The organism is Microbacterium sp. ZW CA_36 (assembly GCF_044987475.1).
Lineage (GTDB): Bacteria > Actinomycetota > Actinomycetes > Actinomycetales > Microbacteriaceae > Microbacterium.
In genome coordinates this window covers 1-192,190 of the sequence record NZ_JBJDRL010000003.1, presented here as the reverse complement: position 1 = coordinate 192,190, position 192,190 = coordinate 1, and the positions used below count along the sequence as shown (strand labels likewise).

The following is a 192,190-nucleotide window of genomic DNA, read 5'->3' as shown; positions in this document are numbered from 1 at the left end:
ACGCTCGACGCCCTGGCTCGCCTCATCTCGGGCGCCGCCGACGAGCGCGCCGCGGCGGCATCCCGCGACGGCGCAGGGCCGACCTCCGCCGCCTCGGCCAACTAAACTCTGACGCGATGCCTTCTTCGCCTGATCCCCGCACCACCACCGCCACCGGCGCCGACGTCCGCGTCCGGTTCTGCCCCTCGCCGACGGGACTGCCGCACGTCGGCCTGATCCGCACGGTGCTGTTCAACTGGGCGTACGCGCGCCACAACGGCGGCAAGCTGGTCTTCCGCATCGAAGACACCGACTCGGCGCGCGACAGCGAGGAGAGCTACCTGCAGCTGCTCGAGGCGCTGCGGTGGCTGAAGATCGACTGGGACGAGGGCGTCGAGGTGGGCGGACCTCACGCGCCGTACCGGCAGTCCGAGCGTCACGACATCTATCGCGAAGTCCTCGACCGCCTCATTGCGGCGGGTGCCGTCTACGAGAGCTACTCGACGGCCGAAGAGATCGACGCGCGCAACGAGGCCAACGGCCGGGCGAAGCAGCTCGGCTACGACAACTTCGACCGCGGCCTCACCGACGATCAGAAGGCGGCCTTCCGCGCCGAGGGCCGCGAGCCCGCGTGGCGTCTGCGCGTTCCCGACGAGGACCTCACCTACGTCGACCTGATCCGCGGCGAAGTGACGTTCCCCGCGGGATCGTTCCCCGACTTCGTGCTCGTGCGGGCCGGCGGCGTCCCGCTGTACCCGTTCGTGAATCCGGTCGATGACGCGCTCATGGGCATCACGCACGTCATCCGCGGCGAAGACCTGATGCCGTCGACCGCGCGCCAGCTCGCGCTGTACGAGGCGCTGGTGGATGCCGGCATCACCACGTTCATCCCGCGTTTCGCGCACATGCCTCTGGTGCTCGGCGAAGTGGGGAACAAGAAGCTCTCGAAGCGCGACCCCAAGGCCGACCTCTTCCTGCAGCGCGAGAAGGGTTTCATCCACGAGGGCCTGCTCAACTACCTCGCCCTCCTCGGCTGGTCGATCGCACACGATCGTGACGTCTTCTCGCTCGAGGAGCTCGTCGCGGCGTTCGACATCGTCGACGTGAACCCGAACCCCGCCCGCTTCGACCAGAAGAAGGCGGAGTCGATCAACGGCGACCACATCCGGATGCTGCAGCCCGCCGACTTCGCCGAGCGTCTGGTGCCGTACCTCTCGGCTGCCGGCGTGATCGACGCGAGCCCGACGCCCGCACAGGCGGCGATGCTCTCGGCAGCCGCCCCGCTCGTCCAGGAGCGGATGCAGCTGCTCGGCGACGCTCCGGGCCTGCTGGGCTTCCTCTTCACCGACGTCGTGTCGTATCAGGACGACGCCCTGGCCACTCTGCCGCCGAACGCCAACGAGGTGCTCGTCGCATCGGTCGGCGCCCTCGAGCTCGTGCCCGACACGGAGTTCACCGCCGCCGCTGTACAGGACGCCCTCGCCGGTGCGTTGATCTCGCCCGTCGAGGACGGCGGCTTGGGGCTCAAGCCGCGGATCGCGTACGGCCCCCTGCGCGTCGCGCTCAGCGGCCGTCGTGTCTCTCCGCCGCTGTTCGAGTCGATGGAGCTGCTCGGCAAGTCGGAGTCGATCCGCCGGCTCGGGGCACTGGTGGCGTTCCGGGTCGCGTAGTCGCTCAGCGTGACTCGCCCGGGATGCGCAGAGGGCGGTGTCGGTTTGGCGGAGCCGCCGAAGTCGCGTAGACTCATTCCTCGGCACGGCTTCGGCTGACAGCCTTGGGGTATGGTGTAATTGGCAACACGGAGGTTTCTGGTACCTTTGTTCTTGGTTCGAGTCCAGGTACCCCAGCCAACGAGAAAACCCCCGCTCAGCGGGGGTTTTTCGTTTCTCCGGAAGCGAACTGCGAGCTCTCAGCCGACGCCGTCGGCGAGGACGGCGTCTACGGCAGCGCAGCCCAGCGCGAGGTAATCGGGATTGTCATCGCTGTGGGCCACGAGCATGAGTGCCACGGCCGCAGCCCAGGCACGTGCGCGGATCCAGGCGTCGGCGTCATAGCGTGACTCCGTTGCCGTCACGAAGGCGGCGCGCCCGGGGGCGTCGAACGCGAGCCAGGCGATCGCGAGGTCATAGGCGGGATCGCCGGCCGTGACGTCGCCGAAGTCGATGATCCCTGCGAGAGCCCCGTTGTGCACGACCAGGTTGCCGGGGTGCATGTCGCCGTGGATCCACACCGGGGGGCGATCCCACGGCGCGGCGGACACGCCCGCGCGCCACACCTTCCGCAGGCCCTCGGTGCTCGCCGCGTCGAGCGTGCCCGCTTCCCGCAGGTGCTGCAGGCGCGCCACCACGGCGTCGGAGCGCGTCGCGAGGGGAATGCCGCGGAACGGATTGACGGGGTGGTCCTCGGGGGCGTCCGCATGGAGGGCGTCGAGTGCGTGCGCGAGCGTCGCGGCCCAGGAGCCTCGTGCGGCGGGGGACTCGTCCAGCGCGCGTTCGCCGTGGATCCAGGGGACCACGGACCATGCCCACGGATAGCCTTCCGCGGCCACGCCGTTCACGACGGGGGCGGGGACCCGCACTCCCGTCGGTGCGAGCCGCTCGGCGACACCGGGCAGCACCGCCTGCTCGTGCCGTGCCAGCGGATCGGCGAGCGCGCGACGCGGCAGTCGCACGGCGTAGGCGTCGCCCAGGCGCCACACCTCGCTGTCCCAGCCCTCGGCGGCCTTTCGGAGGGGGAGCGTCGCCGCATCCGGGATCTCATCGGCGGCCTGAGCGGCGAGCAGAGCGCGGATCAGCGCGCTGTCGATCGCGATCTCGGCGTCGGGCTTGTCGGGCACAGTACGAAGATACCCGCCGGTCTCGAGGGGGTTGTGTTTGTGTTGGAATGTGTTGTATTGTGTGGGAATCCAACGAAGGGTTGTGCAGATGTACGCGACGGAGCGCCACGAGCAGATCGAACGTCTGCTGGCTGCGCAGGGCCGGGTGAGCGTCGTCGACCTCGCCGACCGCTTCGATGTCACCACGGAGACCATCCGCCGCGACCTCGACCACCTCGAATCCGGCGGCGCACTGCGCCGCGTGCACGGGGGAGCGGTCGGGCGCGAGCGCGGGAGCACGCGCGAGCCCTCACTGGCCGAGCGACTCGAACATCACGGCACCGCCAAGGAGGCGATCGGCCGACGGGCACTGGACGCGCTCGGCCGCGACTTCTCCGGGTCGGTGTTCCTCGACGCCGGCACGACCACTGCGGCCGTCGCTTCGGCGCTCATTCCGCGCCTCGCGGGCACTCCGATCGAGGTCGTCACTCATTCGCTGACACTCGGCAACACCCTCGCCGGCGTCCCCGGTGCCTCGCTCTCCTTCGTCGGCGGGCGGATACGCGGACTCACCGCCGCCGCCGTCGGCGCCGACACCGTGCGGGCCATCGGGGGGATGCGGCCCGACGTCGCGTTCATCGGCACCAATGGAGTGTCGGCGTCGTTCGGCCTCAGCACGCCGGATCCCGACGAGGCGGCCGTGAAGCGCGCGATCGTCGCATCGGCGCGACGCGTGGTGGTCGTCGCCGACGCCGAGAAGCTCGGCGCGGAGCTGCTCGTCGGCTTCGCATCCCTGTCGGACGTGGACGTGCTCGTCACGGATGCCGCACCCGACGCCGAGCTGGCCGATGCGCTCGCGGACGCCGACGTGGAGGTCTGGCTCGCATGATCGTCACGCTGACCGCCAACCCCTCCCTCGACCGCACGGTCGTCCTGCCGGCGCCGCTGCAGGTCGGCGACGTCCAGAGCGCCGATTCGGCGCGTGAGGACGCCGGCGGCAAGGGCATCAACGTCGCCCGCGCGATCGCCGCCGCGGGTGAGGACTGCCTCGCCGTCCTGCCCCTCGCCGCGGGTGACCCGTTCGAGGCGGCGCTGCGCGAGGCCGCCCTCCGCACGCACCCGGTGCCCGTCCGTAGCCACGTCCGCGCGAACCTCGCGATCACGGATCCGGCCGGAGTCACGACGAAGCTCAACCTGCCCGGCGCCGCGCTGTCGGCCGACGAGGCGGCTGCGGTCGTCGACGCCGTGGTGAGCGCATCCGCCGGCGCCGGGTGGCTCGTGCTCGCCGGCTCGCTGCCGCCCGGTGTCGCCGACGACTTCTACGTCCGGATCACGCGCGCCGTGCGGGCCGCCCACGGTGCGGCCTCCCCGTTCATCGCCGTGGATGCCTCGGGTGCGGCACTCGCGGCCGTGGTCGCCGACGGCGCCCCCGACCTCATCAAGCCCAACGATGACGAGCTCGGCGAGCTCGCGGGCATGCCGCTCGACGGCGCCGACACCGCCGCCGTCCTCGAGGTCGCCCGATCGCTCGTGCCCGCGCGCGTGGGCGCAGCCCTCGTCACACTCGGCTCTCGCGGCGCGGTGCTGGTCACCACCGATGGTGCCTGGCTGGCGCGGCCGCCACGGATCCAGGTGCGCAGCACCGTCGGGGCGGGCGACAGCTCGCTCGCCGGCTACGTGCTCGCCGCGACGCGGGGAGCCGACCATGAGGAACGGCTGCGCCTCGCCATCCGGTACGGCGCGGCCGCGGCATCCCTCCCGGGTACGCAAGCGCCCACTCCCGCAGATCTTCCGGCGGGCGACGTGCCCGTCGCCCGTCTCGCCTAGAACCCACCCCACGACCGCAGGAGGTCACCGTGTCCGACACCATCACCCCAGGCCTGGTCAGCCTCGACGTCCCTCTGGGCGCCGACAAGTCCGACGTCATCCGCTCCCTCGCCGCACGCGTCGTCGCACAGGGTCGCGCGACCGACGCCCAAGCCCTCTTCGACGACGCCTGGGCCCGCGAGGAGAAGGACGAGACCGGGCTGCCCGGCGGCATCGCGATCCCGCACGCCAAGAGCGCGGCCGTCACGACACCCTCGCTCGCCTTCGCACGGCTGAGCCCCGGAGTCGACTTCGGCGCTCCGGACGGCGCCGCCGACCTCGTCTTCCTCATCGCGGCTCCCGCGGACGCGGCCGAGGCGCACCTGGCGGTGCTGTCGAAGCTCGCCCGCAGCCTCATGCAGGCGGACTTCACCGAGGGTCTGCGCGCAGCGACGACGGACGAGGACGTGGTCGCGATCGTGCAGACGGCGATCGGAGAGCGGGATGCCGCTGCCCCCGCGCCGGCGGCTGAGGCCCCCGCGCCCATCGCCGCGTCAGCTCAGCCTGCACCCGCGGCCGGCCTTGCCGTGGACGGACGCCCGGCCCGCATCGTCGCCGTCACGGCGTGCGCGACCGGCATCGCCCACACATTCATGGCGGCCGACGCGCTCACGGCGGCCGGAGACAAGGCGGGGATCGACCTCGTCGTCGAACCCCAGGGCTCGAGCGGCTACCAGGCGCTGCCTGCGGACGTCATCCAGGGCGCCGACGCCGTGATCTTCGCCACCGACGTGGACGTGCGCGAGCCGCAGCGATTCGCCGGCAAGCCCGTCGTCCGCTCCGGCGTCAAGCGCGGTATCGAGCAGCCCGATCAGCTCATCGCCGAGGCAGTGGCCGCGGCGAACAACCCGAACGCGACACGCGTCGGCGGTGAGGCCGCGGTCGCGACCGCCACCGCGGGCGAGAAGCTCTCGTGGGGGGCCCGCATCCAGCGCATCCTGCTCACGGGCGTGAGCTACATGATCCCCTTCGTCGCCGGCGGCGGTCTGCTCATCGCCCTCGGCTTCCTGTTCTTCGGGGACGACTACTCAGCGCCGGACAATGCGACCACGGTGATCGTCACGAACTCGCTGTGGGACTTGCCCGAAGGCGGACTCGGGATCTATCTGGGCTCGGTCGCCTTCGCGATCGGCGCCGCGTCCATGGGCTTCCTGGTCTCGGCCCTCGCGGGGTACATCTCCTTCGCGATAGCGGATCGACCGGGCATCGCCCCGGGCTTCGTCGCCGGAGCGATCGCCGTGACGATGAATGCCGGCTTCATCGGCGGCATCGTGGGTGGTCTGCTCGCGGGCGTCACCGCGTGGTGGATCGGCACGTGGCGAGTTCCCCGCTGGCTGCGCGGGCTCATGCCCGTCGCGATCATCCCGCTGCTGGCCTCCATCGTGGCCTCCGGGCTCATGGTGCTGTTCCTCGGCCGTCCGATCGCGACGCTGATGGTCTGGCTGACGGACTGGCTGAACGAGCTCGCAGGCACGTCGGGGATCATCGTCGTCGGGATCGTGCTGGGTCTGATGATGTGCGTCGACCTGGGCGGGCCGGTGAACAAGGTCGCCTACGCGTTCGCGGTGGCGGGGCTGGCCACCGCCTCTCCCGAGAACACCACGCCCTACTTGATCATGGCGGCGGTGATGGCTGCGGGAATGGTGCCGCCCCTCGCGATGGCTCTGGCATCCACGGTCCTCGCACGCGACCTCTTCCCGCCTGTCGAGAGGGAGAACGGCAAGGCCGCGTGGCTGCTGGGCGCGGCCTTCATCAGCGAGGGTGCGATCCCGTTCGCTGCCGCTGATCCGCTGCGCGTCATCCCGGCTTCGCTCGTCGGTGGCGCGGTGACCGGCGCCCTCAGCATGGCGTTCGCGGTCCAATCGCTCGCACCCCACGGCGGCATCTTCGTGTTCTTCGCCATCAACCCCGTCTGGGGCTTCCTGGTGGCGATCGCAGCCGGCACCGTCGTCAGCGCTCTCGCCGTCATCGCGCTGAAGAAATGGGTGGGTCGCAAGGAACTCGAGCAGGCGGAAGCCGCCCTACCCGTGGCGGCCTGAGGCCCTCGTCCGACAGAATCGGAATCGTCGACCGCGCAGAGGTCCGACGCAGACAGGAGAGAACCATGGCAGAACGTCAGGCCACCATCGCCAGCAGCTCAGGACTCCACGCACGCCCCGCGAAGCTCTTCGTCCAGGCTGTGCAGGCGCAGTCGGTCCCGGTGACCATCGCCGTCGAGGGCGGCGCCGACCTCAACGCCGGCAGCATCCTGTCGCTGATGGGACTCGGCGCCTCGCAGGGCACCGTCGTCACGCTGAAGGCCGACGGCGACGGCGCCGAGGAGGCCCTCGACGCACTCGTCGCGCTGCTCGAGACGGACCTCGACGCGCAGTAGGCCCCGACCGTCCGCACGGCGTCAGCGCCAGGCGGATCACCCGAGACGACGGATGCCGCAGATCGAAGCTGCTGCGGCATCCGTCGTTCGCGTTCGGCGGCCGCCGTCGGGTCAGACGTCGGTGGAGTCGCCCGGCTCGAGGTTCACGAGCTCGCCGCCGTGCTGCTCCGCGGCCCAGCCCAGGCGAAGGCGTCCGGTGTCGCGGCCCGCCACCGACAGGGTGAGGTCGTGCGTGCCGAACACGCGCCGCGGTGCGACGGCCAGCACGAAGTCCATGGCCTCGCCGATCTTGAGCCACGGCGCCCCGACGGGCGCGGCGAGCAGCTTCACCTCGCGTCCCTCGGGGACGGCGTACGAGTCGCCGGGGTAGTAGAACTCGTCGTTGACGAGCACGCCGACGTTGTCGACCACCGGCACGGACTCGTGGATGAGCGCGTGGCGGCCGCCGAAGAACTCGAGCCGGAACGGCTCGACCTCCACCACGTCGCCGGGATGCACGACCGTGATGTCGTACTCGGCGGCGGCCTTCGCCACACCCTCGGGACCGTAGACCGGGATCCCGGGGAACGTGCCGAGGATGCGGTCGAGGTGGTCGGACGTCCAGTGGTCGGCGTGCTCGTGGGTGATGACGATCGCCACCACGCTCTCGAGCTCACCGAGGGGGGCGGTGAACGACCCCGGGTCGACGACCAGCGTCTTCCCGGCGTTGAAGAGGGTCAGTGTCGCGTGCTCGAACTTCGTGACTCGCATGCGACGAGTCAAGCGCCCCGGGGGCGCGCGGGCAAGCCGCACGCGAGGTCGGCGCCGCGGCCCGTGTCGATTTGGACCGGGCATATGCGACGTGGCATAATCGAACGGTTGCCTGAACGGCCCCATCGTATAGCGGCCTAGTACGCCGCCCTCTCACGGCGGTAACGCGGGTTCGAATCCCGCTGGGGTCACCAGTCAGGCAGCAACGTCGCAGCAGCCGCTGCGGCACGCTGTACGGCCCCATCGTATAGCGGCCTAGTACGCCGCCCTCTCACGGCGGTAACGCGGGTTCGAATCCCGCTGGGGTCACAGACGAGTCGGGAAGCCCGGTCCACCAGGACCGGGCTTCCCGCGTTTGCGCTACGTGGCGTAGGGCAGCAGCACGATCAGGGCCGACACCGCACCGCACCCGAGGACGAAGACCGTCAGGAGCAGCAGGAGGCCGGCTCCCGGCAGGTCGCCGTGCGGATCCTGCAGGAGCGCGCGGTTGACGTGCGTGTGGCGTGCCCGTGCCCGTGCCCACAGCAGCACCGCGAACACCAGCCCGAGGATGCCGGGCGCGAGCAGCACCGGCTGCAGCGCCGGCGTGGGCGCGAAGGACGGCAGGACGCGGAGTGCGAGCAGCGACCCGACGCCGATCGCGAGAGCCGTGCGCCGCCACGCGAGCTCGGTGCGCTCGGGCTGCAGCCCGGGGTCGAAGAGTTGCTGAGCGCTCATGCCAGCACGACGCCGAGGAGGACGAGCACCCCGACCAGCACGATCGTGATCGCGAGCGCGGCGCTGGTCAGCGAACCGGGAAGGGGAGAGCCGGCGCGCAGTGCGCGCTCCGTGCGGCCCCACTCGAGCCAGGCGAGCACGGGGATGACCACGCCGGCGGCGATCAGGATGAGGGATGCGGTGAGACGGAGGTCCGGCTGCAGGTCCAGTCCGAGCGCCTCCAGGGCCACGCCGCCGGCGAGGAGCGCCAGCGCGGTGCGGTTCCAGGCGAGGAACGTGCGCTCGTTGGCCAGACTGAACCGTGCGTCCGGATCCGTCCCTGTGCGGTAGACCGACCGGGGGAATCTGCTGCGAGTCACCGCTCCACAGTATCGGCGGCGCGGGCCGCTGCTCAGTCACGAGGGTCGTCGACGGGCTCGGGTGCCGGCGATACGGCATCCGCTCGACTCCGGCGCCTCCCGCGCACCAGGCGCACCACACCCCAGACGACGAGTGCGGCGACCGCCGCGACGGCGAGCCAGGGCAGGAGGAAGCCGATCGCGATGACGATGCCGTTGAGCGTGGCGACGAGCCCGTTCCAGCCGGCGGCCAGTCCGTCGCCGAAGCCGGCCGGATCGGCGGTCACGGTCTCCACGTCGGGTACCACGGTGACCGAGAGAGTCGACATCGCCACCTGATCGTCGAGCATCTCCAGCTGCTGCTGGTACGACTCGAGCAGCGCCTGGCGCTCGGACAGCGCCGCTTCGGCCGCGATCAGGTCGGCGACGCTCTGCGCCTGGCCCATGAGCTCGGTGAGGCGATCGACGGACGCCTGCGCGGCGTCGATCCGCGCCTCGAGGTCGACCGTCTGCTCGGTGACGTCCTGCCGCGAGAGGTTCGTCGCCGTCACCTCGCCGACGTCGTCCAGTTCGGCGATGACGTCGGGCAGCTGATCGGCCGGTACGCGGACGGTGATCCAGGCGCCGTCGGTGGGCGACGGGTACGGCATCGTGTCGTAGACGACGCCGCCGTCGCTCGGCGTGACCGGATACACCGTGCCGTCGCTGCCGATGCTCATCGACTCGACGTAGCCACCGTGGGCGACGGCAGAGTTGGCGATGGAGCGCGTGGCCGCGTCGACCTCGTCGACGGAGACGGTGGCCGAGGCTGTCGTGATGATGTCGCGGTCCGCCGCGATCACGCCGGCCGATCTGTCGCCGGCAGCGGCGTCGGGTGCGATGGTCAGGGGTGCGGACTCGGTCGTGGTCGCCGAGTCCGACGAGCCGTCGGAGCCGGCACCCGAATCGGCGGGCGCGACCGGGGCGACGGCGGACTCGTCGGTGGCACCGCCGGCGCCGCCCACGAGCGAGCCGACGGACGGCGCGATGACCGCGGCGACCGCGATGATCGCTGCCGCGGCGCCGCCCGCGATCCACAGGCGGCCGCGTCGCGTCCGCCGCGCCGACCGGCGCCCGCGGTCCTGCGCGATGTCGGCGAAGAGCGCGTCCTCGATCTCGTCGATGCGCTCCGCGCTGAGGTCGGGGAGGGGTCCTGGGGTCCCGGATACCGGGGGCTGCGTGTTCATGTGCTCTCCTTCACGACGGTCCGCAGACGGGTGCGGATGCGGGAGAGACGGTTGCGGACGACGCCGTGTGCGACGCCGAGCTCGTCGGCGGCGGCCTGATAGGCGTACCCCTCGGTGGCGCACAGCCGGAAGATGGCGCGATCGAGTTCGCTGAGGCCGGCGACTTCGCGCAGGATCGCGTCGGCGAGCCCTTCGTCGATCACCTGCTGCTCGACGTCTACCGTGGCGGGCAGGTCCTCGGCGGCGGCCGCCGTGGTGTGCAGTCGATCGCGCCGCTGCCGGCGCACGCGGTTGGCCGACTGGAAGCGGCAGATCGTCGCCAGCCACGGCAGCAGCGAGTCGCCGGCGAGGTCGAGGCCGGGCAGCTTCCGCCAGGCGACGAGGAACGTCTCCTGGGTGACCTCCTCGGCGTCCGCGGGGTTGCCGACGAGCCCGTGCGCCAGCCAGTACACCGGGCGCACGTACGCACGGTACAGCGTGCGGAAGGCGTGCTCGCTTCCGCCCGCAGCCAGCACCACGAGCTCGGCGTCGCCGGTGGCGCCGTGCGGCAGGTCGTCGTCGGGCATCCCCATCCTCCGAATTGTCTCTCACCGTGACAGTGTCCGCACCGTCCGGATCGTCTCACCGAGGGCGGGCCCGGCAACCCGACCCTGTATTCTGTTGCGAGCGAGAGGGAGTATCCCGACACCGCGCATCCGTCATCACGGGTCCCGACAGAGCGACCCCGGGTGTGCGCCGCAGGCCGAGAGGCCGCGGGGGAGAGACTTTCGGCCCCGACCGACCCTCGTTCGCCCCTTTCGAAAGGCCCTGCATGGACCTCGAACTCCCCCTGTGGTTCGAAATCGGATCCCTCGTGATCCTCACCCTGATCCTCCTGGCGGATCTGCTGCTCATCCTGAAGCGGCCGCACATCCCGTCGACACGCGAGTCGACCCTGTGGGTCGTGTTCTATGTCACGCTCGCCCTGATCTTCGCCGGCCTCATGTGGGCGTTCGCAGGACCGGAGTACGCCGGACAATTCGTCGCCGGCTGGCTCACCGAGTACAGCCTGTCGATCGACAACCTGTTCGTGTTCGTGCTCATCATGAGTCAGTTCGCGGTGCCGCGCCGCTATCAGCAGGAGGTGCTGATGGTGGGCATCATCATCGCGCTCGTGCTGCGCGGCCTGTTCATCCTCGCCGGCGCGGCCATCATCGAGCAGTTCAGCTGGGTGTTCTACATCTTCGGAGCGTTCCTGGTGTGGACCGCGTGGCGACAGGCCTTCCCGGGCGGCGATCACGACGACGACGTCAAGCAGGAGAACTTCGTCGTGCGACTGCTGCGTCGCGGGATCGACATCAGCGACCACTACGACGGCGCGAAGCTGCGCACCGTCGTGGACGGCAAGAAGATGTGGACGCCCATGATCATCGTGTTCGCCGCGATCGGCGTCACCGATCTGCTGTTCGCCATCGACTCGATCCCGGCCATCTTCGGCATCACCACGAGCCCCTTCATCGTGTTCACGGCGAACATCTTCGCGCTCATGGGTCTGCGACAGCTCTACTTCCTGCTCGGCGACCTGCTCGACCGGCTCCGTTACCTCCACTACGGGATCGCGTTCATCCTCGCCTTCATCGGTGTCAAGCTCGTCTTCCACGCCATGCACGTCAACGAGCTCCCCTTCATCAACAACGGCGAGCACATCGAATGGGCGCCCGAGATCTCGACCTGGATGTCGCTCGGCGTCATCATCGTCGCGATGACGGTGGCGACTATCGCCAGCCTCGTCGCGTCCGCTCGCGACAAGCGCCGGGGACTTACGGATGCCGCAGCCGGCGGCACGCCCGAAGCCCACGGCTGACCCGCACGGCGCACCGTTGTCGGCGGCCCGTGGCGGTGCGATACTGCCGACATGGGGAGCGGGGGATTCCTCGCGGACGGCGCTCTCGACGCAGAGCTGACCGCCCTGAGGGCACGTGCGTATGGGGTGGACGCCGACATCGACGCCGACCCCGTAGCGGCGGCACGGCTGGCCGAACTCGAGGAGCTGCACGCGGCGTCCGTGGCGAGGGCCGTCCGTGAGTCGGGTGCCGGCGGCGCAGAACCCGGGGCGACGCAGGCCGAGACGCGCACGCCTGAGTCCGGCTCCCCCCGCGACCGCCGCTGGTGGCACCGCAGCCGCACGGGTGCCTTCCTTGCGGGCATCGCCGTGGCGGCCGCTGCGGCGGTGACCGTGGCCGGGTGGATGCTGTGGACCGGCCCGCGACCGGACGCCACGCTGCGTCCGACGGGGGCGGCGCCGAGTGAGCAGGTGCTCCGCCTCACGGATCACGCCCGTCGGCAGATGGTCACGAAGGCCACCCTCCGCGGATTCGAGCCGATCCTCGGGCTGGAGGTGTGGGAGGCACGCAGCGCCCTCGGCAACGGCTGCCTCCTCGTGTTCGAACCGGCGACCGACGATCTCCTCGCGGTGGGGTGCGTCCCGCCGCCGGCGAAGCCCGGCGTCGAGATCTACGACGTGCCGGTCGCCTGGACACAGGAGTGGACGGAGCGTTTCCCGACCGGAACCGTGGTGCGATTCGTCCTGACCGAGGACGCCGTCGACGTCTGGATCCTCGAGGGAACCTCCTGAGTCCTCACCCGCACCCCGGGGTCGCCGGGTGACGTCGGCGAGCCGATCTCGGCGGCGGCGGTGGTAGCCTGGGCTCGTGCGGATCGCTCGCCTTCTCCTTAGCGGCCGCGACGAGTCCTAGTTTCCAGGCCTCTCTCGTCGCGGAGTTCGTCGCGGGCCCCACCCCATGCGGGCACAGTCCCACAGAGGAGAACGACTAGCAATGAGCACGACCGATGCATCCGGCATTCCCGACCGCCCCCGCACCCTCGCCGAGAAGGTGTGGGACGACCACGTCGTGGTCCACGGCGAGAACGGCCAGCCGGACCTGATCTACATCGACCTGCACCTCGTGCACGAGGTCACGAGTCCCCAGGCCTTCGACGGCCTGCGCGCGGAGGGCCGGCCGGTGCGCCGTCTCGACCTGACGATCGCGACCGAGGACCACAACACCCCGACGCTCGACATCGACAAGCCGATCGCCGACCTCACCAGCCGCACGCAGATCGAGACGCTGCGTCGCAACGCGGCCGAATTCGGGGTGCGCCTGCACTCGCTCGGCGACAAGGAACAGGGGATCGTCCACGTGGTCGGTCCGCAGCTGGGCCTCACCATGCCCGGGATCACCGTCGTGTGCGGCGACAGCCACACCTCGACGCACGGCGCGTTCGGCGCGATGGCGTTCGGCATCGGCACCAGCGAGGTCGAGCACGTGCTCGCCACGCAGACCCTTCCGCTGAAGCCCTTCAAGACCATGGCGATCACGGTCGAGGGCGAGCTGAGACCCGGTGTCACAGCCAAGGACATCATCCTCGCGGTCATCGCGAAGATCGGCACCAACGGCGGCCAGGGCTACGTCCTGGAGTTCCGCGGCAGCGCCATCCGGGCGCTGTCGATGGAGGGCCGCATGACGATGTGCAACATGTCGATCGAGGCGGGAGCCCGTGCCGGCATGGTCGCCCCCGACGAGACGACGTTCGCCTACCTCGAGGGCCGGCCGCACGCGCCGAAGGGTCAGGACTGGGAGGACGCCGTCGCCTACTGGCGGACGCTGCCGAGCGACGAAGGCGCGGTCTACGACGCCGAGGTGTTCCTCGACGCGAACGAGCTCGAGCCCTTCGTCACGTGGGGCACGAACCCGGGGCAGGGCGTGTCGCTGAGCGCCGCCGTGCCTTCGCCCGATGACTTCGCCGACCCCAACGAGCGCGCCGCCGCGGAGCGAGCACTCGAGTACATGGATCTCACCCCTGGCACCCCGCTCAAGGAGGTGCCCGTCGACGCGGTGTTCATGGGCTCGTGCACCAACAGCCGCATCGAGGACCTCCGTGCGTTCGCCTCGGTCATCGATGGTCACCGCAAAGCCGACGGGGTGCGCGTCATGGTCGTGCCCGGCTCGGCTCGCGTCCGCCTCGAGGCGGAGGCCGAGGGCCTCGACAAGATCTTCCAGGAGTTCGGCGCCGAGTGGCGCTTCGCCGGCTGCTCGATGTGCCTGGGCATGAATCCGGACCAGCTGGCACCGGGGGAGCGCTGCGCCTCGACGAGCAACCGCAACTTCGAGGGCCGGCAGGGCAAGGGCGGGCGCACGCACCTGGTGTCGCCGCTGGTGGCGGCGGCCACCGCCGTCATGGGCCGCCTCGCCAGTCCGAGTGATCTTCCTGCGCCCGTCGCAGCCGCTGCCCAGGGTTCGGAGGCCTGACATGGACGCGTTCACCACGCACACCGGCATCGCCGCCCCGCTGAAGCGGTCGGCGGTCGACACCGACCAGATCATCCCCGCCGTGTACCTGAAGCGCGTCACCAAGACGGGCTTCGAGGACGCCCTGTTCGCCAGCTGGCGCCAGGACCCCGAGTTCGTCCTCAACCAGCCGGTCTACGCGGGAGCGAGCATCCTCGTCGCGGGACCCGACTTCGGCACGGGCTCGAGCCGCGAGCACGCTGTCTGGGCGCTGCGGGACTTCGGCTTCAAGGTCGTGCTGAGCCCTCGGTTCGCCGACATCTTCCGCGGCAACGCGGGCAAGCAGGGACTGGTCGCCGGCGTGATCTCGGAGGGCGACCTCGAAGCGGCGTGGGCGGCCATCGAGGCGAACCCGGGCGTCGCCATGACGGTCGACCTCGCGGCGCGCACCGCGTCGATCGGCGACCCCGCGACGAGCGCGGGCGAGCGCCTGGAATTCGCTTTCGAGATCGATGATTACACTAGGTGGCGGCTTCTCGAAGGGCTCGACGACATCGGGCTCACGCTGCGCGAACAAGACAGGATCGCGCAGTTCGAGGCTCGCCGAGAGGCGTGGCGGCCGCGGACGCTACCCGTTCCGTAAGCCAGGCCGGGCGCCCACAAGACGGGCGCCCGACCCTCAAGCCCCCTCGTGCACACCAAGTGAGGACCACCGGATGAAGCCACTTCTGAATGTCGCCGCGGGCGAGAGCACTGCCACCGAGGCGGGAGAACAGGAAGTGACCGGAGAAGTCCTTGCGATCAGGGGCGGGCGACCGCTGACCGGTCGCGTCGAGGTCAAGGGTGCGAAGAACCTCGTCACCAAGGCGATGGTCGCCGCTCTTCTCGGCGAGACGGTGAGCACGCTGCGCGATGTCCCCGACATCAGCGATGTGCACGTCGTGCGCTCGCTCCTCGAGGTGCACGGTGTGCGCGTCGACGACGGCGACGAGGAGGGCACCTTCCACTTCGACCCCAGCGGCGCCGTCTCGGCCCACTTCGAGGAGATCGACGCACACGCCGGAGCCTCGCGTATCCCGATCCTGTTCTGCGGCCCCCTGCTGCATCTGCTCGGCGAGGCACTCATCCCCGATCTCGGCGGCTGCCGCATCGGCGACCGGCCGATCAACTTCCACATGGACGCCCTGCGCGCGTTCGGCGCCGTCGTCGACAAGAGCTACGAGGGCATCCGGATCACGGCACCGAACGGCCTGCACGGCGCGAACATCGAGCTGCCCTATCCGAGCGTGGGCGCGACCGAGCAGGTGCTGCTGACCGCCGTCAAGGCCAAGGGCACCACCGAGCTGCGCAACGCCGCCATCGAGCCCGAGATCATGGATCTGATCGCGGTGCTGCAGAAGATGGGCGCGATCATCTCGTACGAGCCCAACCGCGTCATCCTCATCGAGGGCGTCGACACGCTCCAGGGCTACGACCACCGGGCGATCTTCGACCGCAACGAGGCCGCCTCCTGGGCATGCGCCGCTCTCGCCACCGACGGCGACATCTTCGTCGGCGGCGCGCGGCAGCAGGAGATGCTGACCTTCCTCAACGTCTTCCGCAAGGCCGGCGGCTGGTTCGACGTGCGCGAGGACGGCATCCAGTTCCGTCGTGACGGCGCGCTCAAGCCCGTCGTCGTCGAGACCGACGTGCACCCCGGGTTCATGACGGACTGGCAGCAGCCCCTCATCGTCGCGCTGACGCAGGCGGAGGGCACCTCGATCGTCCACGAGACGGTGTACGAGAACCGTCTGGGCTTCACCGACGCGCTCAACCAGATGGGCGCCGACATCGTCGTGCACCCGCGCGGCCTCGACGCCCCCGGCCGGCGCGTCCCACGCCGTGCGCTGGAGCAGGCCGCGGTCATCAACGGCCCGACCGCCCTCCACGGCGCGGACGTGGTCGTGCCCGACCTGCGCGGCGGCTACAGCTACGTCATCGCGGCTCTCGCGGCCGAAGGAGAGTCGATCGTGCGCAACGTCGGCATCATCCGCCGCGGCTACGAGAAGTTCCTCGCCAAGCTCGACATGCTCGGCGCCGACTTCGACGTCATCGGATAGCCCGGTGGCGACCGATCGTCGGCGCGCATCGGCCGAGAAGAGCCGCCCGAGCGTCTTCTGGCCGTTGGCGGCCATCGTGGTGCCCTTGCTCAGCCTGCTGTTCAAGCTCGAGGTCCAAGGCGCCGAGAAGCTCCCGCGCGAGGGCGCCTACGTGCTGGCGCCGAACCACGTCAGCGAGGTCGACCCGCTCGTCGTCGCCCTCGCAGTGTGGCGGAGCGGCCGGGCCCCCCGGTTCATGGCCAAGGAGAGCCTGTTCCGCGTGCCGGTGCTCGGCGCCGTGCTGCGCGCCACCGGGATGGTGCCGGTTGCACGCGCGACGTCCGCCGCCTCGGCCCGTGCGACGCTCGAAGCCTCGGAGACGCTCGTCGAGCACGGCCGGGGGGTGATCGTCTATCCCGAGGGATCGCTCACGCGCGAGCCCGACCTGTGGCCCATGCGCGGAAAGACCGGCGCCGTGCGTCTCGCGCTGGCGGGCGGCATCCCCGTCATCCCGATGGCGCACTGGGGCGCCCAGCAGGTGCTGCCCCGCTACGGCAAGCTCAAGCTGTGGCCGCTGCGCCGCCGCGTGCGGGTGATCGTCGGCGACCCCGTGGACCTGTCGGCCTACGCCGGGCGTGCGTCGTCGCAGACCGCACTCGTCGAGGCGACCGACGCCGTGATGGCCGACATCGCCGGGCTGCTCTCGCAGCTGCGCGGCGAGCCGGCGCCGCCGGAGCGCTGGAACCCGGCCGATCACGGCCAGAAGGAGACGGGGCGCCTTGAGCCGTAGGCAGGATGCCGCACGCCCGCGCGTCGCCGTCGTCGGCGCGGGCAGCTGGGGCACGACATTCGGCAAGATCCTCGCCGACGGCGGCGCCCACGTGACGATGTGGGCGCGTCGCCCGGAGCTGGCGAGCGAGATCCAGGAGGGCAAGCGCAACAGCGAGTACCTCCCCGGCATCAACCTGCCGCGCGACATGCACGCCACGCATCACCTCTCCGAGGCGCTCGAGGGCGCCGAGCAGATCTACCTCTCCATTCCCAGCCAGGCGGTGCGGCAGAACCTCAAGGCCGTCCGGCCTCTGATCGCCCAGAGCGACGCGCCGATCGTGTCGCTCATGAAGGGCGTCGAGCGACGCACGGGTCTGCGCATGAGCCAGGTGATCGAGCAGGAGCTGCACTGCGATCCCGCGCGCATCGCAGTCGCGTCGGGACCGAACCTCGCGCTCGAGATCGCACGGGAGCAGCCGACGGCGGCCGTCATCTCGTCGACCAGCCAGGAGACGGCGGAGGCCGTCGCCCGCCGTGCCCGCAACCAGTACTTCCGCACCTTCGTGAACACCGACGTCATCGGCACCGAGTTCGGCGGCGTGCTCAAGAACCTCATCGCGGTGGCCATCGGCATCGTGGACGGGGTGGGCTACGGCGAGAACACGAAGGCGTCGATCATCACGCGCGGCCTCGTCGAGATGACCGACTTCGCGGTGGCGTTCGGCGCGCAGCACGAGACGCTGCAGGGCCTCGCCGGTCTCGGCGACCTCATCGCGACGTGCCAGTCGCCGCTCAGCCGCAACAACACCGCCGGACGCCTGCTGGGCCAGGGCTACCGCTTCGACGACGTGGTCAAGCAGATGAACCAGACCGCGGAGGGGCTCGCCTCGGTCGCGCCCGTCCTGCAGCTGGCACGCGATGTGGGCGTGCAGATGCCCATCGTCGAGCAGGTCAAGATGGTGCTCGACGGGACCATGAATCCGCGCGACATCGCGCCGCATCTCACGACAGACGACGACACCCCCCAGGGCGAGAGGACGACGAATGGACAAGCCGGCGGTGGCGGTGCTCTTTGGCGGTCGATCCAGCGAGCACTCGATCAGTTCCGCAACGGCGGGCGGGGTGCTGCGGGCGATCGACCGTGACAGCTACCGCGTGATCCCCATCGGGATCACGCGCGACGGCGTCTTCGTTCTCGAGGATGACGACCCCGACAAGTTCGCGCTCGACGCCGACCGGCTTCCCGAGGTGGCCGACAACGGCACGCGCGTGGTGTGGCCCGAGGGTGGCGCCGACCGCACGCTTCGCGTCCGGCGCGCCGACGGCTCGGTGGACGAGCTCGGCCGCCTCGACGTCGTGCTCCCGATCCTGCACGGCCTCCACGGCGAGGACGGCACGGTGCAGGGCTTCTTCGACACGCTCGGCATTCCGTACGCCGGCGGGGGTGTGCTCGACTCCGCGCTGTGCATGGACAAGCACTTCATGAAGATCGTGCTCGCCGCGGCCGGTGTGCCGGTGTCACCGTCGATCACGGTCACGCGTGCCCGCTGGGAGAGCGACCCCGAGGGCGTGCGCGCGGATGCCGCGCCCCTCGGCGAGCCGACGTTCGTGAAGCCGGCCCGTGCCGGCTCGAGCGTGGGGGTGTCGAAGGTGCACGATGCCACCGAGCTCGACGACGCACTCGCGATCGCGTTCGCGGAGGACGACAAGGTGCTCATCGAGTCGGCGATCGTGGGCCGCGAGGTCGAGGTGGCGATCCTGGAGGGACGCGGCGGCGGGGCCCCGCGGGCGTCGCTGCCCGGCGAGATCGTGCTCACGACCCGCGAGTTCTACGACTTCGAGGGCAAGTACCTCGGGGGCGACGGTGCCGAGGTGGTCTGCCCCGCCGATCTCACCGACAGCGAGATCGCGGCGATCCAGGAGCTCGGCATCCGCGCCTTCCAGGCGGTCGACGGCAAGGGCCTCGCGCGCGTGGACTTCTTCCTCACGGCGGACGGCCTCTACGTCAACGAGCTCAACACGATGCCCGGCTTCACGCCGATCTCGATGTTCCCCAAGTGCTGGATCGCCTCGGGCCTCTCGTATCCGCAGCTGATCACCGAGCTCATCGACACGGCGCTCGAGCGCACGGCAGGCGCGGCGGTCGAAGCGGCCGCGCGCTGAGTCCCGGGCGGTGCGGGCGTCGGCTCGTCGAGCCGCGGCCGCGATGATCAGGGTGCCGGCGTCGCCTCGGCGCGGTCGAGGCACTCGCCGTCGACCGGCAGCACGCTCACGATCGGCGAAAGGGCGTCGAGGACGTCGCGGCTGGACGCCCCGTTGCCGTCCTCGTCGGCGGTGGTGTCGAGATAGATCTCGACGGCGGGGGTGCGGCCGAACGTCGTGATCCGGAAGCGGGGCGCATCGGAGTCGTCCACGATCCAGTCGACCCCGGCGACGCTCTGGCAGCGCAGGGTGGTCGGCCCCGGCGGCTCGACCCCGCACGTCAGCAGGACCCTTGCAGGCTCGCCCCACGCACCGGTGGCCTGTGCGTCGGTCCAGCGGCGCGGCTGCCCGCTCAGCGTGTCGGGCAGGGTGGACGTGATCTCGGCGCACTGGGGATCGTTCGCAGCCTCGGCCGGATCGAGGTCGACGGTCGACGTGCAGCCCGCGAGTGCCAGCGCGGCGACCGCGGCGAGTCCGAGGGCAGCCAGTGAGGGGAGAACACGCACCGCTCCAGGCTAACCCCGCGGAACGGTCGCCCTCGCCGCCGGCGGTAGCGTGGTGATGTGGACGACGAGCGCGGGGATCCGACGGTGGGCGAGCTCAGCGAGGGACGGATCCTCCGGCGGATCCTCGAACGCCTGGGCGAGTCCAACGCACTGGTCGGCCCGGGCGACGACGCCGCCGTGATCGCCGCCGCGGACGGCCGCGTGGTCGCCACCGTCGACACGCTCGTCCACGGGCCCGACTTCCGCCTCGCGTGGTCGAGCGCGTACGACCTCGGCTACAAGGCGGCCGCGGTCAACCTCGCCGACATCGCCGCGATGGGGGCGACGCCGACCGCTCTGCTGGTCGCCCTCGCGATGCCCGACGAGACGCGGCTGTCGTTCGTCACCGGCATCGCCGACGGCCTGCGGGCGGCATGTCGCGACCTGGCGCCCGGCTGCCGCGTCGAGGGCGGCGACCTGACCGTGTCGGACACGCTCACGATCGCAGTGACGGCGCTGGGCGCCCTGGCAGGACGCGCACCCGTGCTCCGCTCCGGTGCCCACGTCGGCGACGTCGTCGCCGTCGCGGGAGAACTGGGCCGTGCGGCGCGCGGTCTGCGCACACTCTTCACCCGCTTCACGGATGCCACGGGTGATCCGGTCGCCGTCGACGAGCGCGTTCTCGAGCCCGCCGAGTTGACCGATCTCGCGGCGCAGCTGCGGCCGTCGCCTCCCGTGTGGCTCGGCCCCGACGCCGCGGATGCGGGCGCGACGGCGATGATGGACGTGTCCGACGGGCTCGTGCTGGACGCGACCCGCCTGGCCGCGGCATCCGGTGTCACCCTCGCGCTGGAATCGGCGCTGCTCGGCGCCGATCCCGCGTCGGCTCTGTCAGGCGGCGAGGATCACGCCCTTCTGGCGACCTTCCCTGTTCGCCGTCCGCTGCCGCACGGATTCGTGCGGGTGGGCGTGGTGCAGCCACGCGGCGCGGACGCCGTGCTGGTCGACGGCCGGCCGTACGAGGGGCGGGGCGGCTGGGATCCCTATCTCGACTGGGACGCCCGCACGGGGTGATGTGCGCTGTCGCCGCGGGACGCTAGCGTGACACGGTGACCGATCTGCTTCCCCGCTCGACACCCGAATCGCAGTCCGTGCCGTCGGCGGCGATCTCCCGCCTCATCGCCGCGCTCGACGGCATCGACCACGTCCACACGCTGACGGTCCTGCGACACGGACACGTCATCGCCGAGACGACCTGGGCCCCGTACGAGCGCGATCTGCCGACGGCGATGTACTCCGTGAGCAAGAGCTTCACCTCGATCGCGGTCGGTCTCGCGATCGAGGAGGGACGGTTCGCGATCGACGACCGCGTCGTCGACCTCATCCCGGATGCCGCTCCCGAGCGTCCCTCCGACCGGCTCGCCGCGCTCCGCGTGCGGCATCTGCTGACGATGACGACCGGTCACGCCGCCGAGCCGCCGCTCGACGACCGCGATTGGGCGGTCACCGCCCTCGCCGCCGACCTGGCATACGAGCCCGGGACGCAGTGGCTCTACAACACGCCCGCCACCTACCTGCTGTCGCTGATCATCCAGACCCGCACCGGCGAGCGGCTGCGGGAGTTCCTGCGCCCGCGGCTGTTCGATCCGCTCGGCTTCCGCGACCCGCAGTGGCTGCAGAGTCCGACCGGCGTGGATGCGGGCGGCTTCGGGCTGTCGGTCCGGCCGGAGGAGCTGGCCGTCTTCGGTCAGCTGCTTCTGCAGCGCGGTGAGTGGCAGGGCAGGCAGCTCGTCCCGGCCGAGTGGATCGACCAGGCCACGGCCCGCCAAGTGGCGAACCAGTCCGACAACGCCGACTGGCGCCAGGGCTACGGCTTCCAGTTCTGGCGCTGCCGCCACGGCGCCTACCGCGGCGACGGCGCCTTCGGCCAGTACCTCGTCGTCCTCCCGGAGGCGGACGCGGTCGTCGCGATCACGGGAGGGTTGCCCGATATGCAGGTGACGCTCGACGCGGTCTGGGACGAGCTGCTGCCGGCTCTCGACACGGAGGATGCGCGGTCGGTCGAGGCCGTCCCCACGCCGATTCCCGCTCCGGGCGGCGACCTCCGCGACGGAGAGGTCCGCCATCGCTACGACGGTCCCGTGCGCGAGCTGCGGATCGCCCACGGCGTGATCGAGATCGACGGCCGGGAACTGCGGTGCGTCCCCGGGGTCTGGTCGGTGTCGACGTTCGCCGACGACCCCGCGACCGGACGCGAGTGGTACGGCGACCAGGTGGCGGTCGCCGGAGGGTGGCGGGGCGACGTATTCGTCGCGGAACTGCGCATCCTCGGCGATGCGCCGACGTTCCGGCTCGAACTGGAGCCGAGCGGCCGGCTGCACATCACGCGTGACGTGGGGTTCGACGGCTCGGAGGTCTGGGAGGGCGCACCGGCGTCTCAGCCCGCGGCGGCCGCCCACCACAGCGCGGTGTCGCCGTAGCGCTTCGTGCGGCCGGCCACGAGCCCGTCCGGCAGCGTCGGCTGGGGTGAGCGCGCAGCGCGTTCGATGACGACATCCGCTCCCGGCGACAGGACCGGCACGAGCAGCGAGAGCGTCGACGACAGCTCGGCCTCGCTCACGTCGTAGGGCGGATCCAGGAACACGAGGTCGAACGGACCCCGCGCCGTCCGCAGGAAAGCGTCGGCCGAGCTGCGGTGCACCCGCACCGCAGGTCCCGAACCCACGGCCTTGGCCACGCGAGCGGCGTTGCGCTGTGCGACGGTCGCCGCCCGCGGCGACTTCTCGACGAGATCCGCGGATGCCGCGCCGCGGCTGAGCGCTTCGAGCCCGAGCGCGCCGGATCCGGCGTAGAGGTCGAGCACGACCGCCCCGTGGAGGGTATCCGCGGATTCGAGCGCCCCGAACAGGGACTCGCGCACCCGGTCGCTGGTCGGCCGGGTGCCGGCGTCCGGCACATCGAGCACGAGGGAGCCGGCGCGGCCCGCGATGATGCGCGTCATCCCTTCACGATATCTCCGGCATCCTCCTCCCTGAGGCGGGGGACGGTGCGCAGCTCGGGATGCAGGCCGGACTTGTCGGCGTAGAACGCGCGGATCACATCCATGTCGGTGCGCACGTCTCCGGTGAGCCGGATGGTGGGGCCGAGGCCCGTCGTCATCGTGGTGCGGTCGACGTAGCCGAGGGTGACCGGCAGCTGCGCCTCGCGGGCGATGCGATAGAAGCCGGACTTCCAGTAGGCGCCGGAGCCGCGGGTGCCCTCCGGGGTGACGACGAGGCCGAACACCTCGCCCGCGCGGATCCGTGCGACCACGTCGCCCACCACCCGTGAGGGATCCGCCCGGTCGACGGGGATGCCGCCGAGGCCGCGCATGAGCGGGCCCTTCCAGCCCCGGAAGAGGCTTGCTTTGCCGAGCCAGCGCACCCGCATGCCGAGTCGCCACGCGATGCCGAGCATGAGGACGAAGTCCCAGTTCGAGGTGTGGGGCGCCCCCAGCAGCACCGTGGGGCGGTCGGGAGCCGGCGCGGTGGACAGCGTCCAGCGACTGCAGGCCCAGTAGACACGGGAGAGGAGTCGTCGGAGCATCTCGCCACCTTAGAGTCCGCCGCTGTGGTTCGGCCGACAGCGGGTCGGCGGCGGCTCCTAGACTCGTCTCATGGCGTCCTTCACCCTCGACTCGAGCCTCGGTGGCGCGGTCGGCGGCAAGACGGCGGCGGCGCTCGAACGCGCGTTCGGCATGACGACGGTCGGCGACCTGCTGGTGCACTATCCGCGCCGTTACGCACGCCGCGGCGAGCTCACGCAGATCTCCTCGCTGCCCGTGGGCGAGCCGGTGACGATCGTGGCCGAGGTGCGGCGGGTGAGCGAGCGGCGCATGAAGAACCGCAGCGGGTCGCTGCTCGAGGTCGTGATCAGCGACGGCAACGGCGAGCTGTCGCTGACGTTCTTCAACCAGGCGTGGCGCGTCAAGGATCTGCGGCCCGGGCGGCGCGGCATCTTCGCGGGCAAGGTGGGGGAGTACCGCGGTGCGAAGCAGCTCGCCCACCCCGACTACGAACTGTTCGACGACGAGGAGCAGGCGCGTCTCACGGCCGAGGCCAACATCAACCTGCCCATCCCGATCTACCCCGCCACCAGCACGGTCGCGAGCTGGCAGCTGCAGAAGATCGTCGACCTGGTCCTCGACGGGCTCGGCGACGTGCCGGAGCCGCTCACGGACGAGCTGCGCGCGCGGCACGGGCTGCTCGACGCCCGTACCGCGATCGAGCGCATACATCGCCCCAAGGCTCTCGAGGAGATCGAACCGGCGCGGGAGACGCTGCGCATGCAGGAGGCGTTCGTCCTGCAGGTGGCGCTGCTGCAGCAGCGGCAGTTCGTGCGGGCGCTGTCGGCGACCCGTCGGGTGCCGGGTGCGCTCCTCGAGCGGTTCGACGAGGCACTGCCGTTCCCACGGACACCTGATCAGGTGACCGTCGGCGACGACGTGGCGCGAGACCTCCAGGGCGACTGGCCGATGAACCGGCTGGTGCAGGGGGAGGTCGGCTCCGGGAAGACGCTCGTCGCGCTCCGCGCGATGCTCCAGGTCGCCGAGGACGGCGGCCAGTCCGCGCTCATCGCCCCCACCGAAGTGCTGGCCGCCCAGCACGTGCGCTCCATCGCCCGGATGCTCGGGCCCCAGCTCGCGCCCGAGCTCATGCCGACGCTCCTCACCGGGCAGCTTCCTGCGGCCGAGCGGCGCAAGGCCGCGCTGCGTGCGGCGTCTGGCCAGGCGCGCATCGTGGTCGGCACGCACGCGCTGCTGAGCGAGAGCACGACGTTCGCCGACCTCGGACTCGTTGTGGTCGACGAGCAGCATCGGTTCGGTGTCGAGCAGCGCGAGTCCCTGCGGGCGAAGGGCTCGTCGCCGCACGCCCTCGTGCTGACGGCGACGCCCATCCCGCGCACCGTGGCCATGACGGTGTTCGGCGATCTCGACGTCTCCACGATCCGCACGATGCCGGCGGGTCGCGCCGGCATCGAGACCTTCGTCGCGCCGCTGGCGGAGCGCCCCGGGTGGTTCGGGCGCGTCTGGGAGCGCATCGCCGAGGAGGTCGGCCAGGGGCGCCAGGCGTTCGTGGTGTGCGCCGCCATCGATGCCGAGGCGCTCACCAAGGACGACACCGCGGACGAACCGCCGGGCGACACCGAAGGCGAGACCAGTCGCACCCGCTGGGGCGTCGTGCAGGTCGCCGACCTGCTGTCGCGGCATCCGTCCTTCGCCGACATCCGGGTCGAGAGGCTGCACGGCAAGATGCCCTCCGACGAGAAGGATGCCGTGATGCAGGCGTTCGCCCGCGGCGACATCGACGTGCTCGTGGCCACGACGGTGGTCGAGGTCGGCGTCGACGTACCGAACGCATCGACGATGGCGATCCTCGAGGCCGACAGGTTCGGCGTGTCGCAGCTGCACCAGCTGCGCGGGCGCGTGGGTCGCGGCGGGGTGCCGGGCCTGTGCCTGCTGGTCACCGAGGCAGCGGCCGCAACGCCGGCACGGGAGCGGGTCGAAGCCGTCGCCTCGACGCTCGACGGCTTCGCGCTGGCCGAGGTCGACCTCGAGCTGCGAGGAGAGGGCGATGTGCTCGGCGACGCGCAGTCGGGGGCCAGGTCGTCTCTGCGACTGCTCCGCGTCGTGAAGGACGCCGACATCATCTCCGAGGCGCGGGTGGCCGCCGAGCAGGTGCTTGCCGACGACCCGGCGCTGCAGCGGCATCCCGGTCTCGCCGCCGCCCTCGAGCGCAACGTCGGGATGGCGGAGCGCGCCGCGCTCGCGAAGAACTGACGGGGCCGGCCGCCCCGCCGCCGCCCACTAGGCTGGTCGGCATGAGCAGCCGGATCGCCGTCGTCCCGGGATCGTTCGATCCGCCGACCCTCGGTCATCTCGACGTGATCCGCCGTGCCGCATCACTGTACGACCAGCTCCACGTGCTCGTCGTGCACAACCCCGGCAAAGAGGCGATGCTGCCCATCGCACAGCGCCAGGCGCTCCTGGAGCAGTCCATCGCCGAGAGCGACATCGACGGCGACGTGGTCGTGGCCTCGTGGAGCATGGGACTGCTCGTCGACTACGCGACGGATGTCGGCGCGAGCGTCCTCGTGAAGGGCATCCGCTCCCAGGTCGATGTGGCGTACGAGACGCCGATGGCGATCGTGAACCGCCACCTCGCCCACGTCGAGACGGTGTTCCTGCTGCCCGACCCCGCGCACGCGCTCGTCTCGAGCTCGCTGGTGCGCCAGGTCGCCGCGCTCGGCGGCGACGTCTCGCCGTACGTGCCGTCGGCGGTGGCGCGGTTCCTCGACACCGGTGCGCGCGGCATCTGACCACGGGGAGTCTGGCCACGGGGGGTCTGACCACGGGGCCCTGGCCACGGGGCGACTCACCAGGAACCGCCGCTAGGCTGGAGACGTGGTCAGAAAGCATGTGACGGGTCCGTTCGTCCTCCCGATCCGCGACATCATCCACCGTTCGGGCGAGATGCGCGAGCACACCATCGAAGCCCCGGCTCCCGCCAAGTGGGGAGAGGGACTGGTCGCCGTCGCCGAGGGTGCGCCCGTCGTCATCGACGTGCGTCTCGAGTCGGTGCACGAGGGCATTCTCGCCTCCGGAGAGATCGACACCGAGTACACCGGCATCTGCAGCCGGTGCCTCATCGACATCGGCGAGGGGCTCAAAGTCGAGTTTCAGGAGCTTTTCGCGTATCCTGGGGAGGAAGAAGCTGACTTCGAGGTTCAAGACGACCACGTGGATCTTGAAACTCTGGTCAGGGAAGCGGTCGTCCTGTCGCTTCCGTTTCAGCCGGTGTGCCAGCCGGATTGCCCCGGCCTCGATCCGGTCACGGGCGAGCGACTGGCCGACGATGCCGGATCGCAGCAGAGCGAGCCTCTCGATCCACGATGGGCCGCGCTCCAGGACTTCACCACGACCAACGACGACGAATCACCGCGCTCCCGCGGCTGATACGCCATCGAGAACACAGAAGAGAGCTAGCCATGGCAGGCAACCCCCCGAAGCGGAAGGTCTCCCGTTCCAACACGCGCTCGCGTCGCGCGCAGTGGAAGGCAGCGCCCATCACGCTGACCACCACGATCGAGAACGGCAAGAAGGTCTACAGCCGCCCGCACCAGGCGAAGGTCGTCACCGACTCGCAGGGCACCGAGCTGTTCCTCGAGTACAAGGGCCGCAAGGTCGCCGACGTCTGATCGTCGTGCACTTGACGTGACAGACGTCGCTGCCGAGCGGACCGCTCACGCAGACCTCACGCAGAAGCTCGGAGTCGTCATCGACCCCGAGCTTCTGTCGCTGGCGCTCACGCACCGGTCCTGGGCGTACGAGAACGGACAGGTTCCGAACAACGAGCGCCTGGAGTTCCTCGGCGACTCCGTACTGGGCCTCGCCGTCACCGTGCGACTGTTCACCGGTCACCCCGATCTCGAAGAGGGGGCGCTCGCGAAGCGCCGCGCCGGCGTCGTGTCGACGGTCGCCCTTGCGGAGATCGCGCGAGGCATCGGCCTCGGCGAGCACCTCATGCTGGGGCGCGGTGAGATCCTCACCGGCGGTCGCGACAAGGACTCGATCCTCGCCGACACCATGGAGGCCATCTTCGGAGCCGCCTACCTGTCGGCGGGGGCGGATGCCGCGACCGGCCTCGTGCTGCGGCTCGTGGAACCGCTGCTCGCCGACCCCGAGCGCTACGGCGCGGCGATGGATCCCAAGACGGCGCTGCAGGAGCTCGCCGCGCACAGCGGCCTGCAGCCCCCGATGTATGCCGTGACCTCGACGGGACCCGACCACGACCGGCGCTTCACCGCGGCCGTCACGGTCGGCGACCTCATCGCCGAGGGCGGCGGGACCAGCAAGAAGCACGCCGAGATGGCCGCGGCGCTGACCGCGTGGCGCGAGCTCAGCGGGCGTGCCTGAGCTTCCCGAGGTCGAGGTCGTCCGTGCCGGGCTCGCCCCCGCGGTCACCGGCGCCCTGGTGCTGGGAGTCACCGTGCTCGATGAGCGCGCGCTGACCCGGCACACCGGAGACGGCGCCGAGTTCGAAGCACGCCTCACCGGACGAGTCGTACTCTCCGCCGCACGGCGCGGCAAGTTCCTGTGGCTGCCGCTGCAGCCGGCGACGGACGGAACGGCGGCGACCGACGCCGTCGTGGGTCATCTGGGCATGAGCGGTCAGATGCTGCTGCGGGCTCCGGGAGCGCCCGTCGAGCGGCACGAGCGCGTACGCATCGACCTGGCGCACCCCGTCCACGGCGAGCTGTCCGTCGTCTTCGCGGATCAGCGGACGTTCGGGTCGCTGGCGATCGACGACCTGATCCCGACTCCGGACGCCGCGCCGGGCGGCCAAGGGTGGGCCGAGGCATCCGTTCCCGCACAGGTCGCCCATATCGCGCGGGACCCGCTGGATCCGGCGTTCTCGGACGAGGGCTTCCGGCGCACCGTCGGACGTAAGGATTCCGCGATCAAGCGCGTGCTGCTCGATCAGACGGTCGTGAGCGGCGTCGGCAACATCTACGCGGACGAGTCGCTGTGGGCTGCGCGCATCCATCCCGAGACGCCCGCGCGCGCGATGTCCACGCGTGCGACGAATCGGCTGCTCGCGGAGGTGCGCCACGTCCTCGAGAAGGCGCTGGCCGAAGGCGGCACCAGTTTCGACGCGCAGTACGTGAACGTCAACGGCCAAGCCGGCTACTTCGCCCACTCACTGAACGCGTACGGCCGCACCGGAGAGCCCTGCCCCCGATGCGGCCGTCCGATCGTGCGCGTGTCGTTCACGAATCGCTCGAGTCACTTCTGCCCGCACTGCCAGCGGACGCCGCGCGCCCTCCCGGCGACGCGCTGACGGCGTCTGGAGGGAGCGCGGCGCCCACCGGCACGATCACACCGCCAGCACCTTCTTCCACGCACCCGCATACGAGGCGGGCACGAACCCGATCGCCTCGTTGATGTCGAGCATGTGGCGGTTCTCCTCGGCGTTGAACGTCGAGACCCGCGGCGACTCGGGCACGAGCTCCCGCCAGCGCAGGAGGTTCGCGCACTTCACGATGGTGCCGAGGCGGTGGCCACGGTGCTCCTTCACGACGAGCGTCCCGAACTGCTGGGTGGCCCCGGCACGGTCCTCCGCGATCGCGAGTTCGTTGTACGCCGCGATCCGCCCGGTGGGCACGTGCAGCACGACGGCCACCGAGACGGTGAGCCCCTGCGCCTTCAAGCGGGCGTCGCGACGCTCCACGCGCGCGGCATCCCAGTGCTGCTCGTCGATGACGAGACCGCCGGCCGGCGCGTCGGTCGACATCCGCGAGATCGCGTAGGCGAACCCGTCGACGTGCTCCGGCGGTGTCGGCGACGTCCACTGGATCGAGCGATAGTCCTCACCGGCGACCGCCAGAGCCTCGGCGAGCATGCGCTCGACGGGGGAGAGGTCTCCGGTCAGATCGAACACGCTGTTGCGCTCCACCTGCTCGAGCGTGAAGCCGCTCGCGAGCTGGAACCGCGTCTGCGGGTCCTCTGCGGGGACCGAACCCCACCCGGTCGACGGCTCGAGACGTGGACCGTCTGTATGCGGTCGATGCAGCGTCCACGTCTGGATCGTGGTGAGCCCGCGTCCCGCGGCCTCACGCTCGACCTCGGCGAGGAGGAGTTCCTCGACGCCCCGGCCGCGGTGCGGCGGGTCGACCATGAGGTCGAACTCGACGGTGCTCGCGTCCGGCTCGTTCGAGATCATGAGCTTCACCGCACCGAGCACGTCCGAGCCGCGCAGAGCGGCGAACCCGAGCTGGGTCCAGTCGGACTGGTCCTGCCAGAACCCGAGCATCTCGTCGGGCTCCTCGCGCAGGTAGTCGTGGCCCGCGTCCGCGAGGCAGACGGCGTTGGCGATCCGCACCATCTCGAGGAACAGGTGCGCGTCCGCAGCATCGGCGGTCTCGGGGACGGGGATCCGCCGGACTGTCACGACGGCGGAATCGGCGAGATCAGTCATCGAGCACCTTCTTCCATGCGCCCTCGTACGCGACCGGCGCGAAGCCGATCGCCTCGTTGATGTCCAGCATGGGTCGGTTCTCCTCTGCGTTGTAGGTGATGACGCGCGCGGACGCGGGCGCCACGTCGCGCCAGGACAGGAGCCCGGCGCACTTCACGAGCGTGCCGAGCTTGTGCCCACGGTGCTCCTTGAGGACGAGGGTGTCCTCCTGATGGGATGCCTCGGTGCGGTCCTTGCCGATCACCAGCTCGTTGAACGCGCACAGCTCACCGGTCTCGATGTGCTGCGCAGCGGTGACCTGGATGGTGCGACCGGATGAGGTGTAGCGGCCGTCGTGCTCGGCGATGCGGGCGGCGTCCCACGCCTCCTCCGCGAACTCGAGGGCTGCCGAGGGCGCGTCGGTCGACATCCGGGACTTCATCCAGGCGTAGCCCGCGATGAACTCCTCCGGGGTCGGGGCGAACCACTGCACGACCCGGTAGTCGGGTGAGGCGGCCTGCGCTTCGGCGAGGAGCCGTTCGACGCCGGCGAAGGAACCGGTCAGGTCGAAGGCGCTGTTGCGTTCCACCTGCTCCAGCGCGTATCCGTGACGGAGGTAGAACCGCGCGACGTGGTCCTCGGGGATCGCGCCGAACCCGGTCGGCGGCGCGAGCTGAGCGCCCGGAGCCGCGGGATGCTCGGCCCACGACTGCAGCACGGTGCGACCGTGCTCGCGCGCGGTCTTCTCGACCAGCTCGTAGGCGGCGGAGCCGATACCGCGTCCCCAGGTCTCGCGCAGCAGCTCGATGAGCCAGAACGCGGCGTTCGATCCCTCCTCGTGCGGGATGTCGACGCCGACGCGGCCGATGATGGCACCGTCGTCGACGATCACCCATGAGAGGCGGGTCTCGTACTCGGTGGGGCGGTAGTGGGGGAGCAGTTCGTCGGCGGCGATGCGGTGGTCGTCGTGTCCGGAGATCTCCCGGTAGATGAGGTTGCGCACCCGGACCATCTCGACGAAGTCGGCGGCGTCCGGTGCGTCGATCGAGGCGGGTACGACGAGGGGGCGGAATTCCAGCCCCGTGATGGTGGTCATGTCAGCGCGTCCTTGCGAGGTCGATGCGGATGGTTGAGGGGTGGGGTCCGCCGCCCGGGTGCGGGCGGCGGACCCGGTGGCCGTCACGGCCGGGGTGCGAGGCTGGCCTCGCGGAGGTAGGCGCGTTCACGCTGCGCGGTGGCCTCCTGGTGCCGGTACGTGTGAGCGTGCCGACGTCGGTCGTCCGCGAGTCGCGGGGTGCGGGTGCTCCACAGCAGCAGCCTCAGACCCAGGTGGAGGGCGAGGCGGTCCAGGAGCGAGGTCCGGGTGTCGCGGCTCGGGAGCCGCAGCGTATCGGGAAGCCCCGATGGGCGCTGCGGCGCAAGGAGAGTATTCATGATTGCTCTTTCCGGTTGTGAAAGGGATGCCTCGGCAAGCGCCGGAGGCGGGGGATGTCATGCCGCAGCACGACGGGACGAAGGCAGGGGGTGCGCGCTCAGCACCGCGAAGCGGATGCGGCGCAACAGACGGGTATCGCCCGAAACCGGGCAGACTCGTCCCCTGCGGGTATCAGATGGCGGCGGGGAAGCGGCCGCTCAGCACAGCGCCGAAGGAGCAGGTCCCCGACGCGACGGCACGAATCGCTCCGCCATCACGGGCGGCGATTCCAGTGGGATTCATCAGCATCATCGGGGGACCTCCTTTCTCGACTTCAGACGCGGAGAGTCACGCTAGCGCGTGCGAGATGCCGGCGTCAAGCGAATTCGCAGATTCGCTGTTCGCATGGCGTGTCGCGGCATCCGATTCGTGCGGCCGGTCTGCCGGGAGACGGGGCACCGCTCCGGTAGCGTAGGCGGGTAATCGACCGGGGCGGGGGCGGATCCATGCACCTGAAGAGCGTGACGCTCAAAGGGTTCAAGTCGTTCGCCCAGCCGACGACCTTCGCCCTCGAGCCCGGCGTGACGTGCATCGTCGGCCCCAACGGCTCCGGCAAGTCCAACGTCGTCGACGCCCTCGCCTGGGTGATGGGGGAGCAGGGGGCGAAGACGCTGCGCGGCGGCAAGATGGAAGACGTCATCTTCGCCGGCACGGCGACACGCGGCCCCCTCGGTCGTGCCGAGGTGCAGCTCACGATCGACAACAGCGACGGTGCGCTCCCCATCGAGTACGCCGAGGTGACGATCAGCCGCACGCTGTTCCGCAACGGCACCAGCGAGTACGCCATCAACGGCGAGTCGTGCCGGTTGCTCGACGTGCAGGAGCTGCTGAGCGACTCCGGCCTCGGCCGGGAGATGCACGTGATCGTGGGGCAGGGCCGGCTCGACAGCGTGCTGCAGGCCACGCCCGAGGATCGCCGCGGCTTCATCGAAGAGGCCGCCGGCATCCTGAAGCACCGGCGTCGCAAGGAGAAGACCGTCCGCAAGCTCGACGCGATGGAGGCCAACCTCACGCGCCTGAGCGATCTCGCGGGCGAGCTGCGCCGGCAGCTGAAGCCGCTGGGCCGACAGGCCGAGATCGCCCGCGAGGCGGCGACGATCGCCGCCGTCGTGCGCGATGCGAAGGCGCGGCTCTTCGCGGACGAGATCTCGGGCCTCCGTGCCGAGCTGGCGTCGCATGCGCAGAGCGAGCAGGAGCGCCACGCCGAGCGCATGGTGCTGCAGGACGGGCTCGACAACGTGCGGGTGCGCATCGAGCAGCTGGAGAACGACCAGCGATCCGAGAGCGTCGACCGTGCGCGTCGCGTCGCGTTCGGGCTGGAGCGCTCGCAGGACCGCCTGCGCAGCCTGTACGCCCTCGCCGGCCAGCGCCTGGCGCTGCTCGGGGACGCCGAGGACGAGGAGCGCCTCGAGCTCACCACCGTGTCGCAGGCGATGATCGACGAGGCCCGCGCCGAGATCGACGACGTGTCGGACGGCTTGGGCGCCGCGCAGGACGCCGCCGCCGCGGCCGCCCGCGACGTCGTGCGCGCCCGCGCCGAGCTCGACGCCCTCGACTCCGACATCGCCGCGCAGAGCGCCCTCGTCTCCGAGCACGACATGAGGATCACCGCGCTGCGCGGCACCGCCGAGGCGGCGGCATCCGCCCTCGCCGCCGTCCAGACCGCGGTCGAGCGCCAGCAGAAGGCGCTGGATGCCGCCCTCGCGCGCCGCGCCGATGCCGAAGAGACCCTCGCCGGTGTCGACCCCGACCTGGTGCCCGACGCGTCGACGGCCGACCATGCCGCCGCGTACGAGCGCGCCCAGCGCGATGCCGCCGAGGCGGAGGCGTCGGTGGCGTCGTTGCGTGAGCGGCTGCACGCGGCGGAGCGGGAGCGCGAGGCGCTGACGGCGCAGACGGCCGCGCTGAGCCGCGCGCTGGATGTCAAGAACGGCGCGTCCGCACTGATCGCGCAGGGTCGCGACGGTGTTCGCGGCCTCGTCGGAGACGCGGTGCAGGTGCGCTCCGGGTTCGAGGCCGCCATCGCGGCCGTGCTGGGTCCCATCGCCGAAGGCGTGCTGGTCGACGATCGGGCGAGCGCTTTCGCCGTGGCCGACGCGGCGCGTGACGCCGAGGCCGGCATGGTCGACATCGTGATCGCGTCGGCGGGCGTGATGCGGCCGGACTTCCCGAAGCTGCGCGGAGTCGTTCCTGCGCGTGAAGTGGTGACGGCACCCGACGGGGTGCTGGGTCTGCTCTCTTACGTCGTGGTCGTCGACGACCTCGAGACGGCTCGGGAGGCCGGACCGGCTCTGGCGATGGCCGAACTCGGCGGACCGCTCACCCTGGTGACCCGCCGTGGCGAGGTGTACACCGAGCACTCGCTCCGCGCAGGTGCCGGCTCGTCCCGTTCGCGGCTCGAGCTGGCGGCGGAGCGGGATGCCGCCGCGGAGCGCCGCGACGAGATCACCGTGGTGGCAGACTCCCTGCACGAAGCGCTCGGCGATGCCACGCGCGAACTCGACTCCGCGCGCCTGCGCACCAAGACCGCGCTGGCGACGCTCCGTGAACACGACGCGGCCCTCGCAGCACACGCGGAGCAGGTGAACCGAGCGACCGTGCGGCATGAAGCGGCCGTCGCCGAGTGCGAACGCCTCGCCGCCGGCCTCGCCCAGGCCGCCGCGGCGGTCGAAGAGGCCGAGAGCTCTGCGCGCTCGGCGGAGGATCAGCTCACGGCTGCGCTCGAGGCTCCCCGGCCCATCCTCGATGCGTCGGCGCGCGACGGCATGCTCGCCGCACTCGAGGCGGCCCGCGACGCCGAGATGGGTTCGCGGCTCGACGTCGAGACGCTCCGCGAGCGCATCCGCGCCGGCGAGGCGCGGGTCGTCGGGCTCGAACGCCAACGGGAGCGTGAACGCGAGGCCGCCGCCGAGGCGGCACGCCGGGCGGTGGTGCGCCGCGCGCAGCGCGGGATCGCCGCCGGGGTCGCCGGACAACTGCCCGCCGTGATCGATTCGGTCGACCGCTCGCTCGCTCAGGCGCGGGCGGAGCTCGCCGCCGCAGAGTCGGAGCGCACCGCGGTGACCGCCGAGCTCGGCGAACTCCGCGCGCAGGAGAGCTCGGTGCGGGAGCGGCTGGCGGGCCTCACCGAGAGCGTCCACAACCTCGAGCTGCAGATCCACGAGAAGCGGCTGCACGTGGGCGGGCTGCTCGAACGCGTGCAGTCCGAGCTCGGCCTCGACGAAGACATTCTTATTTCGGAATATGGGCCGGATCAGCCCGTTCCCCTCGTCGCGACGGCCCAGGCCGCTGAGCCGGCTGTGGACGGCACGGAGGCGGAGGCGATTGCGTACGACCGCGGCCAGCAACGGCGGCGACTGCAGGAGGCCGAGCGCAAGCTCACCCAGCTCGGTCGCGTGAACCCGCTTGCGCTCGAGGAGTTCGAAGCCCTCGAGCAGCGTCACAAGTTCATGACCGAGCAGCTCGCGGACCTCACCCAGACCCGCAAGGATCTGCTGACGATCATCGAAGAGCTCGACGAGCGCATGCAGTCGATCTTCCTCGCGGCGTTCGAAGACACGAAGGTCGCCTTCGGCGAGGTGTTCCCGATCCTGTTCCCCGGCGGCACCGGGTCGATCACTCTCACCGACCCCGACTCGCCGCTGACGACGGGCATCGAGGTGGCCGTACGCCCGGTCGGCAAGAAGATCGAAAGGCTCTCGCTGCTCTCCGGCGGCGAGCGTTCTCTCGCCGCGGTGGCGCTCCTGACGGCGATCTTCAAGGCCCGGCCGAGCCCCTTCTACATCCTGGACGAGGTGGAGGCCGCGCTGGACGACGCCAACCTCGGCCGCCTTCTGGGCGTCTTCGAGCAGCTGCGCGAGTCGAGCCAGCTCATCGTCATCACGCATCAGAAGCGCACCATGGAGATCGCCGACGCCCTCTACGGCGTGTCGATGAGGCAGGACGGCGTCTCCGCCGTCGTCGGACAGCGCATCGTGGAGCGCGTGGCCTCCTGATCGGCGGGTTGACTGCCCCGACAGCTGGGCGTGGATCTCGGGGGCGGGGGAGTAGCGTTCGCCTATGCACACCTCTGCGCGCGCGGTGACGGCCGGACTGCTGCTGTCGGCGTTCGCGCTGACCGCGTGCACACCGTTCCCACCGGGTGCGCGGCTGTTGTCGCCGGAGCCCTCCGACTCGGCCTCCGTGGATGCCGGCGAGACGCCCGAGCCTGCGGATGACGCCGGCAGTCCACCGACCGAGATCACCTTCGCCGCGGGCGCGGAACTGGACCCCGCACTCTGGACGGTGGGCTGGGACGATCGGCTGATGGCCGCGGACGAGCGGTTCGCGACATCGTCGCCCGACGACGGCAACGGCAGCTGGGCCTATCTGGACGGACAGACCCAGTGCACGGTCGCCTTCTACCAGGGCGCCATCACCGACCTGGAGCTGGGAGCGGATGACCGCGAGAGCACCGACAACATGCTCGCCGCGGTGCTCAGCACGCAGATTCCCGGGGTGACGGGGGCCGACGTCAGCGCCAACGCATCGGACGACTACGTCGCGCAGACGACGCAGGAGGGCACGGTCGACATCCGCATGGTCGGGGGCAGCGGGGGCGCGGGTGGCGACGAGGCGAGCTGGAGCGAGTTCGGGCGCACGTTCGGCACCCTCGGCACGTCACTGGTCGTCAACGTGGAGTGCCCGCCCGGACAAGACGTCGCCACCGAGGTGACCGACCTTCTCGGCAACTACCTCGGCATCGCGGTGGCGCCCGCGTCGGGGTGAACGGCGCGGGCACCTAGGCTGGGGGGATGGCAGAGAGCTCCTGGTCGCTCGGCCGTGCGCTGCGCGGCATGTTCGTCAAACCCACGATCGATGAGACGACCTGGGAAGACCTCGAGACGGCGCTGCTCACGGCGGACTTCGGCCCCGACATCACCGAACGCATCATCGACGAATTGCACGAGAAGGTCGAGCGGTATCGCACGACCGACCCGCGCGACCTGCAGCGGATGCTGAAGGAGACGCTCGAGGAGCACTTCGCCAAGTTCGACACCACCCTCCGCCTCACCGAGCGGCCCGCCGTCGTGCTCGTCGTCGGCGTGAACGGCGTCGGCAAGACCACGACCATCGGCAAGTTCGCGAAGTTCCTGCAGCGCTACGGACGGTCGGTGGTGGTCGGTGCCGCCGACACCTTCCGCGCTGCTGCCGTCGACCAGCTCGCGACCTGGGCCGAGCGGGGCGGGGCGGCGATCGTGCGGCCGCAGCAGGAGGGCCAGGATCCGGCATCCGTCGCCTTCCAGACCATCGAGTACGCCAAGAGCACCGGCACCGAGATCGTGCTCGTCGACACCGCCGGCCGCCTGCACACCAAGGGCGGGCTCATGGACGAGCTCGGCAAGATCCGACGTGTGATCGAGAAGCAGGCGCCGATCAGCGAGGTGCTCCTCGTGCTCGATGCCACGACCGGTCAGAACGGGGTCATGCAGGCTCAGGCCTTCCTGGAGCACGCGGGCGTCACAGGCCTGGTCCTCACCAAGCTCGACGGCTCGGCGAAGGGCGGCTTCGTGCTCGCCGTGCAGGAGCGCACCGGGATTCCGGTGAAGCTGCTGGGTCAGGGCGAGGGGATCGGCGACCTCACCGGCTTCACCCCGCACGTATTCGCGGCCGCTCTCGTCGACTGATCCTGGCGCCGTCGCGGACCGAATTCACGCCATGCCGTGTTCGGGCTATCGCCGACGCGCTCCTTGCGGTTTCATGGGGTCATGGCGATCGAGCACGACTACTTCGGACTCCTCGAATCGGGGCCTGACGGATCGATCTTCTGGTCGGAGAACGTCGAACTGGGAGACCAGTCCGTCACGGTGGATCTCACGGCGCCCGACCAGGACGACGTCTCCGAGGCCGCCCTCGACGTCGCCGCCGCGCTCATCTCGTCGATCGAGGACATCGACCGCAGCGCGCGCAACGGCATGGTGAACGAGCTGAACGATCGCACCAGCGAAGTGACCGAGTACATCCTGCAGCAGCAGGAGACGCTGGGAGAGGCCCTCGAGGAAACGCTCGTCGACATCTCGGGTGACGTCCAGATCGACGTGATCCGCTCACTCCAGCTCATGAGCATGACGATCCTCGCCGACGAGCACGGCGGCTCGGACCCGTTCGCGGTGCTGGAGTACGCGCTCGATCCTGACGCCACCGACGACGTGCTGCTGGTCAACCTGGACTCCGCCGGGGCCGTGCTGTCGGTCACGAGCGCGGACTGACCGCCGCCGTCACACCGCCTGGGCGAAGCCGCGTTCGACGTGGACGTCCTCGGCGATGTGCGCCAGGTGCGCCGGGATCTCGCGACCCTTGGACAGCATCGACTGCGCCCAGAGGCGGCCTGCGCGGTAGGACGAGCGCACGAGCGGCCCCGCGAGCACTCCGAGGAATCCGATCCGCTCGGCCTCCTCTTTGAACTCGACGAACTCCTGCGGCTTGACCCACCGCGCGACGGGCAGGTGCCGCGGCGACGGCCGGAGGTACTGCGTGATGGTGATGATGTCGGTGCCGGCGGCGCGGAGGTCCTCGAGTGCCTGGATGACCTCCTCGGGCTCCTCTCCCATGCCCAGGATGAGATTCGACTTGGTGATGAGACCCGCATCGCGCGCCTGGGTCAGGACGTCGAGCGAGCGCTCGTAGCGGAAGGCCGGCCGGATCCTCTTGAAGATGCGCGGGACCGTCTCGACGTTGTGCGCGAAGACCTCGGGACGGCTCGCGAACACCTCGCCGAGCAGGGCCGGGTCGCCGTTGAAATCGGTCGCGAGGATCTCGACGCCCGTGTTCGGGTTCAACGCGTGGATCTGCCGCACCGTCTCAGCGTGGAGCCATGCGCCGCCATCCGGCAGATCGTCGCGTGCGACTCCCGTCACTGTGGCGTAGCGCAGGTTCATGCGCACCACGCTCTCGGCGACGCGGCGCGGCTCGTCAATGTCGTAGTCCGCCGGCTTGCCGGTGTCGATCTGGCAGAAGTCGCACCGGCGCGTGCACTGCGAGCCGCCGATGAGGAAGGTCGCCTCGCGGTCCTCCCAGCACTCGTAGATGTTGGGGCAGCCGGCCTCCTGGCACACGGTGTGAAGCTCCTCGGTCTTCACGAGCGAATGCAGCGCCTGGTACTCGGGCCCCATCTTGGCCTTGGTCTTGATCCACTCCGGCTTGCGCTCGATCGGCGTCTGCGCGTTGCGCACCTCGAGCCGGAGGAGCTTGCGCCCGTCAGGACCCGAGGGAGCGGATGCCGCGTCCGGCGTGCCTGCGGCACCCGGCGCGCTGCTGCAGGCGCTCATGCCGGCACCCCGGCGAAGTCGGCGGCGAACACGCGGCTCACCGTGCCGATCACGTCGCTCGGCGCGATCTCGGCGCCGGCCACCTCGCTGATCGTCGTGACTCCGGCATCCGTGATCCCGCACGGGATGATGCCGCGGAAGCCGGCGAGGGAGTTGTCGCAGTTGAGCGCGAAGCCGTGCATCGTCACGCCCCGCTGCACGCGGACGCCGATCGCGGCGACCTTGTCCTCGCCCAGCGGGCGGCGCACCCAGACGCCGCTGCGGCCTTCGACCCGGTAGCCCTCGACGTCGTACGCGCCCAGCACGTCGATCAGCAGCTGCTCGAGGCGGCGCACATGTGCGACGACGTCGACCGGCTCGGTGAGCCGCACGATCGGGTAGCCGACGAGCTGTCCCGGGCCATGCCATGTGATCTTGCCGCCTCGGTCGACATCAACGACGGGCGTGCCGTCGGTCGGGCGCTCATGCCGCGCCGTGCGAGCGCCTGCCGTGTAGACGGGCTCGTGCTCCAGCAGCAGCAGCGTGTCGGGTCGCGTGCCCGCCACCACCTCGGCGTGGATGCTTCGCTGCAAGGCCCAGCCGTCGAGATACGGCACGTAGTCGGGGGAGAGGCCGACCGTCTGGATGTCGAGCATCGCGCTCCTTCACTTGTTCGCTCGTGGCGATTGATGGATTGCGTCCAACAATACATCCGCTGCTCGCCCATGCCGAGACACGCACGGCGCATCCGACAGCACCCATGCCGGATGGACCACCGGCCATAAGGTGGCTTCATGTCCACCGAGCCGCGCGCGGGGCGACCGAAGGCGTCGTCGCGCGAGACCATCGCCGAAGCGGCGTGCGAGCTGTTCCTCGAGCAGGGCTACGAGCAGACCTCGATCGCCGATATCTCCAGCCGCGCCGGAGTCAGCCGGTCGAGCTTCTTCAACTACTTCTCCTCCAAGTCCGATGTGCTGTGGGCGGGGCTCGACGAGCGGCTCGCCGCATTCGAGCGGCACCTGGGCTCGGACGAGGAGACGGCTGCCGTCGCCGACGTCCGTTCGGCGACCCTCGCCATAGCGGAGGGATTCGCGCCCGACAGCCTTGCGCTGGGCATCGTCAACGCGAAGGCGATGGGACTCGAGGCCGAGTACGAGCGCGACGCCGCCCTCCGCCGGGCGCGCGTGGCGAGGGCGGTCTCGACGCGGTTCGTCCGCGCCGGGTCGGATCGCGTGCACGCCGAGGTCGCCGGCGCTGCGTGGGGCGGGGCGGTGCTCGCCGCGGTCGAGGCGTGGGCCCACGACGGTGCCGGCCGCACCTCGCTCGCGCGCTTCCTGGCTCGTGCGGCGGACGCCGCCGAAGCCGTCGGGCCGGTGCGTGCCGGGGAGGTGCGGCAGCTGCGCGTGGTCGTCGAGGCGCCCGACTTCGAGGCCGCCCTCCGCTTCTACCGCGACGTCGTCGGGATGCCGCAGGCCGAGGCGTACGAGGCCGAGGGCGGTGCCCGCGTGGCGATCCTCGACGCCGGGCGCGCGACCCTGGAGCTGTCGAACCCGGCGCAGGTCGCGTTCATCGACCGCGTCGAGACAGACGGCGACGCCCCGAGCGACCGGATCCGGCTCGCGCTCGAGGTGGACGACAGCGCTGCCGCCGCCGAGCGCCTGGCGCACCGCGGCGCGGAGGTGCAGGCATCCGCCCGCGTCACGCCCTGGCGCTCCCGCAACGCGCGTCTGCGGGGTCCTGCAGGTCTGCAGCTGACCCTGTTCGAGGAGCTCGGACCCGAGAGCTGAATCGCCCGGGACGGCGGGTGGCGGCGGAGCGGGCGGCGTCGGCATCCGTCCCCGGTAGAATCGGGGCATCATGGCGACTTTCGGCACCCTCTCCGACCGGCTCACCGAGACCTTCCGCAACCTCCGCAAGAAGGGGCAGCTCACGCCCGCGGATGTCGATGGCACCGTCCGCGAGATCCGGCGCGCCCTGCTCGACGCCGACGTGGCGCTGCCCGTCGTCAAGGACTTCACCGCCAAGGTGCGCGAGCGCGCGCTCGGCGATGAGGTGAGCAAGGCGCTGAACCCGGCGCAGCAGGTCGTGCAGATCGTCAACGAGGAGCTCGTCGCGATTCTCGGCGGCCAGCAGCGCCGGCTGCAGTTCGCGAAGAACCCGCCGACCGTCATCATGCTGGCGGGCCTGCAGGGCTCGGGTAAGACGACCTTCGCGGGCAAGCTCGCCAAGATGCTCGAGAAGGACGGCCACACGCCGCTCCTCATCGCCGCCGACCTCCAGCGTCCCAACGCGGTCAACCAGCTGCAGGTCGTGGCCGAGCGCGCCGGTGCCGCGATCTACGCGCCCGAGCCGGGCAACGGCGTCGGCGACCCGGTCAAGGTCGCCCGCGATGGCGTCGAGGTCGCGCGTCGCCAGCAGCACGACGTCGTCATCATCGACACCGCCGGCCGCCTCGGCGTCGACGCCGAGCTCATGAAGCAGGCGGCCGACATCCGCAAGGCGACCGATCCCGACGAGGTGCTGTTCGTCATCGACGCGATGATCGGACAGGATGCCGTCAACACCGCCAAGGCGTTCCAGGACGGCGTCGACTTCACCGGTGTCGTGCTCTCGAAGCTCGACGGCGACGCCCGCGGTGGCGCCGCGCTCTCCGTCGCCTCGGTCACGGGCCGCCCGATCATCTTCGCGTCCACGGGTGAGGGCCTCGACGACCTCGAGGCGTTCCACCCCGACCGCATGGCGTCGCGCATCCTCGACCTCGGCGACATCCTCACCCTTATCGAGCAGGCGCAGCAGGCGTTCGACGAAGAGGAGGCGCTCAAGGTCGCGGAGAAGCTCGCGACCGAGCAGTTCACCCTCGAGGACTTCCTCGCCCAGATGCAGCAGATGCGCAAGATGGGCTCGATGAAGAAGATGCTCGGGATGCTCCCGGGCATGGGGTCCATGAAGGATCAGCTCGAGAACTTCGACGAGCGCGAGATCGACCGCACCGAGGCGATCATCCGCTCGATGACCCCCGCCGAGCGCCGCAACACCAAGCTCCTCAACGGATCGCGCCGGCTGCGCATCGCGCGCGGCTCGGGCATGACAGTCACGGACGTCAACCAGCTCGTGCAGCGATTCGACCAGGCCGCGAAGATGATGAAGACCGTCGCCCGCGGCGGCGTGCCGAACATCCCCGGTATGGGTCCGATCCCCGGCGCCGGCCGGCCGGGCGCCTCGTCCAAGCGCGGCAAGCAGCAGAAGGCGAAGGGCTCGCGGTCGGGCAACCCCGCCAAGCGCGCCGCCGAGAACGCGGGGATCGCGGCGCAGGACGCCGAGGCCCCGACGGGCTCGGGCTTCGGGCTCGGCGCCGGAGGAGCGAAGGGCGCCCCGACCGAGGCGGATCTCGCCGAGCTGCAGAAGATGCTCGGCCGCGGCTGACCCCGCGCTTGTCCGGGCGGCCTGCGCGCCGCCTTCGAGACTGCGCGCGGCGTGCCCGCCGCCTTCGAGACTGCGCGCGGCCTGCCCGCCGCCTTCGAGACTGCGCGCGGCCTGCCCGCCGGTGGTCGCCCTCTCTGTCGCCAGATCAGGTGATTTCGCCGAGGTAGGACGTTTCGGCGGGAAACGTCCTACGCCCGTGAAATCACCTGATTTCGCGACGGTGGAGCCCCTGGGCTATCGCCATGAGGATCGTCTCCACGACGTACTCCCACCGGAAGAACACCTGGAAGTAGTCGAAACGGAGCACGACGTAGCCGCGCAGGACGAGGCGAGCGTCGGCTTCTAGATCACGCCGGCGGTCTTGCGCCGAGCTGTGGAACTCGAATCCATCGAGCTGCACCAGAAGCGAGTCGCCAACGCGTCCGTCGATGCGGTGACCGTCGATCGTCACCTGCTGCTGGACCGGCACGCCGACCTGCTTCATGCCATGGACGAATCGCGTCTCCAGGCCGGAGTCTGAGAGCTCGCTCGCCAGCCGCGCGAACTCCGATGCAGCGCTGCTTCGCCAAGCGACGCGCTTGAGCGTCGCGGCCATCGCCTTCTTCGCTCGAATGGCGGACTCCCAGACCGCCAGAGCATCGCGTGGTTCCACGCACCTCGCGACATGGAAGAGGATGTTCACGACCGGCTCCTCCGTCATGGTCCGGCTCACGGGCGCCGGCGCGGACGCCCAATGCAATCGAACTCCCTCAGTCGCATTGCGGGATGCAGTGGCCTGAACTGCGACGTGCACCTCCGAGTGGTCCGGAACCCACAGTCCCAGCATCTCCGCACCGCTCAGGCATGTCGCTCGCCCACCCACGGAGGCAGCCTTCACGCGCCTCGCATCGGCATCCGGACGTACTAGCCACGAGCGGCGCACCCGGTGGAGATCCCCGCGGGCTACGCCATCGGCGATCTCGCGGGCGGTGTACCCGGCGACGCGCAGCTGCGACGTGTGCGAAACGCCGTGGCGCTGATCGATCCACTCTAGGAGGGACGGTCGGGTGCCGAGGTCTGCGGTGTTCACTGGTCCAGCGTCGATGGCCCTCACCTTCGGGCGCGCACAAGTGCACCGATCCGGGGATAGTGCGGCGCAGCCCCAAGTTGGGGAGGAAGCCGTGCCTGGCGTCGCGGCCTCGAGCCACGGCATCCACCGCCTCCTCGCTGTTACGAGATCAGGTGATCTCACCGGGGTAGGACGTTTGACGGCGGAGTCTCCTGTGCTGGCGAAATCACCTGATCTCGTCACGCGCGAAGACGCGAAGGGTGGGGAGGTGTCAGTGGTGGCGGTCGTGCGAATCGACGGCGGTGCGAGCGCGTCGGAGGGGAGGATGCGTGGGGTCTCAGCATCCGCTCGCCTCCTCGCTGTTGCGAGATCAGGTGATCTCACCGGGGTAGGACGTTTGACGGCGGATTCTCCTGTGCTGGCGAAATCACCTGATCTCGTGCCTCGGCGCGGGGTGCGTACCGACGCGTGGTCAGCGACGCCCCGCGCCTGTCGGACGCCGCTGGCGACGCCTCGCGCCTGTCGGATGCCGCTGGCGACGCCTCGCGCCCGTGTCGGATGCCGACCCCGCGCCGGACGGATGCCGCTGGCGACGCCCCGCGCCGGACGGATGCCGCTGCCGCGGCATCCGTCCCCTCCGCGACGTGCTCAGGTGACGTCACAGGGGTAGGCCGCAGGCGCGGAGTAGGCCCCTGCGGAGCGACAGCGCCGGGTCAGCGGCCGAGGGTGGCCAGGTGCTCGCGCAACGTGGGGCCGGAGCGGAACTCGCCGACCAGGTGGCGCACAACCTCGCGGAGGTCGCCTTCGGCCGCGTCGGCGACGGCGAGCTGGCGCGAATAGCTCGCGCCGCCCGTGAGGATGGCCTCGATGCCCGCCAGTTCGCGGGCGCATTTGAGGTCGTCGGCGATGTCGCCGATCTCTGCGAGCGTCTCGCGCAGGTGCTCGGTGACGAGGCGCTGGGTGCCGAGATGATCGACGATCACGCGTGCGTCGAGTCCGTAGCGCGCGGCGCGCCACTTGTTCTCGCGGATGAACCACGGCTGGATCGTCTCGAGCGGCAGCCCCTCGTCGAGCCGGCGCGAGAAGTGCTCCACGAGCACCTGCACCAGGGCGGCGACCGCGGCGAGCTCGGGGAGCGTCGACATGCCGTCGCAGGCGCGCACCTCGATGGTTCCCCAGCGCGGCGCCGGACGGATGTCCCACCGCACCTCGGTGGCGTCCTCCATGACTCCGGTGCCGACCATGTCGTCGAGGTAGCCCTCGAACTCGCTCCAGTTCTGGAGCGGCCACGGCAGACCCGCGGTGGGCAGCTGCTGGAAGACGAGCGCGCGGTTGGAGGCGTAGCCGGTGCGCTCACCCGCCCAGAACGGGCTCGACGCCGACAGCGCCTGCAGGTGAGGCAGGTAGACGGCGAGGGCATTGATGATCGGGAACACCTTGTTGACGTCCTCCACGCCGACGTGCACGTGGATGCCCCAGATCATCATGTTGCGGCCCCACCACTGGGTGCGCTCGATGAGCTTGTGGTAGCGGGTCTTGTCGGTGACGCTCTGGTCGTACCACTGCGCGAACGGATGGCTGCCCGCGCAGAGCAGGTCGACGCCATGCGGGTCGGTGTAGGTGCGCACCTCGGCGATCGCGTCGGCGATGTCGTCGACGGCGGCGGCAACGGTGTCGCCGATGCCGCTGGTCACCTCGACGGTGTTCGTGAGCAGCTCGCCGGTGACGGTGTAGCGCTCGAGGCTGGAGCGCTCTTCGAGCGCGGCGAGGAGATCGGGGCCGCGGGGGATCAGGTCCCCGGTCGCGGTGTCGGCGAGCATGAGCTCCCACTCCAGGCCCACGGATGAGCGGTCGGATGTCGCGAAGGGCACCGTCATGGGCACAGTCTGGCACGCACGGGTCTGGACTCCGGTGGTTCGCGGCATGGTGCGTCATCTGGCAGAATAGAGGGCTGGACCACACGCTCGACCCTCTATCCAGCGTCGTGCTCCTCCTCTGAGCTCCCGCCGGGTGTGCACCCCACGCTCCAGGCGACAGGTTCGTTCGCTTTCCACACATTCAGGAGAATCGTGGCTGTCAAGATCCGTCTCAAGCGCCTCGGCAAGATCCGTGCGCCCTACTACCGCATCGTCGTGGCCGACTCGCGCACCAAGCGCGACGGCCGTGTCATCGAAGAGATCGGCAAGTACCACCCCACCGAGGAGCCCTCGTTCATCGAGGTCGACTCCGAGCGTGCCCAGTACTGGCTGAGCGTCGGCGCACAGCCGACCGAGCAGGTGCGCGCACTCCTCAAGCTGACCGGCGACTGGGGTCAGTTCAAGGGCGACAAGAACGCGGTCTCGACCGTGAAGACCCGCGACGAGAAGCCCGCGTTCGAGATCGACTCCTCGAAGAAGTCGGTCGTGAAGCCGAAGGCCGAGAAGAAGGCCGAGGCCGCCGAGGCTCCCGCCGCCGAGGCGACCGACGAGGCCGCCGCCGAGTCCGCAGAGTAATCCGTTGCTCGCCGCCGCGCTCGAACACGTCGTCAAGGGGATCGTCGATCACCCGGACGACGTCCGCATCGACTCGTCCACGTCGCCCCGCGGCGACGTGCTCGAAGTGCACGTCCACCCCGATGACCGGGGTCGCGTGATCGGGCGCGGCGGCCGCACGGCCAAAGCCCTGCGCACCCTCATCAGTGCCCTCGCCGACGGACGCCGCGTGCGCGTCGACGTCGCGGACGACTGAGGTGTCAGGCGAGAACACCGCGGGATCGGGCGCAGACGCCCGCAAGCCCGTGAATGCCGTTCCCCCCGCTGGCAAGACGCAGCTCCGTGTCGGTCGCCTCGTCAAGGCGCACGGACTCAAGGGCGCCATCAAGCTCGAGCTGTACACGGACGACCCCGAGGGTCGCTTCGTCCCCGGCGCGACGTTCACCCTGCAGGTTCCCGAGTCGTCGCCGTGGCACGGCAAGCCGCTCACGGTGCGCGAGTTCCGCTGGATGAACAGCCACCCGGTCGCCTTCTTCGAAGACGTCGATGACCGCGACGCCGCAGAGGCGCTCATCCGCGCCATCCTGTGGGTCGATGAGGATATCCAGGCCTCGCCGACCGAGGAGGACGCCTGGTTCGATCACCAGCTCGTCGGCCTCGAGGTCGTCCGTGACGGCCAGGTCGTCGGCAAGGTCGCCCGGGTGGACCACTTCCCCGCGCAGGACCTGCTCATCGTGAAGGTGCGCGACGACGAGGTGCTGGTGCCGTTCGTCAAGGCGATCGTGCCGGAGGTCGACATCGCGGCCGGGCGCGTCATCGTGACGCCGCCGGCAGGACTCTTCGAGGAGCTCCCCGAGGATGACAACGGCGACGACGCTGCGGCGGAGACGTCCGCCGACGACGCTGACGACGCTCCGGCGGGCCCGTCCGCCGACGACGCCGACACCGCTCGCTGACACCGTCTCACGCGGCGCCACCGGCAGCCGTGCGGCAGATGTGATCTGCGGGTAACACGGCGGGAAACGCCCCGGAACCTCCATCCCGGATCATCGAAGGCATGGGCGAAGTACGCACCGTGTGCTCCTACTGCGGCGTCGGCTGCGGTATCTCGGTGACGACCTCCCACGCCGGGGCGGGGCATCCGCTCACCATCGCGAAGGTCGCGGGCGACCGCGCCCACCCCACCAACGCCGGGCGGCTCTGCACCAAGGGCGCGACCCATGCGGAGCTGATGCAGGCTCCGGGGCGCATGACCTCCGCACACGTGCGCCCCGCGAGAGGGGAGCCGGCGGAACCTGTCGCACTCGCTGATGCCGTGACGGATGCCGCGACGCGCCTGCGCGCGATCCTCGACGAGCACGGGCCCGACGCCATCGCGATGTACGTGTCGGGGCAGATGAGCATGGAGGCGCAGTACCTCTCGAACAAACTCGTGAAGGGCTACCTGCGCGGCATCCACATCGAGTCGAACTCCCGCCTGTGCATGGCGTCGGCCGGCACCGGCTACAAGCAGTCGCTCGGTGCCGACGGCCCGCCCGGCTCGTACGAGGACTTCGACCACGCCGACCTGTTCTTCGTGATCGGGTCGAACACGGCGGACTGCCATCCGATCCTGTTCCTGCGGATGGCCGACCGGCTCAAGCAGGGCGCGAGGCTTATCGTCGTCGACCCCCGCCGGACCACGACGGCCGACCGCGCCGATCTCTTCCTGCAGATCGCCCCCGGGACCGACCTCGCCCTCCTCAACGGCCTGCTGCATCTGCTCGTGGAGGCCGGCGACATCGACGAGGAGTTCATCGCCGCCCACACCGAGGGCTGGGAGCACATGGCGGAGGTCCTCTCCGAGTACCCGCCTGCGCGCGTGGCGGAGCTGACCGGACTCCCCGAGGACGACATCCGCACCGCCGCCCGCTGGATCGGGGAGGCCGACGAGTGGATGACGCTGTGGACGATGGGCCTGAACCAGTCCACCCACGGCACGTGGTCGACCAACGCCATCTGCAACCTCCACCTCGCGACAGGCGCCATCTGCCGGCCGGGGAGCGGGCCGTTCTCGCTGACGGGCCAGCCGAACGCGATGGGCGGGCGCGAGATGGGCTACATGGGTCCCGGCCTTCCGGGGCAGCGTGCCGTGTTCAGCGGCCCCGACCGTGCCTTCGTCGAAGAGGTCTGGGGGCTCGAGCCCGGGTCGATCCGCGCCGAGTCCGGCGCCGGCACCGTCGACATGTTCCGCCGCGCCGCAGAGGGCGAGATCAAAGCGGTGTGGATCATCTGCAGCAACCCGGTCGCGTCGGTCGCGAACCGCAAGACGGTGATCGAGGCGCTGGAGAACGCCGAGCTGGTCATCGCCCAGGACGTCTACACCGAGACCGCCACCACCGCGTACGCCGACATCCTGCTCCCCGCCACGCTGTGGGTGGAGGCCGACGGCGTCACGGTCAACAGCGATCGAACGCTCACGCTCGTGCGCGACGTGCTGCCCGCCCCGGGCGAGGCCCAGCCGGACTGGCTGACCATCTGCCAGGTGGCGCGCGCGATGGGGTTCCCGGGCTTCGACTTCGCCTCGAGCGACGAGGTGTTCGACGAGATCCGTCGCTTCTGGAACCCTCAGACCGGATGGGACCTGCGCGGCGTCACGTACGAGCGGCTGCGCGAGACACCGGTGCAGTGGCCCGCGCCCCCTGGCGACGCCGCGACGCGGCATCCGATCCGCTACCTCAACGACGGGGTGAGCCAGTCGCAGCACGTCGAGGACGACGGCACGGTGCCGCGTCTCGCCTTCGCGACCCCTTCGCGCCGCGCCCAGTTCCTGGCGCGCCCACACCTGCCGCCCGCAGAGCTGCCGGACGACGATTATCCGTGGGTGCTCAACACCGGCCGGCTGCCGCACCACTGGCACACTCTGACGAAGACGGGCCGCGTCGCCAAGCTGGCGAAGCTGCATCCCGGCCCGTTCGTCGAAGTGCACCCCGTCGACGCCGAGCGGCACGCGATCGCGGAGGGCGACCTCGTCGAGGTCGCATCGCGCCGCGGCCGCTTCGTCGTGCCCGCGGTGCTCACCGACCGGGTGCAGCCCGGCGGCCTGTTCGCGCCGTTCCACTGGAACGACGAGCACGGCGAGTACGTGACGGTGAACGCGGTGACCAACGACGCGGTGGACCCGCTGTCGGCGCAGCCCGAGTTCAAGTTCGCCGCCGTGACGCTGCGGCGCGTGGGGCCGCCGCCAGGCGGCGCGGCGACCGGTTCCGCCGACGAGGCGCTGGCAGCCGCGGGCGTCGACCTCGCGCCGCCGGCGCTCAACGACCTCGAATGCGCCTACCTCGCGGGATTCCTGTCGACGGTGCGCTCGGCGGTGCTCGCGCCCGGAGAGGTTCCCGTGCTGCCCGTCGAGGCGCCGCTCGGCCCGCGAGCGCGAGCGTGGTTCGATGGTGTGCTCGCCGGCGCCTTCTCGCGCACCACCGCCGGGGGTGGGATGCCGGCGGCCGCGGCACAGGACGAGGTCGTGGTGCTGTGGGGCTCGCAGACCGGCAACGCCGAGGAGTTCGCCGCCGCGGCGACCGCGGCGCTCGGCGCCCGCGGCATCCCGGCGCGTGCCCGGAGCATGGCGGAGCTGCGCGCGTCGGATCTGACCGCCGTGCGCCGGCTGCTCGTCGTCACGTCGACGTTCGGCGACGGCGGGCCGCCCGACAACGCGGCGGCGCTGTGGCACGAGCTGAACGCCGATGGCGCACCCGAGCTCTCCGGGCTGCGCTACGCCGTGCTCGCACTCGGCGACTCGAACTACGACGACTTCTGCGGTCACGGCCGCCGACTCGATGCGAGACTCGGCGAGCTCGGAGCGACGGCTCTCCTCGAGCGCGTCGACCTCGAACCGGATGCCGACGAGCCGCGCGCGGTGTGGCTGGCGCAGATCCTCGCGACCCTCGCGGCGGAGGGTCCGGACGCCGCGAGCGGGGGCGGGGGAGCACTGGGGCTCCAGGCGCCGCCCGCCCGCCGGTTCTTCAGCCGTTCGAACCCGGTGGGTGCGACGCTGGTGCGCAACGACCTGCTCAGCGGCCCGGGTTCGCAGAAGGAGGTGCGGCGCATCGCGTTCGACCTCTCCGACACGGGCGCGCGGTACGAGGCCGGCGACTCGCTCGGCGTGGTCTGCGCCAACTCGCCCGGTGTCGTCGCGGAGTGGCTGGAGGCCACGGGGATCGCGCCGCACACGATCGTGGAGCTCGACGGCCAGGAGCGCACGTTCGTGGACGCCCTGCGCACGAGGCTCGACATCACCAAGACACCTCTCGACCTGGTCCGGTTCGTCGCGGAGCGCAGCGGCGACGGCACCCTGTCGGCGCTGCTCCGGCGCGAGAACAAGGGCCGCCTCGAGCAGTTCCTGTGGAGTCAGCAGGCGGTCGATCTCGTGCGCGACTTCCCGGTGACAGCCACCGCCGCCGACTGGGTCGGCGTGCTCAAACGGCTGCAGCCGCGGCAGTACTCGATCTCGTCGAGTCCGAAGGACGACCCCGACACCGTCGAGCTGACCGTGTCGGTCGTGCGCTTCGAGACGGAGTCGGGCCGCGCGCGCGGCGGCGTGTGCTCGACGTTCCTCGCCGACGGCGATGCCGCCTCGGCTCCCGTCTACCTGCAGCGATCGCCCGCCTTCCGGCCGCCCGCGGCCGGCGACACGCCGATGATCATGATCGGCCCGGGGACCGGCGTCGCGCCGTTCCGCGGGTTCCTGCACGATCGCCGAGCAGACGGGCACACCGGCCGCAACTGGCTCTTCTTCGGGGAGCAGCACGCCGCGACCGACTTCTACTATCGCGAAGAGCTCGAGGGGATGCGCGAGGACGGCTTCCTCACGCGCCTCGACCTCGCCTTCTCACGTGACCAGCGGCAGAAGATCTACGTCCAGGACCGCATGGTCGAGCACGGCGCGCGACTGTGGCGCTGGCTCGAGGAGGGCGCGCACGTCTATGTGTGCGGCGACGCGACGCGCATGGCAAAGGACGTCGACGCGACCCTCGTCGCCATCGCGCAGCAGCACGGCAACCTCTCGGAGGAGGCTGCGGCGGAGTACACGCGCACCCTCGCCGCCGAGGAGCGCTACGTCCGCGACGTCTACTGACGGCGCACCCGACAGCGGGGAATCGCGAAAGGGTGGATCGCTGCGCGCTGTGGCGTGCGGAGATCCACCCTTTCGCGATTCCGGACCGAAGGAGAACTCCCGCTTCGCGGATCCCGCGAGGACGCATGAAGAACGGGATGCCTCGGGGTGAGGCATCCCGTTCTGTCAGGACTCTGAGTCAGATGCGCTGCTTCGCCAGCGACGGCCGCGGGATGACATAGACGAACAGCGTGAGCAGGAGCAGCCCCACGTAGGCGGCTACGAAGCCCACGAAGGCCGCCGCGTAGCCGCCCGTCGCCAGCTGCGACGCGTTCAGCACCTGCGGCACCAGGAAGCCGCCGTACGCGCCGATCGCCGAGATCAGGCCGAGCGCCGCGGCCGACTTGCGCTGCATCTTGGCGGCGTCGGGTGTGCCCGGCGCGAAGCCCTTGGCGATAGCCCGGCCGGCGAAGATGCTGGGGATCATCCGGTAGGTGGAGCCGTTGCCCATGCCGGTAGCGGCGAAGAGCACCAGGAAGCACGCGAGGAACACCGCGAAGTTGCGCAGCGGCAGTGTCCACATGAGCGCGAGTGCCCCCAGCGCCATCACCGCGAAGGCGCCCACCGTGACCCGTGCGCCGCCGAAGCGGTCGGCGAGCCGGCCACCGTACGGGCGGGCGAGCGAGCCGACGAGCGCGCCGAGGAACGCCAGCGAGACGGCGGCCTGCCCGACCTGGATGGTCGAGAACTCCGGGAACTGGTCGGCGATGAGCTTGGGGAACACGCTCGCGAAGCCGATGAACGAGCCGAACGTGCCGATGTAGAGCACGGACATGATCCAGAGGTGCGGTTCGCGCAGGGCCGCGGCGGAGCCGCCGAAGTCGGCCTTCGCGGACGACAGGTTGTCCATGTAGCGCCACGCGCCGAACATCGCCAGCAGGATGAGCGGGATCCACATCCATCCGGCGAGCGAGATGTTGAGCGTCGCACCGGCGCCGATGGTCACCGCGATCGGGACCGCGAACTGCGCGACCGACGTGCCGAGGTTTCCGCCTGCGGCGTTGAGACCGAGCGCCCAGCCCTTCTCCTTCTGGGGGAAGAAGTAGGTGATGTTCGCCATCGAGCTCGCGAAGTTGCCGCCACCGACGCCGCCGAGCGCCGCCACGAGCAGCAGCACGCCGAAAGGCGTGTCGGGATTGCCGACCACGATGCCGAGCAGTACCGCCGGGATCAGCAGGAGGCCGGCCGACACGATCGTCCAGTTGCGGCCGCCGAAGATCGCCACCATGAACGTGTAGGGGAAGCGCAGGGTCGCGCCGACGAGGCTCGGCAGCGAGATGAGCCAGAACGACTCAGAGCTCGTGAGCTGGAAGCCCGCCGCCGGCAGCATCACGACGACGATGCTCCACAGCTGCCAGATGATGAACCCGAGGAACTCGGCGAAGATCGACCAGCCGAGGTTGCGCCGCGCGATGGCGCGACCCTCTCCGAGCCAGAACGTCGCGTTCTCGGCGTTCCACCCGTCGATCCAGCGCCCGGGGCGATGAGTGAGGGCGACCGGCGCATCGGCCGGCGAGGTGATGCTGGGCGGTGATGCGGTATCCGTCAACGACGGCGAATCGGTCGTGGTCATGGCGCCTCCCTGAGGGTGAGCAAACACGTGGGGGTGAGTGTGTCTCCACGTTAGGAACGCGGTGTTTCCGCCCGTCAGCCCGCGCGGTTACTTCTCGATCACTTCTGCGTCACCGCCGTCGCCATGCCGAGGTGGGTGCGCCGTCACACATCGGAAACACGGGGGCCTCCTAGACTCGGAGGCATGCGCGTCGACATCGTCACGATCTTCCCGACGTTCTTCGATGTGCTCGGGGTCTCGCTGATCGGCAAGGCCCGTGACCGCGGCATCCTGGACATGCACGTCCACGACCTGCGTGACTGGACGCACGACCGCCACCGCACCGTCGACGACACCCCGTACGGCGGCGGCGCGGGCATGGTGATGAAGCCGGAGCCGTGGGGCGAGGCGCTCGACGAGCTGCTGAGCGAGGATGCCGTGCTTCTGGTGCCCTCGCCCGCCGGCGAGCTGTTCTCGCAGCCCATGGCGCGAGAGCTGGCGGAGGAGAAGCACCTCGTGTTCGCGTGCGGACGCTACGAGGGGATCGACCAGCGGGTCGTGGATCACTACGCCGCGCGCGGGCGTGTGCGGCTCGTCAGCCTCGGGGATTACGTGCTCAACGGTGGCGAGGTGGCCGCGATGGCGGTCATCGAGGCGGTGTCGCGCCTCATCCCCGGCGTCGTCGGAAACCCCGAGAGCCTCGTGGAGGAGTCGCACGAGCTGGGTCTGCTCGAGTATCCGAGCTACACCAAGCCCGCCGAATGGCGGGGCCTGGAGGTTCCTCCGGTGCTGCTCAGCGGCAACCACGGGGCGATCGCCGCGTGGCGGCGGGAGCAGAGCCTCGAACGCACCCGGGCGCACCGCCCCGATCTGCTGCGGGAGCCCGAACCCGAGTCGGCGCCCTGACACGGCTCAGGCGGGTTCGATCACGTTGAGCCGGTAGCCGCGCTTGACGACCGTCTTCACGAGGTCGGGGACGCCGAGGGCCTCGCGCAGGCGTGCGACGGCCATCTCCACCGCGTGGGTGTTCTCTCCGGACCGGGGGAGGGCAGCCTGCAGGCGCGGACGTGAGACCACGCCGCCATGCGCATCGAACAGGGCCGCCACGATGTCGGTGGCGCTCCGTGACAGAGCGATGTGCCGGCCGTCCAGCACGATCCCGCCGCTGCGCAGCTCGAGCCGGCCGGCGGATGTCGGGAGGGATGCCGCTCCGCCGCCGCCGAAGTGCGTCACGACGGCGCGTACGAGGGAGCCGAGGCGGCCGCGCTCGGCGATGAGCGGGTGAAGGCCCGCATCCTGCAGCGGACCTGCGGTGATCGGCCCGACGGCGGCCATGAGTACGCGCCGCTCGGCCTCGCGCTCGACGATCGCCTCGAGCACGCCTTCGTGGCGGGCCGCGGTGATCCACTCGGCAGCACCGGGCGCGGAGGTGAACAGCACGGCGTCGACCTCGCCCGCCGCGGCTGCGACGACCGAGCGGGAGACGGCCGCGGGATCCGGCGGCGGGCCCCAGCGGTACACGGTGAGGCTCACGACGTCGGCGCCGGCACGCGTGAACAGCTCGTCGAGGCCGTCGGCGCCGGAGCCGTGGTGCTGCACGGCGACGCGTCTGCCGGCAACGCCCTCGGCGAGGAGGAACTCGCCGAGCTCGACCGACGTCTCGGACTCGGCGACCCAGTCGGCGGTCAGACCCGCCTGCTGGATCGCACCACGGGCCTTGGGGCCGCGGGCGACGATCTGCGCACGAGTGAGCGCCGCGTGGAGGTCGTCGAGGAGTCCCGCTTCATCGGCCGCCTCCATCCAGCCACGAAAGCCGACGCCGGTGGTCGCGACCACCACGTCGGGCTGACGTGCGATCAGCTCGCGCGTGGCTGCGATCAGGGCGTCGTCGTCGATGTGCGGCACGATCGTGAGCGCCGGCGCGTGGCGGACCTGCGCACCGTGGCGTTCGAGGGCAGCGGCGAGCTCCGACGAACGACGGTCGACGGCGATGACGATCGTGCAGCCGTCGAGCGCGGCCGACAGGGTGGGGCGGGTGGTGGAGCTCAACGGACGGTGTCACCTGCCAGCTGGTGTTCGGGCTGCAGCAGCCCGGCACGGGCGACGTCGCCCACGACGATGACGGCGGGGTTTCGCACACCGGCACGTCCGGCATCCAACACCACCGAACCCAGCGTACTGCGCGTCGTCCGCTGATCGCGGTGGTGTCCGCGCTCGACGATCGCCACCGGACGGTCGGCCGGCACGCCGGCGTGCAGCGCGTCGGAGACGATGCGGGGCAGCGCGCCGACGCCCATCAGGATCACGGTGGTCACGCTGTCGTCGCGGAGCGCGGCGAGCGTCGCCTCGGTGACCTCGGACGGGCCGTTGACGATGTGCACGGCGCCGGCGACACCGCGATGCGTGACCGGGATGCCGGCGGCCTGCGGCACCGCGATGGCGCTCGAGATTCCGGGCACCACGTCGACGGGGATGCCTGCCGCCAGGCAGGCGGCGACCTCTTCGCCGCCGCGGCCGAAGACGAACGGATCGCCGCCCTTGAGGCGCACCACGCGCTTGCCGGCCCGCGCGCGAGCCACCAGGAGGTCGTTGATCTCCTCCTGCGGCACCGGGTGGTGACCGGGGTGCTTGCCGACATCGATGACCTCGACGCCCGGCCCGACGTGATCGCGGATGTCGGTCGGACCGAGCCGGTCCATCACGACGACGTCCGCGCGCTGCAGCAGACGCCACGCCCGCAGGGTGAGCAGGTCGATCGGACCGGGACCGCCGCCGATGAGGTCGACGCGCCCGACCGCGGTCATCGCTCTCCCTCCCAGCGGACCAGCACGTGTCCTTCGTCCACCGCGACGGGCCAGACGTGCAGGCTCTTGGGCTCCTTGCCCTGGGTGTCGAGGCACGCGCCCGTCCGCAGATCGAAGACCTGCTTGTACATGGGGGACGCGACCGTGGGGACGTCATGCCGTGTCCCGACGATGCCGCGCGAGATGACGTGGGCGTGGCTGTACGGGTCCAGGTTCGACACCGCGTGCACGCGGCCGCCCGACCCGTCCGGTCCGTGGAGGAGGAACAGAGCGATCTGGGTGCCGCCCAGGAGGGCGGCCCGGCCGCGCTCCACCTCGAGGTCGTCGAGGGCGCACACCCGCACCCAGCCGTCGGGAGCGGTGTACTCGGCCGTCCGCGGGTCGACGAGCGTCATCGGCGCACCTCCAGTGTCGTTCCGGCGATGAGCACGCGCGAGTCGGTGCGCTCGTCCTCGGTCGCGGGTCGGGGCTGTCCGCGCTCGGCGGTGTAGGCGAGCGAGGGGTCGGGAGTGGTCGGCGCGTTCACGAAGGAGGCGAACCGACGCAGCTTCTCGGGATCGTCGAGCGTGGCCTTCCACTCGTCCTCGTAGGAGTCCACGTGCGCGGCCATGGCGGTGTCGAGGTCGGCGCAGATGCCCAGGCTGTCGTCGAAGATCACAGCGCGGAGCTCCTCGATGCCGCCGTCCAGATCCTCGAACCACGGCGCCGTCCGCTGCAGCCGGTCGGCGGTGAAGATGTAGTACATCAGGAAGCGGTCGATCGCGGTGAGAAGCTCTTCGTCGCTGAGCCCCTCGGCCAGCAGCACCGCGTGCCGCGGCGTGAAGCCGCCGTTTCCGCCGACGTACATGTTCCAGCCCGCCTCGGTCGCGATGACGCCGACGTCCTTGCCGCGCGCCTCGGCGCACTCGCGGGCGCAGCCCGAGACGCCGAGCTTGATCTTGTGCGGCGAGCGCAGGCCGCGGTAGCGCAGCTCCAGCTGCACGGCCATGCCGACGGAATCCTGCACGCCGTACCGGCACCATGTGGATCCGACGCACGACTTCACCGTGCGCAGCGACTTTCCGTAGGCGTGGCCGGATTCGAACCCCGCCTCGACGAGGCGCTGCCAGATGTCGGGCAGCTGCTCGAGACGCGCGCCGAACATGTCGATGCGCTGTCCGCCGGTGATCTTGGTGTACAGCCCGAAGTCCTGAGCGACCTGGCCGATCACGACGAGTCCCTCGGGCGTGATCTCCCCACCCGGGATGCGGGGGACGACCGAGTAGCTGCCGTCCTTCTGCAGGTTGGCCATCACGTGGTCGTTGGTGTCCTGCAGCGTCGCGTTCTCGCCGTCGAGGACGTGTCCGCGCACCAGCGTGGAGAGGATGCTCGCCAGCGCGGGCTTGCAGATGTCGCAGCCGCGGCCGGTGCCGAAGCGCTCGATCACGGCGCTGAAGGTGGTCAGGCCCGACACGCGGACGGCGTCGAACAGCTGACGGCGCGACATGTCGAAGTGCTCGCAGATGGCGTTGCTCAGCGCCGCACCGGACTTCGCGAGCTCCGTGCCGACGATCTTCTTGACCATCATGACGCAGGAGCCGCAGGCGGCTCCCGCCTTCGTGCACGCCTTGATCCCGGCGACGTCGGTGCAGCCCTCCTCGTGGACAGCATTGCGGATCCGGCCGGCGGTCACGCTGTTGCACGAGCACACGAGCGCGTCGTCGGGAAGATCCCCGGTGGGAGCCGCGACGCCGCCCTCGGGCATGAGGTAGGCAGCCGGGTCGCCGCCGAGCGCACCCCCGACGAGGGGCCGCAGAGAACCGTAGGCCGAGGCGTCGCCGACGAGGATGCCGCCGAGCAGGGTTTTGGCGTCGTCCGAGAGCACGAGCTTCTTGTAGACGCCCGCCACCGGGTCGGCGTACGTCACATCGAGGGCGCCGGGAGTTTCCGCGAAGGCGTCGCCGAAGCTCGCCACATCGACGCCCGACAGCTTGAGCTTCGTCGACAGGTCGTAGCCGGGGAAGGACGCCTCGCCGCCGAGCAGACGGGTCGCGGCGACCTCCGCCATCGCGTAGCCGGGTGCGACCAGTCCCACGCACATGCCGTCGTAGTTGGCGACCTCGCCGATCGCGAGGACCCGCGGGTCGGAGGTCTGGCACCCGTCGTCGATCAGCACGCCGCCGCGCTCGTGCACGTCGAGACCGGCACTGCGGGCCAGTTCGTCGCGCGGCCGCACCCCGACCGTGAACACCACGACGTCGGTGCGTGCATAGGAGCCGTCGCGGAACTCGAGGCCGGTCACCTGACCCGACCGGTCAGGGTCCAATCGGGTCGTCACCGTCTCGGTCTTGACGGCGATGCCGCGCGACTCGATGAGTCGACGGAGCGCATTGCCGCCGGGCAGATCCAGCTGGGCGGACATCAGACGGTCGGAGGACTGCACCACGGTGCAGGCGACGTCGAGACCCTGCAGTGCACCGGCCGCCTCGAGCCCGAGCAGCCCGCCGCCGATCACCGTGCCTGCGAGCGGTCGCCCAAGTTCGGCCGAGCGTCGCTGCACGAACTCCTCGAGCTTCTCGACGTCGTCGAGCGTGCGGTAGACGAAGCAGCCCTCCAGCCCGAAGCCGTCGACAGCGAGCCGTGCGGCGTAGGAGCCGGTCGCGAGCACGAGCCGGTCGTAGGCGACACTCGTGCCGCTGCGCGTGGTCACGCGGCGCGCCGAGCGATCGATGCGGGTCACGGCGTCCCCGCGGAGAAAGCGCACCCGGCTGTCCTCGAGGACGGTGCGCTCGAGCTCGAGATCCTCGGCGGACGCCCCGGCGAAGAACCCTGTCAGCCCCACCCGGTCGTACGGGTGACGCTGCTCCTCGCCGATCAGCGTGATGTGCCACTGCTCGCCGGCCCGGCTCAGCAGGCTCTCGACGAATCGGTGCGCGACCATGCCCGCACCGACGACCACCACATGGGTGCCGAGGGCAGGGGTGTCGTTCATGTCGTCACCGTACGCGGCTGATGTTGCAGCAGCGTCAGCGTCATGTTTCCAGCTGTCGACACGATCCCGGTGGGCCATGGCTCCTCCTCGTGGGGCGAAGATCTCGGTGATCCAGACGTTACGAGGGCGGTGTTTCACCCCCCGACCGCCCACCGTTACCCCGAGCGAACGTTTCTCTCACAGCCCGGGCGGCAGAGGTGTGAGAACGGCAGGCCCGCCGCACGCATACCGGCCGCCGACACTGGGCGCCACCCCGAACCTCCGTTCCCCCGCGCCCGCTAGGGTGAAGGCCCCGCCGAAATGGAGGTCGCATGCAGATCTGGCCCGGTTCCCCGTACCCGCTGGGGGCGACGTTCGATGGCAGCGGAACCAACTTCGCGCTCTTCAGCGAAGGCGCCGATCGCGTCGAGCTCTGCCTCTTCGACGATGACGGCACCGAGACCCGCGTCGACCTCGTCGACGTCGACGCCTTCGTCCATCACGGGTATCTGCCTTCCATCCAGCCGGGACAGCGCTACGGCTATCGCGTGCACGGCGAATACGACCCGGCCACGGGCAAGCGGTTCAACGCGAACAAGCTGGTGCTCGACCCCTACGCCAAGGCGGTGGAGGGTCAGGTGCGCTGGGGTCAGGCCGTGTTCGGCTACGACTTCGGAGAGCCCGACTCGCGCAACGACGAGGACTCCGCGTCCCACCAGATGATGGGCGTCGTCGTGAACCCGTACTTCGACTGGAGCGGCGACCGGCAGCCCAAGACGCCGTACGCGGAGTCGTTCATCTACGAGGCCCACGTGCGAGGGCTCACGAAGCTGCACCCGGCGATTCCCGAGGAGATCCGCGGCACCTACAGCGCGATCGCGCACCCCGCGATCATCGAGCACCTCGAGAAGCTCGGCGTGACGGCCATCGAGCTCATGCCGGTCCACCAGTTCGTCAACGACTCGGGCCTCGAGGAGAAGGGCCTCTCGAATTACTGGGGCTACAACACCATCGCGTTCTTCGCTCCGCAGAACACCTACTCCTCGAGCGGCCAGCGCGGCCAGCAGGTGCAGGAGTTCAAGGCCATGGTCAAGGCCCTGCACGCCGCGGGGATCGAGGTGATCCTCGACGTCGTGTACAACCACACCGCTGAGGGGAACCACCTCGGCCCGACGTTGTCGATGCGCGGCATCGACAACGAGGCGTACTACCGTCTCGAAGACGACGACAAGCGCTACTACACCGACTACACGGGGACCGGGAACAGCCTCAACGCCGGCAACCCGCACACGCTGCAGCTCATCATGGACTCGCTGCGGTACTGGGTGCTCGAGATGCACGTCGACGGCTTCCGCTTCGATCTCGCCTCCACGCTCGCGCGCGAGTTCTACGAGGTCGACCGCCTGTCGACCTTCTTCGAGCTGGTCCAGCAGGATCCCGTGGTGTCGCAGGTGAAGCTCATCGCCGAGCCGTGGGACGTCGGCCCCGGCGGCTATCAGGTCGGCAACTTCCCGCCGCAGTGGACGGAGTGGAACGGCAAGTACCGCGACACGGTGCGCGACTTCTGGCGGGGCGAGCCCGCGACCCTCGGCGAGTTCGCGTCGCGACTCACCGGCTCGTCGGACCTCTACGAGCACTCGGGGCGCCGGCCGGTGGCATCCATCAACTTCGTCACCGCGCATGACGGCTTCACCCTGCGTGACCTCGTCTCGTACAACGAGAAGCACAACGAGGCAAACGGGGAGGACAACCGCGACGGCGCCGACGACAACCGCTCGTGGAACTGCGGCGTCGAAGGGCCGACGGACGATCCGGACGTGCTGGCGCTGCGCGCCCGCCAGCAGCGGAACTTCATCGCCACGCTGATGCTGTCGCAGGGCGTGCCGATGCTGCTGCATGGGGACGAGCTCGGCCGCACTCAGGGCGGGAACAACAACGGTTACGCGCAGGACAACGAGATCACATGGGTGGACTGGTCCGCGCCCGACCAGCCGCTCCTCGAGTTCACGGCGGCTCTGGCGCGGCTGCGCCGCGAGCACCCGACGTTCCGTCGCCGTCGCTTCTTCGATGGGCGCCCGGTGCGCCGCGAAGAGGGGGCGCCGATCCCCGACATCGTGTGGGCACGTCCTGACGGTTCGCAGATGCAGCCCGAGGACTGGGGCTCGGGGTTCGGTCGTGCTGTCGCGGTGTTCCTCAACGGCGGCGGCATCCGTGAGCGCGACCGCCGGGGCGAAGCGATCTCGGACCGCCACTTCATCGTGCTGTTCAATGCCGGAGACGACTCCGTCGACTTCCTGATCCCGGCCGTCGAGTTCAGCCCGGAGTGGGACGTGATCGTCGACACCGCGGGGGTTCACGCCAACACCGAGCCGATCGAGCCCGGGTCGACCCTGGCGGTTCCCGCCCGGTCGCTGATGGTGCTGCGAGAGCACGAGCTGCCCGAGCCCGAGGTCGACCACTCCGTGGCGGCGTCGCTCGCGGCCGCGAATCCGGTCGGACCCGACGAGGTGCGCTCAGCCGCCCCGCGCGCAGAGCTCCGCCACTGAGAGGATCCGAAGAGCCATGCCGACGTCGCGACCCGCGTCCACGTATCGTCTGCAGATCCGTCCGTCGTTCACACTCGATGACGCCGTCGCGCTCCGCGAGTACCTGAGCGATCTCGGCGTCGACTGGGTGTACTTCTCGCCCCTCCTCACCGCTTCCCAGGGATCCGACCACGGCTACGACGTCGTCGATCCGACGTCTGTCGATCCGTCTCGAGGCGGCAGGGCGGCGCTCGAGCGCGCGGCGCACGCCTTCCACGGGGCCGGCCGGGGCATCCTGGTCGACATCGTCCCGAACCACGTCGGCGTCGCGCGCCCCGATGAGAACCCGTGGTGGTGGGATCTGCTGACACACGGTCGCCGGTCGCGCTGGGCTGCGGCCTTCGACATCGACTGGGACTTCGGCGGCGGAAAGGTGCGGCTGCCGGTCCTCGGCGAAGACGCCGCGCAGGCTGCGGCAGCCGGCACGCTCCGCGTCGAGGACGGCGAGCTCCGCTACTACGACCACCGGTTCCCGCTCGCGCCGGGCAGCACGCGATCCGACCCTGAGGACGTGCTGGCCGTGCACGCGCGGCAGCACTACGAGCTCATGTCGTGGCGCCGAGAAGCCTTCGACCTCAACTTCCGCCGGTTCTTCGGCGTCTCGAGCCTCGCAGCGATCCGTGTCGAGGACCCGGAGGTGTTCGAGGCGAGCCACGGCGAGATCGGCAGCTGGTTCGCCGACGGCCTGGTCGACGGCCTGCGGGTGGATCATCCCGATGGTCTGCGTGCCCCGGTGGAGTACCTGGAGCACCTCGACGCGCTCACCGGCGGCGCCTACGTCCTCGTGGAGAAGATCCTCGAGCACGGCGAGACATTGCCGCAGTTCTTCGCCGCCGACGGCACGACGGGCTACGAGGCGCTCGCGGCCATCGACCGCGTGCTCGTGGATCCCCGCGGCGAAGCGCACCTGGACGCCCTCGACGCACGGCTGCGCGAGCATTCGCGCCTGCCCGCCGCGCAGCCGTGGCCCGAGGTGATCGCGGCCACGAAGCGGGGGATCGGCGAGGGGATCCTGCGCTCCGAGGTGCGTCGGCTCGCCCGTGACCTCGGAGCGCCCGACGACGCCGCGACCGAGGACGCGCTCGTCGAGCTCCTCGCACGCTTCCCGGTGTACCGGTCGTATCTGCCGGCGGGCCGCGAGCACCTGGACGAGGCGGCCGCCGCCGCCCGCGCGCACCGCCCCGACCTGGCTGCGACGCTCGACGCCGTGCTCCCGGCGCTCGCCGACCCCCGGCATCCCGCCGCGCTGCGCTTCCAGCAGACCAGCGGCATGGTGATGGCGAAGGGGGTGGAGGACACGGCGTTCTACCGGGCGACGCGCCTCGGGACGCTCACCGAGGTCGGCGCGGATCCCTCCGTGTTCGCGCTGTCGGTCGATGGGTTCCACGCCGCCCAGGCGGCTCGGCACGCCGCCTGGCCGCACTCGATGACGACCCTCTCGACGCACGACACCAAGCGGGGCGAAGACGTGCGCGCGCGGCTCGCCGTGCTCTCCGAGATCCCCGAGCGGTGGGGCGAGGTGCTGGAGGAACTGACGGATGCCGCCTCCGCCGGCCACGGACCCTTCGACGCGCTGCTGTGGCAGGCCATCGTGGGTGCCTGGCCGGCATCCCGTGAGCGCCTGCACGCGTATGCCGAGAAGGCGGCGCGCGAGGCGGGCGAGGCCACCTCGTGGCTGGAGCCGGACGCGGGGTTCGAGCGCCGCCTCCACGCGGCGGTCGATGCGGCATTCGACGACCCCGCGGTGGCGGCGCGCCTGGAGTCCTTCGTCTCCGAGATCGAGGGCGCCGGCTGGTCGAACGCGCTGTCGGCGAAGCTGCTGCAGCTCACCGGTCCGGGTGTCCCCGACGTCTATCAGGGCAGCGAGCTGTGGGAGCAGAGCCTCGTCGACCCCGACAACCGCAGGGCCGTCGACTTCGACGAACGCCGCCGGCTGCTGTCGCGCATCGACGCGGGTGAGCAGCCGATCGTCGATCGGAGCGGAGCGGCGAAGCTGCTCGTCACCTCTCGCGCCCTGCGGCTGCGTCGCGACCGCCCCGACCTGTTCACGCGCTACACGCCCATGACGGTGGTCGGCTCCGCCGCCGAGCACGCGATCGCGGCCGACCGCGGCGGCGCGGTGGCGGTGGCGACGCGCCGCCCGGTCGGACTGGCGCGCCGCGGTGAGGCGACCGGATCCCCGTGGGGCGACACGGTCCTGCTGCGGCACGCCGGACCCACCACCGACGTGCTCACCGGGCGGTCGTTCACCGGCCACATCGCGTTGGCGGAACTGCTCGACGTCTATCCCGTCGCGCTGCTGATCACGGCGGAGCCGTCATGATCCCCGAAGTCTGGGCTCCGCGGGCGACCACGGTCGCGCTCCGCGCGCCCGGGCGGGGTGCCGACACGCCGATGACTCACATCGGCGGGGGCTTGTGGCGCGCCGGCCTCGAGCTGGAGCACGGCGACGGGTACGGCTTCGTCCTGGACGACGCGACGGTGGCACGGCCCGATCCGCGATCACGGCGCCAGCCTCGCGGCGTACACGAGCTGAGCGCCGTCTTCGACCCCGGCATCCACGAATGGAACGACGGCTCGTGGACCGGGCGGCAGCTCGCCGGGGGAGTGGTCTACGAGCTGCACATCGGCACCTTCACGCCCGAGGGGACATTGGATGCCGCCGCCCGGCGGCTCGGGCACCTCGTGGAGCTCGGCATCGACTTCGTCGAGCTGCTGCCGGTCAACGGCTTCAACGGCGTGCACAACTGGGGCTACGACGGCGTGCTCTGGTACGCGGTGCACGAGCCGTACGGAGGTCCGGCCGCTTATCAGCGCTTCGTCGACGCGTGCCATGCGGCCGGGCTCGGCGTGATCCAGGACGTCGTCTACAACCACCTCGGCCCGAGCGGCAACTATCTGCCCGAGTTCGGACCGTACCTGCGCGACGCGGAGTCGAACACCTGGGGGTCCTCCGTCGACCTCGACGAAGCCGAGGTCCGGCGCTACATCGTCGAGAACGCGCTGATGTGGCTGCGCGACCACCACGTCGACGGCCTGCGGCTCGACGCCGTGCACGCCCTGAAGGACGACGGCCCCGTCCACATCCTGCAGGAGCTCGCGGAATCGGTCGACGCGCTCAGCGCTCACCTCGGTCGGCCGCTCACGCTGATCGCGGAATCCGACCTGAACGACGCCCGGCTGATCTCGGCGCGCGAAGCCGGCGGATACGGGCTCACGGCGCAGTGGAACGACGACTACCATCACGCACTGCATGTCGCCCTGACAGGAGAGACCACCGGCTACTACGCCGACTTCGCCTCCCTGGAGGCGCTGGCGAAAGCAGCCACGCGGGGCTTCTTCCACGACGGCACGTGGTCGTCCTTCCGCGGTCGCGCGCACGGTCACCCCATCGACCCGCGTATCCCCGCCTGGCGGCTGGTGACGTTCTCGCAGGACCACGATCAGATCGGCAACCGGGCGGCCGGCGACCGACTCTCCCAGACGCTCGACGAAGGCGGTCTCGCGATCGCCGCGGTCCTCACGGTGCTCGCACCGTTCACGCCGATGCTGTTCATGGGCGAGGAATGGGCGGCCTCCACGCCCTGGCAGTTCTTCACTTCGCACCCCGAACCCGAGCTGGGCGCGGCCACCGCCCGCGGCCGCAAAGCGGAGTTCGCACGCATGGGATGGGACGAGTCCCTCGTGCCGGATCCGCAGGATCCCGAGACCTTCCGGCGCTCCACCCTGCGCTGGGAGGAGAAGGATGCCGGCACCCACGCGCGTGTGCTTGCTCTGTACCGGGAGCTCCTCGCGCTGCGACGGGCGCGCCCCGAACTCACCGACCCCGACTTCCGCCACATCGCGGCCACGGCCGACGACGGCGCGCGCTGGTTCCGGCTCGCGCGCGGCAGCACAGAGATCGTCGTGAACTTCTCGACCGAGCTCCTGCGCCTGCCGGTGAGCGGCGCGCGGCGGATACTGCTGTCGACCGATCCGGGAGCGTCGGCCGCGGAGAACACGCGCGCGCTGCCGCCGCGCTCAGCGGTGGTCGTCGCGACCGGGACGGACTGAGGTCAGCGGACGCCGAGCCACGTACGGTCCGAGAGCACGATCGGGCCGTCCTCGGTGATCGCGACGGTGTGCTCGGAGTGGGCGCCCCGCGACCCGTCGGCCGAGCGCAGCGTCCACCCGTCCGGGTCGGTGATGAGCTCGTCGGTCGTCTGCAGGAACCACGGCTCGAGGGCGAGCACGAGCCCCGCCCGCAGCGGGTAGCCGCGCCCGGCCTTGCCGTCGTTGGCGACGTGCGGGTCGCCGTGCATCTCACGACCCACGCCGTGCCCGCCGAAGTCCGTGTTGATGGAGTAGCCGTCGCCGTGGGCGACGGCGGCGATGGCCGCGGAGATGTCGCCGATGCGGTTGCCCACCGTCGCCGCCGCGATTGCGGCATCCAGCGCCCGCTCCGTCGTGTCGATCAGCGCGAGATCCTCGTCACGCGGTGTGCCCACGACGAACGAGACGGCGGAATCGGCCACCCAGCCGTCGATCGACACGGCGAAGTCGAGTGACACCAGATCCCCGTCGCGCAGGCTGTAGTCGAAGGGCAGTCCGTGCAGCACCGCGTCGTTGACCGAGGTGCAGATGACCTTGCCGAAGGGACGGGCGCCGAACGAGGGGTGGTAGTCGATGTAGCACGACTCGGCGCCGGCCCGGCGGATCAGCTCGTGGGCTCGGCGGTCGATCGCCAGGAGGTTCGTGCCCACCTTGGTCTCGTCGCGCAGTGTCGCGAGCGTCTCGGCGACGAATCGCCCGGCGGGCTTCATCGCCTCGATCTCGGCAGGGGTGCGCAACTCGATCATGTGGAGCTTCCTCTCAGTCCTCCTCCATTCTGTCGGACTCGGCACCACCGGGCTGGGAGGATGCCCCGTGGCACGCGGAACCGCGCCGTCACCCGCATCGTCGGCGTACCATCAGAGGCATGTGGCTGCGTCGCGTGTTCTTCGGCTGGCTCATTCCGGCGGCCTTCCTGCTGCCGCTGTGGCTCTTCGTCGGGTGGGCCGTCTTCAATGCGGGCGGCTGGGCGTTCCTCTGGGTGCTGTTCCTCGCGATCCCCGGCGTGTTCGTCTGGCAGCTGATCCTCACGCTCCTGGTGCGGGCGCGCGGTACGGTCCGCGCCCATCGCGCCGTCTCGTGGTGGGACGTCCTCGGGTTCACCGTCTGGCACGGGCTCGTGATCTCGCTCGGCTTCTTCGCCGAGGCCTGGTGGGCCCCGGTGATGGTCGTGACGATCCTGGCCGGTGTCGGGTTGTTCTGGCTCGAGCTGTGGCAGCTGTGGAGCGAGGCCCGGCCGTCGCGATTCGTCCTGCGCACAGCCGACGGCGTCGCCTACATTCCGGCGCCGGCCGACGAAGGGTACGTCGCCGAACGCGACGTCATCATCATCTCCGAGAAGCAGACGCCGCCCGCGAGCTGACGCGTTTTGGCCGGGTGCGGCATCCATGGCAGAATGGTTGTTTGTGCCCTGACCGGTTCTGCCTCAGGGGAATCAGCTGAACGGCGTCACGCCGGAGGCCTGCGGCACACCGAGTCCTTCACCTTACTTCCCGCGGTCGACCTGTGGCGGCCGCAGAGAGAGACGATCATGCAGATCCTCGACGCCGTCGATGCGGCTTCACTCCGCTCCGACATCCCCGCCTTCAACGCCGGCGACACCGTGAAGGTGCACGTCAACATCACCGAGGGCAACCGCTCGCGTATCCAGGTCTTCCAGGGCGTCGTCATCGGCCGCTCGGGCGACGGCGTGCGCGAGACCTTCACGGTCCGCAAGATCAGCTTCCAGGTCGGCGTCGAGCGCACCTTCCCGGTGCACTCCCCGGTCATCGACCACATCGAGGTCGTGACCCGTGGTGACGTGCGCCGCGCGAAGCTCTACTACCTGCGCAACCTCCGTGGCAAGAAGGCCAAGATCAAGGAGAAGCGCGACAACTGACACCAGCTGCCTGCAGCGCTGTCTCGAGGCCCCGGACGCTTGCGTCCGGGGCCTCGTCCGTTCTCCGGACGGGCCGGAATGTGCGACCCTTGAAGGCGGGTCGCCGCGACCGTCGGCGCCCGCGAAGGAACTCCATGACGACCGAGAAGTCGGCTCCCGCCGAGCCGGCCCCCGGGGCCGAGCCCGCAGCGACCATTCAGCCGCGTCGTCGGGGCTGGCTCGTCTTCCTGCGCGATGTGATCGTGATCATCCTGATCGCCGTCCTCGTCTCGCTCATCGTGAAGACGTTCATCGTCCGATCGTTCTACATCCCCTCCGGTTCGATGGAGGACACCCTTCACGTCAAGGACCGCATCCTCGTGGACGAGATCACCCCGCGGTTCGGTGCCTACGAGCGGGGCGACATCGTCGTGTTCCAGGATCCCGGCGGCTGGCTGCCGCCGAGCACGGAGCCCGCCCGCCCGCCGATCGTCGAGGGCGTGGAGTGGGTGCTGTCGCTCGTGGGTCTCGCCGCGCCCGACAGCGACGACCACCTCGTCAAGCGCATCATCGGGCTCCCGGGTGACCACGTCGTGTGCTGCAACGCGATCGGTCAGATCACGGTCAACGACGTGCCCATCAACGAGAGCGTGTACATCAAGCTGCCGGCGGGGGAGTCGGCGGCATCCGGCGACCCCTTCGACATCGTCGTGCCCGAGGACAGTCTCTGGGTGCTGGGCGACAACCGCTACCGCTCGAAGGACTCGCGGTACAACACCGACCAGCCGGGCAAGGGCTTCGTGCCGATCGACAACCTCGTCGGCCGCGCCTTCCTCGTGACCTGGCCGTTCGACCGGTTCGGTTTCCTCGACTTCCACCACGACGTGTTCGCCGGCGTTCCCGCGCCGGAGCCGGAGGGCGGCGCGAAGTGACCGTCGCCGAGCCTCGTCTCACGCTCGAGCGGCGGCTCCTGCGGGAGCACGCGCTCGTCATCGCGTGCGACGAGGTCGGCCGCGGTGCGCTGGCCGGACCGGTCGCCGTCGGCGCGGCGGTGGTCGACGCCCCCCGCTCCCGCAAGCGGATCCCGCAGGGGCTGCGCGACTCGAAGCTGGTCCCCGAGCCCCGGCGCGCCGACGTCGCGGCACGGGCGGCGTCGTGGGTCGCAGCGAGCGCGGTCGGCTGGGCGAGCTCGGAGGAGATCGACGAGATCGGGATCATGCGCGCACTCGGGCTCGCCGCCATCCGCGCGATCGCCGACCTGCGCGCTCACGGGGTCGTCCCCGAGGATGCCATCGTGATCCTCGACGGCAACTACGACTACATCCGCCCCGCCGGCGCGTGGGGGCTGACGGTGCAGCCGGTCATCAAGGCCGATCGCGACTGCGCTTCGGCGGCGGCGGCATCCGTCATCGCCAAAGTCGCGCGCGACAGTCTCATGACCGAGCTCCACGACGAGCTTCCGGCCTACAACTGGGCGCGTAACAAGGGCTACGCGAGCCCCGACCACCGCGAGGCCATCCGCACGCACGGAATCAGCCGACACCATCGCGCGTCCTGGTCTATCGCGGACGCGCCGACGCTCTTCTGAGCGTTCGCCACGCGCGGACCGGCGTCGCGGCATTCGTTCACGCCCATAGGATGGGAGCACCATGGATGACGAGGTCTTCGAAGACTATGACCGCGAACTCGAACTCGCGCTCTACCGCGAGTATCGCGATGTCGTCTCGCAGTTCCAGTACGTGATCGAGACGGAACGGCGCTTCTACCTCGCGAACGAGGTCAACGTCGTGCGCCGCGACACCGAGCACGACTTCTACTTCGAGATCTCGATGTCGGACGTGTGGGTGTGGGACATCTACCGCGCCGACCGCTTCGTCAAGGCGGTGCGCGTGCTCACCTTCAAGGACGTCAACGTCGAAGAGCTGTCGCGCCGGGACTTCCACCTGCCCGAAGAGCTCTCGCTCGACACCTGAGCCACAGGCTCCTCCCCAGCCCCCGCGATCCCGGGACCGCACGCCGGTTCTGAACGGATGCCGCCGCCGCGCGTCCGCGCGAGGTTCGCGCGCGCGACGATGCCTGAATGGCAGACAAAGACGTGCTCGGCCGTGCGGGCGAGGACCGCGCCGCACGGTACTTCGAGACCCAGGGCTTCACGGTGCTCGCGCGCAACTGGCGATGCCGTGAGGGCGAACTCGACCTCGTGGTGGCGGACGGCGCCGCGGTGGTCGTCGTCGAGGTCAAGACACGGCGCGGCGAGGAGTTCGGGCACCCCTTCGAGGCCATCGACGCGCGCAAGCGCGTACGGCTGTGGCGGCTCGGCGTCGCATGGGCGAGTCAGCACCGCGAGCTCGTGCAGGGGCGCCGGTTGCGCATCGACGCGATCGGGCTCACGGGCACGGAGCCCTCGACGGCTCGCCTGGAACACCTCGTCGACGTGGAGGTGCCGTGAGCGTCGCGCGCACGTGGGCCGTCGCGCTCGTCGGTGCCGAGGGCGAGTGCGTCGAGGTCGAGGCGGACCTGTCGCAGCAGACCCCGGAGTTCCGCATCATCGGCCTGCCCGACAAGGCACTGGGCGAGGCGGTGCAGCGCGTTCACAACGCGTGCGCCAACAGCGGCACGCCGCTGCCCCGGCGACGGCTGACCGTGAACCTGTCACCGGCGAGCCTGCCGAAGCAGGGATCCGGCTTCGACATCGCGATCGCAGTCGCGTCTCTCGCGACCGAGTCGTCGATGGATGCGGCCTCGGTCGCGTCGGCCGTGCACATCGGGGAACTCGGCCTCGACGGGCGCCTGCGCCCTGTCCCCGGTGTGCTGCCCGCGGTGGTCGCTGCGCGGCGGGCAGGCCATCGGCGGATCGTCGTGCCCTACGCCAACGGCGCCGAGGCGGCGCTCGTCGGTGGGATGGACGTGCTCGCCGCCGTCAACCTCGCACAGGTGGTGGCCTGGCACGGCGGTGACGTCGAGGTCGCCGACGAAGATCCCGTCGCCCTGCCGGACGACGAGCCGACACCCGAGCCCGTACTCGATCTCGCCGAGGTGATCGGTCAGCGCGATGCCGTGGATGCGCTCATCGTCGCAGCGGCCGGCGGGCACCACCTGCTGATGTGCGGACCGCCCGGTGCCGGCAAGACCATGCTCGCGCGACGGCTGCCCGGCATCCTTCCCGAACTCGACGACGGTGCGGCGCTCGCGAGTGCGTCGATCCGCAGCCTCGCTGGCTCGCGCGTGATGGAGCTGTCACGAACGCCCCCGTTCGAGGCGCCGCATCACAGCGCGAGCGTCGCGGCTCTCGTGGGCGGGGGTTCCCGCGTCATCCGGCCGGGCGCGATCGCGCGCGCCAGCGAAGGCGTGCTGTTCCTCGACGAGGCCGGCGAGTTCGCGGCGAGCGCGCTGGACGCGCTGCGGCAGCCGCTGGAGTCCGGGTCCATCACGATCCATCGCGCGGGGGCATACGCACGATACCCGGCACGCTTCCAGCTGGTCCTGGCCACGAACCCGTGCCCGTGCGGGGACTACGGGATCCGCGGCGGCACCTGCACGTGCCCACCGGCCGCGATCCGCCGCTACCTCGGCCGGCTCTCCGGGCCGCTGCTGGACCGCATGGACATCGAGCTGACCCTGACCAGGGTCTCCGTCGCCCAGCGCGGCCGCGGACCGACGATCTCGACCGCGACGGCGCGCGATCGGGTCGCGGAGGCCCGTGCGCGCGCACGTCACCGGCTGCAGGCAACGCCCTGGCGAGTGAACGCCGATGTGCCGGGGACCTGGCTCCGCGAGGGACCGGTCGCCCCGCCGCCCGTGATCCGCCGCCCGCTGGATGCCGCGCTGCACCGTGGTGCGCTGACGCTGCGCGGCTACGATCGCGTGCTGCGGGTCGCATGGTCGCTGGCCGACATCGACGGGCGAGCGCAGCTGAGTGCCGAGCATGTCGGGCGGGCGCTCTACCTGAAGAAGGGTCTGGCGCTGTGACCGCTTTCGACCTGGGCGCCGACGCCGCGGGGCGTGCGCTCGCACCGCTGGGCGTCCACCAGAGCGCCGACGCGGCCCGTGAGCGCTACGCGACCGCGGTGTGGTGCCACCTGATCGAGCCCGGCGACTCCGTGGCAGGGCGCATCGTCGCCGCTCGCGGTGCCGCGCCCGCGCTGGAGGCGGTGCTGGCCGAGGGGACGCTGGCAGAAGTCACCCCGCGGGAACTGGCCGAGGGCCGCAAGCGGTGGCTGCCGCGGCTTTCGGCGCGCGTGGTCGCGGACTCCTTCCTCACGGCCGCGGCGCGCGGCGTCCGCCTCGTGACGCGGGCCGATCCCGAGTGGCCCGCCCAGCTGGATGACCTCGAGGCGCACGCGCCGCTGTGCCTCTGGGTGCGCGGCGATGCCTCCGCCCTCCGCCGTCTCGACGCCTCCGTCGCCATCGTCGGCGCGCGCGCCGCGTCGCGCTACGGAGACCATGTCGCGATGGAGCTCGCGGCCGAGCTCGCCGGTGACGGCATCGCGGTGGTGTCGGGCGGCGCATACGGCATCGACGGGTCCGCGCATCGCGCGACACTGTCGGCGGGCGGTCTGACGGTCGCACTGCTCGCGGGCGGCGCGGACCGCTCGTATCCCGCCGGGCACGCAGGGCTGATCGACGACATCGCCCGGCACGGTGTCGTGGCGAGCGAGGTGGCGTGCGGCTCCGCTCCGACGAAGTGGCGCTTCCTCCAGCGGAATCGGCTCATCGCCGCGCTATCGGCGGCGACGGTGGTGGTGGAGGCCGGCTGGCGCAGCGGATCGCTCAACACCGCCGGCCATGCGGCGACGCTGTCGAGGCCGCTCGGCGCGGTCCCGGGCCCGATCACCTCGGCCACCTCCGCGGGCACGCACCGCCTCATCCGCGAGTACGGCGCGCAGTGCATCACCGGGGCGGATGACGTCCGTGAGCTGCTGGGACTGGCCACTGCGAACGGTGCCGGAGCGGCTCGGATGCCCGGCCACACCGGCGACGCGACGCGCGTGGTGGATGCGATGAGCACGCGCGCCTGGCGACAGCCCGGCGATATCGCGCGCCGCGCGGGGATGGCGGCCGACGCCGTCGAGGGCGTACTCGGTCTGCTGCAGCTCGACGGATCCGTGGAGGCCGGCGCGGAGGGATGGAGGTTGCGACGGGCGGGGGCGTGACGAGCGCGCAGCCGCGGGGAGTGCACTGTCGTGGGGACTGCACGGTCGGGGGCAGTGCCCCAGCCGTGTCAAGCGCCTCACCATGCCGACGTCGCGCGATGACGCTGCCGCCCTCTGTGACCGGCGCTCCGCTCGGCTGGCGGGGGAGAGCGAACCGCGCGGTGCGTCGCAGCGCCGCGTACCCCTCGTCGAGGCGCAAGCTGGAGGCGTGGAGATCGTCGACGCAGCGGAGTCGTACCTGCGCCACCTGGCGGAGGTACGTCGACTGTCGCCGGCGACGGTCCGTGCGTACCGCTCGGACCTCGCCGGGCTGGCCGTCGCGTGCGGCGATGTCGATCTCGCCGTCGTCGACCTCGAGAACCTTCGCGACTGGCTGTGGCAGGCCGTGCAGCGGGGCGACAGCCGTGCCACCATCGCACGGCGGACGGCTGCTGTACGCGGCTTCTTCGCCTGGGCGACCGAGACGGGCGCCGTGGCATCCGACCCCAGCCTGCGGCTGGTCGCGCCCAAGCGCGGCCGCACGCTGCCGAAAGTCGCGACCGCCGATGCGCTGGCGGGGGTCCTCGAGCGGCTCGAGTCCGCGGCCGCGGAAGGCGACCCGCTGGCGCTGCGCGACCACGCGATGCTCGAGCTCCTGTACGGGGCCGCGGTGCGCGTCTCCGAGCTGTGCGGACTGGACGCCGGCGATCTCGACCCCGAACGTCGCACGGCTCGCGTGTGGGGCAAGGGCTCCAAGGAGCGCGTCGTCCCCTTCGGGCTCCCCGCGTTGCGTGCGGTCGATGCGTACCTTGTGCGCGGCCGGCCCGCGCTCGTGGCGCGTCGAGTCGACGCGCCTGCGACGGCCGCCCTGTTCCTCGGCGCGAGAGGCGGTCGCATCGGACCTCGTGCGGTCTACGACCTGGTCTCTCGCGAGCTCGGGCCCGAACTCGGCGCTCAGGTGGGGCCCCACGCGCTGCGGCACTCGGCGGCGACGCATCTGCTCGACGGCGGCGCCGACCTCCGTGCCGTCCAGGAGATGCTCGGCCACGCGAGCCTCGGAACCACGCAGATCTACACCCACGTCTCGAGCGAGCGGCTGGCGGCGTCCTACCGTCTCGCCCACCCGCGCGCCTGAGCGGGCGCTCAGCAGCAGGGCAGGAGTACCGCTCGCGGCACGCCGCCGAGCAGCACGAGCGGGTTGATGTACCGGCCGTCGAGGCGCACGCCGAGGTGCAGCGCGCCGGGCGCGGTGTGACCGCCCGCGGAGACGCGCCCCACAGCGGCACCGGCAGCCACCGGCGCGCCGGCGACGAGTGTGGACTCCACGGGCTCGAGAGTGGAGACGAGTCCATCGCCGTGGTCGATCGTCAGAACACCACGTCCGGCCACCTGGCCGGAGAAGGCGACCGCGCCCGCCGCGGGGGCGGAGACGCCGTCCTCGCCGAGGACGGCGAGGTCGATGCCCCGGTGGCCTGGGCCGTACTCGTGGGGTGGGGCGACGAAGGGACGCTCGAGGCGGAACGCGTCCACGGGCCACAGCCAGTCGCGCGCGAGAGCAACCGACCCGCCGTCCGCGGAGCGCCCTGCCGGACCGTCGGGGTCATCCGGGTTCGATGCCGACGCCGTCACAGGCACTGCGGCGATCGACACGACGAGCGCGAGCGCCGCTGCCGCACGAAATCGCGGGAGAGAAGCCGGGGCGATGGTGCGCATCACCTGACCATGCCGCACGCCGTTCGGGCGCGATGGCCCCCGTCGCGGACCCGTGGAGAACCGTCGCCTTGGCCCTGCGGGGGAGGAGGCTCGGCCCGGTCGCCTGCTGATACACTGGATGCGCACTCCGCATGTCGGAGTGACTCCGCGTGCCCACAGCGCCACGCACCCCGAGTCTGACGGAGGGTGACGGCGCGGCATCCACTCCCAACGGTCCCTGCGAACGCTCATGAGCGGGCGCGGGGTGGGAATGTGCCGGGCACCAGGCTCGCCGGCTCCACGCCGGCGCGAGAACAACCGCAACAGGCGCGCACGCGCCGGAACAGGAGAACGGCCATGGCCGTCGTCACCATTCGCCAGCTGCTCGACAGCGGCGTGCACTTCGGACACCAGACCCGCCGGTGGAACCCGAAGGTCAAGCGCTTCATCCTCACGGAGCGCAGCGGCATCCACATCATCGACCTGCAGCAGTCGCTGACGTACATCGACAAGGCGTACGAGTTCGTCAAGGAGACCGTCGCGCACGGCGGCACCATCCTCTTCGTCGGCACCAAGAAGCAGGCGCAGGAGGTCATCGCCGAGCAGGCGACCCGCGTGGGCCAGCCCTACGTCAACCAGCGCTGGCTGGGCGGTCTGCTCACCAACTTCTCGACCGTGTCGAAGCGTCTTGCCCGCATGAAGGAGCTCGAGGAGCTCGACTTCGAGGACCCGGCCGCGAGCGGCTTCACCAAGAAGGAGCTCCTCCTCAAGAAGCGCGAGCTCGACAAGCTGCACAAGTCGCTCGGCGGCATCCGCAACCTCCAGAAGACCCCCTCGGCCATCTGGGTCGTCGACGCCAAGCGCGAGCACCTCGCCATCGACGAGGCGTCGAAGCTCGGCATCCCCGTGATCGGCATCCTCGACACGAACGCCGACCCCGACGAGTTCCAGTACCCGATCCCCGGCAACGACGACGCGATCCGCTCGGTGGGCCTGCTCACCCGCATCATCGCCGACGCCGCCGCGGAGGGCCTGATCCAGCGCCACCAGCCCACCGACGAGACCGCTGACGCGGAGCCTCTCGCCGACTGGGAGCGCGAGCTGCTCGAGCAGGGCGCGCCCGTCGAGACCGACGTCGCCGAGGTCGAGACCATCGCGACCGAGTCGGCCGCCGACGAGGCCGGCGCCGAGGCTGCTGAGGCCGTCGAGACCGCTGTCGCCGCTGAGACCGATGAGGTCGTCGAGACCGCTGAGGCCGCTGACGCTGCCGAGGTCGCCGAGGCGACCCCCGCCGAGTAAGCCTCACTCACACTCCGCCTCGGCGGGATCGTCCTGGCCCCACGGCTGGACGGTCCCGCCGAGGCATCCACGAGAACTCACGAGAATCAAGGAGCCGCCACCCATGGCAAACTTCACGATCGCCGACATCAAGGCCCTGCGCGAGCAGCTCGGCACCGGCATGGTCGACACCAAGAAGGCGCTCGAGGAGGCCGACGGCGACCTCGAGAAGGCCGTCGAGATCCTGCGTCTGAAGGGCGCGAAGGGCAACGCCAAGCGCGCCGACCGCTCCACGAGCGAGGGACTGGTCGCGGCCAAGGAGGTCGACGGTCAGGTCACGATCATCGAGCTCAACACCGAGACGGACTTCGTCGCGAAGAACGAGCGCTTCATCGCCCTCGCCGACAAGGTGCTCGACGCTGCCGCTGCCGCTCACGCCGACTCGGCCGAGGCTGCGCTGGCCGCGCCCGCCGGCACGCAGACGGTCGCCGAGCTCATCTCGGACGAGGCCGCCATCATCGGCGAGAAGGTCGAGCTGCGTCGTGTGAGCACGCTCTCGGGCGACAACTTCGAGATCTACCTCCACAAGACCAGCAAGGACCTGCCGCCGCAGGTGGGCGTCGTGCTCGCCTACTCGGGCGACGACGCCGAGACGGCGCGCAGCATCGCGCAGCACATCTCGTTCGCCAACCCCTCGTACCTGTCGCGCGACGAGGTCCCCGAGGCGGATGTCGACAAGGAGCGCGAGATCGTCACCGAGATCTCGCGCAACGAGGGCAAGCCCGAGGCGGCTCTTCCGAAGATCGTCGAGGGCCGCGTCAACGCGTTCTTCAAGCAGGTCTCGCTTCTCGACCAGGACTATGCGAAGGACAACAAGCAGTCGGTCGCGCAGGTCGCGAAGGCCGCCGGTCTGACCCTGACGGGCTTCGCCCGCTACAAGGTCGGCGCCTGATCCATTGAGAAGGCCCGCATCGGCAATCCGATGCGGGCCTTTTCTCATGCCCTTCGGTAGTTTGTCGTAGACGAGAGGACCACAGTGATCAACGAGAACACCGGGCGCCGCCGCGTCCTTCTGAAGCTGTCCGGCGAGGCGTTCGGTGGGGGGCAACTGGGTGTCAACCCCGACGTGGTCAGCCAGATGGCGCAGGAGATTGCCGCGGCGGTCGACCGCGTCGAGATCGCCGTCGTCGTCGGAGGCGGCAACTTCTTCCGCGGCGCCGAGCTCAGCCAGCGCGGCATGGACCGCGGTCGCGCCGACTACATGGGCATGCTGGGCACCGTGATGAACGCCCTGGCCCTCCAGGACTTCCTCGAGCAGGCGGGCGCCGCCACGCGCGTGCAGTCGGCCATCTCGATGACCCAGGTCGCCGAGCCGTATATCCCACGGCGCGCAGAGCGGCACATGGAGAAGGGCCGGGTCGTGATCTTCGGCGCCGGCGCAGGCCTGCCGTACTTCTCCACCGACACCGTGGCCGCCCAGCGAGCGCTCGAGATCGACGCGCAGGAGGTCCTCGTCGCGAAGAACGGCGTGGACGGGGTCTACACGGCCGACCCGAAGAAGGATGCCTCGGCCACGCTGATCGATCGCATCACGTACCTCGACGCGCTGCAGCGAGGCCTCAAGGTCGTCGACTCGACCGCTTTCAGCCTCTGCATGGACAACCGCATGGACATGCGGGTGTTCGGCATGGAGCCGGCGGGCAACGTGACGAAGGCGCTCCTCGGCGAGCCCATCGGCACGCTCGTCACGGCGTGACGACGCTGCCGCCGATACACTTGACCAGCCCCATCTACCTGAAGGAGACACTGTGATCGCGGACGTCTTGGCCGATGCCGGAGTGCGCATGGACCGCGCTGTCGAGGGTGCGAAGGAGGACTTCGCGACGGTGCGCACCGGACGCGCGAACCCGCAGCTGTTCCAGAAGGTCCTCGTCGACTACTACGGCAGCCCGACGCCGCTCGCGCAGCTCGCGTCGATCAACAACCCCGAGGCGCGCACCCTCCTCATCACCCCGTACGACAAGTCGGCGCTGAAGGCGATCGAGCAGGCGATCCGCGACATCCCGAACCTGGGGGTGAACCCGACGAACGACGGCAACCTCGTGCGTGTCACGATGCCGGAGCTCACCGAGGAGCGTCGCAAGGAGTACGTCAAGCTCGTGCGCGGCAAGGGCGAGGATGCCAAGGTGCATGTGCGCGGCATCCGCCGCAAGGCCAAGGACGACATCGATGCCCTCAAGGGCGAGGTCGGCGAGGACGAGCTCGCCCGCGCCGAGAAGGAACTCGACGCGCTGACGCGCGCCCACGTCGACGGGATCGACGACGCGCTCAAGCGCAAAGAGGCCGAGCTCCTCGAAGTCTGAGGTCTGCCCATGACCGACGCACCGGACCCGCCGCGCGGCGAAGAGGCCGCTTCTCCGCAGACGCGGCGCGAAGCGGGCGACGCACGGCGTGCCGCGGAGGCACACGACACCCCGCCGGCGCTGCAGGCCCATCTGCGCGCTGCGCGCAGTGAGCTGGAGAGCCAGGTCGCGCAGGCGAAGGCGGACTTCGAGGAGGCGAACGAGCGCATCAAGGAGCGCACGGGGCGCGACCTCATCGTCGCGACCCTGATCGGGCTGGCCATCGGGGTCGCCCTGCTCGGCTCGCTGATCTTCGTGAAGTGGGCGTTCGTCCCGTTCGCCCTGGCGGCAGCGCTGCTCGCGATGTTCGAGTTCTCCCGCGCGCTGATCGCCAGCGGACGCCGCGTCGATCTGGTCCCGCAGCTCGTCGCGGGTGCCGTCGTCGTGCTGTCGGCCTACTTCGTGGACGCGTGGCTGCAGTGGGTGCTGTTGTTCGTGGTCCTGGCGTTCCTGGTGGTCTGGCGGCTGGTCGCGCAGATGGCCTCCCACGACGGCCGCGTGTACTCCGCCGTGCTCGGGGATGTGCTGATCGCCACCTTCCTGCAGCTGTATGTGGCGTTCCTCACGAGTCTCTGCCTCGTGCTGCTGAGCAAGGACGGCGGCGAGTGGTGGGTGCTGTCGTTCATCATCGTTGCGGTCGCCGTCGACACCGGCGCGTACATCGCGGGCATCACCCTGGGCAAGCATCCGATGGCTCCCCGCATCAGCCCCAAGAAGACGTGGGAGGGCTTCGCCGGCGCCGCGGCGGCGGCCACCATCGCCGGCGTGCTGGTCGGCATGTTCATGCTCGGTCTCGAGTGGTGGATGGGCGCGGTGTTCGGCATCCTGATCCTCGCCACCGCCACGGTCGGCGACCTGGGAGAATCGATGATCAAGCGCGATCTCGGCATCAAGGACATGAGTTCCTGGCTGCCCGGTCACGGCGGCGTCCTCGATCGACTCGACTCGATCCTGCTGTCGGTCGTGGCGGCGCTGTCCCTCTACTACCTCTTCACTCCGCTGGTGGCATCATGACGGCATCCGAGACGACCTCCCGGACATCCTTCCCCGAGGCCCGAGGGCGCGAGAAGGGCTACGACAAGGAGCCGGTCGACGAGTTCCTCGCTCGCGCCCGCGCGTCGTTCGAGCAGGGCAGCGAGTCCCTCACATCGGCCGACGTCCGCCAGGTGGCATTCCCGCTCGTGCGGCACGGGTACGCGATCGCGTCGGTCGATGCCGCGCTCGGTCGCATCGAAGACGCGTTCGCTGCACGTGAGCGCGCGTCCGCGATGGCGGCCGCAGGCGCCCGCGCATGGGTCGGCCACACCCGGGAGCTCGCGCAGGAGGTGCTGGATCGACTGTCGCGTCCCACCGGGCGCCGTTTCGACCGGGTGTCCCGGCTGCGCTACGGCTACCGGGTCGCCGAGGTGGACCTCGTCACCGACAAGCTCGCGCGCTTTCTCGAGACCGGCGACTCGGTGACGGTGGAGCAGGTGCGCGCGGTCGCGTTCCGCATGCAGCGCGGCGGCTACCGCGAGACGCAGGTGGATGCCGTGCTCGACGCGGTCGTCGAGGTGATGCTCGCGGTGAAGTGACACGCACGGGTGTCGCGGATGGCACGCCCTCGTGCCGGTATGCGAGAATCGGGGCACTGTGACTTCCGGAAACGAGCTGAACCCGACCAGGCGCGCCCGTCGTCACGAGGTGTCGACCCGGGCCGCGGGACGCGTCGTCTCGACGGCATCAGCCGCGCCGTCGGCGCCTGCACGCGCGGCCGGTTCCTCTGCCCGGTGGTCACGTCGCCGCGGTGTGCTGGGAGGCTTCGCCGCCTTCGCGGTGCTCGGGTTCGTGGTCGCCTACATCGGTCCGACCGGCCTCGCGCTCGCCCAGGCCACGGCCGAAGAGGAGTCGCAGGTCTCGCTGTACGCCAGCTCGCTCGACGACGTGCAGTCCCTGAGCGGCGACGGCAGCGCTCAGGTCGCGGAGCCTGCAGCGCTCGACCGCGGCGGCTACTCCGTGTATGTGAAGCCCAAGCCCACCCCGACCGTGGCGCCGACGACGGCATCGAAGTCCGCGTCCAGCGGCTGGCGGCCTCCGTTCGTCACGCCCGACCCCGGCACCGCGCAGGCCATCGCCTACGACATGGTGCTCGCCCGTGGCTGGGGCGACGACCAGTTCGCCTGCCTGGTCGCACTGTGGAACAAGGAATCCGGCTGGCGGGTCAACGCCTACAACGCCGGCAGCGGCGCCTACGGCATCCCTCAGGCGCTGCCGGGCAGCAAGATGGCGACCGCGGGTGCCGACTGGGAGACCAACCCGGCGACCCAGATCACCTGGGGCCTGGGCTACATCGGCGGGCGCTACGGGACTCCGTGCGGTGCCTGGGACCACTCGCAGCGCACGGGCTGGTATTGAGCCGTGCCCCGATCGAACCGCCGCCGTCCTGATTCGAGCGGCGACGAGTCCTTCGAGCGACTCCTCGCCGGCTGGAAGCGCAGCGAGATGCGACGCGGTGTGGAATGGGTCGTGCAGCCGGTCTCGGCGGCCCAGGCGCAGAAGCCTTACACGTGCCCGGGCTGCGGGCGCCAGGTCGACATCGGTGTCGCGCATCTGGTGGCCTGGCGCGCCGACGGGGTGCTGGGCGATGCCGCGGATCTCGCCGCGCGTCGGCACTGGCATCAGCACTGCTGGAAGGTGGCATGACATGGAGATCCGCGGACCGATGCTGCTGCCCGCCCGGCGCGAGGACGTCGAGCTCGAGACGCTCGACGGGCTGACGCTCGTCGGCGAGCTCGCCCTGCCCGAGAACCGGGAGCCGGTCGCAACCCTCGTGACGCTGCATCCCCTGCCGACGGCCGGCGGATTCATGGACTCGCACATCATCCGCAAGGCGGCCGGGCGCCTTCCCGCGCTGGCGGATCTCGCGGTGCTGCGGTTCAACACGCGGGGCACGACCTCACCGCGGGGCACGAGCGAGGGCGCCTTCGACGGCGGCCGGTCCGAGGCCTTCGATGTCGCCGCGGCGATGGACTTCGTGCACACCCGAGGTCTGCCGCGGCCGTGGCTGGTCGGATGGTCGTTCGGCACCGAGCTCGCGCTGAAGTACGGGCGCGATCACGCGGTCGAGGGGGCCGTCCTGCTGTCGCCGCCGCTGCACCGCGCGACCTCGGAAGAGATCGCGGCGTGGGCGGGCGACGACAGACGCCTGATCGTGCTGGTTCCGGAGCTCGACGACTATCTCCGACCGGATGCCGCGGCCGAGCGCTTCGCGAGCGTGCCCGAGGCGGTCCTGATCCCGGTCGAGGGCGGCAAGCACCTGTGGGTGGGGGAGAACCAGACCCGTCGAGTGCTGACCGAGATCGTGGCGGCCGTCAATCCGGACGCGCTGCCGCTGCCACTGGAGTGGGACGGACCCGTCGTCGACGCGTGACCGTGCGCACCCACGGGCCCGGGCTGGACCGGACCCGCCTCAGCGCTCGTTCTGGCGCGGGATGACGACCTGACGGTAGATGATCAGGATGCTCGCAGCCACGGGGATGGCGACCAGGGCGCCCAGCAGGCCCAGCAGTGATCCGCCCGCGAGGGCGGCGATCACGACGACCGCTCCAGGGACCGAGACGGCCCGCCCCATGATGCGCGGCGAGATCACGTACGCCTCGATCTGCATGTAGATCAGGTAGTAGATGGCCGCGATGAGCGCGGTCGTGGGGGAGCCCACCACCAGGCAGGTCAGGACGATGATGATGGAGCCGGTCAGGGTGCCGACCAGCGGGATCAGCGAGAAGAAGAACGCGATCACGGCGAGCACCGCGGGGAACGGCGCTTTGATGATCGACAGGAAGATCGCGCTCAGCACACCGTTGATGAGACCCAGCGTCACCTGGCCGATGACGTAGTAGCCGACGGAGTCGGTGATCTGCTCACCGAGGTCCATGAACCGCGCCCGCTTCGAGGCCGGGACCAGCTGGTAGACCGAGCGCTTCAGGCTCGGAGTCGACGCCGTGAAGTAGATGGTGAGGATCAGCACGATGAAAGCGCCCGCGAAGCCCGCGATGAGCGCACCGACGATCGTGATGATGCTGCCGCCGACCTCGCTGCCGATCGCGCCGACGTCGAGGGACGCGTACCAGTCCTCGATGTAGGCCCAGACCTCGTCGACGTCCAGCGCCGGGAACACCCCGTGCAGCCAGTCCTGGATCGCGCCGACCGGATCGTCGAACATCCCCTCGCCGGCGAGCTCCTCGATCGTCGTCACCAGCTGACCGATCTGCTGCACGATGATCGGCACGATCATGAGGATGATCCCGGCGAACACCGCGAGCACGCCCAGAATGGTGATGAGCACCGCCGCCCAGCGCGGCAGCTTGCGGCGCTCGAGCCACGCGACGATCGGGTCGAGGCCCAGCGAGAGGAACAGCGCGGTGCCGACGTAGAGCAGGATCGTCTGGAGGTTCTGGATGCTGCCGATGAGCAGCAGTCCCAAGCCGACACCGAGCGTCGCGAGCAGCGCGGTGCGGAACGGGCTGTGCAGCTTCATCGAGGTCCCCCTGCCGATCGACTTCCCGTCGATGCGTTGTGTCCGCCCAGGATACGCATGCCGAGCGCCCAGGCCGTGGAATGGTCCCTCCCACGCGCCTCACAGGTCATTCCCGCTAGTCTGAAACGTCGAATCGAAGGGTTGCGCTGCGTCTGCGCGCCCGGGAAAGGTGTTCTTCGTGCGTTTCGTATGGGCCGTGGCGGCCTTCGTGCTCGCCACCGTGATGATCGGGGCGGGCATCGCCCAGCGGACGATCTTCCAGGGTCCCAGGACCGAGACCACGGCGATCTCGGTCGAGGAGGATACTCCCTACCTCCTCATCGACGGCGCCGTGCTCAATCAGATGCCGGGTACCCAGACACTTCGTGCCCAGACCGAGGGCGACATCTACGCCTCGTACGGGCGGACGGCCGACATGGAGGCGTGGCTGTCCGACACCACGTACACCCACGTCACGCTGGCCGGTGACGGCGAGGTCGAGACCGTGGTCGTCGAGCCCGAGATCGACGCGATCGCCGACCCCGCGACAGACGCCCCCGCGGACGGCTCCGCGACCGACGACGCTGCGGCTGACGCGTCGACGGATGCCGCGACCGACGCGGCGGGCCGCAGCCCGGTCGGTTCAGACCTGTGGCTCGACGAGTATCAGCAGAAGGATCTCCTGATCGCGCCGCTCCAGCTTCCGGAGGAGATGAGCGTGCTCGTCGCCTCCGACGGCACCGCACCCGCACCGAGCAGGGTGACTGTGACCTGGCCCCTGCAGACCTCGACCCCCTGGGCGGGTCCGCTCATCGTCGGCGGCGGCATCCTCATGGCCGCGGGCGTGTTCCTCTACATCCTCGGCATCCGTCATGCCCGTCGGAAGCGCGGACCCCGCCGCAAGGGCCTGCCGCTGCCGGTGACCGAGCCGATCGACATCGCGATCGACGGCGACGACAAGGGCGTGATCAGCAGCTCGGCTCGTACGCGCCGGGCGGTCTCGAGCGGGCGCCGCGCGTTCGCGTTCCTGCCGGTCGTCGCCGTCTCGGCGCTGCTCTTCACGGGCTGCTCCGCCGACGCCTGGCCGCAGCTCGGCCCATCGCCGACCCCCACGCCGACCGCGACGGTCATCGCGCCCGACGGCCAGCAGGCGCCTGCAGTGACGAAGGCGCAGGCCGAGCGGATCCTCACGCGCATCTCGGCCACCGTGGCGGACGCCGACGCGGCGATGGACGGCGACCTCGCCGACACACGCCTGGAGGGTGCAGCCCTGGCTGCGCGCGACACGAACTACAAGCTCCGTTCGGCCCTCGGCGACTATCCCGCGCCCGCGCCGATTCTTGCGAAGCCGCTGGAGATCATCCTGCCGCAGGCCTACGACGCGTGGCCCCGTTCGGTGATCGCCATCGCCGACGACGAAGAGTCGAAGACCTCGAGCATCATGGTGCTGACCCAGCAGGATCAGTGGTCGGAGTACAAGCTCTCGTATGTCGGGAGCCTGGAGGCGTCGACCGCTATCCCGGATCTCGCCCCTGCCTACATCGGTGCGGCGGCGGTCGAGCCCGACTCGCCGTTCCTCGTACTGCCGCCCGATCAGGTGGCCGCCGCGTACGCAGACGTCATCAGCAAGGACGCGGAGAGCGAGTACTACGACCTCTTCGAGGCCGACGGCGATCAGCTCCGCGCCAGCATCGCCGCAGACCGGCAGCGACGGCGCGACGAGTTCAACCAGACCGCCAACTCCGGCGCGTCCACGGGCACCCTCGAGTTCAGTGCGGTCGCCGGGCCGCAGACGCCGTTCGCGCTGCAGACGGTCGAGAGCGGGGCGATCGTGGCCGTGAACATCAACGAGGTCGACACGGCCAAGCCGACCAACGCGGATGCGGTCATCAAGGTGGAGAACAACCGGACGGTCAAGACGCTGGCCGGCGCCGACCAGTCCGCCACGGGCTTCGAGACGACGTTCAGCGACCAGGTGTTCTTCTACGTGCCGAATGCCGGTTCGAATGAGAAGATCCGCCTGCTCGGTTACTCATCCGACATTCTCGATGCGAAGATTCTGTAGTGACCGATCCCACTCTGGGCGCCTCGCTGCGTGGTGCCGTCGACCTGTCCACTCTCCGCAATCGCCCTGCGTCCACAGGGCCGGCCGCGCCCGGTGAGGAGACCCCCGCGGGCAGCGGGGCCGTCGTCCCGGCCCTCGTGCTCGACGTCACCGATGAGACGTTCCCGCAGGTGCTGGAGCTGTCGCGCACCGTTCCGGTGGTCGTCGACCTCTGGGCCGAATGGTGCGGCCCGTGCAAGCAGCTGAGCCCCATCCTCGAGAAGGTCGTCCTCGAGCTCGGCGGCCGCCTCGTGCTGGCGAAGGTCGACGTGGACGCCAATCCGCAGCTGTCGCAGGCGTTCCGCGCGCAGTCCATCCCGATGGTCGTCGCGCTCGTCGCCGGGCAGCCGGTGCAGATGTTCACCGGGGCCGTTCCCGAGCAGCAGGTGCGCGAGGTGTTCGCGCAGCTCCTCCAGCTCGCGGCGCAGAACGGTGTGACCGGCACGGTCGCCGCCGACGGCGAGGCGCCGGAGGAGACACCCGATGAGCCCGCGCTCCCGCCGCTGCATGCCGAGGCGTTCGAGGCCATCGAGGAGGGCGACTACGCGCGCGCCGTCACCGCATACGAGAAGGCGCTCGTGGAGAACCCCCGCGACGCCGAGGCGCGTGCCGGGCTCGGACAGGTGCAGCTTCTGCTCCGCGTGCAGGACGTCGACCTCCAGGCGGCACGTGCGGCCGCCGCATCCGCTCCCCAGGACATCCCCGCGCAGCTGACGGTCGCCGATCTCGACATCGCGGGTGGGCACGTCGAGGACGCATTCGGCCGCCTGCTCGATCTGTTCTCGCAGCTGCCCGCGGACGAGCGCGCACCCGTGCGGGAGCGCCTCCTGGAGCTCTTCGCGCTCGTGGGCGATGGCGACCCGCGCGTCATCGCGGCACGCGGTCGCCTCGCTTCACTGCTGTTCTGAGTCGCGCCTCGACCGACGGCAGGTCAGCCCCGCGTCGGTGACGGGATGTGGGCGCTCGTCTCGTGGCGCAGCCACAGCACTCCGAGCGGGGGCAGCACGAGCGACGCGCGTCCGTCCGCGCCCGCGTGCACCACGCCCAGGTTCCCGACCCCCGAGCCGCCGTACGCCTGCGCGTCGGTGTTGAGGATCTCGTGCCACACGCCGCTCTCGGGCAGGTCGAGCTCGTACGACGTGAGCGGTTGTCCCGAGAAGTTCGCCGCGACGACGATCGTGTTGCCGTGCCAGTCGCGGCGGGCGAAGGCGATCACGTTCGGATTCCACTTGGGGGAGCCGAGCCGCGTGAACGCCGCGCCGTCGCTGTCACGCGCCCAGAGCGCGGACTGCTCGCGGTACACGCGGTTGAGGACGCCGACGAACTGCTGCAGCTGGGCATGTGTGGGCTGATCGAGCAGCCACCAGTCCAGCGAGCGCCCCTCGGACCACTCCGACAGCTGACCGAACTCCTGGCCCATGAAGAGCAGCTGCTTGCCCGGGTGCCCCCACATGTAGGCGAGGAACGCGCGCATGTTCGCGAGCTGCTGCCAGTGATCCCCCGGCATCCGCGCGAACAGGCTCCCCTTGCCGTGGACGACCTCGTCGTGGCTGATCGGCAGCACGTAATTCTCGCTGAACGCGTACACGAACGAGAACGACAGCTCGCCCTCGTGGTGCGCGCGATAGATCGGGTCGCGCTTGATGTACTGGAGCGAGTCGTTCATCCAGCCCATGTTCCACTTGAACCCGAATCCGAGGCCCGCCTGGCTCGTGGGCGCGGTCACGCCGGGGAAGCTCGTAGACTCCTCGGCGATCATCGCGATGCCGGGGTACCGCTTGTACGCGGTGGCGTTGACCTCCTGCAGGAAGTGGATCGCCTCGAGGTTCTCGCGGCCACCGTGGACGTTCGGCGCCCATTCGCCCTCGTTGCGCGAGTAGTCGAGGTACAGCATGGACGCGACGGCGTCCACCCGCAGACCGTCGACATGGAACTCCTCGAACCAGTACAGCGCGTTGGCCACGAGGAAGTTGCGCACCTCGCTGCGGCCGTAGTCGAAGATGTAGGTGCCCCACTCGCGGTGCTCGCCGCGCCGGGGATCGGCGTGCTCGTAGAGCGGCTCGCCGTCGAACCGGGCCAGCGCGAAGGCATCCTTCGGGAAATGGCCCGGAACCCAGTCCATGATCACGCCGATGCCGGCCTGGTGGAGTCTGTCGATGAGGTACCGCAGGTCATCGGGGTGCCCGAACCGGCTGGTGGGCGCGTAGTAGCCGGTGACCTGATAGCCCCACGATCCGCCGAACGGATGCTCGGCGAGCGGGAGGAACTCGATGTGCGTGAATCCCTGGCCGGTGACGTAGTCGATCAGCTGATCGGCGGCGTCGCGGTACGTCAGCCCCTGCCGCCATGAGCCGAAGTGCAGCTCGTACACCGACATGGGCCGCGACACGGGCGTCGAGCGGGCGCGCTCGGCGAGCCATGCGGCGTCGCCCCAGGAGTACGAGGAGCCGACGACGACGGATCCCGTGGCAGGAGGCACCTCGGCGAACCGGGCCATGGGGTCGGCCTTCAGCGCCCACTCGCCGCCGCGACCGCGCAGCTCGAACTTGTAGGTGGTGCCCTGGCCGATCCCCGGGACGAAGATCTCCCACACGCCGCTGGCGCCCATCGAGCGCATGGCGTGGCCCTGACCGTCCCAGCCGTTGAAGTCGCCGACCACCCGCACGGCCCGCGCGTTGGGCGCCCACACCGTGAACGCGGTGCCCATCGTGCCGTCGTGTTCGCGCTCGTGCGCGCCGAGCGCCCGCCACAGCTCTTCGTGGCGCCCTTCGGCGATCAGGTGCAGGTCGAGCTCGCCGATCGTCGGCGTGTGGCGATAGGGGTCGTCCGCGACGTAGTCGGGCCCGTGCGCGTAGGTGGTGAGCAGCTCGTAGCGGGTGAGGGCGCCGGCGCGCGTGCCCTCCCAGATCCCGGCCCGCACGTGCTCGAGCGGAACGCGCGTGCCGTCGGCGAACACCGCCGTGACGCTGCGGGCGAGCGGCCGGCGTGCGCGGATGATCCATGTCGCGGTGCCCTCGGCATCCGTGTCGGGATGGATGCCGAGCACGGCGTGGGGGTCGTGGTACGAGCCCGTCGAGACGGCATCGAGGATCTGGTCGGTGAGCGTCATCGCGGCCCCTTGACGTGGAGGATGTGGACCGGCTCGGTGAACGCGTCGAGCATCACGTAGTTGTGATCCGACCACGTCCACCGGCCGCCGGTGACGAGGTCCTCGACCTCGTACGGCGAACCGGGCTCGACGCCCCAGATGCGGGTGTCGAGGTGGACCATCGTCTGGCGCACCGAGTGGGGGTCGGTGTTGACCACGACGATGACGGTGTCGCTGCGACCGTGGGGGGAGAGCGCCGCGTCGAGGTGCTTGGCGTACACGAGGATCGCGTCGTCGTCGCTCCAGTGGATGCTGAGGTTGCGCAGCTGCCGGAGGGCGGGGTGCGCGCGCCGGATCTCGTTGAGCCGGGCCAGGAACGGGGCGAGCGAATCGCCGCGCTCGGCGGCGCCGGCCCAGTCGCGGAACTTGTACTCGTACTTCTCGTTGTCGATGTTCTCTTCCGAGCCCGGACGCGCCACGTTCTCGTAGAGCTCGTAACCGGCGTACACGCCGTAGGTCGGCGCCGCCGTGGCTGCGATGGCGGCCCGGATCCGATAGGCGGCACGGCCGCCGAACTGCAGGTACTCGGTGAGGATGTCGGGCGTGTTGACGAAGAGGTTCGGGCGCAGGAAGTCGTCGGTCTGGTGGGCCAGCCCCGAGACGAACTCCTCCAGCTCGGCCTTGGTGTTGCGCCAGGTGAAGTACGTGTAGCTCTGCTGGAAGCCCGCGGACGCGAGGCTCTGCAGCGGCGCGGGGCGTGTGAACGCCTCGGCGAGGAACACCACGTCGGGGTCCTCGGCGGTGACCGTCGCGATGAGCCACTCCCAGAACTGCAGGGGCTTCGTGTGGGGATTGTCGACGCGGAAGATGCGCACGCCCTGCGCGATCCAGTGGCGGACGATACGGAGGACCTCGGCACGGATGCCGGCCGGGTCGTTGTCGAAGTTGACCGGGTAGATGTCCTGGTACTTCTTGGGCGGATTCTCGGCGTACGCGATGGAGCCGTCGGGGAGCGTCGTGAACCACTCAGGGTGCGCGGCGACCCAGGGATGGTCGGGAGCGGCCTGCAGCGCGAGGTCGAGGGCGACCTCGATGCCGGCGGTGCGGGCATTGCGCACGAATGCCCGGAAATCGGCGAGCGTTCCGAGGTCGGGATGGACCGCGTCGTGCCCGCCGTCCGCCGAGCCGATCGCCCACGGCGAGCCGGGATCGCCGGGACCCGCGTCGAGGGTGTTGTTGGGTCCCTTGCGGTTCACGGTGCCGATCGGGTGGATCGGCGGCAGATAGAGCACGTCGAAGCCCATCTCCGCCACGGCCGGAAGACGCTTCGTCGCGGTGCGGAAGGTGCCGCTCTTGACCGTACCGTCCTTGAATCGGCGGGCTCCCTCGGACCGGGGGAAGAACTCGTACCACGCGCCCACTCCCGCGCGCTCACGCTCGACGAGCAGCTCGAGGTCGTCGCCGATCGTCACGAGCGACATGAGGGGGCGCTGACGGAAGTAGCCGGCGATCACCGGGTCCTCGACGATGGTCAGCGCCGCCGCGTCGTCCCGCGTCGCGTCGCGGAGGGATGCCGCAGCCGCGGCGAGAGCGCGCCGCTCGGCGACCGGGCGGCCCTTCTCGGCGCCGGCGCGATCGAACAGGAGCGCACCGAGCTCGCGCATGAGCGCGGCGTCCACTCCGGCGGCGATCTTGAGCGAGGCGGCGTGCTCCCACGTGGCGAAGTCATCGCCGAAGGACTCGAATCGGAAGCGCCAGATGCCCTGCTCGAGCAGCACCACCTCGGTCTGCCAGCGGTCGAAGCCGTCGTCGAGCGACTCGAGGCGGTGCAGCGACTCGTCGCCGGACGGCGAGAACAGACGCACCTGGACGCCGATGCGGTCGTGTCCCTCGCGGAACGCCGTCACGCGGAACGGCACCGCCTCGCCGTTGAACGCCCTGGGCCGGTAGTCGCCCCAGGGGACGGCGGGTGACGGCTGGGCGAGCGGAATGCGCCGTGCGGCGGTGTCTCGTTCAGCCTGCCAGGCATGGATGTCGCGGACAGGGAGGGCCGAGGCGCTCCGCCACGGGCGGGAGCGCGCGGAGCGCGTCGTCGTGACCACGTGTCGAACCTATCGCGCGACCGACCGGGATGACAGCGACGTGACGAGGCGCGTCGGCCGGCTCACCGCTTCCGGTCTACTCGGCACGGAAGAGGCGCATCGAAGTGCCGGGCAGCGCGACGGTGTCGCCCGGCGCGAAGGTCGGCATGAGCTCGGAGGGCGTCTCGTCGGCGCTCGACCACAGCGAGACGTAGCTCGTCACTCCCTCCACGTCGGGAAGTGTGACCGTGGTCGGACGCTCGGTGCCGTGGACCATGAGGAGCACGCGGTTGAACCCCTCGAACTCCGGTGTGGACGCCGCCACGTACTGAAGCGTGCGGTGCGCGGGATCGGTCCACCGCTCGAGCGACATGGTCTCACCGCGCTCGTCGTACCACTCCATGACGGATGCCGAAGGCGTGCGTTCGCCGAGGCGCGCGAAGCGGCCGGGGCGCAGGGCCGGGTTCTCTCGCCGCAGCCGCAGCAGATGCCGCACGTGCGCGTACAGGTCGCGTTGCCAGGGGGCGTGCTCCCACGACAGCCAGGTGAGGACCGAGTCGTGGCAGTACGCGTTGTTGTTGCCGCGCTGCGTGCGTGCGAACTCGTCGCCCGCGGTCAGCATCGGCACGCCGGCCGACAGCAGCAGCGTGCCGAGGAGATTGCGCATCGCCTTGCGTCGCGTGGCGAGGATCCCCAGATCGTCGGTCGGCCCTTCGGCGCCGTGGTTGAAGGAGCGGTTCGTGTCGGCGCCGTCGCGGTTGTGCTCGCCGTTGCCGAAGTTGTGCTTGACGTCGTACGAGACGAGATCGCGCAGTGTGAAACCGTCGTGCGCCGTCACGAAGTTGACGCCGGCGAGCGGGCCGCGCTCGTCGGCGAACGTGTTCGCCGACCCGGCGAGCCGGTTGGCGAAGCCGCCGATGCCGACGGGCGAGGTCGAGGCGCGCCGCGCGTAGTCGACGTCGCTCAGCCAGAAGTTGCGGACGCGGTCGCGGTAGCGGTCGTTCCACTCGCTCCAGCCGTCTCCGAAGTTTCCGGTCTGCCAGCCGCCCATGCCGACGTCCCAGGGCTCTGCGATCTTCTTGACACCGGCCAGTGCGGGGTCGTCCACGATGGCGCGCAGCAGCGGGTGCTCCGGGGTGAAGGCGTGCGTCTCGTCGCGGCCGAGCGTCGCGGCGAGATCGAACCGGAACCCGTCGACCTGCACGTCGTTCGCCCAGTACCGCAGCGAGTCGAGCACCAGGCGGGCCGCGGCATCCGTCGAGGTGTCCAGCGAATTGCCGCACCCCGTGACGTCGATGTAGACCCCGTCGTCCTGCTGGCGGTAGTACGCGCGGTTGTCGATGCCGCGCAGGCTCGAGCGCGGGCCGCCGATGCCCTCTTCCGCCGTGTGGTTGTAGACGACGTCGAGGATCACCTCGAGCCCGGCCTCGTGGAGGAGCCGGACCATCCCCTTGAATTCGCGGAGGACCGCCTCGGGTCCCTGGCGGCGGGCCTCCTCGGTGGCGTACGCGCCGTGGGGCGCGAAGAAGCCGAGGGAGTTGTAGCCCCAGTAGTTCGCGAGACCGTGCTGGAGCAGCCGCGGCTCGGTCGCGAACGCGTGGACCGGCAGGAGCTCGATGCTCGTCACGCCGAGGTCCAGGAAATGCTGCACCATCGCGGGGTGAGCGAGCCCGGCATACGTGCCGCGCAGGCTCCCCGGAACATCGGGATGCCGCTTCGACAGGCCCTTGAGGTGGCCCTCGTACAGGACGGTGCGGTCCATCGGGACAGCGGGCTTGGATACGCCGCCCCAGTCGAACGATCCCTCGACGACGGCCGACCGCCAGCCGTCGTAGCCGGTGCGCTCGAGGCCGCGGGCGTACGGGTCGAGCAGGAGCGTGCCCCGGTTGAACGTGTTGCCGGCTCCCTGGGGGCCGTCGACGCGGATCGCGTACCGTGTGCCCGGCCGCAGCAGCGGGGTCGAGATCTCCCACACGCCACCGCCGATCGGGGCGAGGGGCTCGGTCGCCGTGATCCAGTCGAGGTCGGTGTCGTCGAAGACGACGAGGTCGACGGCATCCGCTGCGCCCGACCACACCCGCAGGCGGCCGCCGTCGGGGAGCAGAACGACGCCCAGCCCATCGAGCTGCGGGCTGAGCAGCCCCGCGGCTGGGGGCGAGAGGACGGACTCCGGGCTGACCATGCGGACTACCATAACCATGGTCCGAGTCGGACTTGTTACGAGACCCGGTTCCGCGGTCCACGGGACTCGGAAGCACCTGCCGGGCAAGGCGATCGTGAAGGAGGCCGAGCGGTCATGAGCGACGTGCAGATCTATCTCGACCACGCCGCGACCGCACCGCTGCGTCCGGAGGCGCGCGACGCATGGCTCGATGCCGCTGCCGCGGTCGGCAACGCCTCGTCGATCCATGGCGCGGGCCAGCGCGCACGCCGCGTGCTCGAGGAGGCGCGCGAGCGCCTGGCAGCGGTGATCGAGGCCGACCCGATCGAGATCGTCTTCACATCCGGCGGCACCGAGGCCGTGAACCTGGCGGTCAAGGGCCTGTGGTGGGCGCGTCCGGCCGATGCGGATGCCGTCGTGCTGCCGGACGGCGAACACCATGCCACTCTCGACGCGGTCGAATGGCTCGAGGCGCAGGGCGCACGCCTGCGGCACGTCGGCATCGACGCCACCGCCCGCATCCGACTCGCCGAGTTCTCCGCGGCGCTGCCGGGGGCCGCGGTCGCCACGGCCATCGTCGCCAACAACGAGGCGGGGTCGATCAACGACGCCGCGGCGCTGTCCGCCGCGGCCGCTGAGGCCGGCGTGCCGCTGCACCTCGATGCGGTCGCCGCGTTCGGGCACGTGCCAGTGTCCTTCCGCGGCTGGCGCGGCGACGCACAGGGTCGCGCCGGGCTCGCGGCCCTCAGCGTCTCGGCTCACAAGATCGGCGGGCCGACGGGCGTCGGAGCGCTGGTGGTCGCCCGCGGCGCCGAACTGGCGCCGCTGCAGCACGGCGGCAGTCAGCAGCGGCGCCTGCGCGCCGGCACCCAGGACGTGGCCGGTGCGGCGGCCTTCGCCGTGGCTGCCGAAGCCGCGCGGGACGAGCGGGAAGCCGAGGCGGTGCGCCTCGGAGCGTTGCGGGATCGGCTCGTGAGCGGCATCCGTCGCAGCATCCCGGACGCCGAGATGCTCGGCCATCCCGTCGACAGGATCCCCGGCAATGCCCACGTGCTGTTCCCCGGCGCGTCGGGGGAGACCCTGCTGTTCCTGCTCGACCTCGCCGGGATCGCGGTATCCACGGGATCCGCGTGTCAGGCGGGAGTTCCCGAGCCGTCGCACGTCGTGCTCGCGATGGGGCGGACGGATGCCGAGGCGCGCCAGGTGCTGCGGTTCACGCTCGGCCGCACCACTGTCGACGGCGACATCGACGCGGTGCTCGCCGCCCTTCCCGGTGTCGTCGAGCGGGCGCGCGCGGCATCCGGGTCCCGGTCAGCTCCGGGTTCGTAGACTGGACCCATGCGAATCCTTGCGGCCATGAGCGGCGGAGTGGACTCCGCTGTCGCGGCCGCCCGTGCCGTCGAGGCGGGGCACGAGGTCGTCGGCGTGCACCTGGCGCTCTCGCGCGCCGGCGGAACGCTGCGCACCGGCAGCCGCGGATGCTGCACCATCGAGGACGCCATGGATGCGCGGCGCGCGGCCGATCGGCTCGGCATCCCGTTCTACGTGTGGGACTTCTCCGAGCGCTTCCGCGACGACGTCATCGACGACTTCGTGGCCGAGTACCGCGCCGGCCGGACGCCCAATCCGTGCATGCGGTGCAACGAGAAGATCAAGTTCGCCGCCCTGCTCGAGCGGGCGCTGGAGCTGGGATTCGACGCGGTGTGCACCGGTCACTACGCCACGCTCGTCGACGGGCCCGAAGGCCTCGAGCTGCACCGGGCCTCGGATGCGGCGAAGGACCAGTCCTACGTGCTCGGCGTGCTGAACGCGCAGCAGCTCGCCCACACCTACTTCCCGCTCGGGGCGACGCCGTCCAAGGCGCTCGTGCGGGCGGAGGCCGAGGAGCGCGGCCTCACCGTCGCGCACAAGCCCGACAGCCACGACATCTGCTTCATCCCGGACGGCGACACGCGCGGCTGGCTCGCCGACAAGGTGGGCGCCGAGCGCGGCGACATCCTGGATCGCACGGGGGCCGTCGTCGGTTCGCACGAAGGGGCTCACGCGTTCACGGTCGGCCAGCGCAGGGGCCTGCAGCTCGGCGTGCCCGCACCCGACGGCAAGCCGCGGTTCGTCCTCGAGGTGCGCCCGGTCTCCAACACGGTGGTCGTCGGCCCCAAGGAGGCCCTCGCGACCGCGGAGATCGCCGGTGAGCGCTTCTCCTGGGCCGGGCGTCCACAGGAGGCGGGCGACTTCGCCTGCCATGTGCAGATCCGCGCGCACGCCGATCCGGTGCCCGCGACCGCAACGCTGGCGGCCGGGCTGCTGACGGTGGTCCCCGAGACGCCCTTCGACGGCGTCGCCCCGGGGCAGACCGCGGTGCTGTACGACGGCACGCGGGTGATCGGCCAGTTCACCATCGACCGCACCGTGTCGGCGGTCCCCGCAGACGCATGAACGCACGCGGCGGCGGAGGCCGCCGGCCGGCCTTGTGCTGCCCGTCGAGCCTGCGTGCTGTCGGAGCCCGCTCCTAGACTGGCGTGGTGATGGATGACCTCGGTACGCCAGCCACCGCGCCGCTCGACGCGCCGACCGCCCTCGCCGCCGATGGGGGGCTGGCCGCCGATGCAGGTCTCGACGCCTCCCGAGCCGAGGCCGAGGCTCTGACCGAGCGCATCCTCGGCGCGCGCGACGCCTACTACGGCCGCAACGCCGAGCTCGTCGACGACGCGACGTACGACGGCTGGATGCACCGGCTCGAGGAGCTCGAGCGGCTCCATCCCGAGCTGCAGAGTCAGGACTCGCCGACGCAGACGGTCGGCGCGGCCGAGAGCTCGATGTTCGCGCCCGTCGAGCACGCCGAGCGGATGCTGAGCCTCGACAACGTGTTCAGCCTCGACGAGCTGCGGGAGTGGTGTCTCAAGGCCGAGGCGTCGGCCGGCCGGCGGGTGCGCTGGCTCACCGAGCTCAAGATCGACGGACTCGCGATCAGCCTGCGCTACGAGCGTGGCGTGCTGACCTCCGCCGCCACCCGCGGCGACGGCCGGATCGGCGAGGACGTGACGGTGAACGCCATCCGCGTCGCCGGCATCCCGCAGCGACTGGACGGCAGCGGGCACCCCGAGATCGTGGAGGTCCGGGGCGAGGTGTTCATCCCGGTCGCCGCGTTCGCACAGCTCAACGCTCTTCAGGCCGCCATGCGCGATCGCGCGGTCGACGAGACCCGTGCGCGCAGCCGCGCGTTCGACGAGGCTAAGGCCCGGCTGAGCGCCGAGCGGCGGTTCCCCTCGTTCGCGAACCCGCGGAACGCGGCCTCGGGAGGCCTGCGTCAGCAGCTCGACAAGAAGGACGGCCTCGAGCGCGAGGCGGGGCAGGCACGTCTGGATTCCCTCCGGCTGTTCGTCCACGGCATCGGCGCGTGGAGCCGGCCCCCGGTCGACTCCCAGAGCGAGATCTACGCGCTGCTCGCGGACTGGGGACTGCCGACGAGCCCGTACTTCCGCACCGCCGACGACATCGACGGCGTGCTGGACTTCGTCGCCCACTACGGCGAGCACCGTCATGACGTCGAGCACGAGATCGACGGCGTCGTCGTGAAGGTCGACGAGCTGGCGCTGCACGATGAGCTGGGCGCGACGAGTCGTGCTCCGCGGTGGGCGATCGCGTACAAGTACCCGCCGGAGCAGGTCAACACCAAGCTGCTCGACATCGTCGTCTCCGTCGGCCGCACCGGACGCGCGACGCCTTTCGCGGTCATGGCGCCCGCGCGCGTCGCGGGGTCCGTGGTGCGGCAGGCGACCCTGCACAATCAGGACGTCGTCCGCGCGAAGGGCGTGCTGATCGGCGACACCGTGGTGCTCCGCAAGGCGGGCGACGTCATCCCCGAGATCCTCGGTCCCGTCGTCGAGCTGCGCGACGGCACCGAGCGCGAGTTCGTGATGCCCGAGGTGTGCCCCGAGTGCGGCTCGCGACTGGCGCCGGCCAAGGAGGGCGACATCGATCTGCGCTGCCCGAACACGCGCGCCTGCCCGGCACAGGTGCGCGGCCGCGTCGAGCACATCGGCTCGCGAGGCGCGCTCGACATCGAGGCGCTGGGAGAGGTCACGGCGGCGGCGCTGACCCAGCCGTCGGTCCCGGACGTGCCGCCGCTCGAGACCGAGGCGACCCTGTTCGAGCTCACCGTCGAGCAGCTCGTGCCGATCGAGGTGGTCGTCCGCGACGCCGAGACCGGGGAACCGCGCATCGACGAGAAGAGCGGCGCCGTCGTGCGGCGCTCGCCCTTCCGCCGCAACCCGACGCAGGCCGAGAAGAAGGCCGGGCTCACCGGTGCCCAGCCTTCGGCGCAGGCGCTGACGCTCATCGATCAGCTCGAGCGAGCGAAGACCAAGGAGCTGTGGCGGTTCCTGGTCGCCCTGAACATCCGGCACGTCGGTCCCGTCGCAGCCCGTGCTCTTGCGCAGTGGTTCGGCTCGGTCGAGGCGATCCGCACCGCGTCGCGCGACGAGCTCGCGGGGGTCGAGGGCGTCGGCGGCATCATCGCCGACTCGCTCCTCGACTGGTTCGAGGTCGACTGGCACCGCGAGATCGTCGAGCGCTGGGCGGCAGCGGGCGCCCAGCTGGCCACACCGGGACACCCCGGCCCGGGCGCCGCGACCGATGCCGGGGGAGTGCTCGACGGGATCACGGTCGTCGCGACCGGATCACTCGAGGGCTACAGTCGCGAGGGGGCCCAGGAGGCCATCCTCAAGGCCGGCGGCAAGGCGGCCTCGAGCGTGTCGAAGAAGACCGACTTCGTCGCCGCAGGCCCGGGAGCGGGATCCAAGCTCGCGAAGGCGGAGGAGCTCGGCATCCGGATCCTCGACGCCGCGCAGTTCCACGTCCTGGTCACGCAGGGACCCGAGGCGCTCGACGGGGCCTCCACCGACGCCGGCTGACCCGTGCGGTCGCGGCGCGCGACTGGGATGATGGCGGCATGGCGCAGTGGCTGTACCGCATCGCTCCTTCACGGCCCGCGATGGTGAGCGATCCGACCGCCGACGAGCAGCGGATCGTCGGGGATCACTTCGCGTACCTCGTCGCGTTGCGCGATCGCGGCATCCTGATCCTCGCAGGGAGGACGCAAGAGGCGGAAGGCACGTTCGGCATCACCATCTTCGAGGCTGACGACGAAGCGGCGGCGCGCGAGATCATGCACGCCGACCCCGCCGTCGCGGCAGGCGTGTTCCTCGCGACGGTGCACCCGTACCGGATCGCGGTGGCCCGCGACGGACTGGACGAGTGAGCGTCAGGCTCCCGCGTTCAAGGTGAGGAGGCGGTCGCGGACCTGCCTGCGCAGCACCTTGCCGATGAGGGACTTCGGAAGCTCATCGACGACGTAGATCCTGCGGGGCACCTTGTACGGCGTCAGGATGCCGCGGGCGAACTCGCGCACGGCCTCGACATCGATCTCCTCACCCTGCCCGACGACGATCGCGGCGACGACCTCCTCGCCCGAGCGGTCGCTGGGCAGGCCGACGACCGCCGCGTCCTCGACCTGCGGATGCTGGCGCAGAGCGTTCTCGACCTCGGTCGGCGCGACGTTGAAGCCGCCCGTGATGATGAGCTCCTTGATCCGGTCGACGATGCGCACGAATCCCGCCTCGTCGATGGTGACGATATCGCCCGTGCGGAACCAGCCGTCGGTGAAGACCGCCTCCGTCTCCTCGGGTTTGCCGTAGTATCCGCCGAAGACCTGCGGGCCGCGCACGACGAGCTCGCCCCGCTCGCCCGCGGGCACGTCCTGCGTCGGGTCGTCGGGATCCACGACTCGGCACTCGGTGCCGGGCAGCGGCAGCCCGACCGTGCCGGGCACGCGATTGTCGGCGACCGGGTTCGCCATGAGCACCGGCGAGCACTCGCTCAGCCCGTATCCCTCGACGAGGAAGCCGCCGGAAGCCGCTTCGAACGGCACGACGAGTTCGTGCGGCAGGGCCATCGCCCCGGAGATCGCGACCTCTGTGCCGGCGAGCGACACTCCCTTCTCGCGCGCGGCCTTGAGCAGCCGATCTGCGATGGGCGGCACCAGCGGCAGGAAGGTCGCGGGATGCTTCTTGGTGACCTCCAGCACCATGTCGGGGTCGAAGCGGGGGAACAGCACCAGCCGCGCGCCCATCGACATCGCGAACGTGAGGCACAGCGTGAGCCCGTAGGCATGGAACATCGGCAGCACGGCGTAGACCACGCAGCCGTCGCCGCGCACGATCGACGGGACCCATGCCCGCGCCTGCGCGGCGTTGGCGAGCAGATTGCGGTGCGTCAGCGCCGCGCCCTTGGGTGTGCCCGTGGTTCCGCTCGTGTACTGGATGAGGGCCAGGTCATCCGTCCCGGGGCGCGGGTGGGATGCCGGCAGCGGGGCGCTGCCCACGACCTGCTCCCACGCGACCGTGCCCGACACGCGCGCGCTCAGCGCCTCCCTCGACTCGCGCGCCTTCGCGACGGGCAGCCGGAGCGCGACCCGCGTGCCGAACGGCATGGCCTTGATCACGTCGACGGAGACGAGGCTGGTCACGGCCAGGTCCGCGGGGAACTCCTGCACACTGGCCACGACCTTGGTCCACACGATCGCGTGCTTCGCACCATGATCCTCGAACTGCTTGCGGAGCTCACGCGGCGTGTACAGCGGGTTGTGCTCGATGACGACCGCCCCGAGTCGCAGGATCGCGTAGAACGCGACGATGTGCTGCGGGCAGTTCGGCAGGACGATCGCGACGGGGTCGCCCGCCTTCACGCCGAGCTCTCGGAGCCCCGCGGCCGCGCGCTCGATCTGCTCGTGCAGCGAGCGGTAGGACGTCTCGCGCCCGAAGAACTGCAGGGCAGCGGCATCCGGATAGTCGCGCGCCGACGCGTCGACGATGTCGACGAGGGAGCCTGTCACGGGCGCGAGGTCCTCCGGAACGCCTTCGGCGTAGCTGGCGATCCAGGGGCGCGGCGGGTCGTAGGTCGTCACGCGATCAGCCTACGCCGGGGCCGCCGTGGGCCAGGGGCGCGGCCCCGGTAGGCTGGAGGGGTGTCTGAAATCACCCCCGATCTCGTGCGCCATCTCGGTGTGCTCGCCCGGATCCAGCTGAGCGACGAGGAGGTCGAGCGCCTGACCGGTCAGCTCGACGCGATCGTCGACAACATCGCCAAGGTCTCCGAGGTCGCCACACCCGACGTCGCCGCCACCAGCCACCCGATCCCGCTCGAGAACGTGTTCCGGCAGGACGTTCCGGGAGACCTGCTGACGCCCGCGCAGGTGCTGCAGAACGCGCCCGATGCCGCAGACGGCCGGTTCCGCGTGACAGCCATCCTCGGCGAAGAGCAGTAAGGGGCCCCACTGTGACCGATCTCACGAAGCTGAGCGCCGCCGCGCTCGCAGACAAGCTCGCCGCCCGCGAGGTGTCCAGCGTCGAGGCGACGCAGGCGCACCTCGACCGCATCGCGGCGGTGGATGCCGACGTCCACGCCTTCCTCCACGTCAACGAGCACGCGCTCGACGCGGCGGCCGACATCGACCGCCGCCGTGCGGCCGGTGAGGATCTCGGCCCGCTCGCCGGCGTGCCGCTCGCCATCAAGGACGTCCTGGTGACGACGGACATGCCGTCGACGAGCGGCTCGAAGATCCTCGAGGGATACATGTCGCCCTACGACGCGACCGTCGTCGCGCGCTCCCGCGCAGCCGGCCTCGTCTCGCTCGGCAAGACCAACATGGACGAGTTCGCCATGGGATCGTCGACCGAGCACTCGGCGTACGGTCCGACCCGCAACCCGTGGGATCTCACCCGCATCCCCGGCGGCTCGGGCGGCGGTTCGGCGGCCGCGGTCGCCGCGTTCGAGGCGCCCCTCGCGCTCGGATCCGACACCGGCGGCTCGATCCGCCAGCCCGCGCACGTGACCGGGACGGTGGGCATCAAGCCCACCTACGGCGGCGTCAGCCGCTACGGCGCGATCGCTCTCGCCTCGAGCCTCGACCAGGTCGGTCCCGTGACCAGGACCGTGCTCGACGCCGGGCTGCTGCACGACGTGATCGGCGGACACGACCCGCACGACTCGACCTCGCTCGCCCACGACTGGCCGTCGTTCGCCGGCGCCGCCCGCGAGGGCGTCACCGGTCAGGTGCTCAAGGGCCTCAAGGTGGGCGTGATCCGCGAGCTGCCCGACAGCGGCTTCCAGGCCGGCGTGTCGGAGTCGTTCCGCGCCGCGCTGGCGGCGATGGAGGCACAGGGCGCCGAGATCGTCGAGATCAGCGCACCGCACTTCGAGTACGGTGTCGCGGCGTACTACCTGATCCTCCCGGCGGAGGCATCCAGCAACCTCGCGAAGTTCGACTCCGTGCGCTTCGGCCTGCGTGTCGACGTGCCGGGCGGCACCGTCGAGGACGTCATGGCGAAGACCCGCGACGCCGGCTTCGGCGACGAGGTGAAGCGCCGCATCATCCTGGGCACCTACGCGCTGTCGGCGGGGTACTACGACGCCTATTACGGTTCGGCTCAGAAGGTGCGCACCCTCATCCAGCGCGATTTCGCCGAGGCGTTCGCGCAGGTCGACGTCATCGCGACGCCGTCGGCGCCGACCACGGCGTTCCGGCTGGGGGAGAAGATCGACGACCCGCTGCAGATGTACCTCAACGACGTGACGACGATCCCGGCGAACCTCGCCGGTGTCCCGGGCATCTCGATCCCTTCGGGGCTCGCATCCGAGGACGGTCTTCCCGTCGGCATCCAGTTCCTCGCGCCGGCGCACGAGGACGCGCGGCTGTACCGCGTGGGTGCGGCGCTCGAAGCCCTGCTCGTCGACTCGTGGGGCGGACCGCTCCTGGACAGGGCGCCGGTGCTCGGCGCGAACGGAGGCGTCCGCTGATGGCGAAGGACAAGCTGATGGACTTCGACAAGGCGCTCGAGCTGTTCGAGCCGGTGCTCGGGTTCGAGGTGCACGTCGAGCTGAACACCGAGACCAAGATGTTCTCGGCGGCAGCGAACCCCGCGAACTCCGCGAACCACAGCGCCGAGCCGAACACGCTCGTGGCACCGGTCGACATGGGCCTACCGGGCGCGCTCCCGGTGGTCAACGAGACCGCGGTGCGCTACTCGATCAGCCTGGGTCTCGCACTCGGCTGCTCGATCGCCCCGTCGAGCCGGTTCGCCCGGAAGAACTACTTCTATCCCGACCTCGGCAAGAACTACCAGATCTCGCAGTACGACGAGCCGATCGCCTTCGAAGGATCCGTCGACATCGAGCTCGCCGACGGCGAGATCATCACGGTGCCCATCGAGCGTGCGCACATGGAAGAGGACGCCGGCAAGCTGACGCACGTCGGCGGCTCCACCGGCCGCATCCAGGGCGCTGAGTACTCGCTCGTCGACTACAACCGTGCGGGTGTCCCGCTCGTCGAGATCGTCACCAAGCCGATCTTCGGGGCGGAGCACCGTGCCCCCGAGATCGCGAAGGCCTACGTCGCGACGATCCGCGACATCGTGATCTCGCTGGGCATCTCGGAGGCGCGCATGGAGCGCGGCAACCTCCGCTGTGACGCGAACGTCTCATTGCGCCCCCGCGGCCAGGAGAAGCTCGGCACGCGCACCGAGACGAAGAACGTCAACTCGATGCGGTCGGTGGAGCGCGCCGTGCGCTACGAGATCCAGCGCCAGGCCGCGATCCTCGCGGCGGGCGGCACGATCACCCAGGAGACCCGGCACTGGCACGAGGACACCGGCACCACGTCGCCCGGTCGTCCGAAGTCGGATGCCGATGATTACCGCTACTTCCCGGAGCCCGACCTGCTTCCGGTCGCGCCTCCGGTCGAGCTGATCGAAGAGCTCCGCGCGGCGCTTCCCGAGCCGCCTGCCGCACGCCGTCGTCGTCTGAAGACCGAGTGGGGCTTCACCGACCTCGAGTTCCAGGACGCGGCGAACAGCGGCATCCTGCCCGAGATCGAGGCGACTGTCGCAGCCGGCGCGTCGCCGGCGACCGCTCGCAAGTGGTGGACCGGCGAGATCGCCCGCATCGCCAAGGTGCAGGGACGTGAGGCGTCCGAGCTGGCGACTCCCGCCGACGTCGCTGCGCTCCAGGCGCTCGTCGATGCCGGCACGCTCACCGACAAGCTCGCGCGCCAGGTGCTCGAGGGCGTCATCGCCGGCGAGGGCTCCCCGCAGGAGGTCGTCGATGCCCGCGGGCTCGCCGTGGTCTCGGACGACGGCGCCCTCATCGCAGCGATCGACGAGGCGCTCGCCTCGCAGCCCGACGTGCTCGCGAAGATCCGCGACGGCAAGGTGCAGGCGGCGGGGGCGGTCATCGGCGCCGTCATGAAGGCGATGAAGGGACAGGCGGATGCCGCACGCGTGCGTGAGCTCGTCCTCGAACGTGCGAGTGCGACCGGCTCGTAGGCGCTGATCCGGGTGCATGCACCTGATCGGACCTGAGAGGGCGGACCCGGGCGGGTCCGCCCTCTCGTGTCGATGTCGGCGGCTGCTGCGAGAATGGACGACATGGGGCGTGGTGACGGATCCGGGCGTCTCGTCTCGCCCGAGAACGCTGACGACACCGGCGCCGGCATCCTGCATGTCGACATGGATGCGTTCTACGCGTCGGTCGAGCAACTCGACGACCCTTCGCTGCGGGGCAAGGCGATCATCATCGGCGCCCCCGAGAGCCGGTCCGTCGTGTCCAGCGCCTCGTACGAGGCGCGTCGCTTCGGCGTGCGATCGGCGATGCCGGTCGGCCAGGCGCTCCGGCTGTGCCCGACGGCGATCGTCGTCCCTCCCCATTTCGAGCGGTACGTCGAGATGTCGTCGCAGGTGATGCGGATCTTCCGCGACGTCACGCCGCTCGTCGAGCCGCTGTCGATCGACGAGGCGTTCCTCGACGTGCGCGGGGCGCGCCGACTGTGGGGGAGCCCCGGGCGGATCGCGCACATGCTCCGCCAGCGAGTGCTCGATGAGACGGGGCTCACCTGCAGCATCGGAGCCGCCGCGACGAAGCACGTCGCGAAGATGGCCTCCACCATCAGCAAGCCCGACGGGCTCCTCATCATCGCGGAGGCCGACACGGCGGCGTTCCTCGCCCCGAGGTCGGTGCGCGCGCTGTGGGGCGTCGGTCCGAAGGCCTCGGAGGCGCTCGAGAACCGTGGCATCCGCACCATCGCCGACGTGCTCGAGGCACCTCGCGATCTCCTCGATCGTGCGCTGGGCCCCGCGATGGGCGACCGCGTGTGGCATTTGGCGCGAGGCATCGATGCCCGCGAGGTGGACACCCGCCGCGTCGAGAAGAGCGTGGGCCACGAGGAGACGTTCCACGACGACATCGCAGACACGGCGATCCTGCGCTCCGAGCTGCGCCGTCTGGCCGACCGGGTGGGCGCGCGGCTGCGTGGCAACGGCTGGGAGGCGTCGACCGTGGCGATCAAGGTGCGCTTCGCCGACTTCACGACGATCTCCCGCTCCCAGACGCTCATGGAGCCGACGGCCGTGGGCCAGCGGATCGGGGACGCCGCCCTCGAGCTCTTCGGCTCGCTCGAGCGCGCGCTCCCCGTGCGGCTGATCGGCGTTCGCGCGGAGAAGCTGCGCGCCTCCGGCGCCGCCGCGCCGACGCTGTGGGACGACGACGAGGGATGGCGGCGCATCGAGGATGCTCTCGACGGGGCGACGGCGAAGTTCGGCCGTGGTGCCGTCACACGCGCCACGCTGCTCGGCACGCGCGGCGGCGGCACCATCCCGACGAGTCCGCCCGCGCCGCGCCTGGACCAGGGCTGACGCCGCCGAAATCGGTTCGGCACGCCGAGACTGCCTGTGTTGTCGCAGCGGGTGTGCCGGGACGCCTGGGCCCGCTACCGTTGACCCATGCCCAACATCGCACTCGAACTCGGCAAGCAGTCCGCCTCTTTCGGCGTGAAGAGCGCATACGGGGAGCAGCAGGACGTCGACGGCGTCCGCATCATCCCGGTCGCACTGACGTGGTCCGGCTTCGGCGGCGGCTCCGACGAGGCCGGCAACGGCGGCGGCGGAGGGGGCGGCTGGGCGATCCCCGTCGGCGCCTACATCCGCCGTGGGGATGACCTTCGCTTCGAGCCGAACCTCATCGCGCTGCTGGCCGTCGCGGTCCCGTTCGTCTTCTTCGCCGGCCGCGCGCTCAGCCGTGTCATCCGCACCATCAAGAAGTAGCACGGACGCGGTCGGCAACTCGCTCGCGATCGCGGTCGACCGGATCAACGAGGCGATCGCGGCGGTATCGGCATCCAATCCCGTCGTCCTCATCGACGGTCGCAGCGGTGCCGGCAAGTCCTCATTGGCACGCGCGCTCGTCGCGCGGTGGCCGCTGCGAGGGCGTGTGCAGGTCGTCGCGCTCGATTCGCTGTACCCGGGCTGGGACGGTCTGGACGACGGCGTCGAGCTGGCGCGGGAGCTGATCCTGACACCCCATGCGCGAGGTCTCTTGGGCGTCTGGCAGCGCTGGGACTGGACCGTCGGAGAGCCGGCTGAGGCGCACGCGGTCGATCCGTCGCTGCCGCTCATCGTCGAGGGTGCTGGACTGCTGACGCCGGCGACAGCACGGCTCGGTGACGTGCGGGTGTGGCTCGAATCGCCCGCGGCGTCACGCAAGCAGCGTGCGCTCGCCCGCGACGGCGACGCCTACCGTCCGCACTGGGATCGCTGGGCGCGCCAGGAGCAGCGGCACGTCGCACGCGATGATCCCATGCGCCTGGCCACCCTCGTCTTCCCCGTGCCCTGAGGCCGGTCAGTCAGCCGTCGGTGTCGAGGGCGTTGACGAGGCCGTCCAGCCGGTAGCCGATCCAGTCGTAGATGCCGAAGCGCGGATCGGTGGCGTCGTGATCGTCCTCGTCCACCACTCCGAGACGCGTGGCGAGGACCAGCCGGACCGCCGCGAGAGTGCGCAGCCACGCGCGTGCCGTGGCAGCTTCGAGCCGGATCTCGACCTGTTCGAGCAGCGCCGGGTCTTCGGGATCCTCGGGGATCGTCGCCGCCTCCTGGAGCGACGCGAGGACGTCGGATGCGTCGGCGGCGCGCCGGTCGAGCAGATCGGACTGCGTGAGTGCGCGGAATTCCCTGGCGGCGTCGTCATCGTCGGAGTAGGCGGAGGGCACGAGCCGCTCGAGAGCGGGATCGCCGTCCTCGGGAGCGGAATCACGCAGCAGCTCGGCGAACTGACCCACCAGGCCGGCGAGATGCGCGGCCTCCAGACGGGTGATCTCGATCACCACGACACGATCGCTCATGCGGGCTCCTGCCGAACGGTCGCCCACAGGCCGTAGTCGTGCATCGCCTGAGCGTGCAGCTCCATCTGCTCCCGCGGCCCCTGCGCGACGACCGCGTGGCCCTCGTTGTGCACGGCGAGCATGAGGCGCTCCGCCTCGGCGCGCGCGAGCCCGAAGTACTCGCGGAAGACGTGTGTGACATAGCTCATCAGGTTGACCGGGTCGTCCCAGACGACGGTCTGCCAGGGGCGCGCCGGGTCGACGTGGGCTGCGAGATCGACGTCGTGATCGGTGGAGGGGAGGGCGACGGGTGTCATCACGCCCACCCCAGCTCGTGCAGACGGTCGTCGTCGATCCCGTAGAAGTGGGCTATCTCGTGCACGAGAGTCGTGTGCACCTCATCACGCAGCTCGTCCTCGTCGTCGCAGACTGCCAGATGCGGCTCGCGGTAGACGATGATGCGGTCCGGCAGCTCGCCGACTCCGTACCGCTCTCGCTCGGTCAGCGCCCAGCCGTCGTAGAGCCCGAGCAGATCGAGGCTGCCGTCCTCGGGGCGGTCCTCGACGACGAAGACGACGTTGTCGAGGCCCTCCACCATGTCGTCGGGGAGTGCATCCAGCTCATCGGTCACGAGTAGCTCGAAGGTCGCGGCATCCATCTCCATCATGATGCCCCGCCTCGACGCGAATGGGGCGCGGATACGCGCCCCATTCGACCGGAATCGGGGTGAGTAACGGGACTCGAACCCGCGACATCCGGCACCACAAGCCAGCGCTCTACCAACTGAGCTATACCCACCATGTCTCCCGCCTGAGCGGGCAACCAGACGATTCTCTCACACCTCTGGGGCAAACGACGACACGACGGCAGCGGCTGCGGCGCGCGCGCCGTCGCTCGTCGGACCGGGCTCGGGAACGAAGACCGCCTGGCGGTAATACGCGAGTTCTCGGATGGATTCGAGGATGTCGGCGAGCGCCCTGTGGCCGCCGTCCTTCGCCGGAGCGTGGATGTACGCGCGGGGGTACCACCGCCGCGCGAGCTCCTTGATGCTCGACACGTCGACGTTCCGGTAGTGCAGCCAGCGGTCGACGCGCGGCATGTACTTGGCGAGGAACATGCGGTCGGTGCCGATGGTGTTCCCCGCCAGCGGCGCCCTTCCCTCGAGCGGGACGAAGCGCTGGATGTACTCCAGAACCTGGAACTCGGCATCCGCCAGGCTCACGCCGTGCGGGATCTCGTCCAGCAGCCCCGACGAACGATGCATGTTCGTCACGAATTCGTTCATGTTCGCCATCGCCGAATCGTCCGGCTTGATCACGACGTCGAAGCCCGCATCGAGCGGTCGCAGCTCGAAATCGGTGACGACGACGGCGATCTCCACCAGTTCGTCGACGCCGAGATCGAGCCCGGTCATCTCGCAGTCGATCCACACCAGACGGTCGTTCTCGGATGCACCCACCATGTGCTCCATCCTTATCGCATGTCCAGACATCCCACGGGCCCGGACCCGAGTTCCGGCTCCCACGCCGGACCCGTTGCCCCTCCGGGAGGATTCGAACCCCCGACCTTGCGGGTAGAAACCGCTCGCTCTGTCCCCTGAGCTACGGAGGGAAAGGTATTTCCACACTACCGGGTCGCACCACGCCGTCGCGGACGCTGGTGGATCGAGCCGCCTCGGCGTAGCGTCGGCATCGGAGGCATCGAAAGGAGTTCACAATGAGCACCACAGAGACGCACCACCCGCTCTGGGTCGCCTACGGCGCATCAGGTGTGGCCGGCAGCATCCGCAAGGACGACGACGGCTACACGGTGACGATGGCCGGGGCCGATCACTCGGCGGGCACATATCCGACCATGGAGATCGCGAAGAGCGCGCTGCATTCGCGGATGGCCCCGGGAAGCGACTGGCCGCTGTTCCGCGAGCACTGAGCACGGTTCTCGGAGCACCGTCCCGCTCCGGCTCGCGAGGGTCAGGCGGCTTGCTCCGCCACCGCCGCGGGGCGCCGGCCGGTGTCGAGCAGGGGCAGTGCGAGGTGCACGAGCGGGCCGATCAGCACGGCGAAGAGCACCGTCCCGATGCCGACTGTGCCGCCGAGCAGCCAGCCGATGAGCAGAACGGACAGCTCCACGAGCGCGCGGCAGAGCCAGATCGGCCAGCCCAGTCGCGCGTTCATGCCGGTCATGAGCCCATCGCGCGGGCCCGGACCGAAACGGGCACCGATGTAGAGACCTGAGGCGATCGCGACGAGCAGGATGCCGCCCAGCAGCGTCGCGAGTTGCGCGGCGAATCCGGTCACGGGCGGGACGACGCCGATCACGAGCTGCATGCTGGTGCCCACGAGCAGGATGTTCGCGACGGTTCCGATACCGGGCTTCTGGCGCAGCGGGATCCACAGCAGCAGCACGAAGAAGCCCACGATGTTGGTGATCCAGCCGATGCCGACCCCCGTTCGCACCGACAGCCCCTGCGCGAACACGGTCCACGGGTCGACGCCCAGTCCCGCCTGCACGGTGAGGGCGCAGCCTGCTCCGTAGAGGAACAGGCCGACGAGCAGCTGGAGGACGCGGCGGGGCATGGCTCCATCCAATCTCATGATTGGCATGTGTCATGCAGTCCAATGTGACTACGCTGGCCCCATGGATTCTCGGGTCTCAGCGCGCGCCCTGGCGGCATCTCTCGGCGGATGGCGCACGAGAGAGCCCGCGTACGAGGCGTTGGCAGACGGCATCCGCCTGCTGTGCCTCGACAACCGGCTCGCGCCGCGCACGGCGCTTCCTGCCGAACGGGAGTTGGCGAGTGCGCTCCATGTCAGTCGCAGCACCGTCGCGGCCGCGTATCGCAGTCTCCGCGACACCGCCCACATAGCCAGCCTGCGGGGATCGGGCAGCGTCACCCTGCCCCTCGGACGCCGCGATCCGGGCCGCGTCGACGCGGTGGACGGCATGATCGATCTGCAGCAGGCCAGCCCACCCGCGTGGCCCGGGCTGGCGGGCATCATGGCGGAGACAGCGGCGAGCGCCTCGTCCCTGGTGTCGCGCGTCGGATACGACGTGCTCGGACGTATCGAGCTCCGCGAGGCCATCGCACGCCGCTACACGGACCGCGGCGTACCGACGCACCCGGATGAAGTGCTGGTGACGACGGGTGCGCAGAGCGCGATCCATCTCGTCTCGTCGGTGCTCATCGGGCGGGGCGATCGGGTGCTCGTGGAGACGCCGACCTATCCGCACGCGGCGGACGCGATCCGACGCGGAGGCGCGCGGCTCGTCGGGATCCCGGTGACGACGGGTGACGGATGGGACGTCGACCGCGCAGAGCAGGCGTTCGCGCGCACGCTCCCCGTCATGGCCTACCTCATGCCCGACTTCCAGAATCCGACCGGGCGCAGCATGACCACCCAGGAACGGCAGGCGATGCTCGTCGCGGGCGAGCGCTCGGGCTCCGTGCTGGTGCTCGACGAGACGACGGCCGATCTCGACATCGATCGCGGGCCTCTGATGCCGGGATTCGAGCCTTCGGAGCCCGGGACGGTCGTGCGCCTGGGATCGCTCGGCAAGACGGTGTGGGGCGGGCTGCGGCTCGGCTGGGTGCGCGCCGACGGCGAGCTCATCCGCAGGCTCGTGGCGGCGCGGCCGGCGCACGATCTGGGGACGCCGGAGTTCGAGCAGGCGATCGCGACCCGCCTCCTGAGCCGCTTCGACGAGATCGTGACGCAGCGCTCGCAGCTGCTGCGATCCGGGCGCGACGCGCTCGTGGCCGCGCTGCACGCGGCCGTGCCGTCGTGGGACATCCCCGCCGTCCACGGGGGAGTGTCGCTGTGGATCGAACTCGGTGCGCCGCTCAGCTCGGCACTGGTCATGCAGGCACGCTCCCGCGGCCTGCTCCTCAGCGCCGGGCCGCGATTCTCGGTCGAGGGTGGCCATGAACGTCACCTGCGGGTGCCCTTCACCGCCCCGCCGGACGAGATGGTGCGCGCCTCGCACGTGCTCGCCGAGGCATGGGGTTCAGTGCGGGCCGGCGCCCCGTCGTCGATCGCGGAGGGAGCCGACGCGGTCGTCTGAGCAGCCCCCGCCGTACGGACTGCTCATCGCGCGAATCGCAGGCACTCCACCGCGTCGTCGGCGCTCCAGAAGTCCCCGAGGTCTCGAAACGCGTGGGAGGGCGCGTGAAAGCGGCGTGCTCGGAACCGGCTGCCGCCCGGATGCGGAACCTCCTGCAGGTGGCCGATGACCACGCCCGCGTGATCCAGCACGCGCCAGAGTGCGGGTGCGGCAGCGACGAGATGCACGCGCGGGTTCGAAGAGAGACGAGGTGCGAGGGATGATCCAGCTTCGATGACGGTCGACATGATTCCTCCTTCGACTCGAACATATCTACGGGTTCCGACATTCCTGGCGCCACCGGATTCCGGCGATTCCTCCCCAGACGCCCGCCGGCGCGGGCTCTCCCCAGATCGTCGCTCGCTCGTGCTGCGCGCCGACGCGCCCGACCAGGCTGGAACCACCGCCGGCGTCTTCGGGCACGGGGCGCCGGCGGTACCCAAGCGGGGAGATTCCCCGGCCTGAGAGACGGGATACGAGATGAGCGACAGAGGCGACACGATCACGATCACCGGGAATGTGGCCACACCACCTGAGCTGAAGCGGACGCCGGCGGGTGTGGTGATCACGACGTTCCGCGTCGCGAGGACCCTGAGGCGCTACGACCGTGATACCGGCGTGTGGTCGGACGTGGGCACGAACTTCTATACGGTGTCGGCGTACCGCACGCTCGCGGAGCACGCCCACCACTCGCTCCACAAGGGCGACCGAGTCATCCTGACCGGCCACCTGCGCGTGCGCGACTGGGACAACGGCACCCGCAAGGGGACGGCGGTGGAGATCGATGCCGATGCGATCGGCCACGATCTCCGGTGGGGGACGACCACATTCGTGAAGAACTCGCGGGGCGCGACGATCGATGCCGCACGCGGCCCGGCGCAGGGGGCGGAGGAGGACGCGTGGGCGGCGCCCGGCGTCGACTCCGCTTCGTCGGGCACCGAGGGGCAGGACGCGCATCCTGCGCTCGTCGGGGCAGGATCCGCTTCCCCTTCGGCGGCCGACGGCGACGAGACACCCTTCTGACGCGTTCAGCCTGCGCGAGGCGGGCGGCCCTAAACTCTCCCCGTGGCCCGAGACCTCCCGCCCCGCGCTCGCTTCGAAGCCCGGCACCGTCCCGTCGCAGCGGCGATCGCGGCGACGCTGCTCGCCGCGGCACTGACGGCATGCGCCCCGGACGCCGTTCCCGACCCGTCGTCGTCGTCGCCGACCGTCACCGCGACGACAGCTCAGCCCAGCCCGAGTCCGACGCCGACGAGCCCGCCCGAGCCGACGTTCGTGGTGGACGGTGCGGCGGCCGACAACCTGCCGCTGTTCTCGTCGGTGACGGCCGCCGTCTGGGCGTCCGAGGGCCGAGTGGCCGGACGCGCCTACGTGGACGCACTTGCGGCCGCCGGCTTCGACAAGGCGGCGATGCAGGTGACCGACGACGAGACGACGGTGGGCAACCCCGCCGAGAGCATTCAGTTCGCGGTGCGGTGGGGCGACGAATGCCTCGTCGGTCAGGTGGGCCCGGCGACCGGAGACCCGGTCACGGTGGTGGTGCCGGTTCTCGCAGAAGGAACCTGCCTCGTCGGCCAGACACGACCCATCGACTGGTGACGCCCGCCCTCGGGGAGGACGCACCGGACGGCGACGATCCGGCGTCCGCGGGTTCGGACCGGGAGTCCGCCCGCCGAGAGGCCGGTAGGCTGGGACGCTGACGTCTGAAGTCCGAGGAGAGCAGAAACCCGCATGGCTGAGTACATCTACTCCATGGTCCGCGCCCGTAAGGCCGTCGGCGACAAGCTGATCCTGGATGACGTCACGATGGCGTTCCTTCCCGGCGCGAAGATCGGCATGGTCGGTCCGAACGGCGCCGGAAAGTCCACGATCCTCAAGATCATGGCCGGCCTCGACACGCCGTCGAACGGCGAGGCGAAGCTGAGCCCCGGCTTCAGCGTGGGCATCCTCATGCAGGAGCCCGAGCTCGATGAGACGAAGACCGTGCTGGAGAACATCCAGGACGGCATCGCGATCAAGGCGAAGGTCGACCGCTTCAACGAGATCTCCGGCCTGATGGCCGACCCCGATGCCGACTTCGATGCGCTCCTGGCCGAGATGGGCGTGCTGCAGGAGGAGATCGACGCCGCCGACGCGTGGGACCTCGACTCCCAGCTCGAGCAGGCGATGGATGCTCTGCGCACCCCCCCGGGTGACGCTGAGATCGGCCCCCTGTCGGGCGGCGAGAAGCGCCGCGTCGCGCTCACCAAGCTGCTGCTCCAGAAGCCCGACCTGCTGCTGCTCGACGAGCCCACCAACCACCTCGACGCCGAGAGCGTGCTGTGGCTGGAGCAGCACCTCCAGAAGTACCCCGGCGCCGTCATCGCGATCACCCACGATCGGTACTTCCTGGACAACGTCGCCGAGTGGATCGCCGAGGTCGACCGCGGCCGTCTGATCGGCTACGAGGGCAACTACTCGACGTACCTCGAGAAGAAGGGCGAGCGTCTCGCGATCCAGGGCAAGAAGGACGCGAAGCTCGCCAAGCGTCTCGCCGAGGAATTGGACTGGGTGCGCTCGAACGCGAAGGGGCGCCAGGCCAAGTCCAAGGCGCGCCTGGCGCGCTACGAGGAGATGGCGGCCGAGGCCGACCGCACGCGGAAGCTCGACTTCGAGGAGATCTCGATCCCGCCCGGGCCGCGCCTGGGCAGCATCGTCATCGAGGCGAAGAAGCTCCAGAAGGGCTTCGACGGCCGCTCGCTCATCGACGGGCTGAGCTTCAGCCTGCCGCCCAACGGCATCGTCGGCGTCATCGGCCCGAACGGCGTGGGAAAGACGACCCTGTTCAAGACGATCGTCGGCCTCGAGCCGCTCGACGGCGGAGACCTCAAGATCGGCGAGACGGTCAAGATCAGCTACGTCGACCAGTCTCGCTCGAACATCGACCCCAGCAAGACGCTGTGGGAGGTCGTGTCGGACGGGCTCGACATCATCACGGTCGGCAAGACCGAGATCCCGTCCCGCGCCTACGTGTCGAAGTTCGGCTTCAAGGGTCCCGACCAGCAGAAGAAGGCCGGCGTGCTGTCGGGCGGTGAGCGCAACCGCCTGAACCTCGCCCTGACGCTCAAAGAGGGCGGAAACCTCCTGCTCCTCGACGAGCCGACCAACGACCTCGACGTCGAGACCCTGCAGTCGCTCGAGAACGCGCTGCTCGAGTTCCCCGGCTGCGCCGTGGTCATCACGCACGACAGGTGGTTCCTCGACCGCATCGCGACGCACATCCTCGCCTACGAGGGCACCGACGAGGACCCCGACAAGTGGTACTGGTTCGAGGGCAACTTCGAGGCGTACGAGGAGAACAAGATCGAGCGCCTGGGTGCGGATGCCGCGCGTCCGCACCGCACCGCCTACCGCAAGCTCACGCGTGACTGACACCCGCGACGCGGCGGCTGCGCTCGACGGAGGCGGCCGCCGCCTGCACATCCCCATCCATCTGCGGTGGGGCGACCTCGACGCGTTCAACCACGTCAACAACACCTCCATGCTGAAGCTCCTCGAAGAGGCGCGCGTGCGGGCGTTCTGGCTCCCGGAGCCGGGGGAGGACGCGCCCGACACCGCTGTGCTCGACTCCAGCATCTTCAGCGGCATGCTGACGCTCATCGCCCGCCAGGAGATCGAATACCTGGCGCCGGTGCCGTATCAGCGGCATCCGCTCGACGTGCAGATGTGGTTCGGCAAGCTCGGCGGCTCGAGCATCGAGGTCTGTTACGAGGTGCGAAGCCCCGTCGAGACGGGCGTCGATGGCCAGACCCTCTACGCGCGGGCCACGACGGTGATCGTGAAGGTGGACGCCGCTTCCGGCCGCCCCCTCCGGCTCAGTCCCGAGGAGCGGGCCGCCTGGCGGCCGTACATCGGCGAGCCGATCGTCTACGCCCACCGGCACTGACACCACGCCCGGCTGTCGATCAGCCGGTGGCCCCGGCCTCGTCGGGGACGCGGACCATGATCTCCTGCGCGACGCTCGCGAGCAGCGTGCCGTCAGCGGCGTAGATGCGTCCGGTCGCCAGGCCGCGGCCGCCGCGAGCGCTCGGCGACTCCTGGACGTACAGCATCCATTCGTCCACACGGCCGAATCGGTGCCACCACATCGCATGATCGAGGCTGGCGACCTTGAGCCCGGGTGTCGCCCACGAGACGCCGTGCGCGCGGAGGATCGACTCCTGGATCGTCAGGTCGCTCAGGTAGGCGAGCGCCGCCCGGTGGGTCGCGGGGTTGTCGGGGATCTGTCGTCGCACGCGCATCCAGACCGCCTGCCGCGGGGCGCGCTCGGGGTCCGCCGCGACGTAGATGGGCGCGGGGATGTGGCGGAGGTCGACCGGCCGGTCGGTGAACAGACGCTTCGACATCGGGTGCAGGCCCTGAAGGTGCGATTCGACATCCGGAAGATCGTCGGGTGCCGGCAGGCCGTCGGGCATCGGCTCGTGGTGGTCGAGGCCCGGATCCTCATCCTGGAACGAGGCGATCATCGAGAAGATCGGCACACCCTCCTGGTACGCCTGGGTGCGCCTCGTCGAGAAGGAGCGCCCGTCGTGGATGCGGTCGACCGAGAAGGTGATGCCCTTCGTCGAGTCGCCGGGGCGGAGGAAGTACCCGTGCATGGAGTGCACGATCCGCTCATCGGGGATCGTCCGCGACGCCGCGACGATCGACTGCGCCAGCACCTGGCCGCCGTACACCCGGCCGAGGGGCATCGACTGCGACTGCCCGGTGAAGATGTCCTCGGTGGTGCGGGCATCCGAGGCGCTCAAGTCGATCACCGACAGCATCGACGCGACCGGATCGGTCTCGGGCGCAGCCTCGGCGTTCGGCTCGGCTTCCACGGTGCTCCTCTCCGGGGCGGCCACCGCCCGCAGGTCCGGTTGGTAGCTTAGAAGACGATGTCTCCGCGCCTGTTGCTCGCCGACCCCGATTCCGCGGCCGACGCCCTCACGTTCGCCGCCCGCGCTGCGCGCTTCACGGTCGAGGGGGTGCGGCTGCAGGCCTCCGGCGGCGTGCTCGCGATGACGGCCGCGCCGCTGGCACCTCGCGGGTTCGGCGACCCGACGCCCACGGTGCTGGCTCTGCGCACCCTCGCGGCAGATCCCGAGTTGGTGTGCGACCTCGTGGTCGATGCGTCCGCGCTGTCCGCATCTCCTGACGATGCGCGGGCGCTGGCGCTTCCCGAGACGGCCCTGTCGCCGGCGTGGGCCGGCATCACGCCACCACGCAGCGGTTGGGATGCCCGGCCGGGCATCGACGCCTCGACCCTTGCGGCGAAGGCCCAGGGCGGCATCGCCCGCGTCGCCGACGCAGTCCCGACGGATGCCGGGGAGGACGTCGTGCGGACGGTGCGCGCAGCGGTGTGGGGGGCACCCGACGATGAACTCGGCGGGCTGCCGCTCGGCGTCGCCTTCGCGGCGCTGAGCCTCGGGTTCATCAGCGGCGGCGAGACCGCGCGGGTGTTCGCGACAGGCCCGTGGACGCGCGTGAGCCTGACGCGGGGGCACGTGCTCGTGCGCGGACCCGTGGCTACCGGCCTCACGCCCGTGCGCCGGACGGGTCCGGCCGCGAGCTGAGGACGACCGCCCGGTCAGCCCCGGGCGCCTGAATCAGCCCGTGGGGCGTCAGACCGCCGCCGCGGCCGCCCGGCCGGCGACGCGTCCCGAGAAGAGGCATCCTCCGAGGAACGTGCCCTCCAGGGCGCGGTAGCCGTGCACGCCGCCGCCGCCGAACCCGCTCGCCTCGCCCGCGGCGTACAGCCCGGGGACGGGTTCGCCGCCGGCGCCGAGCGCCCGGGCGGACAGGTCGGTCTCGATGCCGCCCAGGGATTTGCGCGTGAGCACGTGCAGCTTGACCGCGATGAGCGGCCCCGACTTGGGGTCGAGGATCCGATGGGGGTTCGCCGTGCGGATGAGCCGGTCGCCGCGGAAGGCCCGTGCCGAGCGCAGCATGGCGATCTGCGCGTCCTTGGTGAAGTCGTTGGCCATCTCTCGGTCGCGTGCCTCGACCTCGAGCCGTACGCGATCGGCGTCGAGGGCGTCACCACCGGGGAGAGCCTGCATCCCCGCGATGAGATCGTCGAGGGTGTTGCGCACGACGAAGTCGGCGCCGTGGTCCATGAACGCCTGCACGGGGCCGGACGCACCCTTGCCGAGGCGGGACGTGGCGAGCAGCCGCACGTCCTTGCCGGTGAGATCCGGGTTCTGCTCGCTGCCGGAGAGCGTGAACTCCTTCTCGATGATCTGCTGCGACAGCACGAACCATGAGTGGTCGTAGCCTGTGGCGCGCAGGTGCGCGAGGGTGCCGAGGGTGTCGAATCCCGGGAAGAGCGGGACGGGCAGGCGGTTGCCCGTCGCGTCGAGCCAGATCGACGACGGGCCGGGGAGGATGCGGATGCCGTGATCCGGCCACACCGGGTCCCAGTTCTGGATGCCCTCGACGTAATGCCACATGCGGTCGCCGTTGATGAGGCGGGCGCCCGCGGCCTCGCTGACCGGCTGCAACGAGCCGTCGACGTACGCGGGGACACCGGTCAGCATGGTGGCCGGGGGAGTGCCCAGCCGCTCCGGCCACCATCTGCGCACCAGCTCGTGGTTGCCGCCGATGCCGCCGGACGAGACGATCGTGGCGCCCGCGGTGATCGAGAACGCGTCGACGACCTCGCGCGAGCTCACCGCACCGCGCGCAGCCCCGGACGGCGCCAGCACGTCGCCCGCGGCACCGGTCACCGTGCCGTTCTCCACGGTGAGCGACGTGACGCGATGGCGCGGCAGAATCGTCACGCGTCCCTCGGCCTCGCCTGCCTCGACGGCCGCCTGGAACGGCGCGACGACGCCGGGTCCGGTGCCCCAGGTCACGTGGAACCGGGGCACCGAGTTGCCGGGTCCGGTGGCGGAGTATCCACCGCGCTCGGCCCAGCCGACGATGGGGAAGAAGCCGACGCCCTTCTCGCGCAGCCACGCGCGCTTCTCCTCATGGGCGAACTGCAGGTAGGCCTCGGCCCACCGCCGGGGCCAGAGGTCTTCGTCGCGGTCGAAGCCGGCGTTGCCCAGCCAGTCCTGACGCGCGAGCTCGAGCGAGTCATGGATGCCGAGCCGGCGCTGCTCCGGCGAGTCGATGAAGAACAGCCCGCCGAACGACCACCACGCCTGACCGCCGAGATTGGAGCGGGGCTCCTGGTCCACGATCGTGACGCGTTTGCCGGCGGCGACGGCCTCCGCCGTCGCGACGAGACCGGCGAGGCCCCATCCGATGACGAGGATGTCCGTGTGGTGGGCGGCGGGGGGCATGTCGACTCCTTTGTCGGCGGGGGTGAGAACGAGACCGTGTCTCAGCGGTCGGGGCCGGGCTCCGCGGGCGGCGCGGCCGACACCGGGAAGGATGCCGAGCTCCGGGTGCCTGCGGCGGGTCCGATGCCCGAGGGCTCGAAGGTGTTCACCATCGCATACGCGGCACGCTGCAGGTAGTCCCAGAGCGTCGTCTCGTGCAGGGGCGGCAGGTCGAGCTCGTCCACGGCGACGCGCATGTGGGCGAGCCATCTGTCGCGCGCGTCAGGATCGACATGGAACGAGGCGTGCCGCATCCGCAGGCGCGGGTGCCCGCGTTCCTGGCTGTAGGTCGTCGGGCCGCCCCAGTACTGCACGAGGAAGAGGGTGAGGCGCTCCTTTGCGGGCCCGAGGTCCTCTTCGGGGTACATCGGGCGCAGCACCTCGTCGTCGGCGACGCCTCGGTAGAACGCGTCGACGAGCCGCACGAATGTGTCGTGCCCGCCGACCTCGTCGTAGAAGCTGAGGGGTGCAGCCGGTGCCGCGGCGGGTCCAGGGGCCGCGCCCGCGTCGCCCGGAGAGCCGGCGGAGGGCAGGGGACGCATGGGGTCGGTCATGGTGTTCCTCCGGGAGTCGTGCCGGGCTCGTCGCCCGGTGACGAAGGCTTCTTGCTCGTGCGCTTCGGCTTCCACACGGCGCGCTCGGGGGTGGGTGTCACGGGAGTGGGCTTGGTCTTCGGCGGGTTGGCGCCGCGCACGCGCTGGGCGCCCTCGATACCCGTCGGCATGACGGCGTTGAGCGCCGGGAGGGTGATGCCCATCTCGTCGATGGTGTGCTTGAGGCGCATGCGCAGCTCGCGGGCGACGTCGTCCTTCGCGTTGGCGCGGGTCTTCATCACGAGGCGGATGACGAGCGCGTCGCCCGAGATGGACTCGAGTCCCCAGACCTCGGGCTGCTCGAGGATCCGCGTGCGCCACTTCGGGTCCTTCGCCAGGGCCTTGGCGGTGTCGAGCATCGCCTTCTCGACCTCGTCGATGTCGGAGTCGGTGGCGACGGAAAGATCGAGGATGACGCGGGACCAGCCCTGCGACAGGTTGCCGATGCGCGTGATCTCGCCGTTGCGGACGTACCAGAGGGTGCCGTTGACGTCGCGCACGTGCGTCACGCGCACGCTCACGTACTCGACGATGCCGGTGGCGAGACCGAGATCGACCACGTCGCCGATGCCGACCTGGTCCTCAGCGACGATGAAGATGCCGTTGAGCACGTCCTTGACGATGTTCTGAGCACCGAAACCGAGACCCGCGCCGATGGCGGCCGTCAGCAGCGTCAGCGAGCCGAGCGCCGTCGGTGCGAGGACGTTGAGGATCAGCAGCAGCGCGATGATCACGATCGTCACGTTGACGATGTTGCTGAGGATCGAGCCCAGCGTGCGCGTGCGCTGGACGAGCCGGACGGACGCGAGCGGCGACCGCTCCAGCGCCTGCGTGTCGTCGACGTTCGCCTTGTCCTTGGCACCGTTGACGATCCGGTTCACGACACGGTGGATGACGAGGCGAAGGATCCACGTGACGAGGATCGCGCCGACGATGATCCCGGCGACGGCGGCCAGATTCAGACCCGCCGTCGTGAAGAACGCGCCGATCTCCTGCCAGAACGCCGCGTCCGTGATGTCTACGGGGTCGGGGGAAGGCGTGGCGTTGTCGAAGGGAGCGCTGATCATCGTGACGATCCTAACGGCGGACCCGCCGCCGGGCCTGAGGTCGCACTCAGCCTGTCGGTCCGCCGCCGTCGGGTCGCAGCGGCGCGGCGGGGTCGACGAGACGGAGGCGGTGCGCGAGGATCACTGCGTGCACGCGGTCGCGGGCGCCGACCTTCGACAGGACCCGCCCGACGTGCGTCTTCACGGTCGACTCGCTGACGAAGAGATGCCGCGCGATCTCCGTGTTCGTCATCCCCTGAGCGATCGCCAGGAACACCTCGCGCTCCCGCTCGGTCAGCTCGGACGTGGGGTCGGCGACCGGAGGCGTCGGCGCGAGCCGGGCGCTCGGCGCGGCGTGCAGCCGCTCGATCAGGCGGCGGGTCACCGCTGGCGCGAGCACGGCATCGCCGCGGTGCACGGCACGGATCGCCGCCGTGAGCTCGGCGCGCTGCACGTCTTTCAGGAGGAAGCCGCCGGCGCCGGCGTCGAGGGCGCCGAACGCGTACTCGTCGAGGTCGAACGTCGTGAGCACGAGCACACGCGTCGCGGGGTGGGCCGCGACGATCTCGCGCGTCGCGGCGATGCCGTCGGTACGCGGCATCCGGATGTCCATGAGCACGACGTCGGGGGAGTGCTCGGCCACGGCGCGCACGGCCTCATCACCGTCGGCCGCCTCGCCCACCACCTCGAACTCGGGCTCCGCCTCGAGGACGAGGCGGAAGCCGAGGCGGATCAGCTCCTGGTCGTCGACCAGCAGGATGCGGACGGCGTCGGTCATGGGTTCTCCTCCCCGGGTTCGAGGCCGGCGGTGCCGGTCGTCGCGGGCGCCGGGAGAGACGCCCGCACGATCCAGCGCCCGCCCTCCGCAGGTCCGGCCGTCAGTTGCCCGCCGACGTGCGCGGCGCGCTCGCGCAGACCGGGCAGTCCGTACCCGCCGCGGGAATCCGCTGCCGAGTCGGGGCGCGCGTGAACGCCGTCGTTGATGATCTCCACGTCGACGTCGTCGCCCACGACGATGCGCACGTCGATGCGGGACGCGGCCGGCGCGTGGCGCATGGCGTTGGTCAGCGACTCCTGCACGATCCGCGTCACCGCGAAGCGCACCTCCGCGGGGACGGAGTCGATCCGCCCTTCCGTGTGGAGGCGCACCGGGAAGCCGGCACGCTGCGCCGCCTCCACCGCGTCGCCCGCCGTCGCGGGCAGGATCGGCGACAGCGGTGCGCCGGGCGACGGGTCGGGGTCGCGCAGCACACCCAGCATCGCCCGCATCTCGGTCAGCGCGCCGCGCGCGGTCGCGGCGATCTGCTCGGTCGCCACGCGAGCGCGCGCCGGATCCGTGGTCGCGGTCGCGCCCTCTGCCAGGGCGACGACGACGGTGAGGTTGTGCGACACGATGTCGTGCATCTCCCGCGCGATGCGCGTGCGCTCGGCCGCGGCTCCCAACCGCGCCTGCTGGTCGCGCTCGACGAGCAGCTGCCGTGAGCGGTCGATGAGAGCCTCGAGATACCGCCGCCGGTTGCCGACGTTGACGCCGATGAGCGCGGCGATGAGCAGGACGACGACTGCCGACACGAGCGTGGTGACGAGGGACGTCAGCTCGGACGGCAGAGCGAGCGCCGCGATGGCCGTGGACGCCGTCATCGCCGCGGTCGCTGCTCCCAGCGCGATCCAGCAGGCCCGCGCGGAGCGGTACACCGCGACGGCGTAGAGGGCGAAGGCGGGGAGGAGATGGGATGCCGGGACCAGACTCGGCGGAAGGACCAGCACCGGCACCATGGTCACGACGAACACCGCGAGCGGTCGGTGACGACGGAGCATCAGCGCTGCGGACGCGAGCAGGATCAGACCGACCGCGAGCCAGACCTGTGCGTCCGTCGGCGGCGCACCGAATTCCGCGCGGAGCGTCACGGCCGGAGCCGACAGCACCAGGGCGACGAACGCGATGAGTGCGTCGGCGATGCAGCGGTGCCGCGCCCAGTAGCGGCGGAACAACCCGGGCTCGCGCGGCAGCAGCAGGCCGTCGTCGGCGCCCGGTGGGGCGCCGACGACGGCCGTGAGCGTGCGACGAGGCATCCGGCCGACTCTACGCGTCGCGGGTGCGCAGCACCGTCCAGCCGCCGATGAGCAGCACGACGACCCAGCCGATCAGCGCGAGGAGCGACGGCAGGATGTCTTCGGCGCCGGGAGTGGAGATCGTGCTGGCGGCTGCCATGGGCAGGTACTCCCCGAGGTCGACGATCCACTGCCACGCCTCGCCAGCCATGGCGAACATGCTCGTGACGATGGGCAGGACAAACAGGAGGCCGACGGTCGCCGCGATGGCTCCCGCGCCGTTGCGGATCAGGAAGCCCCACCCCAGCCCGATGAGCGTGAACGCCACCATCGACAGCACGCCGTAGGCGAGAGGGATCCACGACTGCGCGGCATCCGACCAGTCGATCTGCTCGGAGAGCAGCGGTGAGGTCGCGAGGATCGCGATCGCGTACATGACGACCGTCGTCGCGGCCATCAGCGCGCTGACGACGACCGCCTTGGCGGCGAGCACCGTGCCGCGGCGAGGGTCCGCCGTCAGGGTGGAGCGGATCATGCCGGTCGAGTACTCGCCCGTGATCGCGATGGCACCGAGGATGCCCGCGACGAGCATCGTGAACTGGGTCGGGGTGAGAATGGCGCTCACGGCGGGGAATCCCGGTCCGAACGACGCGGACGCCGCCGCGATCATCATCGAGATCCCCACCGAGAGGGCTGCCGCGATGCCGAGCGACCACCAGGTCGACCGCAGGCTGATGAGCTTGATCCACTCGCTGCGGATGAGGTGGCCGAATGTCAGACGATGGGCGGTGGCGGCCCGCGTCGCGTGAGTCGGAGGAGCAGTGAGGGTGGTCATGAGATCTCCTTGGAGGCGTACTCGACGGCTTCGCCGGTGAGGGCGAGATAGGCGTCCTCGAGCGATCCGGTTCGTGAGGTGAGCTCGTGCACCGGGATGCCGAGAGAGGCGGCGAGGTCGCCCACGACGGCGGCGGTGACTCCCGAGATCTCGGCGGCGCCGGGCTCGGTCGCGGTCACCGCGATGTCGGGGCCGGCCAGCGCCGCGACGAGTTCGGTGAGGCGCGGGGAGCGCACCGCCACGGTGTTGGTGGTCCAGGCGCGCACCAGCTCGGAGAGCTCGGCGTCTGCGAGCACCCGGCCGCGGCCGAGGACGATGACGTGATCGGCGGTCTGCGCCATCTCGCTCATGAGGTGGGAGGACAGCAGGACCGTGCGCCCTTCGGCCGCGAGATAGCGGACGAACTGGCGCACCCAACGGACGCCCTCGGGATCGAGCCCGTTCACCGGCTCGTCGAGGATCAGGGTCCGGGGGTCGCCGAGGAGGGCCGCGGCGATGCCGAGCCGCTGGCCCATGCCCAGCGAGAACTTCCCGGCGCGCCTGCCGGCCACGGATCCGATTCCGGTGAGCTCGATGACCTCGTCGACCCGCGCATTGCCGATGCCGTGGGTCGCGGCCATCGCGCGCAGGTGGTTGCGGGCCGAGCGGCCCGTGTGCACCGCCTTCGCGTCGAGCAGCACCCCGACCTCGGTCAGCGGCGCGCGCAGCCGCGAATACGGCTCTCCACCGACGGTGACGGTGCCCGACGTGGGCCGGTCCAGGCCCACGATCATGCGCATGGTGGTGGACTTGCCGGCACCGTTCGGACCGAGGAACCCGGTCACCTTGCCCGGCTGCACCGTGAACGACACGTCCGATACGGCGGTCTTGTCTCCGAATCGCTTCGTGAGATTCTCTGCAACGATCATGCTCCCACGCTAGGAGGGGGCGGCTTCGGGCGCGTCCACCTGGAGGACGAGAGTGCGCCACGGCGAGTGGTACCACGGTGCCGGAACGACGGATGCCCCGGCCGAACCTGAGCCCGTGAACAGGCTCAGGCGACGGGCCGGGGCATCCGAGTGCCGGCTACTGGGCGTCGCGGTCCTGCACCGAGAGGGCGCGCTCGACGCCCGCGAGGTTCTCGGCGACGAGGCGGCGCAGCGCCGGGGCGGCGTCGGCATTCGCCTCGAGCCAGGCGCGCGTGGCGTCGCGCAGGGCGACGTTCGCGAGCGGCGCGGGGTAGAGCCCGACGATCAGGTACTGCGCGATCTGATAAGTGCGCGAGCCCCAGATCGGCAGCAGTGCGTCGAAGTAGCGCGCGACGAAGGCGTCGAGCAGCTCACGGCCGGCCGGGTGCACGAAGCCGAGCGCGGCGGCCCGGACGATCGTGTTCGGCTGGTCGTCGCTGTCGACGAGCGACGACCACGCGGCGGCCTTCGCCTCGGCCGAGGGCAGCGCGGCCTTGGCCTGGGCGGCGAACTCGCCGCCCTTGGCGGTGTTGTCGGCTGCGAGCGCGGCGTCGATGTCGTCCGCCGTCACGACGCCGCCGGCGGCGAGCGACACGAGCAGCTGCCACGACAGGTCGGTGTCGATCGCCAGGTCGGCGAAGGCCACCTCGCTGTCGCGCACCTGACGCACCTTCTCCCACTGGCTCGGGGTGGCGGCCGCGGAGGCGAATGCGGTGACGAACTGCAGCTGGCTGTCACTGCCGGCCTCTGCCGCCTCGGCGAGCTTCCAGAGTGCGTCGGCGACGTGGGTGCGGGTGACGTCGCGCTTCTCGGGCGCCACGTACGAGTTCGCCGCGAGCTGCAGCTGGGCGAGCGTCGTGCGCACCGTCGTCGATTCGGTCTCGGCGCCGATGTTGCGCAGCACCAGGTCGACGTAGTCCGACGCGGATGCCTCGGCGTCGCGCGTCTGGTCCCACGCGGCACCCCACACCAGCGACCGGGCGAGCGGGTCGCTGATCTTGCCGAGGTGGTCGATCGCGGTCTGCAGCGACTGATCGTCGAGGCGGATCTTGGCGTACGCCAGGTCTTCGTCGTTCAGCAGCACGAGCGCGGGGCGCTTGCGGCCCTTGAGCTCGGGCACCTCGGTCAGGTCGCCGTCGACGTCGAGCTCGATGTGGTGCACACGCACGAGGGCGTCACCGTCGAGATCGTAGAAGCCGACGCCGAGACGGTGCGGTCGGATGGTGGGGTAGTCGGCGGGCGCGGTCTGCACGATCGCGAAGCGCGTGATGGTGCCGTCGACATCCGTCACGATCTCGGGCGACAGCGTGTTGACGCCCGCGGTCTCGAGCCACTTCTTCGACCACGTCGAGAGCTCACGGCCGCTGGTGACCTCGAGCTCGCAGAGCAGGTCCGACAGCTCGGTGTTCGACCACTCGTGCTTCTTGAAGTACGCGCCCACACCGGCGAAGAACTCGTCGATGCCGACCCAAGCGGCCAGCTGCTTGAGCACCGAGCCGCCCTTGGCGTACGTGATGCCGTCGAAGTTGACCTGCACGTCCTCGAGGTCGTTGATCTGGGCGACGACGGGGTGCGTGGAAGGCAGCTGGTCCTGACGGTACGCCCAGGTCTTCTCCATGGCGTTGAAGGTCGTCCACGCCTCTGTCCACTCGGTGGCCTCGGCGGTGGCGATCGTCGATGCCCACTCGGCGAACGACTCGTTGAGCCAGAGGTCGTTCCACCACTTCATGGTGACGAGGTCGCCGAACCACATGTGCGCAAGCTCGTGCAGGATCGTGACGACGCGACGCTCCTTGACGGCATCCGTCACCTTCGAGCGGAAGACATACGTCTCGGTGAAGGTCACCGCGCCGGCGTTCTCCATCGCACCCGCGTTGAACTCGGGGACGAACAGCTGGTCGTACTTCGCGAACGGGTAGGCGTAGTCGAACTTCTCCTCGAAGTAGGAGAAGCCCTGACGCGTCTTGTCGAAGATGTAGTCGGAGTCGAGGTACTGCCAGAGGCTCTTGCGGCCGTACACGCCGAGGGGGATGACGCGGCCCGACGAGCTGGTGAGCTCGGAGAACGTCGCCTCGTAGGGGCCGGCGATGAGCGCCGTGATGTACGACGAGATGCGGGGAGTGGGCTCGAAGCGCCACGTCGCGGTGCCATCACCATGCGCCGTGGGCTCGGGGGTGGGGGAGTTGGAGACGACCTTCCACGGCTCGGGCGCGGTGACCGTGAAGGCGAACGTCGCCTTGAGGTCGGGCTGCTCGAACACCGCGAAGACGCGGCGGGAGTCGGGAACCTCGAACTGCGAGTAGAGGTACACCTCGCCGTCGACCGGGTCGACGAAGCGGTGCAGGCCCTCGCCCGTGTTCGTGTAGAGGCAGTCGGCGTCGATGACGAGCTCGTTGTCGGCGGCGAGGCCGTCGAGCGCGATGCGCGAATCCGCGATGGCGGACGCCGGGTCGATGGATCGGCCGTTGAGGGTGATCTCGCGCACGTCGCGCGCGATCAGGTCGATGAACGTCGCGGCACCCGCGGTGGCGGTGAAGCGGACGACGGTGCGCGATCCGAAGATCTCGGCGCCCTTCGTCAGGTCCAGCGCGATCTCGTAGGACTGCGTGTCGACGATCGCGCGGCGCTCCTGCGCCTCGATGCGGGTGAGATTCTCTCCAGGCACTGCTCTTGCTCCCAGGGGTGAGGGGTTTCGGATGCCACGGCCGACGCTGCTGGCGCCGGCGACAACCGTCCCAGCCTACGCGGTGAGTCCCCGCGGCTCACGACGCACGTGGCTCCGCGCGTGCTCGACCGCGGCGGGGAGGGTGTCGAACAGGTGGTTGTGATGCCGGAGCGAGTCGAGCACTCCCACGGTCCGGAACAGCTCCTCGTGGCCGGGCTGTACGCCCTTGATGAGCACCGTCACCCCGCGCCGCTCGAGCGACTGGACGATCTCGGTGAGGATGCGCGCCCCGGACGCGTCGACGAGCTCGAGCTGCGACATCCGCAGGATGACGACCGACACCCCGATGATGTGCATCACCGTGTCGAAGACCCGGTCGGCCGCGGTGAAGAACAGCGGGCCGTCGATCCGCACGATCGCGATGCGCTCGTCGCCCGGCTCCGGCGCGCCGGCGAGCGCTTCGCGCTGCACCCCGGTCGCGCGCGAGACGCCGCGCAGAGCGAAGACGCCGGCGAAGACGACGCCGATCACGACCGCGACGATCAGGTCGAACGACACCGTGATCACTGCAGTGACGATGAACGCGGCGGCGTCGGACCGTGTCGACCGCAGGACCGAGCGCACCGTCCGCGCGTGGACCATCCGCAGCGCCGTGACCATGAGCACCCCGGCGAGGGCGGCGAGCGGGATGGCGCCCACCGGCCCCGCTGCGACCAGCACGACGCCGACGAGCACCAGCGCGTGCACGATCGATGCGAGCCGCGTGCGTCCGCCGGAGCGCACGTTGACGGCGGTGCGCGCGATGGCCCCTGTCGCAGGCATCCCGCCGAGCAGCCCCGAGCCGATCGACGCGATGCCCTGCCCGACGAGCTCGCGATCGGGGTCGTACGGCCCGGTATCGGCCAATGATGCGGCGACCCGCGCCGAGAGCAGCGACTCGAGGGCGGCGAGTGCCGCCACGGTGAGCGCGGGGACGGCGAGCTCGCCGAGCGTGGCCGGATCGAGCATGGGAAGGACCGGCAGGGGCAGCGAGGACGGCAGCGCGCCGATCGTTGCGAGCGGCGTGGCCAGCACGGCGGCGAGCACTGTGACGACGACGATGCCGATCAGCGATCCGGGCAGCGCTGCGTGGATCCGTGGCGCCAGCAGCATGCATGCGGCGACGATCGCGGCGGCGCCGGCCGCCCACGGCACGTACGCCCAGTCGGCGTTCGCGATCGCCTGAACGGCGGCCACGACGGCGTTCGCGCTGTGTTCGCCGGCGCTCGGCGTGATCGGCGACACGATGAGGGGGATCTGCTGCAGGAAGATGATGACGGCGATACCGAGCGTGAAGCCCTCGATGACGGGCCAGGGGACGAACGACACGGCGCGCCCCAGTCGAAGTGCTCCGGCAGCGAGCACCACGACTCCCGCCATCACGCTGAGCGCCGCGACGGCGCCGGCGCCGTGAGAGGCGACGATCGGCAGAAGCACCACGACCATCGCTCCCGTCGGCCCCGACACCTGCACGTTCGACCCTCCGAACACCGCTGCGAGCAGCCCGGCCACGATCGCGGTGACCAGCCCGGCTTCGGCGCTGAGTCCCGAGCTGACGCCGAAGCCGAGGGCGAGCGGGAGAGCGACGATGCCGACAGTGACTCCGGCGAGAAGGTCGCCTCGCCAGGTGCGTCGGAGCAGGCGGTAGTCGCCGAGCGAGGGCAGGAGCTCCCGCATCGACCGCATCAGCCGGGTCGCGCGGGGTCCTCGCGCTGAGCCATCGGTCACACTCATTGCGAGGGCAGGGCGGGAAGGGAGCCTGCGTCGGCGAGCAGGTCCCTGTCTCCCGCGAGCATCCCGATCAGCAGCGCACGCGCCACAGCGAGCAGCTCGGCGACGCGTGGGTCGGCCAGCCGATAGAAGACGTGACTCGCGCGCCGCTCGGACGCCACCAGCCGGTGCCGTCGCAGCACCGCGAGATGCTGCGACAGGTGGGATGCCTCGAGACCGATCTCCGTCTGCAGCTCCGCCACGCTCACCTCGTCCGCGGCGGCGAGCAGTTCGAGGATGCGGATCCGGAGCGGGTGCGAGAGTCCCTTGAACAGCCCGGCCTTGACCTCGTAGAGCGGACGCTGGCTCTGTGTTAGCGGAATGATGAAGTCATCATATCGGTGAGGCGCCAGAGTGAGCAGTGTCAGGATGGAGGGGTGACCTCTCCCGAGCAGCACGTCGTACCGTTCGCATCGCCCGCCGCCGCATCCGGGGCTCCGTACGTGGAGCAGGCCGTCGCGTACGACGGCATCCTGCTCGCCGGCTTCGGGGGTCCCGAGGGCCAGGACGACGTCATCCCGTTCCTCCGCAACGTCACGCGCGGGCGGGGCATCCCCGACGAGCGGCTGGAAGAGGTCGCCCACCACTACCGCCACTTCGGCGGGGTGAGCCCGATCAATGCGCAGAACCGTGCGCTGAAGGCCGCGCTGGAGGCGGAGCTCGCTGCCCGCGGCATCGAGCTTCCGGTGTACTGGGGCAACCGCAACTGGGCGCCGTACCTGGATGAGGCGGTGACGGATGCCGCGGCCGCCGGCGACACGAGGCTGCTCGGCCTCGCCACCAGCGCCTACTCGTCGTTCTCGAGCTGCCGGCAGTACCGCGAGGACTTCGCACGCGTGCTGACCGAGACCGGTCTCGGGGACACGGTCACCATCGACAAGGTGCGCCAGTTCTTCGACCACCCCGGCTTCGTGCAGCCGTTCGTCGACGGCGTGCGCGATGCCGTCAGCGGATTCCTCGCCGACGGCATCGCTCCGGAGGCCGTGCGCGTGCTGTTCTCCACCCACAGCATCCCGACGGCGGATGCTGAGCGGTCCGGCCCGCGCGAAGGAGACGAGCAGCACCGTGATCTCGGGGAGGGTGGCGCCTACGCGGCCCAGCACCTCGCCGTCGCCGACGTGGTCATGGCCGCGGTCGCGGCAGAGGTGCCTGGCGCCGACCGCGTCGCGTGGGATCTCGTGTACCAGTCGCGCTCGGGCCCGCCGAGCCAGCCCTGGCTCGAGCCCGACGTCAACGACGCGATCGCCGAGCTTCCCGCTGCCGGTGTGCAGGCGGTGGCGATCGTCCCCCTCGGCTTCATGAGCGACCACATGGAGGTCCTCTGGGACCTCGACACCGAAGCGATGGATGCCGCGGCGGAGGCGGGCATCCGTGCCGTGCGCACGCCGACCCCCGGTGTCGACCCGGTCTTCGTGTCGGGGCTCGTGGACCTCGTCCAGGAGCGGTTGAGCGGCACGCCCGCGGCGGAGCGCCCGCACGCGACGGACCTCGGGCCGTGGTTCGACGTGTGCCGCCCGGCCTGCTGCGAGAACGTCCGCGCGGGCTTCAAGCCGGCTGCCGCCGGCGTCGCACCGTGAGCCCCGCACACCACCGCAGCACCGCCCGGCACCGAGCTGTCGGCATCCGTCACCGTCCCCTCCGGCTTCCCTAGGATTGAGCCCATGCGCATCCACATCGCGACCGACCACGCCGGCCTCGAGTTCTCGACGCAGCTGCAGCACCATCTCGCGGCGGCGGGTCACGAAGTCGTCGACCACGGCCCCCTCGAGTACGACCCGCTCGATGACTACCCGGCGTTCTGCATCCGTGCCGCCCAGGCGGTCGTGCGGGACCAGGCCGCCGGCATCGAGACGCTCGGCGTCGTCTTCGGCGGCTCGGGCAACGGCGAGCAGATCGCAGCGAACAAGGTGATCGGCGTCCGTGCGGCTCTTGCGTGGAGCATCGCCACCGCCGAGCTCGCGCGTGAGCACAACGACGCGAACGTCATCGCGATCGGCGCCCGCCAGCACACCTTCGAAGAGGCGACGACCTTCATCGACCGCTTCATCGAGACGCCGTTCTCGGGCGAGGAACGTCACGCGCGGCGCATCGCGCAGCTGGCGGCCTACGAGGAGGACGGCACGCTGCAGCCCGACCCGCGCGTCCCTCAGCAGCCCGACGTCCTGGCCGCCGACGACAGTTCGTTCGACCCCGAAGCCGGCTGACCCGATGCCCGAGGGCCACTCCGTCCATCGCATCGCCCGCCAGTTCGACCGCAATTTCGTCGGCCGCGCCGTCGCGGCCTCCAGTCCGCAGGGCCGCTTCGTCGAAGGCGCCGCGATCCTCAGCGGCCGCACCGCCACGCAGGTGCGGGCCGCCGGCAAGCAGATGTTCCTCGAATTCGACGACGATCTGTGGCTGCGGGTGCATCTGGGCATGTACGGCGCATGGGACTTCGCCGGGGAGATCGTCGTCGATCCCACGATCGCCTCGGCGAACGGCCGGATGGGGCAGACCAACCAGCGGGGGACCGAGCTCGGCGAGGTGATCCTCGACAGTGCCGGGGAGAACTCGCTGACTTCGATCGGCGCCCCCCGGCGGACCCGCGTGCACGTGCGGATGTCGGAGCAGACCACGGGTCTCGCCGACGAGGGCGACGAGTGGCCGCCGCCCGTGGTGGGGCAGGTGCGACTGCGGCTTCTCACGGACGTCACGTGCGCCGATCTGCGCGGACCGACGGCCTGCGAGCTGCAGACCCCGGACGAGGTCGCAGCCACCATCGCGAAGCTCGGCCCCGACCCCCTCGTCGACGATGTCACGGAGGGGGAGGAGCGGTTCACCTCGGTGGTGCGCCGCAAGCCGACGTCCATCGGCCTGCTGCTCATGGACCAGAGCGTCGTCAGCGGCATCGGCAACGTGTACCGAGCCGAGCTGCTGTTCCGTGCGCGCCAGAACCCGCACACCCCGGGTCGCGACGTGCCCGAGGAGGTCGTGCGCGAGATCTGGCGCGACTGGGTGCGGCTGCTCGCGATCGGTGTCGAGACCGGTCAGATGATGACGATGGACGACCTCGACCCGGACGCCTACCGCAAGGCGATGGCGAGCCGCGACGACCGGCACTGGGTCTACCACCGCGCCGGGCTGCCCTGCCGCGTGTGCGGCACGGCGATCGTCGTCGAAGAGGTCGCCACCCGGAAGCTCTACTGGTGCCCGTCCTGTCAGGCCTGACGCCGAGGCTGACGCCTCCGCTGCGCGAATAGGCTGAGTCCATGCGCCAGAACCCGAGCTTCGCGATGTCGGATGTCGGCGAGATCCGCCGCCTCATCGAGCAGAATCCGTGGGTCACGCTGGTCAGTCCCACGGACGCCGGGCTCGTCGCCTCGCACTACGCGGTGCTCCTGGACGCCGACCGGGACGACCTCACCATCGTGGGCCACGTCGGCAAGCCCGACGACCTCATCCACGGACTGGGCGAGCTCGAGCTTCTCGTCGTCGTGCAGGGCCCCCACGGGTACATCTCGCCGGGCTGGTACGGCGACGCGCAGAGCGTGCCGACCTGGAACTTCGTCTCGGCGCATCTCACCGGCATCCCGGAGCTGCTGACGCCCCAGGAGAACCTCGAGGTGCTCGAACGCCTCGTGGCGCGCTTCGAGAGCGGCATGCCGCAGCCCCGGCTGATGTGGGCGCCTCCCAACGACCCCGAGTTCGTCCGTCGCCTGGAGAGAGGGACGGCGGGGTTCCGCCTCACACCCACCCGGGTCGTCGGCAAGCGCAAACTCAGCCAGAACAAACCCGACGACGTCGTCGAGACGGTGATCGTCGAGCTCGAGGCCGGTGCGAGCGCGTACGCAGATGCCCGGCTGCCGGCCGAGATGCGCCGCGACCTCGAGACCCGGAAGGCGGCCCGATGACGCTCGCCCGCGGTGACGCCCCGGACGTGATCGCGAACGCGCGGCTGACCGGATCCCAGCGCACGGACCCCTTCGGTTCCGACCCGGTCGACGTCCACCTCGCCGACGGACTCGTCGTCGACATCGCGCCCGCAGGCGCGCTGCCGCGCAGAGGTACCGTGCTCGACGCCGGCGGCGGCTGCCTCATCCCCGGTCTCTGGGACCACCACGTGCACACCGTGCAGTGGGCGCTCACCGCGCAGCGCATCGCTCTGGGCCAGGCCGAGTCCGCCGCGCACGCGGCCGCGCTCATGTCGGCCGCGCAGACGATGTCCGACGGGCGCCGCGTGGGCAGCGGATACCGCGACGCGTTCTGGGCCGACGCACCGGACCTCGCCGTCCTCGACGCGGCGACCGGCGAGGTGCCGACCTACCTCATCAACGCCGACGTGCACAGCGTGTGGCTCAACACCGCGGCGCTCCGCCGCGAGGGATTCGCGCCCGACGGCATCGGCGTACTCCGCGAGGGGCCGGCGTTCGAGATATCGCGGCGGCTCAATGCCGTCGACGCGTCGGTGTCGGATCCGCTCGTCGGCCGTATGGCGCAGGATGCCGCCTCCCGCGGCGTCGTGGGGCTCGTCGATCTCGACATGGCGTGGAACGAGGACGCCTGGGTGCGCCGCCTCGCGGACGGCTTCGACGCCTTGCGGGTCGTGTTCGGCATCTACCCCGAGTTCCTCGACCGGGCCGTCGCGGAGGGACTGCAGACGGGCGATGTCGCCCGGGGTGCGGCATCCGACCTGGTCCGCGTCGGTCCGCTCAAGGTGATCACGGACGGCTCGCTGGGCACCCGCACGGCGGCGACATCCCAGGCCTATCCGGGCGATCCGCACAACCACGGACTGCTGACGGTCGATCTCGCCACGCTGGTCGATCTGATGACACGCGCGACCGCGGCCGGCATCGCCTCCGCGATCCACGCGATCGGCGACGTGGCGAATTCCCACGCGCTCGACGCGTTCGCGGCGACCGGGGCGTGGGGCACGATCGAGCACGCCCAGCTCGTCGCTCACGCCGACATCCCGCGGTTCGCGCGTCTGGGCGTGGGCGCGAGCGTGCAGCCCGAGCACGCGCTGGACGACCGCGACCTCACCGACAGGGTCTGGGCGGGCCAGACCGCACAGGCCTATCCGCTGCGCGCTCTCGCCGACAGCGGGGCGAACCTGCTGTTCGGGTCGGATGCGCCGGTGGCGCCGCTCGATCCGTGGGCGACGATGGCGGCGGCGGTGTTCCGCACGCGCGACGGTCGCGACGCCTGGCAGCCCGGGCAGCGAGTGGATGCCGCCACCGCGCTCTCGGCATCCACCCGCGGCGGGTCGACCGAGCCTGCTCGGATCGAGCCGGGCGACGTGGCCGACCTCGCGATCTGCGAGCGGGACCCGCTCACCGCCGACGAGGCGGGGCTCCGCGGCATGCGCGTCGGTGCGACGCTCCTGGCGGGACGCCTGACCCACCTGGCGTAAAGCCCTCCCCGCCGTGCGGGGGTCTTCCCCCGTACGGGTTCGGGAGGGGGTCGGATGCCGCCGCGACGCCGTCGTCGCGAGGCTGGATGCATGACCTTCCCCCCGTCCACGCAGCGACCCCCGCAGCCGCCGTCCCCGCCCACCATGGCGCCGCCGAGCGCGACACCGCGTCGGCGACGTCGCCGGCGGCTCATCATCGTCCTCGTCGCGATCCCGCTGGCCGTCATCGCCCTCCTCATCGCCGCCGGCGGGATCTGGTTCGCCACCAACGCCGTGCGCGCCACGCCTCCCGCTCTCGGCGCGATCGACTTCCGCGCGCCGCTCGCGGTCCCACCGCTGGCGCCGTCGCATGTCGAGGACGGCGTGCGCGTCTTCGAGCTGACCGCCCAGGAGGGCCGCTCGTCGCTCGTTCCGGAGGGGCAGACGCCGACTCTCGGCTACGACGGCGCCTACCTGGGCCCCACGCTCGTCGCCGAGCGCGGCGAGCAGGTGCGCGTCGACGTGACCAACGGCCTCGCCGATCCGACGACCGTGCACTGGCACGGCATGCACCTTCCTGCCGCCATGGACGGCGGCCCCCACTCGCCGATCGCCGCGGGTGCCTCGTGGCAGCCGGAGTGGACGATCGACCAGCCCGCGGCCACCCTCTGGTATCACCCGCACCTGCACGGACGCACACGTGAGCAGGTCGACGCGGGGCTCGCCGGCATGTTCCTGGTGCGGGACGCAGTGGAGGCCGCGCTCGCCCTGCCCCGCGAGTACGGCGTCGACGATCTCCCCGTCATCGTGCAGGACCGCTCCTTCAACTCCGACGGGTCGTTCGCCGGCGGTCTCGGCATGCAGTTCGACGGGGTGCTCGGCGACACGATCCTGGTCAACGGCACCGTGGCGCCGTACCTCGACGTCACGACCGAGCGGGTGCGCCTGCGTCTTCTGAACGGCTCGAGCGCACGTATGTACGACTTCGCGTTCGCCGACGACCGCGAGTTCGCCCTCATCGGCACCGACGGCGGCCTGCTCGAGGCGCCCGTCACGGCGACAGACATCCCATTGTCGCCGGGTGAGCGCGCCGAGATCGTGGTGTCCGTGAAGCCGGGGGAGCGCATCGTGCTGCGGTCCCTGGCGCCGGACCCGGCGCTCAACGCGGGTGCGGCCGGCTTCGACGTGATGGAGCTGCGGGCCGCGGCATCCCTCGCAGCCTCACCAGAGGTGCCGTCGCGGCTCGCGGACGTGCCGGCGGCAGATGCGAGCGGTGCCGCAGCCGAGCGCGACTTCGTCATGTCGGGCCACAACATCAACGACCGGCAGATGGACCTGGGCCGCGCGGACGTCGTCGCCACCGTCGACACCAGCGAGGTGTGGACCGTGCGCAACGAGAATCCGCTGCCGCACTCGTTCCACGTGCACGACACGCAGTTCCGGATCCTCAGTGTCGACGGCGCCCCGCCGCCGGCCCGGCTGGCCGGCTTCAAAGACACGATCGCGCTCGAGCGCGACCGCGAGTACCGGCTGCTGGTGCGGTTCGACGACTACGCCGATCCGACCACTCCGTACATGTACCACTGCCACCTGCTGTGGCACGAGGACCAGGGCATGATGGGACAGTTCCTGGTCGTCGAACCGGGCCAGCAGCCCGACCTGAAGCGTCCCGAGGGAGACACCGATGACCGTCACGACCACTGAGCCGGCCGCGCTGCAGCCGGACGCGTCCCGACCCGTCAGCGGGTTCTGGGCCTCCTATGGCCGGGCCTGGATCCGTACGCCGGGCAGCGCCCTCTACCTCCTGGCGGTCTTCGTCCTCGCGATGATCTCGATCAGCGTGCTGGCCCCGCTGTTCTGGACGAGCGTCGGTCTCCTGGTCATCCTGATCGGCTTGCCGCTGGGGGTGCTCACCCTGCTCATCGCGAGAGGATTCGGCGTCGCCGACCGGTTCCTGCTGCTGCTCACCGGTCTTCCCGAGATCGAGGAGCCGGAGTGGAACCGGGACAGGTCGGACAGCACCGGCTTCTGGATGACGCTCACGCGACCCATCCGCAACGCGCATTACTGGCTCTACCTGGTGCACGGCATGATCGTGAGCCCCGTCATCAGCACCATCTCGTTCGCACTGACGACGGTGTGGCTGAGCATCGGCCTCGGCGGACTGACCTACTGGTTCTGGGGAGCGTTCCTCCCTCGCGGCGGCAGCGACGGCGCCGACGGCGAATGGGGCCGTTTCGTCGCCGACTACCTGCCGTGGCTGTTCGGCGGATGGTCGAGCTGGGCTGTCGAGGTCACGCTGTACCTCCTCGCCGGCATCCTCTTCACGGCCACCATGCCGTGGGTGCTGGGCGGACTGGCCCGCGGTCACCACGCTGTCGCCAGGGGCATGCTCGGCCGCTGGAACTCCGATGAGCTCGCCGCCGAGGTGCGCGCGGAGTCCGCCGCCCGCAGCGCCGCGGTGCACGCCGAGGACGTCGCCCTGCGCCGCCTCGAGCGCGACATCCACGATGGTCCCCAGCAGCGCCTCGTGCGCCTGCAGATGGACCTGGCCGCGCTCGAGCGCCGGGCCGAAGCCGGAGACGCGGATGCCGCCGCCGAACTCGCCCGTGAGGCCCGCGGCCACGCCAAGGCGGCGCTCGATGAGCTGCGTGCGCTGTCCAGCGGGGTCGCGCCTCCGCTCCTGCAGGATCGCGGCCTCGCCGCCGCGCTCGACGCTCTGGCGGCCGGCTCGCCGTTGTGGGCGCAGGTCGAGATCGATCCGGCCATCGACCGGGCCGTGAGCCAGGAAGTGGCGCGGACGGTGTACTTCGTGGTGGCCGAGCTGATGACCAACGCCGTGAAGCATTCCGGCGCGACGGCCGCGACGGTGCGCGCGTCGCTTCGCCGCAACGCGGCCGGCGCGCCCACCCACCTCGATGTCTGGGTCGTCGACAACGGCCGCGGAGGCGCAGTCATCACGACGGGCCACGGCCTCGAGGGGCTGCGCGAGCGCGTCGCGGGCCTGCGCGGCGTCCTCGTCGTGACGAGCCCCGCCGGCGGCCCCACCTCCGTCGGAGCGCACATCCCGCTGGCGGTCGCGTCGTGACCGATGCCTATTCTGAGGAGATGGCCGCCTCGCACGACTCCGCCGCGCTCCGCGTCGTCCTCTTCGAAGACTCGGTCCTGCTGCGCGAGGGGCTCGTCCGGCTGTTCGACGAGGCCGGCTACACGACCGCGGGCGCGTGGGGCGATGCGCAGGATGTCGTGGCGCGGGTCCGCGAGGCGCGTGCCGACGTCGCGATCCTCGACGTGCGCCTGCCGCCGGGCTTCCGCGACGAAGGGATCCGCGCCGCCCTCGCCGTACGCGCCGCCCTTCCCCACGTCGGCATCCTCGTCCTGAGCCAGTACGTCGAGGGCGTCTACGCGCGTGAGCTCCTCGCGGGCGGCGAGGGCGGGGTCGGCTATCTCCTGAAGGATCGCGTCACGTCCCTCGACGAGTTCACGGATGCCGTCCGCCGCGTCCGCGAGCGCGGCACGGTGCTCGACCCGCTCGTCGTGCAGGGGCTGCTGTCGGCCCGGCCCGACCCGCTGGCGGCGCTGACCCCGCGCGAACGGGACGTGCTCACGCTCATGGCGGAGGGACGCAGCAATGCCAGCATCGCCGAGCGGCTCTTCATCGGGGTCGGAGCGGTCGAGAAGAACATCAGCGCGATCTTCGCGAAGCTCGGGCTGGAGGAGTCGGGTACCGAGCATCGCCGCGTGCTCGCGGTCCTCGCCTTCCTGCAGCATCCCTGAGACGACGAAGACCCCCGGGACTCCCGGGGGTCTTCGTTCGAGATCAGGTCACTCGGCGAGGTGCGCGAAGAGGAACCAGCGGTCCTTCTCGAGCGACTCCTTGATGCCGATCGCGATGTCCTGGCTCGTCAGGTCGAACTCGTCCAGTCCGTCGATCGCTGCCTGGACGTCCGCGATGACGGTGTCCATGTCGGTGATCACGTTGCGGATGAGCGCGTCCCACTGCGTGAATCCGGCGGGTACGGCCGTCGCGGTCTTCTGGGCCACCGTGCCGACACGGGCGTCGACCGGCAGGCCGAGGGCGACGATGCGCTCCGCGGCCTGGTCCGCGCCATCCTGGGCGTGGGCGACGACCGAGTCGAGGAGCTCGTGGATCGCGATGAAATTCGCGCCGCGCACGTTCCAGTGCGCCTGCTTCCCGTTCACGGCCAGGGCCTGCAGGCCCAGGACGACGGGGGTGAGGAACTGCGCCGTCGCGGCGGCGACGTCGGGGTTCGCTGCGGTTGCGGGGGTGGTCTGGGTGTTCGTCATATCTGTCGCCTCCATCGTGCGGAGGGTCGCTCAGCTCGGCGATCGCCCTCCAGTGACTGCAACGCTACTCAGCGGGAGCCATTCCGCAAGCAAGACAAGGCTGGGCTAAACCGGCGAATCCGCGCTGTCGGTGCGGGCCGGACGCACGACAGCGGCTAACGTCGATTCGTGCCTTCCGCCGATCACGACCTCGGACCGCAGCATCTGAGCGTTCCCGCCAAGACCGTGACCCGCGAGCCTCGCGACCGCTCGCCCGAGCACGCCGAGCCGTCCCGGTTCATCCCGCATGTGCAGGGACTCCGCGCGATCGCCGTCCTCTGCGTCGTGCTGTACCACTTCTGGCCCGGCCGCCTCACGGGCGGCTACATCGGCGTCGACATCTTCTTCGTCATCTCGGGCTTCCTCATCACGGCGCACCTGATGCGCGAGCTCACCGCGACCGGCACGGTCCGGCTCGGCCAGTTCTGGGCGCGCCGCGCGCGCCGCCTGCTTCCGGCATCCCTCCTCGTCCTGCTGTTCTGTGCGGTCGTCGTCATGTCGCCGTACCTCATGCCCACGTCGGCTCTGCCGAACGAGGTGCGCGAGATCCTGGCATCGACCTTCTACGTCGAGAACTGGTACCTCGCGCTGAACTCGGCGGACTACCTCAACCACGCGGGCGCGCCGACCACCGTCCAGCACTACTGGTCGCTGTCGCTCGAAGAGCAGTTCTACGTGATGTGGCCGCTCATCATGCTGCTGGCGGCGTGGATCGGCGTGAAGTGGTTCCGCGGCGAGCGTCGCCGCACGGTCATCGCCGCGCTCGGGGTCGTCACCGTGGTGTCCTTCGTGTTCTGCGTGGTCTTCACGATCACGAACCCGGCGCCCGCGTACTTCGTCACGTTCGGCAGGATGTGGCAGTTCGGCGTGGGCGCGCTGATCGCGCTCGTCCCGATGCTGAGGGTGCGCAACGCCCTCGGCAGCTTCGTGCTCGGCTGGGCCGGCATCCTGCTCCTGCTCTACGTCGCCTTCACGTTCGATGCCCAGACGCCGTTCCCCGGGTACATGGCGGCGCTGCCCACGCTCGGTGCCGCCGCGGTGATCGCCGCGTCCAACACCGACCGCTGGTGGTACCCGACGCGCATCCTCGCCATCCGCCCCGCGCAGTTCGTCGGCGACATCTCGTATTCGCTGTACCTGTGGCACTGGCCCTTGATCGTCATCGCGCCGTCGGTGCCGTTCTGGGGTCTCACGATCTACCACCGCGTCGCGCTGCTGGGGCTGTGCTTCGTGCTCGCGTGGCTGACCAAGCGGTTCGTCGAAGACCCCGCGCGCGGCTGGAAGGTGCTGACCTCGCGGCCGCCACGGGTGACACTCTGGTCGGCCCTGGCCGCGATGATCGTCGTCGCTCTCGTCGCGAGCACCGCGTGGCTCGTCAACGCGCCGCTGTACAACCAGGGCACCCGCGACATCGCCGCGCTGCAGGAGAACCCGCCGGAGTGCTTCGGCGCGGCAGCGGTTCTCGACGCCTCCTGCGCCGGCGCCGACTTCGGCAGCGAGATCCTGCCCGCACCGGGGTTCGCCGGCATCGACCGCCCGGAGCACCCGCAGTGCTTCGTCCAGCTGACCGACTCGCGGCCGGTGTCCTGCACCTTCGGCTCGGACGACGACGACGCCCCGCGCATCGCGCTCATCGGCGACAGCCACGCGTACCAGCTGCTCTCGACGTTCCAGCGGATGGCCGACGAGAACGGATGGCAGCTCGTCACCTGGTTCAAGGGCGCGTGCCCCTGGAACACGACGCCGCTGTCGACGCCTGGAGCCTTCGGCGCTGCGTGCACCGAATGGCGCGAGCGCGTGCAGAATGCGATCGACGGCGCCGACCTGGATGCCGTATTCACGGCGGCGCTGGCCACGACGCCGTATTCGTCCGCCGGGTACGACTCCTCCCACGACGCTGCCGTGGCCGGCTATCGCGAGGCGTGGAGCACGGTGATGGATCGCGGCATCCCCGTCATCACCGTCGTCGACAACCCGGTATGGGAGACCGACCCGAACAAGTGCCTCCGTACGCGCGACGTCGCGGAGTGCGACGGTGCCCGCTCGGACGTGCTCGTCGCCGACGACCCGCTCAAGGATGCGGCATCCGGTCTCGACACGGCGACGCTGCTCGACTTCACCGATGTCTACTGCGGCGCCGAGCTGTGCGCGCCGGTCGTCGGCGGTGCGAACATCTACCGCGACCAGGACCACGTCACGGTGACCTTCGCCGACACCCTCGCGCCCTGGTACACCGATGCCATCGAGACCGCGCTCGCGAAGAGAGGCCAGCCATGACGATCGCACCCGGAGCCTCGGTGCTCGCCGCCGCCGGGAGAACTCCCGACCTCGACCCCACGGCGTTCGTCGCCGCCGGCGCGCGCATCGTCGGGGGAGTGACCCTCGCCCCAGGCGCGAGCGTCTGGTACAACGCCGTGCTCCGCGCCGACGGCGACACGATCACCGTCGGCGCGAACAGCAACCTGCAGGACAACGTCTCGGTGCACGTCGATGCCGGCAAGCCCGTCGTGATCGGTGAGAACGTGTCGGTCGGCCACAACGCCGTCGTGCACGGCTGCACGATCGGCGACGGCTCGCTCATCGGCATGGGGGCGGTCGTGCTCAACGGCGCACGGATCGGATCGGGATGCCTCATCGCCGGCGGCGCGGTCGTGCTGGAGGGATCCGAGATCCCCGATGGCTCGCTCGTCGCCGGTGTGCCCGGCAAGGTGCGACGCGAGCTCACCGACGAGGAGCGCGCCGGCCTGCTCCAGAACGCCGAGCACTACCTGGCGCACGTGCGGGAGCACCTCGAGGCGAGTCCCGTGGTCTGAGCCCCGCACCGGCTGCGTGGGATCCCCGGACGGATCAGTCCCGCGGCTTCGTCGGCGGGTGGTGCTTGCCCCGGTGCACCTCGTAGAGGCGCACGTGTCCGGGCCACGCCGGGTCATTCTCGATCGGCAGGTCGTCCATGAAATGCCGGATGACGTGCGCGAGCTGCCCGGGGTGACTGAAGTTGATCGCGTGCGCGGCGCCCTCCAGCATCACGACGAGCACGTGGCTGTCGGTCTGACTGGCGATCTCGTCGACGCGATGCGCGTGCGGCAGCAGCGGATCGCGCTGACCCAGCACGACGAGCGTCGGGATGTGCATCTCGAGCAGTCGCTGGAGTGACGGATACTGCGTGAGCGATCGGAACATGCGCACCGTGCTCGGCACGCCGAAGCGCACGTAGTCGGGCACCGCGACCCGCGCCATCTTGACCGGCTCTCTCGGTGCGTCCTGCGAGAGCTGCTTCATGGCCCGGCGCAGCGGCTGATTGAACAGTCCGCCGGCCGGGGAGACCAGCACGGCACGGTCGATTCTGTCGGGATATCGATGCGCGAACTCGATGATGACCGGGCATCCCATGGAGTTGCCGACGAGCGTCGCCTTCTCGACGCCCCGATCGTCGAGGAAATCGAGCGCGGCGCGAGCGAGGTCGGGGATGTCGAGCATGTCCCGCCGCTTGCCGCTCCGGCCGAAGCCGGGCAGGTCGGGCACGTAGGTGTGGAACTCGTCGGCGAGCATCTCGGCCGTCGGCAGCAGGTAGCGGCCCGACAGCCCGAAGCCGTGCACGTGCGCCATGACGCGAGGATCGCGGGACGGCCGTGGCGACTCGCGATAGAAGACGTCGACGTCGTCGATGCGCGTCCACTTCTCGGCGAGGCTGGATGCCGGGCGGCGCGGCAGCTTCTTCTGCGGTCCCGGTTGCGGGGCGGGGGTCGGGCTGCTCATCGCGGCTCCTCAGCGAGTTGGGAACGGTGCTGCTGTCAGTCTGCCCGCTGCGGCGCCGGCGCAATAGCGCGGATCGCGTGTACACGAGGGCCCCCGGCGGCGGCGGCCCCGGCCGTCGCTCGCGCTCGCAGCACCGCCCTGTGCGCGTCTCGCGCGGGCCAGTATGGTTGCCCCGTGGGAGCCTGTGAGGAGCGCCTGGATCCTGTCAGCTGCCGGCTCGACGTCGTCGTCACTCTGCTGGAGAGCCAGAGTCGAGTGGGGCTGATCGCCCTCGTCGTCGCGCTCATCTCGGCTGCGGTGGCCACGGTGCTGGCCGTAGCGGCACTGCGGGCGTCGTCGGCTGCGAATCGGCTGGCCGCCCAGAACGTGGACCTCATCCGCCGGTCCGAGCGGCGGCGACTCGTCGATGCGCTCGAGGCCTACCGGGCATCGCGAGCCAAGGACATGGGTCTCGGACAGCGCAGCGGCATTCGGCACTATCTTCCCCTCGCGCGAGGCATCATCGCCGAGATCGACGAGCCCAACGCCGAGGTGCTGACGGGCTGGCTCACGACGGCGATCGACACGATCATCGACGATCCCGATGCCACAGAGCGCCGCCTGGACCGGCACCGCCTCCGGATGGAGTTTCCTCCCGTCGCGGCGTCGTGGCTGAGCCACCCCGAAACGTTCCGCCCCCAGCCTTTCCTCCGGCGGTCCGAGCAGCAGGCGCGCAGTCGCGGGGCGGGCGATGGATCCGGGTGACCGTTCGGACGGCATCCACGCGAAAGGCCCGCCGCACGCCTTCGGCGGTACGTCGGGCCCCGTGGAGGGGATGACGGGAATCGAACCCGCACCATCAGTTTGGAAGACTGAGGCTCTACCATTGAGCTACATCCCCGTGCGCCCGCGAACGGGCACCGCCCAATCGTAGTACATCGCGGCGGTCATCCTTTTCCGACCCGCAGCCCCGACGCGCGGCTGAGGGAAGGAATGCTGCGATGGAACGCACGGGCAGGCAAGTGGTCGAAGCGCTCGTGGCGACGCTCAACGCCGGCGAGATCGGCGGAATGGACGATCTGTTCCACGACGACGCCGTCATGGAGTGGCCGCAGTCCGGGGAGCGCATCGTCGGCGCCGCCAATCGCCGCGCGATCTACGGCGCCTTCCCGCGGCTTCCGAGCATCTCGCCCCGGCGGCTCACCGGCGAGGGCGACGTGTGGGTGCTGCAGGCAGATCTCGACTATGGCGACGGCGATCCCTATCAGACGGTCTTCCTCTTCGAGCTGCGCGACGGTCGCATCGCGAAAGAGACCGCGTACTGGACGAAGCCGTTTCCGGCTCCCGCCTGGCGAGCCGCCTGGGTGGAGTCGATCTGAGGCCCGCGCAGGTAGGGCACGGGCAGGTCGGCTAGACTTCTCGGGGCCGAAAGGCGCACGCACGCGTGCGAACCCGCCCGGGGCGTAGCTCAGCTTGGTAGAGCGCCCGCTTTGGGAGCGGGAGGCCGCAGGTTCAAATCCTGTCGCCCCGACATCACGGCCCTCAGAATTCCGAACCCAGACCTTCAACTGCCGCGTCCTCGCGCGGTCCGATAGAGGAGAAGTACAGGCATGGTGAACAGCACCGTCGAGAAGCTCAGCCCGACCCGGGTGAAGCTGCACATCACGGTCAGCCCCGACGAGCTCAAGCCGTCGATCAAGCACGCGTACGAGCACATCGCGCAGGACGTGCAGATCCCCGGCTTCCGCAAGGGCAAGGTGCCCGCACCGATCATCGACCAGCGCATCGGGCGCGTCGCGGTGCTCGAGCACGCCGTCAGCGAAGGCCTCGACACCTTCTACCGCGAGGCCGCGGCGGCGCACGAGCTGCGCGTGCTCGGCCGCCCGTCGGCCGAGGTCACCGAGTGGCCGAATGAGAAGGACTTCTCGGGCGACCTCGAGGTCACCGTCGAGGTCGACGTGCGCCCCGAGTTCGACCTTCCGTCGTTCGAGGGCACCACCGTCGAGGTCGACGCCATCGAGGTCGACGAGGCCGCCATCGACGAAGAGCTCGACCGCCTGCGCGCCCGCTTCGGCACGCTCGTCACCGTCGACCGCCCCGCCGCCACCGGCGACTTCGTGGAGCTCGACCTCGTCGCCACCATCGACGACGCCGAGATCGACCGCGCCGAGGGCGTGTCGTACGAGGTCGGCTCGGGCGAGCTCCTCGAGGGCATCGACGAGGCGATCGACTCCCTGACCGCCGGTGAGGACACCACGTTCCGCTCGAAGCTCGTCGGCGGCGACCACGCCGGTGACGAGGCCGAGGTCTCGGTGACCGTCAAGGCCGTCAAGGAGCGCGAGCTTCCCGAGGCAGACGACGACTTCGCTCAGATCGCGAGCGAGTTCGACACCATCGCCGAGCTGCGCGACAGCCTCAAGGAGCGCGTCGGCCAGCAGGGCGCGTTCACGCAGGGCTCGGCCGCGCGCGACAAGCTGATCGAGACGCTGCTCGAGCAGGTCGAGATCCCCGTTCCGCCGCAGCTCATCGAGGACGAGGTGCACAACCACCTCGAGGGCGAGGGTCGTCTCGAGGACGACGTGCACCGGGCCGAGGTCGCCGAGGCGAGCGAGAAGCAGTTCAAGACGCAGATGCTCCTCGACAAGATCGCCGAGACGGTCAACGTGCAGGTCTCGCAGGACGAGCTCACGCAGTACCTCGTGCAGTCCGCCGCCCAGTACGGCATGGCTCCGCAGGAGTTCGTGAACGCGCTGCAGGAGGGCAACCAGCTCCCCGCCATGATCGGCGAGGTCGCCCGCAACAAGGCTCTGGCCGTCGCGCTCGGCAAGGTCACCGTCGTCGACACCAACGGCAACCCGGTCGACCTCAGCGGCTTCGTCGCCACGGAGGACGAGGCCGCGGACGAGGAAGAGGTCGTGGAGGAGGCGGAGGAGATCGCGGATGCCGCGGCCGACGCCGACGCCGTGATCGAGGCCGAGGAGGCCGCGAAGCCCGCCAAGAAGGCTCCTGCGCGCAAGCCCGCCGCCAAGAAGGCCGCCGAGGCCGCCGACGCCGACGAGGTCGCCGCTGAGAAGGCTCCGGCGAAGAAGGCGCCCGCGAAGAAGGCTCCGGCGAAGAAGGCTCCGGCGAAGAAGGCTGCCGCCGCCGAGTGACGCGAGCTTCGGCCGGCACTCGCGCAGTGACCGATTGACACAAGAGGACGGATGCCGCGGCATCCGTCCTCTTGCGTCCGGCGCCCGCTCTGCCCAGGGCGAACACGGGCGGGTCGCTCGTGGCGCGCCGGTAGATTCGATGGCGACCCAAGGAAACAGGAGTACACATGGCCGAACCACTTGTCGCGACCAGCGTCTTCGACAGGCTGCTGAAGGACCGCATCATCTGGCTGGGGTCGGAGGTGCGCGACGACAACGCCAACGAGATCTGCGCGAAGATCCTGCTGCTCGCCGCTGAGGACTCCGAGAAGGACATCTACCTCTACATCAACTCGCCCGGTGGCTCGATCACGGCCGGCATGGCGATCTACGACACCATGCAGTTCGTGCCCAACGACATCGTGACCGTCGGCATCGGCATGGCGGCGTCGATGGGACAGCTGCTGCTGACCGCCGGCACGAAGGGCAAGCGCTACATCACGCCCAACGCCCGCGTGCTGCTGCACCAGCCGCACGGCGGCTTCGGCGGCACCTCGAGCGACATCCAGACCCAGGCCCAGCTGATCCTCGACATGAAGAAGCGACTGGCCGAGATCACGGCGTCGCAGACCGGCAAGACCGTCGAGCAGATCAACGCCGACGGCGACCGCGACCGCTGGTTCACGGCCCCCGAGGCGCTCGATTACGGCTTCGTCGACCACATCCGCGACTCGGCCCTCGACGTCATCGGCGGCGGCGGCACCGCCGGAACCGCGAGCTGACGGCACCCGAAGGCGAAAGAGAGAGAACCCGAATGCAGACCCCCACCTTCGGCGGCGCGCCGCTGGCACCTCAGGGCCTCCAGATGCCCGGCAGCCGCTACATCCTGCCGCAGTTCGAGGAGCGCACGGCCTACGGCTACAAGCGCCAGGACCCGTACAACAAGCTGTTCGAGGACCGCGTGATCTTCCTGGGCGTCCAGGTCGACGACGCGTCGGCGGATGACGTCATGGCCCAGCTCCTCGTGCTCGAGAGCCAGGATCCCGACCGCGACATCATCATGTACATCAACTCGCCCGGCGGCTCGTTCACGGCGATGACTGCGATCTACGACACCATGCAGTACGTGTCGCCGCAGATCCAGACGGTCGTGCTCGGTCAGGCCGCCTCGGCGGCTGCCGTGCTGCTGGCCGCCGGCGCCCCCGGCAAGCGCCTCGCGCTGCCGAACGCCCGCATCCTGATCCACCAGCCCGCCGTCGGCGAGGCCGGGCACGGTCAGGCGTCCGACATCGAGATCCAGGCCGCGGAGATCCTCCGTATGCGGACGTGGCTCGAAGAGACGCTCGCGAAGCACTCGAACAAGACGCAGGCAGAGGTGAACAAGGACATCGACCGCGACAAGATCCTCTCCGCCGAGGAGAGCGTCGCATACGGTCTCGTCGACCAGGTGCTCACCACGCGCAAGCGCGGCCAGCAGGCGGCGCTGACGAAGTAGTCGCTTCGACAGCAGCGGTTCTTCGACGCCCCGTCGTCCGGATTCTCCGGCGGCGGGGCGTCGTCGTGCTCCCGGGTGCCTCGTCCGCTCAGCGCGAAACCGACGATTCCACAACGTGCGTCGCAATGCCGCCGCATGTCGGCGTCAGCTATTAGGCTCGGAGAACAGCTGGGGGGCTTGCCCCGACGTCACGAGGAGGAGCGGCATGGCACGCATCGGTGAGAGCGCCGACCTGTTCAAGTGCTCCTTCTGCGGGAAGAGTCAGAAGCAGGTCCAGCAGCTGATCGCAGGACCGGGCGTCTACATCTGCGACGAATGCGTCGAGCTCTGCAACGAGATCATCGAAGAGCGCATGGCCGAGTCCTCATCGGGCGTCGTCGCAGACTTCGATCTGCCCAAGCCCCGCGAGATCTTCGCGTTCCTCGAGGAGTACGTCGTCGGTCAGACCGACGCCAAGCGGGCACTGTCGGTCGCCGTGTACAACCACTACAAGCGCGTCCGAGCGCACGGCACGATCCAGTCGGCCGAGCAGCGCGCCGATGAGATCGAGCTCGCCAAGAGCAACATCCTCCTGCTGGGCCCCACGGGCTGCGGCAAGACCTATCTGGCACAGACGCTCGCCAAGCGTCTCAACGTGCCGTTCGCCGTCGCCGACGCCACCGCACTCACCGAGGCCGGCTATGTCGGCGAAGACGTCGAGAACATCCTCCTCAAGCTGCTGCAGGCCGCCGACTTCGACACGAAGCGCGCCGAGACCGGCATCATCTACATCGACGAGGTCGACAAGATCGCCCGCAAGGCCGAGAATCCGTCGATCACCCGCGATGTGTCAGGGGAGGGCGTCCAGCAGGCGCTGCTGAAGATCCTCGAGGGAACGGTCGCGTCGGTGCCGCCCCAGGGCGGGCGCAAGCACCCCCATCAGGAATTCATCCAGATCGACACGACGAACGTGCTCTTCATCGTCGCCGGCGCCTTCGCCGGCCTCGAAGACATCATCTCGTCGCGCGTCGGCAAGCACGGCGTCGGATTCGGCGCCTCGCTGCACCGCAAGGACGAAGACCTCCACCTTTTCGGCGACGTGCAGCCCGAAGACCTCCACAAGTTCGGGCTGATCCCCGAGTTCATCGGCCGGCTGCCCGTCATCGCCTCGGTCTCGCCGCTCGATCGCGAAGCGCTCATGGAGATCCTCACCGAGCCGAAGAACGCACTCGTGAAGCAGTACCACCGCATGTTCGAGCTCGACGGCGTCGCACTGGAGTTCGACCGTGAGGCGCTCGAGGCCATCGCCGACCTCGCCGTGGCTCGCAAGACGGGCGCTCGCGGCCTGCGCGCGATCCTCGAGGACGTGCTGGGACCGATCATGTTCGAGATCCCCTCGACAGACGACGTCGACAAGGTCGTCGTGACCCGAGCGGCCGTCGAAGAGGGCGCCCTTCCCACGCTCGTCCTGCGGGAGAAGCGCAAGAGCGCCTGACCGTCCTCCCCTCACGCATCACCGTGGGGCCCTCGCCAGCATCGAAGCGCGAACCTTCGCGCGGACGCGCGAAGCCATGCATGGCATACGGGAGCGTGTCGGAGGTGCCCAGTAGCTTCGGCGTGTGAGCAGCCCGCGCCCCTTCTCGATCCAGGTGCCCGATTCCGAACTCGACGATCTGCGAGAGCGTCTCGCGCGGTTCCGGCCGCTGCCGGACTCACCACGCCGGCCGGAGTCCGGCATGAGCGCCCACTACCTCGCCGAGCTCGTCGCGACGTGGCGCACGTGGGACTGGCGGGGTCGCGAACGGTGGCTCAACCGGCATCCGCAATTCCTCGCCGAGATCGGGGACAGCACCGTCCATTTCGCCCACCTGCGTTCCGACCGCGATGATGCGCCGGCGCTGCTGGTCATGCACGGCTGGCCGCACACGTTCGCACTGCAGCTGGATTTCGCCGACCTGCTGCCCGATTTCCACGTCGTCGTGCCGAGCTTTCCCGGCTTCGGCTACTCCTCGGCCTACACCGACGGGCCCGTCACCGAGGTCCGCCTTGCCGCCACGATGCACGCGCTCATGACGGATGTGCTGGGTTACGAGAAGTACCTCACGTACGGCGAGGACGTGTCGGCCAACGTGAACGATCTGATCGCCGGCTCCTATCCCGACGCGGTGAGCGGCGTCATCGTGACGCACTCGCACTTCCCGTCGATGGCCGAGCGTCCGGAACTCACGGCACCCGACGAGGTGGCGTTCTTCGCGCGCCTCCAGCAGTGGGGCGGCGCCAACGGCGCGTACGGTCACGTGCAGGCGACGCGCCCCGACACTCTGGCGGCGGCGCTGAACGACTCCCCGGCAGGGCTGATCGCCTGGCTGGCTGAGAAGCTGGTCGAGTGGAGTGACACGCCTCCGGCGGATCCACGGGCGGTCGAACGTCGCATCTCGCGGGAGCGCATCCTCACCGAGGCGATGATCTACTGGACGACGCAGAGCATCGGCTCCTCCTTCCGCCCGTACTACGAGGGCGCCGACCAGCCCGATGAGATGCCGCCGGTCTCGATTCCGGCATCCGTGCACATCCAGCGTCACGAAGGCGACTATCCGGAATCGCTCGCGCGGCGTTTCTACCGTGACCTGCGCACGTTCGAGCGCCTCGATGAGGGAGGGCATTTCGCGGTCGCCGAGGTGCCCTCGGTCATGGCCGAGCGGGTGCGCGCGTTCGCGCGCGAGCTGGACCTCGTCTGACGTTGTTCGGCGGCGGAGCACTCGCTGCCTCGCTGCTCACCATGGCCGTTTTCGGCCAGTCGCGAATGGCCGCAAAGGGCGACGCGCCCGTCATGCCGACACGCGTCTACTCGAAGCATGTCAGCACTCGCACTCTCATCCCACGACCACGACTCGCCGGTGACTCTCCCGGCTGCCCCGTCGCGCACGGCCGAATATGCCGAGCCGACCGGGACGATCTTCCTCGATCGACGGCTGAACGGTCCGCGCCGCTCCGCCAACGGGGGGTTCGCCGCCGGCTCCCTTGCTCAGCACATTGACGCGGAGACGGTCACCGTCGTCCTGCATCGACCGATCCCGCTCGGCCTCGAACTTCCGGTCGTCGGGGATGGGCGCGGTGGGGGAGTGGTCCACCATCGTGGCCGGCTGATCGCGCTGGCCCGACCCGGTCAGCTCAGCGACTCCCCGGCACCGCCTCCGCCGACGTACGACGAGGCGCTGCTCGCGCGGTCGCGGTACCCGCTGGCAGGCGTGCGGCATCCGCTTGCGGACTGCGTGGTGTGCGGCGTGGACCGCACGGACGGCATGCACGTGACCCTCGGCCCGCTCGAGGGCACTGCCGGCCGCCTCGCGGCACCGTGGAGCGTCGATACGCGGATCTCGCACGCCGGCACTGCCGACTATCCCGCCGTGTGGGGCGCGCTCGACTGCCCGAGCTACCCCGCCCACGCGCTCGAGAATCGCATCCTGTGCCTGCTGGGCACGATCACCGCCCGTGTGGAGCGCCGCCCGCGCGTCGGGGAGCACCTCGTGATCCACAGCTGGACGCGTGAGCAGCACGGCCGGCGGTACGAGACATCGGCCGCGATGGTCGACAGCCGTGGGGCACTGGTCGCGCGCGCCGACGCGACGTGGATCGCTGTGAAGCATCCGCGCGTCGCGGCCCTCGCGGCGTGGCGCTGGTAGCGGCATCGGCGGAGGGATGGCCGATTCCGGCCACTCCCCGCGGGCCGGACCGTGACCCATACTGATGTCGTGTCCACCGTCCGCTACGCCTGGTCGGGTTCCGACGACGTCGCGTGGTCGGAGATGGGCGCCGGCGCGCCGCTGCTCATCGGCGGCTGGTGGATGAGTCATCTCGAGCGCGATTGGGAGTACGGGCCCTTCCGCACCTTCGTCGAGGCGATGGCGCGTCACCGGCGCGTCCTGCGCATGGACACGCCGGGGAGCGGGTTGTCGAGGACCAGGCCGGAGACGCCCGACAGCCTGGAGCCGCACGTCGATGCGATGAAGGCGGTGCTCGATGCCGCCGAGGCCGAGCAGGCCACGCTGTTCGCGGGGTCGTCCGGCTGTGCGATCGCCGTGCAGTTCGCGGCCCGCCACCCGGAGCGTGTGCGTCGCCTCGTCCTCTCGGGAGCGTACCTGGACGGGTCATCGATCGCCTCGCCCGGCGACCGCGCCGCACTGGTGGAGCTCGTGCGCAAGAGCTGGGGGGTGAGTTCCCGCGTGATGTCCGACATCTTCTACCCTGACGCGACTGCGGAGCAGCGCCGCGCCTTCGCGCGTCACCAGCGTTCGACGGCCACCGCGGCGGCCGCGGCAGCCGGACTGCAGGCCGTCTACTCGTTCGACGCGCGCGCCGCGGCGCCACAGGTGCGGGCACCGACCCTGGTGTTGCACCGGCGGGGGGACCGGGCAATTCCCCTCGCGCTGGGCGCCGCCACGGCGGCCGCGATCCCGGGCGCGCACCTGGAAGTGCTCGAGGGTCCCGATCACCACCCGTGGCACGGCGACGCGAGCGCGTTCCTGCGACGGGCGCTCGCCTTCGACGCGGTCGCTGAGGAACAGCTCGGCGGCGACCTCGTCCTACCGCCCGCGATGGCGGCGCCGGATGGAGCGAGCGCGAAGACGTCTCCGATCTCCGCACGGGAGCGCGAGGTGCTCCTGCTGATCTCCCAGGGCAAGACGGACGCGCAGATCGCGGCAGAGCTGTTCCTCAGCGTCCACACGGTGCACCGGCACGTCGCCAACGCGCGCACCAAGCTCGGAGTGCCCTCGCGAGCAGCAGCGGCGGCATGGGCGATCGCCCACACCGCCGCTCCTTAGGCGGATCTAGCCGGCGAGGCCGCGGCGCTCCAGCAGCGGCTGGATCTCCGCATCCCGCCCGCGGAAGTCCCGGTAGGCCTCGAGCGGATCCTTCGATCCGCCGACGCCCAGGAGGCGGCCGCGGAAACGATCGCCGTTCTCCCGACGCAGGCCGCCGTTCTCACGGAACCACTCGACGGTGTCGGCGTCCAGGACCTCGCTCCAGATGTAGGAGTAGTAGCCCGCGCTGTAGCCACCCGAGAACACATGCGCGAAGTACGTCGACGAGTACCGCGTCGGCACGACAGGGTTGTCGAGACCGATGTCGGCCAGGGCCGCGGCCTCGAACGCAGCGACGTCGAGGTCTGCCGACACCTCGTCGACGGAGAGCGAGTGCCAGGCCTGGTCGAGCCACGCCGCCGCAAGGTACTCGCTCGTCGCGAAGCCCTGGTTGAACGCCTCCGAGGCGTGCAGCTTCTCGACGATCTCGGTCGGGAGCGGCTCATCCGTGTCGATGTGGCGGGCGTACGAAGCCAGGATCTCGGGCCAGTAGATCCACATCTCGTTGACCTGGCTCGGGAACTCGACGAAGTCGCGGTAGACGTTGGTGCCCGCGAAGTGCGGGTACGTCACCGTCGCGAACAGGCCGTGGAGCGCGTGGCCGAACTCGTGGAACAGCGTCGTCACCTCGTCGAGGCTCAGAAGCGTCGGACGCCCCGCCGCGGGCTTCGGGACGTTCAGGTTGTTGACCACGATGGGCTGCGTGCCGCGCAGGCGCGACTGCAGGACGATCGAGTTCATCCACGCGCCGCCGCGCTTCGTGTCGCGGGTGTACAGGTCGAGGATGTAGAGCCCGAGTGCCGATCCGTCGGCGTTGTGAACCTCGAAGACGCGCGTATCGGGGTGATAGCCGCCGAGATCGCCGCGCTCGGTGAAGGTGATGCCGTAGAGATCGCTGGCCGCGCGGAACACGCCGTCCTGAAGTACGCGCTCGGCCTCGAACCACGGGCGCAGCGCAGACCGGTCGAGGTCGTACTCCGCCGCCCTCACCTTCTCGGTGCAGAACGCCCAGTCGTGCGCTTCCAGGGGGAACGGGTCGCCACCGGCGTCGATGATCGCCTGCAGCTTCTCCTGCTCCCTGCGCGCGTTGCGGGCTGCGGGCACCGCGAGCTGGCGGAGCAGGTCGTGCACTGCTGCGGGGGAGCCCGCGGTCTCGTCCGACGTGATGTAGGCCGCGTGCGAGTCGTAGCCGAGGAGCGCCGCGCGCTCTGCGCGCAGGCGCACGATCTCGAGCAGAGTGGCTCGGTTGTCGTGCTCGTTGCCGCGAGAGCCGCGGGAACGGGATGCCGTCAGCAGTCGTGCACGGGATTCCCTGTCGGTGAGGCTCGAGAGGTAGGGGTGGCCGGTGAAGAGCGTCAGTGTGACGACCCACTTGCCGTCGAGGCCGCGATCGGACGCCGCCTGTGCCGCTGCGGACAGCTCGCCCTCGGAGAGTCCGTCGAGCTCCGTCGCGTCGTCGAAGACGACCGCCAGGTCGTTCGTGTCGGCGAGCAGGTTCTTCTCGAACTGCGTGGTGAGGGTCGAGACGCGCTGGTTCAGCTCGATGAGGTGCTTCTTCGCCTCGTCGTCGAGGCCGGCGCCGGCGTGGGACATCTCCGTGTGGTGGCGTTCGACGAGATACCGCTGCTCCGGCGTGAGGTCGAGCTGATCGAGCTGATCGTAGATCGTCTTGATGCGCCAGTACAGCGCCGAGTCGAGCTGGATCGAGTCCTGGTGGGCCGACATCAGCGGCGCGAGCTGCTCCTCGATCTGCTGGATGTCGTCCGTCGCGTCCGCCGATGACACCGTGTAGAACGTCCGTGCGACATCGCCCAGGAGACGCCCGCTCTCCTCGAGCGGGACGAGGGTGTTCTCGAACGTCGGCATGGACCGCACCCGGGTGATCGCCGAGACCTCGGCGGTGTGTGCCGCGAAAGCCTGCTCGAACGCGGGCAGGTAGTGCTCGGGGAGGATCGCGGCGTAGTCCGGAAGCCCGTAGGGGAGTGAGCTGGGCGCGAGAAGCGGGTTGTCGTTCGGCATGGCGTCCAGCCTAGTCACGCGGCCGTGCATGCCGAGATCTCTTTGCAAACAGATGATTGCAAAGAAACCCTTGCAAAGAGATCTTTGCATCGCTACTCTGGGGGACATGGCAGAGAACGAGGAGCAGCAGGCGGATGCCGCGGCCCGCAGCGAACAGCGTCACAACGAGGATCGGGTCCTCGACTCCGGCGCCCTGCGCGCACTCGCGCACCCCCTCCGCGTGAGGATCTACGACATCCTCAGCCAGTACGGCCCGCAGACGGCCAGCTCCCTCGCCGAGCGGCTGGGCGAGTCCAGCGGCTCGACGAGCTACCACCTGCGCGCACTCGCCAAGCAGGACCTCATCCGGGAGGCCCCCGATCGCGGCACCGGCCGCGAACGGTGGTGGGAGCGTCCGGTCGGGGGCGTGTCGTTCGCCAACCCCGACGCGATGTCCACTCCGGCCGGCCGTGCCGCGACCCAGGTGGTCATGAACGAGTTCCTGCGCAACCGCAACGATCAGCTGCTCGAGTTCGTCAACCGGGGGATCGGCGGTGAGGACGAGCTCTGGCAGGACGGCACGCTCATCTCCACGGCCACGGCGCGACTCACACCCGAGCAGAGCAAAGAACTGACTCTCAAGATCATGGCCCTGATCGACGAGGCCGTGGACAACTACCGCAACCAGACCGGCGAGAACGTACGCCCCGTCACCATCCGGGCTGACGTCTTCCCGCTTCCGCAACTAGGAGGACAGTCATGACCACCATCACGGCAGGCGAACTCGCGGCACGCGGCTTCGATGCATCGGCCACACGATTCGACCGCGCGCTGCTGCGCGCGGCATCCGCTATCGACGCGTACGTGATCGCGCGCGTCGAGCGGCGGGACGGCGCCGAACGACGCGGCGCACTGGCCGCACAGACCGCCGTGAGCGGCGCACGACGCGACGCCGAGGCGCTCGCGGCGACGGGGATGCTCCCGCGATGAGCGAGAGCATCGACACCGTCGAGCGGCCGGGGACGCCGGCCGGGCGGGCACGCAGGGTCCCGCTCGGCCGCGACTTCGGCAAGCTGTGGACGGCTGCGGCTTTCAGCAACCTCGCGGACGGGGTCGGCCGCGTCGCCGTCCCGCTGATCGCGACCACGCTCACCCGCGACCCGCTCGCGATCTCCGCGCTCAGCGCCCTGGCGTTCCTGCCGTGGCTCGTCTTCGGACTGCCTGCGGGCATGATCGTCGACCGGTTCGATCGCCGATGGGTCATGGCGATCGCCAACGGCCTTCGCGGGCTCGCCGCCGTCGGGCTCGCCGCCCTCACGGTCACGGGCGCCATCAGCATCTGGTGGCTGTTCGCCGGCGTGCTCGTGTTCGGCCTGGGGGAGACTCTCTTCGACAACGCGACCAACTCCATCGTCCCGAGCGTGGTGCAGCGCCCCGCGCTGGACCGTGCCAACGGCTGGCTGCAGGCAGCGCAGATCACTATCGACAGCTTCATCGCCGCTCCCATCGGCGGCGTCCTGTTCGCCGTCGCGCTCGCGCTGCCGCTCTGGGTCGGGGCCGCGGGCTACCTCATCCCCATCGTCCTCGCGGTGATGCTGCCGCTGTCGGCCGCGCGCCCGTTGCGGGCCGAGGCTCCGACGGGCAAGAGCGCGGCGTCGACGGCAGAGGCAGCGGTCGCCGCCGGCGAGCCGCTCGCAGCGGCCGATATGGACGCCGACGTCGAGGCGAGCGCCGAGATCGAGGCCCCGGAGACCGCCGCACCGGTGAACGTGTCCGCCCGCGAAGCCCTCGTCTATCTCTGGCGGCACCGCTTCCTCCGGTCGATGGTGGTCTTCACCTCCATCGTGGGCTGCGCGTTCGCCTTCGCCCAGGCGCCGGTGTTCCTCTACTTCCTCGATGTGCACGGTGTCGCGCCGGCCGCCATCGGGCTCGTCACCGCCGGGATCGGGCTGGGCGGCCTCGGCGGCTCGCTGGTCGCGGCGTCGCTCGTCGCGAAGTTCGGACGCGGCAAGGTCATGCTCGGCGCCAACATCGTCGCTGCGGTCGGACTCGCGGGAGTGTGGGCCGCGCCGGAGGCGATCTCGGCGACCATCGCGTACGCCATCATGGCGGCAGCGGTGTCGATCTGGAACGTGCCGTGGGGCGCCCTGCGTCAGCGGATCGTGCCGGGGCACCTGTTCGGCCGCGTGCTGGGCATCAGCCGCACGCTGACGTGGGGCATCTTCCCGTTCGCGACGCTCCTCGGCGGCTGGGTGGCGCGCATCGATCTGCGACTGCCGTTCCTGCTCGCCGCCGGTGTCACGCTGGTCGCGACCGCGGTCGCCGTGCGGCTGCTGCTCTCTGCCTCGACGCACAACGCGCCGGAGGAGTGAGCCCAGGCCTACCCGAAGCCGTCGTCCGGATCGTTCCGGGCGACGGCTTCGCCGTCGGCGTCGAGCGTCACGATCACCCCGGTGTCGAGCTCCGCGATCGGCTTGCCCTCGAGCCAGGTGAGGGTCCAGCGCGGCCGCGGCTGACCGAGCTGGTCGCCCGGGATCGTCTCGTCGACGGAGCGGATGCCGCGGCGCAGCGCCTCAGGCACCGCTTGAGGTGGTTCGTCGCCCGAGGTCCAGCGCGTTCCGAGCTGCATGTCACGCCTCCTGGGGGACGAGTTCGATCTCCGACACCGACAGGGCGTCGGCCTCCGCATAGGCGATCTCGGCGATGCGCCCGACGGCCTTGAGGTCGCCCTCCGCGAGTCGCAGCACCGCGATGGCCTCGGCCGGAGCTGCGATCGTGACCTGCGACACCTCCGCCTTCTGCGACACCTTCGCCTCGGTCTTCGCGCGGCGCACCCCGATGAGCGCCTCGCCGACGATGCTGAGCACCGCCGGGTCGCCCTCGATGCCGAGCGGCTCCGGCCACTCGGCGTTGTGCACCGAGCTGTCGTTGAACCACGACCACGATTCCTCGGCCGCGAACGCGAGCACCGGGGCGAACAGGCGCAGGAGCGTGGACAGCGCGATGCGCAGCGCGAGCGCCGCGGATGGCTGGCCCACGTCGGCCTGGTTGTAGGCGCGCTCCTTGACCAGCTCGAGGTAGTCGTCGCAGAAGGTCCAGAAGAACGACTCGGTGACCTCGAGCGCACGGGCGTGGTCGTAGGCGTCCAGCGCCTTGGTCGCATCGCGCACGACCGCGTCCAGGGCGGTGAGCATCGAGGCGTCCAGCGCGTGGGTCACCTGCGCGTCCGCGGGTACGGGGAACGACAGCACGAACTTCGCCGCGTTGAGCACCTTGATCGCGAGGCGACGGCCGATCTTCACCTGCGTCGGGTTCTGCGGGTCGAACGCCGCGTCGGTGCCGAGACGGCTCGACGCCGCCCAGTACCGCACCGCGTCCGAGCCGTGCTGCGAGAGGATGTCGGCCGGAGTGACGACGTTGCCCTTCGACTTCGACATCTTCTTGCGGTCGGGATCCACGATGAAGCCCGAGATCGCGGCATCCGTCCACGGCGCGCGGTCGTCCTCGAGGGCGCTGCGGAGCAGCGTCGAGAACAGCCACGTGCGGATGATGTCCTGGCCCTGCGGGCGCAGGTCGAACGGCGCGACGAGGTTCCAGAGCTCGGGATCGCGCTCCCAGCCGCCGGCGAGCTGCGGCGTCAGCGACGAGGTCGCCCAGGTGTCGAAGATGTCGTTCTCACCCTCGAAACCGCCCGGCACTCCGCGCTGGTCGGCCGTGTACCCGGCCGGCACATCGGTCGAGGGGTCGACAGGCAGCGATGCGTCGTCGGGTCTGATGACGCGGTCGTAGTCGCGCTCGCCGTTCTCGTCGAGGGCGTACCAGACCGGGATCGGCACGCCGAAGAAGCGCTGACGCGACACCAGCCAGTCCCCGGTGAGGCCGTTCGTCCAGTTCTCGAAGCGCACCCGCATGAAGTCCGGGTGCCACGACATCGAGGCGCCGAGCGAGATGAGCTTTTCGCGCAGCGCCTCGTCGCGAGCGCCGTTGCGGATGTACCACTGGCGCGTCGAGACGATCTCCATCGGGCGATCGCCCTTCTCGTAGAACTTCACCACGTGCGTGAACGGCTTCGGGTCGCCGATGAGCTCGCCGGACTCCTGCAACAGCTCCACCACGCGCTTCTTGGCGGAGAACACCGTCTTGCCGGCCAGCTCGGCGTACGCCGCCTTGCCGCCATCCGTTGTGATGGCGTCCGGTGCGTCCGGAACGATACGACCGTCCAGGCCGAGGATGGTCCGGTTCGGCAGGTTCAGCTCACGCCACCAGATGATGTCGGTCACGTCGCCGAAGGTGCAGATCATCGCGATGCCCGAGCCCTTGTCGGGCTGGGCGAGCGGGTGAGCCAGCACCGGCACCTCGACGTCGAAGAGCGGGGTGCGCACGGTGGTGCCGAAGAGCGGCTGGTAGCGCTCGTCGTCGGGGTGCGCGACCAGCGCGACGCAGGCCGCAAGCAGCTCGGGACGCGTCGTCTCGATGTGCACATCGCCCGAGCCGTCCGTCTTGTGGAACGCGATGCGGTGGAAGGCGGCGGGCTGCTCGCGCTCCTCGAGCTCGGCCTGTGCGATCGCCGTGCGGAAGTCGATGTCCCACATCGTGGGCGCGAGGTCCTGGTAGGCCTCGCCGCGCTCCAGGTTGCGCAGGAACGCCCGCTGACTGGTGCGGATCGTGTCGTCGGAGATGGTGCGGTAGGTCTGCGTCCAGTCGACGCTCAGTCCCAGCTGGCGGAACAGCGCCTCGAAGTGCTTCTCGTCCTCGACGGTGAGCCGCTCGCACAGCTCGATGAAGTTGCGGCGGCTGACGGGCACCTGGTCGGCGGCGCGGCTGGACTTGTTGTCGCCGCCCTCGAACGGAGGGGTGAAGCCGGGAACATACGCCAGCGACGGGTCGCAGCGCACGCCGTAGTAGTTCTGCACACGACGCTCGGTGGGCAGGCCGTTGTCGTCCCATCCCATCGGGTAGAACACCGTCTTGCCGCGCATGCGCTCGTAGCGCACCTTGAGATCGGTGTGCGTGAACGAGAAGACGTGTCCGATGTGGAGACTGCCCGACGCGGTCGGCGGGGGAGTGTCGACCGAGTACACGCCCTCGCGGCCCACCTCGGCGGCGCGAACGCGATCGAACAGGTACGTGCCCTGCTCGGACCACGCGGCATCCCACTTGTCCTCGAGGCCCTCCAGTGCGGGCTTGTCCGGAATCTGTCCCTGTGCGGGGCGGCCGTCGGTCATGCGGAACTCCTCGAGCGATATGTGCGGCACTGTGTGAGCGTGCCTGAGTGTGGGATGACGCTCGATTCTAGCCCGGCTGCGCTCGACCCGGAAAAGCGGGCGGATGCCGCGACAGCCGGCATCCGTCCGCTCTCGGGCGCGTCTGGATTCAGGCCGTCGCCGTCGCCGTCGCGGTCGCGCTGGCCGGGTCGGTCGCGAGTTCCGGCTCGACGGCGCGCCGCGCGGCGAGCCAGGCCGACACGAGCGTGACCGCCGACATGATCGCCAGGATCACGCCGGGATGCCACCACGCGTAGCCGGTCGCCTCGCCGAGGGTGAGTGTGAGGAACGGGACGAATCCGCTGATCGTCGCCGCCAGCGCGTACGCGAACGACAGGGCAGAGTAGCGGAACCGGTCGGGGAAGAGGTCGTTCATCAGCCCGCCGAGTGCCGCCCACGCCATCGTCGGAAGGATCCCGCCGATGAGCATCGTCGCGACCAGGATCGGGAACGTGGCGAACTGGAGGAGGAAATACATCGGGAACGTGATGAGCAGAGTGCCGACCGCACCCCACAGGACGACGCGTGCCGACCCGATGCGCGACGCCCACCCCCCGAACAGCGGGATGGTCACGAGCTGCAGGAGGCCGCCGATCGTGGTCGCGATGAGCAGGTCCTGGAAGCTGAAACCCAGCTGCTCCACCCCGTAGTTGACGGTGTAGGTGTTCATGAGCGAGTACGACCCGATGCCCAGCAGGGCAGCGCCGATCGCGATCGCCATCGCGCCGGGGCGCTTGGCGAACATCGTGATGAACGGGATGCGATCGCGGCGCCCCTCCGCCACGACGCCCTCGAACACGGGTGTCTCGGAGATCGACCAGCGCAGGTACAGCGACACCAGCAGCAGCGGGATGGCGAGGAGGAACGGGATGCGCCATCCCCACTCGGCGATCTGCTCGGCGGGGAGCACCGCGGTGAGGACGATGAACACGGCCGCCGAGAGGATCGATCCGACGGGGGAGCCGAGCTGGGGGATCGCGGCGTAGAACGCGCGCTTGACCGGGCCGGAGTTCTCGGTCGCGATGAGGATCGATCCGCCCCACTCGCCGCCCAGGGACAGGCCCTGCACGATGCGCAGCACGATCAGGAGGACGGCTCCGAGCCAGCCCGCCTGCGCGTAGGTCGGCAGGAGGCCGATCAACCCGGTCGCGACGCCCATGATGCCCACGGTCCACAGCAGGGTGGCCCTGCGGCCGACGCGGTCGCCCATGTAGCCGAAGATCACGGCACCGATGGGGCGCACCACGAAGGCGAGCGCGATCGTCAGGAACGCCGCGCTCGTGGCGCCGAACTGCCCGAGCGGGTCGAAGAACAGCGGCCCGACGAAGAACGCCGAGAAGTAGGCGAAGAGGTAGAAGTCGAAGGATTCGAGCGAGGTTCCCACCATCGAGGCCCACGCGACTCTGCGCGTCGGGGTGGATTCGGGAACCAGAGCGGATTCGGGTGCTGCTGCGGTCACGGATGTCAATCTTGGCACGAGTCCAGAAACCCCGTCGCCGTGCTCCGCATTCCCCCCTTGCACAGCCACGGTAGACTCGTCCCAGCAGCGTCGATCCGGCCATCACCGGGGAGCTCTCGGAAGAACAGGTGTCCGCTCACGCGGATTCCCCACTAGAACCGAGCGGGTCAGGCCCGTCACAGCCGCAGTGAGAGAGGGCAGCTCGGCCCCGTCGAAGGACCGAGACGTCAAAGCAGGGTGGTACCGCGGTACGTCTGGTCACCGTTCCAGGCATATCGTCCCCGCAGGAAGCACACGAGCGAGCACCTGCGAGAGAAGATGACCTACCCCCGCCCCTCCGCCTTCGGACCTGCGGCCGATGCCTCGGCACGCCCGGGGACCGGAGCGAGTCCCGTCGTCCCGAGCCCCCGCTTCCCCGACATCGAGCGCGAGATCCTCGCGTTCTGGAAGGCCGACCAGACCTTCCGCGCCTCGATCGAGCAGCGCGACGGCGCCGACGAGTGGGTCTTCTACGACGGTCCGCCGTTCGCCAACGGACTGCCCCACTACGGCCACCTCCTCACCGGCTACGCCAAGGACGTCTTCCCGCGCTTCCAGACCATGCGCGGCAAGAAGGTCGACCGCGTGTTCGGCTGGGACACGCACGGACTGCCCGCCGAACTGGAGGCGATGAAGCAGCTCGGCATCACCGAGAAGAGCGAGATCGAGGCCATGGGCATCGCCGCGTTCAATGCCAAGTCCCGCGAATCGGTGCTCGCCTACACGCGCGAGTGGGAGGACTACGTCACCCGGCAGGCGCGCTGGGTCGACTTCGAGCGGGGCTACAAGACGCTGGACCTCACCTACATGGAGTCCGTGCTGTGGGCGTTCAAGACGATCTACGACAAGGGTCTGGCCTATGAGGGCCACCGTGTCCTGCCGTACTGCTGGCGCGACGAGACACCGCTCTCGGCACACGAGCTGCGGATGGACGACGACGTCTACAAGATGCGTCAGGACCCGTCGGTGACGATCACGTTCCCGCTGACGGGCCTGAAGGCGGAGGCGCTCGGCCTCACCGGCGTGCGCGCGCTCGCCTGGACGACGACGCCGTGGACCCTGCCCACGAATCTCGCCCTCGCCGTCGGCCCCGGCATCCGCTACGTGGTCGTGCCCGGGGGACCCCACGGGGCGGCCGATGTGCACCGCGACGACGAGCCCGCCGAAGCGGAGTCGCACCGCTATCTCCTCGCCGAGGAGCTCCTCGCGGGGTACGCGAAGGACCTCGGCTACGACTCCGCGGAGGCCGCGCGCGAAGCCGTCGAGCAGACCGTCCTCGGGACGGAGCTCGAGGACGTCACGTACGACCGCCTGTTCGACTACTACGCGGATGCCTCGATCTGGGGCACGCAGCGTGCGTGGCGCATCCTCGTCGACGACTACGTCACCACCGGCGACGGCACCGGCATCGTGCACCAGGCCCCGGCCTTCGGTGAGGACGACCAGCGGGTGACAGAGGCCGCCGGCATCCCGCTCATCATGAGCCTCGATGACGGCGGACGCTTCCTGCCGCAGGTCACGGATGTCGCCGGGCAGCTCTGGATGGACGCCAACCGCCCGCTCATCCGGCTGCTCCGCCAGGAGGGGCGACTCCTCCGCGAGGCGAGCTACGAGCACTCGTACCCGCACTGCTGGCGGTGCCGCAACCCGCTCATCTACCGCGCGGTGTCGAGCTGGTTCATCCGCGTCACCGACATCAAGGACCGCATGCTCGCGAACAACGAGCAGATCACCTGGGTGCCCGAGAACGTCAAGCACGGGCAGTTCGGCAAGTGGCTCGAGGGGGCGCGCGACTGGTCCGTCAGCCGCAACCGCTACTGGGGCTCGCCGATCCCGGTGTGGAAGAGCGACGACCCGGAGCACCCGCGCGTCGACGTCTACGGCTCGCTGGAGGATCTGGAGCGGGACTTCGGCCGCCTGCCGCGCAACGCGGAGGGAGAGGTCGATCTGCACCGGCCGTACATCGACGACCTGACGCGCCCGAATCCCGACGACCCGACCGGCAAGAGCACGATGCGCCGCATCGAGGACGTCTTCGACGTCTGGTTCGACTCCGGCTCGATGCCATATGCCCAGGTGCACTATCCGTTCGAGAACCAGCAGTGGTTCGACGAGCATTCGCCCGCCGACTTCATCGTCGAGTACATCGGGCAGACGCGCGGCTGGTTCTACGTGATGCACGTGCTGTCGACCGCGCTGTTCGACCGGCCTGCGTTCACGGGCGTCTCGTGCCACGGCATCGTGCTCGGCAGCGACGGGCTCAAGATGTCGAAGTCGCTGCAGAACTATCCCGACGTCAGCGAGGTCTTCGACCGCGACGGTTCCGACGCGATGCGCTGGTTCCTCATGTCGAGCTCGGTGCTGCGCGGCGGCAACCTCATCGTCACCGAGGAGGGCATCCGCGCCGGCGTGCGCGAGTTCCTGCTGCCGCTGTGGAACGCCTGGTACTTCTTCGCGACCTACGCCAACGCGGCCGGCGGCGCGACCGGCGAGGGCTACCAGGCCTCGTGGCGCACCGACTCGACCGACGTGCTGGACCGCTACATCCTGGCGCTCGCGGGCGACCTCGTGCGCGATGTCGCCGCCGACCTCGAGGTGCTGGACTCGACGCTCGCCGCGGCGAAGCTCCGCGACTTCGCCGAAGCGCTGACGAACTGGTACATCCGCCGCTCGCGTGACCGTTTCTGGGTCGGCGTCTCCGACGACCCGAAGAGCCGAGAGGCGTTCGACACGCTGTACACGGTGCTCGAGACGCTGACCCGCGTCGCGGCGCCGCTGATCCCGCTCGTCGCCGAGAAGTTCTGGCAGGGCCTCACCGGGGGCCGCAGCGTGCACCTTCAGGACTGGCCGGACGCCGACGCGTTCCCCGCCGCGGACGACATCCGCACCGCGATGGACGCCGTGCGCGAGGCATCCAGCGTGGCGAACGCCCTCCGCAAGAAGGAGGGCCGTCGCGTACGCCTGCCGCTGCCGGCACTGACCGTGGCGGTGGCGGATGCCGCGTCGCTCGCCCAGTTCGACGGCATCCTGCGCGACGAGCTCAACGTGAAGTCGGTCGAGCTGATCGAGCTGGGTGACGACGTCTCGACACGCTATGGCATCAGCAAGCGCCTCAGCGTGAATGCGCGAGCCGCAGGCCCGCGCCTCGGCAAGCAGGTGCAGCATGTCATCGCCGGCGCCAAGGCGGGCGTCTGGGAGGAACGCGACGGCGGCGTGGTGGTCGACGGCATCGCCCTGGAGCCGGGGGAGTACGACCTCACCCTCGAGGCGGGCGGCGTCGCCGACGGCACCGCCATCGCGCTGCTCTCGGGCGACGGCTTCGTGCTGCTGGACACCACGACGACGCCCGAGCTCGAGGCCGAGGGCCTGGCCCGCGATGTCATCCGCGCCGTGCAGGATACCCGCAAGGCGGCCGGCTTCGACGTCAGCGATCGCATCGGGCTCGGCCTGCTATTCGACGACGCCGCGGACGCCGAGGCGGTCGCCGCCGCATTCGATGTCGCGAACGTGGCCGGCGAGACCCTCGCCGTCACGCATGCGGTGCGCTCCCGCGTCGTGGAGCTGATCGGCTCGGGCGACGGTCGCGCACCCGTGGAGTACGAGGCGGTGATCGACGCGGGAACCTATGCCAACCGCGGCGCCTTCACCGTCTCGGTCGGCCGGACGGGGGTCTCGGCATGAGCGATCGCGAGCGCCGGAGGGCCGACGCCGTCTACGAGGCGCTGCTGCAGCGGCAGGGAGAGCAGTGGGTGCAGCCGCGCGTCGAGCGCACCCGCCGCGTGCTCGAGCTGCTCGACGACCCGCAGAAGACCTACCGCGTCGTCCACGTCACCGGCACCAACGGCAAGACGTCGACCAGCCGCATGATCGAGAGCCTCGTGCGCGCCCATGGCCTGCGGACCGGGCTGTTCACCAGTCCGCATCTAGAGCGCTTCACGGAGCGCATCATGATCGACGGCGAGCCCATCGACGATGCCGCCGTGGCGGACGCGTGGGACGAGATCGCGCCGTTCGTCGACCTCGTGGACGCCGAGCTGGCGGCGAACGACGACGCGCGGCTCACGTTCTTCGAGCTGCTCACGGTGCTCGCGTTCGTCGCGTTCGCCGACGCGCCGATCGACGTGCTCGTGCTCGAGGTGGGCATGGGCGGCTCATGGGACTCGACCAACAGCGCCGACGGCGACGTGGCGGTCTTCGCGCCGATCGACCTCGATCACGCCGACCGCCTGGGCGACACCATCGCCGAGATCGCGACGGTGAAGGCCGGCATCATCAAGGACGGCGCGGCGGTCGTCTCGGCGCGGCAGGATGCCGCCGCCCAGGCCGTGCTCCGTTCGGCCGCCGCCGCGCGCGGCGCCTCGATCGCCTTCGAGGGCGCCGAGTTCGCGCTGGCCCAGCAGCGGCTGGCCGTCGGGGGGCAGCAGATCACCGTGCGTGGGCTCGCCGCTACCTACGAGGACGAGTACCTGCCGCTGTACGGGGCTCACCAGGGCTTCAACGCCGCTCTCGCCATCGCGGCGGTCGAGTCCCTCGTCGGAGGCGGCTCCCAGCCCATCGCGGCCGATGTGCTCGCGGACGGCCTCGGCGGCGCGACCTCGCCCGGGCGCCTGCAGCTTGTCGGCGCGAGCCCGACGGTGCTCGTCGACGCGGCGCACAACCCGCACGGCGCCCGTGCGCTCGTGACCGCGCTGCGGGAGGCCTTCGACTTCGACGAGTGGGGTGTCGTGCTCGGTGTGCTGTCCGACAAGGACGCGGCGGGCATCGTCGCGGAGATCGCTCCCGTCGCCGCGCACGTGTTCGCCACCGCGCCCGACTCGGACCGAGCCGAGGACGCCGACGCGATCGCCGACCTCGCTGAGGCGCACGACCTGCGCGTCTCGGTGCATCGCGATCTCGCGGAAGCCGCCGAGGCGGCGCGGGCGTGGGCAGCGGCATCCGATCGCCGCGCTGTCGTGATCGCCGGTTCCGTGGTGCTCGCCGGTGAGGCGCTGACCCTCGCTGCGGCGGAGGACTGGAAGGCCGGGTGGAGCGAATGAGCGCAGAACACGCACCCCGGACCCGGCGCCCGCGCGGGGCGGCCGAGTCGCTCGCGACGATCGTGCTGGGATTCGAGTCCATCATCGCCTTCCTGGCGGGACTCGTGATCTACGGACTCGGGGCCCTCCCTGCGCCGATCGCGCCGTGGTGGGGCGTGGTCGCCGGCACCGTGCTCGCGCTGCTGATGATCGCAACGACCCGGGTGGTGCGCTACCGCTGGGGCATCGTGCTCGGATGGGTGCTGCAGGGGATCATCGCACTCGGTGCGTTCCTGGTGCCGGCGCTGGCGATCGTCGCCCTCATTTTCGGCACCATGTACGGATATGCGACGATCAAGGGAGCTGCTCTGGACCGGCGCAACGCGCGGCTCGCGGCGAATCCCCCCTCATAACCCCGATCCGAAACGGAGACCCGCATGGCCACCGAAGAGACCCTCGTCCTCGTCAAGCCCGACGGCGTCGCACGCGGCCTCACCGGCGCGATCCTCGCCCGTATCGAGGCGAAGGGATACGCCCTCGTCGACATCCGTCTCGTGGAGCCCGATCGCGAGACCCTCGAGCGCCACTACGCCGAGCACGAGGGCAAGCCGTTCTACGAGCCGCTGGTCGAGTTCATGATGTCCGGCCCCTCGGTCGCGATCCGCCTGGCGGGGAACCGCGTCATCGAAGGCTTCCGGTCGCTGGCGGGCACGACCGATCCCACCACGGCCGCCCCCGGCACCATCCGCGGCGACTTCGGCCGCGACTGGGGCCTCAAGGTGCAGCAGAACCTCGTGCACGGCTCAGACAGCACCGAGTCCGCGGCGCGCGAACTCGAGATCTGGTTCGGCTGATCAGCTCGTCGGCTGGCCGCCCGGAGACTCCGGCGGTCAGCCGAACAGCGTCTGCCAGATGTTGACGACCGCGTTCATCTCGAGCTGCGCGAGCAGCAGGATGATCGCGTAGCTGACGATGGCGGCCAGAGGGACCCATGCCATGAGCCGGTCGGCGGCGGCGCGCACCCCCTCCGATGCGGGAACGAGTCCGGCCCGCAGGAGGTGCAGTGTCACCGCGTAGAACGTGGGAATGGTCACCGACCAGGTGACCATGCACCACGGGCACAGCGTGTGCAGGTTGGGGGCGTAGATGCTCTGGCCGATGAGCCAGATCACGAGTCCGAATGCGAAGGCGATCCCCAGCCAGAAGCACCACCAGAACCACCGCGCGAACCGGGCGCGCGCGAGGATCGCCGTGCCGACGACGATCGGCGCGACCCAACCGGTGATTCCGAGGATGGGGTTGGGGAAGCCGAAGATGCTTCCCTGCCACGAGTCGAGGTTCGCGGTGCACTGCACCAGGACGCTGAGGTCGCACGACGCGATCGCGTCGGGATTCGCGAGTGCGTGGAATTTCTCGACCGTGAGCGAGAAGGCCGCCCACCACCCGACGACACCGGCGATCACGAGCCAGATGGCGAGTCCCGTGGGACGGGTGTGGGTCTGCTGCTCGGGCATGACTCGGATTATGGCATCGCGATCTGCACGGATGCCGCACCGGGCGCCGTGGCAAATCCCCACGCCGCGGCGTGGGGAAGACGCTCGCGCGGTGCGAATGGGCATTCTGGCGGGGGAAGTGCGATAATGGGGGTCGATGACTCGCGGCCGCGCCGTGACGATCATCACCAGAAGACTTCAGGGCGACGAATGCCCTTGGCAGCGCGAGCATCCGCCTAGCGCCGGATATCCGCTGCAGACCGAGTGAGTTCGCGGCACCGCCCCGTCCGGTGGGCATGGGCGGCGCCGCACGAGATTTCGCCGGGCGACGCGCGGTGTCGCCCCGCTAGGAGTACGCCAGTGATGGCTGATGGAAACGATGCCGAATTCACCCCTCAGACCGAACCCGACGCGCCGCTGACACCAGCGGACGAAGCGGCGCCCGCCCCTGAGGCGGACACGGCGGTCGAGGCCCCGGAGACGGCCGAACCTGCCGACGCGGGGGAGTCCGCGTCGGTCGAGACCGTGACCGACGGCGCAGAGCCCGTCGACGACGCCGCGCCGGCGGATGCAGCCGACACGCCGTCGGAGAGCGCAGAGCCCGTCGCAGCGCCCGGCGAGCCCACGACCGACGTCGCGCCGGCCGCCGAGTCGGCGACCTCCGCAACGACCGAGGCAGAAGCCGGCGCCGCGCCGGAGATCGAGGCCCCGCGCGAACCCGACGCCGCGTCGGAGCCGGAGCGCCTGACCGCCGTGAGCCTCGGCCTGCTGCCCGAGGACTTCGTGTCGGCCGTGTCGACGCAGCTGCTGTTCTACGCGCCCGCGATCGCCCCGCTCCCGCCGCGCTCGGGGCGTCAGCCGGAGGAGGAGCCGGAACCGGCCGCCTCATCGAGCACCTCGCGCCGGCGCAGTCGTCGCCGCGGCGGCGAGGGCCGGGACGAGGCATCCGCCCCCGCCGAGCAGCCGCAGTCGCAGCCGCGCCAGCGTGCCGTCGAGCTCATCACCGAGCCGCAGCGCATCAAGGGATCGACGCGCCTGGAGGCCAAGAAGCAGCGCCGCCGCGATGGCCGCGAGGCCGGGCGCCGCCGCGCGGTCGTGACCGAGGCCGAGTTCCTCGCGCGACGCGAGTCGGTCGACCGCGTGATGATCGTGCGCTCGCGCAACGGCCGCGTGCAGATCGCCGTGCAGGAGGACAGCGTCCTCGTCGAGCACTACGTCGCCCGCAACCAGGACGCCTCCCTCATCGGCAACGTCTACCTGGGCCGCGTGCAGAACGTGCTGCCGAGCATGGAGGCGGCGTTCGTCGACATCGGTCGCGGCCGCAACGCCGTGCTCTACTCCGGCGAGGTCGACTGGGATGCCGTGGAGACGGGCAACCAGCCACGACGCATCGAGCTCGCGCTCAAGACCGGCGACCGCGTGCTGGTGCAGGTGACCAAGGACCCGGTGGGGCACAAGGGAGCCCGCCTGACGAGCCAGATCTCGCTCCCCGGCCGGTACCTCGTGTACGTGCCCGGCGGTGCGATGAACGGCATCTCCCGCAAGCTGCCGGACACGGAGCGCGCACGCCTCAAGAAGATCCTCAAGGAGGTGCTTCCCGAATCGTCCGGCGTGATCGTCCGCACCGCCGCCGAGGGGGCCACCGAGGACCAGCTCACCCGTGACGTGCAGCGCCTCACGAACCAGTGGGAGCACATCTCGAAGCAGATCGAGACGATCCAGGCGCCCGCTCTGCTGCACTCCGAGCCGGACCTGCTGGTCAAGATCGTCCGCGACGTCTTCAACGAGGACTTCTCGAAGATGCTCATCCAGGGCGAGGACGCGCACCACACCATCTCGAAGTACCTCGAATCGGTCGCGCCCGATCTCCTCGATCGGGTCGAGCGCTACGAGGGCGAGCAGGACCCGTTCGACGCGTTCCGTGTGACGGAGCAGATCGAGAAGGCCCTCGACCGCAAGGTCTGGCTGCCGTCGGGCGGATCGCTCGTCATCGACCGCACCGAGGCGATGACGGTCGTCGACGTCAACACCGGAAAGTTCGTCGGATCCGGCGGCAACCTGGAAGAGACGGTCACCAAGAACAACCTCGAGGCCGCCGAAGAGATCGTCCGGCAGCTGCGCCTGCGCGACATCGGCGGCATCATCGTGGTCGACTTCATCGACATGGTGCTCGAGTCCAACCGCGACCTCGTGCTGCGCCGCCTCGTCGAGTGCCTGAGCCGCGACCGGACGAAGCACCAGGTCGCCGAGGTCACATCGCTCGGTCTGGTGCAGATGACCCGCAAGAAGCTCGGCCTCGGCCTGCTGGAGACTTTCAGCGAGGCGTGCGAGGTCTGCGCAGGACGCGGCGTCATCGTCCACCACGACCCGGTCGTCAAGCACCGAGCACCCGCTGCGGGCGCACCGACCTCGGGCCGCCGACCGCGCGGCGGCACATCAGCGCCTGCGAGCGGCGGATCGAACGGCACCCACGTCATCACCGAGGGCGTGAAGTCGGCGCTCGCGCAGATCGCGGCATCCACGATCCATCACAACGACGAGGCCCCGCCGGCCGAGCCGGCACCGGTCATCGAGCAGGCGCCCGTCGAACGCCCCAAGAAGCAGCGCAAGAAGCGCCAGGACTCGGGGTCGAAGAAGGAGAGCCGGACCGAGAAGGACCTGCTGCTCGACTCGGTGCTGAACGCGCTCCCCGAGCCCAAGGCTCCCGGCCAGGGGCGCTCCCGCCGCCGCGTCACCACCGCGGCGCTGACGGGCACTCCGGTGCCTCACACGCCCTCCGAGGACTGAGATCCACGCGCTCCCCGCCCCGGCCTTGGCCGGGGCGGGGAGCGCATCCCTGTCGGGGAGCAGCCCGGCTCGCTAGGGTGGTGGCGGGGAACGGGGGCGCCATGGCGCGCTACGTGTTCGTGACGTGGGACGGCGGCGGCAACCGCGTGCCCACGATTGCGATCGCCCGTGCGCTCGTGCAGCGCGGACATGACGTGCGAGTGCTCGGACACGACTCGCAGGGCGGCGCCTACCGCGCCGCCGGACTCCGGTTCACGGAGTACGCGAGCGCTCCGGGCTTCGTGCTGGATCCGCGCCCGGCGGGGATGCTGCGGCTCTTCACCGACCGGGGCATCGCCGACGACACCGTCGCCCAGCTGGTGGCGGATCCCGTGGACGTCGTCGTCGTAGACTGCATGCTGCTGGCCGTCGTGGACGTCCTGGACCGCATGGAGCAGTGCTTCGTCGTCCTGGAGCACACCATGCACGAGTTCCTGGCGCCCGGCTTCCGGGTGCTCGGCGCCCTGACGTGGCCACGCGGCGTGCGGGTCGGCGGGCCGCGGGCGCGCGCGGCGCCGATCCTCGTGGCATCCGTCCCCGGGCTCGCGGTTCCCTTCCCGCGCCAACCGGAGCTGTCTGCTGCGCGCGGGACCGTCGTCTACGCCGGCGCGATGACGAACAGCGTCGACGCGGTGCCGGCGGAGCCGACCGTCGTGGTGAGCCTGAGCACGTTCGGCTTCGCCGACCTCGTCGCCACGTGGCAGCGGGTGCTCGACGCCGTCGCCGGGCTGGACGCTCGGGTCGTGGCGACGCTCGGGCCGTCCGTGACAGCCGGCGAGGTGGCCGTGCCCGACGGCGTCGAGGTGCACGAGTGGGTGCCGCACGACGAGCTTTTCGCACACGCGTCACTGGTGGTGAGCCATGGCGGCCACGGGACCACGCTCGCGGCGCTCGCACACGGGGTTCCCGTCCTCACCCTTCCGCTGGACGCGACCTCCGACCAGCCGCGTATGGGCCGCGCCGTCGCGCGGGCCGGCGTCGGCTCCACGATGTCGCGCCGGAGCGAGCCCGCGGCGATCCGTCGCGCGATCGAGCGGGGGCTCGACGACGAGCCCCTGCACGCCCGTGCGCGTCGCCTCGGCGAGGCCATCCGCGTGCTCGATGGCCCGTGTCGTGCGGCCGACGTGCTCGAGCTGTCGGCATCCGCTCCGCGTTGACGGTTCAGCGGCGATCGCGCGCCCGCACCCGCAGCCCCGACGCGATGAGCCGCCTGACCAGCTCGTGGCCGCTGACGTGCTGCGCACCCGCCGCGATCAGCCGCGCGTGCGCCTCTTCGGGCACGTCGTAGTGGTCGAGGTCGAAGCCGCGGCGCGGGATGCCGTTCGCCGCGGCGAAGGCATGGAGCTCGTCGAGGTCCGAGTCCGTCACCAGATGCGCCCACAGACGCCCGTGTGCCGGCCAGCGAGGATCGTCGATCAGGATGGCCACGTGCAGATCCTACGGGGACGCCGCGACACGGCGGGGGCGTGCTTTCGCGGACTGATCGCGCATCTGATAAAGTAGACCCTTGGTGCGTCGAGATATCCGCGCCAAGTCTTGGATGACGTCATGAGCGCGTGCGCTCCCAGAAGAAACAGGTGTGAAGTGGTTTACGCAGTTGTGCGCGCCGGAGGCCGGCAGGAGAAGGTCGAGGTCGGCACGATCGTCGTCCTCGATCGCCAGGCCGCCAAGGTCGGCGACAAGATCGAGCTCCCCGCGGTGCTCTTCGTCGACGGTGACTCCGTCACGACCGACGCGGACAAGCTCGCGAAGGTCACCGTGACCGCCGAGGTGCTCGGTGAGGAGCGCGGCCCGAAGATCGTGATCCAGAAGTTCAAGAACAAGACCGGTTACAAGAAGCGCCAGGGGCACCGTCAGGACCTCACGCGCGTCAAGGTCACCGGCATCAAGTAAGTCCAGGAAGAGACGCAGAGATGGCACACAAAAAGGGCGCAAGCTCCACCCGCAACGGTCGTGACTCCAACGCTCAGCGACTGGGCGTGAAGCGCTTCGGCGGCCAGCAGGTCCTCGCCGGCGAGATCATCGTCCGTCAGCGCGGCACCCACTTCCACCCCGGCGCCAACGTCGGCCGCGGTGGCGACGACACGCTGTTCGCCCTCGCCGCAGGCGCGGTCGAGTTCGGCCAGAAGGGCGGCCGCAAGGTCGTCAACATCGTGGCGGCCGCGGAGTAATCCAGCCAGTCGCACAGACTTCCGGAAGGGGCGGGCTTCGGCTCGCCCCTTCCCTTTATCGCTCTCCCGCACTGCCGGAGAGCAACCAGAGCTCAGGGGGACCGCATGGTCACGTTCGTCGACCGAGTGACGCTGCATCTGCGCGCCGGCAAGGGCGGCAACGGCTGCGTGTCGGTCAAGCGCGAGAAGTTCAAGCCGCTCGCAGGCCCTGACGGCGGCAACGGCGGCCACGGCGGTGACGTCGTGCTCGTCGCGGACCCCCAGGTCACGACGCTGCTGTCGTACCACCACTCACCGCACCGCTCCGCGGGCAACGGCGGCTTCGGAATGGGCGATCACCGCTCCGGCGCGGCCGGGGAGTCGCTCGAGCTGCTCGTCCCGGTCGGCACAGTGGTCAAGGACGAGTCGGGCGAGACCGTCGTCGACATGATCGAACCCGGCATGCGCTTCGTGGCGGCTCCCGGTGGCCTCGGCGGGCTCGGCAACGCCGCACTCGCCAACCCCAAGCGCAAGGCGCCGGGCTTCGCGCTCCTCGGCACGCCCGGCTGGGAGGGCGACGTCCTCCTGGAGCTCAAGACCGTCGCCGATGTCGCGCTCGTCGGCTACCCCTCCGCGGGCAAGTCCAGCCTCATCGCGGCTGTCTCCGCCGCTCGGCCCAAGATCGCGGAGTACCCCTTCACCACACTGCACCCCAATCTGGGCGTCGTGCAGGCGGGGGAGCAGCGGTACACCGTCGCCGACGTCCCCGGCCTGATCGAGGGCGCCAGCGAGGGCAAGGGACTCGGGCTCGAGTTCCTGCGCCACGTCGAGCGCTGCACCGCTCTCGTGCACGTCCTCGACTGCGCCACGCTCGAACCCGGTCGCGACCCGCTCAGCGACCTCGAGGTCATCCTGGCCGAGCTGGCGGCGTACCCGGTCCCCGAGGGGCAGACGCCGCTGCTGGAGCGCCCGCAGCTCATCGCACTCAACAAGATCGACGTCCCGGAGGCCAAGGATCTCGCCGACCTGGTGCGCCCCGATCTCGAGGCACGCGGATTCCGCGTCTTCGAGATCTCCACGGTGAGTCATGAAGGTCTGCGTCAGCTCACGTACGCCCTGGGCGACATCGTCGCGGCGCATCGTGCCGAGCTGGCGGCGGCGCCCGCGCCCGAGCGGATCGTGATCCGCCCGCGCGGCTCGGAGAAGGAGTTCTCGGTGCGTGTCGAGGGCGGCACGTACGGCAACATCTACCGGATCCTCGGCGACAAGCCGGTGAAGTGGGTGCAGCAGACGGACTTCCAGAACGAGGAGGCCGTCGGCTACCTGGCGGACCGGCTGCAGAAGCTGGGCGTCGAGGACCAGCTGTACCGCGCCGGCGCGACGCCGGGCGCCACCGTCGTCATCGGCGAGGGCGACGGCATCATCTTCGACTGGGAGCCCTCGATCTCGTCGAACGCCGAGCTCATGACGGCGCCGCGCGGCACCGACCCGCGCCTGCTGCGGGACACCCGCCGCACCACGTCCGAGCGCCGCGAGAAGTACCACGACATGATGGATGCGAAGGCCGAGGCCCGCGCCGAGCTCGAGGCCGAGCGGATCGCCGAGCGCTACCGAAACGAGGAGGACGCGGAGTGAGCGCGCGCGAGCGCCGCGATCTCGCGGCAGCCCGCCGGGTCGTCGTCAAGGTCGGCTCGTCTTCGATCAGCGGCGACAACGCCCACAAGATCAAGCCGCTCGTCGACGCACTCGCCGCCGCCCACGGTCGCGGTACCGAGGTCGTGCTCGTCTCGTCCGGCGCGATCGCGACGGGGATGCCGTACCTCCTGCTCGACGAGCGCCCGAGCGACCTCGCCACGCAGCAGGCGGCAGCGGCGGTCGGGCAGAACGTGCTCATCTACCGGTATCAGGAGGCGCTGCGGCCGTTCCGGATCGTGGCCGGCCAGGTGCTGCTGACGGCGGGCGACCTCGAGAACCCGACCCACCGGTCCAACGCCCGTCGGGCGATGGAGCGGCTCCTGGGCCTGCGCATCCTGCCGATCGTCAACGAGAACGACACCGTCGCCACGCACGAGATCCGATTCGGCGACAACGACCGGCTCGCCGCCCTCGTCGGACAGCTGATCGGCGCCGACGCGCTGCTGCTGCTGAGCGACATCGAGTGCCTCTACACCCGTCCGCCTGACGAGCCCGGCGCCCGGCCCATCCCGCACGTGATGTACGGCGACGATCTGCACGGCTTCGAGTTCGGCTCGGTCGTCGTCAACAGCGTCGGCACCGGGGGAGCGGCGACCAAGGTGTCGGCGGCGCGGCTGGCCGCGGCATCCGGGATCGGTGTGCTCGTCACCAGCGCAGACCTCGTCGGCGAGGCCCTGTCCGGCGACGAGATCGGCACGTGGTTCCAGCCCAACCCCGAGCCGACGGCGCCCGCCGCCACCGGTCCGGTGCGCACGGCGGTCGATAGAATGGGCGGATGACCACCACCGCCACCACGGCACGGGAACGGATGCTGCTCGCCAAGGATGCGGCGCGCAGCGTCGGCCTTCTCGGCGACGACGCCAAGCGCGATGCGCTGCTGGCGATCGCCGATGCGATCGAGGCCGCCGCCCGGGAGATCGTCGCCGCCAACGCCGACGACCTGCGGCGCGGAAGCGAGAGCGGTCTGACCACGGCACTGCAGGACCGGCTGCGTCTGGACGAACCCCGCGTGGCGGCCCTCGCCGCCGCGGTCCGTGAGATCGCCCAGCTGCCCGACCCCGTCGGCCGCGTCCTCGACGAGCGCACGCTCGCCAACGGGGTGTCGCTCACCAAGGTGTCGGTACCGTTCGGCGTCGTGGGCTCGATCTACGAGGCTCGCCCGAACGTCACGGTCGACATCGCCGCTCTGGCGCTGCGCTCCGGCAATGCGGTGGTGCTGCGCGGAGGCACGGCCGCCGAGCGCACGAACGCGGCCCTCGTGCGCGCGATGCGCGGGGCGCTGGCCGACCGCGGCCTCGACCCGGAGGCCATCCAGACCGTCGACGAGTTCGGACGTGAGGGCGCGCGCGAGCTGATGCACGCCCGCGGCATCGTCGACGTGCTCGTTCCCCGCGGCAGCGCGCAGCTGATCGAGACCGTGGTCACCGAGTCGTCCGTTCCCGTCATCGAGACCGGCGCAGGCGTGGTCCACATCGTCCTCGACGAGACCGCGCCGCTGGAGTGGGCCCGTGACATCGTGGTGAACGCCAAGACCCAGCGCCCGAGCGTCTGCAACGCCGTCGAGACGGTGCTCGTGCACCGCGGCGCCGCCGATCGCTTGGTCGGCCCCGTCGTCGCGGCGCTGCAGCAGAGCGGCGTCACGGTCCACGGCGACGAGACCGTGGGCAGACTCGCATCGGGCATCGTCCCCGCCACGGACGAGGACTGGGCGGCCGAGTACCTCAGTCTCGACCTTGCCATGCGGGTCGTCGACGACCTCGACGAGGCGCTCGCCCACATCCGCCACTACTCGACGCATCACACGGAGTCGATCGTGACGCAGGATGCCGCCAGCGAGGCGCGCTTCCTCGCAGAGGTCGACTCGGCGGTGGTCATGGCCAACACCTCGACACGCTTCACCGACGGCGGCGAGTTCGGATTCGGCGCCGAGGTGGGCATCTCGACCCAGAAGCTGCATGCGCGCGGCCCGATGGGACTCGCCGAGCTCACCAGCTCGAAGTGGCTCGCGCGGGGTGCCGGGCAGGTCCGCGCGTAACGGAATAGACTTGACCAGTCCCGCGTCCCCGCGGCGAACCCGAACGGAGCCCGAATGACACTCGCCACGATCATCGCCCTCGCTGCCGAGGAGACCGAGCACCACGGCAACGTCGCCCTCGAGACCGTCGGGTACGGCGTCATCGCGATCGTGGTCTTCGGCGCGCTGGCACTGGTGACGCTGTCGTACCGCAATGTGGCGAACCGCCACTCGCAGAAGGCCGAGGCCTACGCCAGGGCCCACGCGGACGACGTACAGCGAGCGGGGCACGGCCACTGAGGTCCCCTGCATGTCGGTGACGACAGCCCCCAGGGTCGGAGTGATGGGCGGCACTTTCGATCCGGTCCATCATGGGCACCTGGTGGCTGCCAGCGAGGTCGCACAGTGGTTCGACCTCGACGAGGTCGTCTTCGTGCCGACGGGGGAACCGTGGCAGAAGGCCGACGTCTCGCCGAGCGAGCACCGCTATCTGATGACCGTCATCGCCACGGCATCCAACCCCCGATTCACCGTCAGTCGCGTCGATATCGACCGCGACGGACCCACGTACACCATCGACACGCTCCGCGATCTGAAGGCCCAGCGCCCGGACGCGGAGCTGTTCTTCATCACGGGCGCGGACGCCATAGCGCAAATTCTCAGTTGGAGAGACCATGATGAGTTGTGGGACCTCGCCCACTTCGTGGCTGTATCCAGGCCCGGACACGTTCTGAACACCGACGGTCTGCCCAGCGACGACGTCAGCCAGCTCGAGATCCCCGCCCTCGCGATCTCGTCGACGGACTGCCGTGATCGAGTTCAGCGAGGACACCCCGTGTGGTACCTCGTGCCAGACGGGGTCGTCCAATACATTGCGAAGCATCATCTCTACCGGAGCAAGGAATGAGTACACCCGAGCACCCGGCAACGCCAGCCCTCACCCGCAAGCAGATCCGCGAACTGCGGAACACGGGATCCACTCCCGTCATCACTGCGACCCCGACGTCCGACGAGCCGGTCGACGACGCGGACACGCCCGCCGAGGCCGTTCCGGTCGCAGCGGCGCCGGTGGCACCGCCTCCCTCGCCCTTCAGTGAGGTTCCCGCCCCCGCAGCGCCCGTGACCGCGGCACCGTTCCCGCGGCCGGCCGAGCCGGCCGCTGTCGCGCCCGCCCCGGTGCCTGACTCCGCGGTCGACCTCGGAGTCTCCCCGCTCACGCGCCGCCAGGCGCGCCAGCAGGAGCGCATCCGCACCGCGTCGGTGCCCGTGATCACCCCCGAGGTCGTCGCGGCGCACGCCGCCGCATCGACGGGCGCGGCCCCCGCTTTCGCCTTCCCGGCGGCGCCCCCACCGGTCGCGCCGTTCCGCGAGCCGGAGAGCCCCCTGGTCACGGCACCGCCGGACGACTCGCAGGTGCCGACCGACAGCGGGATGCATGCGCTGTTCGGCCTGCCGCGGGAGTCCGCACCCGAGGAGGCCGCTCCCGTCCCGCGCTGGGACGAGCCGGCAGCAGCGGCGCCCATCGCCGTTCCCTCGTTCACCGCCGCACCGCAGACATCCGCGGCGCCCGAACCGGAAGCCGAGCAGTTCTCGGCCGTCTTCGGCGATGTCGCGAACACGGACGACGCGGTCGACGAAGAGGCGGCCGAGGAGCAGGTCGCCGTGCCGAAGGCGGTCAGCCCGCTGCTGGGCGCCAGCCTTCTCGATGAGGCGCCCGTCGCCGGCGAGCCGACCGCCGTCGAGTTCCCGCCGTCGTTCGACCAGCTGCTGTCGCGCACCACCGGGTCGATCGCGATCCCGAACACGCTGATCGTGTCGCAGGCGCCCGAAGTGGCGCCGCTGGTGGCTCCCGTCACCGCCACGGGCGAGGTCATCGTCACGGGCACGTTCAACCTTCCCGAGGGGCTCGGCTCGACGGGCCGTGCCAAGGGCACCGCCGACGGCAAGGAGATCGACGCCACCCTGGTGGACGGCGAGCTGCCCTCCCACTCGTCGCCGACGCCGATCGCGGCCAGCGCCGCCGTGAGCACGGTCAAGATGCCCGGCGATGTCATCAAGCCGCCCACACCCGAGAAGGGCGGCAAGCTGATGATGTCGCTCGCCATCACAGCGGGCGTCCTCGCCCTCGCATTGGTCGGCGTGCTGATCCTCGCCTTCGTGACAGGAGTCTTCTGATGGTCGCGAGTGTGCAGTCGCACGACATGCTCCAGATCGCCGCAGCAGCGGCGGACGCGAAGGGCGGCGAGGACCTGGTCGCCCTCGACGTGTCGGAGCCCCTCCCGCTGGTCGACATCTTCCTGCTCGTCACCGGTCGCAGCGAACGCAACGTCGCCGCCATCGCGGACGAGATCGAGGACAAGCTGCTCGAGGCTGGCCACAAGCGGCTGCGCCGCGAGGGCCGGCAGGAGTCGCGCTGGGTCCTGATCGACTTCGGCGACCTCGTGGTGCACGTCTTCCACGAGGAGGAGAGGGTCTACTACGGGCTCGAGCGCCTGTGGAAGGACTGCCCCCTCGTGCCCGTCGAACTTCCCGCGCCGGCGGCCGCCGAGGACTGATCCTGGTTCGGAGCACGGCTCGGAATGTTGTAAGCTAGACGAGTTGCCCCGCGAGAGCGGGAGCAGCGTCTGGGCCTGTGGCGCAGCTGGTAGCGCACCTGCATGGCATGCAGGGGGTCAGGGGTTCGAGTCCCCTCAGGTCCACCGAAAAAGGCCGCCCGATCAGGGCGGCCTTTCGGTTCTCCCGCCGACGCCCACGGTCCGGCGGGAACGGAGATCGCGGGTCATCCCTGCATCCGCGGGTCCTCTGTCGGGTCCGCGTACGGCGCGGGGCATCCGCTGCCGACGGCTTCCCGGCGCAGTTCGAAGTGCCATGATTCGTTGCCGTACGTCTGGCAGAGTCCGTACGCGTCGCCGTTCTCCGACATCCAGGCGACGGCGTCGAAGGAGCCGATGTCGACGGCTTCTCCCGCGACGTGCGCCGAGGTGGCAGCGGTGGCCACCCACCGGGCGGCCTCGGCCTCGGATCCGTACTGCGACACCGCCTGCTGGAGGAGCTCGTCCTGGTATTCGGGGGAGCGCCACCCGCTGTTGACATGGATCACGACGCCCTGCTGCCGGGCGTCTTCCGCCGCCCGCCGCAAGGCGTCGAGCAGATCCGGAGACAGCTGGGTGATGCCCGGGTAGGCGCCGTCGAACACCGTGACGCCGTCGGGAAGGATGCCGTCGTCCTCGGTGACGACACCGTCGGCCGCGACATCCGCGGGGCCCTGCGCCGGGACGCCCGAACCGGACTCCTGCGCGAGGGCGCTGCCCGGGGCGCGGTCGGCGCCGGCTGCAGACTGGTGGAGCGCCGCCCCGACAGAGACCGCGCACACGACGGCCAGTGCGGCGATCACTGCCCACAGGGCGACGGAGGGCTTCAGACGTGCGGAAGCAGTTCGAGACATGCTCCCACTCCACACGCGCGGGCGTTGCGACGGCGTATGCGGTTTCGCATAGGGGGACGATATGCGCCGACTCGTACCATCGGAGCATGCGCGTGCTGGTGGTGGAAGACGAACCTCTCATGGCCGAGGCCATCCGCGACGGCCTGCGTCTCGAGGCCATCGCGGCCGACATCGCGGGCGACGGCCACACCGCGCTCGAGCTGTTGAGCATCAACGCCTACGACATCGCCGTCCTGGACCGCGACATCCCCGGGCCGTCCGGCGACGAGATCGCCGAGCACATCGTCTCGTCGGGCAGCGGCATCCCGATCCTGATGCTCACCGCCGCCGACAGGATCGACGACAAGGCCACGGGCTTCGGACTCGGTGCCGACGACTACCTGACGAAGCCGTTCGATCTGCAGGAGCTCGTGCTCCGCCTGCGCGCCCTCGATCGCCGCCGTGCGCACAGCCGGCCGCCCGTGCGGGAGATCGCAGGACTGCGGCTGGATCCGTTCCGGCGCGAGGTCTATCGCGACGACCGCTACGTCGCGCTCACCCGGAAGCAGTTCGCGGTGCTCGAGGTGCTGATGGCTGCCGACGGCGGGGTCGTCAGCGCGGAGGACTTGCTGGAGCGGGCCTGGGACGAGAACGCCGACCCGTTCACCAACGCGGTGCGCATCACGGTCTCTGCCCTCCGGAAGCGACTCGGAGAACCCTGGGTGATCGCCACCGTTCCCGGAGTCGGCTACCGGATCGACGCGGACGGAAGTGCCGGTGGTGATTAGGGAGCCGGGGCTCAGTGTCCGGCTGAAGCTGACCCTGAGCTACGCGGCGTTCCTGATGGTCGCCGGCGGGGTGCTGCTCGCGATCGTCTGGGTCTTCCTGCTGCGCTACGTGCCCAACGGGCCGATCACCGGGCCTGGTCCGTTCGTGCCGAACCGTGGCGACCTCATCCGCGCCTTCGCCCCGGCCGCCGTCTGGGCACTGCTCTTCCTGCTCGCGTTCGGACTGCTGGGTGGATGGTTCCTCGCCGGGCGGATGCTGGCGCCGCTGCGGCGGATCACCGAAGCCACCCGGCTCGCCGCGGGCGGTTCGCTGTCGCACCGGATCGAGCTCGAAGGCGCCGACGACGAGTTCCGCGAGCTGGCGGACAGCTTCGATGCGATGCTCGCGAGGCTGGAGGCGCACGTGGCGGAGCAGCGCCGGTTCGCCGCAAACGCCTCGCACGAGCTGCGCACGCCGCTCGCGATCACGCGGACGCTGCTCGACGTCGCGCGGAGCGATCCCGATCGCGACGTCGACGAACTGATCGAGCGACTCCGCATCGTCAATGCCCGGGCCATCGGCCTCACCGAGGCGCTCCTGGTGCTGAGCCGGGCGGATCAGCGTTCGTTCCGCCGCGAGCCCGTGGATCTGTCGCTGATCGCGGAGGAGGCGGCCGAGGCGCTGCTGCCCCTCGCGGAGGCGCGCGGCACGACCCTCCGCACGCACGGCACGGTCGCGCCCGCGTACGGATCGCCCGCGCTGCTGCTGCAGCTCGTGTCGAACCTGGTCCACAACGCGATCGTCCACAATCTCCCGCACGGCGGCACCGTGGATCTTGTGACGACCGTGCAGGCGGATGCCGCCGAGATCGTCGTCGAGAACACGGGTGAGAAGCTCAGCCCGCAGCTCGTCTCGACGCTGACCGAGCCGTTCCAGCGGGGCAGCGAGCGGGTGCGCACCGACGACCATGCCGGCGTGGGGCTGGGACTCGCCATCGTCCGCAGCATCGCCGACGCTCATGGGGGGACGCTCAGCATCGCCCCGCGCCCCGATGGCGGTCTGCGGGTGACGGTGCGACTGCCGCAGCACGGGTGAGGGCGCGGATCCACCCATTGCGTGCATCCGTCCGGTCGGCGAGTGTGGGACGCATGAGCGCAGTCACCCCCTTCCTCTGGTTCGACGACAGCGCCGAAGAGGCGGTCGCGTTCTACACGACGCTCATCCCGGACTCGGAGGTCGTGACGATCGACCGGTATCCCGACGAGGTGCCGGGCATGGGCGGAAAGGTGATGCACGTGCACTTCCGGCTGGGGGGACGCGACTACTACGGGATGGATGCCGGACCCCAGTTCCCCTTCACCGAGGCGTTCTCGCTGTACGTGCCCTGCCGGGATCAGGCCGAGGTCGACCGCTACTGGGACGCCCTGACGGCGGGCGGCGGGCAGGAGCAGCCCTGCGGGTGGCTCAAGGATCGCTGGGGCCTCTCGTGGCAGATCATCCCCGACCGGCTGGTCGAGCTGATCCGTCACCCCGATCCCGACATCGCGCACCGCGCGGTGCAGGCGATGCTCCGCATGCGGCGCATCGACCTCGCCGCGCTCGAGGCGGCCGTGGCGGACGGATGAGGCGACGCGCTCAGGGAGCGGCGATCGGATGCCTCGTCCTGCTGCTGGTCGCAGCCTCGGGCTGCAGCGTCGCCGCGCCGCGGCCGGTGCCTTCGGCCGATGCACCCACGGTCGGGCCGAGCCGGTCTTCGGCGGCGGACACGTGGTGGCGGGCCGCAGGCGTGACCGGCGCTCTCGCGTCGGGCCTCGCCGCGCCGTGGTCGGTGGTGCCGCTCGCCGGCGGCGGGGCACTCCTCTCGCAGCGCGATGACGGCGCCGTGCTCGAACTGACGGCGGCCGGATCGGTGCGCCCGGTCGGCACGGTGCCCGGCGTGGTGTCGGGCGGAGAGTCAGGGCTCCATGGACTCGCGCTGCTCACGACCGGCGATACACCGATGCTGTACGCCTACCTCGGCGCCGTCGACGACAACCGCGTGGTGCGGATGCCGTTGCAGGGCGACCCGGGATCGTTCGAGCTCGGTGAGCCGGACGTCGTGCTGGACGGCATCCCGCGGGCGAACACACACGACGGCGGCCGTCTGGCGTTCGGCCCGGACGGCTACCTGTATGTCACCACGGGCGACGCCCAGCAGCGCGACGCCGCTCAGGATCCGGACGCGCTGGGCGGGAAGATCCTGCGCATCACCGCCGACGGCGATCCGGCGCCGGGCAATCCGTGGGGCACGCGGGTCTGGTCGATGGGACACCGCAACGTGCAGGGCATCGCGTGGACCGCAGACGGGACGATGTGGGCGAGCGAGTTCGGGCAGAACACGTGGGACGAGATCAACCGCATCGAACCGGGCACGAACTACGGCTGGCCGGTCGTCGAAGGGATCGCCGGACGTGAGGGACTCGCCGATCCTGTCGCCCAGTGGGCGACCAGCGAGGCGAGTCCGAGCGGCATCGCCGCCGTCGGCGACACGGTGTTCGTCGCGGGTCTCCGCGGCGAGCGGCTCTGGCAGCTCGACACGCGCGCGGGAGTGGCGGTCGGTGAGTCGACAGCCGCGTTCACCGGCGAGTACGGGCGGCTCCGCGACGTCGTCGCCCTGCCGGACGGCTCGCTGTGGTTGCTGACGAGCAACACCGACGGGCGCGGATCGCCGCGACCCGACGACGACAGGCTGCTGCGGGTTGAGCTCGTTCCGGCGCCGTGACGCATGCTCCCGCCGCCACGGCGGCACGCTACGGTGAGACCGTGAGCTCGCAGCCCCGCTGTCCGCATTGTCGCCACTTCGTCTACCTCGACACCCTGCGGTGTCCGAACTGCGAAGCCGAGATCGGCTACCACCTGCCGACACGCGAGTTCCACGGCATCCGACACGGTCAGGTCGTCATCGACGGCGAGAACTGGTACACGTGCTCGAACCGCGAGTGGGCGTGCAATTGGCTCGTGTGGGAGAACGCGCCGGCCGGCCGATGCTTCTCGTGCCGGCTCACGCGCCGCCAGCCGGCCAGCAACGACACCGTCGCGCTCGAGAAGCTGGCGAAGACGGAGGAGGCGAAGCGTCGCCTGATCCTCCAGCTCGCGGACCTGGGCCTGCCGATCGTCGGCTGGGACGTCGAGAAGGGCGGCCTCGGGTTCGACCTCATCTCGAGCCTGTCCGACGGCAAGCCCGTCACGATCGGGCACTCCAACGGCATCATCACGATCGATCTGGCTGAGAGCCTCGACGACCGCAGAGAGGCGCTGCGCGTGCGCCTCGGCGAGCCCTACCGGACGATCCTCGGGCACCTCCGGCACGAGGTCGGCCACTACTACCAGAACGTGCTGCTCACCGACGACGAGCTGTGGGCCCGCTGCCGCGAGCTGTTCGGCGACGAGCGCACGAGCTACCGTGACGCGTTGAAGCGTCACTACCAGGTCGGTGCGCCGTCCGACTGGAGCCAGTCGTTCATCTCGGAGTACGCGACGATGCATCCCTGGGAGGACTTCGCCGAGACGTTCGCCCACTACCTCCACATCACCGGCACTCTCCAGACCGCAGCGGTCATCGGCATCCATCTGGACGCGTCGGTGACGAACCTCCGCGACACGGATGTCGTGCCCCTCGGCTCGTACGAGCGCGAGCCGATCCAGCGGCTGCTCACCGATTGGGAGTGGCTGTCGCAGGGATTCAACCGCATCAACCGCTCGATGGGCTTCGGCGACCTCTATCCGTTCACGATCGTGACACCGGTGCGCCACAAGCTCGCTTTCGTCCACGACATCGTGACGCGGGCGCCGCTCAGCCCGGGAGAGCAGTACGCCCTCGCGATGGCGGTGGAGACGGAGCGATCATGACCTCGTTCGCGCGGGGGCAGCGGGTGATCGGCGCAGCGACGCACTACGTCGAGAATCAGCCGCCATGGCGCGTCGACGTCGACGAGTTCGCGCTCAACGGGCCGCTGGGTGCCGCCGTGCGCGCGTTCGGCGCCGGCTGGGCCGAGGACGGGCTGCGTGAAGCCGGGGGAGTCGTCGGCTCGGGCTCGTTCCAGCGCGACGCGGAGCTCGCGAACCTCCACACCCCCGTGGCGTACCCGCACGACCGCTGGGGCTACCGCCTCGACGAGGTCGAGTACGACCCGTCGTACCACCGCGTGATCGGCGAGGCCATCGCCCGCGGGGCCCATACCTCGGCGTGGTCCGATCCGCGGCCGGGGGCGCACGTCGCGCGCGCCGCCATGTTCATGCTCTTCGCGCAGGTCGAACCGGGGCACGCCTGCCCGGTCTCGATGACCCACGCCGCTGTCGCCTCGATCGAGGGCTCGCCGTGGATCGCCGACACCTGGCTGCCGCGCCTGTACTCCCGCGCGTACGAGCCGCGTCTCATCGTGGAGGGAGCGAAGCCCAGCGCGCTCATCGGGATGGCGATGACCGAGAAGCAGGGCGGCTCGGACGTACGCGCCGGCACGACCGTGGGGGAGGCCATGGGCGGTCACGCGTATCAGCTCACCGGCCACAAGTGGTTCTGCTCGGCGCCGATGTCGGACGGATTCCTGGTGCTGGCGCATACGCGCAGCAGCGGGCTCGACGAAGGGCTGACCTGCCTGTTCGTGCCTCGCGTCCTGCCGCACGGCATGCGCAACGTGTTCCGCATCCAGCGGCTGAAGGACAAGCTCGGCAACCGCTCCAACGCCTCGGCGGAGGTGGAGTTCGACGGCACTGTCGGATTCCTCGTCGGAGAGCCTGGCCGCGGGGTGCGCACCATCATCGAGATGGTGCAGCGCACACGCCTCGACTGCGTGCTCGGCACCGCGGCGGGTATGCGTCAGTCGCTCGCCGAGGCGCTCTGGCACGCCCGCGGGCGCGAGGCGTTCGGCGCGCTGCTGGTGGATCAGCCCGCCATGACGGGGGTGCTCGCCGACCTCGCGCTCGAGTACGAGGCGGCGATGCTCACGGGCATGCGCCTGGCACAGCTCTTTGAGGCGGAGGCATCCGATCGTGACGTGGCCCTGCGTCGCCTCGCGACGCCGGTGTCGAAGTACTGGGTGTGCAAGCGCGGCCCCCAGCACGCGTACGAGGCGCTGGAGTGCCTGGGCGGCAACGGCTACACCGAGTCGTTCCCGCTCGCCCGCCGTTATCGCGAGCAGCCCGTCATGGCGATCTGGGAGGGCTCGGGCAATGTCATCGCCCTGGACGTGCTGCGCGCGCTCACGCGCGACCGCGACTCGGGCGACGCCTTCGCCGACGAGCTCGCAAGCATCGCAGGCGCCTCCGTCGCGCTCGATCGCCACGTCGACCGCACACTGGTCCTGCTGCAGCGGCTGACGGCGGATCCCGGCGAGGGCGCGTCGCAGGCCCGTCGCCTCAGCGAGGATCTCGCACTGGCGTTCCAGGCCTCACTCATGCTGCGGCACGCGCCGGGGCGCGACGCGGAGGCCTTCATCGCCGCGCGCCTGGGCGAGGAGCGCGGGGCGCAGTACGGCGTGCTGCCGATGGGGACGGATGCCGCGGCCATCGTCGCGCGCCACTGACGCGTCCTTCCGTTCCCAGACCCCTCGCACGCAGCGCGCTTAGGCTTGCCGGGTGACATCTGCGCCGCGTCTCGCCCTGTTCGCGGCGGTCGTGGCGCTCGCGGCGATGTGCACGTCATGCGCCTCGACTCCCGCCGTGACCCCGTCGGCATCGCCGTCACGGACGGCCTCGGCGGAGCCGGAGCCGTCGCCCACGCCCGAGGCGACGCCGGCCGAGGCAGCCGTGGCGACGATGTCCCTGCGCGAGCGCGCGGGGAGCGTCGTGATGGGGCACATCCCCACCACGGATGCCGCCGCGCTCCACGCCTACATGGAGTCCTCCGGCGTCGGCGGCTTCCTCCTGATGGGTGCGAACATCCCGGGAGACGAAGCGGCGCTCCGGGCGATCACCGCGGCACTGACGGTGGACCCGGCACGACCCCCGCTGGTCGCTGTCGATCAGGAGGGCGGTGACGTGTCGCGGCTGCCGTGGGATGCCTTCCCCGCGCCGCTCGACCTGCAGCAGGCAGACCCATCGGCTGCCGAGGCGGCGTTCGCCGGCCGCGCGGCGCTCGTACGGCAGGCCGGGATCCCCGTGAACTTCGGCATCGTGGCGGACGTCACGGCCGACGCGGACTCGTTCATCCACCGGCGCGTGCTCGGCACGACGCCTGATGCCGCGTCGGAACGCGTGGCCGCCGCGGTACGGGGGGAGGAGGGCTCGGTGTTCTCGACGCTCAAGCACTTCCCCGGACACGGAGCCGCCCCTGGCGACTCGCACACCGCGATCCCGTCGACCGACCTCACGCTGGACCAGTGGCGTGCCGCAGACGCGCTGCCATTCGAGGCCGGCATAGACGCCGGCGCCGAGATGCTGATGTTCGGCCATCTGGCCTACACCGCTGTCGATCCCGGGCCCGCGAGCCTGTCACCCGAGTGGCACCGTCTCGCGCGGGAGGAGCTCGGCTTCGACGGTGTGACCATCACCGACGATCTGGGAATGCTGCAGGGTTCGGGTCAGCCGCAGTACGCGGATCCCGTCGCCAACGCCGTGGCTGCTCTGGCCGCGGGCAACGACATGGTCCTGACGGTCGTGTACTCGTCGCCCGACACGGCGCCGCGCGTCATCGACGGCATCGTCGCCGCCGTGGAGTCGGGCGCGCTGCCGGCCGACCGGCTCGAGGACGCCGCGACACGCGTGATGGAGCTGCGCCTCGCCGTGGCCGAGGCGGGCGAAGGCGACCTGCCCTGCACGACCTGCGGCCCTGCGGGCTGAGTTCAGCCCGCGGCGACGTCGATCAGTCGCCCCCGGATGACCCGGCCGCGGTCGGCGAAGGTCCGCTGGGCACGCACGTACGCGGCCTTGCCCTCCGCCGTCTCGATGGGGACGGCGTCGTAGCCCCAGTCGGCGAGGTCGTAGGGCGAGGCGCGCATGTCGAGCACCCTGATGTCACGGGCGAGCTCGAACGCGTCGAGGAGCAGCTCGCCCGGAACGAGGGGGCCGAGCTTCACCGCCCACTTGTACAGGTCCATCCCGGCGTGAAGGCACCCCGGCTGCTCGAGATCCGCCTGACGCTCGCGGGTCGGCGTCTCGCGGTTGCGCGGAGCCGCCTCGGGCGTGAAGAAGCGGAACGCGTCGAAGTGCGTGCAGCGAAGCTCATGGGCTTCGACGACGGCATCGGTCGCCGCCTGCCCGAGCCGCAGCGGCACGGGATGCCGGTGCTGCGGCTGACGGTAGACCATGGCCCACTCGTGCAGGCCGAAGCAGCCGAAGCCGGGGGGCCGGTCCGCGGTGGCACGGAGGATCCTGCCGACGTTCGCGACGAGGGCGCCCCGCTCAGCGCGGAAGGCCGCACCGTCGACGGCGATCGAACCCTCCATCGTGCCGGGTCGGTACCAGCGCCAGGCGGCCCGGGCGTCGGCCGCGGCATCCGCCAGTTCCACGCCCTCGCCCGGGTGCCATCGGTGCAGCGCCGAAGGCTTGTACGAGTAGTAGGTGAACAGGAAGTCTTCGACGGGGTGCGCTTCGCCCCGTGCCGCGCGCTCGCGGTGGGCGCTCGTCAGTGCCCGGGCGCGAGCCTCGTGCGCCGCTTCGCGCGCACGCCAGGCGTCGCCGGCGAGCGCCGGGAAGGCAGGAGGCGCGATCGTCACCGTTCGAGGATACGCGGGCGCCCCGCACGCTCAGCGCGGCTCAGGGCCCGACCGGCTCGATGAGCTCCGGGGAGTTGTTGCGGACGTTGCCCACGGCCTTCGAGACCTCGTGGTCCTCGAGCGTGTCGGCGAGGGCCGGGGCCGCATCGATCGCCGCGTCGAGCACGTCGCGCACGTTGTCCGTGGTCGGATCGAGCCAGGCATCCGCGTGGTCGGGGTCGAGGAAGAGCGGCATCCGGTCATGGATCGATCCGAGGTGACCGATCGAGTCCCGAGTGAGGATCGTGAAGCTCAGCAGCCACCGCTCGGGGTCGTCGTCGCCCTTGGTCTTGTCGCGCCACCACTCGTAGAGGCCGGCCAGGAACAGCGGCTCGCCGTCGGCGGGGTGGATGAAGTGCGGGACCTTGACGCCGTCGACGTTCTTCCACTCGTAATAGCCGGATGTCGGCACCACCGCCCGCCGCTTCTCGAGCGCACTGCGGAACATCGGCTTGTCTTCGAGCTCCTCGGCCCGCGCGTTGAAGGCGCGCGCGCCGATCTTGGTGTCTTTCGCCCAGGACGGGATCAGTCCCCAGCGCGCTGCTTCCAGCCGCCGCGTGGGCGGCTCCGTCTTGGCGGAGTCCAGCACGATCGCGGCGCGATTCGTGGGTGCGACATTGAACGAGGGCTCGGGCAGGTCGTCGCCCTCGACGTCGACACGCAGCACCCCGACGAGCTCGGGACCGGCACTGGCCACTACGAAGCGTCCGCACATGCCGCCAGCCTACGCGCGGGCTCCGACGTCAGAGGGTTGCGGTGCCGGTGCTTCCCAGCACGCCGACGCCCTCGAGCCGCTCCAGGAGGCCGGCGCCGTCGTTGTCGCTCACCCAGGGCACCTCGGCCGCGGCGTGGTCGTTGACGGCGGTGCGTCCGCCCGCGAGGACGGCCTCGGCGGGGGAGAGGCGCCGGATGGCGACCGCGACCACTCGCGAGGGGTGCTCGTCGGTGAAGGTCGTGTAGATGGCGTCGTCGTGCTGGCCGTCGTCGCCGATCAGGAGCCACCGCACGTCCGGGAACTCTTCGGCGAGGCGCCGGAGGTTCGACAGCTTGTGCGCCCGGCCGCTGCGGAACCACCGGTCGTGGGTGGGCCCCCAGTCGGTGAGCAGGAGCGCACCCGGCGGGAAGACGTGGCGGCTCAGGAACCGCATCAGCGTCGGGGCGATGTTCCAGGCGCCGGTCGACAGGTAGACCAGTGGCGCTCCCGGGTTCTCGCGGACGACGCGTTCCATCAGCACGGCCATGCCCGGAACGGGCTGGCGCGCGTGCTCGTCGACGACGAAGGAGTTCCAGGCCGCCAGCAGAGGACGGGGGATGGCGGTGACCATCACGGTGTCGTCGACATCCGACACGATGCCGAACCGCACGTCGGGCGCGACGACGAACGCGCGCGTCTCGACCGGCTCACCGCCTTCGACCGTCATCGTGAACGTCTGCCATCCGGGCTCCAGCGCCGCCGGCAGTCGCGTGTCGATGACCCCGCCGCGGTCGGCGACGACCTCGTGCTCGACCCCCGCGATGGTGACCGTGACCTGCGCGTAGCCGATCGGAACGGCCACGAAACTGCGCCAGCCGCGCACCCCGGCATACTCGCCGCCCTCGGAGACCTTCGCCGGCGGCACGATCATGACGCGACCCAGCACGCGGACCCAGCCCGGACCGCCGTATCCGGGGAACGGTGTCACCGTGGGCTTCTGGCCCCGCCGGCGCGCACGTCGCTCCCGCCACGCGTGGAACCGGTACTCCAGGCGCGCGAACCACAGAACCTTGGCGCGCACGGGCTGGGGATCCGTCTGGGGCATCCCCTCAGTCTTTCACGTCCGCCACGGAGGCCTCGTCCGGACCCTCGTGGTCGAGGTGCTTGCGCTCGGCCCGTTCGATGACCTTCTTGCTCACGAACACGAGCCCCAGGAACAGCACGATGATGCCGACGAAGATGTATCCCGCGTAGTGGAGCTGGTCGGCGAGCTCGCGGTACGTGCCGGCGGCGAGGGCCGCCACCGAGATGTACAGGGTCGACCAGATCACGCACGCGGGGATCGTCCACGCAAGGAAGCGCCGATACGGATAGCCGCTCATGCCGACCGTCAGCGGCACCAGCGAGTGCAGGACCGGGAGGAATCGCGAGATGAAGATCGCGGGACCCCCACGGCGGCGCAGGTACCGCTCAGAGCGCTCCCAGTTTGCCTCCCCGATCCGGCGGCCCAGGCGCGAGTGCTGGATCTTCGGGCCGAGGAACCGGCCGAGCCAGAAGCCGATGCTCTCGCCGATGAGGGCGCCCACCACGACCGCGACACCCAGCATCACCCCCTCGAGGGGCGACGCGACGGCCGTGCCGGCGACGATGACGATGGTGTCGCCGGGAACCACGAGCCCGATGAGCACACTGGTCTCGAGCATGATCGCGAAGCCCGCGAGAAGAGTCCTCAGCACCGGGTCGACGCTCTGCACGGCGTCGAGCAGCCAGGTGAGGAACTCGTTCACGCCACGAGCCTAGAGGCCGCCGCGCCCCTCTAACCTGGGAACATGTCGGAGAGCCTCGCCGCCGCGCACGTCGCGCAGTGGGTGGATCCGGCATCCGCCTTCGCCGCCGTGTTCGCGCAGGAGACACACGCCTTCTGGCTGGATGCCGGACCCGGCGCCGCCGACGGCTGGAGCTGGATGGGCACCGGCACGCCCGATGACGCGCTACTCGCCACGGCCACCGTGTGCAGCGGCGAGTCCGGCGACGTCGAAGGACACACCGTCCCGTTCCACGGCGGGTGGGTCGGCTGGACCGGCTACGACGACGCGGCCGCGCGGGCGGGCGCGCCGTCGTCCCACGACGCCGACGGCGTGCCCCAGGACCTCTGGCTGCGAGTGCGCCGCCTGGTCGCGTTCGACCACGGCGCGCAGCAGATCCACGTCTTCGCATCGCCGGACGACCTCCCGGGGTTGGCGGCGGCGATCACCGCCGCCTCCGCTCCGCCGCCGGAGCCGGTGCCGGTGCCGGCCCTCGACCGGGGAGTCGCGAGCGCGCGGCACACACCGGACGAGTACGCGGGGCTCATCGAGCGGTGCCGCGACGCGATTCGCGAGGGCGACGCCTACCAGCTGTGTCTGACGACCCGGTTCGAGGTCCCGGCATCCGTGGATCCGCTCGAGGCGTACGGGCGCCTGCGGCGAGCGACTCCCGCGCACCACGGCGGCTTCGTGCGCTCGGGGGAGATCGCGCTCCTCAGTGCCAGCCCCGAGCGCTTCCTGCACGTGGCGTCGAGCGGCGAGGGCGCCGGCGTCGTCCGCACCCGGCCGATCAAGGGGACGCGGCCGCGCGGCCCGGATCCGGCGAGCGATACCGCGCTGGCCGACGAGTTGCGCGCCAGCGAGAAGGAGCGCGCTGAGAACGTCATGATCGTCGACCTCATGCGCAACGACCTCTCCCGTGTGTGCCTGCCTGGAACCGTCGGCGTCGACGCGCTCCTCGAGGTCGAGTCGTACCCCGCCGTGCATCAGCTCGTCAGCACGGTGTCGGGCCGCCTGGCACCGGGAACGACGGTGGGCGAGCTGCTCGAGGCGACCTTTCCCGCAGGCTCCATGACCGGAGCCCCCAAGCTCTCGGCGATGACGATCCTGCACGGCCTCGAAGCGGCGCCGCGCGGCGTGTTCTCGGGCTGCTTCGGCTGGATCGGCGACGACGGCGGGCTCGACCTCGCCATGGTGATCCGCTCGATCGTCGTCCGTCGCGACAGCGCCTATGTCGGCGCCGGGGGCGGCATCACCTGGCGATCGGATGCCGCGGCCGAGGTCGCCGAGGTCGGCGTCAAGGCGCGCGCGCCCCTCGCCGCGTTGGGGGCAGCGCTCCCGCCAGGCTGGTGAACCGCCGTTCCGCTAACCTGGTAGACGCGCTTCGCGCGCTGCGCGCGCTTCCCGGCATCCCATGATTGGTTCTTCCCTCGTGAGTCACACCGACACCTCCGTCACCTCTGCGCCCGCCGAGGGCTACGACGCGTACTCGATCCAGCAGAAGTGGCAGGCGCGCTGGGCCGAGGCCGACCCGTTCCGCGCCGGCGGGGCCGACGACACGCGTCCGCGGAAGTACGTGCTCGGGATGTTCCCGTACCCGTCGGGCGACCTGCACATGGGGCACGCCGAGAGCTACGCCTACGTCGACATCGTGGCGCGGTTCTGGCGCCACCGCGGCTACAACGTGCTGAACCCGATCGGATGGGACTCGTTCGGCCTGCCCGCTGAGAACGCGGCCATCCAGCGCGGCGCGGACCCGCGCGAGTGGACCTACGCGAACATCGAGCAGCACAAGAAGAGCTTCCGCGAGTACGGCTCGTCGTACGACTGGAGCCGCATCCTCCACACCAGCGACCCGGAGTACTACCACTGGAACCAGTGGCTGTTCCAGCGCCTCTACGAGCGCGGGCTGGCGTACCGCAAGGAGAGCCCGGTCAACTGGTGCCCCAACGACCAGACCGTGCTCGCCAACGAGCAGGTCGTCGACGGACACTGCGAGCGGTGCGGCGCGGAGGTGATCAAGAAGAAGCTCACGCAGTGGTACTTCAAGATCACCGAGTACGCGGACCGGCTGCTGGACGATCTCAACCAGCTCGAGGGGTTCTGGCCCCAGAAGGTCATCCGCATGCAGCGGAACTGGATCGGCCGCTCGGTGGGCGCCGATATCGACTTCGAGATCGAGGGCCGCGCCGACAAGGTCACGGTCTTCTCGACGCGCCCTGACACGCTGCACGGCGCGACCTTCATGGTCGTCGCCCCCGACAGCGACCTGGCCGCCGAACTGGCCGCCGGCTCGTCGGCGGAGGTGCGCATGCGCTTCCAGGACTACCTCGAGAGCGTCCAGCGCGAGACCGAGATCGAGCGCCAGAGCACCGACCGCCCCAAGACCGGCGTCTTCCTCGACCGGTTCGCGATCAACCCCATCAACGGCGACCGACTGCCGATCTGGGCCGCCGACTACGTGCTCGCCGACTACGGCCACGGCGCCGTGATGGCCGTCCCCGCGCACGATCAGCGCGACCTCGACTTCGCCCGCGCCTTCGACCTTCCGGTCAAGGTCGTGGTCGACACCACCGCGCCGATCACCGGCGCCATCCCGGTCATCGAGCTCGACGACGACGGAGTGCCGATCGATCCGGGCCCGCTCGATTCGCTGTCCGACATCGATCCCGCCCGCACCGGTATCGCGCTCACCGGCGAGGGCCGGCTGATCAACTCAGGCTCGCTCGACGGCCTGTCGAAGCGGAACGCGATCGCGCGCATCATCGAGCAGCTCGCAGCCGCCGGCACGGGCCGCGCGGCGAAGTCCTACCGCCTGCGCGACTGGCTCATCTCGCGTCAGCGCTTCTGGGGCACCCCCATCCCGATGGTCCACACCGAGGACGGCCGCATCGTCCCCGTCCCCGCGGACCAGCTGCCGCTGCGCCTGCCCGACGCGCAGGGGCTCGACCTCGCGCCGAAGGGGACGTCGCCGCTCGGCGGCGCGACCGAGTGGATGCAGACGACCGACCCCGAGACGGGCGAGCCCGCTCTGCGCGACCCCGACACGATGGACACGTTCGTCGACAGCTCGTGGTACTTCCTGCGGTTCCTCGCGCCGAAGGACGCCGACGAGGCGTTCTCGTCGCGCGAGGCGGACCGCTGGGCGCCGGTGGATTCGTACATCGGCGGCGTCGAGCACGCGATCCTGCACCTGCTGTACGCGCGCTTCATCACCAAGGTCCTCTTCGACATGGGGCTGATCGACTTCACCGAGCCCTTCTCCAGCCTGATCAACCAGGGCATGGTCCTCCTGGACGGCTCGAAGATGTCGAAGTCCAAGGGCAACCTGGTCGAGTTCGCGTCGAGCATGGTCGATCCGGGCGCCGACGCCGTGCGCGTCGCGATCGCCTTCGCCGGCCCGGTCGAGGACGACATCAACTGGGAGGACGTGTCGACCACCGGGGCCCAGAAGTTCCTGGCGCGCGCGTGGCGCGTGGCCACGGATGTCACGAGCGACCCCGACGTCGTCTGGGCGGAGGGCGATGCGTCGCTGCGCCGCGTGACGCACCGCCTGCTCGCGGACGCTCCCGGCCTCGTCGAGCAGACGAAGTTCAACGTCGTCGTGGCGCGCCTCATGGAGCTCGTCAACGCGACGCGCAAGGTGATCGACACCGGCGCAGGCCCGGCGGACCCTGCGGTGCGCGAGGCCGCCGAGGCCACTGCGATGATCCTCGATCTGTTCGCGCCGCATCTGGCGGAGGAGATGTGGCAGATCCTCGGCTACGACGGCTTCGTCGGCCTCGTGCCGTGGCGCAACGCCGACCCGACTCTGCTCGTCGAGGAGAGCGTGACGGCGATCGTCCAGGTCGACGGCAAGGTGCGCGGAACCCTGCAGGTCGCCGCCCGCATCGATGCTGCGGAGCTCGAGCGTCTCGCCCGCGCGGACGCGAAGGTCCTCCGTGCCCTCGGCGACCGTGAGATCACGCGCACCGTCGTGCGGCCGCCCAAGGTCGTGAGCTTCAGCACGCACTGACCTTCCTCCCCAGGAAGGTCGCGCCGGGGAAAGTCCACATCCCTGCGCCAGCGCGCCGCCCGGCTGCGACCGGCCGCTTAGCGTGAGTCCGGTGACAGCCGGTGACCGCGACGAGCCGCCCGCGGGCCATCCCTCCGCGGCGCGGCGTCGTATCGGGATCGGCGCCGTCGTCGTGCTGGTGATCGCGGCGCTGGCGATCACGGTCGGCATCGGCATCCTGCGCGGTGCGCTGGCGCCGGTCGACGAGGTCGTCGTCGACCAGACGCCGGCCGCGGCCGCCACGACCAGGGCCGACCTCTACGTGCACGTGTCGGGAGCGGTGAGCGTTCCTGGACTGTACGTGCTGCCCGCCGGCGCCCGCGTCGTCGATGCCGTCGCGGCGGCGGGCGGCTTCGCCGACGACGCCGACCGCGACGCGGTGAACCTCGCGCGGACGCTCGACGACGGCGAACAGCTGCCCGTGCTCCGCGAGGGCGAGGCGCCGCCGGTCGGCGCGTCTGCCGCTGCACCCGCTGACGGTCGGGTCGACCTCAATACCGCGGATGCCGCGCTGCTCGAGACGCTGCCGCGCATCGGGCCCGCCCTCGCCGAGCGCATCCTCGCGTGGCGCGACGACAACGGCGGCTTCACCAGCATCGAAGACCTCCTCGCCGTGCCGGGCATCGGCGACAAGATGCTGGAATCCCTCCGCGACCTCGTGACGGTGTGAGGTGCCGCGCGCTGGGGCTCTCAGACTGGTACCCGTCGCCGCACTGTGCTGGGCGGCGGCCGGTGCTGCGACACTCGCTCCCGGCGTCGCGCCCTGGATCGCCCTCGCCCTGTGGGCGATCGTCGCGCTGGCCGCCGTCGCCGTCCTGACCCTGAGCGTCCGTGCGGGGTCCCGCCCTCGCTCTGCGCGGGGGCCGGGACTGCTCCGGATGCCGCACAACGCGCTGCGCCGTGCCCTGGTCGTCACGGTGCTCGCCGCCGCCGCATCCGCGGCAGCCGCCTCCCATGTCGCCTGGACCCAGCCTGAGCGCGCGAGCATCGCCGATCTGGCGCTCGACGGCGGACGTGCCGTCGACGTGCGCGCGCAGGTCGTCGGGAAGGTCGAGCGCCGTGCCGACGGCACGCTCGCGTTCGATGCTCGTGCCTCGCAGTTCGCGACCGGCACCGAGACGCATGCGGCCGACGTCGAGATCACCGTGCGCGTCGCCATCGACGACGTGGATCGTCTCGGGCAGCTCGACGTCGGCGCCGCGGTCGACGCCCGCGGCACAGCGGCACCCGGCCGTCCCGCCGAGCGGTCGGTGAT

General features: G+C 70.5%; 177 protein-coding genes, 8 tRNA genes and 1 pseudogene. 125 read left to right on the top strand and 61 right to left on the bottom strand.

Translation table 11 applies throughout. The features are described 5' to 3' along the window. The first annotated feature begins 116 nt into the window (after positions 1-116). Positions 117-1,649: a glutamate--tRNA ligase gene (gltX, locus tag ACI3KX_RS03495; protein WP_349427281.1), complete on the top strand. Its 1,533-nt coding sequence runs from the start codon at positions 117-119 to the stop codon at positions 1,647-1,649. A gap of 105 nt (positions 1,650-1,754) precedes the next feature. Continuing rightward, positions 1,755-1,829 (top strand) — tRNA-Gln (locus tag ACI3KX_RS03490). 59 nt (positions 1,830-1,888) lie between these two features. Here the strand turns inward: ACI3KX_RS03490 and ACI3KX_RS03485 are convergent. Then, entirely contained in the window at positions 1,889-2,815 is a 927-nt protein-coding gene (locus ACI3KX_RS03485) for an aminoglycoside phosphotransferase family protein (protein ID WP_363357188.1), read from the bottom strand. 88 nt (positions 2,816-2,903) lie between these two features. Between ACI3KX_RS03485 and ACI3KX_RS03480 the strand changes: the two genes are divergently transcribed. The 4 genes from ACI3KX_RS03480 (at position 2,904) to ACI3KX_RS03465 (ending at position 7,034) form a co-directional block, all read left to right on the top strand. After that, positions 2,904-3,683 carry a DeoR/GlpR family DNA-binding transcription regulator gene (locus ACI3KX_RS03480; RefSeq protein WP_349427283.1) on the top strand — a complete coding sequence of 260 codons (780 nt, stop codon included), beginning with the start codon at positions 2,904-2,906 and terminating at the stop codon, positions 3,681-3,683. Further along, positions 3,680-4,621, top strand: coding sequence for a 1-phosphofructokinase (pfkB, locus tag ACI3KX_RS03475; protein WP_404907725.1), 942 nt, complete (start codon positions 3,680-3,682; stop codon positions 4,619-4,621). Before ACI3KX_RS03480 ends, pfkB begins: the two co-directional genes overlap by 4 nt. A 29-nt stretch (positions 4,622-4,650) precedes the next feature. Further along, the gene (locus ACI3KX_RS03470) at positions 4,651-6,699 is read left to right on the top strand and encodes a fructose-specific PTS transporter subunit EIIC (protein ID WP_363357190.1); all 2,049 of its coding nucleotides are present in this window, start codon (positions 4,651-4,653) and stop codon (positions 6,697-6,699) included. Between the two features lie 65 nt (positions 6,700-6,764). After that, positions 6,765-7,034, top strand: coding sequence for an HPr family phosphocarrier protein (locus ACI3KX_RS03465; protein ID WP_308866973.1), 270 nt, complete (start codon positions 6,765-6,767; stop codon positions 7,032-7,034). Positions 7,035-7,145: 111 nt separating this feature from the next. Here ACI3KX_RS03465 and ACI3KX_RS03460 read toward each other — a convergent pair whose 3' ends face one another. Next, positions 7,146-7,784 (bottom strand): MBL fold metallo-hydrolase, encoded by a 639-nt coding sequence (locus ACI3KX_RS03460; RefSeq protein ID WP_349427286.1) that lies wholly within the window; start codon positions 7,782-7,784, stop codon positions 7,146-7,148. 118 nt (positions 7,785-7,902) lie between these two features. Between ACI3KX_RS03460 and ACI3KX_RS03455 the strand changes: the two genes are divergently transcribed. Continuing rightward, positions 7,903-7,978: transfer RNA gene (locus ACI3KX_RS03455), tRNA-Glu, on the top strand. A 42-nt stretch (positions 7,979-8,020) separates the two neighbouring features. Continuing rightward, a tRNA-Glu gene (locus ACI3KX_RS03450) sits at positions 8,021-8,093 on the top strand. 51 nt (positions 8,094-8,144) lie between these two features. Here ACI3KX_RS03450 and ACI3KX_RS03445 read toward each other — a convergent pair. The 4 genes from ACI3KX_RS03445 to ACI3KX_RS03430 are packed head-to-tail and all read right to left on the bottom strand — an operon-like array spanning position 8,145 to position 10,631. Further along, positions 8,145-8,501, bottom strand: a complete 357-nt coding sequence (locus ACI3KX_RS03445) for a DUF202 domain-containing protein (protein ID WP_363357192.1) — start codon at positions 8,499-8,501, stop codon at positions 8,145-8,147. Further along, positions 8,498-8,860: a DUF202 domain-containing protein gene (locus tag ACI3KX_RS03440; RefSeq protein WP_349427288.1), complete on the bottom strand. Its 363-nt coding sequence runs from the start codon at positions 8,858-8,860 to the stop codon at positions 8,498-8,500. Before ACI3KX_RS03440 ends, ACI3KX_RS03445 begins: the two co-directional genes overlap by 4 nt. A 32-nt stretch (positions 8,861-8,892) precedes the next feature. Then, a complete protein-coding gene (locus ACI3KX_RS03435; protein WP_404907721.1) occupies positions 8,893-10,065 on the bottom strand; it encodes a DUF4349 domain-containing protein in 1,173 nt (390 codons plus the stop codon). Continuing rightward, a complete protein-coding gene (locus tag ACI3KX_RS03430; protein ID WP_404907719.1) occupies positions 10,062-10,631 on the bottom strand; it encodes an RNA polymerase sigma factor in 570 nt (189 codons plus the stop codon). The genes ACI3KX_RS03435 and ACI3KX_RS03430 overlap by 4 nt, the downstream gene beginning before the upstream one ends. A 245-nt stretch (positions 10,632-10,876) precedes the next feature. Between ACI3KX_RS03430 and ACI3KX_RS03425 the strand changes: the two genes are divergently transcribed. The 8 genes from ACI3KX_RS03425 (at position 10,877) to ACI3KX_RS03390 (ending at position 19,345) form a co-directional block, all read left to right on the top strand. Further along, entirely contained in the window at positions 10,877-11,908 is a 1,032-nt protein-coding gene (locus ACI3KX_RS03425) for a TerC family protein (protein ID WP_363357195.1), read from the top strand. A gap of 51 nt (positions 11,909-11,959) precedes the next feature. Then, positions 11,960-12,679: a hypothetical protein gene (locus ACI3KX_RS03420; RefSeq protein ID WP_404907718.1), complete on the top strand. Its 720-nt coding sequence runs from the start codon at positions 11,960-11,962 to the stop codon at positions 12,677-12,679. 202 nt (positions 12,680-12,881) lie between these two features. Continuing rightward, positions 12,882-14,354: a 3-isopropylmalate dehydratase large subunit gene (leuC, locus tag ACI3KX_RS03415; RefSeq protein WP_404907715.1), complete on the top strand. Its 1,473-nt coding sequence runs from the start codon at positions 12,882-12,884 to the stop codon at positions 14,352-14,354. 1 nt (position 14,355) lies between these two features. Continuing rightward, positions 14,356-14,976 carry a 3-isopropylmalate dehydratase small subunit gene (gene leuD / locus ACI3KX_RS03410; RefSeq protein ID WP_404907713.1) on the top strand — a complete coding sequence of 207 codons (621 nt, stop codon included), beginning with the start codon at positions 14,356-14,358 and terminating at the stop codon, positions 14,974-14,976. 73 nt (positions 14,977-15,049) lie between these two features. Then, positions 15,050-16,432 carry a UDP-N-acetylglucosamine 1-carboxyvinyltransferase gene (gene murA, locus ACI3KX_RS03405; protein WP_363357199.1) on the top strand — a complete coding sequence of 461 codons (1,383 nt, stop codon included), beginning with the start codon at positions 15,050-15,052 and terminating at the stop codon, positions 16,430-16,432. 4 nt (positions 16,433-16,436) lie between these two features. Then, on the top strand, positions 16,437-17,201 hold the full coding sequence (locus tag ACI3KX_RS03400) for a lysophospholipid acyltransferase family protein (protein ID WP_404907710.1): 765 nt from the start codon (positions 16,437-16,439) through the stop codon (positions 17,199-17,201). Next, entirely contained in the window at positions 17,191-18,327 is a 1,137-nt protein-coding gene (locus ACI3KX_RS03395) for an NAD(P)H-dependent glycerol-3-phosphate dehydrogenase (RefSeq protein ID WP_363357201.1), read from the top strand. The genes ACI3KX_RS03400 and ACI3KX_RS03395 overlap by 11 nt, the downstream gene beginning before the upstream one ends. Beyond that, positions 18,227-19,345 carry a D-alanine--D-alanine ligase family protein gene (locus ACI3KX_RS03390; protein ID WP_404907708.1) on the top strand — a complete coding sequence of 373 codons (1,119 nt, stop codon included), beginning with the start codon at positions 18,227-18,229 and terminating at the stop codon, positions 19,343-19,345. The genes ACI3KX_RS03395 and ACI3KX_RS03390 overlap by 101 nt, the downstream gene beginning before the upstream one ends. 47 nt (positions 19,346-19,392) lie before the next feature. Here ACI3KX_RS03390 and ACI3KX_RS03385 read toward each other — a convergent pair whose 3' ends face one another. Next, positions 19,393-19,890: a DUF3515 family protein gene (locus ACI3KX_RS03385; protein ID WP_404907706.1), complete on the bottom strand. Its 498-nt coding sequence runs from the start codon at positions 19,888-19,890 to the stop codon at positions 19,393-19,395. 57 nt (positions 19,891-19,947) lie between these two features. Between ACI3KX_RS03385 and thiL the strand changes: the two genes are divergently transcribed. Continuing rightward, complete coding sequence (thiL, locus tag ACI3KX_RS03380; protein WP_363357203.1) at positions 19,948-20,943, top strand: thiamine-phosphate kinase; 996 nt, start codon at positions 19,948-19,950, stop codon at positions 20,941-20,943. Between the two features lie 35 nt (positions 20,944-20,978). Further along, positions 20,979-22,349 (top strand): serine hydrolase domain-containing protein, encoded by a 1,371-nt coding sequence (locus ACI3KX_RS03375; RefSeq protein WP_404907704.1) that lies wholly within the window; start codon positions 20,979-20,981, stop codon positions 22,347-22,349. On the opposite strand, the gene rsmD is transcribed toward ACI3KX_RS03375, so the two are convergent. Together rsmD and ACI3KX_RS03365 are read right to left on the bottom strand one after the other, a co-directional pair. Then, positions 22,307-22,870 (bottom strand): 16S rRNA (guanine(966)-N(2))-methyltransferase RsmD, encoded by a 564-nt coding sequence (gene rsmD / locus ACI3KX_RS03370; protein WP_363357205.1) that lies wholly within the window; start codon positions 22,868-22,870, stop codon positions 22,307-22,309. The genes ACI3KX_RS03375 and rsmD overlap by 43 nt on opposite strands. Further along, positions 22,867-23,454, bottom strand: coding sequence for a 1-acyl-sn-glycerol-3-phosphate acyltransferase (locus tag ACI3KX_RS03365; RefSeq protein WP_363357206.1), 588 nt, complete (start codon positions 23,452-23,454; stop codon positions 22,867-22,869). The genes rsmD and ACI3KX_RS03365 overlap by 4 nt, the downstream gene beginning before the upstream one ends. A 70-nt stretch (positions 23,455-23,524) precedes the next feature. Here ACI3KX_RS03365 and ACI3KX_RS03360 point away from each other — a divergent pair, with 70 nt between their 5' ends. The 6 genes from ACI3KX_RS03360 to mutM all read left to right on the top strand — a co-directional run bounded on the left by ACI3KX_RS03360 (position 23,525) and on the right by mutM (position 28,748). Continuing rightward, positions 23,525-25,687, top strand: coding sequence for an ATP-dependent DNA helicase RecG (locus tag ACI3KX_RS03360; protein ID WP_363357207.1), 2,163 nt, complete (start codon positions 23,525-23,527; stop codon positions 25,685-25,687). 41 nt (positions 25,688-25,728) lie between these two features. After that, the gene (coaD, locus tag ACI3KX_RS03355) at positions 25,729-26,226 is read left to right on the top strand and encodes a pantetheine-phosphate adenylyltransferase (protein ID WP_308866992.1); all 498 of its coding nucleotides are present in this window, start codon (positions 25,729-25,731) and stop codon (positions 26,224-26,226) included. Positions 26,227-26,380: 154 nt separating this feature from the next. Then, a complete protein-coding gene (locus tag ACI3KX_RS03350) occupies positions 26,381-26,863 on the top strand; it encodes a YceD family protein (protein ID WP_404907743.1) in 483 nt (160 codons plus the stop codon). Positions 26,864-26,895: 32 nt separating this feature from the next. Then, complete coding sequence (gene rpmF, locus ACI3KX_RS03345) at positions 26,896-27,105, top strand: 50S ribosomal protein L32 (RefSeq protein WP_163617368.1); 210 nt, start codon at positions 26,896-26,898, stop codon at positions 27,103-27,105. 16 nt (positions 27,106-27,121) lie between these two features. Then, a complete protein-coding gene (gene rnc, locus ACI3KX_RS03340) occupies positions 27,122-27,823 on the top strand; it encodes a ribonuclease III (protein ID WP_363357208.1) in 702 nt (233 codons plus the stop codon). Next, the gene (gene mutM / locus ACI3KX_RS03335) at positions 27,816-28,748 is read left to right on the top strand and encodes a bifunctional DNA-formamidopyrimidine glycosylase/DNA-(apurinic or apyrimidinic site) lyase (RefSeq protein ID WP_404907700.1); all 933 of its coding nucleotides are present in this window, start codon (positions 27,816-27,818) and stop codon (positions 28,746-28,748) included. The genes rnc and mutM overlap by 8 nt, the downstream gene beginning before the upstream one ends. A 36-nt stretch (positions 28,749-28,784) precedes the next feature. Here the strand turns inward: mutM and ACI3KX_RS03330 are convergent, their stop codons facing one another. The 3 genes from ACI3KX_RS03330 to ACI3KX_RS03320 all read right to left on the bottom strand — a co-directional run bounded on the left by ACI3KX_RS03330 (position 28,785) and on the right by ACI3KX_RS03320 (position 31,298). After that, positions 28,785-29,885, bottom strand: coding sequence for a GNAT family N-acetyltransferase (locus tag ACI3KX_RS03330; protein WP_404907698.1), 1,101 nt, complete (start codon positions 29,883-29,885; stop codon positions 28,785-28,787). Continuing rightward, the gene (locus ACI3KX_RS03325; RefSeq protein WP_404907695.1) at positions 29,878-30,960 is read right to left on the bottom strand and encodes a GNAT family N-acetyltransferase; all 1,083 of its coding nucleotides are present in this window, start codon (positions 30,958-30,960) and stop codon (positions 29,878-29,880) included. The genes ACI3KX_RS03330 and ACI3KX_RS03325 overlap by 8 nt, the downstream gene beginning before the upstream one ends. 83 nt (positions 30,961-31,043) lie before the next feature. Next, the gene (locus tag ACI3KX_RS03320) at positions 31,044-31,298 is read right to left on the bottom strand and encodes a hypothetical protein (RefSeq protein WP_349427309.1); all 255 of its coding nucleotides are present in this window, start codon (positions 31,296-31,298) and stop codon (positions 31,044-31,046) included. Between the two features lie 486 nt (positions 31,299-31,784). Between ACI3KX_RS03320 and smc the strand changes: the two genes are divergently transcribed. From smc to ACI3KX_RS03300, 4 genes are all read left to right on the top strand, one after another. Continuing rightward, entirely contained in the window at positions 31,785-35,333 is a 3,549-nt protein-coding gene (gene smc / locus ACI3KX_RS03315) for a chromosome segregation protein SMC (RefSeq protein WP_404907692.1), read from the top strand. A 64-nt stretch (positions 35,334-35,397) separates the two neighbouring features. Continuing rightward, complete coding sequence (locus ACI3KX_RS03310) at positions 35,398-36,105, top strand: hypothetical protein (protein WP_363357213.1); 708 nt, start codon at positions 35,398-35,400, stop codon at positions 36,103-36,105. Between the two features lie 26 nt (positions 36,106-36,131). Further along, positions 36,132-37,004: a signal recognition particle-docking protein FtsY gene (gene ftsY, locus ACI3KX_RS03305; protein WP_404907690.1), complete on the top strand. Its 873-nt coding sequence runs from the start codon at positions 36,132-36,134 to the stop codon at positions 37,002-37,004. Positions 37,005-37,085: 81 nt separating this feature from the next. After that, a complete protein-coding gene (locus ACI3KX_RS03300) occupies positions 37,086-37,586 on the top strand; it encodes a DUF2004 domain-containing protein (RefSeq protein WP_363357214.1) in 501 nt (166 codons plus the stop codon). Between the two features lie 9 nt (positions 37,587-37,595). Here the strand turns inward: ACI3KX_RS03300 and lipA are convergent, their stop codons facing one another. Both lipA and lipB read right to left on the bottom strand, forming a co-directional pair. Beyond that, positions 37,596-38,645, bottom strand: a complete 1,050-nt coding sequence (gene lipA / locus ACI3KX_RS03295) for a lipoyl synthase (RefSeq protein WP_404907687.1) — start codon at positions 38,643-38,645, stop codon at positions 37,596-37,598. Continuing rightward, entirely contained in the window at positions 38,642-39,280 is a 639-nt protein-coding gene (gene lipB / locus ACI3KX_RS03290; RefSeq protein ID WP_331907478.1) for a lipoyl(octanoyl) transferase LipB, read from the bottom strand. The genes lipA and lipB overlap by 4 nt, the downstream gene beginning before the upstream one ends. Positions 39,281-39,418: 138 nt before the next feature. On the opposite strand from lipB, the gene ACI3KX_RS03285 reads away from it, so the two are divergent. Continuing rightward, complete coding sequence (locus ACI3KX_RS03285) at positions 39,419-40,411, top strand: TetR family transcriptional regulator (protein ID WP_363357216.1); 993 nt, start codon at positions 39,419-39,421, stop codon at positions 40,409-40,411. Positions 40,412-40,481: 70 nt separating this feature from the next. Continuing rightward, the gene (ffh, locus tag ACI3KX_RS03280; RefSeq protein ID WP_363357217.1) at positions 40,482-42,047 is read left to right on the top strand and encodes a signal recognition particle protein; all 1,566 of its coding nucleotides are present in this window, start codon (positions 40,482-40,484) and stop codon (positions 42,045-42,047) included. Positions 42,048-42,249: 202 nt separating this feature from the next. Here ffh and ACI3KX_RS03275 read toward each other — a convergent pair whose 3' ends face one another. Both ACI3KX_RS03275 and ACI3KX_RS03270 read right to left on the bottom strand, forming a co-directional pair. Next, positions 42,250-42,729, bottom strand: a complete 480-nt coding sequence (locus ACI3KX_RS03275; RefSeq protein ID WP_404907683.1) for a DUF559 domain-containing protein — start codon at positions 42,727-42,729, stop codon at positions 42,250-42,252. A gap of 1,079 nt (positions 42,730-43,808) precedes the next feature. Continuing rightward, complete coding sequence (locus ACI3KX_RS03270) at positions 43,809-44,972, bottom strand: glutamate--cysteine ligase (protein ID WP_404907682.1); 1,164 nt, start codon at positions 44,970-44,972, stop codon at positions 43,809-43,811. Positions 44,973-45,164: 192 nt separating this feature from the next. Here ACI3KX_RS03270 and rpsP point away from each other — a divergent pair, with 192 nt between their 5' ends. From rpsP to ACI3KX_RS03250, 4 genes are all read left to right on the top strand, one after another. After that, positions 45,165-45,587 carry a 30S ribosomal protein S16 gene (gene rpsP / locus ACI3KX_RS03265; protein ID WP_349427318.1) on the top strand — a complete coding sequence of 141 codons (423 nt, stop codon included), beginning with the start codon at positions 45,165-45,167 and terminating at the stop codon, positions 45,585-45,587. A gap of 4 nt (positions 45,588-45,591) precedes the next feature. Then, entirely contained in the window at positions 45,592-45,822 is a 231-nt protein-coding gene (locus ACI3KX_RS03260; RefSeq protein WP_045276246.1) for an RNA-binding protein, read from the top strand. Between the two features lies 1 nt (position 45,823). Next, positions 45,824-46,522: a ribosome maturation factor RimM gene (gene rimM, locus ACI3KX_RS03255; RefSeq protein ID WP_404907678.1), complete on the top strand. Its 699-nt coding sequence runs from the start codon at positions 45,824-45,826 to the stop codon at positions 46,520-46,522. 101 nt (positions 46,523-46,623) lie between these two features. After that, complete coding sequence (locus ACI3KX_RS03250) at positions 46,624-50,679, top strand: molybdopterin-dependent oxidoreductase (protein ID WP_404907676.1); 4,056 nt, start codon at positions 46,624-46,626, stop codon at positions 50,677-50,679. A 178-nt stretch (positions 50,680-50,857) separates the two neighbouring features. Here ACI3KX_RS03250 and ACI3KX_RS03245 read toward each other — a convergent pair whose 3' ends face one another. Then, a complete protein-coding gene (locus ACI3KX_RS03245) occupies positions 50,858-52,291 on the bottom strand; it encodes an MFS transporter (protein ID WP_363357221.1) in 1,434 nt (477 codons plus the stop codon). A 183-nt stretch (positions 52,292-52,474) separates the two neighbouring features. On the opposite strand from ACI3KX_RS03245, the gene trmD reads away from it, so the two are divergent. Then, complete coding sequence (trmD, locus tag ACI3KX_RS03240) at positions 52,475-53,176, top strand: tRNA (guanosine(37)-N1)-methyltransferase TrmD (protein ID WP_363357222.1); 702 nt, start codon at positions 52,475-52,477, stop codon at positions 53,174-53,176. A gap of 6 nt (positions 53,177-53,182) precedes the next feature. Here trmD and ACI3KX_RS03235 read toward each other — a convergent pair whose 3' ends face one another. The 4 genes from ACI3KX_RS03235 to nirB are packed head-to-tail and all read right to left on the bottom strand — an operon-like array spanning position 53,183 to position 58,045. Beyond that, a complete protein-coding gene (locus tag ACI3KX_RS03235; RefSeq protein WP_363357223.1) occupies positions 53,183-54,319 on the bottom strand; it encodes a uroporphyrinogen-III synthase in 1,137 nt (378 codons plus the stop codon). Further along, complete coding sequence (gene cobA, locus ACI3KX_RS03230; protein ID WP_349427323.1) at positions 54,316-55,074, bottom strand: uroporphyrinogen-III C-methyltransferase; 759 nt, start codon at positions 55,072-55,074, stop codon at positions 54,316-54,318. The genes ACI3KX_RS03235 and cobA overlap by 4 nt, the downstream gene beginning before the upstream one ends. Further along, a complete protein-coding gene (gene nirD, locus ACI3KX_RS03225; RefSeq protein ID WP_349427324.1) occupies positions 55,071-55,469 on the bottom strand; it encodes a nitrite reductase small subunit NirD in 399 nt (132 codons plus the stop codon). Before nirD ends, cobA begins: the two co-directional genes overlap by 4 nt. Beyond that, positions 55,466-58,045: a nitrite reductase large subunit NirB gene (gene nirB, locus ACI3KX_RS03220; RefSeq protein WP_404907673.1), complete on the bottom strand. Its 2,580-nt coding sequence runs from the start codon at positions 58,043-58,045 to the stop codon at positions 55,466-55,468. The genes nirD and nirB overlap by 4 nt, the downstream gene beginning before the upstream one ends. Positions 58,046-58,356: 311 nt before the next feature. On the opposite strand from nirB, the gene glgX (ACI3KX_RS03215) reads away from it, so the two are divergent. From glgX (ACI3KX_RS03215) to treZ, 3 genes are read left to right on the top strand one after another with little or no spacing between them, the layout of a single operon-like run. Continuing rightward, complete coding sequence (gene glgX, locus ACI3KX_RS03215; RefSeq protein WP_363357226.1) at positions 58,357-60,570, top strand: glycogen debranching protein GlgX; 2,214 nt, start codon at positions 58,357-58,359, stop codon at positions 60,568-60,570. A gap of 16 nt (positions 60,571-60,586) precedes the next feature. Beyond that, entirely contained in the window at positions 60,587-62,932 is a 2,346-nt protein-coding gene (treY, locus tag ACI3KX_RS03210; RefSeq protein ID WP_404907671.1) for a malto-oligosyltrehalose synthase, read from the top strand. Continuing rightward, positions 62,929-64,662, top strand: a complete 1,734-nt coding sequence (treZ, locus tag ACI3KX_RS03205; protein ID WP_404907669.1) for a malto-oligosyltrehalose trehalohydrolase — start codon at positions 62,929-62,931, stop codon at positions 64,660-64,662. The genes treY and treZ overlap by 4 nt, the downstream gene beginning before the upstream one ends. Positions 64,663-64,664: 2 nt before the next feature. On the opposite strand, the gene map is transcribed toward treZ, so the two are convergent. Continuing rightward, complete coding sequence (gene map / locus ACI3KX_RS03200) at positions 64,665-65,447, bottom strand: type I methionyl aminopeptidase (protein WP_404907667.1); 783 nt, start codon at positions 65,445-65,447, stop codon at positions 64,665-64,667. 119 nt (positions 65,448-65,566) lie between these two features. Here map and ACI3KX_RS03195 point away from each other — a divergent pair, with 119 nt between their 5' ends. From ACI3KX_RS03195 to ACI3KX_RS03155, 9 genes are all read left to right on the top strand, one after another. After that, positions 65,567-66,061 (top strand): MFS transporter permease, encoded by a 495-nt coding sequence (locus tag ACI3KX_RS03195; RefSeq protein ID WP_349427330.1) that lies wholly within the window; start codon positions 65,567-65,569, stop codon positions 66,059-66,061. A gap of 168 nt (positions 66,062-66,229) precedes the next feature. Beyond that, positions 66,230-66,577, top strand: a complete 348-nt coding sequence (gene rplS, locus ACI3KX_RS03190) for a 50S ribosomal protein L19 (RefSeq protein ID WP_179432961.1) — start codon at positions 66,230-66,232, stop codon at positions 66,575-66,577. A 134-nt stretch (positions 66,578-66,711) separates the two neighbouring features. Then, a complete protein-coding gene (gene lepB, locus ACI3KX_RS03185; protein WP_349427331.1) occupies positions 66,712-67,488 on the top strand; it encodes a signal peptidase I in 777 nt (258 codons plus the stop codon). Then, positions 67,485-68,144, top strand: coding sequence for a ribonuclease HII (locus ACI3KX_RS03180; protein ID WP_349427332.1), 660 nt, complete (start codon positions 67,485-67,487; stop codon positions 68,142-68,144). Before lepB ends, ACI3KX_RS03180 begins: the two co-directional genes overlap by 4 nt. 61 nt (positions 68,145-68,205) lie before the next feature. Next, positions 68,206-68,529, top strand: coding sequence for a DUF2469 family protein (locus ACI3KX_RS03175; RefSeq protein WP_045297888.1), 324 nt, complete (start codon positions 68,206-68,208; stop codon positions 68,527-68,529). Positions 68,530-68,636: 107 nt separating this feature from the next. Continuing rightward, positions 68,637-69,005, top strand: a complete 369-nt coding sequence (locus ACI3KX_RS03170) for a YraN family protein (protein ID WP_404907664.1) — start codon at positions 68,637-68,639, stop codon at positions 69,003-69,005. Further along, on the top strand, positions 69,002-70,525 hold the full coding sequence (locus tag ACI3KX_RS03165) for a YifB family Mg chelatase-like AAA ATPase (RefSeq protein ID WP_404907662.1): 1,524 nt from the start codon (positions 69,002-69,004) through the stop codon (positions 70,523-70,525). Before ACI3KX_RS03170 ends, ACI3KX_RS03165 begins: the two co-directional genes overlap by 4 nt. Continuing rightward, on the top strand, positions 70,522-71,709 hold the full coding sequence (dprA, locus tag ACI3KX_RS03160) for a DNA-processing protein DprA (protein ID WP_404907661.1): 1,188 nt from the start codon (positions 70,522-70,524) through the stop codon (positions 71,707-71,709). Before ACI3KX_RS03165 ends, dprA begins: the two co-directional genes overlap by 4 nt. Positions 71,710-71,917: 208 nt before the next feature. Beyond that, the gene (locus ACI3KX_RS03155; RefSeq protein ID WP_404907659.1) at positions 71,918-72,823 is read left to right on the top strand and encodes a tyrosine recombinase XerC; all 906 of its coding nucleotides are present in this window, start codon (positions 71,918-71,920) and stop codon (positions 72,821-72,823) included. Positions 72,824-72,831: 8 nt separating this feature from the next. Here the strand turns inward: ACI3KX_RS03155 and ACI3KX_RS03150 are convergent, their stop codons facing one another. Beyond that, positions 72,832-73,401, bottom strand: a complete 570-nt coding sequence (locus ACI3KX_RS03150) for a peptidoglycan DD-metalloendopeptidase family protein (protein WP_404907657.1) — start codon at positions 73,399-73,401, stop codon at positions 72,832-72,834. Between the two features lie 336 nt (positions 73,402-73,737). Between ACI3KX_RS03150 and rpsB the strand changes: the two genes are divergently transcribed. From rpsB to ACI3KX_RS03105, 9 genes are all read left to right on the top strand, one after another. Then, entirely contained in the window at positions 73,738-74,679 is a 942-nt protein-coding gene (rpsB, locus tag ACI3KX_RS03145) for a 30S ribosomal protein S2 (protein ID WP_349427338.1), read from the top strand. Between the two features lie 103 nt (positions 74,680-74,782). Next, on the top strand, positions 74,783-75,610 hold the full coding sequence (tsf, locus tag ACI3KX_RS03140) for a translation elongation factor Ts (protein WP_349427339.1): 828 nt from the start codon (positions 74,783-74,785) through the stop codon (positions 75,608-75,610). A gap of 84 nt (positions 75,611-75,694) precedes the next feature. Next, positions 75,695-76,414: a UMP kinase gene (gene pyrH, locus ACI3KX_RS03135; protein ID WP_331911736.1), complete on the top strand. Its 720-nt coding sequence runs from the start codon at positions 75,695-75,697 to the stop codon at positions 76,412-76,414. A gap of 52 nt (positions 76,415-76,466) precedes the next feature. After that, a complete protein-coding gene (frr, locus tag ACI3KX_RS03130) occupies positions 76,467-77,021 on the top strand; it encodes a ribosome recycling factor (protein ID WP_349427340.1) in 555 nt (184 codons plus the stop codon). A gap of 9 nt (positions 77,022-77,030) precedes the next feature. Next, on the top strand, positions 77,031-78,074 hold the full coding sequence (locus ACI3KX_RS03125) for a phosphatidate cytidylyltransferase (protein ID WP_363357234.1): 1,044 nt from the start codon (positions 77,031-77,033) through the stop codon (positions 78,072-78,074). After that, positions 78,071-78,634, top strand: a complete 564-nt coding sequence (locus tag ACI3KX_RS03120) for a DivIVA domain-containing protein (RefSeq protein WP_363357235.1) — start codon at positions 78,071-78,073, stop codon at positions 78,632-78,634. The genes ACI3KX_RS03125 and ACI3KX_RS03120 overlap by 4 nt, the downstream gene beginning before the upstream one ends. 58 nt (positions 78,635-78,692) lie before the next feature. Continuing rightward, positions 78,693-79,454, top strand: a complete 762-nt coding sequence (locus ACI3KX_RS03115; protein WP_349427343.1) for a lytic transglycosylase domain-containing protein — start codon at positions 78,693-78,695, stop codon at positions 79,452-79,454. Between the two features lie 3 nt (positions 79,455-79,457). Beyond that, on the top strand, positions 79,458-79,742 hold the full coding sequence (locus tag ACI3KX_RS03110) for a hypothetical protein (protein WP_404907654.1): 285 nt from the start codon (positions 79,458-79,460) through the stop codon (positions 79,740-79,742). 1 nt (position 79,743) lies between these two features. Further along, positions 79,744-80,469, top strand: coding sequence for an alpha/beta hydrolase (locus ACI3KX_RS03105; protein ID WP_404907652.1), 726 nt, complete (start codon positions 79,744-79,746; stop codon positions 80,467-80,469). Between the two features lie 39 nt (positions 80,470-80,508). On the opposite strand, the gene ACI3KX_RS03100 is transcribed toward ACI3KX_RS03105, so the two are convergent. Continuing rightward, positions 80,509-81,576, bottom strand: a complete 1,068-nt coding sequence (locus ACI3KX_RS03100) for an AI-2E family transporter (protein ID WP_349427346.1) — start codon at positions 81,574-81,576, stop codon at positions 80,509-80,511. A gap of 178 nt (positions 81,577-81,754) precedes the next feature. Between ACI3KX_RS03100 and ACI3KX_RS03095 the strand changes: the two genes are divergently transcribed. Beyond that, positions 81,755-83,620 (top strand): glycosyl transferase, encoded by a 1,866-nt coding sequence (locus ACI3KX_RS03095; protein ID WP_404907650.1) that lies wholly within the window; start codon positions 81,755-81,757, stop codon positions 83,618-83,620. After that, entirely contained in the window at positions 83,620-84,567 is a 948-nt protein-coding gene (locus tag ACI3KX_RS03090; protein ID WP_404907648.1) for a tetratricopeptide repeat protein, read from the top strand. Before ACI3KX_RS03095 ends, ACI3KX_RS03090 begins: the two co-directional genes overlap by 1 nt. Before the next feature lie 23 nt (positions 84,568-84,590). On the opposite strand, the gene glgB is transcribed toward ACI3KX_RS03090, so the two are convergent. From glgB to glgX (ACI3KX_RS03075), 3 genes are all read right to left on the bottom strand, one after another. Continuing rightward, positions 84,591-86,768 (bottom strand): 1,4-alpha-glucan branching protein GlgB, encoded by a 2,178-nt coding sequence (gene glgB, locus ACI3KX_RS03085; protein ID WP_363357240.1) that lies wholly within the window; start codon positions 86,766-86,768, stop codon positions 84,591-84,593. Then, positions 86,765-88,738, bottom strand: coding sequence for a maltotransferase domain-containing protein (locus ACI3KX_RS03080; protein WP_404907740.1), 1,974 nt, complete (start codon positions 88,736-88,738; stop codon positions 86,765-86,767). The genes glgB and ACI3KX_RS03080 overlap by 4 nt, the downstream gene beginning before the upstream one ends. Before the next feature lie 187 nt (positions 88,739-88,925). Beyond that, complete coding sequence (gene glgX / locus ACI3KX_RS03075; RefSeq protein WP_363357241.1) at positions 88,926-91,010, bottom strand: glycogen debranching protein GlgX; 2,085 nt, start codon at positions 91,008-91,010, stop codon at positions 88,926-88,928. Between the two features lie 123 nt (positions 91,011-91,133). On the opposite strand from glgX (ACI3KX_RS03075), the gene ACI3KX_RS03070 reads away from it, so the two are divergent. From ACI3KX_RS03070 to ACI3KX_RS03055, 4 genes are all read left to right on the top strand, one after another. Continuing rightward, positions 91,134-92,318 carry a cysteine desulfurase family protein gene (locus ACI3KX_RS03070; protein WP_404907737.1) on the top strand — a complete coding sequence of 395 codons (1,185 nt, stop codon included), beginning with the start codon at positions 91,134-91,136 and terminating at the stop codon, positions 92,316-92,318. A 9-nt stretch (positions 92,319-92,327) separates the two neighbouring features. Continuing rightward, positions 92,328-93,425: a tRNA 2-thiouridine(34) synthase MnmA gene (gene mnmA / locus ACI3KX_RS03065; protein WP_404907646.1), complete on the top strand. Its 1,098-nt coding sequence runs from the start codon at positions 92,328-92,330 to the stop codon at positions 93,423-93,425. 89 nt (positions 93,426-93,514) lie between these two features. Further along, complete coding sequence (gene ligA / locus ACI3KX_RS03060; RefSeq protein WP_404907644.1) at positions 93,515-95,902, top strand: NAD-dependent DNA ligase LigA; 2,388 nt, start codon at positions 93,515-93,517, stop codon at positions 95,900-95,902. A 38-nt stretch (positions 95,903-95,940) separates the two neighbouring features. Beyond that, positions 95,941-96,249 carry a YciI family protein gene (locus ACI3KX_RS03055; protein ID WP_404907642.1) on the top strand — a complete coding sequence of 103 codons (309 nt, stop codon included), beginning with the start codon at positions 95,941-95,943 and terminating at the stop codon, positions 96,247-96,249. A 3-nt stretch (positions 96,250-96,252) separates the two neighbouring features. On the opposite strand, the gene ACI3KX_RS03050 is transcribed toward ACI3KX_RS03055, so the two are convergent. Further along, complete coding sequence (locus tag ACI3KX_RS03050; protein WP_404907640.1) at positions 96,253-97,953, bottom strand: long-chain-fatty-acid--CoA ligase; 1,701 nt, start codon at positions 97,951-97,953, stop codon at positions 96,253-96,255. Between the two features lie 60 nt (positions 97,954-98,013). Between ACI3KX_RS03050 and gatC the strand changes: the two genes are divergently transcribed. From gatC to ACI3KX_RS03020, 6 genes are all read left to right on the top strand, one after another. After that, complete coding sequence (gene gatC / locus ACI3KX_RS03045; protein ID WP_349427353.1) at positions 98,014-98,313, top strand: Asp-tRNA(Asn)/Glu-tRNA(Gln) amidotransferase subunit GatC; 300 nt, start codon at positions 98,014-98,016, stop codon at positions 98,311-98,313. A gap of 11 nt (positions 98,314-98,324) precedes the next feature. After that, positions 98,325-99,845: an Asp-tRNA(Asn)/Glu-tRNA(Gln) amidotransferase subunit GatA gene (gene gatA, locus ACI3KX_RS03040; RefSeq protein ID WP_404907638.1), complete on the top strand. Its 1,521-nt coding sequence runs from the start codon at positions 98,325-98,327 to the stop codon at positions 99,843-99,845. Next, entirely contained in the window at positions 99,845-101,368 is a 1,524-nt protein-coding gene (gene gatB / locus ACI3KX_RS03035; RefSeq protein ID WP_363357246.1) for an Asp-tRNA(Asn)/Glu-tRNA(Gln) amidotransferase subunit GatB, read from the top strand. The genes gatA and gatB overlap by 1 nt, the downstream gene beginning before the upstream one ends. Before the next feature lie 102 nt (positions 101,369-101,470). Beyond that, positions 101,471-102,733: a DNA polymerase IV gene (locus ACI3KX_RS03030; RefSeq protein WP_363357247.1), complete on the top strand. Its 1,263-nt coding sequence runs from the start codon at positions 101,471-101,473 to the stop codon at positions 102,731-102,733. Positions 102,734-102,820: 87 nt separating this feature from the next. Further along, positions 102,821-103,141 (top strand): hypothetical protein, encoded by a 321-nt coding sequence (locus ACI3KX_RS03025; RefSeq protein WP_349427357.1) that lies wholly within the window; start codon positions 102,821-102,823, stop codon positions 103,139-103,141. Then, the gene (locus ACI3KX_RS03020; protein ID WP_349427358.1) at positions 103,116-103,709 is read left to right on the top strand and encodes a hypothetical protein; all 594 of its coding nucleotides are present in this window, start codon (positions 103,116-103,118) and stop codon (positions 103,707-103,709) included. Before ACI3KX_RS03025 ends, ACI3KX_RS03020 begins: the two co-directional genes overlap by 26 nt. Positions 103,710-103,719: 10 nt before the next feature. Here ACI3KX_RS03020 and ACI3KX_RS03015 read toward each other — a convergent pair whose 3' ends face one another. From ACI3KX_RS03015 to ACI3KX_RS02990, 6 genes are all read right to left on the bottom strand, one after another. Continuing rightward, complete coding sequence (locus ACI3KX_RS03015) at positions 103,720-104,214, bottom strand: DUF2017 family protein (RefSeq protein ID WP_404907636.1); 495 nt, start codon at positions 104,212-104,214, stop codon at positions 103,720-103,722. Further along, positions 104,211-104,510 (bottom strand): ATP-dependent Clp protease adapter ClpS, encoded by a 300-nt coding sequence (clpS, locus tag ACI3KX_RS03010; protein WP_349427360.1) that lies wholly within the window; start codon positions 104,508-104,510, stop codon positions 104,211-104,213. The genes ACI3KX_RS03015 and clpS overlap by 4 nt, the downstream gene beginning before the upstream one ends. After that, positions 104,510-104,860, bottom strand: coding sequence for a metallopeptidase family protein (locus ACI3KX_RS03005; protein ID WP_349427361.1), 351 nt, complete (start codon positions 104,858-104,860; stop codon positions 104,510-104,512). Before ACI3KX_RS03005 ends, clpS begins: the two co-directional genes overlap by 1 nt. 58 nt (positions 104,861-104,918) lie before the next feature. Next, positions 104,919-104,991, bottom strand: a tRNA-His gene (locus ACI3KX_RS03000). A gap of 37 nt (positions 104,992-105,028) precedes the next feature. After that, on the bottom strand, positions 105,029-105,655 hold the full coding sequence (orn, locus tag ACI3KX_RS02995) for an oligoribonuclease (RefSeq protein ID WP_308867063.1): 627 nt from the start codon (positions 105,653-105,655) through the stop codon (positions 105,029-105,031). 76 nt (positions 105,656-105,731) lie between these two features. After that, positions 105,732-105,804 (bottom strand) — tRNA-Arg (locus ACI3KX_RS02990). A gap of 105 nt (positions 105,805-105,909) precedes the next feature. Here ACI3KX_RS02990 and ACI3KX_RS02985 point away from each other — a divergent pair. Further along, positions 105,910-106,122, top strand: coding sequence for a methyltransferase (locus ACI3KX_RS02985; protein WP_308867064.1), 213 nt, complete (start codon positions 105,910-105,912; stop codon positions 106,120-106,122). A gap of 41 nt (positions 106,123-106,163) precedes the next feature. Here the strand turns inward: ACI3KX_RS02985 and ACI3KX_RS02980 are convergent, their stop codons facing one another. Continuing rightward, positions 106,164-106,769 (bottom strand): YitT family protein, encoded by a 606-nt coding sequence (locus ACI3KX_RS02980; RefSeq protein ID WP_404907634.1) that lies wholly within the window; start codon positions 106,767-106,769, stop codon positions 106,164-106,166. A 61-nt stretch (positions 106,770-106,830) separates the two neighbouring features. On the opposite strand from ACI3KX_RS02980, the gene ACI3KX_RS02975 reads away from it, so the two are divergent. Beyond that, on the top strand, positions 106,831-108,255 hold the full coding sequence (locus ACI3KX_RS02975; RefSeq protein WP_404907632.1) for a PLP-dependent aminotransferase family protein: 1,425 nt from the start codon (positions 106,831-106,833) through the stop codon (positions 108,253-108,255). A gap of 23 nt (positions 108,256-108,278) precedes the next feature. Here ACI3KX_RS02975 and ACI3KX_RS02970 read toward each other — a convergent pair whose 3' ends face one another. Then, positions 108,279-108,542: a hypothetical protein gene (locus tag ACI3KX_RS02970; protein ID WP_349427365.1), complete on the bottom strand. Its 264-nt coding sequence runs from the start codon at positions 108,540-108,542 to the stop codon at positions 108,279-108,281. Positions 108,543-108,774: 232 nt separating this feature from the next. On the opposite strand from ACI3KX_RS02970, the gene ssb reads away from it, so the two are divergent. The 4 genes from ssb (at position 108,775) to ACI3KX_RS02950 (ending at position 112,219) form a co-directional block, all read left to right on the top strand. Further along, entirely contained in the window at positions 108,775-109,317 is a 543-nt protein-coding gene (gene ssb, locus ACI3KX_RS02965; protein ID WP_349427366.1) for a single-stranded DNA-binding protein, read from the top strand. 42 nt (positions 109,318-109,359) lie between these two features. Then, positions 109,360-109,893: a DUF6993 domain-containing protein gene (locus ACI3KX_RS02960; protein ID WP_404907631.1), complete on the top strand. Its 534-nt coding sequence runs from the start codon at positions 109,360-109,362 to the stop codon at positions 109,891-109,893. Positions 109,894-110,025: 132 nt separating this feature from the next. Further along, complete coding sequence (gene ettA, locus ACI3KX_RS02955) at positions 110,026-111,705, top strand: energy-dependent translational throttle protein EttA (protein WP_363357255.1); 1,680 nt, start codon at positions 110,026-110,028, stop codon at positions 111,703-111,705. Then, positions 111,698-112,219, top strand: a complete 522-nt coding sequence (locus ACI3KX_RS02950; RefSeq protein ID WP_404907629.1) for an acyl-CoA thioesterase — start codon at positions 111,698-111,700, stop codon at positions 112,217-112,219. The genes ettA and ACI3KX_RS02950 overlap by 8 nt, the downstream gene beginning before the upstream one ends. A 19-nt stretch (positions 112,220-112,238) precedes the next feature. Here the strand turns inward: ACI3KX_RS02950 and ACI3KX_RS02945 are convergent, their stop codons facing one another. Continuing rightward, complete coding sequence (locus tag ACI3KX_RS02945) at positions 112,239-113,099, bottom strand: acyl-CoA thioesterase (RefSeq protein ID WP_404907736.1); 861 nt, start codon at positions 113,097-113,099, stop codon at positions 112,239-112,241. Between the two features lie 111 nt (positions 113,100-113,210). Between ACI3KX_RS02945 and ACI3KX_RS02940 the strand changes: the two genes are divergently transcribed. Further along, a complete protein-coding gene (locus tag ACI3KX_RS02940) occupies positions 113,211-113,888 on the top strand; it encodes a hypothetical protein (protein ID WP_404907627.1) in 678 nt (225 codons plus the stop codon). A gap of 48 nt (positions 113,889-113,936) precedes the next feature. Here the strand turns inward: ACI3KX_RS02940 and ACI3KX_RS02935 are convergent, their stop codons facing one another. From ACI3KX_RS02935 to ACI3KX_RS02890, 10 genes are all read right to left on the bottom strand, one after another. After that, positions 113,937-115,601, bottom strand: a complete 1,665-nt coding sequence (locus ACI3KX_RS02935) for an FAD-binding dehydrogenase (RefSeq protein WP_404907625.1) — start codon at positions 115,599-115,601, stop codon at positions 113,937-113,939. A gap of 41 nt (positions 115,602-115,642) precedes the next feature. Next, positions 115,643-116,194 (bottom strand): globin, encoded by a 552-nt coding sequence (locus tag ACI3KX_RS02930; protein WP_404907623.1) that lies wholly within the window; start codon positions 116,192-116,194, stop codon positions 115,643-115,645. Then, a complete protein-coding gene (locus ACI3KX_RS02925) occupies positions 116,191-117,300 on the bottom strand; it encodes a mechanosensitive ion channel domain-containing protein (protein ID WP_349427373.1) in 1,110 nt (369 codons plus the stop codon). The genes ACI3KX_RS02930 and ACI3KX_RS02925 overlap by 4 nt, the downstream gene beginning before the upstream one ends. 46 nt (positions 117,301-117,346) lie before the next feature. Next, a complete protein-coding gene (locus tag ACI3KX_RS02920) occupies positions 117,347-118,057 on the bottom strand; it encodes a response regulator (protein ID WP_404907621.1) in 711 nt (236 codons plus the stop codon). Continuing rightward, positions 118,054-119,352, bottom strand: coding sequence for a histidine kinase (locus ACI3KX_RS02915; protein WP_404907619.1), 1,299 nt, complete (start codon positions 119,350-119,352; stop codon positions 118,054-118,056). The genes ACI3KX_RS02920 and ACI3KX_RS02915 overlap by 4 nt, the downstream gene beginning before the upstream one ends. A gap of 10 nt (positions 119,353-119,362) precedes the next feature. Continuing rightward, on the bottom strand, positions 119,363-120,166 hold the full coding sequence (locus ACI3KX_RS02910; protein ID WP_363357262.1) for an ABC transporter permease subunit: 804 nt from the start codon (positions 120,164-120,166) through the stop codon (positions 119,363-119,365). After that, positions 120,163-121,074 carry an ABC transporter ATP-binding protein gene (locus ACI3KX_RS02905; RefSeq protein WP_404907618.1) on the bottom strand — a complete coding sequence of 304 codons (912 nt, stop codon included), beginning with the start codon at positions 121,072-121,074 and terminating at the stop codon, positions 120,163-120,165. Before ACI3KX_RS02905 ends, ACI3KX_RS02910 begins: the two co-directional genes overlap by 4 nt. Before the next feature lie 157 nt (positions 121,075-121,231). Further along, on the bottom strand, positions 121,232-123,778 hold the full coding sequence (gene pepN / locus ACI3KX_RS02900) for an aminopeptidase N (protein ID WP_404907617.1): 2,547 nt from the start codon (positions 123,776-123,778) through the stop codon (positions 121,232-121,234). A 75-nt stretch (positions 123,779-123,853) separates the two neighbouring features. Next, complete coding sequence (locus ACI3KX_RS02895) at positions 123,854-125,494, bottom strand: SulP family inorganic anion transporter (protein ID WP_404907615.1); 1,641 nt, start codon at positions 125,492-125,494, stop codon at positions 123,854-123,856. Between the two features lie 53 nt (positions 125,495-125,547). Next, positions 125,548-125,910, bottom strand: a complete 363-nt coding sequence (locus tag ACI3KX_RS02890) for an ArsR/SmtB family transcription factor (protein WP_404907733.1) — start codon at positions 125,908-125,910, stop codon at positions 125,548-125,550. Between the two features lie 54 nt (positions 125,911-125,964). Here ACI3KX_RS02890 and ACI3KX_RS02885 point away from each other — a divergent pair, with 54 nt between their 5' ends. The 8 genes from ACI3KX_RS02885 to ACI3KX_RS02850 all read left to right on the top strand — a co-directional run bounded on the left by ACI3KX_RS02885 (position 125,965) and on the right by ACI3KX_RS02850 (position 134,735). Beyond that, positions 125,965-127,164 (top strand): ferrochelatase, encoded by a 1,200-nt coding sequence (locus tag ACI3KX_RS02885; RefSeq protein ID WP_363357267.1) that lies wholly within the window; start codon positions 125,965-125,967, stop codon positions 127,162-127,164. 84 nt (positions 127,165-127,248) lie between these two features. Then, positions 127,249-127,791, top strand: coding sequence for a ribose-5-phosphate isomerase (locus ACI3KX_RS02880; protein ID WP_404907613.1), 543 nt, complete (start codon positions 127,249-127,251; stop codon positions 127,789-127,791). 4 nt (positions 127,792-127,795) lie between these two features. After that, positions 127,796-128,794 (top strand): Fpg/Nei family DNA glycosylase, encoded by a 999-nt coding sequence (locus ACI3KX_RS02875; RefSeq protein WP_404907612.1) that lies wholly within the window; start codon positions 127,796-127,798, stop codon positions 128,792-128,794. A gap of 41 nt (positions 128,795-128,835) precedes the next feature. Then, positions 128,836-129,477, top strand: a complete 642-nt coding sequence (locus ACI3KX_RS02870) for an FMN-binding negative transcriptional regulator (RefSeq protein WP_404907610.1) — start codon at positions 128,836-128,838, stop codon at positions 129,475-129,477. Further along, positions 129,474-130,979 carry an amidohydrolase family protein gene (locus ACI3KX_RS02865; RefSeq protein WP_404907609.1) on the top strand — a complete coding sequence of 502 codons (1,506 nt, stop codon included), beginning with the start codon at positions 129,474-129,476 and terminating at the stop codon, positions 130,977-130,979. Before ACI3KX_RS02870 ends, ACI3KX_RS02865 begins: the two co-directional genes overlap by 4 nt. A gap of 90 nt (positions 130,980-131,069) precedes the next feature. After that, positions 131,070-132,662 carry a multicopper oxidase family protein gene (locus ACI3KX_RS02860; protein ID WP_404907607.1) on the top strand — a complete coding sequence of 531 codons (1,593 nt, stop codon included), beginning with the start codon at positions 131,070-131,072 and terminating at the stop codon, positions 132,660-132,662. Then, positions 132,643-134,046, top strand: a complete 1,404-nt coding sequence (locus tag ACI3KX_RS02855; RefSeq protein WP_404907606.1) for a sensor histidine kinase — start codon at positions 132,643-132,645, stop codon at positions 134,044-134,046. The genes ACI3KX_RS02860 and ACI3KX_RS02855 overlap by 20 nt, the downstream gene beginning before the upstream one ends. A 20-nt stretch (positions 134,047-134,066) precedes the next feature. Further along, positions 134,067-134,735, top strand: coding sequence for a response regulator transcription factor (locus tag ACI3KX_RS02850; protein WP_331905627.1), 669 nt, complete (start codon positions 134,067-134,069; stop codon positions 134,733-134,735). Between the two features lie 48 nt (positions 134,736-134,783). Here ACI3KX_RS02850 and ACI3KX_RS02845 read toward each other — a convergent pair whose 3' ends face one another. Next, positions 134,784-135,266 (bottom strand): Dps family protein, encoded by a 483-nt coding sequence (locus tag ACI3KX_RS02845; RefSeq protein ID WP_163630393.1) that lies wholly within the window; start codon positions 135,264-135,266, stop codon positions 134,784-134,786. 168 nt (positions 135,267-135,434) lie between these two features. On the opposite strand from ACI3KX_RS02845, the gene ACI3KX_RS02840 reads away from it, so the two are divergent. Together ACI3KX_RS02840 and ACI3KX_RS02835 are read left to right on the top strand one after the other, a co-directional pair. Beyond that, a complete protein-coding gene (locus ACI3KX_RS02840; RefSeq protein WP_404907603.1) occupies positions 135,435-137,582 on the top strand; it encodes an acyltransferase family protein in 2,148 nt (715 codons plus the stop codon). Then, positions 137,579-138,118 (top strand): gamma carbonic anhydrase family protein, encoded by a 540-nt coding sequence (locus tag ACI3KX_RS02835; protein ID WP_349427389.1) that lies wholly within the window; start codon positions 137,579-137,581, stop codon positions 138,116-138,118. The genes ACI3KX_RS02840 and ACI3KX_RS02835 overlap by 4 nt, the downstream gene beginning before the upstream one ends. Before the next feature lie 34 nt (positions 138,119-138,152). Here ACI3KX_RS02835 and ACI3KX_RS02830 read toward each other — a convergent pair whose 3' ends face one another. Further along, a complete protein-coding gene (locus ACI3KX_RS02830; protein WP_404907601.1) occupies positions 138,153-139,061 on the bottom strand; it encodes an alpha/beta fold hydrolase in 909 nt (302 codons plus the stop codon). A 174-nt stretch (positions 139,062-139,235) separates the two neighbouring features. On the opposite strand from ACI3KX_RS02830, the gene ACI3KX_RS02825 reads away from it, so the two are divergent. Further along, positions 139,236-139,805 carry a hypothetical protein gene (locus tag ACI3KX_RS02825; protein WP_363357276.1) on the top strand — a complete coding sequence of 190 codons (570 nt, stop codon included), beginning with the start codon at positions 139,236-139,238 and terminating at the stop codon, positions 139,803-139,805. A 62-nt stretch (positions 139,806-139,867) separates the two neighbouring features. On the opposite strand, the gene ACI3KX_RS02820 is transcribed toward ACI3KX_RS02825, so the two are convergent. Next, positions 139,868-139,941: transfer RNA gene (locus ACI3KX_RS02820), tRNA-Gly, on the bottom strand. 100 nt (positions 139,942-140,041) lie between these two features. On the opposite strand from ACI3KX_RS02820, the gene ACI3KX_RS02815 reads away from it, so the two are divergent. From ACI3KX_RS02815 to ACI3KX_RS02775, 9 genes are all read left to right on the top strand, one after another. After that, a complete protein-coding gene (locus ACI3KX_RS02815; protein ID WP_363357277.1) occupies positions 140,042-140,419 on the top strand; it encodes a nuclear transport factor 2 family protein in 378 nt (125 codons plus the stop codon). Positions 140,420-140,497: 78 nt separating this feature from the next. Beyond that, positions 140,498-140,571: transfer RNA gene (locus tag ACI3KX_RS02810), tRNA-Pro, on the top strand. Between the two features lie 79 nt (positions 140,572-140,650). Continuing rightward, a complete protein-coding gene (tig, locus tag ACI3KX_RS02805; protein WP_404907599.1) occupies positions 140,651-142,192 on the top strand; it encodes a trigger factor in 1,542 nt (513 codons plus the stop codon). A gap of 167 nt (positions 142,193-142,359) precedes the next feature. After that, positions 142,360-142,953, top strand: a complete 594-nt coding sequence (locus ACI3KX_RS02800; RefSeq protein WP_349427394.1) for an ATP-dependent Clp protease proteolytic subunit — start codon at positions 142,360-142,362, stop codon at positions 142,951-142,953. Between the two features lie 32 nt (positions 142,954-142,985). Further along, complete coding sequence (locus tag ACI3KX_RS02795; protein ID WP_308867092.1) at positions 142,986-143,666, top strand: ATP-dependent Clp protease proteolytic subunit; 681 nt, start codon at positions 142,986-142,988, stop codon at positions 143,664-143,666. Positions 143,667-143,871: 205 nt separating this feature from the next. Further along, entirely contained in the window at positions 143,872-145,140 is a 1,269-nt protein-coding gene (clpX, locus tag ACI3KX_RS02790; protein WP_349427395.1) for an ATP-dependent Clp protease ATP-binding subunit ClpX, read from the top strand. A 124-nt stretch (positions 145,141-145,264) separates the two neighbouring features. Continuing rightward, entirely contained in the window at positions 145,265-146,383 is a 1,119-nt protein-coding gene (locus ACI3KX_RS02785) for an epoxide hydrolase family protein (protein ID WP_404907596.1), read from the top strand. 117 nt (positions 146,384-146,500) lie between these two features. Then, complete coding sequence (locus ACI3KX_RS02780; RefSeq protein ID WP_404907595.1) at positions 146,501-147,328, top strand: hypothetical protein; 828 nt, start codon at positions 146,501-146,503, stop codon at positions 147,326-147,328. 69 nt (positions 147,329-147,397) lie between these two features. Beyond that, positions 147,398-148,468 carry an alpha/beta fold hydrolase gene (locus tag ACI3KX_RS02775; protein WP_404907593.1) on the top strand — a complete coding sequence of 357 codons (1,071 nt, stop codon included), beginning with the start codon at positions 147,398-147,400 and terminating at the stop codon, positions 148,466-148,468. A gap of 6 nt (positions 148,469-148,474) precedes the next feature. Here the strand turns inward: ACI3KX_RS02775 and ACI3KX_RS02770 are convergent, their stop codons facing one another. Further along, positions 148,475-150,526: a M3 family metallopeptidase gene (locus ACI3KX_RS02770; RefSeq protein ID WP_404907591.1), complete on the bottom strand. Its 2,052-nt coding sequence runs from the start codon at positions 150,524-150,526 to the stop codon at positions 148,475-148,477. A gap of 106 nt (positions 150,527-150,632) precedes the next feature. Here ACI3KX_RS02770 and ACI3KX_RS02765 point away from each other — a divergent pair, with 106 nt between their 5' ends. From ACI3KX_RS02765 to ACI3KX_RS02755, 3 genes are read left to right on the top strand one after another with little or no spacing between them, the layout of a single operon-like run. Then, positions 150,633-151,268: a helix-turn-helix domain-containing protein gene (locus tag ACI3KX_RS02765; protein WP_349427400.1), complete on the top strand. Its 636-nt coding sequence runs from the start codon at positions 150,633-150,635 to the stop codon at positions 151,266-151,268. Continuing rightward, the gene (locus tag ACI3KX_RS02760; RefSeq protein ID WP_349427401.1) at positions 151,265-151,495 is read left to right on the top strand and encodes a hypothetical protein; all 231 of its coding nucleotides are present in this window, start codon (positions 151,265-151,267) and stop codon (positions 151,493-151,495) included. The genes ACI3KX_RS02765 and ACI3KX_RS02760 overlap by 4 nt, the downstream gene beginning before the upstream one ends. Further along, complete coding sequence (locus tag ACI3KX_RS02755; RefSeq protein WP_404907588.1) at positions 151,492-152,877, top strand: MFS transporter; 1,386 nt, start codon at positions 151,492-151,494, stop codon at positions 152,875-152,877. Before ACI3KX_RS02760 ends, ACI3KX_RS02755 begins: the two co-directional genes overlap by 4 nt. Before the next feature lie 8 nt (positions 152,878-152,885). Here the strand turns inward: ACI3KX_RS02755 and ACI3KX_RS02750 are convergent, their stop codons facing one another. The 3 genes from ACI3KX_RS02750 to ACI3KX_RS02740 form a co-directional block, all read right to left on the bottom strand. After that, a complete protein-coding gene (locus ACI3KX_RS02750) occupies positions 152,886-153,134 on the bottom strand; it encodes a hypothetical protein (RefSeq protein WP_363357285.1) in 249 nt (82 codons plus the stop codon). A gap of 1 nt (position 153,135) precedes the next feature. Next, the gene (gene valS, locus ACI3KX_RS02745; protein ID WP_404907586.1) at positions 153,136-155,730 is read right to left on the bottom strand and encodes a valine--tRNA ligase; all 2,595 of its coding nucleotides are present in this window, start codon (positions 155,728-155,730) and stop codon (positions 153,136-153,138) included. Positions 155,731-155,878: 148 nt separating this feature from the next. Next, the gene (locus tag ACI3KX_RS02740) at positions 155,879-157,228 is read right to left on the bottom strand and encodes an MFS transporter (protein ID WP_404907584.1); all 1,350 of its coding nucleotides are present in this window, start codon (positions 157,226-157,228) and stop codon (positions 155,879-155,881) included. 318 nt (positions 157,229-157,546) lie between these two features. Between ACI3KX_RS02740 and ileS the strand changes: the two genes are divergently transcribed. Genes ileS through ndk form a run of 4 tightly spaced genes read left to right on the top strand, consistent with a single transcriptional unit; the run spans position 157,547 to position 163,136 of the window. Further along, positions 157,547-160,948 carry an isoleucine--tRNA ligase gene (gene ileS / locus ACI3KX_RS02735; RefSeq protein ID WP_404907582.1) on the top strand — a complete coding sequence of 1,134 codons (3,402 nt, stop codon included), beginning with the start codon at positions 157,547-157,549 and terminating at the stop codon, positions 160,946-160,948. After that, on the top strand, positions 160,945-162,303 hold the full coding sequence (locus tag ACI3KX_RS02730) for a folylpolyglutamate synthase/dihydrofolate synthase family protein (protein WP_363357289.1): 1,359 nt from the start codon (positions 160,945-160,947) through the stop codon (positions 162,301-162,303). Before ileS ends, ACI3KX_RS02730 begins: the two co-directional genes overlap by 4 nt. Next, positions 162,300-162,695, top strand: coding sequence for a DUF4233 domain-containing protein (locus ACI3KX_RS02725; RefSeq protein ID WP_349427408.1), 396 nt, complete (start codon positions 162,300-162,302; stop codon positions 162,693-162,695). Before ACI3KX_RS02730 ends, ACI3KX_RS02725 begins: the two co-directional genes overlap by 4 nt. Before the next feature lie 24 nt (positions 162,696-162,719). Continuing rightward, positions 162,720-163,136: a nucleoside-diphosphate kinase gene (gene ndk, locus ACI3KX_RS02720; RefSeq protein WP_308867112.1), complete on the top strand. Its 417-nt coding sequence runs from the start codon at positions 162,720-162,722 to the stop codon at positions 163,134-163,136. A 36-nt stretch (positions 163,137-163,172) separates the two neighbouring features. On the opposite strand, the gene ACI3KX_RS02715 is transcribed toward ndk, so the two are convergent. Continuing rightward, positions 163,173-163,796 (bottom strand): vitamin K epoxide reductase family protein, encoded by a 624-nt coding sequence (locus ACI3KX_RS02715; protein ID WP_404907580.1) that lies wholly within the window; start codon positions 163,794-163,796, stop codon positions 163,173-163,175. 342 nt (positions 163,797-164,138) lie between these two features. On the opposite strand from ACI3KX_RS02715, the gene ACI3KX_RS02710 reads away from it, so the two are divergent. Together ACI3KX_RS02710 and ACI3KX_RS02705 are read left to right on the top strand one after the other, a co-directional pair. Beyond that, positions 164,139-166,562, top strand: coding sequence for an Rne/Rng family ribonuclease (locus ACI3KX_RS02710; protein ID WP_404907578.1), 2,424 nt, complete (start codon positions 164,139-164,141; stop codon positions 166,560-166,562). A 101-nt stretch (positions 166,563-166,663) separates the two neighbouring features. Continuing rightward, positions 166,664-167,758, top strand: a complete 1,095-nt coding sequence (locus ACI3KX_RS02705; RefSeq protein WP_363357291.1) for a nucleotide disphospho-sugar-binding domain-containing protein — start codon at positions 166,664-166,666, stop codon at positions 167,756-167,758. A 4-nt stretch (positions 167,759-167,762) separates the two neighbouring features. On the opposite strand, the gene ACI3KX_RS02700 is transcribed toward ACI3KX_RS02705, so the two are convergent. Continuing rightward, complete coding sequence (locus ACI3KX_RS02700) at positions 167,763-168,029, bottom strand: DUF4031 domain-containing protein (RefSeq protein WP_349427412.1); 267 nt, start codon at positions 168,027-168,029, stop codon at positions 167,763-167,765. A 156-nt stretch (positions 168,030-168,185) separates the two neighbouring features. Between ACI3KX_RS02700 and rplU the strand changes: the two genes are divergently transcribed. The 10 genes from rplU (at position 168,186) to ACI3KX_RS02650 (ending at position 175,159) form a co-directional block, all read left to right on the top strand. Continuing rightward, positions 168,186-168,494: a 50S ribosomal protein L21 gene (gene rplU, locus ACI3KX_RS02695; protein WP_308867116.1), complete on the top strand. Its 309-nt coding sequence runs from the start codon at positions 168,186-168,188 to the stop codon at positions 168,492-168,494. 20 nt (positions 168,495-168,514) lie between these two features. After that, positions 168,515-168,772, top strand: coding sequence for a 50S ribosomal protein L27 (gene rpmA, locus ACI3KX_RS02690; protein ID WP_168914038.1), 258 nt, complete (start codon positions 168,515-168,517; stop codon positions 168,770-168,772). A 105-nt stretch (positions 168,773-168,877) separates the two neighbouring features. Then, positions 168,878-170,386 (top strand): GTPase ObgE, encoded by a 1,509-nt coding sequence (obgE, locus tag ACI3KX_RS02685; RefSeq protein WP_349427413.1) that lies wholly within the window; start codon positions 168,878-168,880, stop codon positions 170,384-170,386. After that, positions 170,383-171,225, top strand: a complete 843-nt coding sequence (proB, locus tag ACI3KX_RS02680; protein WP_404907574.1) for a glutamate 5-kinase — start codon at positions 170,383-170,385, stop codon at positions 171,223-171,225. Before obgE ends, proB begins: the two co-directional genes overlap by 4 nt. Continuing rightward, positions 171,222-172,481: a glutamate-5-semialdehyde dehydrogenase gene (locus ACI3KX_RS02675; protein ID WP_404907572.1), complete on the top strand. Its 1,260-nt coding sequence runs from the start codon at positions 171,222-171,224 to the stop codon at positions 172,479-172,481. Before proB ends, ACI3KX_RS02675 begins: the two co-directional genes overlap by 4 nt. Before the next feature lie 54 nt (positions 172,482-172,535). After that, positions 172,536-172,760, top strand: coding sequence for a hypothetical protein (locus ACI3KX_RS02670; protein ID WP_349427416.1), 225 nt, complete (start codon positions 172,536-172,538; stop codon positions 172,758-172,760). A 10-nt stretch (positions 172,761-172,770) separates the two neighbouring features. After that, positions 172,771-173,367 carry a nicotinate-nucleotide adenylyltransferase gene (gene nadD, locus ACI3KX_RS02665; RefSeq protein ID WP_331905657.1) on the top strand — a complete coding sequence of 199 codons (597 nt, stop codon included), beginning with the start codon at positions 172,771-172,773 and terminating at the stop codon, positions 173,365-173,367. Continuing rightward, positions 173,364-174,635, top strand: coding sequence for a hypothetical protein (locus ACI3KX_RS02660; RefSeq protein ID WP_404907570.1), 1,272 nt, complete (start codon positions 173,364-173,366; stop codon positions 174,633-174,635). The genes nadD and ACI3KX_RS02660 overlap by 4 nt, the downstream gene beginning before the upstream one ends. After that, positions 174,635-175,015 (top strand): ribosome silencing factor, encoded by a 381-nt coding sequence (gene rsfS, locus ACI3KX_RS02655; RefSeq protein WP_349427418.1) that lies wholly within the window; start codon positions 174,635-174,637, stop codon positions 175,013-175,015. Before ACI3KX_RS02660 ends, rsfS begins: the two co-directional genes overlap by 1 nt. Positions 175,016-175,086: 71 nt before the next feature. After that, a tRNA-Ala gene (locus tag ACI3KX_RS02650) sits at positions 175,087-175,159 on the top strand. 80 nt (positions 175,160-175,239) lie between these two features. On the opposite strand, the gene ACI3KX_RS02645 is transcribed toward ACI3KX_RS02650, so the two are convergent. Continuing rightward, entirely contained in the window at positions 175,240-175,905 is a 666-nt protein-coding gene (locus tag ACI3KX_RS02645) for a M15 family metallopeptidase (protein ID WP_404907568.1), read from the bottom strand. Between the two features lie 86 nt (positions 175,906-175,991). On the opposite strand from ACI3KX_RS02645, the gene ACI3KX_RS02640 reads away from it, so the two are divergent. Genes ACI3KX_RS02640 through ACI3KX_RS02610 form a run of 7 tightly spaced genes read left to right on the top strand, consistent with a single transcriptional unit; the run spans position 175,992 to position 183,468 of the window. Continuing rightward, on the top strand, positions 175,992-176,672 hold the full coding sequence (locus tag ACI3KX_RS02640) for a response regulator transcription factor (protein ID WP_363357297.1): 681 nt from the start codon (positions 175,992-175,994) through the stop codon (positions 176,670-176,672). Next, on the top strand, positions 176,665-177,747 hold the full coding sequence (locus ACI3KX_RS02635; RefSeq protein ID WP_404907730.1) for a sensor histidine kinase: 1,083 nt from the start codon (positions 176,665-176,667) through the stop codon (positions 177,745-177,747). Before ACI3KX_RS02640 ends, ACI3KX_RS02635 begins: the two co-directional genes overlap by 8 nt. Positions 177,748-177,800: 53 nt before the next feature. Next, entirely contained in the window at positions 177,801-178,277 is a 477-nt protein-coding gene (locus ACI3KX_RS02630) for a VOC family protein (RefSeq protein ID WP_349427421.1), read from the top strand. Continuing rightward, complete coding sequence (locus ACI3KX_RS02625; RefSeq protein WP_404907566.1) at positions 178,274-179,413, top strand: PQQ-dependent sugar dehydrogenase; 1,140 nt, start codon at positions 178,274-178,276, stop codon at positions 179,411-179,413. The genes ACI3KX_RS02630 and ACI3KX_RS02625 overlap by 4 nt, the downstream gene beginning before the upstream one ends. A 41-nt stretch (positions 179,414-179,454) precedes the next feature. Continuing rightward, a complete protein-coding gene (locus ACI3KX_RS02620; protein ID WP_404907564.1) occupies positions 179,455-180,540 on the top strand; it encodes a putative zinc-binding metallopeptidase in 1,086 nt (361 codons plus the stop codon). Continuing rightward, positions 180,537-182,213 (top strand): acyl-CoA dehydrogenase family protein, encoded by a 1,677-nt coding sequence (locus tag ACI3KX_RS02615; protein ID WP_404907563.1) that lies wholly within the window; start codon positions 180,537-180,539, stop codon positions 182,211-182,213. Before ACI3KX_RS02620 ends, ACI3KX_RS02615 begins: the two co-directional genes overlap by 4 nt. A gap of 52 nt (positions 182,214-182,265) precedes the next feature. Then, a complete protein-coding gene (locus tag ACI3KX_RS02610; protein WP_404907561.1) occupies positions 182,266-183,468 on the top strand; it encodes a glycoside hydrolase family 3 N-terminal domain-containing protein in 1,203 nt (400 codons plus the stop codon). A gap of 2 nt (positions 183,469-183,470) precedes the next feature. Here the strand turns inward: ACI3KX_RS02610 and ACI3KX_RS02605 are convergent, their stop codons facing one another. The 4 genes from ACI3KX_RS02605 to ACI3KX_RS02590 are packed head-to-tail and all read right to left on the bottom strand — an operon-like array spanning position 183,471 to position 186,863. Continuing rightward, complete coding sequence (locus ACI3KX_RS02605; RefSeq protein ID WP_404907559.1) at positions 183,471-184,343, bottom strand: 3-methyladenine DNA glycosylase; 873 nt, start codon at positions 184,341-184,343, stop codon at positions 183,471-183,473. Between the two features lie 40 nt (positions 184,344-184,383). Further along, positions 184,384-185,097 carry an SOS response-associated peptidase gene (locus tag ACI3KX_RS02600; protein WP_404907557.1) on the bottom strand — a complete coding sequence of 238 codons (714 nt, stop codon included), beginning with the start codon at positions 185,095-185,097 and terminating at the stop codon, positions 184,384-184,386. 28 nt (positions 185,098-185,125) lie between these two features. Further along, the gene (locus tag ACI3KX_RS02595) at positions 185,126-186,181 is read right to left on the bottom strand and encodes a phosphatase domain-containing protein (protein ID WP_349427427.1); all 1,056 of its coding nucleotides are present in this window, start codon (positions 186,179-186,181) and stop codon (positions 185,126-185,128) included. Positions 186,182-186,185: 4 nt separating this feature from the next. Then, positions 186,186-186,863: a DedA family protein gene (locus tag ACI3KX_RS02590; protein WP_349427428.1), complete on the bottom strand. Its 678-nt coding sequence runs from the start codon at positions 186,861-186,863 to the stop codon at positions 186,186-186,188. Positions 186,864-186,905: 42 nt separating this feature from the next. Between ACI3KX_RS02590 and ACI3KX_RS02585 the strand changes: the two genes are divergently transcribed. The 4 genes and pseudogenes from ACI3KX_RS02585 to ACI3KX_RS02570 all read left to right on the top strand — a co-directional run. Then, positions 186,906-188,234: an anthranilate synthase component I family protein gene (locus tag ACI3KX_RS02585; protein WP_404907555.1), complete on the top strand. Its 1,329-nt coding sequence runs from the start codon at positions 186,906-186,908 to the stop codon at positions 188,232-188,234. 79 nt (positions 188,235-188,313) lie between these two features. Continuing rightward, complete coding sequence (leuS, locus tag ACI3KX_RS02580; protein ID WP_404907553.1) at positions 188,314-190,896, top strand: leucine--tRNA ligase; 2,583 nt, start codon at positions 188,314-188,316, stop codon at positions 190,894-190,896. Between the two features lie 157 nt (positions 190,897-191,053). Next, positions 191,054-191,605, top strand: coding sequence for a ComEA family DNA-binding protein (locus ACI3KX_RS02575; RefSeq protein WP_404907728.1), 552 nt, complete (start codon positions 191,054-191,056; stop codon positions 191,603-191,605). A 1-nt stretch (position 191,606) separates the two neighbouring features. Further along, positions 191,607-192,190 (top strand): annotated as a pseudogene (locus ACI3KX_RS02570) (competence protein ComEC); the annotation flags it as partial.

What these genes read in the sequence shown, in the direction of transcription:
- gltX (WP_349427281.1), top strand. Translation starts at nt 117, where the DNA reads ATGCCTTCTTCGCCTGATCCCCGCACCACCACCGCCACCGGCGCCGAC.
- ACI3KX_RS03480 (WP_349427283.1), top strand. Translation starts at nt 2,904, where the DNA reads ATGTACGCGACGGAGCGCCACGAGCAGATCGAACGTCTGCTGGCTGCG.
- pfkB (WP_404907725.1), top strand. Translation starts at nt 3,680, where the DNA reads ATGATCGTCACGCTGACCGCCAACCCCTCCCTCGACCGCACGGTCGTC.
- ACI3KX_RS03465 (WP_308866973.1), top strand. Translation starts at nt 6,765, where the DNA reads ATGGCAGAACGTCAGGCCACCATCGCCAGCAGCTCAGGACTCCACGCA.
- ACI3KX_RS03460 (WP_349427286.1), bottom strand. Translation starts at nt 7,784, where the DNA reads ATGCGAGTCACGAAGTTCGAGCACGCGACACTGACCCTCTTCAACGCC.
- ACI3KX_RS03445 (WP_363357192.1), bottom strand. Translation starts at nt 8,501, where the DNA reads ATGAGCGCTCAGCAACTCTTCGACCCCGGGCTGCAGCCCGAGCGCACC.
- ACI3KX_RS03435 (WP_404907721.1), bottom strand. Translation starts at nt 10,065, where the DNA reads ATGAACACGCAGCCCCCGGTATCCGGGACCCCAGGACCCCTCCCCGAC.
- ACI3KX_RS03430 (WP_404907719.1), bottom strand. Translation starts at nt 10,631, where the DNA reads ATGCCCGACGACGACCTGCCGCACGGCGCCACCGGCGACGCCGAGCTC.
- ACI3KX_RS03425 (WP_363357195.1), top strand. Translation starts at nt 10,877, where the DNA reads ATGGACCTCGAACTCCCCCTGTGGTTCGAAATCGGATCCCTCGTGATC.
- ACI3KX_RS03420 (WP_404907718.1), top strand. Translation starts at nt 11,960, where the DNA reads ATGGGGAGCGGGGGATTCCTCGCGGACGGCGCTCTCGACGCAGAGCTG.
- leuC (WP_404907715.1), top strand. Translation starts at nt 12,882, where the DNA reads ATGAGCACGACCGATGCATCCGGCATTCCCGACCGCCCCCGCACCCTC.
- leuD (WP_404907713.1), top strand. Translation starts at nt 14,356, where the DNA reads ATGGACGCGTTCACCACGCACACCGGCATCGCCGCCCCGCTGAAGCGG.
- murA (WP_363357199.1), top strand. Translation starts at nt 15,050, where the DNA reads ATGAAGCCACTTCTGAATGTCGCCGCGGGCGAGAGCACTGCCACCGAG.
- ACI3KX_RS03390 (WP_404907708.1), top strand. Translation starts at nt 18,227, where the DNA reads ATGGACAAGCCGGCGGTGGCGGTGCTCTTTGGCGGTCGATCCAGCGAG.
- rsmD (WP_363357205.1), bottom strand. Translation starts at nt 22,870, where the DNA reads ATGACGCGCATCATCGCGGGCCGCGCCGGCTCCCTCGTGCTCGATGTG.
- ACI3KX_RS03365 (WP_363357206.1), bottom strand. Translation starts at nt 23,454, where the DNA reads ATGCTCCGACGACTCCTCTCCCGTGTCTACTGGGCCTGCAGTCGCTGG.
- ACI3KX_RS03360 (WP_363357207.1), top strand. Translation starts at nt 23,525, where the DNA reads ATGGCGTCCTTCACCCTCGACTCGAGCCTCGGTGGCGCGGTCGGCGGC.
- coaD (WP_308866992.1), top strand. Translation starts at nt 25,729, where the DNA reads ATGAGCAGCCGGATCGCCGTCGTCCCGGGATCGTTCGATCCGCCGACC.
- ACI3KX_RS03350 (WP_404907743.1), top strand. Translation starts at nt 26,381, where the DNA reads ATGCGCGAGCACACCATCGAAGCCCCGGCTCCCGCCAAGTGGGGAGAG.
- rpmF (WP_163617368.1), top strand. Translation starts at nt 26,896, where the DNA reads ATGGCAGGCAACCCCCCGAAGCGGAAGGTCTCCCGTTCCAACACGCGC.
- ACI3KX_RS03330 (WP_404907698.1), bottom strand. Translation starts at nt 29,885, where the DNA reads ATGACTGATCTCGCCGATTCCGCCGTCGTGACAGTCCGGCGGATCCCC.
- ACI3KX_RS03325 (WP_404907695.1), bottom strand. Translation starts at nt 30,960, where the DNA reads ATGACCACCATCACGGGGCTGGAATTCCGCCCCCTCGTCGTACCCGCC.
- ACI3KX_RS03320 (WP_349427309.1), bottom strand. Translation starts at nt 31,298, where the DNA reads ATGAATACTCTCCTTGCGCCGCAGCGCCCATCGGGGCTTCCCGATACG.
- smc (WP_404907692.1), top strand. Translation starts at nt 31,785, where the DNA reads ATGCACCTGAAGAGCGTGACGCTCAAAGGGTTCAAGTCGTTCGCCCAG.
- ACI3KX_RS03310 (WP_363357213.1), top strand. Translation starts at nt 35,398, where the DNA reads ATGCACACCTCTGCGCGCGCGGTGACGGCCGGACTGCTGCTGTCGGCG.
- ftsY (WP_404907690.1), top strand. Translation starts at nt 36,132, where the DNA reads ATGGCAGAGAGCTCCTGGTCGCTCGGCCGTGCGCTGCGCGGCATGTTC.
- ACI3KX_RS03300 (WP_363357214.1), top strand. Translation starts at nt 37,086, where the DNA reads ATGGCGATCGAGCACGACTACTTCGGACTCCTCGAATCGGGGCCTGAC.
- lipA (WP_404907687.1), bottom strand. Translation starts at nt 38,645, where the DNA reads ATGAGCGCCTGCAGCAGCGCGCCGGGTGCCGCAGGCACGCCGGACGCG.
- lipB (WP_331907478.1), bottom strand. Translation starts at nt 39,280, where the DNA reads ATGCTCGACATCCAGACGGTCGGCCTCTCCCCCGACTACGTGCCGTAT.
- ACI3KX_RS03285 (WP_363357216.1), top strand. Translation starts at nt 39,419, where the DNA reads ATGTCCACCGAGCCGCGCGCGGGGCGACCGAAGGCGTCGTCGCGCGAG.
- ffh (WP_363357217.1), top strand. Translation starts at nt 40,482, where the DNA reads ATGGCGACTTTCGGCACCCTCTCCGACCGGCTCACCGAGACCTTCCGC.
- ACI3KX_RS03270 (WP_404907682.1), bottom strand. Translation starts at nt 44,972, where the DNA reads ATGACGGTGCCCTTCGCGACATCCGACCGCTCATCCGTGGGCCTGGAG.
- ACI3KX_RS03250 (WP_404907676.1), top strand. Translation starts at nt 46,624, where the DNA reads ATGGGCGAAGTACGCACCGTGTGCTCCTACTGCGGCGTCGGCTGCGGT.
- ACI3KX_RS03245 (WP_363357221.1), bottom strand. Translation starts at nt 52,291, where the DNA reads ATGACCACGACCGATTCGCCGTCGTTGACGGATACCGCATCACCGCCC.
- trmD (WP_363357222.1), top strand. Translation starts at nt 52,475, where the DNA reads ATGCGCGTCGACATCGTCACGATCTTCCCGACGTTCTTCGATGTGCTC.
- cobA (WP_349427323.1), bottom strand. Translation starts at nt 55,074, where the DNA reads ATGACCGCGGTCGGGCGCGTCGACCTCATCGGCGGCGGTCCCGGTCCG.
- nirD (WP_349427324.1), bottom strand. Translation starts at nt 55,469, where the DNA reads ATGACGCTCGTCGACCCGCGGACGGCCGAGTACACCGCTCCCGACGGC.
- nirB (WP_404907673.1), bottom strand. Translation starts at nt 58,045, where the DNA reads ATGAACGACACCCCTGCCCTCGGCACCCATGTGGTGGTCGTCGGTGCG.
- glgX (WP_363357226.1), top strand. Translation starts at nt 58,357, where the DNA reads ATGCAGATCTGGCCCGGTTCCCCGTACCCGCTGGGGGCGACGTTCGAT.
- treY (WP_404907671.1), top strand. Translation starts at nt 60,587, where the DNA reads ATGCCGACGTCGCGACCCGCGTCCACGTATCGTCTGCAGATCCGTCCG.
- treZ (WP_404907669.1), top strand. Translation starts at nt 62,929, where the DNA reads ATGATCCCCGAAGTCTGGGCTCCGCGGGCGACCACGGTCGCGCTCCGC.
- map (WP_404907667.1), bottom strand. Translation starts at nt 65,447, where the DNA reads ATGATCGAGTTGCGCACCCCTGCCGAGATCGAGGCGATGAAGCCCGCC.
- ACI3KX_RS03195 (WP_349427330.1), top strand. Translation starts at nt 65,567, where the DNA reads ATGTGGCTGCGTCGCGTGTTCTTCGGCTGGCTCATTCCGGCGGCCTTC.
- rplS (WP_179432961.1), top strand. Translation starts at nt 66,230, where the DNA reads ATGCAGATCCTCGACGCCGTCGATGCGGCTTCACTCCGCTCCGACATC.
- lepB (WP_349427331.1), top strand. Translation starts at nt 66,712, where the DNA reads ATGACGACCGAGAAGTCGGCTCCCGCCGAGCCGGCCCCCGGGGCCGAG.
- ACI3KX_RS03175 (WP_045297888.1), top strand. Translation starts at nt 68,206, where the DNA reads ATGGATGACGAGGTCTTCGAAGACTATGACCGCGAACTCGAACTCGCG.
- ACI3KX_RS03170 (WP_404907664.1), top strand. Translation starts at nt 68,637, where the DNA reads ATGGCAGACAAAGACGTGCTCGGCCGTGCGGGCGAGGACCGCGCCGCA.
- ACI3KX_RS03150 (WP_404907657.1), bottom strand. Translation starts at nt 73,401, where the DNA reads ATGCGCACCATCGCCCCGGCTTCTCTCCCGCGATTTCGTGCGGCAGCG.
- rpsB (WP_349427338.1), top strand. Translation starts at nt 73,738, where the DNA reads ATGGCCGTCGTCACCATTCGCCAGCTGCTCGACAGCGGCGTGCACTTC.
- tsf (WP_349427339.1), top strand. Translation starts at nt 74,783, where the DNA reads ATGGCAAACTTCACGATCGCCGACATCAAGGCCCTGCGCGAGCAGCTC.
- ACI3KX_RS03125 (WP_363357234.1), top strand. Translation starts at nt 77,031, where the DNA reads ATGACCGACGCACCGGACCCGCCGCGCGGCGAAGAGGCCGCTTCTCCG.
- ACI3KX_RS03120 (WP_363357235.1), top strand. Translation starts at nt 78,071, where the DNA reads ATGACGGCATCCGAGACGACCTCCCGGACATCCTTCCCCGAGGCCCGA.
- ACI3KX_RS03105 (WP_404907652.1), top strand. Translation starts at nt 79,744, where the DNA reads ATGGAGATCCGCGGACCGATGCTGCTGCCCGCCCGGCGCGAGGACGTC.
- ACI3KX_RS03100 (WP_349427346.1), bottom strand. Translation starts at nt 81,576, where the DNA reads ATGAAGCTGCACAGCCCGTTCCGCACCGCGCTGCTCGCGACGCTCGGT.
- glgB (WP_363357240.1), bottom strand. Translation starts at nt 86,768, where the DNA reads ATGACGCTCACCGACCAGATCCTCGATGCCGTCTCGACGGGCTCGTAC.
- glgX (WP_363357241.1), bottom strand. Translation starts at nt 91,010, where the DNA reads ATGGTCAGCCCGGAGTCCGTCCTCTCGCCCCCAGCCGCGGGGCTGCTC.
- mnmA (WP_404907646.1), top strand. Translation starts at nt 92,328, where the DNA reads ATGCGAATCCTTGCGGCCATGAGCGGCGGAGTGGACTCCGCTGTCGCG.
- ligA (WP_404907644.1), top strand. Translation starts at nt 93,515, where the DNA reads ATGGATGACCTCGGTACGCCAGCCACCGCGCCGCTCGACGCGCCGACC.
- ACI3KX_RS03055 (WP_404907642.1), top strand. Translation starts at nt 95,941, where the DNA reads ATGGCGCAGTGGCTGTACCGCATCGCTCCTTCACGGCCCGCGATGGTG.
- gatB (WP_363357246.1), top strand. Translation starts at nt 99,845, where the DNA reads ATGGCGAAGGACAAGCTGATGGACTTCGACAAGGCGCTCGAGCTGTTC.
- ACI3KX_RS03030 (WP_363357247.1), top strand. Translation starts at nt 101,471, where the DNA reads ATGGGGCGTGGTGACGGATCCGGGCGTCTCGTCTCGCCCGAGAACGCT.
- ACI3KX_RS03025 (WP_349427357.1), top strand. Translation starts at nt 102,821, where the DNA reads ATGCCCAACATCGCACTCGAACTCGGCAAGCAGTCCGCCTCTTTCGGC.
- ACI3KX_RS03015 (WP_404907636.1), bottom strand. Translation starts at nt 104,214, where the DNA reads ATGAGCGATCGTGTCGTGGTGATCGAGATCACCCGTCTGGAGGCCGCG.
- clpS (WP_349427360.1), bottom strand. Translation starts at nt 104,510, where the DNA reads ATGACACCCGTCGCCCTCCCCTCCACCGATCACGACGTCGATCTCGCA.
- ACI3KX_RS03005 (WP_349427361.1), bottom strand. Translation starts at nt 104,860, where the DNA reads ATGATGGAGATGGATGCCGCGACCTTCGAGCTACTCGTGACCGATGAG.
- orn (WP_308867063.1), bottom strand. Translation starts at nt 105,655, where the DNA reads ATGGTGGGTGCATCCGAGAACGACCGTCTGGTGTGGATCGACTGCGAG.
- ACI3KX_RS02985 (WP_308867064.1), top strand. Translation starts at nt 105,910, where the DNA reads ATGAGCACCACAGAGACGCACCACCCGCTCTGGGTCGCCTACGGCGCA.
- ACI3KX_RS02980 (WP_404907634.1), bottom strand. Translation starts at nt 106,769, where the DNA reads ATGCCCCGCCGCGTCCTCCAGCTGCTCGTCGGCCTGTTCCTCTACGGA.
- ACI3KX_RS02975 (WP_404907632.1), top strand. Translation starts at nt 106,831, where the DNA reads ATGGATTCTCGGGTCTCAGCGCGCGCCCTGGCGGCATCTCTCGGCGGA.
- ACI3KX_RS02970 (WP_349427365.1), bottom strand. Translation starts at nt 108,542, where the DNA reads ATGTCGACCGTCATCGAAGCTGGATCATCCCTCGCACCTCGTCTCTCT.
- ssb (WP_349427366.1), top strand. Translation starts at nt 108,775, where the DNA reads ATGAGCGACAGAGGCGACACGATCACGATCACCGGGAATGTGGCCACA.
- ettA (WP_363357255.1), top strand. Translation starts at nt 110,026, where the DNA reads ATGGCTGAGTACATCTACTCCATGGTCCGCGCCCGTAAGGCCGTCGGC.
- ACI3KX_RS02945 (WP_404907736.1), bottom strand. Translation starts at nt 113,099, where the DNA reads ATGCTGTCGGTGATCGACTTGAGCGCCTCGGATGCCCGCACCACCGAG.
- ACI3KX_RS02940 (WP_404907627.1), top strand. Translation starts at nt 113,211, where the DNA reads ATGTCTCCGCGCCTGTTGCTCGCCGACCCCGATTCCGCGGCCGACGCC.
- ACI3KX_RS02935 (WP_404907625.1), bottom strand. Translation starts at nt 115,601, where the DNA reads ATGCCCCCCGCCGCCCACCACACGGACATCCTCGTCATCGGATGGGGC.
- ACI3KX_RS02930 (WP_404907623.1), bottom strand. Translation starts at nt 116,194, where the DNA reads ATGACCGACCCCATGCGTCCCCTGCCCTCCGCCGGCTCTCCGGGCGAC.
- ACI3KX_RS02925 (WP_349427373.1), bottom strand. Translation starts at nt 117,300, where the DNA reads ATGATCAGCGCTCCCTTCGACAACGCCACGCCTTCCCCCGACCCCGTA.
- ACI3KX_RS02920 (WP_404907621.1), bottom strand. Translation starts at nt 118,057, where the DNA reads ATGACCGACGCCGTCCGCATCCTGCTGGTCGACGACCAGGAGCTGATC.
- ACI3KX_RS02915 (WP_404907619.1), bottom strand. Translation starts at nt 119,352, where the DNA reads ATGCCTCGTCGCACGCTCACGGCCGTCGTCGGCGCCCCACCGGGCGCC.
- ACI3KX_RS02910 (WP_363357262.1), bottom strand. Translation starts at nt 120,166, where the DNA reads ATGACCACCCTCACTGCTCCTCCGACTCACGCGACGCGGGCCGCCACC.
- ACI3KX_RS02905 (WP_404907618.1), bottom strand. Translation starts at nt 121,074, where the DNA reads ATGATCGTTGCAGAGAATCTCACGAAGCGATTCGGAGACAAGACCGCC.
- ACI3KX_RS02895 (WP_404907615.1), bottom strand. Translation starts at nt 125,494, where the DNA reads ATGCGGGAGCTCCTGCCCTCGCTCGGCGACTACCGCCTGCTCCGACGC.
- ACI3KX_RS02880 (WP_404907613.1), top strand. Translation starts at nt 127,249, where the DNA reads ATGCGCATCCACATCGCGACCGACCACGCCGGCCTCGAGTTCTCGACG.
- ACI3KX_RS02875 (WP_404907612.1), top strand. Translation starts at nt 127,796, where the DNA reads ATGCCCGAGGGCCACTCCGTCCATCGCATCGCCCGCCAGTTCGACCGC.
- ACI3KX_RS02870 (WP_404907610.1), top strand. Translation starts at nt 128,836, where the DNA reads ATGCGCCAGAACCCGAGCTTCGCGATGTCGGATGTCGGCGAGATCCGC.
- ACI3KX_RS02865 (WP_404907609.1), top strand. Translation starts at nt 129,474, where the DNA reads ATGACGCTCGCCCGCGGTGACGCCCCGGACGTGATCGCGAACGCGCGG.
- ACI3KX_RS02860 (WP_404907607.1), top strand. Translation starts at nt 131,070, where the DNA reads ATGACCTTCCCCCCGTCCACGCAGCGACCCCCGCAGCCGCCGTCCCCG.
- ACI3KX_RS02855 (WP_404907606.1), top strand. Translation starts at nt 132,643, where the DNA reads ATGACCGTCACGACCACTGAGCCGGCCGCGCTGCAGCCGGACGCGTCC.
- ACI3KX_RS02850 (WP_331905627.1), top strand. Translation starts at nt 134,067, where the DNA reads ATGGCCGCCTCGCACGACTCCGCCGCGCTCCGCGTCGTCCTCTTCGAA.
- ACI3KX_RS02845 (WP_163630393.1), bottom strand. Translation starts at nt 135,266, where the DNA reads ATGACGAACACCCAGACCACCCCCGCAACCGCAGCGAACCCCGACGTC.
- ACI3KX_RS02835 (WP_349427389.1), top strand. Translation starts at nt 137,579, where the DNA reads ATGACGATCGCACCCGGAGCCTCGGTGCTCGCCGCCGCCGGGAGAACT.
- ACI3KX_RS02830 (WP_404907601.1), bottom strand. Translation starts at nt 139,061, where the DNA reads ATGAGCAGCCCGACCCCCGCCCCGCAACCGGGACCGCAGAAGAAGCTG.
- ACI3KX_RS02815 (WP_363357277.1), top strand. Translation starts at nt 140,042, where the DNA reads ATGGAACGCACGGGCAGGCAAGTGGTCGAAGCGCTCGTGGCGACGCTC.
- tig (WP_404907599.1), top strand. Translation starts at nt 140,651, where the DNA reads ATGGTGAACAGCACCGTCGAGAAGCTCAGCCCGACCCGGGTGAAGCTG.
- ACI3KX_RS02800 (WP_349427394.1), top strand. Translation starts at nt 142,360, where the DNA reads ATGGCCGAACCACTTGTCGCGACCAGCGTCTTCGACAGGCTGCTGAAG.
- ACI3KX_RS02795 (WP_308867092.1), top strand. Translation starts at nt 142,986, where the DNA reads ATGCAGACCCCCACCTTCGGCGGCGCGCCGCTGGCACCTCAGGGCCTC.
- clpX (WP_349427395.1), top strand. Translation starts at nt 143,872, where the DNA reads ATGGCACGCATCGGTGAGAGCGCCGACCTGTTCAAGTGCTCCTTCTGC.
- ACI3KX_RS02780 (WP_404907595.1), top strand. Translation starts at nt 146,501, where the DNA reads ATGTCAGCACTCGCACTCTCATCCCACGACCACGACTCGCCGGTGACT.
- ACI3KX_RS02770 (WP_404907591.1), bottom strand. Translation starts at nt 150,526, where the DNA reads ATGCCGAACGACAACCCGCTTCTCGCGCCCAGCTCACTCCCCTACGGG.
- ACI3KX_RS02765 (WP_349427400.1), top strand. Translation starts at nt 150,633, where the DNA reads ATGGCAGAGAACGAGGAGCAGCAGGCGGATGCCGCGGCCCGCAGCGAA.
- ACI3KX_RS02760 (WP_349427401.1), top strand. Translation starts at nt 151,265, where the DNA reads ATGACCACCATCACGGCAGGCGAACTCGCGGCACGCGGCTTCGATGCA.
- ACI3KX_RS02755 (WP_404907588.1), top strand. Translation starts at nt 151,492, where the DNA reads ATGAGCGAGAGCATCGACACCGTCGAGCGGCCGGGGACGCCGGCCGGG.
- ACI3KX_RS02750 (WP_363357285.1), bottom strand. Translation starts at nt 153,134, where the DNA reads ATGCAGCTCGGAACGCGCTGGACCTCGGGCGACGAACCACCTCAAGCG.
- valS (WP_404907586.1), bottom strand. Translation starts at nt 155,730, where the DNA reads ATGACCGACGGCCGCCCCGCACAGGGACAGATTCCGGACAAGCCCGCA.
- ileS (WP_404907582.1), top strand. Translation starts at nt 157,547, where the DNA reads ATGACCTACCCCCGCCCCTCCGCCTTCGGACCTGCGGCCGATGCCTCG.
- ACI3KX_RS02730 (WP_363357289.1), top strand. Translation starts at nt 160,945, where the DNA reads ATGAGCGATCGCGAGCGCCGGAGGGCCGACGCCGTCTACGAGGCGCTG.
- ACI3KX_RS02725 (WP_349427408.1), top strand. Translation starts at nt 162,300, where the DNA reads ATGAGCGCAGAACACGCACCCCGGACCCGGCGCCCGCGCGGGGCGGCC.
- ndk (WP_308867112.1), top strand. Translation starts at nt 162,720, where the DNA reads ATGGCCACCGAAGAGACCCTCGTCCTCGTCAAGCCCGACGGCGTCGCA.
- ACI3KX_RS02715 (WP_404907580.1), bottom strand. Translation starts at nt 163,796, where the DNA reads ATGCCCGAGCAGCAGACCCACACCCGTCCCACGGGACTCGCCATCTGG.
- ACI3KX_RS02710 (WP_404907578.1), top strand. Translation starts at nt 164,139, where the DNA reads ATGGCTGATGGAAACGATGCCGAATTCACCCCTCAGACCGAACCCGAC.
- ACI3KX_RS02705 (WP_363357291.1), top strand. Translation starts at nt 166,664, where the DNA reads ATGGCGCGCTACGTGTTCGTGACGTGGGACGGCGGCGGCAACCGCGTG.
- rpmA (WP_168914038.1), top strand. Translation starts at nt 168,515, where the DNA reads ATGGCACACAAAAAGGGCGCAAGCTCCACCCGCAACGGTCGTGACTCC.
- obgE (WP_349427413.1), top strand. Translation starts at nt 168,878, where the DNA reads ATGGTCACGTTCGTCGACCGAGTGACGCTGCATCTGCGCGCCGGCAAG.
- ACI3KX_RS02675 (WP_404907572.1), top strand. Translation starts at nt 171,222, where the DNA reads ATGACCACCACCGCCACCACGGCACGGGAACGGATGCTGCTCGCCAAG.
- ACI3KX_RS02670 (WP_349427416.1), top strand. Translation starts at nt 172,536, where the DNA reads ATGACACTCGCCACGATCATCGCCCTCGCTGCCGAGGAGACCGAGCAC.
- nadD (WP_331905657.1), top strand. Translation starts at nt 172,771, where the DNA reads ATGTCGGTGACGACAGCCCCCAGGGTCGGAGTGATGGGCGGCACTTTC.
- ACI3KX_RS02660 (WP_404907570.1), top strand. Translation starts at nt 173,364, where the DNA reads ATGAGTACACCCGAGCACCCGGCAACGCCAGCCCTCACCCGCAAGCAG.
- rsfS (WP_349427418.1), top strand. Translation starts at nt 174,635, where the DNA reads ATGGTCGCGAGTGTGCAGTCGCACGACATGCTCCAGATCGCCGCAGCA.
- ACI3KX_RS02645 (WP_404907568.1), bottom strand. Translation starts at nt 175,905, where the DNA reads ATGTCTCGAACTGCTTCCGCACGTCTGAAGCCCTCCGTCGCCCTGTGG.
- ACI3KX_RS02640 (WP_363357297.1), top strand. Translation starts at nt 175,992, where the DNA reads ATGCGCGTGCTGGTGGTGGAAGACGAACCTCTCATGGCCGAGGCCATC.
- ACI3KX_RS02630 (WP_349427421.1), top strand. Translation starts at nt 177,801, where the DNA reads ATGAGCGCAGTCACCCCCTTCCTCTGGTTCGACGACAGCGCCGAAGAG.
- ACI3KX_RS02625 (WP_404907566.1), top strand. Translation starts at nt 178,274, where the DNA reads ATGAGGCGACGCGCTCAGGGAGCGGCGATCGGATGCCTCGTCCTGCTG.
- ACI3KX_RS02615 (WP_404907563.1), top strand. Translation starts at nt 180,537, where the DNA reads ATGACCTCGTTCGCGCGGGGGCAGCGGGTGATCGGCGCAGCGACGCAC.
- ACI3KX_RS02600 (WP_404907557.1), bottom strand. Translation starts at nt 185,097, where the DNA reads ATGTGCGGACGCTTCGTAGTGGCCAGTGCCGGTCCCGAGCTCGTCGGG.
- ACI3KX_RS02595 (WP_349427427.1), bottom strand. Translation starts at nt 186,181, where the DNA reads ATGCCCCAGACGGATCCCCAGCCCGTGCGCGCCAAGGTTCTGTGGTTC.
- ACI3KX_RS02585 (WP_404907555.1), top strand. Translation starts at nt 186,906, where the DNA reads ATGTCGGAGAGCCTCGCCGCCGCGCACGTCGCGCAGTGGGTGGATCCG.